Source organism: Mahella australiensis 50-1 BON (genome assembly GCF_000213255.1).
GTDB classification, from domain to species: Bacteria; Bacillota; Clostridia; order Mahellales; family Mahellaceae; genus Mahella; species Mahella australiensis.
Window position 1 is genome coordinate 2,304,461 of record NC_015520.1, and the last position, 230,686, is coordinate 2,535,146.

The following is a 230,686-nucleotide window of genomic DNA, read 5'->3' on the forward strand; positions in this document are numbered from 1 at the left end:
TTCTCGGTCTCGTATTCCACGTGCGCCGTGTTTATTGTGATGCCCCTGGCTTTTTCTTCGGGCGCTTTGTCTATCTCATCGTATTTGGTAGCCTGCGCCCGGCCAAAATGTGCCAGCGTCATCGTTATAGCTGCTGTCAACGTCGTCTTGCCGTGATCGACGTGCCCTATTGTACCTATATTTATATGCGGCTTGCTTCTCTCAAATCTTTGCTTTGCCATCTCTTGTTTCCTCCTCTATGTATTTTGTTTTATGAAAACTCAACCTGGCGTATCTTTAAAAATTAAACAAAAATGGAGCCCATGACCGGGATTGAACCGGTGACCTCCGCCTTACCAAGGCGACGCTCTGCCGACTGAGCTACATGGGCATATCCTGTGGAGCGGGAAACGGGAATCGAACCCGCGACACCCAGCTTGGGAAGCTAGTGCTCTACCCCTGAGCTACTCCCGCTCGATAATCGCACATCGCTATTTATTATACCACATATGTATATAAATGCAATACCAACCGCCGATAATTTTTTCAATGCACCCTAGTGATATCAGTATCCACACACTTTTCTAATTTTTTCTTTATCCTTTGCATAGCATTATCGACTGATTTTACGCCCTTATCCAAATAAACAGCAATCTCCTCATATGTTCTACCCTGGAGATATGAGCGAAACACATTTAGCTCCAATGAGCTCAGTGTCTGCTCTATTTTAGAACGCAAACGCATCGCACTTTCTTCGCTTATAACCATTTCTTCCGGATCGCCCTGCGGCTCTAACGCAATGACATCCATAAGCTGTCTTTCGGCCTCATCTTCATATATAGTTTTATTCAACGATACGTATGAGTTCAACGGTATGTGTTTCTGCCTAGTAGCCGCCTTGACAGCCGTTATTATTTGCCTGGTTATGCACATATCTGCAAATGACCTAAATGATACGGCCTTATCTTCTCTATAATTTTTTATAGCTTTGTACAAGCCTATAAGCCCTTCTTGTATTATATCCTCCCTATCTGAACCCTTTAAAAAATAAGTCTTTGCTCTGTTGTGAATAATGCTTTTATACCGCTCTATCAGACATTCTAAAGCCACGTCATCCCCTTTTTTGGCTCTGGACACCAACTCCCGCTCCAACACTTCTTCATCCTGCATATGCATATCGATGGCCTCAGAATCCATTTCCTTTCCTCCCGATATAGCTATTATAACAAACTATACGTTAATTATAGACAAGCTATTTTCATATGTCAAGCCTTTGCATGCTTATCTCGTACATAAGCATGCCGGCGGCTACTGAGGCATTGAGCGACGCGATATGCCCGCTCATCGGTATGCTGAGCAATACATCGCACTTCTCTTTTACCAATCGCCTAATGCCGCTACCCTCGCCGCCAATAATCAAACCTATAGGGCCTTTTAAATCCATGGAGCGGCACGGCCGGCCTCGCATGTCAGCACCCATTATCCACAGTCCGTCTTTTTTAAGCCTCTCTACAGTCTGGGCCATATTGGTTACGGCAGCTATATGAATATATTCCACTGCTCCTGCCGATGCTTTGACCACAGCGGCAGTTATGCCTATTGAGCGATCCTTCGGTATTATTATTCCGTGAGCACCCATACATTCGGCAGTGCGTATTATAGCCCCCATATTGTGCGGATCAGTTATGCCGTCCAGCAAGAGCACAAAGGGGTCCTGATGCTTTTGTGCAGCCGCTTCCAATATATCCTCTATCTGAGCATAAGTATATGGCGCCACATAAGCTACTACGCCCTGATGAGCACCTGTAGCCGAACGCTTGTCCAATTGAACCCTTTCAATTTCTTGAACAGATATACCCCGGCTTTGGGCCAGGGACTTTATACAGTCCACCGTTTTGCCTCGGCTACCGGCTGCTATATATATGATTTTTATCAAACGGCCCGATTTTAAGGCCTCTATAACCGGATTGCGGCCTTCTATTATATCGCTGTCTTTCAGATCGTTCATCTAAGTATCTCCATTCTCATGCATGCATTTCCCTATAGCGGGCGCGCACTTCCTTGCTCTTACCGCAATTCATCTTGCCTTCGGAACATGGTCCGTACACGCAGGCAGGCCCGGCTTTTTCAAATAGCAGCGGCGCTACCTTTTTTACTTCGCGTAGCATGGATTCGGCCACTGTGCGTATCTCCCACTGCGCGCGCAGGCAACATCTCAGCCTGAAAAAATGCCATAATTCACGCGCATTCATTGTAACCATTAATTGCGTTTGGCATGCATTAGGTAAGTTATAGCGCGCGTCTTCTTTGGGGATGCCTGCTTCTATATCCTCATTATACCACTGTTGTATAATCTTCATGCGCTCTTCGAATCTATCTTCAATGCCTTTATCTATATAGCTCGGCGGGATAACGTATTGAAATTGGTCTTCTTTTACATAGCGTTGGCTTTTTTGTGAATATGAGGCCAAGCGATGCCTCACCAACTGATGGCTGCACGCCCTGCTTATGCCTTCTATGGCAAATGTAAAGCTGGCATGTTCTATAGGAGATTCATGACCGAGATCGACCAGTTTCTGAAGAAAGCTCCTTACTTTTTCATCGCTCATATTTTCCGACAATTCATCTATATCGGCATCGGAATAACACATTCTAGCCGCAACAGCCACGGTCCTTTCGGGTTGCGGCGTATAGTTTATCAATTCTACTTTCATGATTTTTCTCCTTTTATAATACCACTCTCGGTAATCACCATGTCGACAGGTATATCGAATGGCTGAACAGGCACTTCTCCTACAATCTGTATATCAAAGGCTATGCCTATGGTAACAATATCTTTATCCAGCGATGACAGAAATCTGTCATAATAGCCGCCGCCATAGCCTATTCTGTAACCGCGCCTATCATATGCCACCGCCGGCACGATTATGATGTCCAATTGTTCAGGGGATGCCGGCCGCATATATTCCTCCATCGGTTCTTTTATACCATAGAAACCATCGCGCAATTCCTCAAAAGATGTAAGTTCCGATACGAGCAGCGTATGAGTTTGAGGTATACATACCGGAACGGCTAGGCGCTTGCCTTCAGCCCATGCTTGTCTTATTATGCACTCTGTCTGCACCTCATTGCGTGCGTCGATATATGCCATGATAAACCGCGCCGATACAAAGGTACGCGTAGCCACAACGGCGCGGCATATAGCTTCGCTTTTTTGTGCCGCTTCAAGCGGTGTAAGACGGCTCCTTTTTTCCAACACGGCCTGCCGTATGAGTTTTTTCTCTTTTGACATAAAATCTACTATACCTCCCTAATTCAAAACACGGCTAGGCTTAGTAACTGATTAGCCTCGATTATGCAAACAGCACTGAATAATCACGCTATACATATATACGCGGGACGCGCGGACCTATGGATGTAAGTATCTCATACGATATGGTATCACATAACTCGGCTAATTCGTCGGCTGTAATAGTTTCATTCCCTTGTCTGCCTATCAGCACAACTTCATCTCCTGTAACCACACCCGGTATATCGGTGACATCAACCATAAATTGGTCCATGCATACCCTGCCTATCACCGGCGCGCGGTTGCCGCGTATCAATACACATCCCTTGTTGCTCAATTGCCGCCTGTATCCGTCAGCATAACCGGCCGATATAGTGGCTATCTTAGAAGACCTTTGCGTCGTAAATGTACGTCCATAACTTATAGGCGTACCCGCCGGCACATCTTTCACATACACCACCCTGGCCTTCCAACTCAAAGCCGGTTTAAGGTCTATCTTCTGTGGATTATTTATTTCATTGGACGGATAGTAACCATAAATGGATATACCGCCTCTCACCATATTAAAGTGAGCATCCGTGTAATCTATAACGGCAGCACTGTTGGCCGCATGTAGTATAAGCGGCCCCACGTTCATAGCTTTAGCTTGGTTTATAGCTTGAACGAATAACGACATCTGGTATTTTGTAAATGATTTATCGCAGGCATCAGATTCGGCAAAATGTGTAAACATACCGGTTATGTTTATTCCTGGCAGTCCCACTAGCCCTTCTATAAGCTGCTCCAATTCAAGGCCGGGCCTTACCCCCACGCGGCCCATGCCCGTATCCACTTTTATATGCACATCTGCACTTTTCCCCTGCTTTACAGATGCGTCAGATAAAGCCTTGGCTACGTCAAGACTAAACACCGTCTGGCATAAGCCGGACGCCACCACTTCTTCTGCCTCATATGGCATTATGCCCCCCAATACAAGTATAGGGGCATCTATCCCTTTATCCCGCAACTCCGCGCCCTCTTCAGCAATAGCAACGCCCAGCCATCGGGCACCGGCATCGATGGCAGTTTGAGCCACGCGATATGCGCCATGCCCGTATCCGTCGGCTTTTACTACTGCCATAAATAAAGTATCGTCACCTATGCACCGGCGCAATTGAGCTATATTATATGCGATATCGGTTAATCTGATCTCTGCCCAGCTATGCGCCTTGGCATTCGGCATTATAATGCATACACCTCTTTTTCATCCAATACTCTGACGCCGGTGTTTTTTAACAGTTCTACTGCTCTGTCTGGATTTTCCACGCGGAATAATATAAACGCCTTGTCCCCGGCACGCTTTATAAACGAATACGCATATTCTATGCTGATACCGTTGTCCTGCAGCACTTCTAGAACAGCAGCCAGTCCACCGGGACGATCATCTACCTCCACGGCCAGTACATCAGTAGTGCTGACAGTAAATCCAGCTTCTTTAAGCACCGATACTGCCTTGTCAGGGTCATTTACTATCATGCGCAGGATACCGAAATTAGTGGTATCAGCCAATGCCATGGCGCTTATGTCTATGCCGTTATCGCCTAATATCTTGGTTACTGTAGCCAACCTGCCGAGTTTATTTTCCAGGAATACCGATACTTGCTTGACAAACATAATAAAAGCTCCTTTCAGCCAATTATATATTCCTCTTGTCTATAACCCGTTTGGCTTTGCCGTCCCCACGGGCTATAGTTTTTGGTTCCACCAGCTTTACGGTAACATTTATACCTAGTGTATTCTGGATCTCGCGCGTTATACGATTCTCCAAATCCTCCAGCCTGCGCACCTCATCTGAGAACAGTTTATCATCTATCTCTACCCAGACCTCTAATTCATCTAGATTGTTTACGCGATCCACAACCAATTGATATTGAGGCTGGGTACCACCTATATTCATAAGCACATGTTCTATCTGCGACGGGAACACATTAACACCCCTTATTATGAGCATATCATCGGTACGGCCTAAGACTTTGCTCATGCGCACATGGGTTCTGCCACAAGCACATGGCTCGAAATTAAGCGATGTTATATCCCTCGTACGGTAACGCACTACTGGCAGTCCCTCTTTGGTTATAGTGGTTATAACCAATTCTCCGATGCTGCCTGGCGGTAGAACCTCGCCGGTATCTGGGTCTATGACCTCGGGTATGAAATGGTCCTCGAATACATGCAGACCATCTTGTTCAAGGCATTCACATGCTACGCCCGGCCCCATTACCTCACTCAAACCGTATATATCTATGGCCTTTATACCCAAGCGCTGCTCCAGCTCTTTGCGCATATTGTCGCTCCACGGTTCGGCACCGAAGATACCAGCCTGCAGCTTGAGATCTTCTTGCCTTATGCCGAGCTCTTCCATTGTTTCGGCTATATATAATGCATATGATGGCGTGCACGCCAATACTGTGGTGCCCAGATCCTGCATAAACATAACCTGGCGGCGGGTATTACCACCGGATATCGGTATAACGGTGGCGCCCATACGCTCAGTACCGTAATGTAGACCAAGCCCGCCTGTGAAAAGCCCATATCCGTAAGCCACCTGAACTATAGAATTGCGGCCTGCTCCCACACCGGTTAACACCCTGGCTACTAGTTCAGCCCATGTATCTATGTCCCTGCGCGTGTACCCCACCACAGTCGGCTTGCCTGTCGTACCCGATGAGGCGTGTATGCGTATTACCTCGCTCAGCGGCACTGCGAACATGCCATAAGGGTATGTGTCGCGCAGATCCTGCTTAATTGTAAAAGGAAGTTTAGTTATATCCTCGACGCCTTTTATATCCCCGGGCTCCAGGCCTACAGATTGCATTTTATCCCTGTAGTAAGGCACGTTAAAATATACACGCTTTACGGTGTCCACCAAACGCTGCGATTGGAGCTCGTGCAAATGCTCCCTGTCCATACATTCAAACGTTTTATTCCAATACATAATCAAATCCTTCCTTATGTCACATCTTCAAATAATACTACGCCCGATACAGGCTTGACATATATGCCTCGCTACGGCTGTGAAGCTGGGCCACTACGCAATCATAGATTGCTGTGGTCCTGCGCTTCAAAAGCCCGCTCAACATATATGTCAAGCCCTTTGCTATGCTATGATGCATATTACAGAATCGAATATGCTGTTTCGTAGCCTTTTAAAAAGGCCTTTTGGTTAGTCTCAACCGTTTTAGGCGGCACTACCTGCGTTATTACGTCCAGCCACGACTGCTTATCGCTGTCCATCATCTTAGCCATAGCTCCTATCAACACTATATTGGCTGCTTTGGAATTGCCCGCCTGCATAGCTATGTCCAACGCATCTATAGCCAATACTTTTTTGCACATGGTGTTCAAGCGTTCCATTATATCGGACGGATATTGATCTGCGCCTATTATAACAGGCATAGGCATTATCTCCTGGGCATTGGCGATAACTATGCCGTCCTCATTCAGATAAGGCGCCCACCGTAAAGCCTCTAATTTTTCAAAGGCCAGCACTACATCGGCTTGACCTTTTTCTATAAGCGGCGAAAATACCCTGTGGCCAAATCGCACATACGTTACCACGCTGCCGCCACGCTGCGACATGCCGTGCACTTCGGATACCTTTACGTCATATCCGGCATTCATAGCCCACCGCCCTATGACCTTGCTGGCCAGCAATGTGCCCTGACCGCCTACGCCTACTATTAAGATATTGGTAACCTTATCCACGCTAAATATCCGCCTCCTTTATTGCATCGAAAATGCACAGATTACTGCATAGACCGCAACCGTTACATTGGGTAACATCTATAACAAAAGCTCCATCGTCGTTTTCCATGGCCGGGCAACCCAAATGCATACATATTTCGCATCCCATGCATTTATCCATATCTACAGTATAAGGGGTATAGGTGCGTTTCTTGTCCAGCAATATACATGGGCGTCGCGCTATGATGACTGACGGTTCATCTGTCGCCGTTTCTTCTTTTATGACAGCCTCCAAATGCTCCATGTCATAAGGGTCTATAACCGTTATGCGATTTACGCCAACGGCTTTGGCCAATGCTTCCAAACTGGCTTGATAGGTCGGTTCTTTGCGTATGGTCCAGCCTGTTGCCGGATGGTCCTGATGGCCGGTCATACCGGTAGTAGAATTATCCAATATTATGACCGTACCCGTTCCTTTATTATATACCATATCTATGAGTCCAGTTATGCCGGAATGTATAAAAGTCGAATCGCCTATCACCGCTACGGTTTTATGCGCCCAATCCTTCCCTCTGGCTTTTTCCATACCGAGGGCGCTGCCTATGCTGGCGCCCATGCATACACATAGGTCCATGGCCGAAAGCGGCGCCGTAGCTCCTAAAGTATAGCACCCTATATCGCCTGTAACAGTCAATTTAAGTTTGTCCAATACATAGAATACCCCTCTATGCGGGCATCCTGGGCACATGACGGGCGGTCTTACCGGCACGTGTTGCTCGGCCAGTTTCTCGCGCTCAGACGTTGCAAAGCCACGTCCCAATAACGCTTTGGCTATTATCTCGGCACTCAATTCGTCTACAGCAGGAAAAATCTCCTTACCTATAGCATGTATGCCCAGAGCCTTCACATGCGTTTCTATAAACGGCTCCAACTCTTCTATAACATACAGTTTATCCACTCCTGCCGCAAATTCCTTTATTAATTCCACAGGCAGAGGATAGACCATGCCCAGCTTAAGATACGAGGCGTCGGGCATAGCCTCTTTGGCATACTGATATGCTATACCATCGGTTATTATGCCTATACGCCTGTCACCCCACTCTATGCGGTTGACAGGGCATTCATTTGCATATGCTTCCACACGGCTCATGCGCTCGACCAACGAATAATGACGGCGCTTGGCCATGGCCGGCATCATAACGTATTTATTTATATCCCTTTTATACTCTTTAAGCGGCATATTTTTGCGTTCGCCTATCTCCACCAGCCCGCGCGCATGTGATACACGCGTGGTCATGCGCAACAGGATAGGCAGGTCAAATCTCTCGCTCAACTCAAAAGCCATCATGGCAAAATCCTTCGCCTCTTGGCTGTCCGATGGCTCTAGCATGGGTATATGAGCGGCCTGCGCGTATAAGCGGTTGTCCTGCTCGTTTTGCGAGCTGAACAGCCCCGGATCATCTGCAGTTATTATAACTAGGCCGCCGTTTACACCGGTATAAGCCGCCGTGAACAGCGGATCGGCCGCCACATTTAGGCCGACATGCTTCATCGATGCCATGGCCCTGGCACCTGCTACTGAGGCTCCTGTGGCTACCTCCAACGCTACTTTCTCATTGGGCGACCACTCCACATATACTTCTTCCGCAGGATATAAAGCCATGGCCTCGGTTATCTCGGTACTCGGCGTACCAGGATAAGCTGTGGCCACCCTGACGCCTGCTTCATAAGCACCCCGCGCCAATGCCTCGTTGCCTAATAAAAGATCCTTCAACTTTGTCCTCCCCTCAAATCTATAACCCTCCTGGCCTTACCTTCAAAACGTTTGAGCGTCTGAGGTTCTACCAGATTAACCTTTGCATCTATCAATAGATTCGACTTCAAATGGTGTCTTATCTTGCGTTCCAACGCTTCCAATTCGCTGAAATGTTCCAGCAATTTGGCGTCTACTACCTCTATATTTATCTCCAGCTCATCCATAAACCCTTTTTTACGTACTATTATCTCATAGTGCGGACCTACTTCCTCTATATTCATTAAAACAGTTTCTATCTGTGACGGAAATACGTTTACACCCTTTATTATGAGCATGTCGTCGGTACGCCCTTTTATCTTGGCTATACGATAAAGCGCGCGTCCGCACGCACATTTATCGGCTATAATGCTGGTTATGTCATGAGTGCGATACCTGATAAGCGGCACCCCTTCTTTTGTCAATGTGGTTATTACAAGCTCTCCTGCATTGCCGTAGTCTACCGGTTGCTCGGTAACTGGGTCTATAATCTCCACAAGAAAATGGTCCTCAGCTATGTGCATGCCTTCCCTGTATTCGCATTCCCCAGCTACACCCGGCCCCATTATCTCGCTCAAACCATAATTTTCAGTAGCCACTATATGCCAACGCTTCTGCAGTTCCTCGCGCATAGCCTCGGTGGAACCTTCGGCGCCGAATAAGCCTAACCTTAACGGTAATTTTTCGGTATCCACGCCCATATTTCGAGCCACTTCAGCCATATACAACGCATATGAAGGCGTACCGACCAGCACCGTGGTGCTGAAATCCTGCATAAGGGCTATCTGCCGTTCTGTATTGCCGCTAGACATGGGTATCACGGCAGCACCCAAGCGCTCCAAACCATAATGCAACCCAAAAGCCCCGGTAAACAATCCATAGCCGAACGCTATCTGGGCCACATCATCGTCAGTAGCACCGGCTTCAGCGGCCACGCGCGCTACCAATTCGGCCCACGTATCTATATCATTGCGCGTGTAACCAACGACTGTAGGCTTGCCGGTGGTACCGGACGAGCCATGTAACCTTACTATCTGTTTCATGGGCACTGCGAACATTCCGTAAGGATAATTATCGCGCAAATCATCTTTCGTAGTAAAAGGCAGCTTGGACACATCTTTAAGCGTACGTATATCGGAAGGCTTTAAACCTATATCATCAAAAGCCTTTTTGTAAAACGACACCCTGTCGTAAGCATATTGAACAATCCTCTTAAGCCTATCCAATTGCAGCGCTTCCATGCTGCTCCTGGGCATACATTCCTCTTTAGGCGACCATATCATTTACCATTCCCCTTTCACGCGATTTCTTCGGCTGTATTATACACCATATCGATATGTTGTTGCGGTAACGCAGCGCTTATAGCGCTGACGGCAGGCACGATCGCGATAGGAATCACTATGGCCGCGGCACTGAATACGGTTATAAGCGGGCTGGATAATCCTGCATATAACGCTCCCCCTATGGATATACCCAAAGATGTTATGATGCCAGCCCACACGCCAGCCCTTGTAGTACCCCTCCAATACAAGCCGTATAAATACGGTGCCAGAAGTGAACCGGCTACAGCCCCCCACGATAGGCTCATAAGCGATATGATAGGATTAGGCACCAAGGCCAGCAGCAGCGAAAGCCCTACGAATACCACGCAAAGCACGCGCATTATGAGCATGATATGCTTCGGATTCATCTTTTTCGGCGCCAATGTATCCTGTATTAAATCCACCGCTATAGCCGACGCCGACGCCATCACTATCGAGGCCAGCGTCGACATAGATGCTGCCAGCACCAGCACCATTATTACGGACAGCACTATCTCTGGCAGAGTAGGTGATATTATTTGCGGTATTATAAGATCCGGGTTGGGAACACCATTGAGCATTGGCATACTATCAGGGAAAAATATCCTGCTCGTAGACCCTACAAAATATACGCCCCCGCTTATAAGCAACGCAAACAGCGTCGATACAACTGTAGCTGCTTTCATGGGCGGCCCATCCTTGACGGTATAAAACTTATGGATCATCTGAGGTAAACCCCACGTACCCAAGCTGGTCAATACAACCAGTGACAGAAGCGGCACGAAACCGCCGGGACCAACCGGCGCGATCAATTTAGGGTCAATGGCTTTCAGCGATGTTATCATAGAGGATAAGCCTCCTACTTCGTTGCTGTTTATCACAAAGAACACCATAAGCACGGTACCTATTATCATTACTATGCCTTGTATGAAATCCATAATGGTTTCGGCCAAGAAACCGCCTATAAATAGATAAAGCGCGGTAAATAAGGCCATAATTATCATTATAACAGTATATGGTATATGGAATATCTGCTCAAACAAGTAACTAAGCCCCATATATACCGACGCCGAATAAGGGACCAAAAATACAAATATTATAAGCGCCGATACTATCTTCAAAGCCTTGCTGTTATACCTTATACCTATAAAACCCGGCATTGTAGAAACACCGAGGCGTTGCGTCATTTCCCTCGTGCGCTTGCCCAGCACCAACCATGCCAATAAGCTGCCAACCACGGTGTTACCTATAGCTACCCATAGCCCCGACAGGCCGAAAGACCAGCCTGTTTTGCCGGCATATCCAATAAATAAAACGGCTGAGAAATACGCAGTGCCATATGAGAATGCCGACATCCATGGATTTATGGAACGACTTCCCAATAGGTACTCGTCCATGCCCTTAATCCTGCGCATGCTGAAAAATGATACCAGCAACACTATGGCAATATAAACCGTAAGAAATAAACCTTCTACCATGCTACCATCCTCCAAAATACATTTATAACCGCCGTTTACGCGTATGCTCCAATTATAACAGAGATGTGGATAATGTTCAACACTTGAAATATGCAAAAAACTCCGGCAGCAACGGATTTAGTAACTGTTCAGATATCTCACAGGCGACAGTAACTGATTAGCCTCTGGCTCATGTTGTTGCCGGAGTTTTATTTATTTCATCTTTTTATATAAGCCCTTTGGATTGGAGGAACTCTTTAGCCACCTTCGCGGCATCCTTTCCTTCGCCATCGACCTGATAATTGAGCTGCTGCATATCCTCGTCGGTTATAGCATTAGCCAGCTTATTGAGGGCATCAGCTATTTCAGGACGTTTATCTAACAAATCCCCTCTAACTAATGGTGCCGCATAATATGGTGGGAAAAACTGCTTATCATCTTCTAGTATTTTCAGATTATGCGATACCAGCAGGCCATCAGTAGCAAAAGCATCTATGACCTGAACCTCGTCGTTATCTATAGCGGGATACCTTATGCCGGTATCCATAGATTTCACATTCTTGAATTGAAAACCATATTTATCTACCAATCCAGGCAAGCCATCCGGCCTCTCCACAAACTCCATGGAGCAGCCGAGCACTATCTGATCGGCTATTTTACCTAAATCCGAAAATGTGTTAATATTATGTTCAGCGGCAAATTCCTCTTTTACCGCCAAAGTATAGGTGTTATTGAAACCCCATGGTTCCAGCCACACGAGATTCCATTTTTCTTTATATTCCTTTTTTACCGTATTGTAAGCCTCATCCGGATCGGTCGTAGGTTCCATCTGTAATATGTCAACCAATCCGGTACCGGTATAGTCCATGTAAACATCTATACCATTATTGCTGCCGCCTTTTTTGATAGCTTCAAAACACACATTAGTACCACCGAGATTGAGCTTTCTCTCAACATTAAGATCTGTATGTGCTTCTATCAAGTCTGCCATCATATTACCTACTATTATCTGTTCAGTAAAGTTTTTTGAACCGATAACCACAGTATCGCCGCCTCCGCTGGAGGCTCCACCTCCACCCTTGCATCCTGTTATTATAGTCAATATTAAAAGCATAAAACTTAATATAATCGTCAAATTTCTCTTATTCATCAACTCATCCTTTCATTTTCTAAATTAATCCCTGCTCTTGCAAAAATTCCTTAGCCACATCATGAGGGTCCATGCCATCAATATCCACTTTACCATTTAACTCGGCCATTTTAGCATCATTAAGCGTACCGCCAAGCTTATTTATCAACTCCTCCAGGCCGGGAATCTCTTCAAGAGTATCGGTCCTGACCATTGGAACGGCATAGTATGGCGGGAAAAACTTCTTGTCGTCCTCAAGCAATACAAGATCAAACTCGGGTATACGCGCATCGGTTGAAAATGCAGATATTACATCTACCTCATTGTTCTTTATAGAACTGTACATCAAACCCGAATCCATCGGTACAACATCCTTAAACTCTATGCCGTACGCTTCTTTCCAGCCCGGATATCCGTCGGGCCTTTCACTGAACTGCATAGAACAACCCAGTACGGCGTTCTCAGCAACTTTGGCCAAATCCGAAGATTTGCTCAAACCATTGGCTTCGGCATAGTCCTTCCTTACCGCCATAGCATAGGTATTGTTAAATCCCAGCGGTTCCAGCCATTTTATACTCCATCTGTCAAGGTAACTTTCCTTAACTACTTTATATGCCTCGTCCGGGTCGGTGATAAGGTCCATCTGTAGCATTTGCATCAAGGCTGAACCGGTATATTCGACTGCGGCATCCACCTCGCCGCTTGTTATAGCATTATGCAGCACCATAACGCCGTTTAATCCGAGCTTTCTCTCAACCTTGACATCAGGCATATTTCCCTCGACAAGAATAGCCAACATTTCACCGACGATAAACTGCTCGGTATAGTTATCGGAGCCCACAACAAAGGTTTTGCTAACCGTACTCGAGCCGCAGCCGAGCACAGCACCTGATATCACAGCCAACAACAATATACAACTTATAAGCTTTATATTTCTCATGCCTCAACCTCCTTTCCATTGGCTTGTTTAAGCCCTTTGGGCGTGACTGCCCTCTCCACCAATCCTAAAGCAAAATCGACCAGCAACGCCAATACCATAGCCGGTATAGCACCGGCCATTATCATCTGATTATTAACCATCGATATACCTCTATATACAAACTGCCCCAATCCTCCGGCCCCTATCAATGCTGCCAGAGTAGTGAGCCCTACGCCAGTAACAGCCGATATTCTTACACCTGCCATTATTACAGGTAATGCCAGTGGTAGTTGAACCATTCTCATAAGCTGGCCGTCGGTCATACCCATGCCTCGCCCGGCTTCTATCATTGCGCTATCAACATTACTAAGCCCAGTATACGTATTTTTTATAATCGGCAGCAGCGAATATAAAAATACCATAACGATAGACGGCACGGTACCTATCCCCAAAAAAGGAATAAGAAAGCCCAACAATGCAAGACTAGGCACCGCCTGAATAGCGTTGGCTATACCGATAACTATAGATGACAATTTGTTCACCCTCGTTATCAAAATGCCGGCAGGCACGCCTATTGCTATAGCTATGGCTACTGCCAAAGCCGTAAGGTATATGTGCTGCCATGTAAGCATAAATATCTGATCGCTGCGATCGATCATAAACATTATATATTCTATTATTGTATCCATGCATTCACTCCTCCCCTACGTATTTATCGCCGAGCACATTTACCAAACTACTCCTGGTTATCAGGCCTCTTAACCTGCCTTGCTCATCAGTAACAGGTACATACCCTATATCGTTTTGTGCCATCAGCTTCAATATATCAGCCATCGAATCATCCAATTTAACGCTCAGTATATCACGCTCATATATTTCTTCCAACCGCCTGGCTTTATTTGCATTGTTTCGCACCTGTTTGGCGGTTACTATACCCAAAAGCTTGTTTTTATCGTCTACTATGATAAGGCTATCGACGCTGCTGCTCGACATTATCTCCAACGCTTGAGTAAGCGTTCTGTTTGGCGTAGCCTTGACAGGATTTGTTATCATTATATCCTCGGCCTTTATATACTCAGGCTGCTGCCACATGCGCTTTTTGCCTATGAATTCTTCGACAAAACCGTGAGCCGGATGCCTTAACAGATTTTCCGGTGTATCGAATTGAAGAATTTCACCATCCCTCATGATACATATCCTATCCCCGAGCTTTAGCGCCTCATCCATATCGTGTGTGACAAAAACTATCGTCTTATGCAATTCCTGTTGCAAATTGAACAATTCATCCTGCAATTGAGCCCGCGTCAAGGGATCCAAAGCGCTGAAGGGTTCATCCATAAGTATGATATCAGGATCGGCCGCCAGCGCTCTGGCAACGCCTATCCTCTGTTGCTGTCCTCCCGAAAGTTCATTCGGATATCTGTTCATATATTCTTCCGGCGGCATGCCTACCAGCTCCATCAATTCTCTAACTCGCGCTGCTTTCTTATCCTCCGGCCAATTCTTTAACGTTGGTATTAATCCAATATTCTGCTCGACAGTCATATGCGGGAAAAGCCCTATCTGCTGTATGACATATCCGATATTCCTTCTTAATTCTATCGGGTCAGCCTTTAGTATATTCTGATCATTGATATATATAGCTCCAGATGATGGCTCTATCAATCTGTTGATCATTTTGAGCGTTGTAGTTTTACCACAACCGCTTGGGCCTATAAGCACTGCTATTTCAGCATCATTAATCTCCATATTCAGATCTTTTATAACGGTCGTATCACCATAACGCTTTGCTACATTTTCAAATTTGATCATGCGTTTTATACATCTCCTTCCAACAAACTTTATTATATACATTAAGTTGTTACATGTCAAATAAAAGGTAAAATATGGTTACTAATCGCGTCGCTCATATCTTGCAGCAATGAAACCGCTCTTCTTAAACAAGCTCTTCCACGTTCCATGCATTTATGTTAATATATTAAAAACGGTACGAAAGAGGATGGGATTTAAATATGCATTTAAATTGGAATGCCATGCGCGATGAAGTAAATGATTTATTGGATACCAAGGGTTTTAAGGAAAGCCTGAATAATAAATGGCAACTGGCCGCTCTCTTACATACAGAAGTGGTAGAATTGCAGCTTGCCGATAATACTGATGAAGAAGAGCTGGAATTAGCCGACCTGTTTATACGCGCTTTAAATCTGGTTATAGCCAATGACATGGATTTAAGTCAGTGTGATTTCTCAGATACATCATGGATGACCCTTCTAAAACAAAACAGGGATTTTCGCGCGGTAGACTGCCTTAATTACGCCATAGTCCAATATACTGAGGCCATAAAAAAACATAAGGGTTTAACCGAGGAAAATCATTCTATAATTATGATACTTCAGGCTTTAATTCAATATGCCGATATACTCGGACTGGATATAAATCATATCTTCAGGAGAAAAATGGATATAAATTGGGGGCGCCCTTATCGTTATGGTACCGGCATGGAAGAACCTGCTTATTCTTAAAAACACTATTGACTTCTTAAGAAGTCGATAGTATACTAATAGTTATCTTATTAATTATTAGTTAGTTAAGCAGTATGCTTGCTGAAAGGAGATTTTGTCAGTTGTTTAACGGAGAATCAGACGATATACCATTTTTAAAATTGGAAGGGGTAGATCCTATTTCTCTTAAAGTATTTCAGTCTTTTTTTAGAACAGCGCGCTTTCACAGCCAGCTTGTATTTAAGATGACCTCCGAGAATGGCATATATCCCGGACAGGCGATGTGCCTGTGGTTTATCAGCCAAGAACCTGGTATAAGCCAGCGCAATCTGGCTGAAAAATTACATGTAGCACCGCCCACTGTCACTCATATGCTCCAAAAGCTAGAAAAGGCAGGCTTTATAGTGCGCAGGGATGACGAGCACGATCAACGTTTGAGCCGCATATATTTAACAGATACCGGTATTACCATGTTAAATACACTGAAAAGTACATTCGCTGAGATCATACACATAAGCCTAAAAGGCTTAAGCAGCGAACAGCAGGAAGAACTCGTGCATATGTTCGATACCATGAGCTCAAATATACTGCGTGAACTATAAAATAGAAAGGACAGGTATTTGCATGAAAGATTTATTAGTTAAATTCTTGAAACCATACTGGAAACAGATAACATTGGCTATAATATTGCTGGTAGTACAGGCCATATCAAACCTATATTTGCCCAATTTAAACGCCGACATCATAAATAACGGCGTGGCCAAAGGCGACATAGATTATATAATAAATACAGGCGGGTTTATGCTGGCCGTTACACTACTGCTGGCTATCTGTGCCGTGGCTTCAGCATATCTCGGCTCTAAAACAGCCATGGCCTTTGGGCGCGATGTCAGAAGGGCTATATTTTACAAGGTGGAGAGCTTCTCACAAGCGGAGGTAGATAAATTCGGCACCCCATCGCTGATCACGCGAAATACCAATGATGTGCAACAGGTGCAGATGTTGGTCCTGCTTGGATTAAACCTCATGGTCATGGCCCCTATCATGGCCATAGGCGGTATTATAATGGCCCTTCGACAAGATGTGGTACTATCGTACTCCATTATCATAATAGTTCCTATTATGGCAGCTATAGTAGGATTGATGCTATGGAAGGCCACGCCGCTGTTTCGCTCCATACAGGTCAAGATAGACCGCGTAAACCAGGTCATGCGCGAAAAACTAATGGGGGTAAGGGTCATAAGAGCATTCGTAAAAAATGAGCATGAGGCTAAGCGCTTCGATGAGGCTAATCGCGATCTTACAGCTACTACATTAAAAGTGAATAGAATAATGGCATTCGCTATGCCATCGCTTATGGCTGTCATGAATTTGGCTACTGTTGCCATAGTATGGTTCGGTGCAGGGCGAATAGATAGCGGCGCCATGCCCATAGGTAACCTTACTGCCTTTTTGACATACATCATGCAAATAATGATATCGGTCATGATGGCCATGGGCATGTTCATAATGGTACCGAGGGCCGAAGCCTCTGCCGAACGCTTATCGGAGGTGCTCGATACCGAACCTTCCATAAAGGATACACCGACCCCGGCCGCACCAAGCGATATAAAAGGATACCTCGAATTTCGCAATGTGGAATTCAGCTACCCGGGTGCCGAAGAACCGGTGTTAAAGGGCATATCCTTTGAAGCAAGGCCGGGCCAAACTACCGCTATCATAGGCAGCACAGGCTGCGGCAAAACCACGCTGGTAAACCTTATCCCGCGCTTCTATGACGTGACCGGCGGCAGTATATTGATAGACGGCACAGATATACGTGATATGACTCAACAAAATTTAAGGGATAAAATAGGACTAGTACCACAAAAGGCCTTTCTTTTCAGTGGAACGGTGGCCGATAATCTGCGTTACGGCAATGAAAACGCTACCGATGACGAGCTCTGGCATGCGCTGGAAGTAGCGCAAGCCAAAGATTTTGTGATGGAAATGCCTGGTCAATTAGATGCACCCATTGAGCAAGGCGGCACCAATGTATCTGGCGGTCAGCGCCAGAGATTGGCTATCGCAAGAGCTCTGGTAAAAAAGCCTGAGATATATGTATTTGATGATAGTTTCTCCGCGTTGGATTTTAAGACCGACGCTAAGCTGCGATTGGCACTCAAAGGAGAGACATCCGGCTCAACTGTAGTAATCGTCGCACAGCGCGTGAGCACCATCATGGATGCCGACCGCATCATCGCCTTGAACGATAACGGCATCATAGCCGGCATAGGTACACATGCACAGCTCATGGAAACATGCGATGTATATCGAGAAATAGTATATTCTCAGCTTTCAAAGGAGGAGATAGCATGAGCCAAGACAACAAGCCCAAAACACGCCCAAGAAGGCAGCGCGGCGGTTTCGGCGGCGGACGTGCAGCTATGATGCCGGCTGAAAAAGCCAAGGATTTCAAAGGCACTCTCAAGCGCCTTATAAACTACCTTAAACCGCAAGCTTTTAAGATATTGCTGGTTATCATTTTCACTATAGTAAGTGTGGCTTTTACCATCTCCGCCCCAAAGATACTAGGCCAGGCTACGAACGAGCTGTTCGGCGGTGTAATAAGCAAACAGTTACCAGCCGGTATGACAAAGGACCAGGTTATTGCCGGACTAAAAGCCCGGGGGCAGGACCAAATGGCAGAGATGATATCGGGTATGGAGCTAACGCCGGGGAAAGGTGTGGATTTCGACGCTATATTGCATATACTTATTATCCTCGCCGGCGTATACCTTCTGGCCTCGGTTTTCCAATGGCTGCAGCAATATATAATGGCCAGCGTGGCCCAAGGTACGGTATATAGGCTGCGGCGCGACGTGGATAAAAAGTTGGCCAAACTGCCACTTAAATACTATGATGATCACCCTCACGGCGATATTTTAAGCCGTGTAACCAACGACGTGGATAATATAGCGCATACGCTCCAACAAAGCCTTACGCAGCTGGTGCACGCGACGGTTACAGTTATAGGCGTGTTGATCATGATGTTCTCCATAAGCTCGCTGCTGGCATGGATCTCGCTGATAGTCATACCGCTGTCATTGATAGTAACCATGCTCATAGCCAAGCAATCTCAGAAACAATTCATAGCTCAATGGGATAGCACCGGCAACCTGAACGGCCATATAGAGGAGATGTTTACAGGCCATAATATAGTCAAGGCGTTCAATCGTCAGGATGAAGCCATCGAGCGCTTCGATGAGGAGAATGAAAGGCTCTATAAAGCCAGTTTTAAAGCCCAATTTATATCCGGTATAATACACCCTGCCATAAACTTCCTTAATAATCTTAATTATGTGGCGGTATGCGTTATAGGCGGTATACGCGTGGCCAACGGTATCATCACGTTAGGTGATGTGCAGGCTTTTATACAATACTCCAGGCAATTTACACAACCTATAGTACAAACGGCCAGCATAATGAATATACTGCAGTCTACCGTAGCCTCCGCTGAGCGCGTGTTCGAGCTGCTGGACGAACAAGAAGAAATACCTGACACCGACAATCCGGTGGTATTGGACGATATTAAGGGCCATGTAAAGTTTGAACACGTGTACTTCCGTTACAAGCCGGACGTACCTCTAATCGAAGACATGAACCTTGATGCACAGCCTGGGCACACTATAGCCATAGTAGGGCCCACTGGAGCAGGTAAAACAACGCTGGTCAATCTGCTTATGCGTTTCTATGAGATAGACAGTGGGCGTATCACAGTAGACGGCGTGGATATACGCGACATGAGGCGCGATGACTTGCGCAAAAATTTTGGCATGGTGTTGCAGGACACATGGCTGTTCAACGGCACCATAAAGGAAAATATAGCCTACGGTAAGGAAAACGCCACCGATGACGAGATAATAGCTGCAGCGCGAGCAGCATATGTCGATCATTTTGTACGGACGTTGCCCGACGGATATAACACCGTATTAAACGACGATGCCTCTAATATATCGCAAGGGCAAAAGCAGCTTCTGACCATAGCGCGCGCGTTTTTAGCCGACCCACGGATATTGATACTGGATGAGGCGACCAGTTCAGTTGATACGCGCACCGAGATGCTTATACAAAAAGCCATGGCTAAACTGATGAAAGACCGCACCAGCTTCGTCATAGCGCACAGGCTATCCACTATACGCGACGCCGATAACATACTGGTCATGAATAATGGCCGTATCATAGAGCAGGGCAATCATCAGGAGCTGATGGCTGCGCGCGGTTTCTACTACGATTTATATAATAGCCAATTCCTCGGCGCATACGCCGATGTCGATGCTGTATAAGAAAAAGGCGTGACTATAGTCACGCCTTTTTCTCTTAATTATTTATATATGGGAAGCTCTACGTTGCCTCTTAAAAAGAGCGGTATAACGTGCAGTGGCGCATCACATTCTATACACTGGCCTCCTTCGTAAACAGTACCCGTAGCAGCATCCCGCCAATCAGCTCCTTCAGGCAAATAAACCTTCCTGCTGCGTTGCCCCTCGTACAATATTGGGGATACCAATATATCCGGGCCAAACATATACTGGTCATCGACATCCCAGCAAGCACTGTCATCAGGGAAATCATAGAAAAGTGGCCTTATAACCGGCGTACCTTTCTCATGGGCTGCTCTCATCTGTTCTTTTATATATGGACGCAAGCGTTCGCGTACAAACATATATTTCCTGAAGATTTCATATGCCTCTTGGCCATAACTCCATACCTCGTTGGCTGCGCCGCTGGGCAACGCACCTCCTCCGGCCGGCCCTATCGGCTGACCGTGCGGTTCACGATCGCCATGTAGGCGAAACACGGGACAGAAGGCTCCAAACTGAAACCATCGAATAATGCATTCTCTGAAAGCGGGATCATCGGGATTACCTCCATGAAATCCTCCTATATCGGTTGTCCACCATGGTATACCAGCTAACCCCATATTTAGGCCTGCACGCAATTGATCCCTCAGTGCCCTAAAGCTGGAGTGTATATCCCCCGACCAGACAAGGGCGCCATAGCGCTGACTGCCAGCCCATGCACATCTCAAAAGGTTAACTACATTTTGCTGACCCGCCGCCATCATTCCATCAAAGAACGTCTTAGCATACATGACCGGATATATGTTGCCAACCTGCATCACCGGACCCATGTAATAGCGATAATTGTCATAGTCATATACCGAGTATTCGGGTTCGGCTTCATCCAGCCAAAATATTTTTATACCTTTATCATAATAATTTCTTTTAGCCACATTCCATACAAAATCACGCGCTCCTGGATTGGTAGGATCAAAGAATACAGTATTAAACATAAACTCCATAGTTGTCCGGATGCCTCTATCCGTTCTGACCAGATAACCTTTATTCAGCATTTCCTCATAGTTTTCACTTCGTTTATCCACAGTAGGCCATATGGATACCATCAGTTCTATGCCCATATCCTTCAGCTCTTTTACCATAGCATCGGGATCCGGCCAATATTCAGGATCGAATTTCCAGTCACCTTGTAGCGGCCAGTGAAAGAAGTCTATCACTATAACATCGATAGGTAGTCCTCTGCGCTTATATTCGCGGGCAATATTCAACAGCTCATCTTGTGTCTGGTAACGCAGCTTACATTGCCAAAACCCCATGCCGTAATCAGGCATCATAGGCACAGTGCCGGTTACTTTGGCATATGCTTCTTCTATTTCGGCCGGCGTATCACCTGCGGTTATCCAATAGTCCATCTGCTTAGTAGATTCAGCCACCCATTCGGTCAGATTTTTGCCAAACGATACCCTTCCTATAGCTGGATTATTCCACAAAAAACCATGTCCGAGAGAAGATATAGCAAACGGCACGCTAGCCTGTGAATTCCTGTGAGCCAATTCAAGTACACAGTTTTTGACGTTCAGATACGGTTGTTGATATTGGCCCATGCCGAATACCTTTTCTTCAGGATCAGATTCAAATCTTACAATAAGTTTGTAATCGTCACTTTTTATATTAGGTTTAAAATCACGCGCCTTTATATTAAGTGGACTGGAAAATTTGCTGATATCCATTCTGTTGCGGTTATATTCTTCCAGCAACAAACGCCCTTCCTGGTTATAAAACCTGATGCTGCCGTCAGCCATAATATCCGCACGAATCTTGCCATTTTTTATCGATGCCTTATCTCCGTCTGTGCATATATCAGCCATACTATTTTCAGCCGGCAGCAAGGCCCAGTTTTCATCCTCCATAGTTCTTCTGCATGTTGATCGAACACGAAGGCCATTTTCCCCCCACGCCTCAATCCAAAGTTGCTCGCTATCATAGTGATAAATCAAGCGATTTCCATCTTCTACAAAATTCCCTCTCATTTTTAACGTTCCTCCTGTTTTTATTGACGTTTATTGAACCGCAACCATAGTAAATATAATAAAAATCCCAATCCACCATAATTCTAATACTTTCTATTTTCTTTGTCCATAAATATTAATTGGCAATTATACTATGCTCTGGTATAATTATTATAGTTTCAATATAAGGAGATGATGATATTGGTAAAGCTGATTTCCCTCGGCAAACGCTTCAAGGAAGTGCAAGCAGTAGATGATCTATCATTTGAGGTCAAAGGCGGTGAAATATTCGGCCTTTTAGGTGAAAACGGCGCCGGCAAGACCACCACACTGCGTATGCTGGCCACCATGCTAAAGCCCACGTCGGGTACCGCTTCCATATGCGATCTCGATATAGTAAAACAGCCCTCGGAAGTGCGCAAACATATAGGCATATTATTCGGTGGCGAAGCTGGATTGTATGACAGACTGACAGCCCGCGAGAATATAGCCTATTTTGGCAAATTAAACGGCATGGACGATAATGCTCTTAAAAAGCGCATAGACGAATTATCGCAGACACTTGACATGGAAGAATTCATAGACCGGCGCGTAGGCAAATTCTCAAAGGGTATGAAGCAAAAGGTCACAATAGCAAGGGCCATAGTGCACGATCCGGAGGTAATGCTGCTGGATGAACCTACCGTAGGCCTGGATGTGACAGCCGCACGCACGTTGCAGGATTTTATAGCCCAATGCAGGGATCAAGGCAAGGCCGTCATATTCTCCAGCCATATAATGAGTGAAGTGGAAAGGCTTTGCGACCGCATAGGTATCATACATAAAGGCAGATTAGTAGATATAGGCACTATAGACGGTTTAAAACAGCAGTATAACAATAGTAACCTGGAAGAAGTGTTTATACAGCTCATAGGAGGTAAAAGCGCGTGAAAAGAACATGGATAGTATTTGCAAAGGAAATGAAGGATGCATTTCGCGACAGGCGTACGCTCATATTCAGTATTCTGCTGCCGGCCTTAATATTTCCCATACTCATGACCTTCATGAATAACACTATAAGCAATGTAACAGAAGAAGCTACCGAAAACATCACTATAGCCTACATAGGGGAGGATTCGCAGCTTAAAGCATATCTTGACAGTCTGCCAAACGTAACTATAATGGATTCGCAGGATCCTGAGGCCGACCTCGACGACAGCAAGGTATCGGTTATAGTTGAAGTAAAAGACGGCTTCGATGAAGCCATAGCATCCGGTGCCAAGGGCGATGTAACACTAAAATACGATGAGTCAAAGGCTAAGTCTTCCATGGCCGCCTCTGTCATAAGGGAATCGATAAACGCCTTCGGCACACAGCTAGCCCGTCAGCGTTTACAAGCTAAAGGCATAGACCCCGAATTCATAGAACCATTAAACATAGCATCGGTCAACGTGGCCAAGGCACAGGGTACAGGAGCTATTATAATGTCGTTCTTATTGCCCATGTTCCTGTTGTTGTACCCGGCCACCGGGGCTATGGCCACCGCTATCGATCAGGGAGCAGGCGAGAAGGAACGCGGCACATTGGAGCCGCTGCTGGCTACACAGGTCAGCCGTACAGCATTGGCCATGGGCAAATGGCTCTCGACGTCTGCGGCCTCGATAATAGGCACCATAGCTTTCATGGCTGGTTTTGTCGTGGCAGTGATATATAATCCTACGATGTTCGGCGAGGGCTTTACGGCTACACCATCAGCCGTGGTGGCAATAACGGTACTGGGCATAATGATGGCTTTTATCTACAGCGCCGCCATGCTGGCTATGAGCGTCTTCGCGCGCAACATAAAGGAAGCATCCACCTACCTGAGCCCATTTGTCATAGTAGCCATGATACCGGCCTATGCCACCATGTATACTGACATAAAGACTGTGCCGACGTGGCAGTACAACGTTCCACTGCTCAACGTAATACTCATCGTAAAGGAAGCTCTGCTTGACAGCATAAACTGGGGGCATTTTGCTATAACCATGTTGTGGCTAATAGCATTGACCGTCCTATTCCTCGCTATGGTGGTGCGTATGTTCAACAATGAATCAGTGGTATTCAGAAGCTAGGCATAATCTTCCTGAAACATAGTACGGGCGACAGGGAACGGTTCCAAGGCGCGCGGCAGTATACCGTTTACATAAGCTATCAATACGCCATAATTTACCATGGGCACGTCCTGTTGCCTTGCTTTCTCCATACGGTATAGCATCTCGCGCCGGTTGAGCATACATGCGCCACAGTGGACTATTAGCTTAAATCGGCTCAGATCCTCCGGCATGGTAAGCCCGCTGGACCACTGAAAATTCAAGTCCCCGCCTACCGTCTGCCTTAACCATCTTGGTATTTTCACTGTGCCTATATCATCGGACTGCCGGTGATGCGTGCAGCCTTCGGCTATAAGCACGCTGTCCCCCGGCCTCAGATCAGCCACGGCTTTGGCACCCTTGGCCAATTCTATAAGGTCGCCTTTATATCTCGCCATCAATATTGAAAATGAAGTGAGCGGTATATCTCTCGGCGTATCGGCAGCCACCTTTTGAAAGACCTGCGAATCGGTTACAACCAAACGCGGTTTTGAGCTAAGACCGGTCAGTGCATCCCTAAGCCTATCCTCTTTTACCACTACGGCCATACCATCATGATCCAGCACATCGCGTATAACCTGCTGCTGCGGTAATATAAGGCGCCCTTTTGGTGCCGCTTTATCAATAGGAACAACCATTACTACAAGATCGCCTGGGCTTATCAAGTCTCCTATCAATGTAAGTTTTTCATCGTCATAAGGCGCATGGCGCACTATGGCCATCTTTAGCTCGTCAATCCCCTGCCCGGTAGCCGCCGATACTTCCACAAGCTCGAGTTTGAGTTTTTTCTCCCACTCTTTTAGCTGTTCTTGAGTATAAACAGCTTTATCGGCTTTATTAACCGCCCCTACCACAGGTATATTTTTCTCACGTATACGCCTCAATATATTTTCCTCAAAGTCGGTTAGCCCAACCTCGCCGTCTATAACCAACACGGCGAGATCGGTACGGTTCAACACATCATATGTGCGCTGTATGCGCATCTCTCCCAACGGACCTATGTCATCCAATCCCGCCGTATCTATGATCACCACCGGTCCTATAGGTAAAAGCTCCATAGCCTTTGATACTGGATCAGTGGTAGTGCCGGCCACATCGGATACCAGTGCCGCTTTTTGATTGGTTATAGCATTTATAATACTGGATTTACCAGCATTACGCCTACCGAATATAGCTATATGCATACGCGACGATGTCGGCGTAGTATTCATATCATCCATTATCCCTGTTATTTCTCCCTTCACAGGCTACTCATTTAGGTAGCATAAAAAATCGGTATAACCTTCATCTATAATTAAATTATAGCACATGCAAAACATTAAGGTTATACCGAAAATATAATAAACATTATTCTACGTATATTTCAACCTTCTGACCGTCACCACTGTCTATATCTACTATTTTACCTTCACTACCATCTTCCAGGGCTTTTGCTATTTCTTCCAAATCGATGTCTTCAGGCATGGAATCCTTAGCAAATTTATTGCCCAGCTTAAGTGCTACTTTAAGCATGGATAAAGGTACATTCACATTGACCTTGGTATTTTCGCTTTGATCAAAAACCCTTACATGGAGCATCTTATTTTTTGCATTGGTTTTTTGGATGTGGTCGCTGTCATCCACAGCGCTGAGCAATTCGGCGCCTTGCTCAGCGGTTATTTTACCATCCTGAAGCATCTTAAGGATCATAAGTCTCTCATCACTATCCATAGAAACGCCCCCTCTTCACAGATTTTTTAATATATTTAACGCTGTTTCAGCGTCGATTTCACCGTCATCCAATTGCCTAAGTATCTCCATATGTTCGTCTTTATTCGGTCTTACGACTTTATCTTTATATCCCATAGCCTCCACTAGGTTCTCCAATCGGCTTTTAACAGTGGGGTATGATATTCCTAATTCTTTTTCTACCTCTCTTATATTGCCACGGCACTTTATAAACACCTCAGCAAAATACCTTTGTTCTTTGGTAAGATAGCAAAATTTACACAGATGGAAATGACCCTTCACCTCAGTATCACACTTCGGACAATGCAGCGCAGATACTTCCAATCGCTGTCCGCAGATAGGGCACACTCCTATTACAGTATTTTCCATGTAATTACCTCTTTCCCATCATATAGCACGTATAAGCACATGTGTCCGCCCACCCTCAGCATTTATATCCACGATATCCGTATGACCGCAACGGCTCAATTCACTTAAAAACGCATTTATATCCCTCGCGTTTACTCCATTAAGCCAATGTCCGGTCCCATCAGGCATAAAGAATTCCACTACATGATATATGCCAAACACCAAGTTTACCAATCCCTTAATAATAATTATAGGCAAAGGTGGTATATAGTTAATATGTACATCATCAGTATTTACGGCAATCTTTATAAAACAACTTTTCATGCGTCGCCGAGGATGTCTCCTTATAAGAGCTGCTCCCTTTTCAGGTGTTATCTCGCCGCGCTCTATACTCTCCAATATCTCAATAATATACATAAAACCGCCTCAACTAGCTTTATATCTCAAGTATAAAACTATATATTAAAAAAGTCAATATATAAATTAAAAATATTCATATATTGACTTAAAATAATAAATATATAAGCTTATCTGATATCAAGACTTTAAGCTGATCCGTATGCGATATTGCCTATATCCCTTTACTACTATATAATAGTGATAGACAATAAAAGCACAGAGGAGAAATATGCAATACGAACTGATAGTGGCCGACATGGACGGCACATTGCTCAACGATAAAAAAGAGATATCACCTAAAAACCGCGAATATATAGAAAAATACAGAAAAGCGGGAGGCTTATTTACCATAGCAACCGGCAGAGGAAGGCCAGCTGTCGAGGATATAGTAAAAGAAATAAACATAAATATACCGGTCATAGTATATAACGGCGCTCAATTATATGATTTTCGCAATAAAAAGGCCATATACGAGGCATTTCTGGATCAAAAAGCTTATACAATGGCTTTGGTACTGCTGCACAAACTGAATATCACCTTCCTGGCATATCAGGGACCGCATATGTGGGTGGAAAGGATATCACCTGTAATATTAAAACATCTGGCGAAAGAAAATATAAAAATAAACAATGTTACCGCGGCCTCTATAGATACCTTCCCGACTGAAGGCATAAACAAGATATTGACCATAACCGAGCAAAGCGATTTCGACGAATTCGCAATGCTATTCTCTCAAGCAGGCCTTACAGGCGTGCGCTTCGTGCAATCTGAGGTAAACTACTTCGAAATACTGCCCGAGGGCGTATCCAAAGGACATGCATTGGAAGAATTGGCCGCATATCTTGACATCCCTCTGTCACAGACAGCAGCTATAGGCGATCATATGAACGACATAGAGATGTTGCGCGCAGCCGGCCTTGGCGTTGCCATGGCCAACGCGCGCGACGAGGTTAAAAGATGTGCCCGCTTTATAACCAAATCTAACAACGATGACGGCGTAGCTTATTTTATAGAACTATTGCTCAAAGACCAAATTCCTAATTAAAAGCCTTGCTTGTTACAACAGTTGTGATTATAAAATATTTTCTTGGCCCCCTTTTTCGAGTCCCATTATCTCTCTATTCGAATATTTAGTGGAGCGAAATGTATAAAAGATCACCGAATCCTCATCTTTATTTATGATTTTGCTCAGTTCATATTTCAGCTTTTTATAGCCGGCTTCTGTAAGCTCACCCTCCAAAACCGAATTCTGCACCCAATAAAGATATCGTCGACATAGTTTCAACACCTTCGCAACACGGCTTTGGTTTACATCATAAACTAATATCACAAACATAATTCACCAACGTGATACAAACGGGCTATATTCTTTCTCGCCCATAAAATGCTTTTCCAATTTATATAATTCCATGCGTATAATACTCCTGTAAGATACCTGGCGATGCAAATCCCTGTGATTTATAGTAGTGGCAAAACGTTTATCCAGTTCGGTCACAAAAGCCTTCTGAGCTTTTTCCTTCAATACAATACCGTCTGCATAAGATTGAAAATCGTTGGCTGTAATCATGTTTTTACCAAGCAATGTAAATATAGCCCTGTCCACCAATATAGGCTTAAAAATTTCCGCTACATCCAGATTTAAGGTAAAACGTCGAAAGTTTGTGGTATGCAAATAGCCTATCCTCGGGTCCAGATGGGTTTTATATATCTCGCTTAGCACCAGTGTATATATGATAGAATTACCAAAACTTATGAGCGTATTCATTCTATTCTGAGGCGGTCTACGGGTACGCTGTTCGAAAGCAAATGCCGGCTTGTCAATTATAGTATCGAAGCCTTTATAATATTGGTCCCGTATATTGCCCTCTATAGCCATCAATTCTTCTACACCGGTACATTCATATGTGATAGCATAGAGTTTATCTATTTCATCCGATATCGCCTGCAGAGAATCCCTGCCCCTATTTATATAATACTTAAGAACATGCTGTATATTATCAGTGGCACCCTGCACAAAATGCCTGGCCAGGCATAGCCTTTTATCCACGTCCATATAGTACTCGGCCTGTTTTAAGATCATGTACCCCGAATTCAGGTGTTCTCTTGGATAAAAGCTGCCGGTATAATATCCATAGTGGTTGAAGAAATGTAAAAGTACCTCTTTTTGCGATAAGAATTCAATGAAGCGTTTATTGAAATTCACCTCTCCGAATATCATTATCTCGCTTATATCTTCTATGGGTATATACTTTGAACCGGCTTCTGATTTGAAATAAACGGTGTTGTCTTTGCGCTCGAATTCGCCACTTGAAAAGATGTAAAATGATTTTTTCATGCTATCCACTCTCCTTATGCCCAGCACATTTCAGCATATGCACAGCTAGTACACCAATGAACCCTGGCAGGTTGCGGTGGTAACTCGGCACTCACAATATCGGCAATTGCCGCACAAGCCCTATCCAACTCAACCTGCGCTTCTTGGTCTAGGCGTACATCTATGATTTCCCTTTCCTCAGGAAACATCAACTGGCCTTCTGCTTCGATGCCCAGTTTCTTAAGTTCAGATAAGTAAAACAAAAGCTGCATCCTAGCGCTTTGAAGATACTTTGAGCTCTTCTTTACCTCTCCTATTACAAGTCCACCATCATCTTTCTCCAAAAGATCTATCTTTATATTGCCCACCGCTATTTCCTTTTTATCGCGCTCATAGCTGTGCTCGTGCAAAAAGCGCCCCCACTCTATATTTTCATCGTGCTCATCAGGCGTGAGGTGTCGTGCCATAAGCCACGTTTCTCTCGGACATATATAATAATACCATATGAGCGTGCCGTTTATATCAACGTCTTCCATATGTTGTCACGTCCTTTGAATCATTGTTTCTTCTGCTTGTCCACTCTATCAAACTAGAGTTATTGTTCCTAACATTATATCTTTCGGCAATTTACCATATAACCTGAAGTTATCCTTTAAGTTATTAGCTGCGAGTTCTCGTAACCTCAGGCATGAGAAGAGCAACTATCCTTCTTTCTGAATACGAATAACCATATCAAATTCATTTAAGTTAACATCATTGCTCCCATACATCTCTTTTAGTTTAGCTTTAAATTCATTAAGTGTTTTGGTCGAAAGTAATATTATTTTATTTTCCTCGAGGACAATAATTTATACCATCTCCTCCTAGTACAATATAGTTGTAATCAATCAACAGTAAAAATACTGCTAAAGTTACCTCAGTTCACCAGTTAACGAAGCGTTAACTAGTACCCTAAATATCAAGCATGTCACCTTTATGTCTCTGCTATAAGAAGAGGCATCCAATGGATGTTTACACTTCAACCGGCTCCCTATCTTAGCCATTTTGCCAGCTTACTGCTGGCCTGAACCTTGTCAATCATATATAATATCTTCTGGACTTGGAGATTTGATGTAACTCCTCCTGGGACGGTTCTTTATGGAGCCGATTACTTGTAATTTAGTCTATCTATCCATTCCGGTAAGTTTATATGTTTTGACTGGTTGAGGCCAGCTCCTTGGCTGGTTCCTCGTGTCACATGCTAGGTTGCATACTTATCTGGAGATGGAATGGTTGCTCCTAAGCCCAAATATTTAATTTTATGGAGGTCCTTTTATGAATCAAGTACCTGTTGCTGGCATCGATGTCGGTAAGAGATTCTCGGAATTGGTAATCCTCTCGCCTTCTAATGATGTCTGTGCCCGTATCCGTATTAATCATGATTCTTATTCTAGTTTCGAAATGGCTCTCGAACTCCTTAGAAATGCGGAAAAGGAGTTCGCAGTAAAGCCTGTCATCGTTATGGAAGCTACTGGCCATTACCACAAAATCCTTTTCCAATCCTTAATTGATGTTGGATATCAGGTCTGTGTCGTTAACCCTATCCAAACTGATTCTATCAAAAATATTGGGATTAGAAAAGTAAAAAGTGATAAAGTGGATGCTCGTAAGATAGCTTTGTTATATCGTTTTGAACAGCTTAATTATTCTTGTATACCTAATGAGGATATTGACTGCCTGCGTAGCCTTTGCCGCCATTATTATAAGCTATCAGACCAGCTCACTGCTTATAGGAATAGACTTTTGGGTATTGTTGATCAGCTCTTTTTAAGTTTTACCGATGTCTTTGGTGATGTTATTTCTGTTACAGCGCTTGCTGTACTGGAGAAATACCCTACTGCTGACGATATCCTTAAAGCAGACTGCGCATAAAAGCCTCAAATGAGCAAACGATAAGTATGAACAGCTTTGTTCAAATGCCAGAGATTTTAAACCTTTGAGCATTAATTCTATTGCTAACATCGCTATGCTTAAGGCCAACATCGCTATGATAAAGACCTTAAAGCAGTCTATGGATGATGCTTTGAAGGCTATCTATGAGCTTTTGGAGCAAGATTCTAAGAGAGACATGCCTTTGCTATCTTTGAGTATTGATCTTCTTTGTTCTATCCCGGGGATCGGCCTATTGACTGCTGCTACTATTATATCTGAAATAGGAGATTTTTCTGCTTTTTCAAAGCCTGGCAAGCTGGCTGCATATTTTGGCATTAACCCATCTGTAAAACAGTCAGGTCAATTTAAAGGCACTCAAAATAAAATGTCCAAGCGCGGCTCTAAGCTCTTGAGGAGGGTCATCTTCACCACAGCGCTTGCTAATATTCGCAAAAATCGCAATGGCGAGAATATTAACCCTGTGCTTTATAAGTATTACCACGAAAAATGCAAGAGCAAGCCTAAAAAAGTAGCTCTTGGCGCCGTTATGCATAAACTTGTCAATATCATTTTTGCCGTTCTTAGGGATAGAAAGCCGTTTGGGTTAAGAAACCCGGAAGAACATGCAAAATTGCTTATAGCAAAGAAGCTGGCAGTTTAGTACAAACATGCTCGATATTTAGTTTTCAAAGAACAGCCGACCAGCCTGCTAATTTTTAGCTTTTTTGGTTGGTTTGTTTGTTATACCCTTTTTTAGAACCACCTTGCTAAAATTATTTTGCAAAATATCTTGACAACAATTAGCTGGTCTATAATAGTTTTGCAAGTATATAAAGGCTTATAATCCTTCAGCCTTAGCAATTGCTGGTCTTGCAAATATATCCTATATCAGTCCGCAAAATATTTGCCTAAGCACTCTACGTTAAATACGGTAGAGCTATTCTTGTCTATAAACAAACTGTTTTTATTGATATCTATTAGGTTTCAATTCCTCATAGGTAGGCTAAAAACTGTTATCCGTCATAGTACCTCCCTGTTTTTTTATATTGTTTCAATTCCTCATAGGTAGGCTAAAAACATAAACTTTTTGCGCCTTAAATTACCTTCCATAACTTGTTTCAATTCCTCATAGGTAGGCTAAAAACTGAATACTCCTGTGCCACTATCGCGCCCTTTCTCGACGTTTCAATTCCTCATAGGTAGGCTAAAAACAATGGTAATATTTTGGATATTTTATCACCTTTGCCGCGTTTCAATTCCTCATAGGTAGGCTAAAAACCTTTGCCTGCGCAACATCATCATGAAACGCTATTTGTTTCAATTCCTCATAGGTAGGCTAAAAACTGAATACTCCTGTGCCACTATCGCGCCCTTTCTCGACGTTTCAATTCCTCATAGGTAGGCTAAAAACAATGGTAATATTTTGGATATTTTATCACCTTTGCCGCGTTTCAATTCCTCATAGGTAGGCTAAAAACCATTAATAGCGTTATCTATAGAATTTTCTATATTATGTTTCAATTCCTCATAGGTAGGCTAAAAACTTGAATCTAGTTTCACGCAAGAAAGGAAACCACGCGTTTCAATTCCTCATAGGTAGGCTAAAAACTCATCATATGGCATTGAAAATGAAAATGTTTCAGCATCATTGTTTCAATTCCTCATAGGTAGGCTAAAAACAAAAATCCATCAAGAATGGGAGTTGGGTTTATCATTTGTTTCAATTCCTCATAGGTAGGCTAAAAACATTCTGCCCTGGTCATCCCTCACGCTGTCATCGGGAAGTTTCAATTCCTCATAGGTAGGCTAAAAACTGGATACATATCTTCATTTTCGGGTGAAGTAGCATCGTTTCAATTCCTCATAGGTAGGCTAAAAACTAGCTAACCATGCTGTTACGCTTTTGTCGTATTCCTGTTTCAATTCCTCATAGGTAGGCTAAAAACGTCACCTTGGAACTTTATTTTATTGTCTCCAATTACAGTTTCAATTCCTCATAGGTAGGCTAAAAACCCCAATTGTATATTTATATTATTTGGTATAGTCAAATGTTTCAATTCCTCATAGGTAGGCTAAAAACCAGTAACTGTTATTGGATTAGTTCCACCATTTTTTAGTTTCAATTCCTCATAGGTAGGCTAAAAACCTGGTGAATTTACAGACCCCACAAAGTTTATTGTGCGTTTCAATTCCTCATAGGTAGGCTAAAAACCAGATTTGTCTGTAAATGAATTACAATGGATACTCAGTTTCAATTCCTCATAGGTAGGCTAAAAACAAATTAGAGTTTACTAATACGTTAGTATTAGTATTCTGTTTCAATTTCCCAATTTCGTTTCAATTCCTCATAGGTAGGCTAAAAACTGAATGGCTGGAAGTATACTGCAAACCAAAATTAGCGCCGTTTCAATTCCTCATAGGTAGGCTAAAAACGGATATATGCAAGGAGAATAGAAAGAGAGGGCAATGAGTTTCAATTCCTCATAGGTAGGCTAAAAACCCATAGCTAATGTGCTACAAGAATGGCGCATGTGGAGGTTTCAATTCCTCATAGGTAGGCTAAAAACAAAATGGTATTCCGGCTATAAGAGCAGTAAAGACGCGGTTTCAATTCCTCATAGGTAGGCTAAAAACAGTATAATGGCGGCTTATCCCATATGGCACTTTCGATGTTTCAATTCCTCATAGGTAGGCTAAAAACCTTTGGTTTCCCAGCTCCAGTTGTAATGCTTATTTTGTTTCAATTCCTCATAGGTAGGCTAAAAACTTATCGCCTGCTCTAAATCTAATCGCAGAAAGCCTATGTTTCAATTCCTCATAGGTAGGCTAAAAACCGACGATTACGTATAACATAGATAATGCGAAGTCGAGTTTCAATTCCTCATAGGTAGGCTAAAAACTGAGGTATTGGAATGGAAGTATTAACATACGAATTATCGTTTCAATTCCTCATAGGTAGGCTAAAAACTAAAATCGCTGCTACTATCCAAGTGATTGGATTGGCGTTTCAATTCCTCATAGGTAGGCTAAAAACATTCAATAAGGTCAAGGATGCTATAATAGCACCATTGTTTCAATTCCTCATAGGTAGGCTAAAAACCCATGTAATATCTTGCGAAGTTAGTTTTGCGCTATTTGTTTCAATTCCTCATAGGTAGGCTAAAAACTTGAATATGTGAAACCAGTTCTAGAAGCCAAAGCCGCGTTTCAATTCCTCATAGGTAGGCTAAAAACTGAGAGCGGCAAACAGGCATATGAAGCGGTAAAAGCCGGTTTCAATTCCTCATAGGTAGGCTAAAAACTTTCGCCAACTTCTTTTATTTTGTTCCATGTATTGATGTTTCAATTCCTCATAGGTAGGCTAAAAACGCGGGCGTGTGTACTACAGGTGTGGCCGCGGAGAATAGTTTCAATTCCTCATAGGTAGGCTAAAAACTGGTATGACTACATATAGATTTCGTAATGATGGCTTGTTTCAATTCCTCATAGGTAGGCTAAAAACAATCCCATATATGGGTCATATATTCTTTGGCATCTCAAGTTTCAATTCCTCATAGGTAGGCTAAAAACTTGCATAGCAAAAGCCGAAGAAAGAGAGGCGTTATAGTTTCAATTCCTCATAGGTAGGCTAAAAACGCCCGTTAAAAGGTAATAACAAAGATGTGTATTGTGGTTTCAATTCCTCATAGGTAGGCTAAAAACCAAGCGCGCTTGGAAGTGTGCCTGCTATTCTTTATGGTTTCAATTCCTCATAGGTAGGCTAAAAACGTCAGCATCTGGATTGTCGTATCCGAAATTTGCCTTAGTTTCAATTCCTCATAGGTAGGCTAAAAACTTATGGCAAAGCACGGCTTATCTGTTATGCAAGAGCGTTTCAATTCCTCATAGGTAGGCTAAAAACTTATGGCAAAGCACGGCTTATCTGTTATGCAAGAGCGTTTCAATTCCTCATAGGTAGGCTAAAAACTTCTATCCGTAACGCTTAATTTTAACCATCGCTCGAAGTTTCAATTCCTCATAGGTAGGCTAAAAACAATTACTATGTTATGATTGCCACAATAAGGAGCACAAGTTTCAATTCCTCATAGGTAGGCTAAAAACAATAAGCCGAGAACTTAACAATCTAATCCAAACCTCGGTTTCAATTCCTCATAGGTAGGCTAAAAACAGAGCAGCCGAATCGATATTTACTAGACATCGGCGAGTTTCAATTCCTCATAGGTAGGCTAAAAACCAGTAGCAGCTATATTAGAAAACTCTACAGAACTCTGTTTCAATTCCTCATAGGTAGGCTAAAAACAAATTTACAGCAGAAAGATAATGAACGTATTGCCTCGGTTTCAATTCCTCATAGGTAGGCTAAAAACTGAGGAAATGGCTGATGTATTCATTCGGTCGGGCGATTGTTTCAATTCCTCATAGGTAGGCTAAAAACTCAATGTATTTTTTATTTCTCTTTCTATTATTATTAGTTTCAATTCCTCATAGGTAGGCTAAAAACGAGCAGATGTCAAAAAAGCAGATTTTGTAGTATTGCGGTTTCAATTCCTCATAGGTAGGCTAAAAACCCATAGGAGATGAGCATGGAAGGTTTGCTGTTAAAAGTTTCAATTCCTCATAGGTAGGCTAAAAACCCACTCTTTCATCACTAATCATTATGATTTGTAAATTGTTTCAATTCCTCATAGGTAGGCTAAAAACCAAATTGGCCAAACGAATGGGTTTAATGGTGGACTATGTTTCAATTCCTCATAGGTAGGCTAAAAACCATGGCCAGTGATACTTGTTCAGCTAAATGATACTCGTTTCAATTCCTCATAGGTAGGCTAAAAACATATTTGTTCCATCATAAGCTATTCCATACATATAATGTTTCAATTCCTCATAGGTAGGCTAAAAACGGGTATGCTGGGATTTCGGGAGCACTTGATTTTCGATGTTTCAATTCCTCATAGGTAGGCTAAAAACTTATCCAACATATTTTGCTGTTTGGTAAGTCTGTCTATGTTTCAATTCCTCATAGGTAGGCTAAAAACTAAAACATCCATTACTATTGAATCATGTATCTGTCCAAGTTTCAATTCCTCATAGGTAGGCTAAAAACGTGGACAAGGTTTCTTTGATACCATTCCAAGCATCTGGTTTCAATTCCTCATAGGTAGGCTAAAAACTCTTGGATTGGGAATATGTGTATCAATCCAATGAATTGTTTCAATTCCTCATAGGTAGGCTAAAAACTGGCTTTGTTGCGTATAGCACGCAGTGCTATGTCCATGTTTCAATTCCTCATAGGTAGGCTAAAAACTTATATCACCTCATTTCAAATAATTCAATATAGTAAAGTTTCAATTCCTCATAGGTAGGCTAAAAACGAACTTGGAACATTGAGTCATAATCTTAATGATGTATTGTTTCAATTCCTCATAGGTAGGCTAAAAACGGAAATGAAAAAGAAATAGGTCAACTTTTATTGGACATGTTTCAATTCCTCATAGGTAGGCTAAAAACCTCCAACTTGGCTGGATTCTTTTATACCCTTCACCAGGTTTCAATTCCTCATAGGTAGGCTAAAAACAAATCCATTCTGGTTTTGGGTTCTTCTTTGAACATTTGTTTCAATTCCTCATAGGTAGGCTAAAAACCCACTGATATTTCAGTATGAGATAAATTTTCATCCAAGTTTCAATTCCTCATAGGTAGGCTAAAAACGAACTACTTGGACTTGAACCACGCCATTCGCATCTGTGTTTCAATTCCTCATAGGTAGGCTAAAAACGGAATACTTTGTTTTAACTTATCATTCATCATAGCCATGTTTCAATTCCTCATAGGTAGGCTAAAAACCCCATATCGTAAAGCCAGCCCAAGCATTATTGTCGGTTTCAATTCCTCATAGGTAGGCTAAAAACTGCATAAGTCTTACCGCTGCCAGTCTGCCCAACAAGGTTTCAATTCCTCATAGGTAGGCTAAAAACTATTAACGGTACTGACGATGTTATACTCCAATTTGAGTTTCAATTCCTCATAGGTAGGCTAAAAACGCAATGGAGTAAAATAAAAATGAACAGTACAGGCGGTTTCAATTCCTCATAGGTAGGCTAAAAACCTAACTCCGTCGTATTCTGCTTTTTCTGTCTTTTTCTGTTTCAATTCCTCATAGGTAGGCTAAAAACCAGAGGCAGAACAAGTAGTTCAGTGGTTAAATGAAAAGTTTCAATTCCTCATAGGTAGGCTAAAAACTTTCCCCGCCGATGTGTCGCTATCATCAAAAGTAGCAGTTTCAATTCCTCATAGGTAGGCTAAAAACCCATCACATCTGTCAATATTGGCTTTATCTTGTTCAAGTTTCAATTCCTCATAGGTAGGCTAAAAACGAAATACTACTGATGCGGAAGCATCTGGAAATGGAACGTTTCAATTCCTCATAGGTAGGCTAAAAACATGCCTGCTTGTCTTTACCGAAGATGAATTTTATTGTTTCAATTCCTCATAGGTAGGCTAAAAACCCCAATTTTAGCAGCTTAAAATGGGCATTTACATCTTATTTACAGCATTACAAAATCGCTGCTCTAACTTACGTGGCCCATCACTGCGAATAGCTACATTAAGCCTTTTATAAGCCATAATAATGATGTCGTCGATCTCCAGCATTTTTTACGTTATTACCGATCGACGACATCATTATATCATAATTCGCCCTATGCTGCACAACTATTTTTCGGCATAAATTTATGCCATCCAAACCTCCATATCCAGTGAGCGTTTGAAACCTGTTTCAATATCATAGAATAGATCCAAGCCTTCTAACGGTAACCTCCAGAATGTCTTATCTTTGGATACTGCCATATTGGGCTGTAATCCCATAGCCAATTTATCAGGTACTGATATTATATAGGCATCCAGTTTGCCCTTGAATCTCAAACGCGCTTCTCTTCTTTTAGCCTCATCATTTTGCGCCAAAACATTTTCTGAGTAGGCCTCCCAAATGTCCCTGGCTTCATCGTCTATTTCAATGAACACATCGGCATAATTCGGCCTATTGTCTATAAGGGAAAATGAAGACACCGTCACTATGTCGCTTTCATCTTTAGAAAATCTTAAATGTTCAAATGCTTCCCATATATCATCAGATATCTGTTGGCTTTCAGAAAACGTCAATTCATTGAAATATTCATTGATCATATCATAAAATGCATGTTCAGATATGGTTCCTCTCTCCAGCATTTTTAAAGCTAGCATGCAATGGATAGAACCGTATATCCTTTTTGCCAACAACGTTTCTCCCTTGCCCTCATCTTTTTTATCTACCAGCTTATATACGTAAACCTTGCCATCGTCATCCATGCTACTGCGCTTGCACCGGCCGGCAACCTGAATTATGGAATCCACTGGACCTATGTCGCGCATTACTACATCCATGTCTATGTCCACACCGGCTTCTACCACTTGCGTAGATATCACTACGATCGGCTCATGTCTATCGGTATGCTCTTTTATTTCTTTGATGCGCTGGTTTCGATGCTTCGGTATTATATTCGTCGATAAATAAAGAATCGGAATATCTATTCTGTCTTTTATCAGATCATACAGTTGAATAGAGGACTTTATGGTATTCATAACTACCAAATAGGAATGCTCGCCATCATATATATCCATGAATTTATCGGCCATTTCATCTACTGTCATCGTGATAGGAATCGGTAAAAGTGATACGCGGTCCAATTTTTTGAAATATTGTTCTGGAGCCTTAACTAACTCCATGCTGCTGCCATCCTCGAATATCAGCGGTTTTGTGGCAGTCATGAGTATAATATAACAACCCATTTCGCTGGCCATTATATTCATGACTTTGTTGATAAGCGGCCAGTACTCCACGCCGACATTCTGGATTTCATCCAACACTATTATTGAACCGATTATATTATGATATTTCTTCAGAAATTTGTTCCTATACCCCACCAAAGTATAAAATAATTGTATAAAAGTAGTGACCACTATCTCAGCCTGCCAGCTTTCTATGAGCATAAGCGCTTTATCTAGAGGCTCTTCTTCTCCTTGCCGCGTATATGACAGTTCGCTCAAATGATGATGTTTTACAAGGTACAAGCCTTCGTTGCCATTGAAATCATCCATCTGACTTAGTATCTCTTTTATGACATCATAGTTTTGATCTATTATGCTAGTAAATGGCAATGAATAGATAATTCTCGGGCTATAGCCAAGCCTTTGCTCTATGCGCGCCCTCAATTTTAGAGCGGCAGACAGGCCGGTAAGCGTTTTTCCTGATCCAGTCGGTGCTGTTAACGTGAAAAGATGTTGCGATAGCGGTGCATTCTCAATACTTGACATCACAGATTGGTATATACTGTTGCGCATCTCATCTAGCGGTTTTGCCGGGTTCTTGAACTTTTTCATCCTATATGTGTCTATAATATCTGCAGGTAAGACTTTGCGCTGGGATATTTCCACCTGAGCAGCATCCATCTTATCGTTGTCTATGAGTTCGGAATACATCATAAGCCCCAGCATAAGCACCCTTATGCGCACATCGGAGCTTTCTTTATTCATCAGTTTATAGCGCTGCAAATCCAGTTTTCGAAGTATGTCCTCCCAGTTCGCTATAAACTCGTTAACGCTAATATCGACTCCCAAATCACGATAGCACTGCTCTATATCATGGACATGGAGCTTTATATCGTCCAGTTGAGTTTTGAATATATTGATTTTATCCGACCAACGTTTGTCGGTAGCGTACGCACCGCCTTTGAGCAGGCTTTTGGTCAGAACATCATCTTCAAGGCTCCCGAGATTGCCATGATGATGGAGTACGAAAAAATAAGATATGAGAGGCATGTATGTTTCATGAGGCTTGTCACTATGCCAGAATTTCTGCATTACATATCCCACAAATACCGCCGATATAAAGCCGTGGAAATGGAGTGAACCATCTTTCGAGCCATGCAATAGATATCTCTGGAAATACGTTGTGAATTTGCCAAAGTCATGGCTTATACCCATAAGATACGCAGCCTTTGCCACATCGGCGGCGCCATCTATGGGCATACCTACTATAGAGCGTTCCATTTGGGCCGCCACTTCTCGCAGATGATTTTCCAGCAGCTTTTTCCTCGTTATATTACCTTGCTCATCTTTGGTTATATGGGAATAAAACTCCATTGCCTCTCATACCTCTCTACTCACATAAATACTATGTTCTCAACATGTCCGTTATAATCGATACGATAACAAGGAACTTTTAATTTAGCCCGTATAACGCACCGATTTTTCTCAAACAGAAAAGAACCGAAGGATTTAAGCTGGCGGTTATCGCCGAAGCTTATAGGCATTCTTTCTTTTATGTATTGCATGGCTTGCCCATCAGGGCTCTCAAATGCCAATCCTCCATTGGCTATATTTTCAACATTGCACACTGTAGCCAAATCGATCATCTCGCCTGGTTCTATTTCTCTTATATCGCTGCCCGGTACATATGCCACCGGCTGTGAAAACGCTATAAATTCGCTTATACCCATATACAGCGGGTAATCGGTGCGCCCATCCCATATGAGCTCTTTCAGTTTGCTCATCACTGTCTGGTCATCATGCCAAAAATATATACGATACACAAGCATTGATTCATTTACAGCAGGCAGGATAATATCCAGCGGCACTTGCGTCGGCCCGAAACTCCCGTTTAATTCCCTTGGACCCTTTGTGCGCACATAGTTCACCGTCTGTGTCATATGCCTTATATTGGTCTTGACCGATATTCCTATGCCGCATCTTACCGTGTCGAACAGCTCATAATACGAATCGCGCTCATAGCCGAGTACCGCTGCTATCATACCCGCCGCTGCGGTACGTGGCGGAAAGGCATAGCTCAGCGATGATGAATTTGTATAATACTTCCTAAAATGAGCCATAAGACCTTTGACGTCAAATACCAATAAACCATTTTCCGTCACTGCGGCACCGCCTCCTTTCTAACATATTGCATACAGGCATAGTGCTACAGCTTTTCCAGCTTATCCTTGAGATCCTCTCCAAAAAGACCGCTTATTGTGCCATCAGAGCTATCCGATACTGTAAGCTCCTCATCCTGCCACCAGTATATCCGCGCGATGCGCGAGCTGTTTGCAGATAACTTATGGGCCAAAACAGATGCCTTGAGCCGGGCTTCAGTAGTATCCCTCAGGCCATCCAGTGTTTCCAGCGACACCATATCTCTGAAATCTCCCAAGAAAGTCTGACCATCGGTGTATTCCACCCTCAAGTACAGTCGCGGATATTGACCTATCTTGCTCCTGGTCGCCTGAAGCGGTATGGCTTTGAGCATAGCCTCGTCCAACAATGCTATATCATCGTCCTTAAGCTGAGTACGCGCTGCGCGCTTTGCACTTATAATCCCCTGAAAGGCCAATAACGAATAATATACGCGATAATCCTTGCCCATAGCACCCTGCTGATTTTCTGTCCTTGAACTAAAATGCGATGTTATACCGTTGGAATCGACAAGATTGACTTTGTTCAGAGAATATCCCCATGTAAATTGAACGGGTCCCGTCAATGTTATGGACGAGCCGCCTCTGGCCCCTTCTTCGGCTTTTATCGGCATAGTAGCGCCGAACATGCGAACGTCTATAAGCTTGTCCAAAATGGTGGGCAAGTCTTCTATAGTAACCTTGCTCTTGCCCACCACGTTTTTCAAGCGAGCATCAGCATCTACTACTTTATCATCCTGTTTGGATACGAATATACCATAGCCTCTGTCTTCCAAATAGTCCCTTATATAGCGTTTTAGCCTTACATCGCTTACAAGGTTGCGCTGGCGTTCATAATCCATGCGCGGGCGGTTTTCATCGTCAGGGTCACCATTCGGATTGCACATCTTGGCATCGTATATAAATAACAACTCACTATTATTCATTTATAACAACCTCCTCGTTATTGTTATTGCGTTCTTTCGCAGCTTTAATGGCTGCCAGCGTATTATATGCATAGCCTGAGAGTATATAAAACACATTTTCCTGATCCGTGAGCGGCCAGTCGGACATATATTTTTCCATGAGCATCCGGTGCTGAGCAAATATGCCTTCATTGTAGGCAAGCCTCTTATACTGCCGCAATTTCTCAAATATCTCATCGCTCAAGCGCCATACCCGTAGCTTGGTCATACCCTGATAATTCAATTTATCCAGCACCGGCTTGCTGTCCATACCGCTGCCGCGCTGCCCATCAGCCACCTGACCTATGAGATAGCCTAGAAGAAATAGCGCCGTCTTTGGTTCGTCATAACCCATTTCTTCTATATATCCCTTTATATCTTCCCTTAAAATCAATTTATCGCTATCCATCGAAACACCCCTTTCCAATAATTTTAGCTGCTTAAGATATTCCATAAATAGATTGGCCTGTGCCATAGCGTATACCATGGCCATGTCGGTATCATTGGGTATGCGAACGTTGACATTTACAAAGCTCTCGAGGCGGTATATGCGCGCCAATTCTACGAATGAATCGATCAAGAATTCATATGATACCGGCTTGCCGCTGAATATGTCATCATAAATATCCAGCAACTTCCTATATTCTATGGAATTCCTGCCAACGTTTATGGGTATAAGGTAATATATCTTGTTTAAGTCTATTTGCCACATCGGCGACGGTCCGAATATGGCATCGCCAAAATGCCCTGTCATTTCAGAAGCGAATCGAAGCTGTGTGAATCTCGACGGCGGCACATCTTTTATAAGCTTCAATACCTTTAATTCGGCCTGATTGCGTTGGTAAAACATAAGATTGAGTATATAATTGTTTTTGTCATCCTCATACTCCATATAGTCATCTTTAATGCGCTTCTCGAAGTCCTCTATGGACGAAGCAGTTTTTGCGCTATTGAAAGAATCGTTTATATATTTGGTCCATTCATCCAGTTGGTCGGCAGTAAAGGAGACATCGAATATAAAACTCGGTATCAGATAAAGGTTTAAGCCTCCCAATCTGGTATTGAAACGATTCTTTATATAGGCCTCCCCCTCCAGCAGTGCCATATAGCAATCCTTGCACAAGACAAAGCTTTTATCAAACCGCCCGCTTATATATGAAGAGAATCCTATTTTATCGGTATTATAATACTTAAATGTAAGCTTTGTAGTGTTGTCGGTCACTTTGTCGGCTTTGCCGCAGGCTGAGCATATGCCGTCTATAGCATCCTGATATATAACGTCTATTTTTTCCCTTTCCACGGCTTCACGGTAAGCCCTATCGTCTACTACCAGCTTGCCGTCTATCTGCAGCGTCCACAAAGCTATATCATCGCGTTTTATAGCACCTGCAGTTTTGTTTTTGATATAATCGAGCACAGCGCTGGCCAAACGATCAGGCATCTTTTTTATATCATCGCCCTTGTTGATAAGTTCTTTATATATATCCGCAGTAGTAACTCCAATGGCCTCTGCCATACCCATCTTGCCCAAATCCCACACATATCTGTACCGGCTTTTAGCACCGCTTTGGGGACCCAAATCATAATACATATTATCCAATACGTCTTGTAAAGCGACCTTCAGCGACGTATTGTCCGGTAACTTTTTTATAAGATTCGGTATAGCCTGCCCCACGATAAATCCCAGATTGTTGGTAGTGGCATACCACTGCGGACTGGCCGAGCCATCGGCATTGCCCACCCATATATAGCGCTGCGCGGTATAGTCGTCTATTTTGACCGGTTGAAAGTTAACCGAGGCATCTTGCGTATCTATTTTTATTATGACGAGATACTGATCTTTATCGCCTCTTTTGGCTCCCACTGGCAAAGCCAAGGCTTCCAAGAAATCCTGTCCACTGGACATGGCAACATCACCCAGCTTTTTTATAGCTTCAAGCATTCCTCTCACCCCCTTTCTCCGTTTGTATAATATCGAAACAGCCAAACCCCATGGAGGTTTTGCTGCCAATCCCGGAATCATATGCCACTTTGATGAGCTCGGGGCTTCCATCCAGCCAGTATATGCCCATCCAGCCCTTAATCACTGTGCCCTTATACTCGATCACCTTCATATATCTGTCGTCGATACGTCCTATCGGCCTCATGGTAAGTTTCGGTTCAGGCAGCCGTCTATTATATATGAGCTGATACTTTCTATGCAGGCCCTGCTCTATTATCCTGGAAAAATTATCTTCCATCGGCGAATAGTAGTATGTAATGGTCCTTTCCATATTTTTGGCTGTGCTATATGCCACCACCGGGGAAAGCATCTTTACTTTAACCCTTCCATCTATATGCGGCGGCGGTATAACCTTTATGCTGCTCAGCGACAAGGGCTGCCCGGCCAGATTCAAGCGATCACTTTTCATAAAAGCCTCGGACAGGTTTTCTATGAACACCTCCATAGCCGACGATAGCGTCAGCTTAAGCGGCGGTTTGAACTCTATGACGCCCTTGTCTCTGTTCATATTGAACGCCCCTTCCAGCCTTGAGAAGGTAAACATCTTATAGCGCCTATTGTTTATATCGAAACCCTCTTCATGCAAAAAGTGTTTCAGCGCTGCATCCGATATATGGTCGTATATCAATCCCTGCAAAATGTGGTTATACTGTATTGGCAATTTAACTGGTTTATCGCTCTCAAATTCATAGCATACGCGCATTTCACTCATCTCCCGTAATTTATGTTTTAATTATATCATGTAAGAATAATATAACGGTTGCGATTACCAAAAAAATTTTCGGCTGCCCGAGATAGTGTTTTATCCTAATATAACAACTGTCATCCGCAAATTTCTCACGAGCAGCCTGTTCAATATATCTAAAAACGCAATTTCATCCTCCGCTTTATTTTCCTTCTGGCTTATCGTATATATATCCTAACACACTGTTGCGGCCAATTATCCTGCCCTGTTGTACCAACCTGTCCAACAGATCTTTAAGCTGGTCTACGGTAAAAGTATAGGCACCGTTGCTGTCGCGTTCTATCTCGGCGGCCTTTTGCAGCATATCAGCGTCATATATGGGCAGCTTGTCCTCTATATAGCGCAGCAGCTCCTGTTCCTGCTTGTCGAAGATATCCTTCAGCTCATCGAACGGATTCTTATTATGTGGGCTGGCAGTTCTGGCCATACGTACGCGTATAGGTACCGTACGGCCGATGATGGCCGATGATACGAAAGCGTCGCCCGACGGCAGATACGGCAAGCGGCGGGCCTCTTCGAGTGTTATATCGGTTTCTTCTTTTATGGTCGCTATGTCTATGCTCCTTACAGTGCGGAATACCAGCTTGGTATTGAGCTGCGCCGTTATGTTTTCATCCAAGGATGTGGGGCGCTGGGTGGCCAATATGAGGAAAGTGCCGTATTTACGCCCCTCCTGCGCTATTTCTTTTAAGACGGTCTTGGCCGGTGTGTCATAACCTTTTGGAGCAAAGTTATGGGCTTCATCGGCCACTACTATAAAGGGCGGGAAATAGTCGGCACCCATTCCTCTGGCCTGAGCATCTTTATAATCTCGTCGCTTATGGTAAAGATTATTTAACAGATATGTACCGAAAACGTTTATCATCTGGCTGGAACCCTGTATTACCATGAGCTTGCCCTGTTTCAAGCCTTCCTCCACCGGCTGTATGTCATGACTGAACAGCCCGTCGTTAAACAGGCGGCGCAGGCGCCATGATATAGCGCGTACAGACGCTAGTGGCAGGTCCCTGTAAGTACGTCTCAATTCTATGCACTGTTCGTAACGTTGACGTTGATACTGGTTGTCTGCGCTTTCAAGCTTAGCCCGTAACCCCGCCTCAGTATCCTCCAACGCTTCATCTAGCATATCCAGCCTATCGCTGAATGTCTGGTAGCTGTCGCTGCGTTTGTGTAATGTTTCGACTGCATTAGCCATCGATTCGCTCAAGGGGCTGGACGCACCCAAAAGATTTTTCAAGTCGGCATTGGACAGCTTGTCAAAAGCTACGCCTATATCCTGGCCTATATTCAAGCGACGGAAGTTCGCGCTGTAATCGACCTCCCATCCATCGGGTAAACCGCTGGCACGCGTCGAAAAATCCATCTCCAGATGTGGATCTAGCACCAACACCGGTATGCGTAACTTCATCAATTCCTCCAGCATAACGCGCATACCGAAGGATTTACCCGAACCGGAGCCGCCAAATACGCCTATATGCGGATACTGTTGCATGGCTTTTATGTCGAATATAAACGGAACGCCGTTTTGGGGCCTGGCCTTACCGCCTTCATACAGGAGGGCTATATCCTTCAGCCCTGGCGGCATATCTTCAGCCACCTCGTCACTGCTCTTTATAACGCCCAATATCAGCCCTTCTTGAGGCGACACCGTTACCATGAGGTCGCTGACTTCATCGAATCTCGGCGTACGCGCTGCACATCCCGTTTGTATGGGATACTGAGCCTCAACTACAAGGCGTACTTTAGCCAGATGTATCGTATCCTGGCCTATATTGTATCCCAACTGCTTGAGCGATTCTAATATGGATGCATCCACCATACCTCCCCCGTTTATATTGAGCGGTATAAAGCGGTTATACGAATTGGTCTCCACCACCTCGCCGCGCTGCGGTCCCTGAAACTGATCTTCTATTATGAGCATCTGATTTATTCTGAATGGTTTGTCCTTAGATGCCACCCATACCTCCTGCTGGGTGGTAAGCCCTACTACCTGTATCATAAAATCCTCACCTCATATATCCCTGTTTTGTCGCTTAGCCACTAGTAAACGGTGGCGTAGATCGGCATCTATATATTCGTCTATCAACGCTTCCATCATCTGATTAGTTATGCGAACTTGATTATCCACCATATCCAACCATAATGGTATGCCTCGGCCGTCTTGCGGCGTCAGCGCATACACCAGTGCAGCCATATCCTCCATATGGTCAGATTGTTCGGCAGGCATATCCATGGCTATCGGATGTGGGTCCATAGACATGCGCATGAAGCAGGCTGCAAGGCCTAGTTTGCCTTGACCCAAACAGTCCTCATTTATAGCCAACATTTGACCCGGCGATAAGATACCGAACATCAACTCGCGGTCATACATATCCTTCATGTCATCGGGCAGATAGTCATTCAGCGCCTGTTTTATTATAGCGGTCTTTATCTCTTCCACCACCCCTATAAGCAGTACATCACGTTCCAACGCCAGGTTGTATAATTTCTCCCACGTATCGCGGCATTTTATCCTGAATTGTGCAAGCGAACCATCCATCATGAGCACTGACGGAGCCATGCATTCTATGGCCTCTATAGCTGCCTCTACTTCCAAGCATGCCATATGTGCCGACCGCCTATTCTCGTCTTGAACAGCCGCCGGTACGCCATCGACTTCGACGTTTATATCCACATTTTTATCCTCAAACAAAGGAGAGTATATCTCATATTTATATATGGGCTCATAGCAAGCAAACGTGCTCTGCGCCATGGAGCGCATGACAGCCACATAATGCGGATAGGATGAGCCGGCGGTATTTATAGAGCCATCCACAGCCACGATCCCTTTAGGCGCTATAGCGGCTACCTGTTGTGGTGCAATACTGGGCAGCTTTGTCAGCCGTCCTACATGCTGCTCGAGGAGATTGAGCAGGGTTATATTGAACCCGCTACCGTTTTTGTATCGTTTCTTCAACGTATCGTTGAACTTGAGTAATTTATCTTTTAATTCTTTTTCTATATCCAACATCTTCTAAACACCTCGGCTATATATTACCATTATATCATATCGCAGATATCATGGAGCAAAAATATATAGAATTTCAATGGTTAATAATGTTATGGTTTGAGAATCCTATAAAACCATATATTGATTTTATTAGCGTTATATGCTATACTTTAGTTATCATCTTTGGTACATACATCTAGCAGTTGAAAGATAAAGAAAAATTTATGGTTTTTTTCTACAAACATATTGACTTTTAATGCCACGTTTGGTAAGATAGAAACGTAAATTTTGTCGAAATATGTTGAAGGAGGAGATACTATGAAATCTACGGGAATCGTAAGGAAAGTCGATGAACTGGGCAGAGTAGTGATACCCATAGAGCTGAGGAGAACGCTCAACATATCCCAGAGGGATGCGCTGGAGATCTATGTGGATGGCGAGCACATCATACTTAAAAAATATGAACCCGCCTGCATATTCTGCGGCGATGCCGCCGACGTGCAACCTTACAAAGGCAAGAACATATGCAAAAACTGTTTAGCTGAGATAGCCGATGAATTCGGCGATAAAAAAGAAGCTGCCGACGAGAGCAAATAACAGTTTTTCACCCTGCTCCTAAAGGAGCAGGGCTTTTTTATATACTTCGTTTTTGGGTAGGCCAGTATCGGCAGCCACTTGTTTGATCGCGTCCTTCTTGCTCATACCACGCTGCATATAAGCTGATATGCGCTGCTCCACAGTCATGCCATCATCGGCATCTTGCACCTCAGCCCCTTCATAGCCTTTCAGCACCAACACGAATTCGCCCCGAGGCTGTATATCCTTGAAATGCATTATCATCTCACCTATCGTACCCCTGAGCACTTGTTCATGTATCTTGGTAATCTCCCTCACCACTGCCACGGGTCTGTCACCAAGCCAAACCGAAAGGTCATCCAGCGTCGTCAACAAGCGATGCGGTGCCTCATACAGCACCACTGTCCGGCGCTCGTACTTTAGCGCCTCTAAACGCGACCGCCGCTCTTTTTTATTCCGAGGCAAAAATCCCTCGAAAACATACCTGTCTCCGCTAAACCCCGATAAGGCCAGAGCAGCCGATACCGCCGTCGGCCCTGGTATGACGCTCACTGGCATACCTGCTCGGTGCACTGCTTCAACCACTACGCTGCCTGGATCCGATGTGACCGGCATACCGGCATCGGTAACCAGCGCGACGCTGAAACCTTCACTCATCAGATTCACTATCTCCTCCGCACGCTGTTTCTCATTATGCTCATGGCAGCTTATAAGCGTCTTATGAATATCATAATGATTTAGCAGCTTCAATGTCTGACGCGTGTCCTCAGCAGCTATATAATCAACATTTTGCAGCACCTTCAACGCTCTGAGCGTTATATCCTCAAGATTGCCTATAGGCGTACCACATATATATAAACATCCGGGCTTTGCACTTTTTTGCTCATCCACCACTGTCTGGCACCTCCATGCCATATATTCTATATATCTCTTCTGTATATATTCCCTTGGCATCGTATATGACCAAAGGAGGCATAATGTCCATGTGAGGCTGCGCACCTTTAATACTTTCTATTAAGAACATAGTAGGCTTTTTATCAGCAAAAGGCTGTACCATGCGCAGCCTTTTGGGTTCTATGCCAGCCTTGCGCATACCGCATATGGCATCGACCAAGCGAGCCGGGCGCTGTATCATATAAAACCGGCCTTTATTTTTCAAAAGAGTCGATGCAGCCTTTATAACATCATCTAACGTACATTCAAGCTCATAGGTAGCTATAGCCCTTGCATCCGATGGGCTTACATGACCGCTGCCAGCCTTGCGGTAAGGTGGATTGGATATTACAGCATCCACCAAGCTCATGCCTATTATGTCGCCGGCCTTCCTTATATCCCCTTCTATTATATCCACGCGACTTTCAAGATCATTCAGTCTGACGCTGCGCTGAGCCATATCGGCCATTTCATGCTGTATCTCCAAGCCGTATATCTTGCTTGCTGCTGTCTTACAAGATAAAAGCAGCGGTATAACACCGCTGCCCGTGCCAAGATCCGCGACTATATCGCCCGGTTTTATGCGAGCAAAATTCGCAAGCAACACCGCATCTATGCCAAAGCTAAAAAGCCGTGGATTTTGGATGATCTTAAGCCCGCCGCACTGAAGGTCATCCAACCTTTCTCCTTCTTTTAATTCAATATCCATGTCATCAATCAGTCTTAAGCCTACCCGCTACGAGATCCTCAAGGTCCTGCAGCATCTTGTCAACCTGCTGTTTAGACAATACGAATTCGGCCTTTCCGCTGCGAAATACGGCATAAAAGTCATTATTATACGGCACATAGTTAACGTGTACCTCACGCTTATTCCCTTTATTCAAGAAGAAGGTGGTCTTAACTTCCGGAATCTCTTCCAATTGCTTGTCATTCTCCGCATCCACCGTCATGCCTATAAGACTTTGATAATACTTCTTAAATGGATCTTCTTCGACAACCTTGCCATCCACTTTATAGGTGGTAACCACCTCATCCTCTTCGCCTTCCTTTTCCGCCTTTTTGGTCGTCCGGGTCAGCGTTATATCGTGTGTCTTACCTTTGCCTTCCACTATAATCCTGTCGACATCATCTATATTTACTATATATGCGAATTTTTCCATTATATCATAAGGCTTTGTATCCATAAATGCCAGTTTATCCTTGCTCATGACATACACTGATGGCGAATCGGCCGTTTTGAAATAAATCTGCGTATCATCCTTATTATCGCCAATAAGTATGTGAAGCGTATTTTGCTTATCCTTGACGATCAGCTCGCCTTTGGGCTTATCTAGGCCGTATTGTGCCAGATCCTTTGGATTATCCTCCACAAATCCGTCTATAGCGATATTGGGCAGAGCATCAAGCACCGGCTGGAAATTCTGCGTGTCCACACCGACGGGCTCGCTATAAGGTTGCGTCATTTGCCACAATCCCAGTCCGAATTGAGCTTGGTCCTCGGTCTGGCTTTCATTGGTCTTAATCTCTATGGTACGGCCGCTCTCTTTCCACATCTTCAGATACGTGAGTTCTTGTGTATTTATTTGAGGCAGCGTTTTATCCCGCACATCGTTTAAGGTATAGCTTAAATGCTCGCCGTGATTCATCCACACCTCATATACTTTCGGATCACCCTCAGCCATAAGATAATACGTACCGGTAGGCGTCTTATTGCCCAAATAAAGCGTCTTGGCTGTATTATCCTTGAGCGTAGCCGTTGCTGTCACCACAGGCTCTTTAAGGCCATACTGAGCCAGATCCTGAGGATCTTCTTCGACCACCTGCTCGGCATATAGACTAGCAAAGGTATAGGCTATGTCATCAACCATAGTTTGATTCAAACCTATAGATTCGTTGCCTTCAGTCACCCATTTGTCATCTTTTTTGATAAAGGTCAAGCTTCCGTCTTTGCTCTCAAGCGTCATTTTAACTATGTCGTCTTTATTGAGCTTGGAAATCTCTACGCTCTCAGTATCCTGTTCGGCTTGCTGGGGACGTTTTGTAAGATACACATATGTTCCGGCAAGCAATGCCAACACTACAACCAGTATAATGACATTGCGTGTTCTTCTCATAGGTGCCTCCTTACCAGCCATACCCTAAGGCCCATACCTAATATTATAAGCGGTATCACTATAACCACTATGGCTGCGAGTATAATTACCTGTAAAGATGTCATGTTGAGGTAATCCGGGGTCAGGCTCTTAGGAGCTATAGAGATGTTCTCGGTTTGATCCCTCAACCAATTTATGCTGTTCATCACCATATCTATGTTAGCCGGAAATTGTGTGGTAATCTGTGAATTCACTATGGCCGAAGAACCCATCAATATTATCTTGGTATCTTTTACATTAACATCAGAAGATTTATCGGTTATGGCAACAGCCACATTAAACGGTCCTTCCAAATCGCCGGCTTCTTTTTCCGACGACGTAAATTCCAGGTTAACCTTAGCCCATGAGTTGGAAGACGTTGTCAGAAGCGGCTGTATCTCTAGGGACCTCTTTTTTATGCTCACCTCTTTTATAGGCTGCGTTGCCGGCATAATAACCGTAAGTTTATTGGATTTAAGCGGGCTAACTATATCGTGAGCGCCAAAAGATGGTACCAACAGCACTGGATCGCCGGCGTTATGGCTGCGGTCGCCGTCCATCACCATCGCGCGCTCAAGTTCTACGCCATAACTATTGAATAAAGCTTGGAAATTCGGCAATTCATTGTTCAATAAATCCATCATAAATATCGCGCGACCACCTTTGGACAGATAGTCCCGCAGCTTTTTATCTTCCTCAGCGGATATATCCTTCTTGGGCGACAAGACCAATATCGCTTCGGCATCATCTGGCACTTTGTCCGATGTAACCAAATTCAGCTCCTTTAACTCAAAGTTTTGATTCCCAAGCTGCTTTGAAAGATCCGACGGAACAGCTTCCTCATTATGCCCCTGCAGGGCATACAGCACACTGCTCTTCTCCGACGTCACGTATATAAGAGCGCCTGTGACCTGCTGTTCCACGGCCAATGAGTCGGCTTGCATCTGTCCACTATACTGATTATAGCTTGTATTAACTAGAGCATACTGATCTATAACCTTATATTTATCTCCGGCGTCCACTATCAGTGAACCTTCACTCAAACTCGTGCCGTCTTGGCTGTACTTTTGCGCAAATGTCGGGTTCTTGACCGGATCGATGAATTTTATCTTTATTTTATCGGAGTAATTGGCGTATTGATTTAGTATTTCTTTTACGGTCAGATTCTCCTGGCCGGTCTTATATAGACCGTATATCGTCACATCTTTTTTTATGTTATCCATGGTCTTATAACTTTGTTCCGACAATGAGAAATACCTGTTCTTGGTCAAATCCACTTTCCACGGTATCTGATCCACGACAAGGTTTACTATTATCAATATAGCTATGACCACGACAGTGATTAAAGCAGAGTAGCCTCCGTATCTGAATTTTTTATTGCGGAAAGATGCTGCTATATTAAGCTTCATTATGATACTTTCCCCCTAACTCCATCTTTTCTTCTCTATGTTTCTTATAGCCAGAAACACGAATACCGCTGAAAACGTAATATAATATACAATAGGGCTCAGGCTTAAGATACCCAGGCTGAATTCATTATACCTGTTCAATACCGAAAACCAAGCTAATACCTTGCCTATGAAACCTGTATAAAGGTCCTTATTAACTATATAAACTCCGGCTATCGCTGCACCGCCGGCTATCGCCGTAACGAGGCTGACATATATATTCCGCGTCGCTGAATAAAGCCATATAGCAACCGCGGCTACCAAAGCCGATGCAAATACTACCCCAGATATTATATCTGTAGGCACTACGCTCTGCAACGCATCTATCACCCATAAAAGGAGCAGCACGCTGAACGTCACCACCGCCGCTATGACCTGATTATCCGTGAGCGATGATATGAATAGCCCAACCGCTATAAAAGTGGAACCTAATAGGAAAAACCCCACATATCCACCTATTATCTCCCACACCGCTATATCGCCGAAAAAGCTCATCATGAGCGGATAAAGGCATGTAATGAGCAGCGTTATGAGAAATACCGTTACAGCCGCAAAGTATTTTCCCAGCACCATCTCGTTAACACTCAAAGGCGACGTTAAAAGAAGAACATCGGTCTTTTGGCGCATCTCTTCAGCCATAAGCCTCATAGTCAATATAGGCACCACTATCAGGAATATAAATGTTAAATTGCTCAACATGCCATTGTAATTAGCTACCATAGGAAATAGATTGGATATGGCGAAGAAAAATCCGGCTATCAATAAGAAGAAACCCATGAAGACATAACCGGTAGGGGTTGAGAAATAGGCTTTTAATTCTTTTTTATACACACCTATCATCGTATATTATGAAACCTCGCTTTCCTGTGTCGTAACCTGCATAAAGATCTCCTCCAGGCTGAGATCCAAAGGCCGCATCATTAAAATAGGACAATCAGCATGGCTCAATGCATTGAAGACAGGACGGCGAATATCCACTTCTTCGTCCGGGTCTACCACAATATCTATAGTGCCAGGTTCAAAAGTACCCCTAGGCTCTACCCTGGCAATACCAGGCACCTGTTCCAGCGCTGCCATGACCTGCTTCTCCGGCGCTGCCACTCTGAGCGATAAACGCCCTCCACCTAAATGCTTGGATAAGTTAGCAGGTGTACCGGCTGCCACGATCTTACCTTTGTTTATGATAATTATACGATCGCATACAGCACTGACCTCAGGCAATATATGCGAGCTCAGTATAATGGTATGAGATTTGCCCAGCTTTTTTATAAGATCGCGCATCTCTATGATCTGCCTTGGATCCAAGCCGACCGTCGGCTCATCCAAGACAAGCACCTGCGGATTTCCTATCATGGCCTGTGCCACGCCGACACGCTGTTTATAGCCTTTTGAAAGGTTTTTTATCAAGCGGCCTTTCACATCATCTATCTTGACGGTATCCATTATCCTCTCCAGGCTTTGCTTGCGTTCGGCGCTTGGCACCTTTCTTATGTCGCATACAAAGTCAAGATATTCCGATACTGTCATATCCATATACAGCGGTGGAAATTCTGGCAGATAGCCTATCCTCTTTTTTGCCTCTTCCGGCTGGTCCAGAATATCTATACCGTCTATCTTGACCGTGCCTTCAGTGGCCGATATATAACCGGTTATGATATTCATAGTAGTAGACTTGCCAGCGCCGTTTGGACCAAGAAAGCCCAGGATCTCACCATCGTTGACTGTAAAGCTTACATTGTCCACAGCAACATGTTGACCATAGCGCTTGGTAACATTTTGGACTTCGATCAAGTAACACCCTCCTCAAAAACATATTTGCATGATAATAATATCAAAACATTTTAAACAAACGGTCAACAAATTATAAATTTACCATTCAGCCACCGTGCCGTCAACATTTCTCCATACGGGATTTTTCCATTCATAACCCTGGGCATCGGCTGCTATAACCCTCTCTTCATTTATCTCTATGCCTAGCCCCGGGGCTTTGGGCAAATCAACAAACCCATCTTTATATGCGAATACCGCAGGGTCTTTTAAGTAATCCAGCAAATCGCTGCCTTTATTATAATGTATACCTAGGCTCTGCTCCTGTATGAAAGCATTGGGCGTGCAGGCATCGAGCTGTATACATGCAGCCAGCGCTATGGGGCCGAGCGGACAGTGAGGTGCTACCACCACATCATAGGCCTCTGCCATAGCGGCTATTTTTTTACACTCGGATATACCTCCGGCATGGGATAGATCCGGCTGTATCACGTCGACGTAACCGCTGTGCAGTAACTCCTTGAAATCCCAACGCGAAAACATGCGCTCACCAGTGGCTATCGGTATATCTGCATGCATGGCTATATCCCTCAAGGCTTCGTTGTTTTGCGGCAATACCGGCTCTTCTATAAACATCGGATGATAAGGTTCCAGCGCCTTTGCCAGCACCTTGGCCATAGGCTTATGTACCCTACCGTGAAAATCTATCGCCACATCCATTTGGTAGCCCAGCGCATCGCGGATAGCCGCTATACGGTCTGCCACAGCCTGCACCTTGCTGAAGCTATCTATATAGTGCATCTCATCGGTTGCATTCATCTTGACGGCTGTGAATCCAAACTGCGCGCGCTGCTTGGCCTCTTCGGCTATATCGTGCGGGCGATCCCCGCCTATCCATGAATACACCCTTATTCTATCGTGGCACGCCCCTCCGAGCAGCTCATATACCGGCACACCGTAAAATTTACCTTTTATATCCCATAAAGCCTGATCGATGCCAGCTATAGCGCTCATGAGCACCGGGCCTCCGCGATAAAAGCCCCCGCGGTACATGACCTGCCAGTGGTCCTCTATCTTCAAAGGATCTCGGCCCACCAAATAACCCTTCAGTTCTTCTACAGCGGCTTTGACGGTATCAGCCCGGCCCTCCACCACAGGCTCTCCCCATCCGGTTATACCTTCATCGGTTTCTATCTTAAGAAAGAGCCATCTGGGCCTAACCTTATAAAGCTTAAGAGATGTTATTTTCATATCTGTTCTCCCACTTTCTCTATATTTAATATTTATACACTCTCGGCACCGTATCGTCAAGATATATGGGATCTATAGCCACTGACACCTCATCGCCCGGGTGAGCGTCAACGCCGCTTAAATCCACAACGGCCAACTGTAAACCTATCCTGCCGAGGATACGCAAAGGCCTGCCGTCTTTGAATACGATTGGCACCGGTCTAAGATAATCCATAATATCGTGATACAATATTCTTAATAAATCTAAAAAATGAAATGCATAGTTGCGACGCTGTACCTTCAGCCCCTCGAAATAGCCAAAGGGTATTACGCCTATGCGCATAGGCTTGGACGTACGATACGTACAGCCATAACCTATATATGCGCCTTTGGGCATATCCCTCACATCCATTAATATCGCTTTTAATAAAGCTGTTTTTTTAAGCTTAACCGATCTGTTTTTAAACATAGCAGTGCCAAAAAGCGCCCCTCCCACACGCACCATATCCAACCGTGCCTGCGGAAAATCCATGGCTGCCACCGAGTTGGCCGCATGGCGTATCTGCACTTTTATACCGCCCGTCTCCAGCTTGTCCATACATTTATTAAAACGCTCCAACTGCAACAGTGTATAATCTGGCTTTTTAGCAAATGCCGCCGCAAAATGGGTAAATGCCCCTTCGTACTCCAAATGTTCAAATGCCTTTAATCTATCAATAACTCCATCCAATTCATCGTATGTAAAACCGAAACGCCCCATACCCGTATCGAATTTCAAATGTACCTTAAACATAATATCCTCTTCCTCAGCTACGTCGTTGAGCATAGCCGCAGCATCGAGGTTATACATGGCCGGCGTTATGTCATACTCTATGAATGCCCGGCAATCATCTTTATCCACTGGGCCGGTAAAACACAATATCCTTCCTTCTATGCCACTTTCCCTAAGCCGCACACCCTCATCCAAAAATTCTACCCCAAACCACTCCACACCAGCATCGGCCAATGTTGCCGATACCTCTACGGCGCCATGCCCATAAGCATTGCCTTTTACTACTGCCATGACAGATACGCCTACCTCTTTTCGTACGGTTTCCAAATTATCAATAATAGCCCTCTTATCTACCTCCAAATACCTTGCAAGCACCTATTCCATTCCTCCTGCGGCATCATGTTCGTGCTTCTCTACATCCTCTTTTGAGCGCTTCAACATAAGCGTCACCTTGCGGCGTGCCTTCCGGAATGCAGGTACAGCCTTTTGCCATATAGAATACCACATAGGACTCAATACCATATCGAACTCTCCTATAAACTCAGTAAATTCTCCATTAAAGCCCTTCTTAAATCTATAAAGGCCATATAAAGGATTATCCGGATTTATATCGCCGGAAACGCCGCGAAAATCATACATTGTACAACCCCGCTCTTTGGCGCGTTTTATCATCTCCCATTGCAGAAGATAATTAGGCATAACATTCCTGTGCTCATTGCTGCTGGCCCCGTATAGATACCAGCATTTATCGCCACAAAAAAGGCAAATAATGCCCGAAACAATCTGCCCTTGATACTCTGCTAAAGCCAACTCTAGGTATCCTCTATCGTGCAGGCAGTCATACATTTTCTCGAAATATGAAAGCGGCCGGACCACAAAATTATCCCTTAAACCTGTAACCTCCATAATCTGATGAAATGCCGGTAAATCTTGGCGCGTGCCCATACGGACCGTTACGCCCTTTCTTTCGGCCAACCGTATATTATAGCGCGTCTTGCTATGAAAATTGGCCATAAGCTCATCTAAATCAGGCCTTATGTCAAGGCGAAATACAAAGCGTGGCTGTATACCCTCGAAATTTAAGGCTTCTTCATTTCTCATAAAGCCTAAATCCTTAAGGTTTTTGATAACCTCGCTATCATCGGCTTTTATATCCGGATCTATCTTGAGCATAATTGCGTTATACTGTTTGGCCAGCTTTTTTACCTCAGTAATAAGGAATGTCAACACCGTTTTGTCGTGCATATCGCATACAGGCCCCCTGGGCGAATATATCATATTTTTACCTATTATCGGCAGTTTTCTTATGAGCAGCAACATAGATGCTTTGATATCCCCTTGGTCTTCCACCATCACATATATATGTCCCCAATTATCGTCTTTAACCGCAGCCCATTCCAGCGTTTGAAGTATGTGCCCCTTAGGATGACTTTCCACAAACTTTGTGTATAAATTCTTATCGCCGTTTATTATTACTCTCATCGAAACACGTTTCTCCTTTTATTAGTGAACCATATATATTATCCCTCATAGTCGGTATATCGTCAATATATAAAAAATTAACATTAGCTTGATGCAAAGAGATGAAATATACGCTATAATATAATTAGATAAAATAATTTTCGTAAAGGGGTTTTACAGTGCAACATTGCGCAAGTATAGTAAAAAACATAGAGGCCATGACCTTCTATTTTATAAACCATAAACTAAAATGCCGGACGCTGGACGCAGCGATGCCGCGCATAACGCATATGGGAAATGCTTTTTTCACGATAGGACTAGCACTTTCTATAATATTTTTCGGGAAAAACGATGCTAAAGTCGCCGGCTGGCAATCTTTAGCAGCTTTAGTATCGAGTCATTGTCTGGTACAATTGCTTAAACTATTGCTGCGCAGGATGAGGCCCTTTGCTGCGCTTAAAGATGTAAACATACTGGGTAAACTACCAAAGGACCCCTCTTTTCCATCCGGTCATTCCACAGCGAGCTTTGCCCTGGCCACATCATTGACTTTATATTGGCCGGCCGTCGCTGCCATAAGTATGCCAACCGCAGTTTTGGTGGCCTTATCGCGCGTGTACCTCGGTTATCATTATCCATCCGATATAATAGCCGGCACGCTTCTCGGCATCATATCGGCACTAGGTATAGGCTGGATAATATAAAAAATTGGGTGAGCCCTTATTTTATCAAACGCATATACCTCTCAAGATTATTCCTGCCTACGCTTATACCCAGTATCGGATCCTCCATTCCCTCAAACTCTATAGATATTACGCCATCATAGCCATATGTCCTGAGCATTTTAAGGCACTGTATAACGGGCACATCGCCATGACCTATAATAGCCCCTCTAAGATAGTTGCCGGCACGCGATTTGAACCAACCATCGCCCGGATCAGGCAACATGCCGCTTTTCACATGAAAGTCCTTAACGTGTACATGAAACACATACGGCAGCAGTTTGCCCACTGCGATGGCCGGGTCCTCATCGGTGCAGAGAAAATTGCCTATATCCAGCAAAAGCCCAAAATTCGTGTTGTTTACGCCGTTTATAAGTTTCTCTACCCTGTCGCTGTCCTGGCAAAAGAATCCATGATTTTCCACCATGGTCTTTATGCCTATCCCCTCAGCATACTCGGTCACGGCTCGGTAACCCTTCACTAAAACCGGTAGCGCATCATTAAATCCTCTTGGCCCGTGATAATCCGGTGAAAAGCCATAAGTAGCATCGTGACGCATGAAGGAGGCCCCCAACTCAAAGGCTATCTTCACTTCTTGTTTCAGGCGTTCTATTTCGTTATCCAGACCATTGTTTATAAAATCGGCGCCTACAGCGTAATTTACCACTTCGATGCCAGCCTCGTCACATGCCTGTTTCACTTCCGCGGCATAAACCAATGGGTCCATGCTGTCGGGCATCAGCGGCAAACCGGAGAATTCGATGTGTTTAAAACCCATTTCGGCCGCTTTATGTACTATCTGTAAACCGTCCATTCGACATTTACTATAACTATATGAGCTAACGCCTATCTCCATAAATATAACCCCCTATTCATAATCTTTCTTTCATTATACATTTTAGACAATGCGTTTGCAAGCGTATTGACTTTGACTATTGCGGCGATATGTGCCATAGTAGAAGCAGTCACAACAATGATTTACGCAAGATTATATCTGTGCAACGCATATTGGATCTTCGTCATGTTTCGGTTTTTCTCTTATAAACACCTTGGCTGTAGAACAGGGGTCCATATCGACGGCAAAAAATGCGGTAGCGTCCTTCATCTTGCGCACATGCAGGAAATAAGACTTGATTTTATCGCTTTTTAGCAAATCTCTTAACAAGCACGCTTCTTTAGGCCAAGCGACATCGCGTTTAATGAATTCATATGGATAAAGGTCAAAGCTTACCTTAACTTTATCTGCATCGCATTGCAGGTCAACGCAGCATACCTTATACTCGTGCATTTCCCCTCTCTCCAGCCAAATTATCACTTCTTCCATTCTATGGGCAGGTCTTCGCTCATCTATGAAATCCCTATATTCCCAAATAGATGATGCCGACGGCAGCTCGTCCCCTCTCTCGTCATATAAGCCAAAACCCTCCCAATCGGGGTTAATCTTAATATCAGTTTTTATAAGCCCACGATACGGTTTATCATCCAAATTCGCTATTAAAACGTTTCTACCATCATCGCCGTATATTTTATGCAAAACGCCGTTCAATAATTCGCTGACATTCTGTTGAATCAAACGAAGGCGCCGTATATTCTCCGCTACGGCAATATCCAAGGCTTTATTGGTAAATTCATCATTGTTCAGATTTCGTATAAGAAAGGATTCGAACCACCCAACATATTTATCAATATATGGTTCAACTAATGCATTATCATCCTTAAGACGTTTAATCCATTCCAATTTTTTTGATATACTATAATCCAAAACATTTATAACATCATTTTTATATATTTGATCCTTTAGGTCAATTCTGGATGTTGTCGGAACAGCGCTGACCCATATGGGAGCCGACACCGCCCACTGTTCGTCTTGTTGTGCCAATATCCAATAAGGCCCGTTCAACGTCGGTGTATATCTACCGTGATCCCCATAATATATACCAATGCTTATATCCCCACAAAATAATGTAACCCTGTGCGCACCGGGGCATTCCCAATGAATATCATAATATCGTTCGCCCAGACCTATACAGTCACCCATAATAATATCATCCCCACAAGAAATATTAACCATGAGCTCCCCAATGCTGGCAAAAGTATGCCCACGCAGTAAAGCTTGCCTAACTGCTTGTTCGGTTAATTCATACTCTTCATTCAAAAATACACCTGTCCAAACCTTGCCAAAATGCACTGCTTGATGGCAGTCCGAATTGGCCATAGGCGATACGTGCTGCCGCATAAGAAGGTAATTTTTCCATGTCTTCAATCCATTGCAGTGGCTATTTTCGCCAACGGCGCACATCCCCTGACCTCCATTAGCAACCTCCACGCTGTTTATCTTATATACCATACCCATAAGCCACTTACAATTGTTATTGTCCGGATGAGCCACTATTCTTAAATCATTTTCTTTCAATATATTGTTTTTAGCATCTTTTATATATTCGGCATCAAACGTCCGTTTATCGGTTATAACCATATGCCCATCAATAAACGTTATCTCATAGCCCGGCAGTATAAGCGGCACGCCTTCATTGTTTTCCTTAATATCTTCTAATTCTGATCGCCACTTCTTCTGAGTGAGATTATGGTGATGGTCTGCCAACCCCAATATTTGTATATTATTTTTTTGGGATAGCTCAATATAGTCCTTAACCGTCATAGCATCTCTATTATCCGAGAATGCTGTATGAACGTGAAAATCCGCCTTGTAAACTCTATAATCCTTTATCAAGAAACAGTTCCTCCATTTATTCTTTTACAGCGCCAGCAGTTAGACCTGTTATAAAATATCTTTGTAAAAATACGTAAACTATAATAAGCGGGATAATAGTAATAACCACACCTGCCATTTGAGTATTTTTAGATATTGAATCAGTAGTGGATGTTATATCCGAAGAAATAATAAGATTTTTTAATGCTACTTGTAGAGTATATTTAGAAGGATTATTCAAAAATATAACCGATTCCATAAAATTGTTCCATTTGCTTACAAATTGAAACAACGTTACTGTTGCAATACCAGCTTTAGAAAGCGGTAAATATACGGTACGAAATATCGTAAATTCGGTGGCACCGTCTATTAGAGCAGCTTCCTCCAGTGAGCGCGGTATTTTAGCGAAAAAGCTTTGTAATATAAGCACCGTATATGCTGATACCATACCGGATACAACTATAGCCATCAAAGAATTTATAAGGCCTAAACCTTTATATACTATATAACTTGGTATCATGATACTTTGAAACGGGAATATCATTGTAAAAAGCATAAATAACACAAAAAATCTTTTACCCCAAAAATCCTTTCTATTTAACGCATATGCCGTCAATGCGCTTAACAGTACATGTAATAACGTTCCAATCACGCTTACGTAAATGGTATTTAAAACAGGTTGTAATATATTTATTCTTTCAAACAACACCTCATAACCGGAAGTACTAAACGGCGATGGAAATAGTTTAACGCCGGGTGCCATAGAAGCCCTATCGGTAGAAAATGAAATTGCCGCTACGTTTACAAGGGGTATGATCATCGTTATAATTAAGGCAAACATCAAAACATAATTAAATAAATTAAACAATTTTCTTTCCATTTTAATATTACATCTCCCTTGAAGACATAAAGTTTGAAGATCGTAAAAATCCTAAAGCTAGGACAAGCGTCATGATCAACACTATAAACGACACGGCTGCAGCATAGCCCATCTTAAACTGCTGTATTCCGGTTCTATAAGTATAAGTCATAATAACATCCGTCTTATTTATGATGGCCGGATTGGTCATTATATAGGATTGATCGAATATGTTTAATACACCCATCAAATTAAGTAGAAAAACAGTTTTTATGGTATCATATAGGCCAGGCAGGGTAATGTGTATTGTTTGAAGCCATCTTCCTGCACCATCTATATAAGCGGCTTCATATAGCTGAGGATCGATATTCGTTATAGCTGCAAGAAATATAATACAGCCATATCCAACCGTTTTCCATGTGTTGGTTAAAATGAATATAGGCCAGGCATATGATTCTTTGGTCATAAATGATATCGGTTGACCGCCAAATAGTTTTATGAGTTCATTTACCAAACCATTATCAGGTGCCAACAAGAAAATCCATATGCCGCCTACCACCACCCACGAAAATAAGTTAGGTATATAAACCACTGTCTGTACAAAACGCTTAAACCCTACTATGCTTATCTCGTTCAATAACAAGGCTAATACCAGTTGACTAAATAACCCTACTATAAGATTGCCACCCCCAATCACCAATGTATTCCTTAATACATTCCAAAATTCTCTGTCATGAAGTATTTTGCTATAATGTTCAAATCCGATAAATGGGCTATGGCCTATTAACTTAAAATCTTGTACACTCATAATAAACCCTCGCGCTATAGGATAATAAAGGAATATAACGAAATATAAAAATGCCGGTAGCAAAAATAAATATATTGTCCTATCTTTTCGAATTTTTCCAAGCATCTCTTGTCCCCCTAACAATTTAATATAATAAGGTACTTTAGCGGTTTTCACTAAAGTACCTTAGAAGTATGATAGCCTATTCGATATCAATATAGCCTTTCGACTTTAGCTCAGACCTCATCGCTTTTACCGCGTCTTGAGCAGATAATTCTCCCAAAACAGCCTTGATACCATATTTATCCACTATACTCATAGCATCGGCTGTATCTGCTCTAGCTGTTTGGGGCTTAGCATATTTTTTCACTATCTGATTTGCCCCTTCAAAATTAAGCGGAGTACCTATAGGATTAACCCACTTCAACGATTTCGGATAAGGCGCGCCATGATCCATGGCATGGCTTTTGCCCACTTCCGTAAGTACATATTTGCCGTTCTCCAGTTTATAATCATTGTCCAGTATGCCTAAAGTACCTAAAATATTACCCTCTTCGGTATGCCAAAACTCCAGGAACTTAAACGCCAGATCTTTATTGGTACTATTCTTCGGTATTACCCATAAGCCGTCCTCGCCAGCCATAAGCAACGCTTCCCCATTTGGTCCTTTTGGCGGCTCTATTCCTTTAGCTTCAAAAGTAGTATTTGGTTCCTCGCTTCTTACCTGGTCGTTAAACATACCAACCCACGCAGCCCAATATACCATCATACCAACTTTATCGTTCATAAATAATTCTCTTTCATTGGCGGTGGTATTGGTAGCAAAATTGGGGTCTAGAATACCTTCTTTGTATAATTTGGCCAACCATTCATATACTGGTATAGCCTGATCTGTTGCCCAAGGTATATACCATTGACCATTATCGTCTTGGGCATGCTTCCCTATCAACCCGTATACGCCCATAAAAGGTTGTATATCGTAAAGCTTTGATAGTGTCAATCCATAAGTATCCTTTTCGCCATTGCCATCAGGATCTTGTTCAGCAAAAGCCTTTAAAACTTCATAATATTCATCAAGCGTTTGCGGTGGTTCCAATTTTAGTTTTTGCATCCAATCCCATCTAACGATGGGCAAAGTACCGCCTTCATCTTTGTTAAACACAGCATAGATATTGCCATCTTCCCGAGTTATTCTATCCCATTCCTTAGGATCGATGATATTAGGGTCAGATAATACTTCAGAATTCTTTATCCTATCGGTCAAAGGTTCAAAAAAGCCCTGAGGAAATAATTTCTCAAACTGAGTAGCCCCTGTATAAATAAGATCGACTTTCTCTCCGCCTGCCAACGTAGTAGCCACTTTTTGATCATATTCTGTAGAAGGAGGCTTAATGATCTCTATCTGTATCCCTGTAAGCCTTTTAACCTCCTGCTCAAACAATTTGTTTTCATCAGGATCTTTTCCACCTACAACAGATGTTACAATCCTTACAGGTTCCTTTTGTTCGATTTGTTGAGCCTCTTGTCCAGCGTTTTCTTGCTGACCACCAGTAGATGTTTCTATATCCTTGGATTCAACAGAGCCACCCGACGATTGACAGCCTATTGCTAAACCTAAAAGCATAGCAACTAGCAAGCCCATTGCCAAAACACTGATTAACGTCCTCTTCATTGGAGTACCCCCTAACATAATATAATGATTTTAGTATATTTATTATACTAAGTATATTATAAACTGTTTTTGTTAATTTGTCATTAAGTTATAGTTAAGTTTGAGTAAAATTTTTATTTTCGTACAAAACTTATTTTGAGTATTATAAGCTAAGTTAGTATACTAACTTAGCTTATAATACTCATTCGCTGAGTTTGTTGCATGAATTGCCTTCTACGAAGCGGCATGGCAAAATTATGGATTGATTCACTATTTTAGGATCTCGTATATCATCGAGCAGCATGGCCGCAGCTTTACGACCCATTTCATAATAAGGCTGCTCTATACACGTAAGCCGCAGCTTGCTGCTTAATGGCAATTCTGGAGAACCATCGAAAGTTATCAGACTCATATCTTGTGGTACAGATAAACCGCGCTGATACAGCATGTACACAAGCTGCGCAGCTGTTGACTTATTGCCTGTAATAACGGCTGTAATATCCCCTTTCTCCGCTCTATTCATTATTTCGTTCAGAGAGCTTTCATCATTGTTAAATACCAAGCCTTCACAAGCCGTATCATTATTTTTTAGAGCATTTATATAGCCCTCAATACGTCTTTTTACAGTAGATACATCCAATTCCGAAGAAACAAAGGCTATATCTTTGTGTCCCAAATTTATCAAATATTCTGTTGCTCCATAAGCTCCGCTAAATCCATCTGACATTACATAATTAGTAGGATATCTTTCACAATACCTATCCAAAAGTACGAATGGAAATTTCCTAGTTTTCATTTCCTTAAAGAGCGCTATATTATGTTCTGGCATGTAAGAGTATAGTATTAATCCCTCTACTTCATTACCGGTAATAAGATCATGAATTTTTTGTCTTTCTTTATCCGGGTCACTTTCATAATAATACATCACCATGGAGTAATGGTTTTCTTCAAGATATGATTGAATACCCTTTATCATATCTATAAATATGTCGTTATAATATCTGATAAGCGAAAATATAACAGCTATCACATGCATACCTTTTTCCGGTATATCAGATTTTACCTCGCAAGCGAAACTCCCCTTGCCCTGAACCCTATATATATAGCCCTCGTTGCTTAGATCGGAAAGGGCTCTTCTTATAGTTATATTGCTTACATTAAACCTTTTGGCTAATTCATTCTCGCTCTCGATGCGCTCGCCTTTTTTTATTTCTCCTCGATCTATCTTTTCTTTTAAGTATTGTTTTACCATCATATACTTTGGCATCATAGTTATAACATTCCCCTTACATTGATAAAATCATTTTCAATAATTTTATCAGTCATGTACAAATAATGCAATGCGAATAAACAAAATCTAAGGAGCGCCTTTGGCACTCCTTATCGTGTTATCTTGCAAAAGCCAGTTCTCTGTCCACAGCTACGGGAGATTTCCTCTGTATAGAATCCAGTATAGCGAATATCGTTATAGCATCTCCGTACTCCATTTCCGGCGTTGTATACAGCGGCTCTTGCCCCATTACGGCGTTGTAGAAATTGGCCAGCTCGTTATAGTAGCCGCGGCCCGGCGTATATGGTATCTGTCGACTGGTACCGTCGTTATATGCAATGTTTATAGTGCCGCATGAACGCTCTTCTAAATACACTTCACCTTTTGTACCGAATATGCGCAGGCCTATAAGCGGCCGCTGCATCTCCATACCCTCACCAAAGAAGCTGAACTGGCCAAGCACGCCGCTCTTAAACTGCATGTTAGCCTGAATTACAGAATAAGGGGAGAATTCATCTTCCTCCATATCCCTTTGCTTACGACCGAAAGCATGCACGCTGTCTATGGCACCGAATATATGGCGTAAACCCGCTATATCATGGATGCAGTAATCCATGAATATGCCGCCGGGAAATTCCGGGTGCTGGCGCCATTCGCGTGCCGCAAAATCATCTTTGAGCATTTCATCCGGAAAATTCACGACGCGGTTTTCTATAAAATAATAAACCTCGCCTATATCCTGTGTACGGATGAGGTCCCTGATTATATTATTCTCTTCGTTATACCGGTAATTTTCGGCTATCATTATCGGTACATTATATCGCCTTGGCAGCTCCCTTGCAGCCTCGGCTTCCTGGCGTGTAGGCGCCAGCGGTTTTTCACATATTATAGGCTTGCCCGCCTTAGCAACATCTTCAGTAACCTGAAAGTTAAGCTCTATAGGCACCATTATATCGAAAACATCTATATCGGTGCGCTTTATAATATCCCTATGGTCATCATATATATCCTCCGGCTTGAGGCCCAACGTATTGCGCCAATTCTCAGCTTTTTGCCTGTCCTGATCACATAGCGCTACTATCTGATATTTATCTTGCAATTGCTGATATGCGGGATAATGGAGCTTTTCAAACGCCATACCCACACCTATAATTCCTACTCGCAGCTTTTTCATAATATTTCCTCCTGACATAATAATTTTGAATTATAAACACATAGTATTCTTTGTAGTATTCTCAATTATTATGCCGCTGCGTTATATTTTAATTTACATAAATCTCTCAAATTTTTCTTTTTTGGCTTTGCATATAGGGCACATCCCGGGCGGTTGTTGACGAGCGCACAGATATCCGCAAACCTTACATCGCCATACCGGCAACGAAAGTGAACTGCCAAAGGGAGAATCTACACCCTTGCGTCCTTCATTTCTTCCTCTTCTTTCCGGAATGGGCTGTATTTGCGCATCGCCGTTAGTAATCTCCTGCGATACATATAAGCCGCAATAGCAAGAGCCATACTGCGCCACATCGGCATCCCTGTAATCGCATGGGCATATGATATCCTGATCTTCTTCAATCCTGCCTGATGCCAATCTGCACGGGCAGGATTGATAGCCATACCGTTTCTCGTTTATAAGCAGGCCTTCCATCAAGCCAAGCGTAAAATCAACATCGGGATTCAACCTGTATCCTGAGCTTTCGGCTTCGACCTTTTTTTCTTCATATAGCCTTTCTATATCCTCTTTATTTATCCCCATATCCGAGCGCCTCCTTAAGCTCTTGCTCCCTGTAACCAATAATCACTTTGTCGTCGTCTATGATAATAGTAGGAAAGGAAAGCATAGGATTCCACCTGCCCATTTCGTTCCTCACCTTGTCAACATCATCTCCGGTGACCAGATCAACATCGATGTAATAATAATCCACACCCAATCTGTTCAAAAGCGCTTTGGTTTTTCTGCACCATATGCATGTGCTCAAAGCGAAGAAATTGACCTTGCCTCTGTTTTCTCCATCGACATGTTTCCACTCCATAAATATCGCCCTTTCTCCAGCAAATACTGTAAGAATCTTTCCGCTATTATTATACCACGCAAAAAGCTGTTATGATATACTCATAATATCCGATAATAAAATATATAGCGTTTATTATAGGAGGACTAGATGAAGCATCGTTTTATATGGCTTATAATAATACTATCGGTAACAGTCTCAGGCTGTGCTATGCTGTCGCCGGCACGCCCATCGCCCACGCCACCTGCATCGCAAATAAGCGACGCAGTGCAGCAACAGGAGCCAGCAGATGATACAAAGCTCGAACTAAATCGACCACGGTATGAGATGAGCCTGGTATTGGATACCGAAAAGAATACTATATCCGGCCAGGAAACTATATTTTTCAAAAATACAGGCGATGAGCCGCTCAATGATATATATTTACAGCTTTATCAAAATACCGATGAACGCCTTACCGAGATACAAAAAATCATGCTGGACGAGGCGGAGGTTAAGTTCGAATACTCCGCCAATACGGTGGTGATACAGCCTCCCAAACCAATATATCCATGGAAAAAGGTAAAGCTTGACATCTTCTTTACCAGCAATATACCGATCGTTACTGATAAACTCGGCGACTATGGCTATAAAAACGGCGTTTATGCATTGTCGCGCTTCTATCCATCTTTAGCCGCGCGCAGCGACAGTGGTTGGATAATCTCGCCATATTATTACAATGGCGATCCGTACATAAGCGACGCTGCCGATTACGATGTAAAGTTATCTATGCCGGCTAAGCAAAAAGCGGTATTCGGCGGCCATGTAGAATACGATACGGTAGAAGGCGATCGCCGCCTGGTTCATGTCACGGCATCCCCAGCCCGTACCTTTTGCTTCGCTGCATCGGCAAACTATAAAACGGTCAGCAAAAAGGTGGGAGGTATCACCGTCACTGCAGCATATGCCAATGGTTCTCCTGATGTGGCACGGTCTATGCTGGACTATGCCGAACACGCTTTATCGATCTTCCAACAGCGTTTCGGGACATATCCGTACGACTATATGGTGCTGGCAGAGGCCCCACTGCGCTCCGGCGGCATGGAATACTCAGGCATAGCATTATATGCACCGGCTGTATTTCGCGGCAGGGACGTTGAACGCGAGGTAGTACATGAGATAGCTCACCAATGGTGGTTCAATATGGTAGGCAATGATGAATTTCGCGAGCCATGGCTGGATGAAGGGCTAACGCGATACTCCGAGGTGATATACTATGAATCGCGCTATGGGACACAGCGTAAGCAACAGGCTCTCAATAAAATAAGCCAGCGCCTTAAAACGACCTCGGACGGCGTATTATACAGCCCTATATCAGGTTTTTCTAAATCACAGTATTATATAGTAGTATACGACAAAGGGGCACTGTTTCACGACGCCCTAAGGCAACAAATGGGCGATGACAGTTACTTTAAGCTGCTACAGGAATATCTGCGCCGATATAAGTGGAAGATAGCCACCACCCAAGATTTTCAGAAATTAGCAGCCGAGATATGTGGCGACGCCGATGCTATAGACAAATTGTTCGAGCAATGGATATATGAATGATTAAGCCATCTTTACCGTATCCTCGGTATTGAACTGCATAGAGCACAGATAACTGTAAAGGCCACCGCGTTTTATCAGCTCCTCATGCGTACCCTGCTCAACTATGCGGCCCTCGTCGAGCACGATGATATTGTCGGCTTTTTTTACAGTAGATAATCTATGGGCTATTATGAGTATGGTACGGCTATTGGCCAGATTATTTATAGCATTCTGTATCTGGCGTTCGGTCTCGGCATCCACAGATGAAGTGGCTTCATCCAGTATCAGTATAGGCGTATCGCGCAGCACAGCGCGGGCTATGGCTAGCCGCTGTTTTTGCCCGCCGGATAAATTTACGCCGCGTTCTCCTATATAGGTATCGTAGCCATCTGGAAAAGCCATTATAAAATCGTGAGCACATGCTATTTTAGCGGCATTTATTATATCGTCCATGGTTGCATCTTCAGTGCCATACGCTATATTTTCAGCTACAGTACCGTTAAAAAGAAATACATCCTGCAACACCATGCTTATATTATCCCTCAACGAGCGCAGCGTTACATCGCGTATATCGATGCCGTCTATCTTTATGCATCCGGACACGGGATCATAAAAGCGAGCCAATAGGCTCATTATGGTAGTTTTGCCCACGCCAGTAGGACCTACAAAGGCCACCATCTGCCCGGGTTTTATCTCAAAAGATATATCTTTCAAAACATACACATCTGGCCTGTAGTAGAAAGTTACATCTTCAAACGTTATCTCACCTTTTACATCCTTGAGCTCGATAGCATTTTCTTTCTCCTTAACATCTGGTTCTGTATCCAGTACCTCAAATACACGCTCGGCCCCGGCTAAAGCCTGCTGCAGGTTTTCCATTACCTGCCCCAGCGCTCCTATAGGCTGATAGAACATACCAAGGTACAGTACAAAGCCAACTATATCCTCCACGGGGAGATTGCCGGCCATAGCCATAAGGCCACCCATCGCCACCACGATAACAGTGCCCAGCGAACTGAAAAACTCCACTATAGGATGAAATATCCCGCTTAGTTTAAGCGCTCGTAATATCGCATCAGCATGAGCATAAGAACGCTGCCTGAGTTTTGTTGTTTCATATTCCTGCCTATTAAATATCTGTATCTCGCGTATGCCCGACAGATTATCCTGCAAATCGGCATTGAAATCGGCCAACGCCCTCTGAGCATATCTGAAATTGGGCTGTATCTTTTTGACGAATACAAAGCCGGCATAAGCCAAAAACGGTACGGGTATAAGCGTCAGTGCCGCCAAAGCGGCGTTTTTTGAAAATAGGACGATGGCTACGCCTATGAGTATAAGGACATTGGTAACCAGATCGGGCACAGCATGGGCTATCAGCATTTCGAAAGTGGCCGTATCGTTGGTTACCCTGGACATGAGCTGGCCTGTCTGCTTATCATGATAATATCTGAGCGATAGCTGCTGGAGCTTGTCGTATACTATAACGCGCATGTCTGCTACAAGGCGCCACGCCGCATAGTGCGCCAAGTAGCGGTATAAGAAGGCGAATAATGTCCTGCCAGCATAAGATATAAGAAGTATGAGCGCCAAATTCAATATAACTCTCCGAGCATCGGGGTATTGGTCGAGATTAGTCACTACTTCAACCAACCGGCTAATAAGATTAGGCCCTATGAGGTTTAACCCCGTCACTGCCAGCATGCTGAGAGCAGCAGCTATAAGGTACTTCCAATAAGGTCTGGCCTGCTTTACCAAACGCAACAAATACTGCATATGTACTCTCCTCGTCGATCACTTTTTAGCTAATTATATATCCTATATGGCGTATATGCAAATATCACAGAATACAATAATACAACAACATCATTTCCATCGGCATAATATATGCTCTGCCACATCTATAGCTGAAAAAACGGCAAACCCTATTATGCTGAGCATTACTATGCCCGAATACATTTCGAGGTAATTGACCCTCATCCATGCATCCATGATAAAATAGCCTATGCCGTATTCGGTGCCGAACGTTTCGGTAAAAAACAGCACCGAAATGGCCGTACCTAGACCGACGCGCATGGACGTCAGCACCTCAGGCAAACTGGCCGGGATAATGATATCGCTGAATATGTTGCCGCGCTTTGCACCCAGCGATATCAGAGAATAATACATCTCTTTCGGTATGCCCTTCACGGCATCCCGCACTGTGACTATTATTTGAAACACGATTATCAGCACTATCATGGCTATCTTCGATGCCTCGCCCAAACCCAGCAGCAGCATGACTACCGGCAGCAACGCTATCTTAGGTATAGGATATAAGAAGTATACGACCGGCGATGATATCCTGCCGAATTCAGAGAAATAGCCCATGCACAGCCCTATCGGTACCCCTATCACAAGCGACAGCGCTATACCGGCAGCTATGCGCCATAGGCTGTATAGCGCATGAACGCCCAATTTGGAAGGCAATATTTCGAAGAATTTATAAAACACCGCTATAGGTGACGGTATGATGGGCATACGCCATATCAGCGAGATCGCATACCACGCGGCAATCAGCACCGCCAGCGCCGCGATGAGGTCAATGCGTTTGCGCTTCATCTATGTTTTCCTCATCTTCCCTCAACATGCGGCGTATGCGCATGCTCATATGGTAAAAATCGTCCGACAGGCGCAAATCGTTCATTCCGAACAACGGATTTTCGATTTCGCCTTTGACCCTGCCCGGCGACGGCGTCAGCACGACTATCCTTCGGCCCACGTACACCGCTTCTTCGATGCTGTGAGTTACAAACAGCGTCGATACCCTATACTGCCTCCATATATCCAGGAAAAGGTCCTGCATGCTTTCCCTGGTTATTTCGTCCAAAGCAGAAAACGGCTCGTCCATCAGCAAAAGGTCGGGCTTTAGTATGAACGAGCGGGCTATGGCCACGCGCTGTCTTTGCCCGCCGCTCAGTTGATTCGGATACCTGTCCAGCATATCGACCAGACCCAATCGGTCTAAAATATATTTCATATATGTTTTGTCGGAAGCTTCCCCTTTTATCTTCAAGCCAAGCACGGCATTTTCATAAACCGTCTTCCACGGCAACAAGCCATAATCCTGAAGTATGAGTCCTATGCGCTGCTCTGTCGGGTTTACCGGCCGGCCGTTGATGAGCACAGCACCTTCGTATCCGCCTATAATGCCTGCCAGCACGTGCAGCAGCGTAGATTTGCCGCACCCTGACGGCCCTATCACAGCAATGATGTCGCCGTCGGCCACCTTTATGCTAAAATCAGATAAAGCCTCCACTATACCGTTACCGGTACCATATCTTACCGTCAGGCCTTCCACCGATATCATGGTTACTTCACAAAGCGCCTGTCTACCAGCTGCTCAAATCCATAGCTGTTCTTTATAAGCTTTTTATCAGTCAACCATTTTATCACATCGTCAAAATCCTTTTGGCTGGGCAGTGCAACCTGCGTGTACGCTGGAAGCGATATGCTATCCTCTATACCCTCTGGAAAACCCACGTCGTTTATGAGTACATCGGCGTAGCTGGACACAGGCTCTTTCTTCAGATATTCGACCGCTTTGTCATACGCCCTGTACATAGCCTTGATACTGGCCGATTTCTTATCTATGGCGTCCTGCGCAAAGAGCAGTACGCCCGGATTTATGCCCATCTTATCGGTGCTGTTTAGCAGCAGCGCCCCGTCTTTCACGGCCACACTGGCCAGAGGGTCCGGCAATGTTGCAGCGTCGACCTTGCCGTTTTGAAGCATTTCCAGGCGCGTCGGTATCTGCGGTATGGCCATTTTATGGATATCCTCGGGCTTTAAGCCGCCCTCCTCTAACATCTTATCGGTGGCATATTCGATGATTGTATTTGTAGAAATGGCTATACTCTTGCCCTTGAGCGACTGTATATCATTTATACCCTTGTCTTTATTGACCAGCAGCTTATACATGCCATTGGTCAAAGAGGTTATCTTCACGTTAAACCCGCCGTCATTGGCAAATGCCGCCGCCAATATATCCGATACCGCACCATCTATATTGCCGCTTTGCAAAGCGCTGTCCCTGTCCGGCGCACTTTTGAAGTGCTGTATATCGACTTTCACGCCTTCCTCTTTGAAATACCCGTTTTTATCGGCTATGATAAGCGGTATTGAGTCCACATCCGGCAACACTCCTATGCTTATAGGCTCCAAAGGCATGGCCGCATCGTTCCCATCTGAAGAACATGCTACAAACGACAATAGTATCGCCGATACCATAATCAACACAAAATACTTTCTCATAGTTTTATCTCTCCGTTCCAATGTTTATAAAGATCGTTATCTATGCCGAGAGCATCCAGCGTTTTGCCCACCACAAAGTTGACCGCGTCGTCCAATGACTGCGGCTTGTGGTAAAATGCCGGCATAGCAGGCAACACGATCGCTCCGGCTTGGCTTAGCGCCAGCATATTGCTCAAATGTATCGAGCTGAGCGGCGTTTCCCTCGGCACCAATATAAGCCGGCGCCGCTCTTTAATGCATACATCAGCCGCCCTTTCCAGCAAATTATCCGATATGCCGTTCGCTATATGAGCCAAGGTAGCCATGGAGCACGGCGCCACTATCATGGCATCGGCCTTGAAAGAACCGCTGGATATAGGCGCAAAGATGTCGCCTATCGAATAGCTCTCCAGCTTTCCATCGTATCCTTGCAAATCGTCCGTCAGCTCATCCGCCGTATAACCGGTCTCATACTCTACGACAGCGCGGCCGTTATCGGTCATCACGAGATGTATTTCATCGCCCCGCACCAAAAGCTGCTGCGCCAACCTTATACCATATATGCTGCCACTTGCGCCGGTTATACCGAGTATATATCTTCCCAAATTCATCACCTCGCTATGAACATGTCGGCTGCCGTAAATATGAACAGCACTACACTGACTATCTGATTTATGCTGTACGAGGCTATCTTAACGTCATCAAGATGATCGGGCGACACTATGCTATGCTCGACGTATATCAATGCCGCCGCTATAAGCCAGCCCACGATATAAAGCCAACCCAAATCCAGCAAAAAGAACAGGTAGAGCAACAGCAGCAAAGCCATAACATGAAAGGCGGTCGAAATGAGCAAAGCGTTTTTTATACCGAATTTCACCGGTATGGAAAAAATACCGAAACTCTTATCAAAATCCACATCCTGCGTGCCGTATATTATATCAAAGCCGGCTACCCATAGCATAACTGCCGCACCAAGTACCAGCGACGGCCAGCCTATGGTGCCCGTAACAGCCATCCATGCCCCTACCGGAGCGCCGCCGCAGGCTAGGCCGAGTACTATATGGCAGGCCCATGTGAAGCGCTTTGTATATGAATACACTATGAACAGCAGGATGGCCAAAGGCGACAGCATAAGACACAGAGGATTGAGCTCATACGCCGCCCATATCATAAGCGCAAAGCAAACCACTGCCACCGCGAGCACCTCGCTCGGTTTGAGTTGCCCTTTGGGCAAATGCCTGGACGCCGTCCTCGGGTTTGCTGCATCTATATCCTTATCTATAAGGCGGTTCAAGGCATTGGCCCCGTTTCTGGCACCAAACAACGCCACCAGTATCCAGAATACGACGCGAAAGGACGGCAGGCCATCGGCCGCCCAAAGCATGGCCATAAGGCCGAACGGCAATGAGAACAGCGTATGAGAGAACATCACCATCTCGGCGTATTTTTTCAATCTGTCAAATACCGTATTCATGCCACCTCTCATCCACCAATCTCTTGATATCATCATCCATGACTATATCATCCGGCCATGGGCGCATATGGCCTTCCTGCGGCCATTTCTTGGTAGCATCTATGCCCAGCTTATGGCCGTAGAATGGCATGGGCGACGCGTGGTCGAGCGCATCCAGCGGCCCTTCCACTATCTCGAGATCCCTTTTTGCATCTATATTGTTGAATACCTTCCACGCCACTGTCGAAAGGTCGTGAGGGTCTACGCCTTCATCAACCACCACGATCATCTTTGTATACATCATCTGCCCCATGCCCCACAATGCATGCATAACCTTCCTGGCCTGACCGGGATAGCGCTTTTTTATAGATACGATGGCGCAATTGTGAAATACGCCTTCGAGCGGGAAATTCATGTCGATGACCTCCGGGCATATCAACTTTATAAGCGGCAGAAATATCCTTTCGGTAGCCTTGCCTAGGTAACAGTCCTCCATAGGCGGCCTGCCCACGACCGTAGCAGGATATATCGGATTTTTCCTGCGCGTAATGCAGGTCAGATGAAATACCGGATAAAGGTCCTTGAGCGAATAATAACCGGTATGATCCCCGAAAGGTCCCTCTTCCCGTAATTCATCGGTATCCACATAGCCCTCCAGCACGAACTCGGCATTGGCCGGCACGTATATATCGTTGGTTCTGCTCTTTACCGTATCCACGGGCCCGCCTCTCAAAAAGCCCGCAAATAACATCTCATCTATCTCTTTGGGCAGCGGAGCGGTGGCCGCGTATATAACTGCCGGATCGCCTCCCAAAGCCACTGATACCGGCATCCTGCCGCCTATTTTTTTATACTTTTCGTAGATTTCCCGCCCGTCCTTGTGCAAATGCCAGTGCATCCCTGTGGTTTTTTCATCATAGACCTGCATCCTGTACATGCCGATATTCTGCTGGCCGGTTTCCGGATCCTTGGTTATAACCAGCGGCAGCGTGATAAAACGGCCGCCGTCCTCGGGCCAGCACCATAATATAGGTAACTTGGATAGATCAGGGTCCTCGACGATTTGCTGGCAATCGGCCTTGTCCACCTTTCTCGGAAAGACCCTGGCCAGCTTGGCCAACTTGGGAACCGATTTCAATTTGTTTACCAAGCCCATATAGTTTGACATATCCATGAGGTCATAAAGCTTATCGGCTATTTCATCCAGGCTGTCGACCTCAAGCGCCATATTCAAGCGCTCGTAGCTGCCGAAGGTATTTATAAGCACAGGATACGGCGAATCGTTCACCCTCTCGAACAACAAGGCTGGACCGCCGGATTTCACCACCCTGTCGGCTATTTCGGTTATCTCAAGGCGGCTGTCCACCTCTGTCGTTATGCGTTTGAGCAACCCATTTTGTTCCAATATATTTGCAAAATTCTGCAGATCTTTATACATATAAGGCCAACTTTCTCATTTACTTCCTAACAAATTATACATCGTTATATCATTAACATGCAATGCCCTCACATGTCATACGCTTCCAGAGCTTGTTCTGCAGCCCGTTCACCTATTTTTATGCAATCCTGTGCCTTATCGAATTGATTAGGCTTTATATCCGACACATCAGGGCGTATTATATAATCCGCATCTATTGCTTTATACTTATATAACTGCTTTTGCAGTGTATCTATAGAAAGCATGAGCAGTTCCGCGGCATTGGACGGATTAATCGAAGCCGATGAAAATCCTACATTTACAGCTATTATAATATCGGCTCCCATTTCCTTGACCAAATCCGCTGGAATAAGATCTACAAATCCTCCATCCACCAATATGCGGTCATCGAGGTAGACTGGCTCAAATACCGCTGGTATAGCTGTGCTGGCTCTCACCGCTGTAGCTATGCTGCCGCTTTTGAATATATAAGGTTCGCTAGCCATAACATCGGTGGCTACAGCCCAAAACGGTATAGCGAGGTCTTCCATTTTGCGGTTGCCCGTCAGCGTGGCGATAACCGATTCAAGTTTCTTACCCTGAAGTAACCCTGTACGCGATAATGACGGATCCAACCAATATTTCGGCGTAATAGTAATCGCCAACTCCTCCAACATATCTATAGATATGCCCGTACAATAGATGGCTCCTATAAGGGCCCCCATACTGCAGCCTGCTACATAATCAGGGCGTATACCGCGGTGTTCCAACGCCTTCAATACCCCTATATGCGCGTATCCTCTTGCCGCTCCTCCTCCCAATGCTACCCCTATCTTCATATCAATCCTCCAGTATAATAAAGCATGTTGATGCTTATATACAAGAACATAAAAAGTACCGCCATACTGGACGACTTCACAGCATTGCTGAAAAAGCGCATTGCGGCATATGCAATTAGAATGAATTTAGTTAAAATAATCCAACTGTCCATGTGCTACTCCTGATACATTACTTTATTGTATTATACACCAAAAATACAACCTTGTTAAACTTTACCCATCACCAGACGGACACATATCCTCAGGAGCTTGATAATTGAACATGAAGAAAATCCTTACAAAGGCCTAAATTATCTTGCCTTTTTGTCAAATTTTTTGAACTTTTTTGTATGTGTGTCAATAGCCAGTGAAAATAAACTTGCACTTTCCAGACAGTTGTACTAAAATTACATTATAATTGATGAGCACAATTTTGTGCACAATAAATCAATGAATAGAGGAGTTTGATATGGATTCAACAAAATACAGCTTAGCAGATTTTGCTTACATACCTGATCAGGATTTGATGCAGCGTGCTCATACCATAAGCGAATATTTAAGCGATGCTCGAGCAAAACACCATATGCAATACAGGCGCGTTTCGGCCAGTGGCTCAGGCCCTACTATGATGGTCATAGATCCTTATACCGGCGAGTTGCGCGAAATGATATACATGGCCTCAAATGATTATCTTAATCTTACCAGGCATCCGAGGACCATACAAGCCGGTATGGAGGCCTTACAAAAATACGGCACTGGGGCTGGTTCTGTCCCGTTGTTAGGAGGTACTTTGGACATACACGTGGCGTTAGAAAAAGAAATAGCTGCTTTTAAAGGATGCGAGGACGCTATACTTTACACCTCCGGCTTCGGCTCTAATGCCGGAACGCTTCTGGCCCTGCTGCAGAAAGACGATATAGCTATACTGGACCAATATGTGCATGCTAGTATCGTAGACGGTTGCAAGAACACCAATGTCCGTTATTTCCGCCACAACAATATGGAGCATCTTGAGAAGGTGCTGAGCACCGTCAAAGATAAATACCGCACCAAGCTGATAATAGTAGACGGTGTTTATTCCATGGACGGTGATATAGCTCCACTGCCTGCCATAGCAAGCCTGGCCAAGCAATACGGGGCGTATGTGATGATAGATGAGGCTCATGCTACTGGAGTAATAGGCGAAAACGGCCGTGGAACACCTGAACATTACCATATGGAGGGGCAGATAGACATAGTAGCCGGTACTTTCAGTAAAGCGCTTGGCTGCGTAGGTGGCTTCATAGCTTCCAATAGCGAATTGGTAGATATGCTGCATTTCTATTCAAGAGCCTACATGTTCTCTACGGCACCTACTCCGCAGGTTACCGGTTCGTTGCGCGAAGCCCTTAAAGTTATAGTAGACGAACCTCAGCTGCGTGAAAAGCTCTGGGATAATATAAGGTATTTCAGAAAGAACCTGCTGGATCTAGGCTTTAATATAGGCAATTCTCAAACCGCTATATTTCCTATCATAATAGGCGATGACCTTAAAGTAAGGGAGGTATGCAGACGTCTTCACGAATACGGTGTATATGTAAATCCGGTTGAATATCCCGCTGTATCGCGAAATCTTTCGCGCGTGCGCATAAGCCTGATGGCTACTCATACGAGGGAGCAGTTGGATACAGTATTGAATATATTGGAAAAATTGGGCCGCGAATACGATATAATGCCTTACAAGGGTGCCAAAGAATCAAAAACCGAGTCAGCGTCATAAAATGGAGGTAATATCTATGGACTTCTACGATGTAATAAATAATAGACGTGCCGTGAGGCGCTATAAGGAAGGCGTTATAGACGATGCGGTCTTAAAGCGCATTATGGAAGCCACTAGACGGGCCCCGTCATGGGCTAACCGCCAGTGCTGGCGCTTTATCCTTGTAAAGGATAGGGAAACCATGATGAAGCTTGGCCAAATGCGCAGTTATCGCCCGGATATAAGCTGCTATGAAAAAGCAGGGGCTATAGCAGTGGCATGCGCCGATCCATCGGCTTCAGGAGAAATGAACGGCAAGCAATATTATATGCTGGATACCGGCATAGCGATGGAGCACTTGATACTGGCAGCTACAGCCGAAGGATTGGGTACATGCTGGATAGGTGCCATAGATGAACAACCTATAAAGCAGCTCCTTCATATACCGGACCAATACCGCGTTATAGCATTCACTCCTATAGGCTATGCTGATGAGCAGCCGCCGTTACGCAACAGATTGCCGCTTGATGAAATATTCCATATAAACAGGTGGTAGCCAATTATGCAGAAAGCCTGTGATTAACATCACAGGCTTTCTGCATATCGTTTATTAATACATCATATCCGGGTTAGGGGCAGCGGGCACCGGAGGCTGTTTCTCCGGTATATCGGTTACCAGGCTCTCGGTGGTCAGTATCATAGCCGCTATACTAGCAGCATTCTGGAGGGCCGAGCGTGTAACCTTGGTAGGATCGACTATACCGGCCTTTATCATATCAACGTATTCTTCAGTCAATACGTTAAAGCCTATGCCAGCAGCGCTGTTTTTCACCTTTTCCACTATAACCGAGCCTTCCAGACCGGCATTAGTGGCTATCTGACGTACCGGCTCCTCTAGTGCTCTCTTTACTATAGTCACACCGGTTTTTTCATCGCCTGAGGTTTGATCTATAAGTTTATCCAATGCTGGCAATACGTTGATGAGGGCCACTCCACCGCCAGGAACGATGCCTTCTTCTACCGCTGCTCTGGTGGCAGACAATGCGTCTTCCATCCTCATCTTTTTCTCTTTCATCTCGACCTCGGTAGCGGCACCAACCTTTATTACAGCTACGCCACCGGCCAATTTTGCCAGTCTCTCCTGCAGCTTTTCTCTATCAAAGTCAGACGTAGTCTCCTCTATCTGGGCCTTTATAGAAGCTATGCGGGCCTTTATCTCAGACGGATGACCAGCGCCATCCACTATAGTGGTATTCTCTTTATCCACGCGCACTAAACGGGCTCTACCAAGCTGATTGAGTTTAACCTCTTTCAGATCAAATCCCAATTCATCAGATATGACCTCGCCACCGGTTAAAATGGCTATATCGCGCAGCATTTCTTTTCTTCTGTCACCGAAGCCAGGGGCTTTTACAGCCACACAGGTAAACGTACCTCTTAATTTATTGACTACCAAAGTAGCTAAAGCTTCGCCTTCGACGTCATCTGCTATTATCAACAGTCTTCTGCCCTGCTGCACTACCTGCTCTAATAATGGCAACAGATCCTGAACATTGCTCAGTTTCTTATCCGTAATAAGTATATATGGATCTTCCAATACAGCCTCCATTTTTTCTGTATCGGTCACCATATAGGGCGATATGTAGCCCCTATCGAACTGCATGCCTTCTACCACTTCTAACTCAGTGAGCATGGACTTGGATTCTTCGACTGTTATAACGCCGTCTCTGCCCACCTTATCCATAGCCTCGGCTACCATCTCGCCTATTGTCGTATCATTAGCTGATATCGACGCCACCTGGGCTATGGCTTCTTTGCTCTCTACAGGCTTGCTTATTTTTTTGAGTTCTTCTACAGCTACGTCTACAGCCTTTTCTATGCCGCGTTTCACCAACATCGGATTTGCGCCAGCCGCAACATTGCGCAGACCCTCTCTTACTATGGCTTGCGCTAACAAAGTAGCGGTGGTAGTACCGTCGCCGGCCACATCATTGGTCTTGGTAGCTACTTCCTTAACCAGTTGAGCGCCCATGTTCTCAAAGGGGTCTTCTAATTCTATCTCTTTAGCTATGGTCACGCCATCGTTGGTTACCGTAGGTGCACCGAATTTCTTATCCAATACAACATTACGTCCCTTGGGACCTAATGTGATCTTAACCGTATCAGCCAGCGCATTGACGCCTCTTTCTAACGCCTTGCGGGCCTCTTCATCATATATAATTTGCTTTGCCATTATGCTATACCTCCTCTGCTTCTATTATTATTCTATTACCGCTAATACATCGCTTTGTTTGATTATGATATATTCCTCGCCATCGTACTTCACTTCGGTACCGGCATACTTGGAGTATATAACCCTATCGCCAGGTTTTACCTCCATTTTAACCTCTTTGCCGTCGACTATTCCTCCGGGGCCGACCGCTATTACCTCAGCTATCTGAGGCTTCTCCTGTGCCGTACCGGGCAACACGATGCCACTCTTCGTGGTTTCTTCTTTTTCTACCTGTTTGATAACTATCCTATCACCCAATGGTTTTAAAGCCATTTTAAGTACCTCCTCTATCTAAATTTATTATGTAATACTCTTGTTAGCACTCATTAGTGTCGAGTGCTAATTACATTTAATATATTATAAAATGCTCCACTAATAATCAAATGCCTTATACGGCTATTTTTTGCCGTATAAGGCTAAAAACGCAATATAGCTCATGATATCTCTTTATATCTCGAATTATCTACTATTTTCTCTTATATAATAAAAAAGGTACTGCTGAGCTATACCGGCTAATCGGCCAAAACGCTGATATGCCCACTTTTTTATATCCTTAAGCGAGGCGTTAGGCAAATAAAGTTGCTCCACAACGCGTTTTATCCATACGTCTACAGGGAAAGCCTCTCCTTTGCCCATACCGAAGAGCAAAACGCAATCGGCCACTTTCGGTCCTACGCCTGGCAATTTCATGAGAGCGCGGTGCGCCTCATGGTATTCCATGCTTTCAATAGCCTTGAGATCAATTTCACCGCCGGCTATGATCCTTGCGGTTTCTACTATATATGGAGCCCTATAGCCGCAACGGCACTCGCATATCTCATCCGGCGTATGCCTTGCAAGTTCATTTGGAGATGGAAAATCATAATAAATGCGCCCTTTATATTCCAGCTGATTGCCATACCTCATCGATAGCTCTTCTATTATACCTTTTATGCGCGGAATGCGGTTATTAGCCGATATAATAAAGGATATGAGACATTCCCAAGGATCCTGGTGCAACAGCCTCATACCATAACCGAATTCCATGGCTTTGTCCAGAGTAGGATCACCGGCTAAGCTGTGCTTTATAGCCCCATAGTCGGCATCCAGATCAAAATATCGGCGCCACACCCGTTCAAATTCTTCCATTGTACATGGATGAAGTACCACATTTGGCCCCTGCTGGCGTATTTCTAACACATGCCCCATGGCTACGCCTATATAACTCCCCTCGCTGGAGGCATTCCAGCGAAAGCACTGACCGGATTCAAATATATGTTCAAGATAAAAGTGCTGGACATTGTCCAGCACTATAGTATCATCATCAGCTTGGATTACGGTCACTTCTTGCCCTCCAGATATTCATGTATGGCCGCCGCGGCCTTTTTACCAGCTCCCATGGCCAATATAACTGTGGCAGCACCGGTTACGGCATCGCCGCCGGCATATACCCCTGGGCGGCTTGTAGCGCCTGTTGCCTCGTCGGCTATTATGCCTCCCCAAGGCTGTATCTCCAGCCCATGTGTCGTAGCCGCTATCAAAGGATTGGGTGTTGTGCCAAGAGCCATTATAACAGCATCCACTTCCATTATGAATTCCGATCCTTTTACTGGTACCGGGCGTCGGCGGCCAGATGCATCAGGTTCGCCCAATTCCATCTTTATGCATTCCATACCCGTAACCCTGCCGTTTTCGCCTATAATACGGATAGGATTAGTCAAAAGATCGAATATAATACCTTCCTCTTTTGCATGATGAACCTCTTCCGCACGGGCAGGCATCTCAGCCTCGGAACGCCTGTACACTATATGGACCTCATCGGCGTCCAAACGCAGCGCGCAACGCGCCGCATCCATAGCCACATTGCCACCGCCTACCACTGCTACCTTGTGCGCCTTTTTTATAGGGGTATCGGCTTTAGGAAAGAGATATGCTTTCATCAAGTTTACGCGCGTAAGGTATTCATTAGCAGAATATACGCCGTTTAAGCTCTCTCCGGGTATGTCCATAAATTTGGGCAATCCCGCTCCTGTACCTATAAATACCGCCTGGTAGCCGTCGTCGAACAGATCATCTATAGTAAGTGTATTGCCTACTATGACATTGGTCACAAACTTCACTCCTAAGCGCTTAAGGAATTCTATCTCTTGCTTGACCAGCGCTTTGGGCAAACGAAATTCCGGTATGCCATAGACCAATACGCCACCGAGTTCATGGAAACTTTCAAATACCGTCACGTCATAACCCAGTTTAGCCAAATCGGCTGCTGCTGTGAGTCCAGCCGGACCGCTGCCTATAACAGCCACTTTTTTGCCTATTTTGATCGGTCGCTCAGGATCCGGTATGCCTTTCTTCATCTGGTAGTCAGCCGCAAACCTTTCCAATCGACCTATAGCCACGCTTTGACCTTTGCGATTCAAGACACATCGAGCCTCGCATTGTTCCTCCTGTGGACATACCCTGCCGCATACGGCCGGAAGATTGTTGGTCTCCTTTATCTTTTGAGCAGCATCTTCAAAACGTCCCTCAGTGATCAATTTTATAAATTGAGGTATCTGAACATGAACCGGACAGCCCTCGACGCAAAATGGGTGCTTGCATTGTATGCATCGCTGCGCTTCTCTAATGGCCTCATCGGGCGAATAGCCCAGTGCCACCTCATCAAAATTGCGGCGCCTCTGTACCGGGTCTTGCTCACGCATAGGCGTGCGTTCCAATTTTAATGGCATTGGCATTGCCCTCCTTCTTCCAGCGTATGCAGCGCCAATCCCTCTTCATCCCTATAAAAAGCCTGCCGTCTCATAGCCTCATCGAAATCCACAAGATGGCCATCGAAATCCGGTCCATCGACACAGGCGTGTTTTACTTCATCGCCCACTTTGACGCGGCAAGCCCCGCACATCCCGGTACCATCCATCATAATGGGATTCATACTGACTATGGTGGGTATATTATACTGTTTAGTCATCCCAGAAACCACCTTCATCATTATAAGCGGCCCTATAGCTATAACCCTGTCATAGGTTTGCCCGTCCTCTTCCACAAGCTTTTTTAATACATCGCTGACAAAGCCATGGTATCCGACCGAACCATCATCGGTAGCTATATACATATTGCGGCAAAATGGCTTTATTTCTTCGGTCAGTATAAGATAATCCTTGCTCTTGGCTCCAAGAATGACATCCACATCTATTCCCATTTCATGCATCCTGCGCACCTGGGGATACAAAGGAGCAGCCCCCACTCCCCCGCCTATAGCCAGCACGGTTTTTAAACCGTCGAATTCGGAAGGTTTCCCAAGAGGTCCTGCAAAATCCTGTATATACTGTCCTTCCTCCAAAGCAGCCAGCAATTTTGTGGTCTTGCCCACCTCCTGAAATACTATAGTAATGGTACCCTTATCCCTGTCATAATCTGCTATAGTTAGCGGTATACGTTCGCCCATATCGTATACGCGCAGTATTATGAATTGGCCAGGCTGCGCTTTCCGTGCTACCAGTGGAGCCTCCACCTTCATAATGTACACCGACGGTGCGAGTTTTTCCTTCTGGAGTATTTTGTACACTGCGATCTCCTCTCTAATATTCTATATAGCTACACTGCGGGCTGAAATATTGACCTGCAGCACATTCAAACCAGTAAGATATTCCACATCTTTATTTATGCGGCTTTGAGCCTCCTTTAATACCGAGCGCATATTGAAACCATATTCCATAATCACCTCGACATTGATGATTACGCCTTCACCGTTTATCTCTACAGCAGCATTGAGTACACTCTTTATACCCGGTACATTTATACAATTATATATAGCTATATCGGCTACGGCTTTATCCGATATAGTATATCGTCCTCTATAGCTATATGTTGGCCTAACGATGGTTTTTTCGGTTATATGCGGCCGTCTGCCTCTGAATATAAGGCTCTTGACACTATCGATAAAATAACCCGAAAAGTCCTTTTTTACCTCAAAAGTCGGAACCGGTATAACATGTTTTCCTTCTTCTGAGCGTATCCTTCTTGCCGTATATATCTCCATAGGCGATGATATATCGCTTATATATATCATTTCCTGTATAGGTGGCAATTCAAGGTTCTGCGCTATTCGGTTTACCATTTCTTCGGATGTACCCAGTATCAGGACACCATTAGGCTTATATGCGTCTATAGCAGCCTTAACCTCGGCCGCATGCTTAGGATCCATAAATACCGCTCGCCTTATAGCAGCTATCTTAGTAGGCTCCTTTTTGGCTGACGAGCCTGCTATAATTTTATTGCTCTGTATGAGCAAACCATCGTCTATAATGTAATCGACATTTTTCTCTACTGCCACACCGACTGCTTTATAGCTCTTTCCTGTGCCACTGGGACCTATCAACGCATATACCTTCATTAGCTAAGCCTCCATTTTATTTTAACATCAACATGCATGCCATTACAATAGTGCCTGACAAATCCATAAAATTAACGGTCAGCACTTCTATCCTTCCCCACATTAGCCATGGTCTCAGCGTAATATTTCAGTTTATTATAGACCATGGCATTTATAGTACCATCAGGATACCTGCCATCCGCTTGCTTTTGGCCGGCTGGTATACCAGTGAGCAATTCTATGCCCTCGTCTATGCTATTTATAGCATATATGTGAAACAAGCCGTTTTTTACCGCTTCTATAACATCATCTTTGAGCGTAAGATTTTTGATGTTCTGCACAGGTATAATAACGCCTTGGTGCCCTGTCAGTCCTTTTTTACGGCAAATATCAAAGAAACCTTCTATCTTCATCGAGATGCCGCCTACCGGCTGTATCTCGCCTTTTTGATTTACAGAGCCGGTAACCGCCAATCCCTGATATATAGGCACTCCGGCCAAACTTGATAATATGGCATATAACTCGGTGCTGGAGGCGCTGTCGCCGTCAATGCCGCTATACAGCTGCTCGAAACATAGGTTAGCCGTAAGCGCCAGTGGTATATCCTGAGCATATTTTTCACCTATATAACCGCTTAATATGAGCACACCCTTGCTATGTGACGTACCGCTCATCTCAATCTCGCGTTCTATATTTACTATACCGCTTTCTCCCATATACGTGGTAGCCGTTATACGCGACGGTTTGCCGAATTCATAATCGCTTACATTCAATATAGACAAGCCGTTTATCTGCCCTATCCTCCAACCATCCACATCGATCATTATGGTACCGTCTACCATCGCCTCGTCGATCCGTTCGTCATACCGGTTGGACCTGTATTCTTTTTGTTCTATGGCCTTATCCACATACCGTGCATCCACTATATTGCTACCATCTATTTCTGCCCAGGTGCCGGCCTCTGCTAATATTTCCACGATGTCGTTGAATCGCGTGGATAACTTGGTCTGATCCTCCACTAAACGCGAGGTATATTCTACTACTTTGGCCACACCGCTTCGGTCAAACGGCTTTATTTTTTCCCGGCGGCAAAAAGAACTGATGAATTGTGCCAGCTTATACTCGTTCTCAGGAGTACGGTCCATCTCGTCATCGAAATCAGCCCTTATTTTAAACAGTTTAGCAAAATCCTCGTCGAAATCATAAAGCGTTTCATATATATAATTGCTGCCTATCAAAACAACTTTTACGTCTATCGGTATAGGCTGCGGCTTTATAGAAACAGCCGGTGAAAGCGAACCCCTGTCATTACTCTCTATGGTCAGCGTTCGCATTTTAAGCACGCGTTTAAGTGCCTCCCATGCATCCCAATTAGCGAGCAAATCTTTGGCCTGCAGTATTATATAACCTCCATTGGCTTTAAGCAGTGATCCAGCCTTTATCATGGAGAAATCGGTGCTAAATGAACCGAATTCATTCTCATACTCTATTTGACCTATAAGGTTGCCATAAGTAGGATTAAATTCCACTAAAACAGGAGCTCCTTCGGTATCGGTATTATCGACCAGCACATTCACCTTATATTTATCCGTGTCTAGGTCGCTGCGTCTATTATATAAAAATCCCAGCGGCAAAGCTTCATCATCGCCGTCATCTTGCTCCTTAAAGTCATCTATATTGAGCAATATATCATTCTTCACAGCCTCGAGATAGCTTACAACCTTTGGATAATCCGCATATTTTTGCTTAAACCCATCTATGTGCGTCCCCACCGCCAACAAAGCTATGCGGTTGTCCAATTCGCTCGTTTTGGCTCTAGCTTCCTTTTCCAGGTTTCTTACCTTGCGCATTATCTCCATGGCCTTTACCTGTATTTGGCTGGATTTTTCATTGAGTCGGCGTTTTGTCTCCTCGTCCAGTTTATTATAATCATTCTCTTCTACGACATTGCCATCTATTATAGGTGCAAAATATATGCTTGAACCGGAAGTTTTAACCTGAAAATCCTGCTCGGCGGCTTGCTGATCGAGTTGCATGAGCAACTCATTTTTTTGGTCCTGAAGCTGCTTAAATATGGAATTGCTCTCTTTTTCGTATTCATCACCAGAGAATATCTTGGGGATCTCCTTTTCCAATATATCGACCAATTCTTCCATATCGTCGCGAAACATCCTGCCCATACCGGCTGGAAGATTCAATGCCAGCGGACGCTCGGGGTCATCGAAATTATATACATAGCACCAATCATCCGGTACATCTTGCTGGCGTGCTATTTTCTCAGCGTACCATTGTGCGTAACTCGTTTTTCCCGTTCCGCCGAGGCCGCTCATATATATATTATAGCCGCGGATTTTTATTTTAAGGCCGAATTCCATGGCTTTAACAGCCCTATCCTGCCCTATTATACCATCCAGCGGTTCTATTTCTTCAGTAGTATCAAAGTTAAAGGAACTTGGATCGCATTCCTTTTTTAGCTGCCCGTACGTCAATTCTTCCATCGGTCCATCCCTCCTTCAAAAAAGTTATATGTTAGAATTATACCACAACTTATAACAGCGGTGCATATCGATCGTTATTTTTTTTATACTTATCGTTCAAGTAAGCCGTAATAGCTCGGCTAAGCCTTTTTATGCCGATATCTATTTGTTCCTCGTCCGTCGATGCAAAGCTTATCTTCAAACACCTCGACTTATCGGTACGGGGATAAAACGCCGCACCCGGCGCAAATATAACGCCGGCATTTACGGCATATCCGTATAACTCGCGATCGCAACAACCTTCCGGCAATAAAAGCCATATATGCAGGCCACCAGCCGGCACATGATACTTTATTTGCTTAGGCATATATCGATCAAGGGCTTGCAGCATGTGCTCATAACGCCTTTTGTATTCGCCGTATATAATATTCATATGCTCATACCATAAGCCGCGGCTCAGATAAAGCTCCAATACGCGTTGCATAAGGCCTGACGTGGATATATCCGATGCATGCTTCGCATCCAATACCCTATGATAAATATCATCGCGGCGGGGCAGTATCATAAAACCAAGGCGTAGCCCAGGCATAAGAATTTTGGAAAAGCTTTTTATATATATGACGCGTTGATCATCATCCATCGACTTTAGCAGTGGCTGCTTATTTTCGGAAAAGTTAAGCTCGCTTAAGTAATCATCCTCTATTATAAGGATATCATAGCGCCGCGCTATATTCAGGAGCTGTTTCCGTTTATGCAGAGAATACGATACACCTGTAGGATTGTGAAAATCAGTCATCACATATATAAGGTGCGGGTTATCCTCTCTGATACGTTTTTCCAATACCTTGATATCCAGTCCGTCCTCATTCATAGGTACTTCAGCTATACGCACGTTGCGCGAACGAAATGCAGCTATGGCACCTGTATAACTCGGGCTTTCCATGACGATAGTATCGCCAAAGTCCAGCAATGCTTTTGACAATATATCTATACCCTGTTGCGCGCCTGAAATGACCTGTATATCATCCTGATGCGCTTCTATATCTACGGCAGCAGCGTATTCAGCCAAAGCAGCGCGCAACGGTTGATATCCGCGGCCATCCTGATACTCGAATGCCATGCCCCCATCGCGGTCCAGCACCTCATTTATCAGCGCCTTGAAATGTTCCACAGGAAACAATTGGGGTGACGGTGTAAAGCTGGCAAAGTCGATTACATCAGCGCTCGGCACTGTATATTCGTGCATAGATGTTATCGCGATATCGCACGATACATAGGTCCCGCTGCCGGTTTTTGAAAAAATCATGCCGTCGGCTTCAAGCCTTTTATATGCTTTTACTACGGTAACTGAATTTACACCGAGCATGCCCGCCAATTCCCGTATAGGCGGCAATTTATGCCCCGGCTGAAGCTTACCGTCCTTTATCATATATTTTAACTGCTCGTATAATTGCATGTACAAAGGCTTGCCACATGACCGTTCAATCTCCATATCTCCTATAAAATCCGGCATATCACCTCACCCTTTCCTATAAAACATGTTAAAATCCAATATTGACACATGCATGACTTTGTGTCATAATAACACTAAAAATCATACATAATGCGATACAATTGTATCGATACATTATACTGCATTATTATAATTTTGTAAAGTCAAAGAAAGGATGAAATCAAATTATGGATAAAGAACGATATGAATTAAACAAAAACCTCGCCCAAATGCTAAAAGGCGGCGTAATAATGGATGTCACCAACGCCGAGCAGGCACAAATAGCCGAGAAAGCGGGTGCGGTAGCCGTCATGGCTTTGGAGCGTGTACCGGCCGATATACGCAAACAGGGTGGTGTAGCGCGCATGTCCGACCCCAAGATAATAAAAGAGATAAAGAGCGCGGTGAGCATTCCTGTGATGGCTAAGGCTAGAATAGGCCATTTCGTGGAAGCCCAGATACTGGAGGCGCTGGGTATCGATTATATCGACGAAAGCGAGGTGCTGACTCCCGCCGATGAGATGTATCATATAAACAAATGGGATTTCAAGATACCTTTCGTATGCGGCGCGCGTAATCTTGGCGAAGCCTTGAGGCGTATTGGCGAAGGGGCCTCCATGATAAGGACCAAGGGCGAAGCCGGTACAGGCAATGTGGTAGAAGCCGTACGCCATATGCGCACGGTCATGGACGAGATAAGAAAACTCCAAGGCATGCCCAAAGAAGAGTTGATGTCGGCCGCCAAAGAGATGCAGGCCCCATATGATCTGGTAGTATATGTAGCTGAGCATGGCAGATTGCCGGTGGTCAATTTCGCAGCCGGAGGCGTGGCCACACCCGCTGATGCGGCACTTATGATGCAGCTCGGAGCCGATGGCGTATTCGTGGGATCCGGTATCTTCAAATCGGCTAATCCAGCTAAACGTGCCGAGGCCATTGTCAAAGCGGTAACCTATTATAATGATCCGAAGGTTCTTGCCGAGGTTTCAGAGGATCTGGGCGAGGCTATGCCCGGCTTAGAGATAAGCCAGATAGAGGCTGCACAGCGCATGGCCGAAAGAGGCTGGTAGCCGCATGCTGCGCATAGGTATACTGGGCCTGCAGGGTTCGGTCATAGAACATACTATAATGCTCGAACGTCTCGAAGATGTAGAACCGGTACAGGTTAAAACACGAGACGACTTGGACGTTATAGACGGCTTAATTCTGCCGGGTGGCGAAAGTACGACCATAGGGCGGCTTATAACCGATTATAACCTCAAAGATAAAATCATAGAGAGGGCTCGTACCGGCATGCCTATATGGGGCACATGTGCCGGTATGATCCTCCTGGCCAAACATATAATCAATGATGACAAGGTCCATCTGGGCCTCATGGATATATACGTAAGGCGCAATGCTTACGGCAGTCAACTGGACAGCTTCAAAACTACCCTGCTTATTCCCGTAGTAGCCGAATATCCCATACCGTTGGTATTTATAAGAGCCCCTTATGTTGAGAAAGCTGATGGCGACGCCGAGATATTAGCCGAGCTAGACGACAAGATCATAGCTGTACGGCAAAGCAATCTCTTAGCTACGTCGTTTCATCCTGAATTGACCGACGATCTCAGCTTTCACCGGTATTTTGCCAACATGGTGGCAAAATCTACAATATAGATAAATAAAAAATCTTGGATTCCTTTCGCCATCTGACAGAGAGGAGAGGTTTTGATGACAAGAAAAGAGCGCGTTATAGCGGCTATAAACCATCAAAAGACTGACATTGTACCATATTATATAGGTCTGACACAGCAGGCTTATGAAAAAACCGCCCGATATCTAAATGATCCCGATTTCGTAAATAAAATAGGCAATCATATCGACATGGTCGATTATGCGGGCTGGCCCACAGAAACAAAGCCCGGCAGCGGGTATTTCAAAGACGATTTCGGCGTGGTATGGAACAGGAACGTGGCCGACAAAGACATAGGTGTGGTAGAGCATTTTGTATTGCCAGAACCGACCTTGGACGGCTATACCCTTCCAACTATAGATGAGGCGCGTTTGCGAAAAATGTGTGATGACCTGGTAAATAATGGCCAAGATACATTCAAGGTAGCCGGCATAGGCTTCTCCATGTTCGAGCGCGCATGGACCATGCGTGGTATGGAGAATCTTCTGACCGATATGCTGCTCAATCCCGACTTTGTGGATAAGCTGTTGGATACCATAGCCGATTTCAACATGCATTTGATGGATATCATACTTGACTATGATATAGATTGCTTTTATTTCGGTGATGATTGGGGACAGCAGCACGGGCTCATCATGGGACCGAGATTATGGAAACGCTTTATCAAGCCACGCATGGCGCGCATGTTTAAAAAAGCCCACGATGCCGGCAAGTATGTGGCCCTTCATTCTTGCGGTGACATACATGAACTTTTTCCCGATCTCATAGAAATAGGGCTGGATATATACAATACATTCCAGCCAGAAATATACGATGTAAACGAGATAAAGAGATTATACGGCGATAGATTGACGTTTTGGGGCGGAATAAGCACACAACAGGTTTTGCCATTCGTTTCTCCAGACGAGATTAAACGCGTAGCTCGGTACATGATGGAGACCATGTCATACAACGGCGGTTATATAGCAGCCCCAACCCACGCCATACCCAGCGATGTACCGGCCGAAAACATAGTGGCTCTCATAGAGGCCTTTCAAAATCAATAGAGCAAATCGCGATTCGTTGCATATACGGGCATGGCATCGCCTATTAACGGTTTGCAATATTCGATGAAGGCCGGCGTCACGTCATGCCCTGAAGGATCTATAAACTCATCCGGCACATGTCGTTCGGTCATGCTCATGAGATCTATAGATACCAATTCGGTGGTACAGCTATACGGCTCTGTCGATAGGCGTTTGAGCGCCACCATATAACCGGATAAGCCTTCCACAACCGCTTTAACGGCTGCAGCTCCTACCATTTCAGCCTCTTGTCGGTCTACCGCTGACTGATGTGCTATGGAAGCACGCCCCAAAAGGCCCGGTTTTTCGCTACGGGCTCTTATATGCAGTTTATCCGATATAAGGCGCGCAAGATATACGCTGACATCATTGGAAAACGCATCGCGTCTGGACATATTATTGGGCCGCACCAATGGATTTCCGTCGGGCCCAACTAAGCCTTCGGATACGGCCACTACAGCCCCTCCTATTTCTTTATGGAGCCGTTCTATCTCATGTAAAAACTCTTCTTCTACAAATGGTCTCTCGGGCAGATATATGAGGTGAGGCGCATCGCCTTGCTTACATCTGGCCAGCGCGGACGCCGCCGTTATCCACCCCGCATTGCGTCCCATAAATTCGATAACCGATATATGCACAGGCAGCGAGGCCACATCGATACCCAGCTCGCATGCGGATACGGCTGCATAACGAGCGGCACTGCCATATCCAGGCGCATGATCAGTATTAGCCAGATCGTTATCTACAGTCTTGGGTATACCTATAACGTTGATACCACCGGCTTGAGCCGCCACATGATGTATTTTATTGCATGTATCCATAGACCCGTTTCCGCCTGTGAACAATAAATATTTTATGTTATTGCGGCGCAGTATGGCCACGATGGTCTCATAGTCCTCCGGCTCAAGATGCCTACGCGATGACCCTATAAACGAACCCGGCGTATAAGAAAGTCTAGATAACGCTTGTCCGGAAATAGCGCGCAGGTCGGTAAATCTTTCAGCGAATATACCGTCTACCCCACCGACAGATCCATATATACCATCTATCTCATTATATTTTTTTGCTTCATCTATAACGCCTCTCAGCGAAGCGTTTATAACAGCTGTAGGTCCACCACCGTGAACCACTATAAGATTAGCTGACATATTTATCACTCCTTTTTCTCTCATGCTTTGCCTGCGCTGCCTATCAAGCGCATTTTCTCTTTAGCCAGTTGCCTTACAGCATTCATGCCGCTACTTAAATACACGAGCGGAAAATCCTCATCCGGATTTCCATCCATGATTTGCTTAATGCCGGTTGAGAAGGTCCTATTAAATTCAGTAGCAATGTTGATCTTGGTTATGCCGGCCTTTATGGCGCTTACCAGGTCCTCATCTTTTATCCCGGTAGAACCATGCATCACAAGCGGTACAGAAACGCGCTTGCGTATCTCCTCTATAAGCGGTATATCTATATTCGCCTCTTTAACAGGCATTTTATGCATATTGCCTACTGCAACGGCCACCGAATCCACGCCGGAACCGGCTACATAATAAACTACTTCCTCTGGATCAGATAACCCCGTTTGCCTATAACCGGCTTCCGAATCATAGATCTTTACGGCACCGATCTCTCCTTCGACCATTATCCCGCAAGCATGCGCTGCTTTGACAACCTCCGCTGACAATTTTATATTCTCATCTATTGGTAAGGATGAACCATCGAACATGAGCGATGTGAATCCCGCCCTCAAGCAACGTATGTTTTGTTCCCAATCGTGGCTATGATCCAAATGAATAGCAATGGGCACCGAAGCTTCTCTAGCCAGAGCCGTTATATACGGCATAAAGCCCTAGGGTTGCATGAGGTCGAACACACGCTGGCCAAACTGCAGTATAAGAGGAGATCTCTCTTCTTCGGCAGCTTGTATATAAGGCGCGGCCATTTCCAAGCAATTGACGTTAAATGCCCATATCCCTCTCTCATAGCTTTTTGCAGCATATCTTTTGTTGTTACCAATGGCATAGCTTAATGCCTCAATCTCTCTTTTTATTTATATTATAGCATATCTTTGCGACTCCTCCCATACAGGATCTTCATGTTCTATACTAATGGTACATTTGAATTATACAATAACGCTCATATATACGATGATTTTGAGCGTTTTCAGAAAGCCTATCTGCGTATGAATAAGGCCAACCGTGCCAGTGCCTACAAAGCATGTAGTATATGTTGTAAGGGCCATATACCCTCGGGGTATAGAAAAACCGATAGAATGGCTGAAATAAAAGAATATTTGTCAATAGTCAGCGAAAATGTCATAGTAAATGGCTGATATTTATTCAACGAAAATTTCATAGCGATGTATGGATTTACTATAATTGGAACATTAAATATAGATTATATTACAGTAAGCTGGTTATATAACTTTAGCAACTTACATTAATATGATATGAGAACATATATTACCACCAAATGAGCAAAAAGATAATACTATCTTAAGGCTTACTGCTTTGCTAAATTCTAGCTGCTCCATTCCCGTGCGTAAAGGGTAAAATAAACAAGCTCCGCTTGCCCTTGACGCACGTTCATTTCGCAGCTATTATATAATTAGGCTGTAAGCCTTAATACTGGCTAGTGCCAGGCGCGTGAGGAATTATACAGAGCCTCTAAAATCTCTCTGTCTGATTCCTCATACCAATATGATGGCGCCTTCTGCCAACCTTGTTTCCAAGGATGAGTGGGAGAAGGCTTATAAGGCTTAGCTGTGCTCGATGAACTTGCCTTATTAGCTTTCTGAGCTTTCTTAGGCGGTTCATCGAGCTTTTTCACAGCATATATATTATTGCCATACTGCACCCGTATACCTATCCTAGGGCTGGTAAGAACCGTTATCTTAGCTCTAGGAACGATAGGTGCAACGGTTTTGCCATCATCACATACAACTTGATAATATTGGCTGTGTAGAGAAAATACGCCGCCATTATCAACTTTTCTAGATAACTTAACACAAAGTATATTATCTAAGTCGATATCCGGCGGTAATTCTCTAAAAGCAGGCTCGGGATCTTGAGGCTCTATGGCGAACCTTTTATTATATCTCTCCAGGAACTTAGGCAAAAACTCATTGGCCTTTTCCATAGAATCAATGCCATAAATCCTCAATTCTGCCCTGAGCCTATCCTGCAAAGTATTCCATAGCCTCTCTACGCGGCCCTTAGCCTGAGGGGACCTGGCATTAATGATAGATATACCCAATGTACTCATAGCCATTTGGAACTGGGTTTCATTTACCACTTTACCCTCAAGCTGCTCCTCGATAGAGATTTTACCCTTATTAGGAGAAGCAAATATAGTATGCTTATCGGCATATAGAGATATAGGGATACCATATTGGCCAATGATGGTACGCATGAGCTCAAAATAGCCATTCATACACTCGTTTTCAGTAAAATAGAGCGCGAGGACCTGACCGGTGGCATCGTCTATGGCACCGTGGAGAGCCATATTACCTACAGAAGGAATCCATTCAAAAGAGGTGCAATCGATTTGCACCAACATGCCAGCCTGAGGCATACGTTCCCTTCTAGCATGAATCTTACGAGGGCGTCTATGCTTTCTAGGGCTTTGAATACCGGCATTATCAAGGATTCTATAAACCGAGGAATTACTAAGAATAATACCCTTATCATCCTCAAGCAAATCTCTAAAATGAGAGAAATTCGTATCAAAATACTTTTCCTTCCTCAAAGTGAGGATATGGTTTACTAGCTCATCACTTAAAGCATTAGCAGGTTTACGGCCTCTGTTCTTATGAATAACGAAAGACGCACCTTGTTCTTTAACCCCCTTCTTAAGTCTAAATATTTGACGAACACTTAGGTCTAAAACCTGCGCAGCTTCACTTGCGGTTAACGTACCATCGATGACTTTATTAATAACAACAAGTTTTTGCATTTCGCTCTCTGTCATACAATACTGTTCCTCTCTCCTCATAATGACATTATCGCAGAATAATTTTACTATGACAATATCATAGAATAATAACAGAAATAAAAGAATATTTTGAAAGATAAAACCTTCTGTGTTATAATTTATATAGCTTATGATACGAAGATGGGACGGCTTTTACAAGCCACAATAATCGTATCGGCTGACAAAATATATGCCAAGACGATTATGCCGCAGATATAGGTTTGGCATTGGTTTATTCGGTATTCTGGACAAGCACATAATAACCAACGCCATAGTCATGGGTTATCGCGCGGAACAATCGGTATTGAAATGAAATATAGGTAATAGCAAAATCATATTTCACCCGTGCAAAGGTGAAATATGATTTTAACCATTGTAAGGGTGAAACCTGAAAGGACGGCATTATGGCTCTATATACTGTTATAACAGCAGATATCATTGGTTCACGAAAATATAAGGATAAACAAGCATTACAAAGCAATATTGAAGATGCCCTAAATGTATTAAATACAGAACACGAAGGCATTATACTGTCCCGATTTTCCATGTTGCGCGGAGATGAAATTCAGGGGCTCATCGATTCGCCAGTCTACATTGCTCCTCTTATTAGGCATATGCGGTTTTATACAAGGCCGGTCATTATAAGAGTAGGAATAGGCATAGGCAACATAGCTACGCCTATAGAGCAGAATAACCCGTGGCATATGGATGGCGATGCATTTCATAAAGCACGGGAAGCAGTGGATAGTATAAAACATATAAAACGGCAAGCCACTGTTTTGATATCAGGGGAAAAAAATACGGATGATAATGTCAATATTATATTTGCGCTTATGGATGCCATAAACAGTCGGTGGACAGATGCTCAATGGGAAGCCGTACATGCATACGAAAAAACAAAGACATACAGCAATGCTGCCGCCGTTCTCGGCATAACAATGCAAAACGTGGCCAAACGCTGCTGGGCCGCGCACTGGGATGCTTTTAATAAAGCCGAAATACATATATCCCATTTGTTGAGCTAGGAGGCGAAAATATAGCAATGATATCGCAAACGTCCCGTCTAGTATTGGCATTATTGCTTTTGTCTCACGGATTCGCCGATTTTGTCGCGCAAACCGATAAGATGGTTACAGACAAAACCTATGGATATCGGGCAGCTTACGTAAAGCATTTTTTCGCCAACTTCATAACATCTTTTGTACTGATGCTTCCGTTTATGTCGCTGTATGTATTAACCATTCTATTGTTATTGTCACTCATGCACATATTTATAGACTTTATGGGCTATCGCCGGCAACATGCAATAAATAATGTGCCGGGCTTTTTTATAGATCAGGCATGCCACATATTCCTCATAATTATCGCATGGCTGGTGATGCGTTATTCGGTAGCTATGCCATTCAGCAATGCTTATATAAATACCGATATTTTATCCCGTTATGGTGATATAGCATGTATAGCAGTTGTATACCTGTACGTTATATTCGGCGGCGCCGTATTTATGAAAAAGATAATGCGACATCCGCTTATCAAGATAAGCCAGCAAGAGGTTGCAGGGGTCGGCCGGTATATAGGTATGCTGGAGAGAGCTATAATAATGACGCTGGTGCTTTTTGATGCCATGACAGCCATGGCTTTCGTATTGACCGCCAAATCGTTAGCCCGATACAAGGAATTGGATGACAAAGCTTTTGCCGAATACTATCTTATGGGCACTTTGGCCAGCACTCTTATTGCATTAGCAGGTGGGCTTTTAGCCCGTTTATGGCTATAATTATCATTCCTTATTTAGCCAATTGCGATGTCTGGAATTATAGATAAATAGGCAGTATAGCAACTTAACCTACTATACTGCTTTTGGAATTGTGTTTTCACCTTATTCAGCTTGCCAGGCAATTTGAAGTCAATTTATTATGCTGTCTAAAAAGGCTTTTGCCTTTTGATAGTTATATTTGTCCAGCAGCATTAAGAGCTTTTGTTTTTCATCCGTCCCGAAAAATCTTGACCCAATTTCAGAACCCTCAAAACCCGTTTCCGATAATCCTTTGGTAATGTTCTCGGTTTCGCTTTTTATCCTGTCTCTAAATAATACAGCATGGCACCCTAAATGCATTTTTTATATCCCCTTTCGTTTCCATCAATCGATGAATTGCTCAATATGCTTCTTAGCTTTTAAAATTCCTTTTTTGACTTTATCAAAACTACCTTCCCACACGGGATCTTCATGTTCTATACTGATGGTACCGTCATATCCTATCTCATCCAAGTTGGCTATGATCCTACCCCATTGAATATCCCCCAGCCCCGGCAGCCCATATCTCCACCACTGTTGATTGCTCAAAATTTCTGCTCTATTCAGGCTATTATACATTATCTCGGTATCCTTCCCATGAACATGGAAGACCTTATGCCCGAACTCTTTTATAGGTTCATAAGGATTCATCATTTGCCAAACCATGTGCGACGGATCATATGCCAATCCTACTTTGTCCGAATCCAATTTATCGAACAATGCTTTCCATATATCTGGAGATAACGCTATATTACCCATCATAGGACAGTTTTCGATACATAGTCTCACATTGTTCTTTTCAGCCAGTTCAATAAAGGTTTTAAGCAATTCAACTACGGCTTCAACGCTCTTTTCAGGCTCATATCTGATACCTTGAAACGCCTCCTTGGTTACACCGGTAGAACAAATTACTTTTTGAATACCCAAACGCCCGGCAAATTCTATCCTCTTTTTTAAATTCATCTGATGCTCCTGGGCTACCCGTTCATCTTCATCGAGGAAATTCCTGCAATAAATCAATGCCGATATATTTATCTTTCGAGCTTCCTTTATTCTGCTGAAAACCTCTTCTTCCAATGAAATAGAAGGGCCGATTTCCAAATCGGCAAATCCATTTTCTATGCCCCAATCCGCGATCTCATCCAAATTCTTTAACCCTTGTCCACTTAAACTATTAGTAATAAAACCTATCTTCATGGTATCATCTCCTTCTATAATTTAATTGTTATTCCCTCTTCTGCTGATCTCTCCAGGGCATCCAATATCCTTTCAATATAAAGCCCTCTCTTAAAATCGCGTTCAGAATGCCTACCACTCAATATATTGCCGATAAATTCATCGATTTCCTCATTAAATCTATTTGCTACTCTAAACTCTTCTGGCACCTCAACTTCTTCAAACTTCGGCCCGAAGGAGGCTTTCTTGTCTTTTAAATTTATTCGAACTTTATTATCATTCCCATCATATATGAGCATCCCGCCTTCTCCGATGATCTCCCACCTATAGTTCGAGATTCCCAATCGGTTTGAAAAAAACGTGGATACGGCTCCATTTTCCATCTTCACTGAAAAAGCAGCGGTATCATCGTTAGTAACCGGCCCTTTGCCTTCAGCACCGATCAAGTTCCTCTCTTTAATAGAAGTCGTAAGCAGAGAAGTCACTTCCCTAATCTCTCCTTCTGTCCCCCTCAACAGATAATCCGTTAAATCCAGCATATGGGAACCAAAGTCAGCCAGTGCACCTGGACCGGATAAATCTTTCTGCATTCTCCATTCCAGCAAAACATCCTCCGGATTTGCTATGCGACCCCCGCCCAACTGGTGAGTACAACCGAATATCTTGCCGATCTTACCTTCATCGATAATATGCTTCATATATGCGATAGCCGGAATTCCTCTATAGCAAAAACCAGTCATATTTACCAATTCAGGATGCTTTTCGGCACATGCCACCATTCTTTCCGCACCTTCCACAGTATTGCTGATGGGCTTTTCGCACAAGACATGTTTACCGGCTTCCAATGCTTTAATAGATAGGTCCGCATGTGCATTATTGGGCGTACATATGCTTACCGCATCCACTGAGTCCAGCAATTCTTCATAAGAACCGCATATAGCGACTCCCTTTAAGCCTCTTCTCTCAGCCCACTCTTGGGCTCTACCCGGCACTATATCATAGAGGGCTAACAACCCTACATTCGGATTTGCTAAATATGTATTTACATGCGCGCCCGCAATTCCAATTGTATAACCTGTACCCGCTATACCTACTCTTATCTTCTTCATCATCGTTTCTGCTCCTTAATTGGTTTATATTTGTTTGCCAAGGGCTTTAAACATATTGTTCTTATACGCCTCAACCCCTGGCTGATCAAATGGATTAACGCCTAATATATAAAAGCTATAATAAAAGTGAGCCAAAAATGGGTTAAACGCTAACGAATTTTTGATCCACTAAAGACTAAAAATCCTGTATTATAGACATGAAAAACTTATGATACAGGAGGCTAAGGAGTGTGACAATTGAAGTGGATCTATATCAAGAAATTCGTCGGCTTTATGCTGTAGAGCATTGCTCGCAAAGAGAGATTGCCAGACGTTTAGGCATCTCACGTAATACCGTCAAAAAGTATTGCCAAGGTGCCTGTATACCTGGGCAACGCAAATCTTACCAAGGAAGGATTGCTCCGGTACTAACCACTGAAGTAATCGAGTTTATCCATTCCTGTTTAGAACAGGATAAACAAGAGAACGTCAAAAAGCAGCAGCATACGGCAAAAAGGATTTATGACCGTTTGGTAGAGGAAAAAGGGTTTACGGGCGGGGAGTCTACTGTAAGGCGGTATGTCCAGCAACTGCGGCAAAACGCCAATAACGCCTATATTCCTTTATCCTTTGAACCCGGTGAAGCGGTCCAAGTGGATTGGGGAGCGGCTAAGGTATATATAAAAGGCATAAAACAAACCGCACATTTGTTCTGTATGCGCTTGTGCTTTAGCTGTGATATCTTTGTCATGGCTTTTGCCAGGGAGAATGAAGAATCTTTCTTGGAAGGCCATAGAGCCGGCTTTGAATACTTCGGCGGCGTAGCAAGAAAGGAGATCTTCGATAATTCTCGGCTTGCTGTGAAAGAAGGTTGGGGTACCCATGTAGCTAAAGAGCAGCAACGTTTTATGGCGTTGAAGGCCCATTATGCCTTTGCAGCCGAGTACTGCAACCTGGCAGAAGGTCATGAAAAAGGACTTGTAGAAGGCTTGGTAGGATATATCCGCCGCAATGTACTGGTGCCTCTTCCACATGTGGACAGCATAGAAGCGCTAAATCAGACAATACTGGATAGATGCATAAAGTACCGCTCGCATACCATAAGGGGTCGTTCTCAAACGGTGGGTGAAGACTATGAGATCGAACGAGCCAGCTTGATACCGTTGCCTTTATACCCCTTTGATACGGCCATTCAGGTTACTGCCAGTGTAAATGAATTTGGCATAGTACGCTTTGACGGCAGCCAGTATTCAGTCCCTCTTCACCTGGTGGGCAAGAACGTCACCGTCAAAGGATACGGCACAACGGTCAGGATATATTATCATAATGAGCAGGTGGCTGCCTATCCCAGGAGTTATACAGCAAACACTGTTCAGTATCGGTTGAGCCATTACATTGACCTTTTGGAGAAGCGTCCCAGAGCGGTGTTGAATGCTAAACCAGTTAAGCAAGCCAATATACCTCAGGAAATACTCCAATGGGGTCAAAGATTGCCATCAGGTAACCGCGATATGGTGAAACTGCTCAGGCTGGTGGTAGACTATGGCATAGAACGCATACTAAAAGAGATCAAAGCATTGGATATATCATCGCCCACCATTGAACTTTTAAGGAGCAGATTAACCGATAATGAGGATAATGTTGCCGTGGATAATGTTATACCCTTCCCAACCGATGTATCGGTTAAAGAGGTATCGTTGAGCGCTTATGACGTGCTCTTGGCAGGAGGTGATAAGAACCATGAATGAGATAAATTCAAAAAAGGAGCTTATACGCCTATATGCCAAGCAGCTTCGCCTGCCTACCATAGCCAAATACGAGCCGATTATGCGTCGCGCCACAGAGGATGGCATGGGCTATGAAGATTTCTTATGCGAGTTATTGGCCAACGAGGCGGCTACACGCCAGAAAAACCAGCTAAAGCGCAGAATTAAAGCAGCAGGCTTTCCACTCGCTAAATCGCTGGATGAGTTTGACTTCAAAGCGCTGGAGCATGTCGAAGAAGCACTAGTCTGGCAGCTGGCCATCGATGATTTTGTAGCAAATCAGGAAAATGTCATTATGATAGGCAATCCAGGTACTGGCAAATCGCATTTGGCCATTGGTTTAGGCATGAGAATATGCAAAGCTGGATACAAAGTTAAATTTTATACAGCGGCTCAATTAGCCAATGAGCTGGCCGAAGCTCAGGAGTACCATCGCTTAAGCAAGATAGATAAGCAACTGGCAATAATTGATCTTCTCATACTTGACGAGCTTTCTTACCTGAGCTTCAATAAGCATCATTCGGAGCTTTTATTTCAGGTTTTATCCGAACGGTCAGAGAGAGCCAGCGTAATGATAACCACTAATCTGGAGTTTTCCCGCTGGGTAGAATTCTTTCAAGATACCATGCTGACGGCAGCACTAGTAGACCGCTTAACCTTTAGGGCTCATATACTCAACATGAACGGTATATCATACCGATTCAAGCAGCAAAGAGCAGCCAAGCAAGGATAGAGTCAATGTCCGATGCTCAGGAGTCACCAGTCCTCTTGACAAGACTACCCAAAGGGATATCCCAAAAGTACCGAAGGCGACGGAAGGGAAGCAAAAATCCAAATAGCCTAGCCCTCGTTTAAAATATTATATCCTTTTGGGACCTGGCCTTGTCAAGAGCCGGTAAAAAGCGTGAGCATAAAGGCTTAACGGGTCAGTCTTTGGGGAATTTATCCCTCCCGCTTTTTACCCGACTGGCTCCCCCGATGAAATCGTGGTTCTCGATTGCTTAGACTGCCCCAGGCTCAAGAAGAGAAATAAAATGAGCTATTTTGCAAGATTTGCTTTTAAAGCCTGCAAATGTGGCTCAAAATTTCGCTAGCGCGTGGCTCAAAATTTCGTTGACGATTGCATGTGTGTGAAAATTGATGCGAGATTAAAAATTTATACTGTTTATAGTGTGTTTTTGTGATATAATTATTAATATATTTGTGGGAGGTGCAAAAATGGCAATACATTATAACAAGCTATGGAAGCTGCTAATTGATAAGAATATGAAAAAGAAAGATTTGCAACGCCTTTCCAGTGTTAGCTCGGCAACTATCACAAAGCTTGGAAGAAACGAAAATGTAAATACAGAAATACTTCAAAAAATATGCACAGCTTTAGAATGTGACATTTGTGATATTTTAGAGTTTGTACCTGATAAAATTGAGAAAGGCAAGGTGAATGATAACAATGATTAAGGATATTATGAATGCCAATGATAGTGCAGCACCGAACAGTCGAGAAATGGCTGTGCTAAAAGAAAATTTTCCTTCATGCTTTAGGGCAGATGGGTCCTTTGATATTGAACGGTTTAAAGAATTTTTAAGTGATAAGATTGCTGTAACAGGAGAGGGTTATGAACTCAAGTTTTTGGGTAAAAATTATGCTCGATTGCTGGCTTCAATCGATACTACAACAGTTGTCGTACCAGACGAGGAACATAACTCAAAACCAGAAAATATGAACAGTGAAAATATCTACATAAGCGGAGATAACCTTGATGGATTAAAGCATCTCTTGAAGTCCTATTCACGTCAAGTTAAATGTATTTATATTGATCCTCCTTATAACACTGGAACAGATGGATTTGTGTATAATGATCAGTTCAATTTTACTGTGGAAGAGCTTTCGGAAAAACTAAGTATTAGCGAAGAACAGGCACAACGCATTTTAGACTTAACAAAACGTGGTTCGGCTTCTCATTCTGCGTGGTTAATGTTTATGTACCCACGTCTTTTACTGGCTAGGGATTTGCTTAAGGATGACGGTGTGGTTTTTATCTCAATAGATGATAATGAACAAGCAAATCTAAGGCTTATTTGTGATGACGTGTTTGGGGAAGAGAATTTTGAAGGCCACATTCATTGGAGAAGACGACATAATCAACCGAATGATAAAACTAAATTAATAGGAATTGTTGCTGAACACATTCTTGTATACTCTAGAAATTGTCAATACCTTAAAGATGTAGGCGTTGGTAAAGTCGCACTTACAGGAGAATTTTCAAATCCTGATAATGACCCACGTGGTGATTGGGCTTCAAAACCTTGGAAAGCAGGTTCTGATCAATCTGGCACTAGATACACTATTATTACTCCAACTGGGATTGAACTTAATGAAGAATGGATGGGAGACTTTGATACATATACATCTCTTTTAAACGACAATAGAATATATTTTCCACGTGGTGGCGATGGAATGCCTCGAAAGAAATATTTCAAAACTGAAAGGCAGGCAGAGGGGCAATGTGCTACTAATTGGTGGATTCATGAAAATTATGGGAGCAATCAAAAAGCTAGCGATGAATTAACCGAGCTATTTGGATTTAAAAATGCTTTTAGTAATCCCAAACCAACACAATTAATTGATGCAATAATAAGTTTAGCTAATGTTAAAGACGGTGATATTATTTTGGATTTCTTTAGCGGTTCTGCAACTACGGCACATTCTGCACTCCAATTTTCATTAGGATATAAGTGTAAATTTATAATGATACAATTGCCTGAAAACCTTGATTATCTTTTTGCAAATGCTTCTAGTAGTGAAAAGGAAAAGTGGAAAAATGTTATAAAGATGTTAGATGAAAATGGGCGTCCTCATACACTTGATCAGATTGGTTTGGAACGCATTATTAGGGCAGCAAAAGCTATAAAGGAAAAATATCCAGACACAACAGCAGACCTTGGCTTTAAGCACTTTACACTTGTAGAGCCAGCTGACGATACTCTAGACAAACTTGAAAAGTTTGACCCTAACGAGAATAAATTATTTGCTGACAAAAACCTTCTTAGTGAATTTGGAAAACCTACCGTCCTTGCCACATGGTTCGTTAGAGATGGATATGGACTTACAGCAGATGCTGAGGAGTTAAACTTTGCGGGATACAATGGATACTATATAGGAAAACATCTTTATCTAATTGAGCCGGAATTGTCTAATAAGGCGATTGAAGCCATTGTTGTAAAATATGAAACTGACGGTAGCTTTAATCCAGAGAATGTAGTGTTATTCGGTTATAGTTTTACATGGACGGAAATTGAAGCTTTGAAAATTAATCTGAAACGGTTGAAGGATACAGAGAAAAACTTGCGTATCAACTTCGATATCCGTTATTGATTGGAGGGTATGTTATGGAACTTATCCTACAACGAGGATTACCACACCAGGAAAAAGCTGTAGATGCAATAAGTGCTGCTTTGAATGGGGTACAGATAACTTCTCCTGTACAATTTTATGAAAATCCAAGTATTTCTCTTTCTGATCCTAAACTAGCTGCAAACATTAGAGAAATTCAAAAAAATATACCTGCAGAATATCGAAGCAGTATGCCTATTGGTGACTGCTTGAATATTGATATTAAAATGGAAACTGGTACAGGAAAGACTTACGTTTATACACATACTATATATGAGCTTCATAAACGTTACGGACTTAATAAGTTTATTATCGCTGTACCTTCACTTGCGATTAAAGCGGGAACAGCACAGTTTTTGCGTGATGAATATGTAAAGCGACATTTTTCCGATGTTTGTGGCTATGGTACAGAAATTGAGGTTGGAGTACTAGAAGCGCCAAAAAACAAGAAAAAAGGGCGCTCCTATTTCCCGAGTGTTGTGAGCGACTTTGTAAAAGGTTCTTGCCAGAACACGAAGAAGATTTATGTATTATTAGTTAATATGCAACTACTTGTTGTCCGATCAAATGGTATGCTTAGCCGTGACGATTATGATTATGGAGTAGAAGGTTTTTATAGACCACTTGATGCTATTCGTGCAACAAACCCTGTTGTTATTATTGATGAGCCACACAGATTTTCTCGTGACCAGAAGGCATTTAAGGTTATCGTTGATGAAATAAAACCACAGTGTATTATACGCTTTGGTGCTACCTTCCCTGAAACTACAAGTGGACGTGGAAAAAACAAAATAACCGTAAAAGACTACCAAAACCTACTCTATGATTTGAATGCCTGTGAGTCTTTTAATCAAAATTTGATAAAGGGAGTAACAAAGGAGCATTTTGAACCAGTATCTAAGCGTGAAGAAAAGGTGAAAATCACTTCCATCACAAGCAAGGATTCTATTACCTTTCAGTATAAAAAGCGTGATGAATCGACTAGAACATTTACTCTTAAAATTGGAGATTCACTATCTATCATTAATGAAGCTTTTGAGGGAATTGCGGTTCATGCTATTGGCAAATCAACAGTTGAGTTTTCTAATGGTATTCAAAAGTCAACTGGTGAGGAATTGAATGTGGATATCTATATGACTTCTTATCAAGAGCAGATGATGCGTCTTGCCCTTGAGCGCCATTTTGAAACAGAAAAAACAAACTTTTGCGGTCGCAATTTCAAGATCAAGACATTGGCATTATTCTTTATCGATGATATATCATCATACCGACCAAACGAGGAAGGTAAAACCCCTTATCTATTACAAGCTTTTGAGAGATTGCTTAAGGAACGGATAGAATCGGTTCTATCTACCCTCGGTGAGCATGATACAGAATATCGGGCATATCTGGAAGCAAGTCTTGCAGATATTTCTGCTTGCCATGCAGGCTATTTTTCACAAGACAATAGCGATTCGGATGAAGATATAGCAAAAGAAGTAGAAACCATCCTTCATGGGAAAAAGCAGCTTCTCTCTTTTAAGAATAAAGACGGTAGCTATAACACTTTACGTTTTCTATTTTCAAAATGGACACTTAAAGAGGGCTGGGATAATCCTAATGTATTTACGATAGCTAAACTGCGTTCTAGTGGAAGTGAAAACAGTAAACTGCAAGAGGTTGGGCGAGGTTTACGACTACCTGTAGATGAGAATGGTAATCGAATCTCCAATGAAGAATTCCAGCTTAATTATATTGTCGACTTCACAGAGGCAGACTTTGCTAAACGATTAATAGACCAAATAAACGGAGAAATTTCACAAGCTTCTTCTATTAGCGAAGAAAGATTGGAACAAGTGGCTAAGAAACTCGGCATGACTTCAGATGAGCTTTTTGATGCGCTATATGATAAACATTACATAGACAGGCGATTAAATATAAAACCCGATACAAAGGACGCCTTCTTTGCAGAATATCCGGACTTTGCTACAGGATTGTCTTCAGGTAAGGTAAAAGACCGAAATGTAGCAAAAACAAAACCTGTAAAAATTCGTAAAGCTGTTTACAGTGAAATACGCGAATTATGGGAAGCAATCAATCAACGATACCTACTTTTCTATGATGATGATTTGGATGCTGATATGGCTAAGGTTGTTTTATCATTACTGGAAAAACCAGGTGTTTTTACAGACGTTGTCATGACTAGTTCCAGAGACATCGTTAAGAGCGATGGCTCACAGATGACGATTGTTTCAGATACAGGTGCTCAATATATAGTATCCAAACCTATTCCCTACAATGAATTTCTTAAGAGGATTACAAAAGCTACAAACATTCCAATTAAAGTATTGCATGAGGCATTGTGTGAGTATGTAAAGAGGAATGGAACTATTAATCCAGAACATATTAATGAAAATTCTGTCAGCATGTTTATCCAACAGTTTCATGACTGGAGAAGCAATAATTTGCAAGGTCGATTCCATTATGCAAAAAGTAATACGCCTGTTGGTGCAACAGCACTCACCTATTCAGACGGTTCTCCACGTGAAGATATTGCACAGGGACGTATTGGTACAAAGATAGCTCCGGGAACTCCAAGTGAGAAGTATTTATATGATGCTTTCGCTTATGATTCACCGTTGGAACAAAAGAATATTATGTCGGACATCGAAGAAGTCATTGTATATGGAAAAATTCCACGTAGCAGCATTGCCATACCGACTATTACCGGTGGAATGTACAGTCCAGACTTCATGTATGTTGTAAGAAGGACTTCTGGTGAGAAAGAGCTTAACATTGTAGTCGAAACAAAAGACGTTGAAAATAAATCCGACTTACGCGGTACAGAAAAAGTAAAAATTGATTGTGCTCGTATATTCTTTGATATGCTCTCGAAAGATGGATACACTATTTATTTCCGTGATCAGTTAAACAACAAACAGATGGCTCAGATTATTAAAGAAGTTTTGACAGAGTGATTTGCTTTAGGGGGTGAAGCGTTGAGGTTAGAAGCAATTTTAATTAAACATTATCGGTCGATAGAAAGAGTGGCTCTTAAACTTCCTCAAAATAAGCCACTTGTCCTATTCGGACCGAATAACGCAGGAAAATCTAATATATTATCAGCTATAAATAGATTACTTGGTGAAAGATATCCAACTTATATTGAGATGTTGGAAAGTGATTACTTTAAACGTAATCAAAGTGAATATCCTACCGCACATATTACTGCTAAATTTACTGAGCCTTTATTTTATGATAATAGAGGAAATGGACATGACATTATAGCTGTAAGTTATGGTTATAATGGACAGGCTAATAATAATCTTTTGCACGATGGCAGTGGAAATAAAATATATCCCACAAACGAACAGCGTTCCGCTTGTCAATCTTACTTGATTGATGCTGAAAGAAATATCCAGAGTGCTTTTAATTATAGTAGTAGCTACTCTTTGTTAAGCAAGTTTTCAAAGAAAATACATGAAGCCTTAAGTACAGAACACAAGGATGAATTATCACAAGCCTTTAATCAAATTACAGCATCCTTTGAACAGACTGATGAATTCTCTGGTTTTTTTAATCGATTTTCTGAGGCACTAAAGGGGGCAGTAAAAGGTTTTGTTCATTCATTGGCTGTGGATTTTTCAGCCTATGATCCAAACAATTATGCAAAGTCACTTCGGATCTATGCAAAAGAGGGAGATAATATTCGTGGATTTGAAGAATTCGGCACTGGTGAACAACAAGTCTTATTAATGGCTTTTGTTAAAGCATATATGGAAGTATTCACTGGTGAAAATTTTGTGTTGATTATTGAAGAACCAGAAGCTCATCTCCATCCCTTAGCTCAAAGATGGTTAAAAGAATATGTTGTCGATATGTGTTCCAGTGGTATTCAAGTAATCATTTCAACGCACTCATCAGAATTCATTGATGCGGAATATTTGGACGGACTTGTGCGAGTACATAAAGAGGGTGGGGTTACTAAAGCAATACAACTATCTGCTCAACAACTTTGCGATTTTTGTATAGGGTCAGGTGTTCCAGAGAATTGTGTGTCACCAGAAAACATAGTTGATTTTTACTCAACAAAACTATTTTCAGACCAGTTAAAAGGAATGTTTGCAGAAACAATCATTTTAGTTGAGGGAGCTACTGAATATTTTGCTCTGCCAGTGTATTTAAAACGTAGTGGGTATTCTTTAGCTGAACATGGAACTGAAATTGTTAATTGTCGCGGTAAGGACGCAATCCCCTTGTACTGGAGGTTATTTAAAGCATACGGTTACAATTGTTATGCCATATTTGATTGTGACAAGAATGCATCAAAGACTAGGGATGTGTTTAATGGCATCTTTTGCGAAGAAGAATGGGATACAGAAACTGAAAATTGTATCGTTCGAGCCGATTATGCATACTTCGGTAAAGACTTTGAATCCTATTTGCGTACAGCAATAGATGATTATACTTCAATGGAACAAAATATTTCTGAAAAATATCATATTTCTTCAAAGCCAGGAAAAGCTAAAGCTATTGCACAACATATAGAGGAAATTCCTCATTTTATTAAGGATATTGCAGATAAACTATTGATTATAGAATTATTGGGACAAAATTAGCTGAGTATTAAAAAGACCACACAGGAGTATATAAACTCTTATGTGGTCTTTTTTGCCCCGCTTGAAGCTGTTCATTTAAGTTTTTCTTCAATCCCTATGTGAACGCTTCTTTTGTACATTTTTTATTTTATACGATAGTCTCCCGTACAAATATACAGGATTTTCATTTTCTACCATGCGCAAGGCGCAATAACAGGCCGGCGGTGAAATAAATAACCGCCAGCCTAAAACATGAGATAAACTACTTAATCCATTTTTTCGACTCTTATAGTAGCATCTTTTGGCAATGCCAGTCCTGCGGCTACTTCAATAGCTTTTAAAATACCTGTGTAAACCGGACAACTGGGATGCGGCACATATTTGGATAAAACCTGATATGTCGTCGATTGATCCGGTTTTACGAATATCTCTTTGTAAGCATCCACTTCCGTGAGCTCTTTCGCAGCCTGCTGTATGCTTGAGCAACCTGTTGAGATGTGCAGTTTAACGTGCTGCATATCATCCGATTCAGCCTTAACTATAATCGGAAAGCTGCAAATACCCGGGTCTATTGTGATCTTATACATATTTCTCTTCTCCTTCAAATTTAATATAATAACGCTTGTGCGCAAGCGTATATAAACTTACGCCATAAAAACCATATAAAGCGGTATAGCTATCATGCTGATTATGGTAGTCAACGTAACAACAGCAGCGGCATATTGATAATCAGCATCATATGATTTGCATAGTATAGGCGTCTGCCCCATAGCCGGCATGGCCGCCATTATAACAAATACCTTTCTCATCAAATCCGGCATAGGCAGAAAATACGACAACAAAAGCGTGATAATAGGTGTAATAATAAATCTCCCTGCCATAAGCATTATGATATCCGCATCTATCTTTACGCCCTTTATGCCCGTAGTAGCTATAACGATGCCTATAAAAAGCATGGCCATAGGCGTTGTAAGATTGCCTATATATCTGCAAGTATCCATAATGAAGGGTGGTAATTGCACGTCCAACAAAACCAAAATCACCGCCAGAATAAAGGCGATCAGCGGCGGAGAGAATATGCGTTTTATAGTATTTATATTGAAAATGGACGTCTTAGTTTGTTGCCCATCACAGCTAATCCCATATACGCCTATGGTCCAAAATATAGTCGTATTGGCTATATAATATAGCAGCACATACGGTGTGCTTTGTTCTCCAAAAAGCGCTAAACATATAGGCAAGCCGACAAAAATCGTATTTGATAAGGCAAACATGGACTGAAATGCCCCCCGCCTCTGTTCCTTTATCTTGAAAACGACAGAAATCCCCATGCTTAGCAGATATGCAGCAGCTATAGAAGCAAAAGGCACTATCAGCCCCGGTCCTGCCTCTATAAGCTTATCCTTTGTATAAGTGCTCATGATATTGTAGATCATATAAGGCGGTAAAGCCACCGAGGTAACCAGCTTAGAGAATAGATTCGAAGTATCTGTATTAAACCAGCCTTTGCGCGTTAGCACATAACCGACAGCTATCATTATAATTATAGGTAGTATGCTTTGTATAGAATCTAGTATTAACAAGTCGACATCCTCTTCTATTGTTTATCAATATCGAATATAACGCTATCCTCGGTTATCTCAGTCTTAGTTCCCATATCCTGTGATAATTCAGCAATCTTATTCAATATCTCATCCTTTTTTGAGCCGGAGGCTATAACAGGATGACCTTTCTCTTGCATATAGATAGGATATGCCTTAGCTGCTGTCCATTTATCATTGGTAAAGTCCATCTCCAGTATCATGGATTGTTTATTATTCTCCTTCAATTGATCGAATATGAAATTGCCCAAACTATAAACTATAGGCTTGCCGTTATATATTTCCACCCCCTGCAGTACATGCGGATGGTGCCCCAATATAGCATCTGCCCCGGCATCTATAATGCTGTGGGCCATTTCCTTTTGTTGAGATGTAGTGTCATTGCTGTCCTCTACACCCCAATGCAAAGATACGATTACTATGTCAACCTGTGGTCTTACCGCTCTTACATCCTCCAGTATCATATCAATGTCAGTAGGCGCAACTCCGGGCTTATCATCGGCAGCGGCAAATACCTTTTTATATGCATTGCTGAAGTATATATCGGCCATGTCGCTATAAGCTAAAAATGCCACTCTTAAGCCGTTCTTTTCTATAACGGCAGGACTTCTGGCTTCTCCTATATTTTTGCCGGCCCCTACCCTGTATATATCCGCTTCATCCAACAAGCGCAATGTATCCAGCAATGCCGGATCATCGTAATCCAATATATGGTTATTCGCCAGCGACACTATATCTATGCCGGCATATTTTAAGCCATCCAGCACAATTGGATCGGTGCGAAATGTTATGCCTTTTCCAGGTAGTTTTTTGCCCGTCGTAGATATGGGGCTTTCCATATTGGCAAATGCTATATCGCCGGCTGTGAATTTATCCTTCACATCTTCAAACGGGTATTTATAGCCATGCTCTGCCATCCGTATACCGGCGGCCCTGTTGGCTGACAGCATTATATCCCCTGCCGCAACAAGTTTCAGGTCCTTATCCGGAGGAGGAGGCGGCAAAGGTTCTGGCTTAGGTTGAACGGGCTGCTGTTCAGGTTGCGGCTGCGGTTCGGATTGAGCTTCGGGTTGCCGTGGCGTCGGAGACAGCCACGAACAGCCGGCTGTTATTATAATCATGCTGACGGTCAATACTATACAAAGTATATATTTAAGCGGCATATTATTCTCCTTGCAATCGTTCTGCTATTATTATACCGCATAATTACACTAAGTCCAACAGCTTGTCCATATTTTCGGCTTGTTTATACTCCGTCCAGTGTATGCCATAGGCTCTGTATGACCAAGCATACAGAGCCTGTAATCTAAACTGCTATATTATTATATATGATGAGCTTGCTGCCTGCAGTCACATCGGTTTCATCATCCAATTCATTAAGCGCCCTCAGTCTCTCAATAGTGGTGCTGTAGCGTTTGGCTACAGACCACAGCGTATCGCCTGGTTGTGCGAAGTAAATTATTATTCCGGTAGGCTTCTCCGGCGGTTCCTCCGAAACCTGTGCATCCACTATAACCCTTACCGGCGTTGAGCCCCATATAGCTGCGTCCAGAACAATCTGGCCATTTATCTCCACCGAATCGGCAGATATAAGGCTGTAAGTCATGTTTTTCACCAATGTATCTAGTTTTATAACGCTGTCAGATTTTATGCCGTCCATACTCATAGACGCCTTAAACGGTATCTCCTGAGTAAAACTATGCACAAGTTGTTGGGAATAAGCCGCAGAATACAGGCCTTCAACTTTAACGAATCCTTCTAAATTTATATTGCCGTCCTCTACGCTGCATTCAGATATCAATGCATCGCCTTTGACGGCATAAAGCTTATCTACCTCGGGACCCGCTGATATGGCCGCAATTCCCTTAAATGAGACTTCAGATCGTCCAGAGCCCAGATATTCCATCGGCTTTATCTCTTTCGTCTCAGTCTTGAGAGCCGCGGTTACAGCATACATGTCACTTATAAATTCCATCTCGTCTTTTTCAAAGAGCGATACTTTTAAGTCCAACATGGTTTCCAGATTTATAATGCGCATTTCCCCCAGCGGATTCTCTTTTATATCCACCGATATATCGCTTACTTCCGCTTTGGGCAGACAGTCTAGACCTACATATGCTCCAGGCACATCTATTGTATGCTCGAATTCAATGTCATCCTCTATATTTTCTATCAGATCATCCTGTTCTTCTGTAACATACAGAGCGAATATATGCAAAATGCCATTAATGTTTACCCTGTTATCCAGCACAGTAAAGTCACTTATCAAGGGCTTTATATTATAATATATCAGTTCCTTTATAGAAGGCTTATCATCCGGAAGCTCCACGCCCTGGCGAAGCAAAACCTGCGACGAACCGCTGCCTACCACTTTTGTCAAGGATATACCCTGCCTTTGGACTTCTATATCGCTAAGGCCACTTACATCCGAAGCAATATCCAATTGGATTTCGTCTATAATATTGGCGTCAATGGCCACTATGGCTTTCACATCCAATTTACGGCCATTTAGCAAAGTATAATCGATATACTGAAGCCTAACGTTCAAATCACAGCTTGCCTTTGGCTTAGCGCCGAGTACATCCATATATTGGTTGAACGATATGCTCCCCTCCATATTTTGCGGTAATCCGTCTTCTCCCTCGGGCACATATATTATATCGAAATCTATAGCCCCTTCGATCATCACCTTATCCTGGATAACTTCGCTGCTGCTTATGTTTACCGTTCCGTCTATCCATAGCACCCTCGCTATGTCCGGTCTCATATCGGATACTATTATATCCCCTTCTACCACCGATTCGGTCGATGCTGTAGCTATTAACTGACCTGTTTTTATAGTACTGCGCAAAAATTCCAGCGGCATATTATTTCTCCTCCAATCCACATTTTCCTATTAATATAGATATAACATCCTGTCCTAGAATATGTTAGATTGGAGAAATTTTTTTATTCATCTATTATTTCGTCTATACCTGCGCCCGGTGCCACCATAGGATATGCCTTTTCATCGTTGTCTATATCGCATTCTATAAGCGTGGGCCGGTCGGTGATAGACAAAGCATGCCTCAACGCATCCTCCACTTCTTCATTCCTGGTTATTCTTAAAGCCTCCGCTCCATGCGCCTGCGCCAATTTAACGAAGTCGGTATCAACGCCCAGTGTCGTATGCGAGAAACGGCCTTGATAGAATAGGCGTTGCCATTGCCTTACCATACCCAAAGCATGGTTATTTAAAATCACTTCTACAATGGGTAACTTATACTTAACAGCCGTCGCTAATTCATTCGAATTCATCTTAAAACTTCCATCGCCAGCCACGTTTATAACGCGTCTATCGGGTCTGGCAAGCTGCGCTCCTATAGCAGCGGGCAAGCCGTACCCCATTGTACCCAAGCCGCCTGATGAGATAAAGCTTCGAGGCTCTGCATAATTGAAATACTGAGCGGCCCATATCTGATTTTGGCCCACCTCAGTGGTCACTATGCCAAAACCTTGCGTCAATTCATATATCTTCTGAACGATATATTGAGGTTTTACCCGTCCCGGGCCAAAATCTGTTTTCAGCCTATACTGCTCTCTCCATTGCTGCACCTGTTTATTCCACCCGTTGAAAGCTTTTTCGGGCACCATATCCAATAATTCCTTCAATATTGTCTTGACATCGCCGTTTATCGGCACATCCACTCTTATATTTTTGCCAATCTCAGCCGGATCTATATCTATATGGATTATCTTAGCATTTGGTGCAAAACGCTGCACATTGCTTATAACCCTATCGCTGAATCTCGCCCCTATAGCTATCAGCACATCACTGTTGGATACTGTATAATTTGCATAACGGCTGCCATGCATGCCAACAAGGCCCAGGAAAAGCGGATGGTTGGCAGGAAATCCTCCAAGACCCATAAGGGAAGAAACCACCGGAATCTTCAATTTCTCAGCAAACGCCTTTAGTTCTTCATAAGCGCGCGATATTATAACGCCACCGCCAGCATATATAACTGGGCTGTTGGCCTCTGACAGGAGACGTGCAGCCTGGTTTATGTTTGCTTTTAACTCATCTTCATCCATACATGTCTTGCTGTATATATTACAACTTTCGTATCCTGTAGCTACCGACACGGGTTCATAATCCAGTAGGGTAGTCTGTATATCTTTAGGCACATCTATAAGCACCGGACCGGGTCGTCCAGAACGGGCTATATTAAAAGCCTCCCTTATTATGTTTGGCAAACGCTGTGCATCTTTCACTATATAATTATGTTTCGTAATCGGCATGGTAATGCCTGTTATATCCACCTCTTGGAAAGAATCCTTGCCCAGTAGCGATAATGCCACTTGACCTGTAAAGACTACCATCGGCACTGAATCCATATATGCATTGGCAATACCAGTAACGGTATTGGTAGCGCCTGGCCCGGAGGTAGCAAATACCACCCCTACCTTGCCGCTGGCTCTGGCGTAGCCGTCGGCCGCATGCGTAGCCGCCTGTTCATGGCATGGCAATATATGCGTTATATTGGAACCGTAAAGCGCATCATACAACGGCAAAACAGCACCACCCGGGTAGCCAAATATCAGATCGACTCCCTGCTCCTCCAAACACTTTATGATAGCTTCTGCTCCGGTTATTTTCATTAAAGCCGGTCATTCTATTTCGAATGACCTTCCTCCTTTCCTAAATTTTAATATAAATAAAACCCTCCGTCCTTATAGGGACGAAAGGTTATATTTCGTGTTACCACCCAATTTCATTGTTGCCTCGCGGCAACAACCTCCACAGGTACATATAAATATACCCTGCGCTTATAACGGGCGCTTCCGTCTGAACCTACTCTATATTTATATTTCAGTTCAGCAACTCCAGGGCTACTTTCGCTATCACCGCGCTGCCGGTTCTCAGCTTCGGCCCGGCTCTCTGTAAGCTCTCATATGACAGCTACTCTCCCCTTCATAGTCTTTAACGAATTATGTATACAATTTTCATGATACAACTATACCACAACTTCATGGTTATGGCAAGAAAAATTTTCTACCACACTGTGTAACCACCGTCGATAACCACAGTATGGCCTGTCATAAAGCTGGAAGCATCCGAAGCCAAATATACTACAGCACCACCTAATTCTTCAGGAAGGCCCGCCCTTTGCATAGGCGTTAATCCCAGCCAGTACTGTTTTGCCATATCTGTTTTTAGATTTTCTTCGGTCATGGACGTCTTCATATAACCTGGCGCTATAGCATTGACACGTATATTATACTTGGCCCATTCCGCCGCCAATGATTTAGTCAACATAATTACTCCGGCCTTGGATACGTTATACGAGATTTGCGGCTGCGGATTGTTTACTATAATGCCCGACATGGAAGCTATATTTATTATATTTCCGCCATTTTGACGTATCATCATGCGCCCGGCTATTTGTGAACACGTAAATACCGCATTAAGGTTCAAGTTTATAACATCGTGCCAGTCTTCTTCGCTCATCTCTTCCGCTGGTACATTTCGGACAATACCGGCATTGTTAACAAGTATATCCAGTCTACCCCAACGTTTGCCTACGTTATCGATCATCTGTTGTACCTGTGCTCGATCGGTCACATCGACTTTCATAGGCACAATATCGGTACCAAATCGCTGCAGCTCCTGAGCTGCAGAATCAGCATTTTCCATATTTATATCGGCTATCACCACATCAGCGCCGGCTTGAGCCAATGCTTCTGCCATAGCTTTACCCAAGCCTTGGGCAGCGCCGGTAACTATAGCCACCCGGCCGTTGAGTTTGAAGGAAGTTAGTACGTCCATCTTTTCCTCCTTATCTTTCATCGCTGTACGATTTCTTTATGGCCTTCAAGCGCTTCATCACGTCATTGGCTCCTCTGCCAAAGTAATCGTGCAGCGTTTTGTATTCTTGATATAGCCTTTCGTATATCGCCGCGTTGGCGGCTATCGGCTTGTATTCTTCGTCTTTTAGTTTCGGTATCTTGCGCGCTGCTTCGAATATGCTCTCGAAACCCCCTTGTTCTTTGCCTGCTGCTACTGCTCCAAACATTGCCGCCCCTAAGGCTGGTGTCTGGCTGGATTTAGCTACTTTTATAGGTAGTCCGCTTACGTCGGAGTATATTTGCATGAGCATTTTGTTCTTTTCGGGTAGGCCTCCGCATGCGTATAGTTCTTCTACTGATACGCCGTGTTCGTTGAAGTCGTCTATTATGGTCCTGGTTCCGTATGCCGTGGCTTCTATCAGCGCTCTGTATATTTCTTCGGGCTTGGTCAGCAGTGTCATGCCCAGTATCACTCCGCTAAGATCGGCATCTACTAGTATGCTCCTGTTGCCGTTCCACCAGTCGATGGCTAATAAGCCGCTTTGTCCAGGTTTGAGTTTCGATGCTTTTTCGGTAAGCAGCGTGTGTATGTTTATATTTCTGGTTTTTGCTTCTTCTTGATAGTCTGCCGGCACGCAGTTCTCGACAAACCATGCGAATATGTCTCCTACGGCTGATTGGCCTGCTTCGTATCCGAATAGTCCGGGTATTATCCCGTCTTCTACTACTCCGCATATGCCGGGTACGTGTATTTCTTGTTCTGATAATACCATGTGGCATATGGATGTGCCCATTATCATGACCATCTTGCCTGGTGATGTGACGCCCATCGCCGGTACTGATACGTGAGCGTCTACGTTGCCTACTGCGACTGCTATGCCGGGTTTTAGCCCGGTCATCTGTGCCATCGCTTGTGTCAGGCCTCCTGCTTTTGTGCCTACAGGGTAGAGCTCGCGGCTTAGTTTTTCGTCTACAATGTGTTCTAGTCTGGGATCAAGGGCTGCGAAGAATTCGTTCGACGGGTATCCTTCTTTTTTGCTCCATATGGCTTTGTATCCGGCTGTGCAACTGTTCCGTTTTTCGTTACCGGTCAGCATCATGATGACCCAGTCGGTGGCTTCCATGATCCTGTCGGCAGCCTCGTATATCTCGGGTGCTTCGTTCAGTATCTGCCACACTTTGGGTATCACCCATTCGCTGGATATCTTGCCGCCGTAACGTTCAAGAAAGCTTTCGCCCCGTTGTCTGGCTATCTCGTTCAAGCGGTTGGCTTCGTCTTGTGCGGCATGATGTTTCCATAGTTTCACGTATGCATGCGGGTTATTTTTGTATGCATCTATGTCGCAAAGCGGTGTACCGTTTTTTTTGGTGGGTAATATCGTGCATGAAGTGAAGTCTATGCCTATGCCTATCACTTCTTCTTTGTCGATACCTTTTATGACTTCGGGTATTATATGTTTTAGGACTTCTATGTAATCGTCGGGATGCTGCAGCGCCCAATCCGGTGGAATGGCCATGCCGTTGGGCAGCCTTTCGTCCATGACGCCGTGCGGATAGTTCATGGCTGCGGTCGCCACTTCTTCTGCTGTATCGAGGTTTAATAGCAGTGCTCTCGCCGATTCGGTACCGTAATCGATACCTATAGTGTATTTTGCCACATCGTTTCCCCCTTATGTCTTAATTTTCTTATAAATATGTGCTCAATTAAGCTCCAATTCTACCACGGTATCTATTTCATCCGGCAGTGATGCCCCTGCAAAGTCTATAAAGGCATCATCCGGATATTCAGTAGCATTCCATGGCTTATGTACCTTGATTTCCGACCTGTCTGACAATAGGCGGGCCTTCTTTATCTTACCGCCTAAGCCTCGCAGATTTATAGGGCCTACTGTTTTATCATATATATGTGCATAAACGAGTTTACCCTTTTGTGTATAACGCCCCCATTCCGGCTTAGGCAGCGCAGCTGCACCGCACCCATAAATGCTGTCGCTGTTTTTATCCATCCATTTGCCGACTTGCTCCAATATATAAATAGATTCTTCTGGTATCTCGCCCTTGGCATTCGGTCCTACGTTGAGTAGAAGATTGCCGTTTTTGCTTACGCATTCCACAAGCGCCCTTATAATCTGCTTGGGCGATTTATAATTTTTATCGGCAGAACAATAACCCCAGTGATCATTTAGAGTTATACATGCCTCCCATGGTATTGGTTTACCGTCTTCGTCGGTAATGCCCTCAGGCGGTATAATCTGCTCAGGCGAGGCAAAGTCACCGGCATATATCTCAGGATTTCTAGCCTTTATATTCCCACCTAACCGGTTATCTATGATGATGCGTGGTTGCAACTGGCGCACCATATTTACCAACTCCGTAGCTTTCCATGTTTCGCCTTTCATATCATCATACGAAAAATCAAACCATATAACGTCTATTTCGCCGTAGTTGGTGAGCAGCTCCTTTACTTGGTTATGCATATAGTCTATATATTTTGACAGATCGCGTTGTTGCCCCTTGTATGCTTCATTGTCCCTCATGGGGTGGTGTGCATCGCCATAGGCAGGATAATCGGGGTGATGCCAATCCAGCAACGAATAATAAAATCCTACTTTCAGCCCCTCATTGCGAAATGCATCTACATATTCTTTTACAAGGTCCTTTTTGGCAGGCGTGTTTGTAGCCTTATAATCAGTAAACTTGCTGTCAAAAAGGCAGAAACCGTCATGATGCTTGCTTGTCATAACCACATATCTTTGCCCTGCCGCTTTGGCTATCCGAGCCCATCTCACAGGATCGTAATTTACAGGATTGAATTCTTCAAAGTATTGCTGATAATCCTCATCGCTGATTCTCTCTTGGCTCTTTATCCATTCACCTCTGGCTGGTATCGCATATATACCCCAGTGTATAAACATGCCGAACCGTGCCTCGGTAAACCATTTCATGCGCTCTTCATTGTTCAATGCCATAATAAAAACCTCCTCATAAATTACTGCTAAACCATCTGTAAGGCCACCATCTGATGCCCGTTTATCTCAGGCACAGTAAACTCAACCCTGCCATCTTTCACTTCGAAAGCCATGCTTTGTCCCTGCGGCACACAAGTAACGACTTTCACATCACCGTTTACCTTTACCGACACCTTTACATTATATAGTGGTATAACATCTTCAATTATATCTATGTCACTGCTCCGCCGCTCGGGTATATAATGCAAAAGATGCAATACCAGCCTGTTATGCTCGGCTTGCTCGTTCAATGCAACTATCATGGTGCTTGGACCGCTGTGGCGCACAGCCGGTTCGGGCAGTAGTATGTCCAATGCGTTCAAGAAAAGTTGTTTGCACCAACGCGGGGCATTTTGTTCATATTGCGCGAAGATCGGATGCATGAAGTATATGGCACGCCCGTTTTTCAAAATGCCAGGGTAACCTATCGACCCTGATGACGGCGTATGCCTATGCGAACAAAAATGCTGCCATGTACGGTTGAAATAAGGTATGGCCGTCTCGGCCAATACTTCAGTGCCTTCTGTCGCTTCCACTTCCAATCCTCTCATATACATGACATGTTCGGTTTGCGGCAATCCTTTGCCTATATCGCCTCGCAGGATTATAAAATCAGGGCTGTAAGGGGCTTGGCCTTTCAGTTTGACACCCAAAGGCCTCAGGTTAAACGCATCTTTATTCTCATTGAGACCTGATTCAAATGATGCTATGATAGCACCACCGTTTGCTATGTATTTCTCCAATTTAGACGCAAATTCATCGGATACGGGTATGATATCAGGCAACACCAACACCTTGTATTTTGATAATTCCGCCTGTGAATCGATTATATCGAATTGGTGCCCGGCTTCCTGGAGCATGCGCGTCACCCCCATAATAGATGGCGTGAGCCGTATATCATTTGCCCCTTCGAATTCTTCGGGAGTAAATACACCTATATCGGTTACGGCCTTGGCTCCGACGCACCATGGTTCCTTGGCTTCTACCTGCGAATATACCGAGCCTATCAGGTCATAAACGGGTTGTGATAATCTACCGTTCGGTTCCAGCTGATCGCCTATGCTGCATTTGGCATTTAAGGCCAACATATGAAAGCATTCGAATTCCAATGCCGCTTTATTCTTAAATGAATGAAAATCGCCCCATGAGGTATGAAATTTACCGGTCATGCCCATGCAATCCAGCCCCAGATTTCTGGCATACCGTACCGCAATGGGAAAATGAAGATAGCCCCAGCCACCGCTAGGCAGACTCTCCAGTTCAAAATGCGTATATGCATCTGTCACCGGGCGATGCGCCGGCCCTACATGGCCTTTGTTGTAGAATATGGTGCATTTTTTGTTAAACTGCCTTATAAAGGCTGTCATATCGCGCTTGAATTCATTTATCATCATTTGGCCATATTTCTGCCTGTCTTCTAAGCTAGATGGATCCAGATTAAGCGCCTCCATCTCAGCGCGGCAGTATTTGCAGACACATGGGGTCGGCTGCACTATATCGAAAAATAAGCCGTCTACCGGAAATGTTTCCAATATTTCCTGAGTAAATGCTTTCAGAAAATCCCTGTAGGGCGAATTGACGCACAATTTCCTGTAAAAGCCAGGCTCAAACAATGCGTTGCCGAAAGGTTTACCTTCGCCGTCTACAGCTAACCATTCGGGATGCTCTTCAGAAGTATACTGATCCCATTGTACTGTTATGTATATAGGTACGCGTATGTTATGGCGATGACAAGCTTCTATCTGTTGTTTGAGAAGATTTTTATTGGCCAAGTGGGGATGCACCCTCTCCGGGAATGCTTTGGAATCATAATAAAGCATTCCATGATGGCATCTGGCAAAGCATGTTATCGAATCCACATGGGCTTTTTCCAGTGTAGATGCGAATTCTTCAGCATCGAATTCATCGCCTATACCCTCTATATCCGGGCTTGTATGAAAATCCAGGTGAATCTGCCTAAAACGCAGATCAACATTGCTCACAAAACATCCTCTCCTTTACGTTTATTATACTCCTTTATAGTTATCTGTTCCAGTGGCTTTGCAAATATTCTAGATATCTATCCATCATTTCATCCGGTATGTTAGCCAGCAAAGATCAGACTTAAGTTCTCGCTATCATCAACATCATTTAAGCTATTTGCTATAAACACCGTTGTCTATATTTTTCCTTAGCCGCATTAATGCTTTTATATAACGTTCAGGCATCAATCCATGCTTATTGGGACCTACGTCGAGTAAAAGATTTACTCCTCTTACTCTGCATATCAGGTATATTCCCAAGAGTTCTTCATCATAAAACCACTCGCGCCCGATAGGATCACAAACCGTACTTTATTTTTAAAACATATTTGAGAAGTCATAGCCGCCATGAAGCTGCGGATACATACTGCAACGCACAAACTTCGGATTTTCTTCAAACTCCAACTCCAATACTGCTATACCAAGTATTTTATCTGGAGATCGATCAGATAGGCCGCGCAAAATGATGCGTTGTCCACATTGTTCAAATTCAACCGGTAAGCCGGTATTAAGTATGCGAACCGATTTTAAGGTGTCATAAACCCACCCAAAGCCATCTCTCCTTGCATAGGCCATATCCAATTCCAATAGTAAACCTTATTCCCTTTTACGGAAATAGATCCTACTCCGCTGGGATTACTTCTATCAAGCTTATCAAGCTTACCATATGCAGCTTCTCCATTTTGACCCAACCATTTTCCGACAGATGTCAACGGTTCTACTGCTTCTTGAGGCACTGAGCCATCAGGAGCCGGACCAATATTCAACAACAAATTCCCCCCATCATGACTAACCTGCGCCAACATCTTAACAATTTGCTGAGGGGTATAGCTGTAAGGCTTAGCTTGGTTCGAATCTACGTAACCCCAACTAATGTCATTAAATGTCATACAAGCCTCCCAGTCACGATCCATAGCAGTAATATGCCCTTCCGGCGTACCAAAATCTTCATCAAGTCTGCTCCTGTTGTTTATTATTATATCAGGCTGAAGCTCGCGAACCATTAAATTCATTTTAAGCGAATCCCAGCCCTCCCAATGCTCCATCGGAGCGGGAACATCATACCACAAGATATCTATTTTGCCGTACTGTGTCATTAATTCTCTAAGCATGCCCTGTATATAATCTAAAAATCGTTTTCGTGCATCAGGATCAAAGGCACAGCGCCATGAGTCGGTATGATGCCAATCCATTAATGAAAAATAAAAACCTATTCTCAGCCCAAATTCTCGGCAAGCATCCACATATTCTTTTACGATATCCCTTTTGGGTCCCATCTGTACCGCATTATAAGGATTTACTTTAGAATCCCACAATGAAAACCCTTCATGATGGCGGGTTGTGAGCACCATATACTTCATCCCGGCTTCCTTAGCTAAGCGTGCCCATTCTCGCGGCGCACCGGGTTTCGGATTAAATTCCCTGGCAAGTTTCTCATATTCCTCTATAGGGTAGTTTTCCAAAGACATGGCCCATTCATTACGCCCTATCAGTGCATACAAGCCATAATGAATAAACATACCAAATCTAGCCTCGCGCCACCAAGCCATTCGTTTGTCCCGAGTTAATGCCGTTCTTTCCTCATATTCCTTTTTGCTCATTAATTTCGCCATTTTAACTCCTCCATACATGTTATAATTTTATAATCCGAGCACTTTCGGAAACCAGTCTCGTTCACAAAGTCATTCTGTAAACCCTAGGCATAAACCTCTATTACCTCAGAAGCCATTTCGGCCCATTCCCATAAACGCTGCGGCTGATAGCGCACAGTGCTTATATCCTTCATTATAACCTCCACCGCACAGCCCTTTGTCTTCTCCATAGCATCGATTAAACTTTTACGAGCAGCCTCCAAATTCCATTGATCAACGGCAAAAATAGCAGGACTGGGCTTATAGGAGAATACGAAATCCCTTCCTATGTTTGCTGCTCCTTCTTTCACATCTGCCCATGGGCTCATGGATATCTTTCTCAAATCAGGAATCTTCCTAAGCATATTGATCTTTTTATGCAAGGGTTCACAGCAGCCGTAATAATTCAATCCGAAGCGTTTCATCCAGCGTATCTCATACTGCAGAGCAAATTCTTCGTGCATTTGCGGTGAAACATCCGAAAATACCTGGGCTGTACTGCATCCCCACAGGTCCAAAGGACTTATATGAGATGAATCATAATCGGCTTGAGGCAATTCATCGGTATATCCCAATCCCCCGGATCCTATTCGCGTATTGTTATTATTCAATGCCAGCAGATTCATGGCCTCATATTGGTCAAGCCGGCATAAATAGGCCTGCACAAGGCGATCTATGGCTTTATGAACCAATTCGGGACGCAATATCATATCCATCATGGCCTCCTGTATACCCCACCAACGGATCAACTCATCCCACGGTGCAAACCAGAAACCTGGCGCACCGCGCTTTTCTACCTTAAGTATACCATCGAAAATGTCCTTCGTTCGCTGGTAGCTGTCCTCGGTAGTCTGAGCATCGTACGTAATCTCAGGCATCCTTATTTTTTCTATGTCATCTTCATTTTGAATTTGTGGATGAAAGTGCCTTGATATAATCGGGTTGCCTGCATCGGTCCTAATCACATCCACATCTTCGTCGATGCCAAACCCGGTGTCATGTATAACCAAAGGGCAATATATAACGGGCTCAACCACCATATCCCCTCGCATGTGCTTCCATTGATAGATAATTTGACGAAGCTGTACTTCATAAGATCGACAAAATGGATCAACGGTCTGAAGCTTTAACTCATCGTCCACATCCATCTCATGCCATGGTATCTCATTTATCCATAGCATAGGCTTTACTCTTTCCAGACCGTTAAGGCGCTTCCACATAGCTATTTTATCCTTATGAACGGGCAACGATGCTATTTCGGCCACTTCTTCGGCTAACCGCCGCAAAATCTCTTTGTCCTCTTTTGGTACTTCCATAACCACAACACCCCCAATAATAATTTATCGGTACCAATGCCCTTGCAAATATTCTAGATACCTATCCATCATTTCATCCGGTACGTTAGCCGGCAGATGATTGCCCACGGCAAAGATTACACCCCTACACCTCTTAGCTGCCTCAAAGGTACGGTCCATATCCGCTTTCACCTTATCCCATTTGCCGAAAGTCATATCGCGGCAATCTACATAGCTGCCAACTAATGCTGTAGTCTGCCCAAATCGTTCGGCCATATATCCGAAATCATTGCACGGTTCGAATATAAGGCCATCTGCTCCAGCTTCTACTATATCTTCGGCAAATTCCGTAAAGTTACCATCGGAACAGAACAGCACTTTTTTACCTGCATCATGCAGCGGCTTCCACAACTCGGCATAGCGTGGTATTATAACCCGTCTGTAGTATTCAGGGTGCATAAATGCACCGCTGGTCCATACAAAATCGTCATGCTGTATTATTACTTCGACGCTGGTCTTGGCCCACGCTTTCATATGAAACAGCGTAAACCTAAAGAAACTATCCAACACTTTCTCCATCTTATCCGGATTAGAAGCCCCTATAAGAAGCATTTCCCATCCAAATGCTTGTATGGCCCCTGAAACGATGGTCTTATAATACCCTCCTGTAGACAACTGATCGGGATATGCAGCTCTGGCTTCTTGTACAATGCGTTCATACGCTTCTACCTGCTGGTCGAAATCAGGTAGCCCATATTCGGCCACAGCATCGAATGCCCATACCTCTTCTTCCGTCTTGAATGGGCATGTTACCGAAGCATGCATATCGCTGCCATCGGACGCGTATTCGGCATGACCCATATCAGTAGAGCGGCCAAACCGACTCCAATCAGCATGCAATCCGTCATCAGTGCGCCAAAGAAAGTCAATGCCATAATAATCGTAAAAGTTCCTCAAGGCATCCACGCTTGACGGCTCAGAACCGATCTTTTGCCGTATATAATCTTTGTGATATTCCAGGCTGTATTCGGTATGTGCCAAGCGAGATGTTGCCCTCAAATTAATATTGTCCAACGCTATTTGCCTGCTCATAGATCGTCCTCCCAAACTATATTAAGTAAACAATTTCATATATAAACCATTTTTAAATGGCATCGTTTAATTTAATTTTATCATTATGCGACCACTAGTAAATAGGAAAATCTTGCTCATTTCTTAATAGCAAAGTATAGTGTCCAAAAAATGCATTTACCGTATAATTATGTATTCCACCGTTGAATGTAAATCTATCTTATCTAGCATATAATCAGGTAATTCGTCTACCGTAAAACAAACCTCTTTCTGTCCTTGATATTGCCTGTTCACCTCATCTAATATATCCATGCCTATCTTATTGGCACAAAAAGTGCGGTGGATTATGCACGGATCACTATCTCTAAATAGTTTTATACTTTCCTCTATTATGCATTCTTCTTTAAAATCCAGTTCTATAATAGAGCGTTCATCGATTTTAATTCGATCTTTATCTAAAAATGTTACTATCCCTTTCATATCATACCCCATAATTCTGCAAACATCACTATAGCCACAGCAATGAAAAATAAGCCGGTCACCAACTTGATAAGATGCATCTTAGATACAAAAACTCGCGATAGATTCATCACCTTTTTGCCCATATACACGGCAATAACCACCGCTATCAGTGGTATTACGAAAGCCAGGTTATATATGGCCAGATAGGATAATGCCTTGGCTACCGCAATCCTTTGACTCAGTATATATACTATTGTGGGTAAATAGACCTGCCCAGTACAGAAGAACTCCAGTCCTGAAACTACTATACCAGTTAAAAAAACTGATATATACAGAAAATGCGTCAGCGTATTCTCCCTTATATAGCGCTGTATAACATGCCTTATCTTTTGTGGAAGCTGTAGGCTTATTCGCGCATAATTTCCTTTTTTAATACTGATGTAGTCTCGAAAGCTAAAGAATGCCAGTATTATACTCATGGCAATAGTCAGACCATATATGGCCAGCATAACAGCTTTAGCATCTTTGAATATATCGCCTACCTTAACTAATCCTATCCCTATAGTAAAGTATGCTATGAAAGTACCTATGATGTAACTCATACCAACCAGAAAAAGCTCTTTATTTTGGCGACCGCTCATTACCAATATCGACAGAAAGAACAGTAGCATCGAAACAGCACAAGGATTGAATCCATCCAGCAATCCAGCCAATGCTACTCCTACTGGCGTAAAGGTCTCAAATCTTTCTTTTTCGTTATCTATAACCTTGTCTTGGCCAAGCATATCTACTTTAATCTCTTTATACTCTTTGGTGCCATTGATATATGATTCTATAAGCGGCAACAGCTTTTGCTTGATTTCACTATCACCACTAAGATAAGTATCTCCGACAAATACTGCCGGTAATATAATATTTTCAGCGCTGTAAGCTTGGATATAACTTTTATATACATAAAGGCTTTGCTCATAAAATATATTATATCTATGAATCACTACGTTTACTTGAGGGTACAGCGAATGTAGATCGCTTTCAAACGCGTCTATAAATTGCCGATTTGATTGACACGATGAACATGCCTCTATATAGAAATAAGCAACCTCAATATTAGGACCCTTTTCAGCAGCCGCATGAGTTGGAAGGATCGCAACTATCAATAAAAGCAAAAGTATAAACGGCCCCATCTTTCTCACGTCAATCAGCATTTCTTTTCTCCCATCTCCCTTTCATATTTTCATTTACACGCAGAAGTTACGCAAAACGATATAAATGCCTTAAATCTAACATTTAAGAAGGTGAGTTATGTGCAAAGGTTGTTCTATAGCGGTTTTACAGGTATTACCGGCTATATGTTAACCGCAATTATGCCAAACTATCTATATATAATTCAAGAGTGGAGATAGTTTAGATGCATAAACAACATATGCCGTTTTTTAATAAATGCGTCTTCAGTAAGAAGCTCTTTGGTTTATTGAATAACAGCAATTATCTAAGCCGTTTTAAGGAAGGTGCCGCATTAGCTATCATTACTTACTGTATAGACCTCATAGTTGTGGATATACCTAATGCTCGCTGTGTAACCGCTACTTTGGGAATAGTATCTCATGATGCGATAAATAGGCATTATCGGCCGAATCCGCAAACCCTATGCTCTATACCGCAAAAAATCGGAAGTTAAAGCTTACCAACAGCAACTCCCGAAAGGGTATTTCACCCTGGTGTTTGTCTATATATGTTTATCGAGTACACGAGGATATCTCACGGTTTCGATACTATAGGAGACACTGTAAATTACCTCAAATCAGCTTCTGAGATAGAAGTCGGAGATAAGGTATTTACAGTATATACTTCGTTCAGTAAAGGTGAATTTATACAGAAAGTTATAGGGAAGATCGCATTAAAACAATCATCTTCGAAAACTTTGCTGCTTAAAATGTTAGATTTTCAAGGTTCCATGAACTTTTGCGTAAGTCCTAATTATATTCACATTATAACATCTCAACCGTTAGAATTAATTTCCGATTCACGGGCAATTCCAACAAACGATACTGTGCTCCATATGGGGAATCTAAAATTTTACAAGCGTCAGAATGGATTTCATTATTCTTTAATGTTTCGATATCTTCACATACCTTAATATACATAGGTACCTTTGGGAATTTTACTGTAATTTCTTGCATTTTCTTGGATAAAAAGCTTGCCTTTAATTCATTTTTATCCATATCCCACTCTACGCTAACTTCGATGCAGCCACGACAGGTTATGCCTTCAGCCTTCCCTTTTATCCATTTGGAAGGTAGGGCAGGTAAAAGTTTGATAATTCCTGGAGATGAAAAGACTAACATCTCAAATATCGCCGCTGTTAAACCAAAATTGGCATCAATCTGAAAAGGAGGCTGGCTGCCGTGTCCCCAAAACATGGTAAGTCCTTGGCTTCGCCAATCGTTGTGATAGGTAAACAAATTCGTTCCAACGCATGAACGGCACATAGTCTCAAGACATTGAATCGCCCCGTCCCCATCTCCTAATCTTGCATAGATATTTGCCATATGTGCAAGAGACCAACCGGTTTGCGAGGTAAGCCCGACAACAAGCCTCTTCTCTACTGCAACCTTCATGGCATGAAAAAGCGACGGGTTAGTTTCCTCTGTCACCTCAAAGCCGGGAAACAAAGGATATATATGCGATTGGTGACGATGATGATAATTATCTGGCAAATCAGAGTGAATCCATTCTTTAATGGCACCATCTTCATTTACTTGATACTCCGGCAACTTGCTAAGCATATGCTTCCATATCTTTACGTTTTCCTTTTCAATACCTAAATACTTACATGCGGCGCATAGATTTGCAAGTACTTCCCGCGCAATTGCTATATCCATCGTGGCATTTATGGTAACTAGTGATGCATTGGGTATTGGAGGTGTATTCTCAGGTGACAGGGAAGGAATGAACATGAACTTTCCATCCTCTCCCTCGACAAGGAAATCCTCGTAGAACAAAGCAATTTCCTTCATGAATGGAATTGCCTTATTTTTTAAAAAATCCATATCCCCAGTAAACAACCAGTAGTCGTAAAATAATTGCGATAACCAACCTGCACCAGCAGTCCACGTAGCCCATATCGGGTCTGTATAGACAAGACCATGTGTAGTCTGAGCTATAGGTGCCAAAATACCTCGGCAACCATAAATAACCTTTGCATTTGTGCGAAAATCTTCCAGCATAGACATATAATAATCGAAATAGGGCAACGTCGTTTCAGGCAAATTTCCTGGTAATGCAGCCCAATAATTCATTTCTATATTCTCATCATTATGGTAATCCGATGCCCATGCAGGCACATAATCTCCATTCCATATCCCTTGCAAATTGGCAGGCAATCCTCCCGGCCTAGAACTTGATATGAGCAAGTAACGTCCAAAATAAAACATCCTTTGGATTAACGCAGTGGGAATCTGTCCATTATAGCTTTCCAGCAGTAGTTCTTCATTAAATTTTTGCTTTGCAAGTTTATCTTCGCGTTGCTCGTGAAATTCAATATTCACCCTTTTATATAATTCCCGGTGTTGGTAGACATGCTTTGACAACAATGCTTCATAGCAGACATCCATCTTTTCTAATTGAGATTTTGTATTTTCAATCGTAGTTTTACTTTTTTCATTTACAAACACTTTCACCATCATTAGGACTTCTGTTGCATCCTTTATGTATATGCAATTATTTTGTGCTTCAATACCTTCCATACATCCACCATTTACAATTAATCGAGCTACTCCACCGAATTCATTTCCGTCCGGATATTGAGCTTCAAACGAAATCCAGTTCTCTTCAGATGACGCTTGCCACTCAAACGGGAGCTTGTCGCCTTTTACATCTTTGCCAGAACCCATACCTGTAGCACCTTCCACTCGGCAAGGTACTAATGAAATAACACAATTCACCTTTTCTGAGCCCACAGCATTAATCCTAAGTATTACCGCATCATCCACTCTTGATACAAACAAATCACGATGATAGTTTGTGTTGCCTTCGCTCCACCTTACAACAGCCTCACCTGTTTCAAAGTCAAGATAGCGACAATATCCAGTAAATGCCTCATGCGTTTCTGAATCAATCTTAATATCAAACGCAGGCTGATAAGGATCTGTGCGAGCAATGCCTATATAATTCTCTTTAAGTTTTCTCTCAAAAAACTGTGCGCCTTCATTGTATTTCCCTTCCATAAGCATCTTTCGAAGTTGGCTTAAATATTCGTATATAGAATTGATCTGTGGTTTTTGACTCTTTAGAAACAATGCTTCATGATTTAAAGTTATTATCTCGTTTTTTATATGGCCATAGACCAAAGCCCCAATGCTTCCATTACCACAAGGAATAGCGTCTTGCCACCTTATAGCAGGATAACACATCATCATACCTTCTTTTATGTCTTGCATTTTTCACTTCAACCTCGACTCTTTTACCGATGAGCTAACTCGGCTGAAATATCCAGATAGTATTTTACAGCTTTTGGTGGTATATTCCAAGGAATATGGTTGCCTATGCACATCATGTAACCTCCGGTTATACGAGACGTTTCCACCATAGACTCTACCATCGCTCTGATTTCATCAGGATTACTCCGATATAAAATACGGTTATCTCCCTCTCCTGCCAAAAAGCAATCTTTATATCTTCTAGCAATCTTCTTGTAATCGGTATATGGTTCACTGATAATTCCTCGCGCACCACAGGCCATAATATCATTTACATAAGCATCCATATTACCGTCTGACATAAAAATGACCTCTTTCCCAGCAGCCTTAACAATGCTCCAAAACTCTTCGTAGCATGGGAAAATGTATTTATGCATCCATTTAGGGGAACATGTTGGTCCACGGCTAGTTACAATATCATCGTGACATATAACAAAATTAACAGGTAACCTAGAAAAGACTCGAAAAACTCGTCGATTAATTTCGGCAAATTCGGTCATAATTCGCTCAAATCTTGGATCAAGGCAAGTTTCTAAAAATAATTCCCATCCAAATGTTAATAACGGCCACATAAACATGGTATTATAAAAACTTACCGATGCAGTGGAACCTTTAGGAGCTTTATCCCCCCATTCCTTGGGATACATCTTGCGATATTCTTGATAAAGCTTTTCTTCATCGGAATAGTCACGTGATTCTACTACAGGAATATCAGTAAAATCACCTTGTGCAAGTGGAGAAAAAGCAAATACATCTTCAGCATCCTTAAAATGTTTTCCCCAGTCCCACTGCGTGGTTTCGGTGTCGCCCCAGCGCACATGATGCCCGCCGTGTTCATCAACATTAGATGACTGTCCCTTTAAATCAAGCTTAGGTCGAGGTTTAGGATCATCTTTTTCTGGAATGGGCAATTCCAATTGTGGATAAAGCTGTGATAGCTTCAACCGACACAATCTTGGATGCTCATAATAATCGATACCAGTTAAGTAAGTTTCCGCATCAGGATTGGACCAATGCTCCCAGTGCGGTATTTTCTTTGGTGCTCTCCCCATAAACGCCAGATATTTATCGCTATATTGCATGTAAAACCAACTCCTTATCTTTGTGTTTATATCTTTTCAACCTATCTATTTACATCCCATAGTACGGCTTATAACCGCAAACAAAGAACTCAGAAGTAAAGGAATCAGAATAAAAATCCACTCTACCAAACTCTACATTGTGAATTCCTCTCAAAAAAGTCTGCCTCATGCACTCATGTTCTCCTCCAGCATAGCTACGGCATGGCTGTAAGGAATATCATCCAATAATCCTTGAGATCCACTGAGTATATAGCCCCCTTCTTTGTCAAAATATCCCACTGTCTTGCGTGCTTCCTCCCTTATTCTTTCTTCCGGTCCCTCTGGTAATAGGTGCTGAGTGTCGATTCCGCCATAAAAGGTTATTTTCCCTTTATATTCTTTAGCAAGTCTCTCAATATCCATACCATCTGCCATCACTTGAATAGGATTTAATATATCAGCTCCCATTTCTATAAAATCAGGTATAATAGGTGCTATTGCTCCGCAAGAATGTTGCATATACATTACCCCGTATTCTTTTGCTGTATCATATAATCGTTTTAGCTGAGGCTTGAAAAACTCCCTGAAATCATCAGGACTGATAAACATACTGCGCTGAGTACCAAAGTCATTGCAATTTTCTATTATATCTATTTTTCCACGTCCTGCCTCCAAAACCTTTTTAAGATATTCAACGAAAAAATCCGTAATGCGCCTTATAATAGCCTTTGCCACGTCAGGTTGTGATTTCAGATAACACAAAGCATTTTCTTGACCACACATCCATAAATAATGATGGAATATGGCAGAATTTATACCACCACACACAGCAAATTGTTGATGTTCTTCGATTTCTTTGGCTAGTTCTGCAGCGTCAAATTTACTGATATCAGGAAATTCATAGGCTTCAACCTCATCTACTGTATAAACATATTCAAAAGGCAACTTTGTGATCCCGGCATAGTTCTGAGGCGGATTCGGAGTATCATCCACATATTTTAATCCAAATTTGCAATGCCATATATCCACACCTAGCGCACAATACATTTCTTCAATACTGCCAGTACCAATATATTTGGCAAGTCCCTCTTCATAGTATGTAGGCGTACCAAAAAGGCCGGCAGGCACCCTGTCCACTTCTTTAAAAGCAACAGCCCTTCTTACGCGTTCTTTCGAATTCATGTACATTACTCTCTTCCTTGATATATCTTGATATATGATAATATCTTAAATGTATAATCATTAATAGCGCCACATAAATTGCATAAAGTTTTTCTACAACACTTTACGACCTTACGGTCACAGTTTAGTAAAACTGTAGGTTGTTTCCTATAATTATTGGGAGAGCAACGCGGCTTTTGAGTATCAGAAGTCAAAATTGGATATGGAACAGATAAAATCTCTAAAGGACTTTTACCGAACCCTAAAGTCTAATATCCATCTCACCGCGTTGCCTCGCTCCCAACAATGGCACTATTAAGATTATATTATCAACACTTTTAACTTATGGTCATCACCATGAAAATGTTTAAACTATCTTCGTAATGCTATACTATTTTAGAAGATACAAAATCCTATCACTTCATTTTAGATTGATAATCAGCATATGCCTTGGAATAGATCTCAACATAGCGATCAACACCAAATCTTTTGAGTTCATTTACATAATCATCCCATTCACCTAAAGGACGAGCACCTGTTATAAACATACTAGTATTCTTTATCACATGATTAGTAATATTAGTTTTAAGTTCGGAAAACTCTTCAGCCGTTTGTTTATCCATAAATAACATACGAGGTAAACATACATCAGGCCAATACTTTTTTGTCTTTAGAGTTTCATATTCTAAGTATGTTTCATAGTTATTTCTTAAAGCTTCAGGTGTTGCTTCTGGAGCCCACATTGCGCGACGTTCATAAAGATCACCAAGCAATGGTATCCAAAAAGTGTTGACGGTCTGCTTATCTTTTTCTTCCTGAGGCGCATCCTGTGGCAATGTTATCGGTACCCATTTAAGTGGACCGCCTAAGACATTCTTGGCATTGGGATCTTTAGGCCTTTCCCAATTTATACCTTCAATTCCATAATGCCCTATAGGCAAAAATTCTTCGCTTAAGAAGTAATCTGCCAGTCGGAAAGCCGCCTCTTTATTTTTGCATGTATCAAATATGGCAAAGTGAAAACCATTGAATTGTGCTATAGCATCTTGATAAGACTGATATCTTACACCATTTGGCCCTGCTACAGGAGGCAAAGCATGATACTGCATAGCTAAATCCTTATTTCCATTATAGTCAACACCCATTGTCATATGGTCACAAGTATATGCCCCAACAGTAGCTATATCCCCGCCTTTTCTACATTGCTGCATTAATCCTTCAGAATTTTGCGTAAAATTAGCAGGGTCGATTAGTTTCTCATCATACAATTTCTTAATGAATTCCAATCCTTGTTTATATTCAGGTCTATTAGCTATAAAAGTGACTTTACCATCAATCCAAGCAAGGAAGGGCCGTGGATTAGATGCATTGCTCGCAGCAGGACAATCAATAAAGGAATTCATAAGCCAGTATTCAGCAGCACAAGAATAGTCAATACATCCTGTCAAAGCAACCTCATCCGCTTCTCCATTACCATTAGGATCTTGCGTTCGAAAAGCTTTCAGTACATTATAAAGTTCTTCGGTCGTCTGAGGCTCATTTAGCCCCAATTTGTCTAACCAAGCATAATTCATCCACAGTTTCGGATAAGACATACAGTGACCACATTCGGTAAAACGCGGTATGCCATAAATTTCTCCATCCGGTGCCGTAATATATGCACGATAATTGGGGCGTAAAGCAAATATTTTTTTGATTTCTGCACCATATGTGTCGATCAAGTCATTCAAAGGAGTTAATATTTTTTCTTGCATACCGTATTGCATAATATCAGCCTGTGTTAGCAGGGTACTCCAATCCAATAAAGCTCCGTCAGGATAATCTCCACTTGCAAAAGAGAGTATCATCTTTTGCTTACCTTCCTGTGGATTCAAAAAGATAAACTTTAACTTTATATTAGTTTTATCAGCAATATATTTCAAAACACCATTTTGATCCAATTTCGATATATCGCTCTCAGATAATGCACCTTCTTTATAAAATGTAAGCTCTATGGGTTCTTTGACAATTGGAAATTGCCCCGCAGGTGCTACTTGACCTTCAGCAGTCGTCTTTTCCACATCAGTTGAACTTTTATCTCCACTATCTCCGCCCGTATCACAACCAACTAAGAACACTGAAATGGCAAGAACAAAAACCAATGTTACTATAAACAAACGTTTCATAAAAATCTACCCCCGTTTTAATTATTAACATGAATTACGCAATTTAAGATAAATACCTTAAATCTAATATTTAAGCATGATGAGTTACGACTAAAGATGGTTCTATAGCATTTTTCGCAAACACTTCCATCCATATGTTAACTGCAATTACGTCAGACTACCTCTATACAGTTTAAGAATGGAGATAACCCACATGTATAAAATAGGTATTTGGCCATATGGGATGACTTAGCAAAAGTTGTCATATTCACTATACAATTCATTAAATCATAGGCGGCTGTCATCGGGTTTAATCATTGATGCCATCATAACACGCAAACCCTATAATCATAATTTATCTTATATTGGAAATACATATGTTCATACTATAGGTATTCATGTTAAATGACACCAATCCATATAAAGCCAAAATACGATTGGTCGAGTAGACGGAGCAGCGCTGTTACGCCGCCCGCCCCTCGCAGAACCGTATGTGCGGTTTTCCCGCATACGGCTCTTCTACCCCTCTGCTTCGCAATGTTAGGATTGCGCTTGCTTCTGCATCGTGTCGTTTCCGCAGCTTATATGCCTCTTGCGCATCAGTTGTGTTCCCCTTTGCAGCGATGTGGCGAAAGCTGACCACTTCGCTCCGCACACTTTCATGTGTTTCATCACTACTATGAGTCAGTCCGACTTCTCATGTGTCATTTGTTTGGCTCCGCTTCTTTCGAAGCTCTTACCTCCCATACCCTTTCAGGAACTCATGAGACCTCTCGGGTACGCTGTGAATCTACCTTACAAGCTCGCCACGCTCTACGACCCCGGTTGAACCTCCGCATCCTCACCATTAACGTTTGCGGATTGCTGCCTGCTGTACATAGCACGACATCAGCTTCAACATAAACATCTAACGAGGCTGAATCTCTTCACGCTTTCGCATTGCGGCTCGCTTGCTCTCCATCTTCACGCTTAAGCCTCGCCTCGCGGCTTTGGCTCCAGAAGTGAGTACCGGCTGTTGGCCAGACTTTACCGGGCCCAGTATTCCACCGGACTATATACTCAGCGCCGAACCAGCGCACGCTAAGGATTTACAGTATATATTTCCATCAGCAGAGACGAATTTATACATAAAGTTATAGGTAAAGATAGCATCAGAACAACCATCTTTGAAAACTTTGCTGCTTAAAATATTAGATTTTCAAGGTACAGAGGACTTTTGCGTAAATCCTGTTATCAATATTTATACACAACGCCAATGCGTTAGTGGCTGAATTAAATACGCTACTGCAAATTCAACCTCATCCTTTTAATGCACCAATCATAATACCTTTAATAAAATATTTTTGCACAAAGGGATAGGCCAACATTACCGGTACACTAGCAACAACAATCGTGGAATATCTAAGAAGATAGCTAAAATACAATAATTCCTGCTGCCTTTTAACATCACTAGGTGAACCCAATCCCATATTAAGCACAAGTATGTCTCTAAGAACTAATTGTAAAGGAAATAAACTTTGAGACTTAAGATACAGTAAAGCATCGAAATAACTATTCCAATGACCTATACCATATAAGAGGGCCATAACAGCTATAATTGGTTTCGCCAATGGTATAACGATCTTAAACAAGTAGTAAAAATCTCCGCAACCTTCCAGAGAAGCACACTCATAGAGTTCCATAGGAATATTTGATTGAATATAAGTACGAGTAATAATCACATTCCAAACTCCCATAGCATTCGGGATAACCATAGCCCACATAGTATCCAGCATATTTAAACTCTTTATTAATAAATATGTTGGGATCATTCCACCGCTAAAAAACATTGTGATAGAAAACAATACAGTAACGAAAGAACGTGCTTGAAAATCTTTACGAGATAATGGATAAGCAGCTAAAAGTGTCATGATTATATTTATTACTGTGCCTAACACCGTATAAATTATAGAATTACGGTATCCTATCATAATGGCCGATGTCCTAAAGATCATCTTATAACCCTCAACATTAAACCCAACTGGCCATAGAAATACGCGCCCAGCAGCTATAGCTTCAGCAGAACTAAAAGAAGAAGCTAGAACAAAAATGAGAGGAATAGCTACAACAATTAATGCTATCCATAATATTGTACAAACCAACATCATATATATTTTATCACTAAAACTCTTATAATAATAAACTTTATTAGGTCTTTTGCTCAAGTCTTCGTTTACAACCGCATTATCATACATCCAATAACACCTCTCTAACCTACCATAAACTCGTCTCGCCTATATGGCGTGCCATGGTATTAGCACCTAGTATTAATATAAAATTAACTACCGAATTAAATAAGCCTACCGCTGTTGCATAGGAGTATTGGTAATTTATTAAACCTTTCTTATAAACAAATGTCGATATGACTTCCGAAACATCTAGATTAAGAGGATTTTGCATTAGATAAACTTTTTCAAAGCCAACATTCATGATGCCGCCAATTCCCAGAATCAACATAATGGTCGCTGTTGGTGCTATTGCTGGCAAATCTATATACCATACACGTTGAATACGTGATACTCCATCTATTACTGCTGCTTCTATCTGCTCAGAATCAACCCCCGATAGTGCTGCAATATAAATTATTGCACTATAACCGGTATTTTGCCAAACACCAGACCATACATAAATATGCCGCCATAGTTTAGGTTCACCCATGAAATTTACTCGCTCTCCCCCTAACAATTCAATTACATTATTCACAAGTCCTCCCTGAGGACTCAATATTTGTAATACTATACCAACCATTACAACGGTAGAAATAAAATATGGAAAATATGTCACCATCTGTACGGTTTTCTTGAAGAACACATTTTGGACCTCATTCAATGCCAAAGCTAATATAATAGGCATAAAAAATCCTGCAACTAAACTATATAAACTTAATAGAATTGTATTGCTCAACAATTGAGAAAAAAGCGGTGTAGCTAAAAACTGGTGGAAATACTTTAGTCCTACCCACTCGCTTCCCCATATACCTCTTCGCATAGAGAAGTCTTTAAAAGCAATTATTATACCACCCATAGGGACATAACAAAATATTAAAATGTACACTATGGGTAATGAAACCATCAAATAAAGTTGCCACTGCTTTGATAATGTAACGAAAGACATCCTTTTCCCCTTTTTCCGAATAACATTCACATTCTTCGATTCAGCTAGATCTCCTTGAGAATAGCTCATGACCTTTTGTCGAGTAGGCAGCCTCGACCCTCCTTTCAAAATATTCTAATATCGCAAAGGATTGCCTAATGCCCCTCACGAAACTGTACGTACGGTTCCCCGCATACCTCTCCCGGCACACATGCATTATTGTTATACTTTTGCTCATCATACCCATCGTATCTTAACTTCAACCTTTATGGGCTTAATAGAAGATTCCGCGGACTTTGGCGTAAATCCTGTAATGTTAAATTTTCAAGGTCCACAGATTTTGGCATAAGTCCTATTATCAACCCAATTCAATAGCAAGGCAATTGACATATTCCGTGGGCTTATTATCCGGTAAGTTTACCACCAGTGTACCAAAGGGCTGTTCAAAAGAAACCTCACCTACACCCAAAAGCCTTACGGATTTTACTTTCTCATTTGGCATAAGTGACTTGATAACCGCTCTGTTATTTTCAGGCCAACGCATTTGAAACGCATATAGTATATTGCCTTTTTGAGTGAAACGGAAATCCGAACTTGTCCATGAAACTTCATCCTCTTTGAATCCACTTATGGCTACCTTTGAATAACCTTCACCTGAAACTCGGAAGGGATGTGTACCATATATACCTTCAGCGCATACTTTATTCCATTTAGCCAATTCTTTGAGTATGTACACACATTCATCATCTAATGTACCATCTGGTCTCTGCGGGATATTCAACAATAAATTCCCATTCTTTGAAACGATATCTACGAGCATTTCTATAATATGGCCAGGTTTTTTGTATATTGCACGTACATCGTAAAACCAATTGCCCACACATGTATCCGTCTGCCATGGCTCGGGCTTTATATCCGGCTCCTGGCTCCGCTCGATATCCAATATGCCGACAGTATAGATTTCTTTACGCCTATCTTTCTGATTATATACAGCCTGATTTATACCATTATGGTTAGCTGCACTGGTATTATACAAATGAGCTACCGCATTAAGACCAGCTTCATATGCATTATCACCAAAAGGCAGCGGGCCATCTGAATATAACAAATCAGGTTGATATAAATCGATTACTTCTTTGATAACGTTAAACCATCTTTGATGCCACCAAGGATTCTGAGTATACCAAGGGTCAACTTTGTTAAGTTTATTAGGATCATAATGTTCATGATTGGGGAGGTATAAATCCTCATACGTAGGATCACTACCATCATAAGCTACACCAGCATAAGGTCCTTCTTTATCACAACCCTTATTGACACTATACCAACTGAATGTAGCCCCAAGATGTTCAGTGATGCCAAACGGCAAATGTCGCTTTACGGCAGCCTTTTCCCACATTCCTACAATGTCCTTATGAGGCCCCATGTTTACCGAGTTCCAGCGATGGATTTTAGAAGCATAATTGAAGAAATGATCATGATGCATAGCTTGAGCAACAAAATACTTTGCACCAGCATCCACATAAAGATCCATCAAGCTTTCTGGGTCGAAGTTTTCAGCTTTCCATAATTGTACCAGATCTTTATAGCCAAATTTAGATGGATGACCATAGTGACGTAGATGGTAGCGATATTGGTCTGAGCCTTCGCAGTAGATATGTCGAGCATACCAATCGCCGTACATCGGAACCGATTGTGCTCCCCAATGAGACCAAATTCCCAATTTGGCATTTTTGAACCATTCCGGGCATTCGAATTGCCGTAGAGACTCCAGCGTTGGTTCAAAAGGTCCTTCTTTTATTTGATAATCCATTATCATTTTACCCCCTATGAAAGTCCATATTTAAGTTTACTAACAACATTTATTTGCCTGACAATGTATCGTTGACACAATAACGCCTTAATATGCGATGAAACGTTTTAATATGAGATAATTATAATTTCTTGGCATAATATAATCAAGTGCTGAAATTCCGTTATTTTAAGCATTACAGCTTACTATGCTAGTTTAAGTCGCTTTAGCTACTTGTAACTACTTTTTTCGCTTATTTTTATGCTTATCTACTAATTAACAATATCTTTCGGGCTGTCAGTATACGTTTATTATACAAATTGAACTGCATCGTTTACATTGTTTTACAATATTTTGAATTTAGCGTTCACCGTATAACTACGTATTCCACCGTTGAAGATAAATTTATCTTATCGACTATATAATCAGGCAATTCCTCTACTGTAAAACAAACCTCTTTCTGCCCTTTATATTGCCTGTTCACCTCATCTAATATATCCATGCCTATCTTATTGGCACAAAAAGTGCGGTGGATTATGCACGGATCATTATCTCTAAATAGTTTTATACTTTCCTCTATTATGCATTCTTCTTTAAAATCCAGTTCTATAATAGAGCGTTCATCGATTTTAATTCGATCTTTATCTAAAAAGGTTACTATCCCTTTCATATCATACTCCATAATTCTGCAAACATCACTATAGCCACAGCTTTGATACTGATGTAGTCTCGAAAGCTAAAGAACGCCAGTATTATACTCATGGCAATAGTCAGACCGTATATGGCTAGCATAACAGCTTTAGCATCTTTGAATATATCGCCTACCTTAAATAATCCTATCCCTATAGTAAAGTATGCTATGAAAGTACCTATGATGTAACTCATACCAACCAGAAAAAGCTCTTTATTTTGGCGGCCGCTCATTACCAATATTGACAGAAAGAACAGTAGCATCGAAACAGCGCACAGATTGAATCCATCCAGCAATCCAGCCAATGCTATTCCTACTGGCGTAAAGGCCTCAAATCTTTCTTTTTCGTTATCTATAACCTTGTCTTGGCCAAGTATACCTACTTTAATCTCTTTATACGCTCTAGTACCGTTAACATATGACTCTATAAGCGGCAACAGCTTTTGCTTGATTTCGCTATCACCGCTAAGATAAGTATCTCCCACAAATACTGCTGGTAATATAATATTTTCAGCGCTGTAAACTTGGATATAACTTTTATATACATAAAGGCTTTGCTCATAAAATACATTATATCTACGGACCAGCACATCTGCCCGGGGATATAATGAACGCAAATGACTCTCAAAGTCATCTATAAATTGCCGATTTGATTGGCACGATGAGCAAGCCTCTATATAGAAATAGGCAATCTCAATTTGCGGTTTATCTCCAGCTACAACGGGGTTGGCTGAAGTAGAAATACAAATATAAATAGAACAACTCGTACTGAAATCCTTATTTTATCACTGAGCCTACAGCCATTTACCAAAGAGCACATAGGTTCCTCCTTTTGTATCAGCTCTATGAGAGGTTAGCATTATTCTTTAATTGCATCAAATATCGCTTCTATATTTGCTGGATCAACATCAGGTAATATTGCTTCATGACTAGGCGAGATGATTAATCCCGTTGGAAAAATCTCTTTTAATTCCAAAACCTTAGCCTTAGCCTTAATTTGCTGCGGCGTGCCACTGATCAAAAGCCTTTGCGCATCTGCTCCGCCACAAAATGCCACTTTATCTCCAAATGCTTCTTTTAGTCTACGAGGCTCCATGTTTTTGGTCAAGGCCTGGATAGGATGTATCACATCTACGCCTAAAGCAATTAAATCCGGTATAATATCGAATATAGAACCACATGAGTGATGAATTAAACTTTAGCGTTAAAGTTGGCTGTATATGTCTTTTTCATGCTTCCATTTTATCATAAATTCGACCTTTTAATTGTCTTAATTTATGGATTCATTGTAGGGTTTATAACATCCCAAAGGTCTCTCCAATCATTCGCACCTTCCCATAAAAATACCTGACCTTTAATAAGACGGCAATTTTTATCGACCGTTGCTAGTTCTTCCATCTCTTCTTCAGTAAGTGGATCCTCTATTGTACACCGTAAATTGCTTACATATTTGTCTCGATGAATTGAGAACGGGATCGGAATTTGCCCACGCTGAACTGCCCATTTGATACAAATTATTGCCGGATGAACGCCATGTGCTTTCGCTATTCTAACTACAACCGGGTCTTCTATATCCACTACATCATCCGGTGTTCTGTCGCGATCAGGACGAGAAGGTGACCCTATCGGACAAAAGCCTATAGGTTGTATACCGTGATCAAGACAAAATTGAAACAACTCAGGTTGTTGGAAACAAGGGTGTAATTCCATTTCATTGGCAGCAGGCATGATGGTACAATCCCGTAAAAGCAGTTTCAATTTGGATACAGTCATATTGGAGGTACCGATATGTCTCACATAACCCGCCTTTACTAACCTTTCCATCTGATACCATGTCTCCATATACTCTTCATGAATATATGGCCTGGCACTAGGATCGCGATAATCCGGTGGCGCTCCTTTGGGATGAAAGTTCGGAAACGGCCAATGAATGAAATAAAGATCAATATAATCCAGTTTCAGATCTTTAAGGGACTTAGCGCATGAAAGCAGCACATCTCCTCTGCCATGCATATCGTTCCATACTTTTGATGTTATAAAAAGTTCTTCTCTCTTAACGCCTGATCTCATAATTTCCTGAAAGGCATCGCCTATAAGGCTCTCGTTTCCATATACCGATGCGCAATCGAAAAGTCTGAAACCCACCTCAGCGGCGCCTTTTACAGCAGCAGCAACCTGCTCTGCCGTATAACGATCCGAGCCAAATGTTCCCATACCTATCGCTGGTATCTTGTCGCCGCCACGCAATATTCTATACGGTACCAATTGGGGATCAATAATATCATTTGCTCCATTTATCATATAACTCTTCTCCTCCAGTCTCAATATTCTATAAGCATTGGCAATTATTCATTAACTAATAATACCTTTCCACTCATCGGTATACGTTTCCTATACAAATCAAATGCATCGTTTACATCGCTCAACGCAAACTTCTTATGTATCATAGTTTCGCACTTTAGAACCCTTCGCATCAATGCATCGGCTGTGAGCATCCACTCTTTACCTGGAAATGGTGCTGAATAGGACATCCACGAGCCTGTAAGTTTTAATTCTTTGCGCAGTATTTTCTCAAAAATCGGCGGTGAAAGGATAAGATCTGCCGTAGGTGTGCCTATAAAGCACACTGTACCTTTACTGGCCACTATATCAAGGCTTAGCTTTTGGGTAAACATAACTCCAGCCGTTTCAAAAACATAATCTATACCCCTATCCTCCACTATCTTGCTTATTTCATCCTTAAAACCCTCTTCAGATGTATTTATACATACATCTGCCCCCATATCCTTAGACTTGGCCAATTTAGCCTCATCTACATCAAAGGCTGTGATGTGTGCCGCTCCCAATATTCTCAACCACTGCACCGCAAGTTGACCTATTGTACCGATACCTAACACGGCTGCATCAAACCCTGGGCGAAAATCAGCGTTGAAGATGCCGTGTAACGCTACCGTGGAAGGTTCAAAGAACGCCCCTTCTTCAAAGCTTACATTATCCGGAAGCTTAATAATATTTCGAGCCGGTACTTTTACATACTGTGCCCAGCTTCCGAACACACTGGAACCTATAAATTTATAATGCTTGCATTGCGAAAAATGACCAAGCTGGCAATCTATGCATTCGTGGCACGGCAAAAGCGGTGCTGCCGTTACCCTATCGCCTTTTTTAACATCACTTACCTGCTCACCCACATCCGCTATTATCCCTGAGAACTCATGCCCAAGCACAATAGGGTAATAGTGAGCTGCATCGCCCAGCACCCTAGGTATGTCAGAACCGCATATACCAGTGGCTCTCACTTCAATGAGAACCTCATTTGGCAATATAATGGGCGTATCTATGTTTTCATATCTTATATCATTTTTGGCATGCAAAACAGCTGCTTTCATAATATTCCCTCCTGTTGAACCTCATAAAGCCTATCATAGGTTTGTTCTAGGTTATCGTATATTTCTCTGTATACAGCATAAAGCTTATCATATATATAAAAATTATCAACGTTTGGCTCATATGACTTTCTTATTCTCACCGCCTTGGATACGGCTTCATGGAAATCCTTATATGCGCCTATTCCAACACCGGCCAATATAGCGGCACCTAACGCTGTAGCGTCGTCAGCATAAGGAACCTGTATCCTTTTTTGGGTTACATCGGCTTTTATCTGGGTCCACAAGGAGCTTTTAGCCGCTCCGCCTACGCTTATCAATTCATCGACATGTGCTCCCGCTTGCTGGGCAACTTCTATATTATGGCGCAGTGAGTAAGCGCACCCTTCCATCACGGCCCGTGCCGCATGCGCTCTGGTCTTATCATACGAGAGGCCGAAAAATACACCCCTGGCCTTTGGATTCCATATCGGGGAGCGCTCACCAGACATATATGGCAGAAATATCAAGCCGTCGCTGCCTGGTTTTATAGAGGACGCTTCCCTATCCACGATGCCGTAAACGCTAACGCCTTCTTTATTGGCTTTGCAGACCTCGGCATAACCGAATTGATCTACAAACCATCTGAGAGCACCTCCGCCACCTACCGTACCGCCCTGTAGCAGCCATGCATCAGGTACGACGTGATAGCCGAGTATAAGGCGGGGCTCTATAACAGGTTTATCCACATATATACTCATTCCGCCGGCTTGACCGCCTTGTTCTTGTGTTTGACCGACCGATATGACACCGGCCCCCAGCGTTGATGCGGCAGCATCCAACCCTCCAGCCACCACAGGTGTACCAACTAAAAGGCCGGTGCTTCTGGCAGCCTCATCGGTTATGCTTCCAACCACATCACAGCATTCCAATATGTCAGCTACTTTGTCTATATCCAGACCCATTTGCCGGCATAGCTCCTTATCATAAACGCCATCTGCTATATTAAAAAAATGGAATCCATAACCCTGCGATTTATCTTGTGTAAAGCGACCGGTTAACTTATATACTATAAAACCATTGCTCTGCAAAAATTTATAAGTCCCATTATAGATGTCCGGTTCATTTTCTTTTAGCCATAACATCTTAGGCGTTATATATGCAGGATCAGGCGGATTGCCGCTCACTTCAATAAGCCTTTGTATGCCAATGGCTTGGACCATACGTTCAGCTTGTTGCTGGGCCCTGCGGTCAAACCATATTATAACCGGCCTCAACGCTTTGCCGTCACATGAAACAGGCAGAGCGGACCAGCTCTGTCCGTCTACACCTACACCGACCACATCCGCCGGATGCACCTTCCCCTGTTCCCATATGCATTGCAACGCATGGCATACTGCTTGCCACCAATCATCCGCATATTGTTCGGCCCAACCTGACCGCGGATAATGTACATCATATGGGCACAATGCAGACGCCACTACGTCACCGTTTATATCAAATACCACAACTTTGCAGGCCGATGTACCTATATCTATGCCCAGAATATATGACCTCATATAAGCTCCCCTACATTACAAAATAGTTATCATAGCCTCTTTATCGACTGCCCCTCAATGAAATGGGCTTTAAGGCGTATCACCTGTGGAAAATTGTCGCAGTTTCCTCTCATACGCTGATAAAGCATCTCTGCCGCTTTCTGACCTATTTCAGCCATAGGCTGCACAACCACTGACAGCGAGGGCTTTATAAGTTTAGAAAGCTCCAGTTGATCAAATCCTATGAGGGAAAGTTGATCAGGTATTTGTATGCCGAACTCATTTACGGCCATTATAGCTCCTATAGTCATCTCATAATTGGCTACAAAAACTGCGGTAGGCGGGCAATCCAACCGCATAAACTCACTCATAAGCTTATAGCCCGTATCCTCAGTATAATCGCCGTATCGTATCAGGTTCTCATCTATAGGTAAATTATAATCAACAAACACGCGTCTATAACCTTCCTGGCGTTCTTTGGCGGTATATATATCTTTTGGACCGGTTATCATGCCTATACGCCTGTGGCCTAGCGTTATCAGGCGCTCCACCGCTTGATAAACGGCATTCACATTATCCACAAGTACAGCATCCAATTTAACGTCCTCTACCAAACGATCCATCAATACAGCCGGTAGCTCATCGCCCAATACCTCGGTTATATGAGTACCGTCGCTGCCGGTTGGCATTATCACCACGCCATCCACATATTTGTCCTTCACGAATTGGAGTTTAGATTTTTCTTTTTGTACATCGCTTTGGCTATCGCACACTATAACGCTATAACCATATTGATCCAAATGGCGTTCTATACCTTCTATAATACTCATGCTGAATATATTAGCCAACGCAGGCACCACCACCGCCACCGTCATGGATTTACTGGTCTTAAGGCTCCGAGCCACAGGATTGAGCTTAAAATCCAGACGCCTTATGGCCTCGTCTATCTTACGTTTATTTGTCTCACTGACTTCATAACCATTTAAGTACCTTGAAACGGTACCTACTGATACCTGCGCTAATGCTGCCACATCTTTTATAGTCGCTGCCATTGCATCCCTCCTAGATGAAACGATTCAATCTATATCATTATTATACTAGATCTTTTCTTATATTGTCAAATACTATTTCTTCTCCTTTATGGATTGCCATCCTTCACGGGCCATGGATATCAACAGAGGATTGTTCTCCCTGTCTTTATGATTTACAACGCGGCTAAACCATTGCACCGCTTGCGCAGCATTGCCCAAACGTCGGTATAATTCACCTATAATATAGAGTAAATTCATCTCATTTACGTTATTATCGATCTGACGCTCATAAGCAGCGATATATTCATCCAGTGCTGCCTGCAAAAAGCGCCTTTCTCCTTGTTCATCCTGGCCGAAGCGATACAGCCAGGCTATCCGCAGGCATAAGGCCGCTAATTCCGATGGTTTATCGTGCTTCAATTGAGCGCATAAAAGCGCCAATTTATAGCACTCCAACGCCTGCTCCAATGTACGCTCGCCACCGTAATCGCGCGATGTCCAGCTTGGGGCCGTATGCTGAAGCACAGCCTTTTTTCCCTCAACATCTATTTTGTCGAAGCGGTCGACTGAAGCTGCATATCCGCAGTGCGGGCACACATAAATGTCATAAAACATCGGATTGACACCTTTATAATGCACGCAAAAATCGCTATCTCTCGTTTCCACTTTTATCGCCGACGTTCTGACACGTGTGGAAGTAAAATTTTTGCCGCACACAGGGCATTTTATTTCCTTTGTATATAAAGCCTCTCTATTCATTCAATCCCTCCCAATTGCTAATTATACACCTTATGAATCAGCGCGGCAAATTCACTTAATGGCACATTGCAGCCACAATGCAACTATGATAAAATAATCATAGAATACGGAAGGAGCGAATCAGATTGACCGTTCTCGAAACCAAGGGCATAAGCAAAGCCTTCGGTTCAAAAGATATATTAAAAGATATAAGCTTTCGCGTAGAACAAGGCGATAAAATAGGCATAGTAGGCCCCAACGGTGCCGGTAAAACTACGCTTATGAAAATAATAACAGGTATAGAGCACGCCGATGCCGGCGAGATATACATGCCTGGCCAATGTTCGATAGGCTATTTATCGCAAGATGCCGGCCTGGATGTAAAAAATACTGTTTGGGACGAAATGCTCTCAGCTTTCAACGAGGTAATAGCCATAGAGACGCGCATGCACGAATTAGAACGGCTTATGGCGGATGGTCAGACGGATAAAGGCACGATGTCCGAATACGCTCGCCTGTCCGACCAATTCACTCATTTGGACGGTTACAGCTATGAAAGCTATACAAGGGGCGTACTTATTGGCTTGGGGTTCTCTCCGAACGAATTCGAGCAAGCCGTAACCACTTTGAGCGGTGGTCAGAAGACACGCGTAGCACTCGGTAAATTGCTGCTGCAAAAACCGCAGCTATTATTGCTCGACGAACCGACTAATCATTTGGATATTGAAGCCACTCAGTGGTTGGAGAGCTTCTTGCAAAACTATGCGGGCGCTGTAATGGTTATATCGCACGATCGCTATTTCATGGACGCCGTATGTAATAAAATATTCGATATAGAAAATACTATGATGACAGTCTATGATGGCAACTATTCGCGATATGCAGCTTTAAAGCGCGAATTCATAGTACAGCGAGCTAAAGACTATGACCTCCAACAGAAAGAAATAAAACGTCAGCAGGAGATTATAGACAGATTCCGCTCATATAACCGGGAAAAAAGTATACGCGCCGCCCAAAGCCGTCAAAAAGCGCTGGACCGTATTGAACGCATAGATAAGCCCGTCGAACAGCAGAGCATAAGCTTTGCTTTCAAAGCGCGCCAGCGCGGCGCCAATGATGCATTAAAAGTGGAATCGCTGAGTAAATCATTTGAAAATAAATGCGTGCTAAACGATGTAACCTTCGAATTAAAACGCGGCCAGAGGGCTGCCGTTATAGGCTCCAATGGCATAGGTAAATCCACTCTGCTCAAAATCATAGCAGACCAATTGGAGCCTTCATCCGGCAGGATTCGTATAGGACAGAATACGTTTTTAGGATATTATGATCAGGAGCATGCTGGCCTTAATCCTGACAAAACCGTTCTCGAAGAGCTCTGGGACGCTTACCCACTTCTCAGCCAGACCGATGTGCGAAAGATATTGGCTGTATTTCTTTTTAAGGGCGACGACGTACTTAAGAGAATAAACGATTTGAGCGGTGGTGAACGCGCCCGCCTAGCGTTGGCCAAATTAATGCCGGCAGGATATAATATGCTGCTGCTGGACGAACCGACTAATCATCTTGACATATCAGCGCGTGAAGCGCTGGAGGACGCTTTAAAAGATTATGATGGTACATTGCTGGCGGTATCCCATGACAGGTATTTTATAAACAAGATAGCCGATATAATACTCGAACTTACACCTGATGGGATAACCGTATATGAAGGGAATTATGACGATTACTGGCAGCAAAAACATCTACAGGATGGATCGCTTCAAATTTCGGTTACATCGGCCAAAAGGAGGGCTAAACCCAAAACCGAAAATACATCGCAGGCCGCGGCATCTCAAGATATAGAAGCCGAAATAGTAACTATAGAAGACCGTATAGCAGAGTTGGAGGCGGCCATGTGCGATCCAGATGTATATACCGACGGTCAAAAAATGCGTCAATTAACGGATGAACATGCCAAGCTCAAAACTGAATTGGAAGAGTTATATGAAAAATGGGCATAGGCTCAAACCTATGCCCTGCTGTATAACATATTAAATCTGTCCGCATGTTTTTGCTCATCAGTCACAATTATATACATCCAATTCTTCATATACCAGAACGGAGCCTCTATCAGTATGATCCTATATTCTTCTACGGCGTTTGTTTCCCCCATTATGGCGCTGGCCAAGCCATCCTTGTAGCTTTTAGGCGGCGATATCTCAGGCTCAGGCACACTTATGGAAGAACCTGTGAGATAGGTATACATATCGCTGAACATCCTGTAATGTTTAAGTTCATCCTCGCGTATACCTTTTATAATATCCTTGTCCTCAGGCGGTGCCATTTCGATGAGTACAGCATAAAAAGCCGCATCATGCCGCTCACCTTCCATAGCTTCCCTTATGCGCCTGACCAGATCGGACTTATCGGCATACATAGTATCATCTCCATATATAGATTCTTATATATACTATGCAGCACAATCCGCATCGGTGTCGCCTTATATCGCGTTAGAGCGCAATCGTTCTATCATGCTCCTCACCTGCGGTATTAGGGATATTACAAAACAAATGGCCGTATCCGTACCTATAACCATACCATTAACCACCATAGAATACCATATGGGATTCATGCCCTCCGGCGCATAACTTGCAAAGAATATTACGCCGGACAGAAAGCTGGCCATAAATCTACCAAAACCACCGAGCAATACCCCTAGGCTTATATTATTTCGGCAGTAGCCGGCCAGGCCCAATGCTCCAAAAGCTATTATATAATCTAGCAATACCTGTACAGGATGTAGTATAAAAGGATCCTGTATCAGTTGCAAAAGGCCGTAAGCAACGCCTGCCGCAATACCGGCTGCCGGGCCAAAGATATAGGCATATACGAACATTGGCAGCATACTGGCCAATGTTATCGAGCCCCCCTGCGGCCAATGATAAAAACGTATATAGGACAATATAAAGGCTACGGCTATGCATAAGCCTCCGTACACGACAGATTTGGTATTAAAGCGGGCTTTGGGGCCTATTACAGCTAAAAAACCGACTACTGCCAATACCGCTATCACCACTGCTATAGTGGTGGGCGTAATCTCGGTCAAGTCCTCAAATACACTTATGATGTAATCCATACGCTCACCTCCTCTCCCTTTGTAGTATTTGCCTGACTATGCCCGGAAAGGAGGTCAAAAAAGACCACATGCTAGGCATGCGGTCTTAAGCTCTTAACAAACCGCTTCCCTACGCTAGTATTATCTAGACAGGTTCCAAGGGTTAAGCGAGAGACACTCGCTTTCTCAGCTATTCAGCTCCCCTAGCGGACACAGATCAAACATATTTAATTTTACACTTGCTATTATAGCACTATCATGGCTTGTATTACAAGCCTGATAATAAAATTTTCCTGCGATTAGTAATATAACAAATTCAACGCATGCAATGATATAAATCCTACGCCCGCTCATGAAATATTGCTGGCGTACTTACAATTCGCTTCGCTTGAGCAAGCTAACGCCGGCAATTCGCGTCCATGCTCAGTGCCGGCTGGTCGGGCGTCCATGCCCGACCTACGCTTGCTCTGCGCTGCACTCATTGAGTACGCCTACACAATATTTCAAGGCGTTCTCAGGCTTTATATCATTTGCATCGCTTTATGTCGCCCGTTTCAGTCATATATTACGAATTCCAGATAAAATTTTCATATCTCGGCTATAAGTTCTATCTCTACCGGTACGCCGGCCGGCAACTCTGATACGCCTATGGCCGCGCGCGCATGACGGCCGGCTTCTTCAAATATATCGACTATCAGCTCGGAGGCACCATTGACTATTTTAGGCTGTTGCTCAAAACCCGGCGCTGATCTGACATAACCTGTTATCTTTACAATACGTTTTACTTTATCGAGGTCGCCAACGGCACTTTTTAATACAGCTAAAGCATTTAACGCAGCCAGCCGCGCCGCTTGATAGCCTTCATCCACCGATATGCCATCGCCTACGCTGCCTTTGTATTGTGCTATGCTGTTTACTGTGGGCAATTGTCCCGATACAAAGACCATATTGCCGCATATAATCGCCGGTATGTACGCCCCCACAGGTGCAGTCGTCTGCGGTAGTTCTAATCCCAATGCCTTTATTCTTTCTTCTATAATAGACAATAGCATCACCCGTATATGTAAAAATAATGGCGGCAAGAGCTGCCGCCTAACGAGATAAAAGTCAATTAAGATGTTCTTATAAGATAGAAAGGCGAAATGTTACAGTACAAAAATGTTACAGAACATGAGCCTTATCCAGCTCCATCACATTTATCCGGGCGTTTCCCCAGCCGCTGGCGGGTCGAGGCAGAAGAACGCCCGGCAAATGATTGACATAAGTTATTATAGCACATGCTTCATAATATATCAACATGAATTTTTTGTGCAATATGTATAATTTTCACCCGATTTCTTACCTAAAAATCCATGATTTCTTTATATCGACAGCTTTATAAGGACATAGCTCCTGACAGCAAAAGCATCTTATGCATATATTTAAATCGACACGAGGGCGCTTATCCACCATCTTTATAGCCCTAGGCGGGCAATTATCGGCGCAATCGCCGCACCCTTTACACGCGTCATGATCAAATACCGGCCTGGCCATAGTCACGTTGCGCAAAAAACCGACCATAAACCGCGGTACCTTGCCGTCCAGAAAGCTTACGCCGCGGCGCGGCGGCATCTCGAAATCTTTCACTTTTACATCGTTTACAGGTATGCCTAAAACTTTTATATCATCAAGAGTTGCCGGTAAACCACGTTTTTTAGCTTGCCGCACAGTAGGTATTACATCCAGCGGTATGCCGGCTATGGAAGCCGCCGCCACATCGGCGGCAAATGTGCTGGCACTGGCCACTATGACGCCTATATTGCGTGGCCTGCCCGCCGACGGACCATTACCGTCCATACCCACTATACCGTCTATTATAGCTAATGCCGGTTTTACAGCCATGTTTATATCTATGAGCATATCGGCAAAATCATTGAGATCGGGCATTTTCAGATGATATTCAGCCTTCCTCATGCCTGGTACCACACCGAACATATTTTTTACGGCACCTGTGAACACTGCCATGCCGTGCGTCTTGAGCTTACCTATGTCGATTATCGCGTCGGCGTCGGCTATAGCTCTGACTATGGACAAACGTTTTAATATTTTGCCGTCGGAACTTGGTATCTCTGTTTCGGACACATCGTAGTTGAGCTCGGCACCTGTATTTTTAGCTGCTTGTTCTATACCGCAGGTGCGATATATACTCCTAAGCGTTCGCTCATTGAACATACCGCCCGGACTGTCGCCTATCACAGGTATACCACCTGCCCTTTGGACCGCTCCGACCACCGCCTCTACAACGGCCGGGTGAGTGGTAACCGCCTCTTCAGGCCGTTTTCTCATCAAAAGGTTTATCTTTATGAAAACCCTCTGACCGGGTCTTACATATTCTCCTATACCGCCTAAAGCGTTCAAACATTCGTTCAACGCTTCCTCTACCTTATTTTTATCATAGTCGCTGCATTTTTCTATGGCTACCGGTACTGGCATGTTTTATCCTCCATTTATGAATACATTTTGGCTACGACATATTCTATAAGCCTGTCTGGCACCAGACGCTTCAAAAATGCGATGAGCTTATAATCCGCACCCACTACCGTCCTTATAGGCGGGTTTTTGCTCGCGATTATTTTAGCCACAGCTTTAACAACTATCTCCGGCCCTGGCCCGCTCATCTCTGAATGTTCCATGGCTTCCACAGCTTTTTGGCATCGTTCCTTATAGGGCGTAGCTCCTTTAGACACTTCCGTCCACACCCTACCGGATGTAAAGCCTGTTCTCACGTCGCCCGGCTCTATGAGCACAACCTTTATCCCAAACGGTTTAACCTCTATGCGCATAGCCTGGGATAAGGCTTCCAGAGCGTATTTGCTGGCACTATACATGGATTGATATGGTATGGCTATAAAGCCGGCCACCGATCCTATATTGATTATAAGGCCGTTGCCTTTTGCTCTCATACATGGCAGTACCGCTCTGCATACGCGCAATACGCCGAAGAAATTGGTATCGAATTCATCTGTCGCCTCTTGCGGCGTTGTATCTTCGACAGCTCCGGCTAGAGCATACCCCGCACAATTTATGACTATATCGATGCCGCCTTCTTCCTGTGCCATAGAATCTACAACCGATTTTACCGTCTCGTCATCGCGCACGTCCATACGCACCATTTTTATAAAGCCGCCGCTTTTATCGTCGGCCTCAATGCTGCCGTCGCTATGACGTGAAGCGCCGTATACATGATAACCCTTATTCCTTAGATATTCCGCGCATGCCTTGCCCATGCCCGATGAAGCGCCTGTTACAAGCACCGATTTACCGTACAATATATGAGCCTCCTCACCCACTTAATTATTGAAAATGTTCTACCGATTTCTATACCCGACAGTTCTATCGGGCTATTAGCATTATAACCCCCAGCGCGGCGAACACGCCCCCCACGACCTTGCTTAAAACTTTCTCGTTAACTTTGTTAGCAAACCTCGCAGCGAAACGCCCCCCGATTAATGTTCCTATTGCTCCATATATCGCAGCTTTTAATGGAAGATTGGAAGAAATGGCGTGGCCTATAGCTCCCGACGCTGCGGTAAATGCCATTATGAGCGTAGAAGTACCTATGCCTTCATGCATGCTATACTGCATGACGAATACTAATATAAGCAATATCATAACCCCGCCGCCCGCTCCGAGCAACCCGCTTATTATACCTACCAGAATTCCGAGCAGCAAACCGGAAATTATAACATTGGATCTTAAAAGTTTTAATATGCTCGACTGTTGCGTGGCAACATTATTATTCAAATCCGGCGCCCCGCCTTTAGCCCCTCTGAACCAAAATATCACCGCCGTAATCACCAAAAATATGCTGAAAGCGCTGTTCAAACCTACATCGGGGATTAAAGGCGATATCAAGCTGCCTATCTGAGCGCCACCTACAGAACCTATAGCTATCCAAATACCCTGTTTAAGATTGAGATTTTTATTTTGGTAATATGTCCATGCCACTACCAATGATGCTATAGTATCTATAAATAGACTCGCTCCTATAGCATCCGAAGTAGCGTAACCAAGTATAACAAGAGCTGGGACTACAACCATAACGCCGCTGGCGCCTATCAGACCAGTTACAACACCAGCTACGCATCCTATGAACAAAATAAGTACATATTCCATCATGCAAAATCCTCCGTCAGTATACATCGCAAGTCATAATATCTTTTATTAAGAATTATAGCATTCTACACATATCATTACAACATTGCGCCAAGTTATTTTCCTATATTGCAGGCAGCAATACAGCATGGTAAAATATGATATAATAAAATATTTTTGGAGGTATCATATGATAATTACAACGACACCAAGCATTGAGGGTAGAAAAATAAAAGAGTATAAAGGTATTGTCAGCGGCGAAACCATCCTCGGCGCCAATGTATTCCGCGATTTCATGGCAGGGCTCAGCGACTTTTTCGGCGGACGATCCGCAGCTTATGAAGATGAACTTATAAAAGCACGCAATATAGCGCTCGGTGAAATGCAGCGCCAGGCTGAAGCTTACGGAGCCAATGCAATAGTAGGTATTGATCTGGATTATGAAGTGGTGGGTCAGGGCGGTTCCATGCTCATGGTGACGGCCAGCGGCACGGCCGTATATGTAGAATAAGCCGTGCACCCAGCTTCGACTCATGCCTCCGAGCGGTATCTGCATAGTTAGCTCCCATCAGGTTGCCCCGCGGCACACGAAAGGGCTCACTTACCGTTGCTTCCTTCCGGACCTGGCGGGGTTTATGAGGTTCCGTTGCGCAGGACCCAATGATCTACACCACTTGTGCAGGCCAGTCCTCACAGGCATAAAGCCTAAGCATGGGAATTCAATCCTGCTAGAGCGGATTGCAGGTTACAGGGCACCGCTACCTCCCCATCTAGCACGGCCATGGCGGAGAGAGTGAGATTCGAACTCACGGAGCGGTAACCCGCTCACTCGCTTTCGAGGCGAGCGCCATCGTCCACTCGGCCATCTCTCCATAAATATGCGCGGGACCAGTAATTGTTTGATCCCGCATTTATGGCGGAGAGAGAGGGATTCGAACCCTCGGTGCAGGTTTTAGCCCACACACTCGATTTCCAGTCGAGCGCCTTCGTCCACTCAGCCATCTCTCCATTTTAGGACTACTTGATAATTATCAGATTATTCAGTTGTCGTTGCGCCGGTTTTCAAAGAACTTCTTCAGCATCTCTTCACAACGCTGTTCTCCAATGCCGGCTATGATCTCTATATTACGGTCGAAGCGCCTATCACGCGGCAGGTTGTATAACGTGCCGGCGCAGCCCCATTTCAAATCAGGCGCACCGTATATAAGCTGCTCTATACGACACAGCATCATGGCACCGGTGCACATGGCACACGGCTCAAGCGTAGTATAAAGCTCACAACCGTCGAGACGCCAATCATTTATAGCAGCCATAGCTTGGCGGATAGCCAGCATCTCGGCATGGGCCGTAGCATCATGCAACCCTTCAACTTGGTTGTGACCTCTCCCTATAATCTCATCGCCTTTAGCCACTACGGCACCTATTGGCACTTCGCCTTCGGCCGCGGCAAGTTCAGCCTCTTTTATGGCCTCAGACATAAATTTATAAAGCCTATCGATTTTATCTGACATTCGCTTCAACTCACAAAGGATATTGTAACATGTATTACGCACTTTGACAAGAGGGGAAAAACAAACAAATCGTCAATCTCCCGCAGCATAGTTCATGCAGGAGATTGACGGCGGGCAAGAACGCTTACCCTTCTTTCAGACCAGTAAACGTTATACCTTCTATAAAGTAACGCTGGGCCATGAAAAACAACACAACGGTAGGCAATGCTATAATAACCGATATAGCCATGAGATAGTTCCACTTAGGCGCTTCATTCACACCGCCCATAAAGAAATACATTCCCAAAGTCATAGTGTATTTATTCATGTCTGTCAAATATATCAGCGGCCCAAGGAAGTCGTTCCAATAGCCCTTGAAGGCAAAAACCCCGACCGCCAGCAGAGCCGGCTTTATCTGAGGAAGCATGATCCTATAAAACGTATCCATAGGAGAAGCTCCGTCTATTTCAGCAGCATCGTCGAGCTCAATAGGAATACTCATAAAAAACTGCCGCAGTAGAAAGATATAAAACGGCCCCCATGCCGTCCATGCTCTCAGTATAAGTGGATCAAACTCGCCTACAAGCCCCAGTTTGTTCCATATTATATATGTCGGGATAAGCGTAACATGAAAGGGCAGCATCATAGTGCTTAGCAATACGAAAAATATAATGTCCCTGCCCGGAAAATCAAATCTGGCAAAACCGTATGCTACAAGCGTTTCGCTGGCTAATTCAGCTATCATGCCTAAAACTACTATAAAAATCGTGTTGACCAAATACTTATCAAAAGGCATGGCATTCCAAGCTTTAGAAAAATTCTCCCAGTGAGCCGGCTTGGGTATAATCTCGGGTGGCCAAGCAAATATATCGGCATCGGCTTTTAGAGCCGTCGATATAGTCCATAAAAAAGGTATAAGCACTATTATGGCTACAACCGTAATAAGGATATATATAAAAATATTGGCTAAACTCTTATGCAATCGCATATAATACCCTCCTATCTTTTAACTTCGCCTTCGTAGTATACCCATGCAGGCGTCGATCTGAAAATCAAAAGTGTCAATACGAATATTATGGCAAACAATATCCATGCAATAGCCGAGGCTTCCCCCATATGAAGCTGAGTGAACCCTCTCTCGTAGACAAGCTGATTCATGAACTTACCCGCTGCAGATGTCGGTCTGACAAACATAGCAACCGTAAATATCTGCAAAGCTCCGATCATGCCCATTATAACCTGTAATAAGATTATGGGCGATATCTGAGGAACCGTTATATGCCAGAATTTAGCCCATGCCTTAGCACCGTCTATCTCGGCCACCTCATACAAGCTTCTGGGTACTCCCTGAAGTCCGGCAAGAAACACAACGGTATTTGTACCGAATATACCCCACACGCTCATTATTACGAAGGCCGGCAACACGAACCGCGGATCACCGAACCAATCAGGTCTACCCAGCCCCAGAACATTAAAAAGCGGGGCAACGATGTAATTTAAAAGACCTGACTCGCTGTTAAACAACCATCTCCATAATAATGCTACTGCTGCATCAGGAATAACCGCAGGCATGTAATATATAGTTCTATAGATGCCTATACCCTTTATCTGCCTGTTAAGCAGCATGGCTACCAGCAATGAACCTATAACCCCTATAGGTACGCTTAAAGCCGCATATAGTAAAGTTAATCTAATGGAAGGCCAGAATTCGATATCCTGTGTAAACAACCATATGTAGTTGCCCAATCCCTTCCATTGAGGGGTACCGAAAAGACTATAATCGGTAAAGCTTAGATAGAAAGAATATATCAAAGGAAACGCAGTAAATATGATAAATCCGATAAGCCACGGCGATATCAATGCGAAGCCGGTAGCCTGTCGCTGGCGCCATCCTATTCTCCTCATCAATCGGTATATAATCAACGCCATAGCTATAAGTACTATCGGGGCCATTAACCATCGCTCAAACGGACCTATAAAGCGTTCCATCAAAAACACCTCCTTGGGGAAATTTAAATAAGGAGGCGCTTTGTGCGCCCCCTTATTAATCTTATTCAGCCGATTTTTTTAATACAGCATCGAGCTGTGGCTTAACTTTGGGTATAAGCTCTTCCGGATCAGCGTGATTATTCACTATAGGGTCCATAAGCTGAGTCCAAAAGATATTGTCCCAATCAGGATAATTACCAAAATAACGGTAAGTCCTGGCATATTCCATCGAGTTTATTATGGCTTGCATAGCGTCTTCCCTATCAGGATGAAGCTTCTTCATGGTATCCATATTGGCCATGGACTTACGAGGAGGCATAACCTTCCATTGATGTATGGCATCCGTCAAATCCAAAAACGCTTCAAATGCCACATCCCGGTTTTTGGTCTTCGCATTTATGCCCATGCCAAGTACATCGCCTAGCGTAGCTTTTGTGCCGGCAGGACCCGCAGGCAGCTCATACACGCCGCACTTGAAATCCACTTTGGTATCGAGGCTGTCTGCCGCGCCTCCCATAAACATAGCCACCTGTTGATTTTTAAACATCGTATCAAAACCGCGATCCTTTATCAACTGCTGCGACGGTACCATAGGGCTGTTAACCAGATCGGCATAGAACTTAAAAGCCGCTTTGGCTTCAGGAGTATCTATAGGTGAATTGCTAAAGTCCTCCGATATTACCTCGCCGCCATTTTGCCATATGAATACCTGAACCGGCGGCCAGCCGTTCAAAGTAAAACCCCATTGTTTCACATTTCCTTTATCAAAACCTGCTTCATCCGGATGTTTACCGTTCTGATCCACGGTTAACTTCTTAGCCGCATCTAAAAATTTATCCCAATTCCAGGAGTCATCCGGATAAGCGACTCCCGCTTTATCGAAAAGATCCTTATTGATATATAACACTACTGGCTGCTCAATCCATGGTAAACCGAATACAGAGTCTTTATACTTAAATGGTCCTAATGATGCTTCATAATAATCAGACAGCTCTGCCACTGGTTTATCGGACTTGGGTAGACGCTGCGTTATATCGAGCATGACGCCTCTGGCAGCAAATTGGGCTGCTCTCTGGGCGCTGATCCAGAATATATCAGGTCCGCTGCTGCCCGAAAGCTGCGTTGTAAGTCGCGTATCATAATCCGCGGGATTCGAATCCTGTACGATTTCATATTTATCAGATGCAGAATTCAGTTTATCCAATATAGCCTGTAGCTCCTTAGCCTCGTCGGCACCTGCCCATGTAGACAATCTTATAGTAACCTTCTGAGCCGGTTGGTTGACTTGTCCATTTTCCTGCGATGGCGGCCTTTTGGTCGTACATGCTGTTACTATTATAGAAAACAATAAAACTATCGATAATATAAGGCTTAATTTCTTAACCATGATTTATCCCTCCATTTTGTATAATACAATCCTATTGTCTATATTATACAAAATCTTATGCATATCGTCAACTTATTGCATAAACGCCAAAATACAGTAATAACTACCGCACAGAGATATTGAAATCGCGCAATATCTTTCTGGCAGCTTCGGCCTGCTCATCGGTGGGAACGGGCACGTCTTTCAACGGATAGTCCACACAAAGCTGTTCCCACTTATATACGCCCATAGTATGATACGGCAATATTTCCACCAATTCCACATTGGAAAGCCTAGATATAAATCGGCCTAGCGAGCGTATATCATCCGGATCATCGGTATAACCGGGTACCAGCACGTAACGTATCCATGTCGGTATATGCAGCTCGCTCAGATGTTGCGCAAACGCCAGAGTCTTATCGTTGGACACTCCGGTTAGCTCAGTGTGTCTTACAGGATCAATCTCCTTTATATCCAGTAACACCAGATCGGTATACGGTAAAAATGTATCGGCTCTCTCTATATCTACAAATCCAGACGTATCCAAAGCCGTATGAATGCCCTCGGTCTTGCACCTGCGAAATAGCTCGGCCACAAATCGCCATTGCAGCGTAGGCTCGCCGCCCGTTAAAGTGACGCCTCCGCCAGAATACTTCATAAAATTCTTGTATTTTTTTATATCCTGCATCAATTCATCTACGCTCATAATGCGACCGTGGGACATATCCCACGTATCGCGATTATGGCAGTATTTGCAGCGCAGCGGACAGCCCTGCATGAAAACCACATAGCGTATGCCGGGGCCGTCCACCGTCCCCATGGTCTCTATAGAGTGGATCCTTCCCTTTACGTCCACTTATTTTACCTCATGGAATGTACGGTTTATAACGTCGAGCTGCTGCTCACGCGTCAACTTGATGAAATTCACTGCGTAACCGGACACCCTTATAGTAAGCTGCGGATATTTCTCAGGATGATCCATGGCATCTAAAAGGGTTTCTCGGTCAAAGACATTGACGTTTATATGATGACCGTTTTGCGCAAAGTACGCCGAAAGCAGCGCCACGAGATTGCTCACGCGCTCTTCCTCATCCTTGCCCAGCGCTTTGGGCACTATGGAGAATGTATAGGATATACCGTCCTGGGCATATTCATACGGCAACTTGGCGACGGAGCTCATCGAGGCTACCGCGCCTTTTTTATCACGGCCATGCATCGGGTTGGCTCCCGGAGCAAAAGGCTCTCCTTTTTTACGGCCATCAGGCGTATTACCGGTCTTTTTGCCGTATACCACGTTGGATGTAATGGTCAGTATAGACTGAGTATGCATAGCATGGCGATATGTGGTTTGCTTGCGCAGTTTGCCCATAAACCGTTGCACTATATCCACAGCTATATCGTCCACGCGATCGTCATTATTGCCGAACGTCGGAAATTCACCGTTTATCTCGAAATCCACCGCTATGCCGTCGTCGCTGCGTATAGGCTTTACTTTGGCATATTTTATAGCCGATAACGAATCGGCCACAACCGAAAGGCCGGCTATGCCAAATGCCATAGTCCGCAGTATATCCTTATCGTGCAGAGCCATCTCTATGGCTTCATAGCTGTATTTATCGTGCATATAATGTATAACGTTCAAGGCGCCGACATATACCCTGGCCAGCCAATCCAGCATGGTGTCGAAACGCTCCATCACCTCATCGTAATCGAGATACTCGGATGTTATAGGTGCAAAGCGCGGCGCTACCTGCTGTCCGGACAGTTCGTCGCGCCCACCGTTTATAGCGTACAGCAACGCTTTGGCCAAATTAACCCTGGCACCGAAGAACTGCATCTGTTTACCCACACGCATAGCCGATACACAGCACGCTATAGCATAATCGTCTCCCCAGTACTGGCGCATGAGATCATCGTTCTCATATTGTATAGCGCTTGTGTGTATGGATAATCCTGCGCAATAGCGCTTAAAAGGCTCGGGCAGACGGTTAGACCACAGCACGGTAAGGTTGGGCTCGGGCGCCGGCCCCAGATTTTCTAACGTATGCAGCATGCGGAAAGACGTCTTTGTAACCAGCGTGCGGCCATCCAAACCCATGCCGCCTATAGACTCGGTCACCCATACCGGATCGCCGCTGAAGAGCTCGTTATAGCTAGGAGTGCGCAAAAACCTCACTATACGCAGTTTCATCACAAAGTGATCTATTAATTCCTGCGCCTCGCGTTCAGTTAAAATACCAGCTTTTACATCATGGTCGATATATATATCCAAAAAAGTCGATACGCGGCCAAGGCTCATAGCGGCACCGTTTTGTTCCTTTATGGCGGCGAGGTACCCGAAATACAGCCACTGCACGGCCTGGCGCGCATCCTGAGCCGGAGCAGATATGTCAAACCCATACGATGCAGCCATCTCCTTCAGCTCATTCAACGCCCGGATTTGATCGTTTATTTCCTCCCGGGCGCGTATGACCTCCTGGTTTATATCGTTTACTTCAAGTTGTATAAGCTGTTGTTTCTTGTCTTCTATGAGCCTGTCCACACCATAGAGCGCTATGCGCCTGTAGTCGCCTATAATGCGACCGCGGCCGTAAGCATCGGGTAAACCGGTTATGATGCCGGCATGACGCGCCTTTCTCATCTCTGTGGTATAGGCGTCATACACACCTTGATTATGAGTCTTTCTATATTGAGTGAATATCCTTTCCACCTCGGGGTCCAATTCGTAACCGTAGGCCTCGCATGCCTGTTTTACCATGCGTATGCCACCGAACGGCATTATGGCCCGTTTAAGCGGCTGGTCGGTCTGAAGCCCCACTATTTTCTCCAAATCCTTATCTATATAACCGGGCTTATGCGATGTGATGGTCGATACTGTCTTAGTATCTATGTCCAACACTCCGCCCTTCTCAGTTTCTTTTTTTAACAGCTCACTTATCTTATCCCAGAGCTTTTGCGTAGCGGCCGTAGGATCGGCCAGAAATGATTCATCGCCTTCATATGGCGTATAATTCAATTGTATAAAATCCCTTACATCTATATCGCGGCACCATTTGCCTTCTATAAAATCCATCGAACATCAACCTTTCTTAATAAATACAAGTGGTTTACTTGTATTTATTATACCACCGAATTGACGTATAATCCAGTTTTCAGCCAAAGTCTTAAAGTTGATTAAATTCGTACAATTTATACAATTCTTTATACATCATAAACCGAATATCGAGCTTCAAGGCGTCTGAAAGCCACCACCACCGATGTCATCTATAATAAAAGCCGTTATGTTGAAATCCCTCGTAAAGCGTCTAACATCTCTTCCTCTGCACCTTATAGTTATTATATCCGCCCGACAGGTTGTATACCTCTTTAAAACCCATCTGCAGCAATAGATTTTGCGCAGCATTGCCCGTCACGCCCCTGTTGCAGTAGGTCACAACAGGTATATTCTTGTCGAGTTTACCGGCCTCACTGCGAAGGTCCTCCAGCGGTATATTTACAGCGCCTTCGATATGCCCTTTCTCATACATTTCGGGCTCTCTTGTATCTATGATCGTTACAGGCTCCCCGGCCATCTGGCGCTGTATCAGCTGGTCGGGCGTCATAAGAGGGCGCTGACGCTTTAATATACCCTCCAGTATCATACCGGTATACATAACCGGATCCTTTGCAGTGGAAAATGGCGGCGCATATGCCAGATCAAGATGGAATAAATCCTCAGCCTTTGCTCCAAACGTTATGGCCGTCACAAAAACGTCTATGCGCTTGTCCACACCGCGAGGCCCCACTATCTGAGCGCCCAGGATTTTATGCGTCGTTTTATCGGCCACCGCCTTTATAACCATTTCCGCACTGTCTGGGTAATAATCGGCATGATCGTATTTTATATTATGGCACACTACCACGTCGTATCCCTGAGCTTTGGCTTCTTTTTCGGATAAGCCCGTTTGCGCCACAGCCATATCAAATGTCTTGAATATGCCAGTACCCAATATACCTCGAAATTCGAGATCACCGCCGGTCATCTGATCGCCAGCTATGCGCCCCATCTTATTGGCCGTCGAACCAAGCGGACGATACAGAGGTTTGCCGTTTATCACCGAAAATGCCTCGGCGCAATCTCCGGCAGCATATATATCCGGTACATTAGTTTGCATGCGCGTATCGACCGCTATAGCACCGGTAGGACCGAGGGCTATACCGGCTCTTTTAGCCAACTCAACCTCAGGCCTTATGCCTATGGCCATGATGACCATATCGGTTTCAATCTCAATGCCACCGGCAAGGCGCACCGTATCGACCTCCTCATCACCGAGCAGTTCCTCTACCGCATGGCCGAGATACAGCTTCACGCCGTTTCGTTCAAGGTACTGCTGCACATATATGGCCATATCAGGGTCTAGCGGCGTCATCACCTGCGGCGCCATATCGGCCAAATCCACCGCTATGCCTCGGTGAACAAGATTTTCGGCCATCTCCAGCCCGATAAAACCGCCGCCTATTATAACGGCATGCCTCGGCTGTTTTTGTTGAATAAATTCATTTATGGCATCGGCATGAGCCACGTTTCTCAAAGGAAATACGTTGGGCTTGTCTATGCCGGGTATGGGCGGCATGATAGGATGTGCACCGGTGGCTATGAGCAGCTTATCATATCTATCCTCGAATTGTTCTCCTGTGGCCATATTCACTATGCTCAGGGTTTTAGATGCCGTATCTATATCGGCTACCGAATGCCCGGTAAATACGTCGATATTATACCGTTGTTTGAAGAAAGCCTCATCGCGTGGCGTAAGTTTAGCGCGTTCTTTGACGACCCCACCTATGTAATAGGGCAGCCCGCACCCGGAATACGATATATCTCTATCCTTCTCATATATGACTATCTCAGCGCTTTCATCATTGCGCCTCGCTTTAGCTGCAGCCGACGTGCCGGCTGCCACAGAACCTATAACTACTATCCTCATGATTTTTCTCCTCCGTATCTACTTTTTCTTTCCTTCGAAAAACGACAGTATTAACGAGAGCATCGACAGAACTATGGCGGCATATAGCCAGCCGCGATTATTATCCACCGGGCAAACGCCGGCCGGTAGATTTCGATATGCAATATATACCGAAAACAACGCATATACCGCAACCGCCATAGCCAGTATAAAGAATATATTGCTTATAACTCGGACTATATTATGCTTTATCGAGCATCACCCTCTGCTATGCGTAATTATATCACTACGGCGATAATAATTATCAGATACTATTTATTATACAACAATTATGGCCGGGCTACAAGCATCATAAAAAATAATGAATTAAGAAAACCAATCCGATGACATTGAAACATTGGATTTTCGGCGAAATTCACTCGGTGAAAGGCCTGTATATTTTTTAAATAAATAAGAGAAATATTGCCGGCTGTTTATACCCACCATAAGGCATAAATCGGTCAAAGGAATGTCGGTTTTTCGCAGCAATAGCTTTGCCTTATCTATGCGCAATTTGTTGAGATGATCCATAGGAGTATGGCCGATGGTCTGCTTAAATATTTTTTGAAAATATCTCGTGCTTATACTCAAAGCCACGGCTATGTCATCTACCGAAATATCTTCCGAATAATGCCTGCGCATATAATCCAAACTTTTATTAACATATACATTAGCAGGGCTATGATCAGCCGTTTGCCCTGCACAATATATCCGCGATATTTTGAGCATGAGTTCCAATACCATAAGGGCTAAAAGAAGGTTTTTACTTGCATCATCGGACTCCAATTCCCGAATGATATCCCGAACAGTCGCATAAAGTGTCTCGGAATCGCTTAAATGGAAAAATTCATTATCGCTGTTCAAGAGCCCTCTTATCTCCATGGATAACGCCCATAGATCGCTTATAGAGCACGGTACATCATTGCTTGGACAAAATATAAATTCCATATTGGCCACACGGCAGTTTCTACCCCTCTCCACGTACAGACGATGAGGTATGCCACCGTTTATCAGCACGAATTCTCCCGCCGATAATGTCATGCTATGTTCCATTATAGAGACCGTGCATTTGCCTTTGCTAACATACATGAGTTCTATACTTTTATGTTGATGCATTGGCATATCAAAGCCCTGCACAAATTCTACATCATAATAATTTTCAAAATTAGGTGCAACCTTTATATTATGCAATAATTCGCTATATAGATCATGGATGTATGCTGCCATAATCAATCACCTCAGACTTACTGTTGATATTATATCACATGACGCAATTTATTTCTTTTGATTTATCCAAAAGGACGCTATATCTTAAATCCATCGATAGCGCTTTTGATATAATGAAACAAAGATAAATTATTGGATGGAGAAATTTTTTATGGCTTTTAAGGCAGCTTTTATCGGTGCCGGCAGCATCGGCTTTACGCGCGGACTGCTGCGCGATCTCTTATCGGTACCGGAGTTCAACGATGCACAAATCGCTTTTACTGACATAAACCAGCGCAATCTCGATATGGTAACGCAGTTATGCCAGCGGGATATAACTGAGAACGGATGCAAGGCTACACTTACAGCCACGCTGGATCGCCGCGAGGCGTTAAAAGATGCCAAATATGTGTTCAACGTGGTGCGTATAGGTGGATTGGAAGCCTTTCAGATGGACATAGACATACCGCTTAAATACGGTATAGACCAGTGCGTAGGCGATACCCTGTGCGCCGGCGGCATCATGTACGGGCAGCGCGGCATACCGGCCGTATTGGATTTTTGCAAGGACATACGAGAGGTCAGCGCACCGGATTGCTTATTGCTCAATTACGCCAATCCAAATGCCATGATAACATGGGCTTGCAACAAATATGGCGGTGTAAAAACCATCGGTTTGTGTCACGGTGTCCAAGGCGGACATCAACAGATAGCTGAGGTACTAGGCCTGAAACCCGAAGAGGTGGACATCATATGCGCCGGCATAAACCACATGACCTGGTACATACAGGTCAAACATAAAGGGGAAGATATGACAGGCAAGCTACTGGAAGCGTTCGAAAAACATCCCGTCTATAGCAAGACCGAAAAGGTCCGCATCGATATATTGCGCAGATTTGGATATTACAGCACTGAATCCAACGGCCATTTAAGCGAGTATGTACCATGGTATCGCAAGAGACCGGACGAGATAAAAGATTGGATCGACTTAAGCAGTTGGATCAACGGCGAAACTGGCGGATATCTACGCGTATGCACAGAAGGTCGCAACTGGTTTGAAACCGATTTCCCCAATTGGCTAAAAGAGCCTCCGCTCGTATACGATCAATCTCACCGCAGCAAAGAACACGGCTCTTATATAATAGAAGGCCTGGAAACCGGGCGCACCTATCGCGGCCATTTTAATGTGGTAAACCAGCATACCATCACCAATCTGCCCCCTGATGCAATAGTGGAGGTACCGGGCTACGTAGATTACAATGGCATAAATATACCGCGTATAGGCGATTTGCCGCTCGGATGTGCGGCCATGTGCAACTCCAATATATCAGTGCAGCGCATGGCTGTAGAAGCAGCAGTGCACGGCGACGACATGCTATTGCGCCAGGCTATGCTGATGGACCCTTTGGTAGGCGCTGTATGCAATCCACCCGAGGTATGGCAACTGGTAGATGAAATGCTGGTGGCAGAGGCACAATGGTTGCCACAATACAAAGAAGCTATAGATAAGGCCAAGCAAAGGCTCTCATCTGGCAATTTGATAAAAACGAAGGATTACCGCGGCGCAGCCAGGCTAAAAGTAAAAACAGTAGAGGAAATGGCCCAGGATCGTAAAGCGGCTACCAAAAATGCGGCAGCTGCCGATAAGGCCGCTAAAGAATAGCATCTGCAACTATATAGAGCCTGCGTCTGCTTATGGCCTGAAATATATGCTTCGCTACGGCTGCGAAGTAGACCATTACGCAATGAAAGATTGCTGCGGTCCTACTCTTCAAAAGTCCGCCTAGCATATATTTCGGGCTTTTTACAACACAATGATGCGGTGGCATACTTTATGATTATCTTTTTGCCTAGGAGATGTAAGATTTACGTTTGAATACACGCAATGATGCCGCCCAACACGCAGCGTAAATCAATGGGCCTACCAGTAAAAAGGCAAATGGCGTATATGGCTGGTCTAGAAGTTTTATAGCATCTTTTATATACTCCGCTGCCGCAGTACCTTGAATAAGAGAAGGTCCGAGTGAGATCGCAAGTATTAGAATAATCACAATAAAAGACATATACTGCCTCGATTTTGCAGGTCCAACACAGAAAAAAAGCAACAGCAATATACCACAATATGCTAAGTTGACGCTAACCAATATCAGTATATTCATTATAATATCCATAAGGGATATGTTCTGAGGTGTAACTATACCTATTACACCCAACAATATAAATGAAACAACAAAAGACAACACATCCAATACTATGACTGTAACAAATTTATTGTCTACAATCATAGATTCTTTGAGAGGTAATGTCTTCATAAAATATATACCCTTGTATTTATCTTCATTATATAAAATCTGTTGTACGATAGCGTAAACAGCCATCAAACCATAAAGATATACAAGAACGTTTGTTATATAATTGCTTTTCCCATGTAAATTGCTCAAGATGGCTATCAACGCGAAGAAACCCCATATAGCTAAAACCTGCATTATCGATTTGCGGACCTGATATAAGTCCTTATATACCAGTGCCAACATTAATATATCTCTCCTTTCACATAAGCCAGCATTATATCGCTGAGGTCCATTCCATAGGCCTCAGGATCCTTAGCGGCGATATTCTTATACATCCTCCTGAATGCCGGAAAATCGGCTGTAACCGCCATACATTCGTCGCCTACACTTTTATGGGCAATAAATAGATTCGCAGATAGCTTATTAAACTCAGCGGTTCTAATGTGAACCTTTTTAATTTTGGCTATAATGTCATCCTTTTCTGCGGATACCAGTATCCGTCCATCATTTATCAACACTATATAATCTGCTACTTTATCCAGGTCTTCAGTTATGTGCGTGGAAAATAATATCGAACGCTTTCCATCCTCTATGAACTTGGCTAAAAGCTTAAGTATATCGCGACGTATCACGGGATCCAGACCCGATGTAGGTTCATCCAATATGAGCAGGTCAGGTTTATGCGCCATAGCCAGCGCTAAAGCAAATTTAACACGGTTCCCTTTGGATAGATCACCTACTTTTTTATTTTCATCTATATCAAATTGTTTTATAAGATCAATATAGGTTTTATTATCCCAGCTCGGATAAAATTTGCTCACAAGATCAGCGGTCCATTTCACGCTCATCTCGTCGTAAAACGGCTGCTCCTCGCCCACATATCCTATACGTTGTTTTATCAGCACCTCATTTTCTTCATTCCAGCGCATGCCGAATAGCTTTATATCACCCTTATCTGGAGCTACGATATTCATCAGCAGTTTTATAGTAGTAGTCTTACCCGCTCCATTGGGACCTATAAGCCCCATTATGTAGCCTTCTGGCAATACAATGTCGACATCTTTTAACTCAAACTTCTGATATTTCTTGCATAATCCTTTAGCTTCTACTATCATCCCTTATCCTCCTTGAATAACTCCTTTATCAGTCCTAATATTTCTTCACCTTTAAGGCCGAGCGCTCGGCATTTTTCCACGGCTTCGGACAATATCTCCTCGGCCTGCTTATGCCGCATATCGTCTAATTGTGGTGCCGATATGCGAGCGGCAAATGTCCCCAAACCCTGCCGGGTATAGATATAACCCTCACGCTCCAGATCATCGTATGCGCGCTTAACCGTTATAACGCTAGTCAAAAGCTGCTGTGCGAGCTGGCGTATGGAGGGAAGTTCTTGCCCCGGCGCTATGGTACCATCCATTATCTGCACTTTTATCTGATCTGCGATCTGCTGATACAACGGCCTTATATCTTCCTGCGATAGATGGATATACATATACCACCTCACTCATGTTATACTGTTTATATTCAATATATACAGTATAACACTAAAATATACATTCGTCAACTACTTGTTTTTAAATATCTTCAATTCGTAATATGTCAAATTCAGTGCATACAAGGAAAACAAATTGTCTCTTGACATAGAGCATACTCCAAGTTGTACGCTATGAATAGCGCCAATAATAAGGAGGGTTTAACATGTCAACGGTTTATATGACGAAAGATATTAGTTCTGAAGGCCTGATTAGGGTTTATAAGGTTTTAGGCCGCAAGGCGTCAGGCAAAGTCGCAGTAAAGATTTCTAGCGGAGAGCCGGGCGGTCATACATTGGAGTATGCTGAAACTTTGGGCCTAGGCAAAAGAAAATATGAGCTGATCTCTGCCCAGATCGCTCTGTTGACATTTGCAATTTTGCTGAGATAAGGCCTGCTGTTAATAATGTGTTTGTTTCAGCAGCTTTCATTGCTAAAACGAATAAATCCCACAGCTCGTCCATTCCCGTAAAGAATGACCTCCTGTTATCAAGCACAGGAATCCTGCAAACTGCGTAGGCGCAAGCAGTTTTAATTCAAACGCGTCAGCGAGAATTTTAGCCAGCACAGTGCGATTTGCATCTGTTATCCCGCGATTCATTACTCCAATCACAGAAAACGGATCTATTTGATGCCGAAGTGGTCCCCCCCAGTCTTCGCGCTCAAAGTGGAGGTATTTCATCAGTGGCTGCTCCGATGCCACTTTCTTCATTAAGTCAAATAATTCGTTCCGTTTATTGTTGTATACGATCAGTTTATCAGCAAGTGCCTCGTAAAACGGCACCCATTGGTATGTGTTATCCATGATCTATAATCCTCCATAATAATTATTCGTCTTTAGCGGACGCCTATCGGGTCAACGCCGAATCGCTTTAGGACATCCTTTTTCTCAAAGAGGGGCAGCCCTTGAAATTTGTAAGGATAAATTCATGGGCAAGACACTCTTGGCCATTGTTCAGCGTCAGCCTCGCCAACTCCAATAACCGATTTGCCCTCATTATATCCAAGTCAAGGCTGAAGCACACTGCAATTCCAACACGCATGATCACTGTAGTCTGCTTTAGCCGTAATCGACTTATGGTGGCGTCATTAAAACCTGAGTGTTCCTAAATTTATTCTTACTTACAGGAGTTATGCAAAAAGTTATAGGCTAAGATAGCATTAGAACAACCACCTTTGACAACTTTGCAGCTTAAAATATTAGATTGTCAATATTCAGCGGACTTTTGCGTAAGTCCTGTTAATCTAATACTTTCAATCAGGACTTTTCCACCCTCGACATCAATACCACCGTCTCAACATGCGCCGAGCCAATCAGATTGATGTTGTGTCTGTGTTTGGCGTTTTTCCCGTGCAAGGGAATAGGTCAAGGGTGGTTTTGGAGCATTCTCCGTGCGTGGGAATATGTCCACGGCAATTCATCGTTTAGTCTGTTATCGGAAACAAGTGAATATTCGATATGTTAAAGTCTTGCTGTTCGAAGTTTCTTGTTACCTCTCCGCTGGGGACAATAGCGCGTGGCTTTGTCTGCAAATTTACGGTTTCATTTTGGGAATCGATTGCAGCGCATACCTTATATAAATTCAATTTTTACTCAAATGTCGTTTTCATCCCTTTACATGTCCTGAACATAGTAGACATTGGTCGCCTTACAGCCGGAGCCAATTTCTCTGATATGCTTCAGTGTTTCAGAATTACGGTCAAGAGTAAGCTGCTCGTTATAATCCCATGTGACATACTCCCACGTTGCAGCCTCTGGAATTACACTGGGCTTGATTTCTGGAGTACAGTCTGTCTCCGTCACAGCGTTGCGTCCTCGCACATCAACTATAACACTCAATCAATAAAAAAACATAGCCTCTCATACTCCTTCCGATGGCAGCATTTTTATATATGAAAACAAATGCTCTAATATTGGGCAGAGCAAAAACTTTAACCAATTGTTTTCACAAGCTCGGTAAGGTGAGACCAATAATTATTTATATTTACGAACGTATCTTCTGAACGCTTTAAAACATAGTCTTTTAAGTCAGTATTATCAATTTTGTTTGTTGCGAACATTAAAAAGCGTTCTTTAACGCTATTTAATATATCATCCAGATTATTTTCCTGATTTATCATTGCAAACAAACCAGAAATATCAATGATATAGTTATTTATTTCTTCTTCATTGTGCGTAATTGAGCCAATAATATCTCTGATCTTCAAATCCTGTGCTGCCTGTTCATCTCTCATGTCCTCTGGGTGTTTAAGTCTTTCAGTTTCTAACCGTTCCTTTATGGCATCAGATAATCTGCTGCGTCCTAAATTAAATTTTTCTTCAATTGAAGCATACCCGCTATTGAGCATCTCAGAATTATGTTTATAATATTTATCTATCAATTCGTTAAAACCTTCCTTGTTTGCCTTGTCTAATAGATTCTCAGAAAAGTACCTGAGAGCCGCAATAGAACTTTCCAATTCTACTCGAGCCTCATTTGAATCTAACTGTTCGCCATGCAATTGATCATACAAATCAATCCCTATATCATGTCCCCAGCTAAATACATCGTCCATCCCATCTGTAATTTCCATCAATACCTGTTCAGTATTTTTCACGGCTTCATCTGACATATTGTCATAGAACCCTTTATTATATAGAAACTCGCTAAATATAAGCCACTGATCATTTCCTTTTAGGGCAAACTCATTAGACTCTCCAAACTCTTGAATGCGTGACGCTCTGTGCTTCTGATATAGTTCTTCAATATCATGCTCCATTTTATCTGTGCCATTTTGAGCAAATAAACTTTTTGCCTCATCAGATAATGAAACCAGTACTGCGGGACGTTCTTGCAATCCAATGCTCTCTAATTTTTTAGCTATCTTTTCTATGCTATTTGCATCATTTAACGGAGTACTGTTTCGATTAAATATTCTTTGATTATATGCTCCCGTGAAGAATGGATTTACTTTTATGTCCATAATATAATCCTCCAAACCACCAATCTTGCAGCATTACTGCAAGATTGGTGACAATCATCTTTTTCTTTAATCAGTTCAACTGCGTTATCGTGGGCAATGCCTCCGCGCCTGCACCATAATAAAAATTCAAGACGCTATAAAAATCAATGGGAGCCCCCGCATAATCTTTCCTCCCTTTAGATTTATTATAAGTTGTTCATATTGTTAATAAATCCCTTGCACCGAGGTGCTGACTATTTCCGTCACACCATTCCTGGTCACATCCGCTCTAAATCCCTTATCAACTCCTGATATATTATATATCAAGAACATTTATTACGCAATTGTATACAGCATTTATCTGCGATTCGTGATTTATAATAAGCTGCATCATTTATGCTATACTTTAGCAAGAATCGGATCTAGGTACTGCTTCACTTCTATGCCACATGATGCATATAATTGAATAAATTCTAAAAAGCCAAATATGCCAAAGTACTGGCCGCTGTATATGATAACGAATTTTGGTCCCTCTTTTGTATATTTCTTCATCGCTACTGGCAGTGATTTGCCCGCATATTTGTACCCTTCTTCTGCCTCTTTGTAAAGTTGAAAGTACAAATATCCTATTAGCAGCATTACTATGTGAAACGCTATAAAGTTGTATTTTGTGCTCTTAAAATCCTCTAGCCGCCAGTAATCCTTAATCTGGCGATAATCTTCTTCTATCTCCGGCCTTAGTTCATATGTCATTATTATTTGCTTGGCCGTCTTTTCGGTATCCTGTTATAAGCCATGAATTTTAGCAATAAACGTGGTATGTTTAGCCAATCTCACTGTCAGAAGCAATCCCGTCCATATTACATTATTTGGTAGACAAAGTGGCCTGTCTATACAAATTTTTTAGACAGACCACTTTCATTATGTTAGTATGAATCGTATAATACATATACCATGTTAGTATGGTTCGACATTAAATGCAAGCAATATTTTGGGGAAATATATAATCCCTTTGAGAATTTGAATATAGAACAGGCAAAAGAGCTCATAGGTGGTATAGCCGATACTGATAAGCTATGGTTCTACGGTTATCGCAAGAAAGCCGTTATATATACCATAGATAATATCTTGTATAAGACCGTATTCATGATAAGATGATTGGCGACGCGGGTAGAGAATGCAGGTTTTTTAGCTCTCAACATTTCTGCCATCCAGGCCAGGCTTATCACTCCTTATCGTACTGCCTGTTTATCACGTCTTCGAATTCTGCATATTCTGATGCAATCTGAAACCTTATATCGTTATCATCTTTGAACGGGTGCCTATGATCCGCATATTTCCAGAATATCTCTTCAGGTATCCCATCCGGAAATGCATCGCATTTCTGATCACCCTTATAATGCGTACATGATATACACATCGATGACATTATGGTTGTCATAGCCCTAGCTCCTTGTCGAATAGGTAGTCTCGACTCTCCTTCTATATAGATTTTGATACCAAGCCGCTAACTAAAGCATATATTGTTTTAGCAATTTGAAGTGCATGTTCAGCATCGGTTCCAGAAACATTAACAGGTATTCCGATCGGATAGCGCGCTTCTATATAGAACACACCTACAAAGCTGCAATCATCATTATAGTTCCCAAAAACCGGATTGCTCTGACTGCATAACTGACATAAATACTGAATATCATGAGTTTTTGGAAACCGTCGGCCTGTATATGCGAGATATGCCTTGAATGCTTTCTCTATTGCTTGCTGGCAATGAAAAGCTATGATTTCAGGGAATCCTTCGTTTGCTATGAGCAATTCCGCGGTAGCAAGATCTTTTCTGGCAAATTCCAACCATTCTTTAGATTGACCAACATTATTGCTCATAAACCACAATCCCTTCTTTTAATATATCGTTTATAAACCATTCATCTTTTAGCTTATCAATCTCATCATTTGTATAAACCAGTATGTCGAGCGGTAACGGACATAATAGACTTTTTCGGATGTTTCTTATTCTTACTATAAAATCTTCCTGTGTATCTTTAATAACCAACAAATCAATATCACTATCCTGGTTTTGAGTGCCACGAGCATATGAACCAAACAATATAATCTTTTGAGGTTGATACGCCTTCGCTATTTGTTCAACTATATTACTAACAATTGTTAGTCGATCCGTTTCTTGTAGCATATCTTACATCCGCTCCTTTCTTTTCTTCTTAATTATACCATTTCCAAAACTGAAATACAAAAAACAGTATAGCGAATTAAGCGACTATATTGCCTTTAGAATAGTAAATTCACTTATTCGGTCTGCCTGGCAAAATGAATCGAATATCCACATCAACCTGCGGTTGCCTCCATACCCTATCTGCCGTAATAAGCTGGTTGATATCAGAATAATAGCTGCACGGGCAAGCGTGCAGCTATTACAAAAATGAAAGGGGTGTTGATCACATGCTCTCTTTCTGAGTGGCCTCTATCATTTGGGATATATAGTCTTCCAGCATCTTCGGCAGCCCCAATATCTTGACATCCATAAAGCCGCGGGTTATCAGCGATACGGCTTCATCCTTGGTAAGGCCGCGCGACATGAGGTATTGCACCTCTTCCTCCGCTATCGGGCCTATAGCCGCTTCATGCGACAGGTAACTGCCCGGGGCCTCGGATAAAAGTTCGGGTACTGCGTACATCATACCATGCGGCGACATCAATATGCCGCGGCAATCCAAATGAGCACGGCTGTCATCCTGTTTGGATTCCAATGCGCCGCGCGCGTATATCTTGGAGCTATCATTGACGATGGCCCTGGATATGGCCTGTCCCGACGAACCTTCGCCCTCCAGTATTATGCGCGAGCCGACATCTATGTTTGAATCCTCCAGGCCATATAGTAGGGAATTAAAGGCCGCCACAGAGTTTTTGCCCACCAGCCTGGCCGATGGGAAGGATTGTATCGAACGCACGGGTTTTAGCAAAACATAGTTGTTTATAAAGACGCCGTTGTCGTCTACCACAGCAGCCGAGCGTGGGCGTACGTGAAACTCTGGAGCCCAGTTGTGTATCATTGTAAATGTCAATTTGGCATTCTTTTCCACAAAAAATTCCGATATACCGAGGTGCAGCCCATTTTCTACTTTAGGCGCCAGAGAGCACCCTGTAATAACCTGCGCATCGGCTCCCTCTTCCACTACGATGACATTGTGCACATTCTGTACTCTGGCATTTTCTTGAAGCATAAGGCATGATTGTATAGGTTTGTCGACTTTTTGTCCGGCAAAAACGCGTATAAAATAACCGTGTACGTCGTGCAGTTCGGAAAAAGCCGTATATTTGTCCTGATCCACTTTTGCGGCACGCCACCAATATTTTTCGCGAATCTCGGGGTATTTTGCCATGGCATCGTTTATGTCCATTATCTCCAACTTATCGCCATAGGCTTTTTGTATATTCCTGTATATGACCGTATGATCCAGTTGCATAAAACTGCCCGAACGATTAGCCTCTGTGGGATCTATGCCCGATGCTATGGCAGCCTCTTGGATCTCGCGTGGGAGCTTGGATAGCTCGTCCACCGCCTCACTCTCATCAGGCTCTTCAAAAACCGAAAGGTCTATATCTTCCCCATAAGTCGCCTTCTTATCCAGCGCCTTTATAGCCCTTTCTTTCAATTCGTCTTCGTATTTCAGCTCTATTGACATTGCTCACACCTCCCAAAGCCATGCAGGCGGACCTCATCGAATATATCCCTGGCACCTCCGCTGCACACTATTCTGCCATCCATAAGTATATGGCCCTTATCGGCGTTCACATACTCGAGTATATAACCCGTATGCGTCACTATAATGCCAGATACCTTGCGGCCTTTTATTTTATCCTTATGCAACAGTTCATTTATCATATTGCCTATAAGCGATATATTATCCATATCCACGCCCGACTCGGGCTCGTCCAGCAACACAAGTTCCGGATTCTGACATATAAGCTGTAACAGTTCGGAGCGTTTCAACTCGCCTCCTGAAAAGCCGTAGTTTAAATCGCGGTCCATATGCTCTTCAAGGTTCAATCTCTCCGCCACAGCAGCAACGGCTACATTATTGCCCCTCGCATGCGCTGCTATATCAGCGATTTGAGCCAGCTTCACGCCACGCACAGCCGGAGGCTTTTGAAACATCATGCCTATGCCGAGTCTGGCTCTCTCGTCGAGAGTCATATGCGTTATGTCGCGATCATTAAAAATTATCCGACCTTGGGTCACTTCATATCTCGGCATGCCCAGTATACTCATTAAAAGGGTGGTTTTCCCACCGCCGTTGGGACCGAGCAATATATGCGTCTCGCCCTCATCGACTTGAAGATCTATGCCTTTTAATATAGGTTTCCCATCTACCGATACATGTAAATTCTCTATTTTTAACATTTTTATCATCCTTTATAAAGATACGAATATCTTAAAAGGCATCTATCGTAAAAATAATCCGATAAGATGCCTTTATCGACTCATTTTATCCGTTAAACTTCTGGGAAGAAGAAAGCGTTCATATCAGACCAATTTCTTCTCATCATCTGCTGATAACGATCATGGAAGAACTGCTTGTGGCCCTCTTCCCATTGCTTCAGCGTATTGAGAAGCTTTTTGGCCCCTTCATCGTCTACCTCTTTCTCTGCTGCTGCGTAAAATTCCACAAAGTCGCTCTCTATCGAATACGCCATACGTATTACGGCAAGATCGGACATATCGTCATCACCCTCCACCTCGGGCAACTGCTGAGCCTGATTGCCGAATATCGACGGATGCTTTATATATTTGCTGGTATCAACCACCCATGATATAACTTTGAGTTCGGAAGAACCATATATCTCATCGTATTTATCCTGAAGCATTTGATGGTGGCCGTCCTCCATCTCCGCCAATTGTTCGAATATTTTTTTGGTACTCGGATTGGCCACTTGATCTTTATAATATGAATAAAAATTTTGGCCTTGTTTTTCCAAACGTATAGCAAAGCTCAATATCCTTTGCATCTTATCCATTTGTAATCATCTCCTTAAAGTTTTACTTGAAAGGGTTCTCATCCTCATATAGTACAGTGGATGGTTGATTTAACCCTATATCATCGACGCCCAGCATCTTCATAGCCGCAAACAATACTTTGCCCGCATGTTTAAAGGCTATACCGGCATGATGCGGATAGCGCTTGGTTATCAATACATGCCTGTAAAAGCGCCCCATTTCCCTCACAGCAAATACACCTATGCCGCCAAATGATTTGGGATCCACATCTATAACCTCTCCTTGGGCGATATAACTCCTAAGCTGGCAATCGGCCGTGCCTTGCAGCCTGAACAGCGTGATTTCTCCAGGCCTTATTGTACCCTCCAATGTACCGCGCGTGATATCTGGCTCCTTATCCGGCTCCAGCGTTCGGTGCATTATAAGCTGATACCTCATCGATGCGTTTACCATACACCCTTTGTTGGTATTGCCGCAATGGAAGCCCATGAACAAATCCGTGGGTTTATAGCCCTCGAACTTACTCTTATTATGCTCATACATGTCTTTGGGCACGGTATTATTTATATCCAGCAGCGTTGGCGGCATCTGCGTGGCACAGGTTATAACATACTCGCTCAAAGCACCATATATATCGGTCTCGCATGCTACGGGTATGCCCTGACCTGTAAGTCTGGAATTTACATAACACGGCACAAAACCGAACTGCGTCTGGAAAGCCGGCCAGCACTTATTGGCAAATGCAGCATATTTCGACGCTCCCATATGGTTATCCATCCAATCCTTCAGCGTCAGCTCATATTGTGCTAGTTTTGGCAAAATACCGGGATAATTATTGCCGCTACCAAGCTCTTGCTGCATATCCTTTACTACATCAGGTATCCTGGGATCATCGGCATGTTTATTAAATGATTCAAAAAGATCGAGCTCAGAATTCTCCATCACTTCCACGCCCAGGTCATAAAGCGGCTTTATAGGCGCATTGCATGCTAGAAAGTCATAAGGCCTTGGACCAAAACCGAATATTTTAAGATTTGATACCCCTATCACGACCCGCGCTATATCCACAAAATCAGCCATCATGTCGGCCACTTCACCGGCTGTACCGACCGGATACTCCGGTATGTAAGGATTAAGGTTGCGCAGACCTATGCTATAAGACGCGTTGAGCATGCCACAATAAGCATCTCCTCTGCCGCCTATCAGATCATTTTCGGTTTCTTCGGCAGCAGCCGCAAACATAACAGGTCCGTTGAATTTTTGTGCCAGCATGGTTTCAGGGCCTTCCGGGCCGAAATTACCAAGATATACTACCAACGCATTTACGTTGGCCGCTTTTATCTCATCCAGCGCTTTAAGCACATCAGTCTCATTCTCTACAGTAGCATTTATCTCCACTACATCTATGCCTTTGGCAGTACATGACTGTACCACAGCACTCCTTCTCCTTTGACTGAGTTCTATAGGGAAGCAATCTCTGCTTACAGCTACGATACCCAGTTTTACATCAGGTACATTATTCATCTCAATGTATACCCCCTCAAAGCATTTTTACATTTTATATTATATCACATATATATTACATAGTACATAGATAGTTTTCCTTATCTATATAATAAATCCGCATCTATATAATAAATCCGCGGCTTGTGGAAGAAAAAATCAAGCAAATTTCATGCCAAATATATTGACAAGATGGAACGCCAGATGTATAATATAATTGTTAAATAAATAACAAAGTTGTGGGCCGAACAAGCATAATACCGGGATTTTCGTTCGAAAAATCGGCTTATTGGACTATATATGTGTTAATTTATTAACGATTAGGAGGTAAAATTATGAAACCAGAAGAAAGAAATCATGCTGCTCAGCCGGTTAGTATAGACGCTATGATAAATAAATTGGTAAACCGAGCGTCTACTGCAGCAGAAGCTTATATGCAAATGGATCAGGAACAAATAGACACTATAGTGAAAGCCATGGCCGTAGCAGCTATGGATAATCATATGGCGCTGGCCAAAGCCGCTGTGGAAGAAACCAAGCGTGGCGTATATGAAGATAAGATAACTAAAAATATGTTTGCTGCGGAATACATTTATCATGATATAAAGTATCAAAAAACGGTGGGGGTTATAAATGAAAATAAGTTGGAGGGCTATATAGAGATAGCCGAGCCAGTGGGTATAATAGCTGGTATCACACCGGTGACCAATCCAACTTCTACGACCATATTCAAATCGCTCATAGCGGTAAAAACACGTAATCCCATAATATTCGCTTTTCATCCATCTGCTCAAAAATCCAGCAGTATGGCAGCCCAGGTACTGTTAAAAGCCGCTATAGAAGCAGGGGCACCGAAATACTGCATACAATGGATAGAGGAGCCATCTTTAGAAGCCACTGCCGCACTAATAAATCATCCCGGCATATCGCTTATACTGGCCACCGGCGGCAGTAATATGGTTAAAGCCGCATACAGCGCGGGCAAACCGGCTTTAGGCGTCGGACCAGGTAACGTACCGTGCTATATAGATCAGAGCGCTGAACTTGAAACAGCGCTGACCGACCTCATGCTGTCCAAAACATTCGATAATGGCATGATATGCGCTTCAGAGCAATCGGTCATATTTCATAAAGCCATTGCTGATAAAGCCATAGAATTTTTGAAATCCCACAATTGCTATGTATTGAATAAAAACGAGGTAGAGCTATTGACTGCCGTCGCTATGAATAAAGAAAAAGGCGGTGTAAATCCAGCGATAGTAGGACAGTCCGCTGTAACAATAGCTAAGATGGCCGGCCTTAAAGTACCAGAAAGTACAAGAATATTAATAGCGCCACTAGACGGCATTGGTAGTCAATACCCGTTATCAGGGGAAAAACTCAGCCCTATATTAGCTTTATATATAGCAAAAGATTATAAAGAAGCTATAGAAATGGCAAAACAGTTGATTTCGTATGGCGGTATAGGGCATTCGGCTGCCATACATTCGAAAGATAAAGAAGTCATAAAAGAGTTCTCAAAGGCTTTGAAAGTCAGTCGCATAGTAGTAAACGCCCCTTCCAGCCATGGTGCCATAGGTGATATATATAATAGCCTGGTTCCGTCATTAACCCTTGGCTGTGGCACTTATGGAGGCAATTCGACCAGCGATAATGTATCTTCGGTAAACCTTATAAATGTAAAGCGCGTGGCTGCACGCCGGTACAATATGCAATGGTTTAAAGTGCCGGAAAAAATATACTTCGAACCGGGAGCCATAGGCTATCTAGAGAAAATGCCCGACATATCCAGGGCGTTCATCGTAACCGATGCTGCAATGGTAAAGCTTGGCTATACAGACCGCATATTGTATTACCTCAGGAAGCATTCTCCATATGTGCACAGCGAGATATTCGCTGATGTGGAACCAGACCCGTCAGTAGATACCATAATGCGCGGCGTAGAACTAATGAATAGCTTCCAGCCTGACGTCATCATAGCCCTAGGCGGAGGATCAGCTATAGATGCCGCAAAGGGCATGTGGCTGTACTATGAGCATCCAGAAGTAGATTTCGCCAACCTCAAATTGAAGTTTATGGACATAAGAAAGCGCGTATACAAGTTCCCACGACTAGGTAATAAAGCAAAGTTAGTCGCCATACCGACCACATCGGGCACCGGCTCTGAAGTAACCTCTTTTGCCGTTATAACCGATAAAGAGAAAGGCGTGAAGTATCCTCTGGCAGATTATGAATTAACGCCGGATGTAGCTATAATAGATCCGGACCTAGTAATGACAGTACCGCCTACTATTACTGCAGATACCGGTATGGACGTATTAACCCACGCTATAGAAGCATATGTATCGGTAATGGCATCAGATTATACAGATGCCCTTGCAATAAAGGCTATACAACTGGTTTTTGAATACCTGCCGCGGGCATATAAAAACGGTAATGACAGCGAAGCAAGAGAGAAAATGCATAATGCTTCTTGCATGGCAGGCATGGCTTTCACCAACGCATTTCTCGGCATAAACCACAGCCTTGCCCACAAGCTGGGCGGCGAGTTTCATATACCCCACGGTCGTGCTAATGCCGTGTTGCTGCCATATGTAATAGAATACAATGCCAAAGAGCCCGAAAAGCTAGCATCTTTCCCCAAATACGGCAAGTTCGTGGCCGATAAAAGATATGCCGAAATATCCAGGATGCTTGGACTGCCTGCTTCCACTGTACAAGAAGGCGTAAATAGCCTCATAAAAGCTATACGCGATTTGATGACGGCTCTAAATATGCCGCATACCATAGCGCAATGCGGGGTCAGCCGCGAAGAGTTCGAAGCCAAAGTCAATGAATTGGCTGAAAAAGCCTTTGAAGATCAGTGCACGACAGCCAATCCGAAGCTTCCCCTTATAAGAGACCTCGTAGATATATATATGAAAGCATACAATGGCTAACAAAAAGCCGGGGATTAATCCCCGGCTTTTTGTTAGCCTCTAGCAACTTAACGCCGTCGCCTTTCCTTTAACAATAGCATCTATTTCTTCTTCACCAAGCGTTTCCTTCTGCAAAAGCGCATGAGCAAGATGATCCAAAGTAAATCTATGCTCCCCAAGCAAGTTGCATACATCTTTATAGAAGCCATCCATAAGCCTCTTGCATTCGTCCACCAGCTCAGCGCCTATACTTTGCAGCGAATTGTTATATAACACATCATAATTCAACAGGCCGCCTTTGGCGCTCATACCAAAGCGTTTAACCAGTGCCAACACTATATTTGTAGCTTGTTCTATATCGTTGCTGGCACCTGTGGTTATGTTATCTTCTCCGAATACCAGCTCTTCTGCCGCCCTTCCAGCCATTGCTATGCGTATCTGATTCTCCATATCCGCTTTGCGCTGATACATCCTGTCGGGCGGTATATTCATACTGAAGCCGCCTGCCCCTCTAGTGCTCGGTATTATGGTTACCTTCGATACACGGTTCTCCGGCGCTATAAGTTTGGTTACAAGCGCATGGCCGGCCTCATGATAAGCGGTGATTTTCCTATCGATCTCCGATATAGCGCTGCGATCAGTTTTTTCAGCACCTGCTATGACGGTATAAAAGGCCTTGTCTATATCGGACATTTCTATACTTTCCGCGTCGCGCTTGGCTGCTATAATAGCTGCTTCATTGAGCATGCTCTCAAGCTGCGCCCCACTGAAGTACACCGTTTGCTGCGCCACTTTCCATAAATCTACTTCTGGAGCTATAGGCTTATTGCCGCTATGAAGTTTCAATATTTTATGCCTGCCATTTACATCCGGTAACCCTACCTCTATTTGCCTGTCAAAACGGCCAGGCCGCAAAAGTGCTTCGTCCAATACATCCAAACGATTGGTAGCAGCCATAATCACTATGCCTTGATTTTCGTTAAAGCCGGACATCTCGGCCAGCAGCGCATTCAATGTCTGATCCCTTTCGTCGCTGCCGCCGTCCATCCTACCACCATTGCGCTTCTTACCCAGAGCATCTATCTCGTCGATGAATATAACGCATTTACCCTGTTCACGTGCTTTTTTAAACAGACTGCGTATGCGTGCGGCACCCACGCCTACGTACATCTGCACAAAATCCGAACCTGATACGGCGTAAAACGGCACTCCGGCTTCACCTGCCAGCGCCCTGGCCAACAATGTTTTGCCGGTACCCGGCGGCCCATACAGTATAACACCGCGCGGTATTCTGGCACCGTATTTAGCATATTTCTCCGGCTCTTTTATAAAATCAACCAGCTCAGCCAGGCTTTCTTTTGCTTCTTGATTGCCGGCCACGCTATCGAACTTTACGACACTAATATCCTCATCTTTAGGTTTTACCGGAGATACCGTATTTAAACCGTTCTGCGCTTGAGCCTGCGGCCCTCTTATAGCAAAAAAAGCAGCTATCAGCAGGCCTCCCAGCATACCAAACATTATAATATTTCCCCATGCTGTAGCCTGTTTCTCTTCTACTTTTACATTATAGAGCAGCATCTGCTCTTTAAAGCCCTCTGTTCTAGGATTATCGGTAATAAACGGCGTACCATCCTTTAGGTTCCCCGATATCCTAGCATCGTTAGACAAGTATATCTTATCGACTTTACCCGCTTTAGCGCTGTCAAGAAATTGGCCATATGTCATCTCGCGCGGTTGCGGTCTGCTATTGTAGTTATAAAACAACGCAATAGCCGCTGCCGCTATAACTATCACCAATAATATAGCCAGCACCCTTTTGTTCTTTATATACCTCACTCGTTTCACCCCTTTAACTCCAAAGCGCATCTATCTGTTTACATAAACGTCATAATGCTATTATAACACGAGAATACGTTTGGTTCAATGTATGGAAAAATATTCAATCGGTGATGCACTTCTTTAGAAAATCCAATATATCTTTGGCCTTGGGAGGGCATCCTTTGACCCACTGGCCGCATCCGCGAGCGCATGTACCTACGCCTATGCCATCCACGCTTTGGCCCTTAAAACCCTGCCCTATGCAAACCTTTTGATCCAAGCGTTTTAAAAGCCCTTGCTCATCCAAACGAGCCAATGCATGTATCAAACTACCGTAACAAGCCGAGCAGGCATCTTTTTCTTCAACCCATTTAGCCAGATAACGCGCTTTATTGCCCGCATCGGTAAAACGCCGCACCCCGGCTGTATTAGAATTAAGTTCTGCTATATTGGCTTTAGAAAGATCAGCGTTTCCCACGCCTATGCTTTCAGCTATTTTAATATAACCAATATCATGAGGGTCATATCCCATAAGCTCAGCCGCATACGCATCTACGAGCACAGGGTCCTTACCAGCTATTATTCTGTTCATTTCTACAGGATTTCCACCCTCTTCAAAATCAAGATCACCTATGAGCCCGTCGACTATGGTTATCGACGGCCTTATGATTTTATTCAAATATGCTATCGGCTTATGCAACCCCATCGTATGAAATCTTCTTTTTTCTTTATCGGGTATACAGCCTTTCATATTCTTCAAAGCACATGTTATGCTGGTTTGACAATGCCCTTTCAATACCGGCAGATTTATCAGATAGTCTACCTCCATCGCTTTATCACATACATTTATTGACATACCATCAGCGTCATAAGGCCGGTAATGATCCCTTTTTGTATCAAAGAGCGGCACATTATATTTTTGAGATATTTTATCATAGCCGCACACCTTAAAAGCCTCTTGCGTGCTATCGCCTACCCATGAACCTTCCAGTATTATGAGCTTATTATATCCACGTTCTTTGAGGTATTCTATTATACCTATTATCATATCGGTAGACGTGGTAGCACCCGATTCTGGCTTTTTGGCCACTACCAGATTGGGCTTCAAACCTATGAGATCGGTTTTATCTATTTCTTCCTCTATTTTTATAGCGCTTAGAAGCTGTTTTACCATTTCCTTGCCTTTATCGCCATATATAACATATATGTCGTTATTGTTCAATATACTCACCATCCTCATATCTATATTAGCACATACCTATTGATTATCCAAGTATGTCCGAGCATACCTCTTGAAAGATCGCTTTGCCAAAAAAACTTTGCCGTAATATAATCTATATGACATATTACTCGCAGCTTATAAAGGGGGAAATGTTTAATGGAACAATATATAATCGCATTGGATGAAGGGACTACAAGTTGCCGGGCTGTGGCTTTCAATCGTGAGGGTTGCACTGTAGCCATGCGCAGCCGTCAGTTCAGGCAAATCTATCCTCAATCGGGATGGGTGGAACACGATGCTATGGAAATATGGAACGCTCAACTGAATGCGCTAAAGGAGTTGATACGCGATCTGGACCTTTCACCGGCACAGATAGCAGCCATAGGTATAGCCGATCAACGTGAAACGGTAGTATTATGGGATAAGCATACAGGAAAACCTGTATATAACGCCATAGTATGGCAATGCAGGCGTACAGCGCCTTTATGCGATGATCTGAAACAAAGCGGCATAACTGAAGTCGTACATAAAAAGACCGGTTTGGTTATCGATGCGTATTTCTCCGCCACTAAAATAAGATGGATAATGGATAACATACCTGGCGTAAAAGAAGCGGCAGCAAATGGGAATATACTAGCCGGCACTATAGATACATGGCTTTTATGGAATCTGACTGGCGGTAAAGCGCATGCCACCGATTATTCGAATGCCAGTCGTACCATGCTGTATAATATAAACGAGTTATGTTGGGACGAAGATATATTGAATATGCTGGACATACCACAAGCCATATTGCCCGAGGTCAAGCCTTCGTCGTGCACATTTGGCTACACGGATCCTTCGATCCTGGGTGCTTCTATACCCATAGCCGGCATAGCCGGCGATCAGCAGGCCGCCTTATTCGGGCAGTTATGCCTGCAACCTGGTATGATAAAGAATACATACGGTACCGGTTGCTTTATACTGATGAATACAGGCGATAAACCTATTTATTCGTCTAACAATCTGTTAACCACAATAGCATGGGGGATAGACGGCAAAGTGGAGTATGCGCTGGAGGGCAGCGTATTCTCGGCCGGGGCGTCTGTTCAGTGGTTGCGCGACGGCCTAAAGATAATAGATAATGCCGCTCAGAGCCAGCAATATGCCGAGGCTGTAGCTGACAACGGCGGGGTATACGTAGTGCCGGCTTTTACCGGCTTAGGCGCACCTTACTGGGATATGTATGCTCGAGGTTTAATAATAGGCATCAGCCGCGGCACACAGCGCCAACATATCGTGCGGGCCACCCTGGAAAGCATAGCCTATCAGACCATGGATATATTGGATACCATGCAGCGCGATGCCACGCTGCCATTTAAAAACCTGCGCGTCGATGGCGGTGCTTGCGCAAATGATTTTCTTATGCAATTTCAAGCCGATATACTCGGCATAGAAGTAGAAAGACCGCCTATTGTGGAAACCACCGCGCTGGGAGCGGCATATTTAGCTGGCTTAGAAGTGGGGTACTGGAACAAAGACGCGCTAAATGCGGTATGGATACCCAGCAAAGTATTTAAACCGCAAATGAGCGATGAGCAACGCTTTCAATTAAGCCAACGCTGGCATGAAGCGGTAAAAAGGGCATTATCGTGGGCTAGGTAACATAAATCCTCCATACTCATGCTTTATCTCGCATAATATGGAGGATTTAATCGTATCATAGATAATCGGTCAATTGTCTTTCGCGTATTTCCTGAAGGAGTTTCTTTATATCCTGCGCTCTGTCTTTTGGACATATGAGTGTAACATCGTCTGTATCTACCACTATGAGGTCCTCCAAACCCAAAAGCGCCAGCAGCTTATTGTTGCCACCCTGTATAATGCACTTTTTCGTATCCACGCTGAGTATATTGCCTTTGATGATGTTGCCATTTTCATCGGGCTCTTCAATGCGTTCCAAAGCCGTCCAACTGCCGACATCGTCCCACCCGAAGTCTGCCGGTATAACATATACTGAATCGGCTTTTTCCATTATACCATAGTCTATAGATATACTGTCTAACTTTTCATATTCCTTATACAATATACTCTCTGCATCATCGGAATCTATAGCCTGACGTATAACGCTCAAGGCTTTGTATAACTTAGGCATATGGATCTTTATATTTTTCATGATGGTAGATACCTTCCAAAGAAACATACCGCTGTTCCACAGGTATTGACCTGTTTCAAGATACTTCTCAGCGGTTTCTTTATCCGGTTTTTCTACAAATGCTTCTACCTCATGTACCGGTTCCATACCGCGGGCTGTAATCCTCTGGCCCATTTTTATATAGCCATAACCAGTTTCAGGATGATCCGGCTTTATACCTATAGTAACTATATTGGTATTGTGCTGAGCCACTTGTGCAGCTTTCTCCAATACCCTTATATATTCGTCTTCGTCCCTTATCATATGATCCGACGGAAGGACCATCATAACAGCATCTTCCCCGCAGCGTTTTTCTATATGTAACGCTGCCAAGCCTATACATGCCGCAGTATTTCTAGACATAGGTTCTACTAGTATGTTGCCGGTCGGTACTTCAGGCAGCTGATTACTTATTATGGAGGCATAATCCGGGTTGGTAACTATATATATGTTATCATAATCCACTATACGGCTTATGCGCTTTACAGTGGACTGTATCATGGTATCCTCGCCGGTGAGCTTCAATAGCTGCTTGGGTAGCTTAATCCTGCTTTTGGGCCAAAACCTTTCGCCTTTACCTCCAGCCATTATAACAGCAGTAAGCATCACATATACACCTCCAATTCTTTATTATTTATTATATCTTTATCTACCTTATTATATATCCATTAGAAATAGTAACTTTTGGCAATTGCTCTAATTCTAGATGCATCGCTCCCACGTAAGATAAAAGGAACGATATGAGCGATTCCGCGCCTTGATTTTTATTTATGCCCAAGCGCATAAGCCCATCATAGCATCCACCGGTTTCGGGATCATATAAAGTCATACCAGAGCGATTATGCCCCCAAAACCAATCCCAGCATAGCTTTGCAGTATCACGGAACAGTTCTTGATCTGTGGTATCATAGGCCTCTACACATGCCCAAAGCATGGATACTGCATCTACGCATTGCTGATCGTATAAAGCCCTTTGACCGCCTTTAAGCCACCAACCGTTATTTCCTACTATATCAAGATAGCCTTCAGAAGTAAGGCTGTCTATCAAAAACATCAAGCTGTCAATGCCAACCCTTAGGATCTCTTTATCATTCAATGCATCGCCTACCGCTATCAGGGCATGAGGCAATATGCCGTTACAGTATGTTATATAGTCCTCAAACCAATGCCACCCACCGCGATCGTGTACATTATATAAACGGCACAAAGCGCGGGCTAATCGTAAAGCATGGGCTTTTAGATGCTCATCCCAGCCGGAATAATGTGCATATCTCACTATCGCCAATGCTGTATAAGCCATGGCTCTAGGCGACTTTACATCATCTATACGCTCTAAACCTTTCTGAAACATATCAAACGCAATATCGCTTATGCCGAATATAGACCGGCCTGTAGCATAGCTGCAAGCCAACATGCATCGCCCGTAACAATCCTGAGATACATTGTCGTCTATGAAGCGGCGCGAATAATCCATAAAATTGCGCCACCAGCCGTCAGCACGCTGAGCATGCTGCATAAATCCAAGATAAGTCTCGGCCAATGCCATTTGAGAATGCGATATTATAGGATCGCTCAGTGCGGTAATGTCCGCCAATGCCAGCGCCATGATAAGCGCACGGCTGTTATCATCGGTAGAGTAACCATGGTTTCTGTCCGGTATAGAATAACGGCTATGCTGCAACATACCCGTATCATCGGTCATGCGGTAAACGTGATCCAATTTAATAGTATCCACCATAAGCTAGGCCTCCTTATCTAATATATTTATATTATCGAAAGATGCTATATAAGACATTAACTCGCTATAGTTTCTCCCCACAGTTGGCCACTGCATATGCTCTCCATATATCATTGCTCTGCGCTCCAGCCTATGGCGCAATGCGTCATCGGCCAAAAGTTTACATATAGCATTGGCCATGGCTCGAACATCGTTAAATGGCACCAATATCCCTCTGTTATCAGCCAAAAGGTCGACGGCGTAGGCATACGGCGTTGAAACAATAGCCTTGCCTGCCCCAAGAGCATAGGATAACGTACCGCTGACCGCCTGCTCTTTGCCGGGATACGGCGTAATATATACATCTGTAGCGGCAAGATAATCGCTCAATTCACGCAAACTCAAAAAATGGTTTACAAAACGCACATGTTTATTCAAGCTTAGATTTTGAACCAACTCTATAAGGCTCTCCCTATAGGTCTCCCCTGATTTTCTCTTAAGCACGGGATGGGTCTGGCCCATTACAAGATAAACAGCGTCCGGGAACCTGTTAGCCACTATATGCATGGCCCGTATGGCATATTCCAAACCTTTGCCAGGTCCCACCAGGCCGAACGTAGATACAACCCTTCTGCCGCCTACCTTATATTTTTTCTTTATATCTTCAGCCATAACGGTTCTAAAAACCGGTATACCGTGGGGTATAACCTTTATTTTTTCACTATCCACATCATAAACGCTGCTCAAAATATTGCCGGCTCGTTCGGTCATAACAACGACTGCTGCTGCCTGACGGCACAAATGTTTTAATATACTGCGTTGAGATGTAGTAGGGCTGCTCAACACAGTATGGCACGTTAACGCAAAGGGCTTATTCAGCAATCTTGTAAGTTCCAGTATATATTGCCCATCGCTACCACCGAATATACCATATTCATGTTCTATCATAACGGCATCTATGCTGCTGTTGTTTATGTGCCGTGCAGCTTTTATATAATCCCTTTTATTAAACTGATTTATGCGAAACCATACCTGATCGCCATAGGCATAATGCTCTATGCCATCATCTATAGCGACCACCCGGCATTTCCATTGACCAGCCTTTTCTATGTATTTTACCACATCTGCTGTGAACGTTGCTATGCCACATTTGCGCGGCGGAAAAGTACTTATAAAAGCCAATTCGTGCATAACAAACACCACCCCTTCTGTAGTTTTATATTTTATCGGTTAGCAAACGGTATGATAAAATAATGAGCAATTCATGTTTACATAAGTAATTATATACTATATAATTACTTATGTCAATAATTATGCATATAATTTACATAATTTTAACAAAATATCGTATTTACTTTTAGGAGGTTTAGGATATGGACGTTTTCTATAGTACTATAACTGACCCGATAGAGAAGCTTAAAGCCAAAGAGCCTATCGATCTCATAATTGGCATCCCATTTTATAACGAACGCGACCTCATCATACCCATCATAGATAATGTAATAAAAGGTATCAAATCATTTCCTCGTAACATAAAGGCAGCCATAATATGCGCCGGTGATCCGGCCGGCCAATGCGTTATAGATGCAATAAACGGCATGGACAGCAACAATATCCCTATAACAGCGTTCCTTATGCCAAATGGCGCCAACGGCAAAGGCTGGAGCATAAGAGCTATACTTGAAATAGCACGAAATCTCCACTCCGACGTATTGATGCTAGAAGCTGATATAATATGTATCGACCAACATCAACCATACGGCATGGACCAACAATGGATACATAAAATGCTGGAACCTATATATAATGGGCCGTACAGCGTATCGCTGGCTATGTTTGAAAATCATTTTCTGGAAAACCCGATAGCTCACTGCATAGTAAGCCCATTATTAGCCTCTATTTATGGGTATAGGTTGGACGACCCGATCAGCGGTATATGGGCTATTACATCTGACGTAGTCGAAGAGGCTGCGGAACAAATGAACCGCCATTGGGAAGCCAGCGTGGGCGGTTATGGTATAGATGTATTTATGGCATGCCTGGAAATAAGCATGCAACAAAATATATGCCGCATAATATTGGGGCCCAAGCCTCATCAACATTCAACCAGCAAAAGCGATATAGTATTTCACGATATAGTGAAGTCCCTTTTCGAGCGCATAAAACAGGATGAACCTTTTTGGAGCAAGCGCCAACCCTTCTTAAAATGGCCTGATACATACGGTACGTATAGAGGTGAAATCCAAAGCAATATCCAGTCAAAGCCAACAGACATGATGTCAGCATTTAAATCGGATTTTCAACAGTTTTACAATCTTTTATCCGATATACTGCCGGAAAAAGTACTCGATCAGCTGGAGCGCTTTTCCCAACCAGAGCAAGATGCCGACTTTGAATGGGATGAAGAATTGTGGACTCGCTTAACCTATCACATGCTGATATCGTATTGTTATCCGGGAGATATATCGACGGATGATATAATCTCGGCATTTTTGGCTCTTTACAAAGGATATATATCGGTTTTAACCTATCATTTGACACCTGCCACCCAGGGAACAACAGATGGAATCATGCAACAACATATCGATTCTTTCATAGTATATAGAGAAGACTTTCTAAGAGGGTGGGAGGATATGCAGAGCCGCGCTTTGCCACTGCTGCCAAAGATAGGTTACATGGAATTCATACCACATGTGCCTATACTACTCCCTCACGAGGTAAGCGATCGACCAGGCCATAGCGTCAATACAATAAGCATATACAACGATTTGCTCCAATGCTATGTAGATGAATTCAACAAATGGGTATACGACGGCCTGGGCGTATCGCAGCAGGCCAATTCCGAACAAGTAGGCCAAGCTATATCCCAATTTATGGATTCTGTCGAGGCGCTGCTTTCGGATCTACTGCCAGGCGCATTGGATGATATATCGGGAATGCAACAGTATCTCAACGGCATATCTTCCATTTGCCCACACGGTAAAGTCCTTGCATTAAAGCCCGAGGTAGCGCAAATGATACTGGAAACCTTTCCACCAGCGAACCTCATGTTGTTAAATGGCTGTTCCAGCCTATCCGAGCTATTAGATATGATGGACATCGATGATGCTCTGGCTCTAGCCCTATTGACCGAAGATGACTTGCAGGCTCAATTGATAAGCTGGTTTAAGCAAAACGGTCATCCCGAATATATGCAATGGAGCGATTTAAGGCTTATAGCTGTAAGAGCAGAGGATTTTGCCTCTTTGAAATATACCGCTTTGGACAAACTGACCGGACGGATCATGGTGCATCCTTTGCCCAAGGGTATAGGCGGCCGTTTGCCCCGCCTCAGGTATTTTACACGCATATCCAAGCATATAACCGAAGCCGAACATTTATCTGTTATATGGTCTGAGTTCTTGGCTCAACGCCATGGCTTTGGAATTAAAGTGGTAAATTCCATAAGCGGCCATTGGGGCAAGGAAATGTTCTCTGCCTACAATATAATGGAGGACTGGCATCAGGAAGCTGTAGCCGATGCCATAAGCTCCATAGCCGGCAATATGGCCGACACAACACAAGCCGGGATATTAAGGCACATGGCCGCCGGCTATCGGCTAGGCATTACTATGCCTGACGGTATATTTATGCCGTGCTCGGCATGGAGCTGGGCCAGCTATAGTTTTAAGGGTGGGAAAGGCATTCCATCGCCTATGTCCATTCATGTCGAGAGAAACGCTTTCGCGCGCAAGTTGCTTGAAAGGATATGTTTAGCCCTCGGTATGGATACATCGATCATACTGCAAGAGGCCATAGATCTGATGCAGCAAGGTAAGGCTTATGATGATTTAGCCCAGCAATTGTTCTATATGGACAATATAGAAGATGGTATTGTATCCCCTACTATAAGAGCGTCATCGGCGGCCAAACCACTGCGCCGATACGAAGGCAATCCCATAATAGCTCCGATAGCCGAGAGCTGGTGGGAATCCCGTTATACGCTAAATGCTGCCGCATTGCGTATGGATAATCGCGTCTATATTTTATACCGCGCCGTGGGTAAAGATGGCATATCGCGGCTAGGTCTGGCTGTAACGGACGGCTTTAATGTGATAGAGAGGTTAGCTGAACCTGTATTCACGCCGATGCTGGCAGAGGAACACCGCGGGTGCGAGGACCCGCGCCTCGTTATAGTGGGCGAGCGCATATATATGACCTATACAGCGTTTGACGGTATTATAGCGCAGATAGCAGTAGCCTCTATAAGCATCGACGACTTCATAGGAAGACATTTCGATAAATGGCAGCGCCATGGCATGGCTTTTCCCTCTTTCCCGGACAAAGACGCCGTAATAGTGCCAGAAAAAATAAATGGCCGATATCCTATATATCACCGAACCGAGCCGAGTATATGGATATCATATACGCCATCGCTTGAATGCCCGTGGCCGCGCGAGGATCATCGCATAATAATGGGGCCCCGCTCGGGTCTTATGTGGGATGCACGTAAAGTAGGCGCTGGCAGCCAGCCTATAAAAACAAAATATGGGTGGCTGATGATATACCACGGCATCGACAGCCATCTGGTTTATCGGTTGGGAACAATGTTGGTGGATCTCGACGACCCTGGCCGAATATTGTATCGCTCCCCTAATCCCGTATTGTCACCCGAAACCGAATATGAGGTGGGCGAAAAAGGTAAAAGCTGGGTACCCAATGTGGTATTCACTTGCGGTGCGGTACCAATGGCACAAAAAGATGTGCTAGACGAAAATGATGAAATAATCGTATATTATGGGGCCGCTGATACTGTATTATGCGCCGCTACCGGGCGCGTAGGCGATCTGATAGGGCAGGCTTGACCTGCCCTAAACGCCGATTTCTATTATGTCGTCCCTATGTCCGAGCCGGCGCCTCCACGCTTTATGCGTTGCTTTATCATATTCCATCCCATCCTCAGTTCTTCAACCTTAAGCAAAACAGCCATAATAGCATATATCAATGCACCGCTTATTATATCTGTACCAATGCGCATTGCCTGCGCAGTAAAGCTGCTCCCCGTTATTATGCCGGCCAGCATATTATCTATATAATAAACAGACAATCCCATGACAGCCGATGCCATGCCCAGCTTCACAAAGCTTACGGCTATACTCCTACCGTCCACCCCTCCGATTTTTTTCCTCATCTGCATTATAAGGCGTACTGATGTTACGATAGCAGCTATGGATGTGGCCAGCGCAAGGCCTCCCAACCCCATAAAACGCACCAATATAAGGTTTAAGCCTACATTTATAGCCACCGATATCATTCCGTTTATAGTAGGCGTGCGCGTATCCTGCATAGCATAGAAAGCCCGACTGGTAAGATCCCTTATGCTCAGAGCAACGAGACCTATGGAATAAAAGAGCAACGCCGTCGCCGTCATATTAGTAGCTTTAGCATCGAAAGCACCGCGTTCAAACAACATCTGTATGATGGGGTAGCGCAATATTATCAGACCAGTCATCATGGGCAACGTTAGCATTATTATAACGCGTATGCCTATATTGAGCGTTCTCTTGAAACGTTCGACATTGCGACGTGCCGACAGGCTAGATAGCGTCGGATACAATACAGTCGTTATAGCCGATACAAATATGCCTAACACAATGCCGTTGACGCGATTGCCGAAATCAAGAGCCGATACGCTGCCTTCAGCCAGACCAGATGCCAGCATGCGATCCACTAACGTATTTATCTGACCTGCCATAGTACCCAGTAATACAGGTAGGACTAAAGCCAATACCTTCTGCAAGCCCGGATCCTTGAAGTCCAATACCAAGCTATATTTATAACCTGATTTAAACACCGTAGGCCACTGGATAAACAACTGCGCCACTACTGCAAGCACGGTGGCTACTGCCAATCCGTATATGCCCCAGCCGCTGAAAAACATGAGTTGTCCTATTATGACGATATTGAAAGGTATACCTACCATAGCAGGCACAGCAAACTGCTGATGCGCCTGCAAATAACCGGTAGCAAGCGCCGCAAGGGCGTTGAATATAACCAGAGGAAACATTATGCGGCTGAGCGTTACCGTAAGGTCAAACACCTCGCCGCTAAAGCCGGGGGCCACTATCCTTACCAATGTCGGTGCAAATACGATACCTACTCCTGTCAAAGCCAAGCATATCAGTATAACCACATTGAATATGTTGCTCACATAGCGATTGGTTTCCTGTGGACTTTTTTTATGTATATATTCGGTAAGCACTGGTATAAAGGTAGTGCCAAGAGCAGCTGCCACGCTGGACAACAGCACCATCGGTATGGTCTGCCCCATCTTATATGCATCGGTTTGCATGGTAGCGCCAAAGCGCGCCGCTATGGCCATCTCCCTGCCGAATCCGAGCAATTTGCTTATAAGCGTGAAGATCATTATCATAGCGGCGGCTCTAGCAGCCCTACCGGCGGAACTCATATTTTTATCAGTCATCTATTCTCTCTATTATACAGGGCAAGTAAAGGCCGATGCATAAGCCTTGCCGAATTCGACGGCATCGCTTATTTCCTGGTCGGATGGCACTAACCTCGCTTTAAACGACGGCTCCACAATAGAAAATCCCAAGCCTTTAAGCCTGTCCTCTATAAGGCCGGGAGCTTCTCCGCTCCAGCCGTACGAACCGAAAGCTGCTGCCGGTTTATTGCGGTTGGTTATTGCAGATACACGGCCTAATACTTCCCAAACATATTCCACGCTATCGCGGTTTATGGTGGGTGAACCTATCAATACACCATCAGCCTCTTCTATAGCTCTTGCCACATCGGCTACATTATCCTCTTTTATTTCCTCCAGCCTAACATCAAACCCTGGACTTTCATTTATGCCTTTGGCTATAGCCTGAGCCAAAGCAGCAGTATTCCCATAAGCCGATACATATGCTATGAGTATGCGCTTGTCATTGTTTGGGCGTTGGGCAGGTTGGCTCCAGCGGCGGTACATATCCACATAGCTCCACGGATCCTTCCTCAATACCGGCCCATGGCTGGGGCATATAATATCTATTTTCAAATCCTTTATCTTATCCACAGCTTCCAGCACATATTTTTTAAATGGGCTCATTATAACATTATAGTAATATTCAAACGCCGGCAGGAAATCATCCTTTATCTCATCGTTGAATATAGCATCGCTGCAGTAATGGAAACCGAAAACATCGCCGGAGAATAATACGCTTTCCTCGGGCACATATGTGAATATGGAATCAGGCCAATGCAGATTTGGCACCGATATAAACCTTAGCGTATGATGGCCTAGATTTATCTCGTCACCTGTACTCACGATCATATGAGGAAAATCGTGATTAACTATCTCTTTTAAGAATTGGTATGCCGCTCTCGAACATACCACAATGGCATTTTGGGCCTTTTCCAATAAATCGCCCAGTGCTCCGGAATGATCGGGTTCAGTATGATCCAACACTATATAATCCAGCTTAGACAAATCTATTCTTTGCTCCAGTAACTCAATATATGCCTGTTCAAAGCGATATTTCACCGTTTCTATAAGAGCGGTCTTATCATCCTCTATTATATAAGAATTATATGTGGTACCCCATCGGGTCTTCATAACGATATCGAATATTCTCAAATCCGGGTCTTTAACGCCTGCCCAGTAAATAGAATCTTTTACTTTAATTATGTCCATGAATATACATCTCCTTTTGTAAAATAATTTAAGCTATCATTATTATACAGTATAACTAGAAAAAATTCTATTTAAATATCAACCATTTGCATAATGCTGCGCATGGTTTCCCCTACGCTGTCGTGTATAACAATATTGGCCTTAAAATCATAAGATGTGGACGTTTTATTTATAAGCACCAATTTATCGCCCGAATAATAATCTATCAATCCTGCTGCAGGATATACCACAAGGCTGGTGCCCATCACCAACATCACATCCGCCTCGGATATATATCTCACAGCTTCCGCCAATGTATTCGAATCCAGCGGCTCCTCATACAATACTACATCAGGTTTAACTATGCCGCCGCATTTATCGCACAACGGTACTCCAGGCATATTGAGCACATAATCCAAATCGAAAAACTTGCCACAGTTCATGCAGTGATTGCTGTGAATGGTTCCATGCAGCTCCAGCACAATCCTAGAACCAGCCTTTTGATGGAGGCCGTCTATATTCTGTGTTATAACGGCTTTCAATTTACCGAGTTGCTCCAATCTAGCCAGCGCTTTGTGACAGTCATTAGGCTGAGCTTCTTTATAGACCATCTGATTTTTATAAAAGTCAAAGAAAATATCTGGATGTTCCATAAAAAAGCTCCGGCTGATTATGGTTTCAGGCGGATAATCGTACTTTCGGCTATTATATAAACCATTAGGCGAACGAAAATCGGGTATATTGCTTTCGGTCGATACTCCCGCCCCTGTAAATGCAACGATATTATTAGATGTTTTTATTATTGCTGCTAATTGCTGTAATTTATCCAACATTATCACCTCACAACACCTATTATACTACCAATAGTTTGCAAAGCAAGTATGATTGTGATAGAAATGCGATTCATAATAAAGGAACGGGGTCGTTCCCAATATTATGGCAACAACCCCGTTCCCCATATGTTTTTCTCTGGCCAAGTTATACTTAATTATGTTTCGTTTCCAACCACGTTTTCAGCTTTTGCGGGTCGCTCTTTGCCGCTTGTATATTGGCCTCCTGTATCTGCAAATATATCTCCTTGCGGTATATAGGCATGCTTTTGGGCGCAATGATACCGATACTCACCTTATCTTCATCTATACCCAATACGGTTATCTCTATATCGTCGCCTATTTTTATGGATTGTTCTACCTTTCGCGTTAATACCAGCATTTATAATTTAAGCGCCTTTCTTTTATCTGAAAAAACGTTATACCTTATATCATAGTCGCTATTATCCATAACAACCTGCATGCCTTTTTTCTCGCGCACATTTATGATTACCGGGGCTTTCATATTAGCCGTCATCTCAGCGATGTCCTCCGGTACCACCACTATAGCATAATATATAACATCAGCCGGGCTTTCTATGCCCAATCGCTCAACAATGTCATCGTCTATTTCCACCGTATAATCGGGCATAATGGCCTCGGGATTGATCATCGCAAACGCCAGATCCGGTTGATCCACGGATTGCAGCCAACAAAACGGGCTATCAGGCTGTCCATCGTAGAGCAGCACAAACTTTCGGGCCTGTTCAAAACCGGGCAATCCTTCCTCAAATATTATAATGCCGCTTTCTTCTACCTCTATATCACCGAAATGCTTAGTATTTAATACCATAGATGTACTTCCTCATCTCAAAAAGTCCGCCAATGACGGCTGTATAATGCGCGAGGCCGACAACAGCGATGCTTCGTAGACAGATCGCGCTTCGCTGATCTTTATGGATACAGATGCTATATCAACATCCTCTACATTAGCTAAGAGCTGATTGAACGTTATATCATCATCGGCCAAACGGTTCTTTACTAGCTCAGCCCTATTAGCTCTAGCTCCAACCGCAGCCCTTTGCTCCAGAACATTATCAAGCTTCTTTTCCAGTTCGCCTAACTGCGCCGAGAGGTTGACAGAATCATCTCCTTCAAGGCCCTGTTGCACAGTGTTAAGCAAATTGTATATACCGGTTATATCCACATCGTTTCCTGTTATATTTACCTTTATGTTATTAGCAGGCCCAATACCGTATTCTATCGCTCCGTCGTTGCCACTATACGTACCGTCGCTCGCGAACGGCTCCGCAGTGGTCTTGGTACCGGCAAATATATACCTGTCGGCATATTTATTATTACCCACCTGCAAAACGTGCTGTTTGAGTTGCTCAAGCTCTTGAGCTACCTTTTGCCTGTCCTCATCGGCCAGCGTTCCATTGGCCCCCTGTACCGTAATCTCTCTTGCCCTCTGCAAGACGCTGTTCAATTCGGCCAGCGATGATTCGGTCATATCCAGCCACGATATAACATCGTCCACATTTTTGGCATACTGATGATTGCGCGCAAGATCGGTACGCGCTCGCAGGCTGCGCGAGGCCCCTACCGGATCATCTGATGGCACGCGTATTTTGCGTCCGGTAGCCAATTGACTCTGGTATTTGTCCAGCCTGTTCAAATTGGCGCTCATATCCCTCAGCATGTTACTTATCATCATAGAATTGGTTATGCGCATGTCACCATCCTCCTTACCTTCCTACTATCCCAACACGGTTCACCAGTACATCCAGCATCTCGTCCATGGCGGTTATAACCCGCGCCGCCGCGTTATACGATTGCTGGAACTTGACCATATTCATCAACTCTTCATCCAGCAAAACACCAGATATGGACTGGCGCTTGCCCTCTATCTGACCGATAAGCGCCTGCTCGTTATCCACCATGCGTATGGCCTGCTGGCTATCCACACCTAGCGTCGAGATAAGCGAATTTATATAATCCTCAAACGAACCACTTTGTCCCGTAAAGGCAATGGCTTTATCCCTTATCTGCAAAAGTGCGAGAGCATTGCCATTATTGCCAGGTTCACCGCTTGTTGCTGACGCAGCTATATTATTGAGGTCGTCTATATCCGATGAAACTTTCATATCCTTGGCCGTCCATCCAGCGGCATCGGCCGGTTCAAAAAACAGTTTGTCAGTAGCGTCGTTTAACCCATATCCTGCTTTATGCTGTTCGTTAAATTCTGTAACAAAGGCTTTAGCCCATTCATTCCACTTGGCCATGTAGTATGGCACGCCAACAGTTTCGTTTTGGTCACCTACCGCCGCCGGGCCTATACCATCGCGTATGTCTATATAGCCCCTAAGCTGTCCTCCGGTTATATCAGCGGTTATATCCGCTCCATCCCACATGATCTTAAGCAGCCCGTCTACATCGGCCTCGTTCAGCTTTTCGCCCACAGCGCGCGGCTCTATCTCCAACTCATGCATATCAAAATGATTTACCAGTTCCTTATCCCCCATTTTAACACTAAAATGGCCGTCTATGTCCTCATTTACTGTTATATCTATCATCTTGGACAACTCATCCACCAGGAGATTGCGTCTATCACGCAAATCATTGGCCTTGGTACCACCCAGTTCATATTTGAATATCTGTTCATTTAAGTCTCTTATCTGCTCTATATGGGAGTTTATATCCTGCACGGTAATGGCCACGCCTTGATCAGCCTGACTTTGCAAACCCTCCAATTGATTATATACATGCCGTATGGTATCGGCCAGCGTTATACCGCGCTCGCGCACCAGCGCCCTCACGCTCATGCTTTCGGGATTTTTACTCAGTTCCTCCAAACTGCTGAAGAACTGTTCGACGACAGTGGTTATGCCGGTTTCGGAAGGTTCATTGAATATACCTTCCAAATGCTGAAGCATATCCCTACGCACCTCCCATTGACCCAAAAGCTGGCTCTCACTTCTGAACTGTGCATCTAGATAGCCGTCTCGCAATTGCCTTATCTCTTGTATATCAGCACCCCCGCCTACCTGCCATCGGCCGTATATATAGCCCATGCCCAAAGTGCTCGGCGGCACTATGGCCTCGGATATAACCTGCTGGCGTGTATAGCCCGGCGTGCCGGCATTAGCTATGTTATGGGCGGTCACATTGAGCGCCTGCTGTTGTAAATTTATAGCGCTTTTGCCTATCTGCAAACCATAAAATGTAGATGACATATACTCTACCTCACACCTTCTGATCCAGCATAGCCGGATTTATTTGCACCTTATGCGTTTTGCCCCCGGCATCATAATTGATTTCCTCGGCAGCATCCAGCAACAAGCCTAACGTGTAATCTATAAAATCTATGGAATTCTTTATAAGCTGGCTGTTCATCTCATTGAGATCTTTAAATTCGACCAATACGGCGCTCAAATGCTTCTCTATCAACTTAAGCGCCGAGGCCTCATGTTCATCCAATTTTTCCGTCAAAGTCGAAACAGTTATTTTATCGGCCTCCAAATGCAATTCGTCGGCTATGCGGCTCACGCATTCAACGCGCTGCATCTCGTAAATGCCCACCTGTTTTATCAGGTTGGTTTGTGTTTTCACTATCTCGTCCAAGCGCGCCACATTCCCCGCTACAAGCACCTTGGTTTCTTCGCGGCATAACTCGAGCATTTGATCATAGACCTCAGTCTCACCTTGCAGTATAGATATCAGCTGCTTTATATCCATTTTTATACCATCCTATCTACGCTTTTTGGTCAAAACCGATCTCGCTTATTATGCCTTCGGCTATCTTACCTGCATCGATATTATATAAACCGCTGTTTATAGCGTTTTTTATGCTTTCCACTTTATCCTGGCGTATATCCGGCGCTGCTTTAGCAGCAATTGCAATATCTTTAAACAGGCGCGCCTCATCGGATAGCGTCATACCGTCCTTAGCTGTATCGGGAACACCTTTCCCCTTAGCAAGCAACATTTTCTGATTTTTATATACCTGCCATATGCGCTGAGCGTTATTGCCAGGTTCTATACGCATGTTAAACACCTCTTTGTACGATTATCTTTACTATTTATATCGGCATAAGATAATTTTTTATTTACTCTTTGCGTTTATTTATCCTATCTGCTATAAACAGTTTGTCCTCGGACTTGGTCTTTTTTGCAACAACTTTGGGCGTCAGGCCATCAGTTAAGCCTCGTTCTAACTCTCTTAAGCAACTGGCACAGAATCTGCCCGTGGTTATCGGTTTGCCACATCGCTCGCATTCCAAACCCAGTCCCGGCTCCTTAAGCTCTAATCGGCCTTCTCTTAAAAATTCAAATATAATTTTTTCCTCCACTCCTGTAGCATCGGAAACCTCTGGTATAGTAGCCTTAGGGTGCGTATACACGTATTCTCTTACAACCTTATACTGTTCGTCCAGTTCTTCCAAACAAGCAGGACAAAGCTCTCCGCCGTTGGATGCAAATAGTCTGCCGCATCGGCTGCAATTGCGCAGTTCCATAAACTCTTTCCCTCCTATTTTAAAACGCCTGTGGCTAGTGTAAAAACATAAACAGCATTTGCTCCGCCGACTAATAGCGCTTGTGCACAGGCATCAGCGGTAGCCCCTGTCGTCAATATGTCGTCTATAAGCATAATCGTCTTGCCTTTTATATCTTTCGCATCTTTTACGTCAAAGGCCCCAGCTATATTGGCACGGCGTTCAGCTCTACCCAGTGTAGCCTGAGCCTTGGTATCCCGGCAACGGTACAATGCTTTGTCCAATACAGGGAGATTGAGCTCATAGCCCATGTACCGCGCCAGCAATGCTGACTGATTATATCCGCGCTGCCTAAGCCTCTCGTAATAGAGCGGCACCGGAACCAATACATCCATATCCGGCCAGGCTACCCGGCTCACGACATGGGCCATAAGCAAGCCTAACGGTTTAGCCAATTCACTATGACCTTTGTATTTATATCGGTATATTGTTTCATGAACTGAAGGCATATACTCCAAAACTGCACCGGCTTTTACAAACGATCGGCTGTATTCGGCGCAATCGTGGCATATACGCAGCTTATCGCTATCTATCGGTTTGCCACAGATATCGCATAGCGGTGGCTTTGTAAAGGGCAGCGTGTCCCAACAATGCTCACACATGCTGTACGGCACTATCAGCTCGCCCTGTTGATTGCAAAATATACACGTATTAGCTGGAGGATATATTATATCACATACATCTTCTATCAGCGTCCGCCAGTTCATAATCGCTCCGCCGCTGCCACAGCTGCTTTCACAGCGCACAATCTCTCTTTAAGACCTGAATAGCGCTGTACTACAAAATCGTTATTTATCATGCTCCGCAAATGCTCTGACCTACCTACTAAAACCACCAGCTCTTTAGCCCTGGTCACCGCGGTGTAAAGGAGATTTCTAGCCATAAGCATAGGGGGTCCGCTGACTATGGGCATCACCACCACCGGAAATTCACTACCCTGGCTTTTGTGCACCGATATGGCATAGGCCAATTGCAGCTCGTCCAATTGACCGAAATCATAAACAACCTCTTTATCATCGTCGAACAACACCGTAAGGCATTGTTCCTCATCGTTTATATGAGCTATGTAGCCGACATCGCCGTTGAATACTCCCTGGCCTTCTTCTCCTCCTTCGCGTTTCTGCCAAAGAACATTATAATCGTTCTTTATCTGCATCACTCTATCGCCTAACCGAAATATTATTTCGCCAACCGATCTCTCAGGTTTATGAGGTGCTGGTGGATTAAGTCGCTGCTGAAGTTGAGCGTTTAGATTCCATACGCCTGCTACTCCCTTTTTCATCGGCGATAGTACCTGTATATCTTTTAATGGATCATAACCATAATAAGATGGCAACCGCTGCGTGCATAACTGAATGACAGTTTGCATTATCTGATTCTGCCCTTCTTTAACCTCCATGAAAAAATCACCATCTTTAACATTTATATACGGCATCTGACCATGATTGATCCTATGTGCATTGGTCACTATCATGCTGTGGCTGGCCTGCCTAAAGACCTGTTCCAATTTGACAACTGGTATTATATCGCTTCCTATAATATCTCTGAGCACATTGCCCGGCCCCACCGAAGGCAGTTGATCGGCATCCCCAACCAGCACCAGGCGCATCCCGGATCGCATAGCCTTGAGAAGATTATGCATAAGTATTATATCTACCATAGATACCTCATCGACTATGACAGCATCGCATTCCAATGGCTTTTTTTCGTTCCGTTGAAAGCTGTCACCCTCGTCTTCGGAAAATGTATATTCCAATAACCTGTGAATGGTCATGGCATCGTAACCGGTAGCCTGAGTCATACGTTTAGCTGCTCTGCCAGTAGGAGCGGTAAGCACGACTTTTAACCCCTGTTCCATCATAAGGCGTATGATACAGTTTATAGCCGTGGTCTTGCCTGTGCCTGGTCCGCCTGTTATCACCACTATACCTTCGGTCAGTGCTGTGATAACGGCTTTGCGCTGCTGCTCAGCCAATATTATACCCTGTTCCTTTTGTATGGCTTTTAGGCGTTCTTCCAGACCGGCCGCATCACATACATCTACCCCGCTAGCCAAGCTGTAGAGCTTGGCCGCCACACCGGTCTCGGCATAATAAAATGGTGCAAGGTATACCCTAGTATCTTCTTGATCAGGCTCGAAAAATATGTCACGGCTTATAGCCAAAGCCGTCAATGCCGATGATACCATATCATTATCCACTTCCAGCAGAGCAACAGCTTTCTCTATAAGCAGCGAACGCGGTAAAAAGGTATGCCCCTCGTTGGATGCCTGAGACAGAACGTATTTCGTGCCGCACGCTACCCTGTATGGCGACATGCGGTCTATGCCGAGGCTTTGCGCCATGCGATCGGCTGTCTTAAATCCTATACCGTATATATCCTCGGCCATCCTATATGGATTTTCGGACAGAACGCGCTGCGTCTCCGTACCGTATTGATTATAGATCTTTACCGCATACGAAGGTGTTATGCCATGTGATTGTAAGAATACCATAACCTGCCTTAATTCGGCCTGCTTGGCAAAAGATGCCGCTATCTTCTCAGCCTTGCTTTTGCCTATCCCTTCTATTTCGGTTAAACGATCGGGATCGCACTGCATTACATCCAACGTTTTTTCGCCGAAATGCTGTACCAGCTTTTTAGCGGTAGAAGGCCCTATCCCTGCTATCATACCCGATGCCAAATAACGTTCTATACCTTTCAAATCGGTAGGCTTATAGGATTCGTACGATTCCACCTTAAACTGCTGTCCATAATCCGGATGCAGCACCCACTGTCCACGTAATAGAAGTTGTTCTCCCACAGCCACATACGGCATATAGCCCACCGCTGTCATTATCTTTTTACCCCAGCGGGCTTCCAATACCGTAAAACCATTGGCTTCATTGGTATATACTATATTTTCCGCGCGGCATTCTATCTCCTGCATATCGCACTCACCTCATTGGCCCAATCGGTTCATAAGCGTCATAAGTCTGTCCGCTATAACGGCTATATCGCCCTTTGTAGCCGGCATATTATATTGTTCCTCCATCTCATGAAATATTGACGATTTTTCCCGCCGTTCTATATAGCAACGCAAAAAATCCTGACGCACCACTGTAGCATCCCTGAGATGGTTGCGCACCGTATTCACCGATTGCAACACTCGGAGCCGTTGACCCGAACGAAACTTTATATATACGCCCTCATCATCCTGGCATATATCATTTATCTGAAGTATATTGACGAAACCTGAGGCAGTGTCACCATCTACAACAGGCTTGCGCACTTTGACCGGCATAAATATAGCATCTACAGCCAACGGTACGGGCAGATTATGCTTAATATTGAGCATTTTTGCATAATGGGCCTTTATAGACTCAAGGTCTATGCCATAATATTGTGCTATATGCCTTAACGCCCACTGTACTGTATGCGGATATGATGCTGCCAAGCCATCGGATGTTATAATTTCCACCACATTGCCGCTGCCCTGCTGGTATTTCGGAACTACAGCCGCTATACCTCTGTCCAATAACGTTTCCATGTCTATCATAATAAGCTCGGCACCCCTTCCGGTATTTTTTCCATCAACCTGAGACAATTATAATGCAAACACACGTTCGTGTCAACAGTAGTTTTCCATATCTTTGTGTTTATTATATCATACATCAATCTTATGTTGCTATTTATTCGCCAAATAGCCCTAAGCGAAACTGTGTAATTCAAATGTTGCATATTTATACACATCGATATTAGTTTTACGGATAAAATCGGCATTGTCTAATTTTTAACATATGCTGTATGCATAATTTTAAAAAAGTACTTTCAATTACAAGACTTTTTTGATATAATTAGATTTGTAGGATTATAATAATAAAAGCATATATGTTCTTTAAGGAAGGAGAAAAGCATGTATAACAACAAAGCTGTAGCACAATGGGTAGATGAGATGGCCAAATTAACCAAGCCGGATAATATAGTATGGGTAGATGGCTCGGAAGAAGAAAAAGAGCGTCTGACTGAACAGGCTTTGGCAACAGGAGAATTGATTGAATTAAATCAGGAGAAATTGCCGGGCTGTTACCTACATAGAACCGATGTAAGCGACGTGGCTCGTGTAGAGGATCGCACGTTCATATGCACCAGGAATAAAGACGACGCAGGCCCCACCAATAATTGGATGGACCCAGCAGCCACTTATGAGAAATTAAGCAAACTATTCGATGGTTCCATGAAAGGCCGTACCATGTACGTCATACCTTACATCATGGGTCCCGTCGGCTCACCTTTCAGCAAGGTCGGCGTAGAGTTAACCGATAGTATATACGTGGTATTAAATATGCGTATAATGACGCGCATGGGCAAGGTAGCCATGGATCAATTGGGTGATTCATCTGAATTCGTAAAGGGTTTACATTCTAAAGGTACGCTGGATCCGAATGAAAGATATATCTGCCATTTTCCCGAGGATAATACAATATGGAGCATTAACTCTGGTTACGGCGGCAATGTGCTTCTAAGCAAAAAATGCTTTGCACTGAGGATAGCCAGCTTCATGGGCCGCCAACAGGGTTGGATGGCCGAGCACATGATGATAGTAGGTATAGAGGATCCGGAAGGCCATGTCGATTATATAGCCGGCGCATTTCCCAGCGCCTGCGGCAAAACCAATCTGGCCATGCTGGTACCGCCCGAAGTATTTAAGAAAAAAGGCTATAAAGTATGGACGGTGGGCGACGATATAGCGTGGCTCCGCGTAGGCCCCGACGGCAGGCTATGGGCTGTCAATCCCGAAGCCGGTTTCTTCGGCGTAGCCCCCGGTACCAATTATAAGAGCAATCCCAACGCCATGGAAACCGTAAAGAAGAATACCATATTCACCAATGTCGTGCTCACGCCTGAAGGCACCGTATGGTGGGAAGGTATGGGCGAACCGCCAAAGAGCGGCATAGATTGGAAAGGTAATCCGTGGACACCGGAAAGTGGCGAGAAGGGCGCTCATCCGAATTCTCGTTTCACCGCACCAGCCAGCCAGTGCCCGTCGATATCGCCTGAGTGGGAGAATCCCCAAGGCGTGCCACTGACGGCCATAATATTCGGTGGACGTCGTGCCAGGGTAGCGCCGCTGGTATATCAATCGTTTGACTGGAATCACGGCGTATATGTCGGAGCTACTATGGCTTCCGAGACCACAGCAGCCGCCATAGGGCAAGTAGGCGTCGTGCGCCGCGACCCAATGGCCATGCTCCCGTTCTGCGGTTACAATATGGCCGATTATTTCGCCTATTGGCTGGAGATGGGGAAACGCATACCCAATCCACCTAAGATATTCAACGTCAACTGGTTCAGGACCGATAGCGAAGGCAATTTCATATGGCCCGGATTCGGCGAGAATCTGAGAGCATTGCTATGGATAATAGACCGTTGCAAAGGCCAAGGTAAAGCCATTGAAACACCTATAGGCTATGTACCTGAAGAAGGCGCAATAGATTTAGAAGGCCTGGATATCTCACAGGATGTTATGAAGGAACTGCTCAATATAGATAAAGACGTATGGGCCGATGAGGTCAATAGCCAAAGCGAGTTCCTGGAGAAATTCGGCGACAGGCTGCCTCAAGAAATACGCAGACAAAATGAAGCTTTGAAAAAGCGTTTCGGTTTTTGATAAAATAAAGCCCGGCAATGCCGGGCTTTATTTTATGCCTTCTGCGCGGTAAACACCAGCTTATTATCCTCATCTAGATCTACTAATATCTTATCGCCGTCTTTAAAATCGCCTTTTAATATCATATTGGAAATTTCATTCTCAAGCTGCCTGCGTATAAACCGTCTGAGCGGGCGAGCACCAAATTGTGGATCATAACCTTCCTGGGCGATATAATCTTTGGCTTTATCGGTCACCTCAAGCTCCATGCCCTGACCCCGCAATTGTTGACGTACCTTTTCTAACATCAAGTCCACAATGGCTCTCATATGTTCTTTTTCCAAGCCATGGAATATTATAATTTCGTCTATCCTGTTGAGGAATTCTGGCCGGAAATTCCTTTGGAGCTCTTCATGTATGAGTTTCTCCAATTCTTCCTTGCCATATCCGGCCTGGAAGTATCTTGCTCCTATATTAGAAGTCATTATTATAACGGTATTCTTGAAGTCGACGGTTTTACCGTGGCTGTCTGTCAAACGCCCATCATCCAGTATCTGAAGCAATATATTGAATACGTCGGGATGAGCCTTTTCTATTTCGTCGAACAAGACAACCGAGTACGGTTTGCGCCTTACCGCCTCGGTCAATTGGCCGCCTTCTTCATGACCCACATATCCGGGCGGAGCCCCTATTAAGCGCGACACCGTATGCTTTTCCATATATTCCGACATATCTATGCGTATCATGGCATCTTCGTCGCCAAACAGGAATTCCGCCAGCGCCCTGGCCAGCTCGGTTTTTCCTACCCCTGTAGGGCCAAGGAATATAAACGAGCCTATGGGCCTGTTTGGATCCTTCAAACCTGTCCGCGCACGCCTTACTGCCTCCGAAACCGCTTTCACTGCCTCATCCTGGCCAACGACGCGTTTATGCAGCTCACCTTCCATGCGCAACAGTTTTTGCGCTTCTTCCTCCACAAGCTGATTGGCCGGTATGCCGGTCCAAGCAGCCACTATAGCCGCCACATCATCTGCGGTGACCGTCGGTGTATGATTCTCATCTTTTTTAGAATGCCTCTGCTTTTGCGCCTCCTCAAACTTGCGCTTCAAGTCTTCTTCCTGCTGCCTATACTGGGCCGCCTTCTCATACTCCTCGTTTTTTACCGCAGCTTCTTTTAGCTTGCGCACGCGCTCCAATTCAATCTCCAGCGTCTTAGTGCTGTCGGATTCAGAAAGAGAGTCCACATGTACCGCTGACGCTGCCTCATCCAGCAAATCAATGGCTTTATCCGGCAGATACCTGTCGGTGATGTAGCGATGCGACAGCGTGGCCGCTGCAACTAGGGCATCGTCGGATATCGTCACCCTGTGATGGGCTTCGTATTTATCTTTTAAGCCTCGAAGTATCTCTATGGTTTGCTCCACTGTGGGCTCACCTATCAACACCGGCTGGAAACGCCTCTCCAAAGCCGCATCCTTTTCTATATATTTGCGGTATTCTTCCACTGTGGTGGCGCCTATGCAGTGGAGCTCTCCCCTGGCTAAAGCCGGTTTCAGCATATTGGCGGCATCCATGGCGCCTTCAGCCGCGCCGGCACCCAATATCGTATGCAATTCATCTATAAACAATATGACTTCATCGCTGGCTTGCTTTATCTCATCCATAACCTTCTTTAGCCTTTCCTCAAATTCGCCGCGATACTTTGTACCAGCTATCATACCGCCTAAGTCCAGGGCGATCACGCGTTTATTAATGAGATTTTCCGGTACATCGCCCATAACTATGCGCTGGGCAAGCCCTTCTACTATTGCCGTTTTACCTACGCCAGGGTCGCCTATCAATACGGGATTGTTTTTAGTCCTTCTGCACAATATGCGTATAACGCGCTTTATCTCATCCTCGCGCCCTATGACGGGGTCCAGCTTGCCCTCCTGTGCTTCCTGGGTGAGATCACGTCCAAATTCGAGCAAAGTAGGATATTTGTTGTTTTTAACGCTCTTTGAGGAAGGTTTGCTCCCTCCTATCTTCTGCATAAGGCTCTCGACCGTGACATTGTGATCCCTGAGCAGCCTGGCGCCTAAACCTTCTCCTTCTCTTATTATGCCAAGCAGTAAATGCACCGGTTCGACCAATTCATCGCCCATCTCACGCGCTGCCCGCAAAGCCTCCTCCAGAGCCATCTTAGCATGGGGCGTCATCTCTATATTTTTGCCGGCATCTTTAGACCCTTTGCCGGCCAAACGCTCTATCTCGTTTCTAACGGTATTTTTATCAAGATCGACGAATTCGTCTATACCGGCATCGGGCGATAACAACGCCAGCAACAAATGTTCTGTACCCAAGTAATTATGCCCAAGCTGCCTGGCCTCTTCATAAGCCTGTTGCAGCACAGCCGTAGCATCTTCTGTAAAAGAAAGCAGCGGATCCTTGTCTTGATAGAACGTAAAACTCGGAAGAAAATCCCTTATCCAATCCAGGTCACTCCGCCAGCCAAAAGACGGTTTGTTTATAGAAGTCCTCGATGCGCACTGCTCGCAAATGTGTATGGATTCGCTGACTCCGTTTACTATACGCGTTCTATGGATTGTCGCAGGCCTCTCATGGCATATCTCGCATAACATATAGCACACCTCCTATTTATTAATCGAGCTCTGGAGTATTTCCAGAGCTCATGATTGTATACTATTTATTCTCGCCTTTATCTATTTTAAGCTTTATAGATTTGCGCTTAGAACCTTCGGCCTTAGGTATAGTGATCTCGAGCACGCCGTTGTTAAACTTAGCTTGAGCTTTATCAGGTACTATATCGACGTTCATAGGGATAGTACGGCTAAAAGCACCGCTACGGCGTTCATGTACTATATAGCCCTTGCCTTCGTCCTTGGTCTCTTCCTCATATTTACCGCTTATTGTAACGTCATTATCCGTTACTTCTATATCGATGTCCTTTTCATTTATCCCCGGAACATCGGCCTTAATAAGTACGTCGTTATCGCGTTCCAGGACATCCACGCGAATATCGCCGAATACATCGGCTTCGCTGCTATACGGTATAAGGTCTCCAACACCACCCAAAAGATCGTTGAAAATCCTATCCATATTGCGCCTTAAAGCATTTATTTGTCTATCCATCTCATAGAATGGATCACGTCTTATTATATTTGCCATAATACCAACCTCCTTTTCATTTTTATTATATTATTTTTTGTTAGCACTCTCAACCAGTGAGTGCTAACTACAGTTATAATAATACTCAAATATTATTGTATTGCAACATCGATTATAGCTAATTACAAAGGGAAATAAAGCATATAAAGCGATTAGCTTAAATTATATTTATATATCTAATTTTTTCACATCTTTTCTCAATAAATCGCTTTTATTCAGTAACCGTTGAGGTGCTTTACTGAGCCCTTGGGATATCTGAATAGACACTTTATTCATAAAAATAAGGTGGGATATATGTCACTTAATCATATATCCCACCTTATTATTCTTATAGCGGCTCAAAATCGGATTTAGCGGCACCACATTCAGGACATGTCCATGTTTCGGGCAGGTCTTCGAACGACGTACCCGGCGCAAAACCGCGCTCAGGATCTCCCTCAGCCGGATCATAGATATGGCCGCATATAGTACAAACCCATTTCTGCATGTATGTACACCCCCTTTAACTCTATTCTTTTATTTTAACACATGGTCTTTGTTTTTCCAAGTACAGCAATAAAGACGACGGATACCGATTATATTCAACCGGTATCCGTCGTCTTTATTGCTGTATTTGATTTTGCATGTTGCGGAATTTTTGCTGAGCAGCGGATATATCCTGTTGATTGGCTTGCTTTACCGGATACCAACCCTTGCGATTCATCACATTCCATATCATGGCTTGATTCTGCAATTCATCGTTGAGTATGCTCTTCAAATCGTTGCGCAAATCCTCAGAGGCCGCCTCGGTACAAGCGATATTGTAATTGCTGGTTGCGGTTTTCTGAGATGTCAAACAATCATCGGCTATAATCCTATCGTCGAAACCCATCTGATTCTGTGGCATTGTTGCATTCCTCCTTTATTGTAAATGTCTCATTAAAGTAGCATAATGGTTTTGATGTTTCTGTGCTATCTGCTGTAATACCGACTTTAATTCCGGATCGGTACATTGGTTAGCATAATTTTTAAATTTGGTCACCAGCAGCGCCTCGCCGTTTAATTGATCTTCCAACTGCATCAGCTCTTTAGATGTTAAATTGGGCATATTTATAACCTCCTTTTCGATTATATAATCGGTGTGTTACCAAAATGTATTATGCATCGATATGGAAGGGATTATTACAGGATATTTTTGGATTGCAATCCTATATGCATCCTGGCTCGGCAGCTCTTTGCTCAACATGGTACCCATTTCAATGTTAAACAGGACATAGGTTTAGCTAATAAGGATGATGTAGCTAAGGAATATCTATCGCTTAAGCAGATTATAGAAGGCTTTAACAGGGCTTTTAAAGGCGTTTATAGGAGCAAAAACGGTTTTAATGCATTTGAGCAGGCAAATGAGTTTATGACCTTTTTATCAGCTATCGTCCAAGGTACTTTGTGGAATTAGCTAGGCTTCACAAAATTCAGCATTGAGCCTAAATTTCAATATGAAACAACAAAAAAGCCGCCTCGATAAGCAACTGGATTTTCCCCTTGAAATGCAAAAATCCAGTAAACACTGGATTTTTCGGTTCATCAACATTGCATCAAAGTTGACGTTTGTTTTTGGCGGAGAAGGAGGGATTCGAACCCTCGCGCCAGTTTCCCGACCTACGCCCTTAGCAGGGGCGCCCCTTCGACCAAACTTGGGTACTTCTCCATGATTCGATATGGCGGAGAGAGAGGGATTCGAACCCCCGGTACCTTTCGGTATCACTGGTTTTCAAGACCAGCTCCATAAACCACTCGGACATCTCTCCACCGCATTCCCAATTGTCTACTGCTTTATCAGTATAGCAAACATGCCGGCATTAGTCAATACCAATTTTCTTTTACAAAACTCGCCTTTTTATTCAGCTAATTCCAAAATTACATTCTCTTCACGGTTCTTGGTGCCCCATTTCTTCATAGCCACTTTCTCTAGATTCCCATACTGTAAACCGCTTTGCTCATATAGTCTCTTATGAAGTTGTCGCGGTTGACAACTATTGATGCCAGCTTATAGGTTTCGTCTTTTATCCTGTACGTCCTTTATAGCATACAACCTTGCCTGCTCTTTGCTATACCACCGGTTGGCACTTTTCAGGCGTCCGTTGTCAATTAAAAGCACTTTGCCTGCTGTACTTATCTCGGCAGCCAGGTTGTTCACGCCCAGATAAAATCATATTTGAGCATTAATTTCTAGGCGTAGCCAGAAATCTCTCCACTTCCATAGCGCTCGGCAAAGCGCTTTGAGCACCCATACGCGTGATAGCTATAGCCGCTACTGCACTAGCGTAATCCGCCGCGCGGTCTATGTCCATTCCACGCGTCAACGCATAGCACAGCCCGCCTGTAAAGGCGCTTCCTGCTCCTGTTGGATCTACGACTTTGACATTGTAAGCCGGCCTACGTTTTACAGTACCCTTATAATTATACATAACACCTTTATCCCCAAGCGTAATAAAGACATTTTTTACGCCTTGATCCAGAAACATGGCTATCATCTTTTCGCAATCGGCATCTTCTTTCACTTCCATACCCAGCAGCTCCTGAGCTTCGAATTTATTGAGCACTAATACATCGATACTGCCGTATAGCTCATCGTCCAGAGGCACCGCTGGCGAGGGATTAAGCACTACCATCGTATCTGACCTGCGGGCTATGCTGGCTGCCCATATCACAGTATCGATAGGTATTTCGAGCTGCATAAGCAATATAGTGGCCCGTTCTATCAAACCTTCACAATGCCTCATACGTTCTATAGTGCACTGGCTGTTGGCCCCTTGGTACGATATTATCGTATTCTGACCTCTAAACACGTTTATAAATGCCAAACCGGTGTCGATATTGTCCAAAGTCAGTATATCGCTTGTCCTGACATTGTTTTTGGCCAGATTGGCTACAAGCTGTTCGCCGTAGGAATCACGGCCTACACACCCTGCGAAAGCAACATTTCCTCCTAAGCGTGCTATAGCTACAGCCTGGTTATTGCCTTTGCCTCCCGGAGATTTGTAAAAAGCCCTGCTTTTTAACGTTTCTCCTGGATATGGGCGCCTATCGGTCTCCACCGTCAAATCCATATCGAGGCTACCTAATACCAAAATATCTATATCCTTATACATAGTTTCCCTCCTCATCTTTCTATAAAGCCCTTTTTTATTATATCATATCTACGTTTAAAGGCAATTGCGAATTAAGAAGTGACAATAACTATGCGTTTTTTGCAATAAAATATGTTATAATAAAAGTAATGCGCACAAAATGATTACTGGTAAGGAGTAAAATATATGCAAAATTATACCGAGAACGAAGCGCGGATTTATGCGCGCACATTGTCTTTGATACTGGCCAAAGCTGTAGCCGATATCATGCCCGGATGCAGGCTTGTAGTTGAGCATTCGTTGGGCAACGGTCAGTATTGCGAAATACACGGCGTAAAGCACATAAGTCCAAGCGAGATAGCGCAGCTTAAAAAGCACATGACAGAGCTTGTAGAAGCAAATCAGCCTATAATACAAGAGATAATCCCCCGTCAACAGGCTATAGCGCTTTTTGAGAATATAGGCAAGCAGGAAACCGCTCATATATTGCGTTACCGACAGGTTGATAAGGTAAGCGTATATCATCTGGGTAATCTTATAGATTATTTCTACGAACCGCTTTTTACTTCCACAGGTCAGGCAAATGTATTCGATCTCTTACCATATCCTCCTGGGCTCATACTACTGTACCCCAAAGCCGGGCAGCCAGATAAACTTCCGGAATTTACAGATTTGCCAAAGCTCGCGGCAATATTCAAGGAAGCCGAGGAATGGGCCCGGATATTGGGTATAGGCTATGTTTCGTCGTTAAACGATGTTATAGACAAAGGCGATACATCTGAGCTCATACTGATTTCCGAAGCGCTGCATGAAAAACGCACAGTCGACATAGCTGACGTCATATCGAAAAACAAGACGCAGATACGGTTGATATCCATCGCAGGCCCATCATCGTCCGGTAAGACGTCATTCGCCAGCCGCCTTTATATACAACTGCGCGTAAATGGTATAAAACCATTGCGCATATCGCTGGACAATTACTTTCTACCGCGTGAGTTTACCCCTGTGGACGAAAACGGACAGCCAGACCTCGAATCCTTAGAGGCCCTGGACCTAGGACTGTTTAACGACCAGTTAAAAGCCCTTATAGAAGAAGATGAGGTAAGCCTGCCGGTATTTAACTTTAAGACGGGGCTGCGCCAATATATGCCGCCCATAAGGTTGGAACCGGACCAGCCCATAATCATAGAAGGTATCCACGGTCTGAACGAGCGGCTCACGCAAGCTATTCACAAAGACAGAAAATTCAAGATATATATAAGCGCTTTGACACAGCTCAACATAGACGAACATAATCGTGTGCCTACCACCTATGCGCGGTTGCTCAGGCGTATGATAAGGGATCATCAATTCCGGGGAGCGGACGCCTCCCGTACGCTTCAAATATGGCCGTCGGTACGAGCCGGCGAAGAAAGGAATATCTTCCCCTATCAGGAAGAGGCCGATGTCATGTTTAACTCATCCCTCGCATACGAGATACCGTTACTCAAGCGATACGTCGAACCTCTTCTAAAAGAAATAGGTACGGATGACCCGCAGTATTCAAGAGCCGTCCAGTTGCTGGATTTGCTGTCGCATTTTATACCCGTGCCTGCCGATAAAGAAGTTAATATACCGCCCAATTCGCTTATAAGGGAATTCACCGGACATAGTTGCTTTTTCGGAAAAAATTAAACTTAAGGCGGCCTCTAAGGCCGCCTTAAGTTTAATTAGAACCATAAACCTGCTCTTTGGTAAACCATCCGCTCTCTATCAATTCTTTGTCTATGTTGTCCTTCGTTATAGTAACAGGTGTCAATAACACCGAAGGTACATCTATTTTACCATTATTAACCTTACTATTTACATCGGTTAATTCACTGACTTCTTTCCCTTGAGCCATTTGCACAGCTAGCTCCGCAGCTTTCTCAGCTTCTTTTCTTGCATCCTTAAACACCGTCATCGACTGTGTGCCTTCTATTATTCTCTTTACAGCAGCTAAATCAGCGTCCTGCCCTGTTACCGGTACTTTACCTGCTAATCCTTGCGCTGCGAGAGCCTGTATTATGCCACCGGCGGTACCATCATTAGGAGCTAACACCGCGTCAACTTTATTGTTATTGGCCGTAAGTGCATTTTCCATTAATTTCATAGCTTGATCAGGTTTCCAGCCTTCTATAGCCTGATCATATGCTATCTTTATATCACCTTTATCGGCCAGAGGCTGTATATACTTCATAGCACCGGCTTTGAAATATTTGGCATTGTTATCAGTAGGCGAACCAGAAAATATATAATATACGCCCTTCGGCACTAAGTCAGTTAAGAATTTACCTTGCAGCTCGCCAACTTTTTCATTGTCAAATGATATATAAAGATCTACATCTGTGTTCATTATCATTCTATCATAGGATATGACCTTCACCCCAGCTTTATGGGCATCTTCCACAAGTGCTGCAGCCGAATCGGCATTCTGGGGAATTATTACTAAAAGGTCTAGATCTTGACTCAGAAGGTTTTCCACTTGATTGTTTTGAAGATTTTCATCACCATTGGCCGATTGTATCAATATCTCCGCTCCAAGCGATTCAGCTTTTTTCTTGAAAGCATCTCTATCCCTCTGCCATCTTTCTTCCTGTAAAGTAGCCAACGAAAGACCTATCCTTACTTTTTGGGAACTATTACTGCTATTATCACTATCATCATTTGTGCTTGTATTATTTGACGAAGATGCAGGCTGATTTGAACCATTACACCCTGCCATAACCCCTACAAGCAATACAAGCACTGCCACTAATGCCAATACTCTTTTAAAATTACGCATAAAACAATCCTCCCTTTTTAATACCATTTCTTATTTCTATAAAATCGACTCACGCTCGAAACGCCAAATAATATTCCCATAGCTACAAAAGCTGTCAATAACTTTGTCTTTAGCTTATTCACGAGCACTCTCCTCATAATAAATATATAAAAAGCAAGGCTGCGCCTGTGTTGAGTTAGTAAATGATATACCTTATAACAGGCGCAGCAAACGGAAGGGCTTATTATAAGGTACGTTTCTTGGTGGAAACATCCATCCATACGGCCAGTACGAGTACCAGACCTTTTACGATGGTCAGTATAGAATAATCTATATTCATCAAGCTCATGCCATTATCTATAGACGCCATTACAAGGGCGCCTATTATGGCACCGGGTACCGTACCTACACCGCCCAGCGTACTGGTACCGCCTATTATAGCCGATGCTATGGCATCCATCTCAAATCCGGTACCGGCGCTCGTGGTAGCCGCATTTAACCTGGATGTCAGCACTATTCCTGCCAATGCCGAGAGAATACCCATGATGAGGAATATTGTCATGTTCGTCTTCTTTATATTGACGCCGCTGTAAGCCGCGGCTTCTCTATTACCTCCGATAGCATACACATATCTGCCAAAGGTGGTATTGTTGGCTATAAATGTCATTATAATGACCAAACCAAGCACTATCAAAACTGGTACAGGTATGCCTTCGTATGATATCATAATGCCCACAAACAGCGATATAAGGAGCAAAACACCTATAATCCTCATTATTTCTATATTCCAGCCCGACACATCTATACCGTACTTTATCTTGGCCTGACGGCTTCTCATCTCAAAAACAAGATATAGTATACCGCCTACTATGCCGAGTATTATGCTTATAGATGGCGATATATATCCTTGGCCTACAAGTTTAAAGCTGTCGCTCAAAGGTGAAATGGTTACACCCTTGGTAACCAGCAATATAGCTCCTCTAAAGACCAGCATGGAGCTCAGTGTAGTTATAAAAGCCGGTACGCCTTGATACGCTATCCAAAATCCTTGCCATAAACCTATTAAAAGACCAACGCCCAATGTCACTATTATAGTCGTGGGCGTACTCCATCCGTAATTGACTTGCATTATGGCTGCCAATGCCCCGGTAAAGCCGGCCACCGAACCAACAGACAAGTCTATATGGCCGGCCACCATAACCAGCACCATGCCAACTGCCAATATAGCCGTGATGGACATTTGCCTTATTAAGTTGGATAAATTTCGCGGTGTCAGAAAACCACCGCCGGTCAATGCGGTAAATATGATCCATATAGCTACCAATGCCAGGATCATCGTATACGACCTTACATCTATATTAATACGCTTTGATTTATCTGCCATTTATTATTTCCCTCCCGTTGCAGCTCGCATTATTATTTCTTGATCTGCTTCTTTATAATTAAACTCGCCAGTAAACTTGCCTTCATGCATCACCAGTATCCTGTCACTCATACCCAATATTTCAGGCAATTCGGATGAAATCATTACTATAGCGACGCCTTGATCAACAAGCTTATTCATAATGTTGTATATTTCATGTTTAGCGCCTACATCTATACCTCGCGTGGGTTCATCCAATATCAAGACCTTAGGCTGGGACATAAGCCACTTGGCTATTACTACCTTCTGCTGATTGCCTCCGCTTAAATTAGCTGCTTTCTGCGCTATAGACGGAGTTTTTATATTTAATTCTTTTACATACGAGTTTGCATATTTAATCTTCTTGTTATTGTCTATAATAGAAAAACGAGATATTTTGCCGTAATTCGGCAACGCTATGTTCTCGGCTATATCCATAAGCAGGACCAGTCCGTAGCGTTTCCTATCTTCCGAAAGGTAAGCTATGCCGTTGTTTATAGCATCTATAGGACTCTTTATATCTACTTTCTTCCCGTTTATATATACCTCGCCTTCTCTTCGGGCGTTGAAACCCCCAAATATACTGGAAACCAACTCAGTACGCCCTGCACCCATAAGGCCTGATAAACCTAGTATTTCTCCCCTTCTTATCTCAAAACTGACGTTGTCGATGAGCTTTTTATCGGGTATATCCGGGTCGTAAACTGTATAATTCCTTATCTCCATAACCACATCTTTAGCCGTGTGCTCCACACGCGGGAATTGCTCCGTAAGCTCGCGCCCGACCATAGCTGCTATTATCTTATCCTCTGTCATATCGGCCACGCAGTCAGTACATACGGTGGAACCGTCGCGAAGCACGGTAACGGTATCCGCCATGTGAAATATTTCGTCCAGCTTATGCGATATATATATACACGTAACTCCTCTTTGTTTTAAATCCAGAAGTATCTTAAAGAGCAATTCGGTTTCGGCTTCGGTAAGTGCCGATGTCGGTTCATCCAAGATCAATATCTTGGCATTCTTAGATAGTGCCTTAGCTATTTCCACCATCTGCTGCATGCCCACGCCCAGATTCATAACCTTGGTATGAGGATTTATATTTATGTGCAACTCTTTAAGAAGCTTTGCGGCATCGGCATATACCTTATTCCAGTCTATAACACCGTTTTTTATTGGTTCGTTGCCGAGGTATATGTTCTCGCCTACCGTCATATATTTTACCAGCGTAAGCTCCTGATATATTATGGCTATACCAGCATTTTCACTGTCTCTTGTATTATTGAACCTCTTTACTTCGCCGTCTATCACTATATCGCCTTCATAAGTCCCATACGGATAAACGCCGCTCAATATTTTCATAAGCGTTGATTTGCCGGCACCGTTTTCTCCACACAGCGCATGTATTTCCCCTTTTTTCACCTTAAAAGTGACATTGTTTAAAGCTCGGACGCCGGGAAAATCCTTTATTATATTTCTCATCTCTATTACATATTCATCGCTCATGCCGATCCCTCCCGTCTTCACAGTCAGAAGGAACAGCCTTATCGGCTGTCCCTTGTAAATAAATTTTTCATTTTACACTAATTAGAGCCATAAACCTGCTCTTTGGTAAACCATCCGCTCTCTATCAATTCTTTGTCCAAATTATCTTTCGTTATAACTACAGGCGTCAACAGCACCGATGGTACCTCTATCTTGCCATTGTCGGTTTTCCCATTTACATCGGCTAATTCACTGACTTCTTTGCCCTGTGCCATTTGCACGGCCAATTCAGCAGCTTTCTCAGCCTCGGCCCTCACATCTTTGAAGATGGTCATCGATTGTGTCCCTGCAACTATTCTTTTTATAGCTGCTAACTCGGCATCTTGCCCTGTCACCGGTACTTTGCCTGCTAATCCTTGCGCCGCGAGAGCCTGTATTATGCCACCGGCGGTACCGTCATTCGGGGCCAACACCGCATCAACTTCATTGTCGTTGGCTGTAAGCGCATTCTCCATCAGCTTCATAGCCTCCTCGGGCTGCCAATCCTTTATAGCCTGGTTATACGCTATCTTTATATCGCCTTTATCGGCCAGAGGTTGTATATACTTCATAGCTCCCTGTTTGAAAAGCGTCGCATTGTTATCGGTAGGGGCACCTGCAAATACATAATATATACCCTTTGGCACAAGATTGGTTAAGAACTCTCCCTGCAACTCACCAACTTTTTCATTATCGAATGATATATAAAGATCCACATCCGTGTTCTTTATCAACCTATCATAGGATATAACCTTCACACCGGCTTTATGCGCCTCGTCCACCAATGATGCGGCTGAGTCAGCATTTTGTGGATCCAATACCAGAACATCTATGCCTTGAGTAAGAAGATTTTCCACCTGATTGCTTTGAAGATTTTCATCGTTATTGGCAGCCTGTACCAATACCTCTGCCCCTAATAACTCTGCTTTTTGGGTAAATGCCTCTCGATCTCTCGGATATCTTTCCTCTCTAAGTGTTGGCAAAGAAAGCCCTATTTTAACTTTATCCGATTTGTTGTCATTTGACCCATTGCTAACATTGGTATTTGCATCGTTTGATGAAGACGCAGGCTGATTAGAAGCACACCCTGCCATTACTCCCACAAGCAGGATAAATACCGTCAGCAATGCCAATACTCTTTTAAAATTACGCATGAATGATCCTCCTATCAAAAATATTTTTACTATTTGAATTATAAAATATATTCCTTATAATGTCTCTGGAATAGTTTTATTTGTTTCTTAATTTATTTACTAAGATAGGAAGATCATCAGCAATATAGAAAATTTTTATTTTAAAAAAATACTATCTGCCATATATCTCATCATAGTTATGAAATCCGTCTTTTATAACGGTGTCATCGAGGTTATCTATATCGACAGCGATAGGCTTCAGCATATAACAAGGCACATCATATTTACCATCATAAATAGTACCTGGCACGCTTATACTTTCGCCCTTAGCCATCTTCACAGCCATATCAGACGCAGCTTCAGCAAGCCTATCAACAGGCTTATATACTGTCATAAATTGGGTTCCATCAACTATTCTTTGGCAGGCTGTTGCTTCAGCATCTTGTCCTGTCACTATGACATCGCCGCTGAGTTTATATTCAGACAACGCTCTTATAGCACCTGCAGCTAGCATATCATTAGCTGCCAGTATAGCATCTATCTTAGTTCCCTTTTTAAGCCATTTTTCCGTTGTATTAAAGGCATATTCAGACATCCAGTCCTCAGCCCATTCCTCAGCTATTATATTTATTTTCCCCGCTCTTACAAACGGCTCCAATACACCATCATAGCCCTTCTTTATTAAGCTAGAATTATTATCTGATATACCGCCGTTTATAATCAAATAATTGCCATATGGCACCTTGTCCACGAGCGCTTGCGCCATAAGCCTGCCTACTTCTTGGCTGTCGAAGGATATATATAGATCAACATTCGATTTCAATACTAACCGGTCATACGCTATAACCTTAACGCCTGCTTTTTTGGCTGCCTCCACCGCATCAGCCGATTTCACCCGGTTATTCGGCACTATTACCAGTACATCTATACCACGACTCAGCAAATAGCGTACCTGCTCCGCCTGGTCTTCATCGTTGTTGTTGGCATTTTGGACGATAACATCGGCCCCGAGAGCCTTTGCCCTCGCTACAAAGATATCCCTGTCGCGCAGCCATCTGTCTTCTTTTAAGGTACCCATAGAAAGCCCTATCTTTATGGCGTTATTATTTCCCTCAGGTTCTCTGCCCCTTGAGTCCGACAAGCTTTTAAGTTCTTTCGTATCTATAACAAGCAATATTATAAGCGCGATCAATATCGCCGACAGTATAGCCGTAATATAACGCCGGATTTTAACGTTCATATGCTTATACCTGCTCCCTTTCCAAAGAAGTCCTGTATTCCGAAGGGCTTTTACCGGTATATTTTTTGAATAATTTACTGAAATAATTAGGATCATTGTATCCCACGCTATAGCATACGTCCTTTATGCTTCTCGATGGATCTGCCAGCAATTCTTCGGCCTTTTGTATTCTCAAGCTGCCAAGATAATCTACAAAATTTCGGCCGGTTTGTTCCTTGAAAAATTTGCTGAAATAATGATAGCTCATATTCACTTCACGGGCCACATCGTCCATGGTTATATCCCTATTATAGTTGTGTGCTATGAAATCTTCAACGCGCCGTATGATTTCATTAAGCGCCGTATCCTTTCGGGTTTTTATGTTTTGTGAGGTTGTTTTTATCCATGCCAATATAGACGTTTTTATTTCCTGTATGTCTTCATTGACAGAAATACCATATGCACCATCGTCATATGGCATGTCAGCCTCCATATAATACGAAGCCGCCCTTTTCAGCACAATAAAAAGCTCTTTCAGCATAGCGGCTATCTTGCTTTCTTGCCCCCTGTAATTCAATGCCATCCAATCGAATATTTCATTAAACAAACGCGCGGCACCTGTGCCGTCACCCATAATAACCCTGTCTATCAATAATTTTTCCTTATTAAACGGGTAAATATCCCTTCTGGCGAAAACAATATCCTGATCATCAAAATGAGATATCTTTTCCTCATCGATTTTAAGCGCTCTATCCGCTTCATCATATGATATGGTAAAATTTTCTATGCCATAAGGTCTGCCTATACCTATTCTGTAATTCAAGTTTACCCTTTCATCCAACCGGGAACACAACCTTTCGGCTATCTCTATAGATTCGTTTTTTATTTCAAAGCCGTTTCTTTCACGTTCCACCGGCACATACGCGGCTATGCTGTTGAGCATGGGGGGACCTACAAGGCATGGCACTATCGATTTCAATTCAGTCGCGAAACAATCGTAAAATGCCTGTTTGCCAATGCTGTTAGCAACGTTGTCCACATAGTTTACGCTGCCTATCATAATATAGCCGTAACCTAGTCGCATACCGAAAATATTCTCGTAAAACTCTATATTATCGTCGTCAACCTTTCCGTAAAAATGCGAATATACGAACTCGCTCTCCAAATGCGGCAATATTCTATTTAATGCCTCTTTAAGCTCCAGCTCCTCCGCTATGGACTTGCGCTGTTTTGTTATGATTTCGGCCGCCTTATCTATCACCTCGATTATTTTGTTCTTGTTGAGCGGTTTAAGCAAATAATCATATACGCCGAGGGCTATGGCATCTTTAGCATAATCGAAGTATTCATATGCCGTTATTATAATGAATATTATGTCGCTATGCCTCTCCTTAATTTTTTTTATGGCTTCTATGCCGTTTATCCCAGGCATGCGTATGTCCATAAGCACTATATCCGGCCTTATTTCATTTATTTTTTCAACGGCTTCGCGCCCCGAACGCGCACTTCCTACCAATACAGCATTGGGTATGTTCTTTTCTATTATAAACTTTATAGAATCTATCACTATTTGCTCGTCATCAGCTACAAATATCTTTATCACAGCTTATCTCCTTTCGCAGGCAGCTTCAGGCTTACGGTAGTCCCTTTGCCCTCCTCGCTGCATATCTCTATAACATCGCGCACGTTCTCGATATCATAAAACAGCATAAGCCGCTTTATAACATTATGCAATCCTATACTCGAACTCTCACCGCTTTTATCCGGCGAAAGTATTTTGCTTACTGTATCCCTATCCATGCCCTTGCCGTTATCAGTTACCTTTACATAAATATAAGGTTTATAATACCTCGCTTCAATTTTTATAAATCCCTTACCTTCTATATCCTCTATACCGTGAACAAATGCGTTTTCCACCACGGGTTGTATTATGGTAACCGGTACTTTAAAATCTAATATATCTTCATCGGCATATATTTCAAAGTCCACCTTGTCGCCAAACCTTGTTTTAAGTATATACATATAGTCCCTGACATTATCGATCTCATCCTTCAAAGTAACAGGCTGATCCATTTGACGCAAGTTATAGCGGAACAACGATGCCACTTTTCCTATGAATTCGGATGATTTATCAGCGCCTTCCATCATAGCCAGCTGTGATGCCGCATTTAATGTATTGAACAGGAAATGAGGGTTTATCTGGGATTGAAGAGCCTTCAATTCCGCTTCTTTTAGCCGTGTTTTTAATTCAGCCTGTTCTTTTATTTCTTTTATATACTCTTTTATGCTGGCCAACATTCTGCCGAAAGCATCCGCAAGTACTTTTACTTCGTCGTTAGCCGTTATATCAATTAAGGGTTCTACATTGAAGTCGCCTTCGCTTACCCTTTCCGCGGAATGAGAAAGCTCTATCAGAGGCCCTGTTATTCTACCGGTCAGATACACAGCGAGAAACAGGCTCAATGCTATTGAACCCGATATCAGAAATATCTCCAAATAGCTTATATAAGATACATTTTTGGCTATGTTGCTGTACTGTGCGGCTCCCTTGTCCAGATTATTGTACAGCAGCTCATTTATATACGATTGGATATACCCGGCTATTTGGTTTGCTTCGGTAAAACTCTTTATATACTGGCTGCTGTTTCTGGCACGCTTTGCGTTAATCGCATCATCGGTCTTTATCAACAGGTTCTGAATCATATTGCCTATATCCTTCATCATCAGACTTTCGACATCATAACTGTAGTCTGCCGTCATCTCATGGGACTTGCTTTCAAGTTCATTGTATAAGGTATAATAGCTTAAAAGCGCATCGGACGAACGCGTGGAAAGGTATTTTTCCACCTCTGCCTCCAAAGAATTTATGCCGGAATAAAGGTCGTTTAATTCCATATAATCGGCAAATATACCGCTCATCCTATCAGTGGCGTTTCTCGCGTTATAATAAGACAAAACGCTGATGCCGCTCATTATAATTATCACGATCAGATAGTATAAAAAAATCTCTCTCCTTATACCGGTCATCCTAAATATACCTTTACCGCGCATATATTATATCATCCTTAGTTATTATCTTTAAATCGGTATCTATAAACGCAGAAACATTGTTTTCCTTTTTGATCTCTACAAGCGATTTTATGCTATTATAGCCCATTTTATAAGGGTCATTCATTACTACCCCGTATATGACGCCTTTATTTATATAATCCAGTATATCCTCACTGTCGCCATAGCCGACAATCTTAATCTCCCCTACCTTATTGTAGTCGACCACAGCCTGAGCCACTCCCAGCGTATCGCTGGCATCGGTAACATATATGGCGTCAACTTTAGGCTGGCTGCGTATAATACGTCCAACTATATCTTCCGCGCTCAATATGCCCATCTCGGATGTATAGATGTCAGCGATATTTATCCCGTTATAGTTTTTGGCTATAGCATTCTTAAATCCGCTTACAGTTATATTTTGGCTGGATATATCGCGCTGAGCGCTGTTTATTATAACAGCCACCCTGCCCTTTCCGCCCATAGTTTCATTGACAAGCTTTGCAGCTTCTTCTCCCAGCAAAAAGTTGCTCACGCCGACAAATGTCTTCCTCTTGCTGGCAGCCGCATCGTTTTCCATGGTAACAACTGGTATGCCATCATCGGCAGCAGCGTTTATTACATCGGTAAAATCCTCATTGTATGGTACATGAGTAACTATACCGTCCACTTCCGATGCTATCGCTATATTGAGGAACTTCTTTTCCTCTCCGGAGTCGTTAAAGCGCGGCGCTTTGAATTCATAGGCCACGCTGTAATGTTTGGCGGCATCGTCCGCGCCTTTCTTCACCTCCTGCCAAAAAGGATCGCTCAGATTGGGCGCAACCATATAAAAATGATATTTGGGCCGATCTTCAACAAAAGAGCCTATTTTTTTGTTAACGTTTGTTATCATCGCACCAGTTATCATTATAGCGATTATAAGTATAATATTTATGATATTGTTTTTAATATAGTTTACAAATCTCATACCCTTCATCCCAATATATATTATACTACTTTGCAAACAGCTTGACATTATCGCGTCCGTCGCCTTTCGCCATATACAAAGCACTATCGGCTTGAGCTATTATATCACGCTCAGCCTGGACGATATCTTTTATGTCATGAGGTTCGATACATGCCGCTCCTATGCTTATAGTCATACGTATCCTCTTGCCGCCATTGCTTATATCAAAATCATGCTCCCTAACGGCTTGTCTTATGCGTTCTCCAAGCATTATAGCTCCATTTCCATCGGTATTAGGGCATATAACAAGAAATTCTTCACCGCCGTATCGTATGACAACATCGCTCTTGCGAACATTCATGCTTATTATCTGCGCGAGCTGTTTCAGCACAAGATCGCCCGCCTGATGTCCATACATGTCATTAACTGCTTTAAAGAAATCCAAATCCATCATAAGGCACGACAACGGCTGTCCGTATCGCAGGGAATATGATAGATCCCCCGCCAAGCGATTGGTCATGTAACCGCGATTATATAATCCGGTCAGCGCGTCGGTTATCGAGAGACGCTCCAGCAAGGAATTTTTCTCAATAAGTTCGGCCTGCTGTGCTTCCAATTCCTCTTTATCAAGCTGCAATTCCTGATAAGAAGCCTGCAGATTATCGGCCATATAGTTGAACGCCTCAGCCACACGCCCTATTTCATTCCGGCTTCTATATTCCATGCGCTCATCCAGATGACCTTCGGCTAAACGCGAAGCCCTGTACGCCACCTCTTTTAATGGCGTTACAATTGTGCGCCGCATAAATATTGCAAATGGTATAAGCATGGCCGCCGAAACGATACCGATTAATCCAATTGCCGTAAAAGTCATAGAGATCACCCTGTCGTAAAAGTTTTGCACAGGTACCTCGGTAACAATGCCTATATTCCTTTGAGCAATCCATCTGTATGAACCAAGCACCGCCTTCCCATCAACACCGGCATATCTTTTTACACCTGTGCCTCCGGATAATACTGCCTTTATGCCATCGTCCCTCATATATTTCTCGCCTATGGTATCGAAAGCAGCAGTATTACTGATACCATCGGCCACAGCTATCATGTCATTGTACGAAAGTATATAAGTTATGCCATTAACGGCAGGATCTACAGCATTCAATCTGCTTGCCAAGCTATCCATAAATATCACGCCCACGACAACACCGGCAGGCGCATCGGCTTCATCTGATACTACAGGGGCGGCAAATACAAAAACGGGCCGGTTTGCGGTCCTGCTAACCATAGGCCCCACGATATAAGACTTTCCTCCTATAGCAGACTTAAAATAATTTCTGTCACCATAATATATTCCTGAATAATATCTCGTATTTACTATCGAATACCCTTCACGATTTATATATAGTAGCGAATCGAATATGATATTGTCGTCGTGCTGCCGACTTAAAAATGCCTCTATGCGTTGTTGGTCAAGAGAGCGTATCTCTTTATTCTGCACCATAGAGTTTACTTTTAATAGATATTGGTCAAACCATAGGTTTATATACTCCACCTGCCTTTGAGTAGTATTGTGTAAACTGGAAGATACGATATCAGATATAAAATGTCTGAAATAAATATTTAACACAACAGCAAAAATCACCATTGATACTAAAAGTATAGACACGAGAATAGTTGTTATAATTCTAGACACCGATGTTTCAGCGTACAATGATCCATGTTTTACCATTTAAAGCTTTCACCTTTCGTACATAATGCTCAATAAAACTATTGTAGCATCATATACGCGCTTATAGCAATACACACCCGAAATTTCAGCGCTAGTTTGCAGCATGTAATAGCAATGAATGCTATAACAGTAATTAATCGGAATAGAATTTCTCATATACCATCGAGGAAATATTTACTGGCTGCCCCCAAAGGTCTATCTACCCACTTACCGTTTGTGAAATCGATCTGATTTGACTTAAATACTCCATCATATTTGCATCTTCGTCACAATTGTATATATATCCAAGATGCTCAGCAACAATCAAAGCAGTCTTTCTGAACAAATCACAGGCCGTAAATACCGCTGTCCAAAGATGAGAATAATCGCCATCCGAATAAGTGCTTACATACATATTATATAAATCATCCGGCAAGTATTTTTTATAATATTTCCCTTTATATCCCACCGAAACCCTGAAATTGGTATTTATGCCTATATACCAGTCTATCATTTTATGGAGCATTTCCCGCACAGGGGAATTATACATCCACATGGCATAAGCCAGTTGATCCCTCTCTATTCCTTTAGCCACATTATTAAGGCACCACCAAAATTCATTGCAACAGCTCGAATATTCGGGCTCCGTGGGTTTGCGAATCCAATAATCAATATCCGACGGCTCTGGAATCGCAGGTAGAATATTATCTTTATCCAAAAGAGGAACAGTTAATCTATCCCCTGTATATTCTTCAAGCACAGTGTCTTTCGTTTGGATATGCAAGTCAATGCGGTTGCCATCCTTAAAAAGCATCAGCCAAGTATACGAATTATTAAAATCAACCTCTTTGCCTAAAACTGAATCTATTTTGTCGGGCTCCTGACAAATAGCCAGTTCTCCAAAGACTGAAATCCAGTCTTTATCTTCCAAAAATGATCTGGTCTCGGTTACCACATACACGATATCGTAATCCTGATATGCATCTTTCGTTATATTCGGATTGGCTCGTGAGCCATTCATATAAACAGCTCGAACGTGTTCATCGCTCTCAGCAACGCCCAGAATTAATTCCATCATTTCTTTTTCGCTTCTCATCCTTTAACACCTACTTTACGAGTTTATTGAAGTACCTTCCAAGCAAAGGCAGACCAGATAAAAACAGTGACCTACAGATAGATCCATTTTATAAGATTATAACATCATAGACGAAAAAGATAAATATTTCAAAATTAAGGCCACATAAAAATAAGCCCCGCAGAAATATGTTGCAGGGCTCATCCTTATGGTCTTGTCATAACCTCAACCTTTAAGCGAACCGATCATAATACCTTGAATAAAGTAACGTTGTAAAAACGGATATACAATAACTATTGGGATTATAGTAACAACCATCGTCGCCATGGTTATAGACCTGACATTCACCTGCGCTGTCCTGCCAACATTCCCTAAAGTTACGCCGGCTCCCGAAGCGCTTTGAGCAATAGATTCGGCAAATCTCGCCTCTGAAATTATGGAAAGCAATACGCTTTGCATTGGTTTTAATTCCTGTTTAGTAACATATATGAAAGCATCAAACCATGAATTCCACTGCCCTACAGCTATAAAAAGCGCTATTGTGGCTACGATTGGAGTCGATATGGGAAGTATTATTCTAAAAAATACTGTGAAGTAATTTGCCCCATCTATACGTGCCGATTCCTCTAAGGCCTCTGGAATGCCTTGAAAATACGTCCTCATCAACATCATATTCCATACGCTGATAAGAGCCGGTATAATATACACCCAGAAATTATTCATCAAGCCCAGAGATTTTATAAGGAAGTACGTTGGCATAAGGCCACCGTTAAAAAACATCGTGATAAGGCATAGTATAGTATAAAAATTTCTTCCCTTAAGGTTCCTATGTGCCAGCCCATACGCCAACATAGCGGTCAGCAA

At 43.5% G+C, this 230,686-nt stretch carries 198 protein-coding genes, 6 tRNA genes, 1 other RNA gene, 3 pseudogenes, 1 CRISPR repeat array, 1 riboswitch and 1 other annotated feature (2 of these 211 cut by a window edge); of the genes and pseudogenes, 38 read left to right on the forward strand and 170 right to left on the reverse strand.

Features of this window, described 5'->3' with window-relative positions:
• From tuf to MAHAU_RS10910, 18 genes are all read right to left on the reverse strand, one after another.
• Window positions 1-221: the 5' end (the start) of an elongation factor Tu gene (gene tuf / locus MAHAU_RS10825; RefSeq protein ID WP_013781758.1), read on the reverse strand. The gene continues 979 nt to the left of window position 1, outside the view; 221 of the gene's 1,200 nt are visible here — the first part of the coding sequence; the start codon lies at window positions 219-221; its stop codon lies beyond the left edge, outside the window.
• Window positions 222-294: 73 nt separating this feature from the next.
• Window positions 295-370: transfer RNA gene (locus MAHAU_RS10830), tRNA-Thr, on the reverse strand.
• A gap of 8 nt (window positions 371-378) precedes the next feature.
• Window positions 379-453 (reverse strand) — tRNA-Gly (locus MAHAU_RS10835).
• Window positions 454-525: 72 nt separating this feature from the next.
• Entirely contained in the window at window positions 526-1,176 is a 651-nt protein-coding gene (sigH, locus tag MAHAU_RS10840; RefSeq protein WP_013781772.1) for an RNA polymerase sporulation sigma factor SigH, read from the reverse strand.
• A gap of 61 nt (window positions 1,177-1,237) precedes the next feature.
• Window positions 1,238-1,987 (reverse strand): 23S rRNA (guanosine(2251)-2'-O)-methyltransferase RlmB, encoded by a 750-nt coding sequence (rlmB, locus tag MAHAU_RS10845; RefSeq protein WP_013781773.1) that lies wholly within the window; start codon window positions 1,985-1,987, stop codon window positions 1,238-1,240.
• Window positions 1,988-2,003: 16 nt separating this feature from the next.
• A complete protein-coding gene (thyX, locus tag MAHAU_RS10850) occupies window positions 2,004-2,696 on the reverse strand; it encodes an FAD-dependent thymidylate synthase (RefSeq protein ID WP_171805005.1) in 693 nt (230 codons plus the stop codon).
• Window positions 2,690-3,271 carry a 5-formyltetrahydrofolate cyclo-ligase gene (locus MAHAU_RS10855; protein WP_013781775.1) on the reverse strand — a complete coding sequence of 194 codons (582 nt, stop codon included), beginning with the start codon at window positions 3,269-3,271 and terminating at the stop codon, window positions 2,690-2,692. The genes thyX and MAHAU_RS10855 overlap by 7 nt, the downstream gene beginning before the upstream one ends.
• Window positions 3,272-3,359: 88 nt before the next feature.
• A complete protein-coding gene (gene alr / locus MAHAU_RS10860; protein ID WP_013781776.1) occupies window positions 3,360-4,490 on the reverse strand; it encodes an alanine racemase in 1,131 nt (376 codons plus the stop codon).
• Window positions 4,490-4,921 carry an ACT domain-containing protein gene (locus MAHAU_RS10865; protein ID WP_013781777.1) on the reverse strand — a complete coding sequence of 144 codons (432 nt, stop codon included), beginning with the start codon at window positions 4,919-4,921 and terminating at the stop codon, window positions 4,490-4,492. The genes alr (MAHAU_RS10860) and MAHAU_RS10865 overlap by 1 nt, the downstream gene beginning before the upstream one ends.
• A gap of 22 nt (window positions 4,922-4,943) precedes the next feature.
• Window positions 4,944-6,245: a phenylacetate--CoA ligase family protein gene (locus tag MAHAU_RS10870; RefSeq protein ID WP_041644595.1), complete on the reverse strand. Its 1,302-nt coding sequence runs from the start codon at window positions 6,243-6,245 to the stop codon at window positions 4,944-4,946.
• A 176-nt stretch (window positions 6,246-6,421) separates the two neighbouring features.
• Complete coding sequence (locus MAHAU_RS10875; RefSeq protein WP_013781779.1) at window positions 6,422-7,012, reverse strand: indolepyruvate oxidoreductase subunit beta; 591 nt, start codon at window positions 7,010-7,012, stop codon at window positions 6,422-6,424.
• Window position 7,013: 1 nt separating this feature from the next.
• Window positions 7,014-8,765, reverse strand: a complete 1,752-nt coding sequence (gene iorA / locus MAHAU_RS10880) for an indolepyruvate ferredoxin oxidoreductase subunit alpha (protein ID WP_013781780.1) — start codon at window positions 8,763-8,765, stop codon at window positions 7,014-7,016.
• Window positions 8,762-10,066, reverse strand: a complete 1,305-nt coding sequence (locus MAHAU_RS10885) for a phenylacetate--CoA ligase family protein (RefSeq protein ID WP_013781781.1) — start codon at window positions 10,064-10,066, stop codon at window positions 8,762-8,764. The genes iorA and MAHAU_RS10885 overlap by 4 nt, the downstream gene beginning before the upstream one ends.
• A gap of 14 nt (window positions 10,067-10,080) precedes the next feature.
• On the reverse strand, window positions 10,081-11,562 hold the full coding sequence (locus MAHAU_RS10890) for a sodium:solute symporter family transporter (RefSeq protein ID WP_013781782.1): 1,482 nt from the start codon (window positions 11,560-11,562) through the stop codon (window positions 10,081-10,083).
• Between the two features lie 205 nt (window positions 11,563-11,767).
• Window positions 11,768-12,691, reverse strand: coding sequence for a glycine betaine ABC transporter substrate-binding protein (locus MAHAU_RS10895; protein ID WP_013781783.1), 924 nt, complete (start codon window positions 12,689-12,691; stop codon window positions 11,768-11,770).
• A gap of 19 nt (window positions 12,692-12,710) precedes the next feature.
• The gene (locus MAHAU_RS10900; protein ID WP_013781784.1) at window positions 12,711-13,610 is read right to left on the reverse strand and encodes an ABC transporter substrate-binding protein; all 900 of its coding nucleotides are present in this window, start codon (window positions 13,608-13,610) and stop codon (window positions 12,711-12,713) included.
• Entirely contained in the window at window positions 13,607-14,278 is a 672-nt protein-coding gene (locus MAHAU_RS10905; protein ID WP_013781785.1) for an ABC transporter permease, read from the reverse strand. Before MAHAU_RS10905 ends, MAHAU_RS10900 begins: the two co-directional genes overlap by 4 nt.
• Before the next feature lie 4 nt (window positions 14,279-14,282).
• A complete protein-coding gene (locus MAHAU_RS10910) occupies window positions 14,283-15,401 on the reverse strand; it encodes a betaine/proline/choline family ABC transporter ATP-binding protein (RefSeq protein ID WP_013781786.1) in 1,119 nt (372 codons plus the stop codon).
• Between the two features lie 200 nt (window positions 15,402-15,601).
• Between MAHAU_RS10910 and MAHAU_RS10915 the strand changes: the two genes are divergently transcribed.
• From MAHAU_RS10915 to MAHAU_RS10930, 4 genes are all read left to right on the forward strand, one after another.
• Window positions 15,602-16,111 (forward strand): hypothetical protein, encoded by a 510-nt coding sequence (locus tag MAHAU_RS10915; RefSeq protein WP_013781787.1) that lies wholly within the window; start codon window positions 15,602-15,604, stop codon window positions 16,109-16,111.
• 101 nt (window positions 16,112-16,212) lie between these two features.
• Window positions 16,213-16,692, forward strand: coding sequence for a MarR family winged helix-turn-helix transcriptional regulator (locus MAHAU_RS10920; protein WP_013781788.1), 480 nt, complete (start codon window positions 16,213-16,215; stop codon window positions 16,690-16,692).
• 22 nt (window positions 16,693-16,714) lie between these two features.
• On the forward strand, window positions 16,715-18,448 hold the full coding sequence (locus MAHAU_RS10925) for an ABC transporter ATP-binding protein (RefSeq protein WP_013781789.1): 1,734 nt from the start codon (window positions 16,715-16,717) through the stop codon (window positions 18,446-18,448).
• Window positions 18,445-20,415, forward strand: a complete 1,971-nt coding sequence (locus MAHAU_RS10930) for an ABC transporter ATP-binding protein (protein WP_013781790.1) — start codon at window positions 18,445-18,447, stop codon at window positions 20,413-20,415. Before MAHAU_RS10925 ends, MAHAU_RS10930 begins: the two co-directional genes overlap by 4 nt.
• A 38-nt stretch (window positions 20,416-20,453) precedes the next feature.
• On the opposite strand, the gene MAHAU_RS10935 is transcribed toward MAHAU_RS10930, so the two are convergent.
• Window positions 20,454-22,460, reverse strand: coding sequence for a glycoside hydrolase family 31 protein (locus MAHAU_RS10935; RefSeq protein ID WP_013781791.1), 2,007 nt, complete (start codon window positions 22,458-22,460; stop codon window positions 20,454-20,456).
• Between the two features lie 180 nt (window positions 22,461-22,640).
• Here MAHAU_RS10935 and MAHAU_RS10940 point away from each other — a divergent pair, with 180 nt between their 5' ends.
• Together MAHAU_RS10940 and MAHAU_RS10945 are read left to right on the forward strand one after the other, a co-directional pair.
• On the forward strand, window positions 22,641-23,369 hold the full coding sequence (locus MAHAU_RS10940; protein WP_013781792.1) for an ABC transporter ATP-binding protein: 729 nt from the start codon (window positions 22,641-22,643) through the stop codon (window positions 23,367-23,369).
• On the forward strand, window positions 23,366-24,532 hold the full coding sequence (locus MAHAU_RS10945) for an ABC transporter permease (RefSeq protein ID WP_013781793.1): 1,167 nt from the start codon (window positions 23,366-23,368) through the stop codon (window positions 24,530-24,532). The genes MAHAU_RS10940 and MAHAU_RS10945 overlap by 4 nt, the downstream gene beginning before the upstream one ends.
• Here MAHAU_RS10945 and hydF read toward each other — a convergent pair.
• From hydF to MAHAU_RS10965, 4 genes are all read right to left on the reverse strand, one after another.
• On the reverse strand, window positions 24,529-25,761 hold the full coding sequence (gene hydF, locus MAHAU_RS10950; protein WP_041644599.1) for a [FeFe] hydrogenase H-cluster maturation GTPase HydF: 1,233 nt from the start codon (window positions 25,759-25,761) through the stop codon (window positions 24,529-24,531). The two genes, MAHAU_RS10945 and hydF, sit on opposite strands and share 4 nt — an antisense overlap.
• 136 nt (window positions 25,762-25,897) lie before the next feature.
• Window positions 25,898-26,260, reverse strand: coding sequence for an SHOCT-like domain-containing protein (locus tag MAHAU_RS10955; protein WP_013781795.1), 363 nt, complete (start codon window positions 26,258-26,260; stop codon window positions 25,898-25,900).
• A 15-nt stretch (window positions 26,261-26,275) separates the two neighbouring features.
• On the reverse strand, window positions 26,276-26,647 hold the full coding sequence (locus MAHAU_RS10960) for a DUF2089 domain-containing protein (RefSeq protein ID WP_013781796.1): 372 nt from the start codon (window positions 26,645-26,647) through the stop codon (window positions 26,276-26,278).
• A gap of 18 nt (window positions 26,648-26,665) precedes the next feature.
• A complete protein-coding gene (locus tag MAHAU_RS10965) occupies window positions 26,666-27,043 on the reverse strand; it encodes a hypothetical protein (RefSeq protein WP_013781797.1) in 378 nt (125 codons plus the stop codon).
• Between the two features lie 211 nt (window positions 27,044-27,254).
• Between MAHAU_RS10965 and MAHAU_RS10970 the strand changes: the two genes are divergently transcribed.
• On the forward strand, window positions 27,255-28,070 hold the full coding sequence (locus MAHAU_RS10970; RefSeq protein WP_013781798.1) for a Cof-type HAD-IIB family hydrolase: 816 nt from the start codon (window positions 27,255-27,257) through the stop codon (window positions 28,068-28,070).
• A 27-nt stretch (window positions 28,071-28,097) separates the two neighbouring features.
• Here the strand turns inward: MAHAU_RS10970 and cas2 are convergent, their stop codons facing one another.
• From cas2 to cas4, 3 genes are read right to left on the reverse strand one after another with little or no spacing between them, the layout of a single operon-like run.
• A complete protein-coding gene (gene cas2 / locus MAHAU_RS10975) occupies window positions 28,098-28,361 on the reverse strand; it encodes a CRISPR-associated endonuclease Cas2 (RefSeq protein ID WP_013781799.1) in 264 nt (87 codons plus the stop codon).
• A 3-nt stretch (window positions 28,362-28,364) separates the two neighbouring features.
• Complete coding sequence (gene cas1b, locus MAHAU_RS10980; RefSeq protein WP_013781800.1) at window positions 28,365-29,360, reverse strand: type I-B CRISPR-associated endonuclease Cas1b; 996 nt, start codon at window positions 29,358-29,360, stop codon at window positions 28,365-28,367.
• 14 nt (window positions 29,361-29,374) lie between these two features.
• Entirely contained in the window at window positions 29,375-29,875 is a 501-nt protein-coding gene (cas4, locus tag MAHAU_RS10985) for a CRISPR-associated protein Cas4 (RefSeq protein ID WP_013781801.1), read from the reverse strand.
• Window positions 29,876-30,653: 778 nt separating this feature from the next.
• Here cas4 and MAHAU_RS10990 point away from each other — a divergent pair.
• A pseudogene (locus tag MAHAU_RS10990) lies at window positions 30,654-31,911 on the forward strand (IS110 family RNA-guided transposase).
• A 320-nt stretch (window positions 31,912-32,231) separates the two neighbouring features.
• A CRISPR array of direct repeats spans window positions 32,232-37,756; the repeat unit is 30 nt; unit sequence GTTTCAATTCCTCATAGGTAGGCTAAAAAC.
• Between the two features lie 223 nt (window positions 37,757-37,979).
• Here MAHAU_RS10990 and MAHAU_RS10995 read toward each other — a convergent pair.
• From MAHAU_RS10995 to MAHAU_RS11025, 7 genes are all read right to left on the reverse strand, one after another.
• Window positions 37,980-40,427, reverse strand: a complete 2,448-nt coding sequence (locus MAHAU_RS10995; RefSeq protein ID WP_013781802.1) for a CRISPR-associated helicase/endonuclease Cas3 — start codon at window positions 40,425-40,427, stop codon at window positions 37,980-37,982.
• Window positions 40,428-40,447: 20 nt separating this feature from the next.
• Window positions 40,448-41,215: a CRISPR-associated protein Cas5 gene (gene cas5, locus MAHAU_RS11000; RefSeq protein ID WP_013781803.1), complete on the reverse strand. Its 768-nt coding sequence runs from the start codon at window positions 41,213-41,215 to the stop codon at window positions 40,448-40,450.
• A gap of 44 nt (window positions 41,216-41,259) precedes the next feature.
• A complete protein-coding gene (cas7b, locus tag MAHAU_RS11005) occupies window positions 41,260-42,177 on the reverse strand; it encodes a type I-B CRISPR-associated protein Cas7/Csh2 (protein WP_013781804.1) in 918 nt (305 codons plus the stop codon).
• Window positions 42,170-44,137, reverse strand: coding sequence for a TIGR02556 family CRISPR-associated protein (locus MAHAU_RS11010; protein WP_013781805.1), 1,968 nt, complete (start codon window positions 44,135-44,137; stop codon window positions 42,170-42,172). Before MAHAU_RS11010 ends, cas7b begins: the two co-directional genes overlap by 8 nt.
• The gene (cas6, locus tag MAHAU_RS11015) at window positions 44,130-44,900 is read right to left on the reverse strand and encodes a CRISPR-associated endoribonuclease Cas6 (RefSeq protein WP_013781806.1); all 771 of its coding nucleotides are present in this window, start codon (window positions 44,898-44,900) and stop codon (window positions 44,130-44,132) included. Before cas6 ends, MAHAU_RS11010 begins: the two co-directional genes overlap by 8 nt.
• 184 nt (window positions 44,901-45,084) lie before the next feature.
• Window positions 45,085-46,941, reverse strand: a complete 1,857-nt coding sequence (locus MAHAU_RS11020; RefSeq protein WP_013781807.1) for an ATP-binding protein — start codon at window positions 46,939-46,941, stop codon at window positions 45,085-45,087.
• Window positions 46,942-46,953: 12 nt separating this feature from the next.
• Window positions 46,954-47,952, reverse strand: coding sequence for a DNA double-strand break repair nuclease NurA (locus tag MAHAU_RS11025; RefSeq protein WP_013781808.1), 999 nt, complete (start codon window positions 47,950-47,952; stop codon window positions 46,954-46,956).
• Window positions 47,953-48,249: 297 nt separating this feature from the next.
• Between MAHAU_RS11025 and MAHAU_RS11030 the strand changes: the two genes are divergently transcribed.
• Entirely contained in the window at window positions 48,250-48,528 is a 279-nt protein-coding gene (locus tag MAHAU_RS11030) for an AbrB/MazE/SpoVT family DNA-binding domain-containing protein (RefSeq protein ID WP_013781809.1), read from the forward strand.
• Between the two features lie 18 nt (window positions 48,529-48,546).
• On the opposite strand, the gene rsmI is transcribed toward MAHAU_RS11030, so the two are convergent.
• The 9 genes from rsmI to MAHAU_RS11075 form a co-directional block, all read right to left on the reverse strand.
• Window positions 48,547-49,422 carry a 16S rRNA (cytidine(1402)-2'-O)-methyltransferase gene (rsmI, locus tag MAHAU_RS11035; RefSeq protein WP_049783359.1) on the reverse strand — a complete coding sequence of 292 codons (876 nt, stop codon included), beginning with the start codon at window positions 49,420-49,422 and terminating at the stop codon, window positions 48,547-48,549.
• The gene (locus MAHAU_RS11040) at window positions 49,391-50,149 is read right to left on the reverse strand and encodes a tRNA1(Val) (adenine(37)-N6)-methyltransferase (RefSeq protein WP_013781811.1); all 759 of its coding nucleotides are present in this window, start codon (window positions 50,147-50,149) and stop codon (window positions 49,391-49,393) included. The genes rsmI and MAHAU_RS11040 overlap by 32 nt, the downstream gene beginning before the upstream one ends.
• 4 nt (window positions 50,150-50,153) lie before the next feature.
• Window positions 50,154-51,554, reverse strand: a complete 1,401-nt coding sequence (locus tag MAHAU_RS11045; protein ID WP_013781812.1) for a DUF4340 domain-containing protein — start codon at window positions 51,552-51,554, stop codon at window positions 50,154-50,156.
• A complete protein-coding gene (locus MAHAU_RS11050) occupies window positions 51,551-52,981 on the reverse strand; it encodes a GldG family protein (protein WP_013781813.1) in 1,431 nt (476 codons plus the stop codon). The genes MAHAU_RS11045 and MAHAU_RS11050 overlap by 4 nt, the downstream gene beginning before the upstream one ends.
• 15 nt (window positions 52,982-52,996) lie before the next feature.
• Entirely contained in the window at window positions 52,997-53,860 is an 864-nt protein-coding gene (locus tag MAHAU_RS11055; RefSeq protein ID WP_013781814.1) for an ABC-2 transporter permease, read from the reverse strand.
• Window positions 53,861-53,866: 6 nt separating this feature from the next.
• Window positions 53,867-54,811, reverse strand: a complete 945-nt coding sequence (locus MAHAU_RS11060; protein ID WP_013781815.1) for an ABC transporter ATP-binding protein — start codon at window positions 54,809-54,811, stop codon at window positions 53,867-53,869.
• Window positions 54,812-54,889: 78 nt separating this feature from the next.
• Window positions 54,890-56,038 (reverse strand): galactonate dehydratase, encoded by a 1,149-nt coding sequence (gene dgoD, locus MAHAU_RS11065; protein ID WP_013781816.1) that lies wholly within the window; start codon window positions 56,036-56,038, stop codon window positions 54,890-54,892.
• A 25-nt stretch (window positions 56,039-56,063) separates the two neighbouring features.
• On the reverse strand, window positions 56,064-57,164 hold the full coding sequence (gene alr / locus MAHAU_RS11070; RefSeq protein ID WP_013781817.1) for an alanine racemase: 1,101 nt from the start codon (window positions 57,162-57,164) through the stop codon (window positions 56,064-56,066).
• Complete coding sequence (locus MAHAU_RS11075; RefSeq protein ID WP_013781818.1) at window positions 57,165-58,271, reverse strand: lipid II:glycine glycyltransferase FemX; 1,107 nt, start codon at window positions 58,269-58,271, stop codon at window positions 57,165-57,167.
• A 158-nt stretch (window positions 58,272-58,429) separates the two neighbouring features.
• On the opposite strand from MAHAU_RS11075, the gene MAHAU_RS11080 reads away from it, so the two are divergent.
• A complete protein-coding gene (locus MAHAU_RS11080) occupies window positions 58,430-58,954 on the forward strand; it encodes a phosphatase PAP2 family protein (RefSeq protein ID WP_013781819.1) in 525 nt (174 codons plus the stop codon).
• Between the two features lie 16 nt (window positions 58,955-58,970).
• Here MAHAU_RS11080 and MAHAU_RS11085 read toward each other — a convergent pair whose 3' ends face one another.
• The 9 genes from MAHAU_RS11085 to MAHAU_RS11125 all read right to left on the reverse strand — a co-directional run bounded on the left by MAHAU_RS11085 (window position 58,971) and on the right by MAHAU_RS11125 (window position 68,282).
• Complete coding sequence (locus tag MAHAU_RS11085) at window positions 58,971-59,828, reverse strand: sugar phosphate isomerase/epimerase family protein (RefSeq protein ID WP_013781820.1); 858 nt, start codon at window positions 59,826-59,828, stop codon at window positions 58,971-58,973.
• A gap of 132 nt (window positions 59,829-59,960) precedes the next feature.
• Window positions 59,961-61,703, reverse strand: coding sequence for a CehA/McbA family metallohydrolase domain-containing protein (locus MAHAU_RS11090; RefSeq protein ID WP_013781821.1), 1,743 nt, complete (start codon window positions 61,701-61,703; stop codon window positions 59,961-59,963).
• 16 nt (window positions 61,704-61,719) lie between these two features.
• Complete coding sequence (locus tag MAHAU_RS11095; RefSeq protein WP_013781822.1) at window positions 61,720-62,562, reverse strand: carbohydrate ABC transporter permease; 843 nt, start codon at window positions 62,560-62,562, stop codon at window positions 61,720-61,722.
• A gap of 7 nt (window positions 62,563-62,569) precedes the next feature.
• Complete coding sequence (locus tag MAHAU_RS11100; protein ID WP_216086238.1) at window positions 62,570-63,349, reverse strand: ABC transporter permease subunit; 780 nt, start codon at window positions 63,347-63,349, stop codon at window positions 62,570-62,572.
• Window positions 63,350-63,530: 181 nt separating this feature from the next.
• The gene (locus MAHAU_RS11105; protein ID WP_013781824.1) at window positions 63,531-65,000 is read right to left on the reverse strand and encodes an extracellular solute-binding protein; all 1,470 of its coding nucleotides are present in this window, start codon (window positions 64,998-65,000) and stop codon (window positions 63,531-63,533) included.
• A gap of 181 nt (window positions 65,001-65,181) precedes the next feature.
• Window positions 65,182-66,249: a GntR family transcriptional regulator gene (locus MAHAU_RS11110; RefSeq protein WP_013781825.1), complete on the reverse strand. Its 1,068-nt coding sequence runs from the start codon at window positions 66,247-66,249 to the stop codon at window positions 65,182-65,184.
• A 118-nt stretch (window positions 66,250-66,367) separates the two neighbouring features.
• Window positions 66,368-67,423 carry a Gfo/Idh/MocA family protein gene (locus MAHAU_RS11115; protein WP_013781826.1) on the reverse strand — a complete coding sequence of 352 codons (1,056 nt, stop codon included), beginning with the start codon at window positions 67,421-67,423 and terminating at the stop codon, window positions 66,368-66,370.
• A 93-nt stretch (window positions 67,424-67,516) separates the two neighbouring features.
• A complete protein-coding gene (locus MAHAU_RS11120) occupies window positions 67,517-68,005 on the reverse strand; it encodes a ferredoxin-thioredoxin reductase catalytic domain-containing protein (protein ID WP_013781827.1) in 489 nt (162 codons plus the stop codon).
• Window positions 67,992-68,282: a glutaredoxin family protein gene (locus MAHAU_RS11125; protein WP_013781828.1), complete on the reverse strand. Its 291-nt coding sequence runs from the start codon at window positions 68,280-68,282 to the stop codon at window positions 67,992-67,994. Before MAHAU_RS11125 ends, MAHAU_RS11120 begins: the two co-directional genes overlap by 14 nt.
• 129 nt (window positions 68,283-68,411) lie before the next feature.
• Between MAHAU_RS11125 and MAHAU_RS11130 the strand changes: the two genes are divergently transcribed.
• Window positions 68,412-69,848 (forward strand): M1 family metallopeptidase, encoded by a 1,437-nt coding sequence (locus MAHAU_RS11130; protein ID WP_013781829.1) that lies wholly within the window; start codon window positions 68,412-68,414, stop codon window positions 69,846-69,848.
• Here MAHAU_RS11130 and MAHAU_RS11135 read toward each other — a convergent pair whose 3' ends face one another.
• The 8 genes from MAHAU_RS11135 to MAHAU_RS11170 form a co-directional block, all read right to left on the reverse strand.
• Entirely contained in the window at window positions 69,849-71,603 is a 1,755-nt protein-coding gene (locus MAHAU_RS11135; protein ID WP_013781830.1) for an ABC transporter ATP-binding protein, read from the reverse strand.
• Window positions 71,604-71,693: 90 nt separating this feature from the next.
• Window positions 71,694-72,428: an ABC transporter permease gene (locus MAHAU_RS11140; protein WP_013781831.1), complete on the reverse strand. Its 735-nt coding sequence runs from the start codon at window positions 72,426-72,428 to the stop codon at window positions 71,694-71,696.
• Complete coding sequence (locus tag MAHAU_RS11145; protein WP_013781832.1) at window positions 72,409-73,176, reverse strand: ABC transporter ATP-binding protein; 768 nt, start codon at window positions 73,174-73,176, stop codon at window positions 72,409-72,411. The genes MAHAU_RS11140 and MAHAU_RS11145 overlap by 20 nt, the downstream gene beginning before the upstream one ends.
• Window positions 73,177-73,178: 2 nt before the next feature.
• The gene (locus MAHAU_RS11150; protein ID WP_013781833.1) at window positions 73,179-74,120 is read right to left on the reverse strand and encodes an ABC transporter substrate-binding protein; all 942 of its coding nucleotides are present in this window, start codon (window positions 74,118-74,120) and stop codon (window positions 73,179-73,181) included.
• The gene (locus tag MAHAU_RS11155; RefSeq protein WP_013781834.1) at window positions 74,117-74,710 is read right to left on the reverse strand and encodes a UbiX family flavin prenyltransferase; all 594 of its coding nucleotides are present in this window, start codon (window positions 74,708-74,710) and stop codon (window positions 74,117-74,119) included. Before MAHAU_RS11155 ends, MAHAU_RS11150 begins: the two co-directional genes overlap by 4 nt.
• On the reverse strand, window positions 74,710-75,612 hold the full coding sequence (locus MAHAU_RS11160; RefSeq protein WP_245543917.1) for a UbiA-like polyprenyltransferase: 903 nt from the start codon (window positions 75,610-75,612) through the stop codon (window positions 74,710-74,712). The genes MAHAU_RS11155 and MAHAU_RS11160 overlap by 1 nt, the downstream gene beginning before the upstream one ends.
• Window positions 75,560-76,993 (reverse strand): menaquinone biosynthesis decarboxylase, encoded by a 1,434-nt coding sequence (locus tag MAHAU_RS11165; RefSeq protein WP_013781836.1) that lies wholly within the window; start codon window positions 76,991-76,993, stop codon window positions 75,560-75,562. Before MAHAU_RS11165 ends, MAHAU_RS11160 begins: the two co-directional genes overlap by 53 nt.
• A 68-nt stretch (window positions 76,994-77,061) precedes the next feature.
• Window positions 77,062-77,811: a patatin-like phospholipase family protein gene (locus MAHAU_RS11170; RefSeq protein ID WP_013781837.1), complete on the reverse strand. Its 750-nt coding sequence runs from the start codon at window positions 77,809-77,811 to the stop codon at window positions 77,062-77,064.
• Window positions 77,812-78,259: 448 nt separating this feature from the next.
• Between MAHAU_RS11170 and MAHAU_RS11175 the strand changes: the two genes are divergently transcribed.
• Both MAHAU_RS11175 and MAHAU_RS11180 read left to right on the forward strand, forming a co-directional pair.
• Window positions 78,260-79,549 carry an aminotransferase class I/II-fold pyridoxal phosphate-dependent enzyme gene (locus MAHAU_RS11175; protein ID WP_013781839.1) on the forward strand — a complete coding sequence of 430 codons (1,290 nt, stop codon included), beginning with the start codon at window positions 78,260-78,262 and terminating at the stop codon, window positions 79,547-79,549.
• Between the two features lie 16 nt (window positions 79,550-79,565).
• On the forward strand, window positions 79,566-80,084 hold the full coding sequence (locus tag MAHAU_RS11180; RefSeq protein ID WP_013781840.1) for a nitroreductase family protein: 519 nt from the start codon (window positions 79,566-79,568) through the stop codon (window positions 80,082-80,084).
• A 54-nt stretch (window positions 80,085-80,138) separates the two neighbouring features.
• On the opposite strand, the gene groL is transcribed toward MAHAU_RS11180, so the two are convergent.
• From groL to pdxR, 8 genes are all read right to left on the reverse strand, one after another.
• Window positions 80,139-81,761 (reverse strand): chaperonin GroEL, encoded by a 1,623-nt coding sequence (gene groL / locus MAHAU_RS11185; protein WP_013781841.1) that lies wholly within the window; start codon window positions 81,759-81,761, stop codon window positions 80,139-80,141.
• A 27-nt stretch (window positions 81,762-81,788) separates the two neighbouring features.
• Window positions 81,789-82,073 carry a co-chaperone GroES gene (groES, locus tag MAHAU_RS11190; protein WP_013781842.1) on the reverse strand — a complete coding sequence of 95 codons (285 nt, stop codon included), beginning with the start codon at window positions 82,071-82,073 and terminating at the stop codon, window positions 81,789-81,791.
• A gap of 186 nt (window positions 82,074-82,259) precedes the next feature.
• The gene (locus MAHAU_RS11195; protein ID WP_013781843.1) at window positions 82,260-83,123 is read right to left on the reverse strand and encodes a DNA-3-methyladenine glycosylase family protein; all 864 of its coding nucleotides are present in this window, start codon (window positions 83,121-83,123) and stop codon (window positions 82,260-82,262) included.
• Window positions 83,120-84,514: an NADPH-dependent glutamate synthase gene (gene gltA / locus MAHAU_RS11200; protein WP_041644097.1), complete on the reverse strand. Its 1,395-nt coding sequence runs from the start codon at window positions 84,512-84,514 to the stop codon at window positions 83,120-83,122. Before gltA ends, MAHAU_RS11195 begins: the two co-directional genes overlap by 4 nt.
• Window positions 84,499-85,344 (reverse strand): sulfide/dihydroorotate dehydrogenase-like FAD/NAD-binding protein, encoded by an 846-nt coding sequence (locus tag MAHAU_RS11205; RefSeq protein WP_013781845.1) that lies wholly within the window; start codon window positions 85,342-85,344, stop codon window positions 84,499-84,501. Before MAHAU_RS11205 ends, gltA begins: the two co-directional genes overlap by 16 nt.
• A gap of 21 nt (window positions 85,345-85,365) precedes the next feature.
• The gene (locus MAHAU_RS11210; protein ID WP_013781846.1) at window positions 85,366-86,172 is read right to left on the reverse strand and encodes an Asp23/Gls24 family envelope stress response protein; all 807 of its coding nucleotides are present in this window, start codon (window positions 86,170-86,172) and stop codon (window positions 85,366-85,368) included.
• A gap of 71 nt (window positions 86,173-86,243) precedes the next feature.
• On the reverse strand, window positions 86,244-88,649 hold the full coding sequence (locus MAHAU_RS11215; protein ID WP_013781847.1) for a Lon protease family protein: 2,406 nt from the start codon (window positions 88,647-88,649) through the stop codon (window positions 86,244-86,246).
• A 49-nt stretch (window positions 88,650-88,698) separates the two neighbouring features.
• A complete protein-coding gene (pdxR, locus tag MAHAU_RS11220) occupies window positions 88,699-90,141 on the reverse strand; it encodes a MocR-like pyridoxine biosynthesis transcription factor PdxR (RefSeq protein WP_013781848.1) in 1,443 nt (480 codons plus the stop codon).
• Window positions 90,142-90,308: 167 nt separating this feature from the next.
• Here pdxR and pdxS point away from each other — a divergent pair, with 167 nt between their 5' ends.
• The 3 genes from pdxS to MAHAU_RS11235 are packed head-to-tail and all read left to right on the forward strand — an operon-like array spanning window position 90,309 to window position 92,841.
• Window positions 90,309-91,190 carry a pyridoxal 5'-phosphate synthase lyase subunit PdxS gene (gene pdxS / locus MAHAU_RS11225; protein ID WP_013781849.1) on the forward strand — a complete coding sequence of 294 codons (882 nt, stop codon included), beginning with the start codon at window positions 90,309-90,311 and terminating at the stop codon, window positions 91,188-91,190.
• Between the two features lie 4 nt (window positions 91,191-91,194).
• On the forward strand, window positions 91,195-91,779 hold the full coding sequence (gene pdxT, locus MAHAU_RS11230; RefSeq protein WP_013781850.1) for a pyridoxal 5'-phosphate synthase glutaminase subunit PdxT: 585 nt from the start codon (window positions 91,195-91,197) through the stop codon (window positions 91,777-91,779).
• 54 nt (window positions 91,780-91,833) lie between these two features.
• The gene (locus MAHAU_RS11235; RefSeq protein ID WP_013781851.1) at window positions 91,834-92,841 is read left to right on the forward strand and encodes a uroporphyrinogen decarboxylase family protein; all 1,008 of its coding nucleotides are present in this window, start codon (window positions 91,834-91,836) and stop codon (window positions 92,839-92,841) included.
• On the opposite strand, the gene MAHAU_RS11240 is transcribed toward MAHAU_RS11235, so the two are convergent.
• Together MAHAU_RS11240 and MAHAU_RS11245 are read right to left on the reverse strand one after the other, a co-directional pair.
• The gene (locus tag MAHAU_RS11240) at window positions 92,835-94,007 is read right to left on the reverse strand and encodes a diphosphate--fructose-6-phosphate 1-phosphotransferase (protein WP_013781852.1); all 1,173 of its coding nucleotides are present in this window, start codon (window positions 94,005-94,007) and stop codon (window positions 92,835-92,837) included. The two genes, MAHAU_RS11235 and MAHAU_RS11240, sit on opposite strands and share 7 nt — an antisense overlap.
• A 20-nt stretch (window positions 94,008-94,027) precedes the next feature.
• Window positions 94,028-94,897 (reverse strand): annotated as a pseudogene (locus MAHAU_RS11245) (class II fructose-bisphosphate aldolase).
• Between the two features lie 45 nt (window positions 94,898-94,942).
• Here MAHAU_RS11245 and MAHAU_RS11250 point away from each other — a divergent pair.
• Window positions 94,943-95,179: a hypothetical protein gene (locus MAHAU_RS11250; RefSeq protein ID WP_041644098.1), complete on the forward strand. Its 237-nt coding sequence runs from the start codon at window positions 94,943-94,945 to the stop codon at window positions 95,177-95,179.
• Between the two features lie 299 nt (window positions 95,180-95,478).
• Here MAHAU_RS11250 and MAHAU_RS11255 read toward each other — a convergent pair whose 3' ends face one another.
• Entirely contained in the window at window positions 95,479-96,816 is a 1,338-nt protein-coding gene (locus MAHAU_RS11255; RefSeq protein WP_013779793.1) for an ISNCY family transposase, read from the reverse strand.
• A gap of 193 nt (window positions 96,817-97,009) precedes the next feature.
• Between MAHAU_RS11255 and MAHAU_RS16045 the strand changes: the two genes are divergently transcribed.
• From MAHAU_RS16045 to MAHAU_RS11265, 3 genes are all read left to right on the forward strand, one after another.
• Window positions 97,010-97,132: a hypothetical protein gene (locus MAHAU_RS16045; protein WP_281004383.1), complete on the forward strand. Its 123-nt coding sequence runs from the start codon at window positions 97,010-97,012 to the stop codon at window positions 97,130-97,132.
• Between the two features lie 91 nt (window positions 97,133-97,223).
• Window positions 97,224-97,844, forward strand: a complete 621-nt coding sequence (locus MAHAU_RS11260) for a SatD family protein (protein WP_013781853.1) — start codon at window positions 97,224-97,226, stop codon at window positions 97,842-97,844.
• A 17-nt stretch (window positions 97,845-97,861) separates the two neighbouring features.
• Entirely contained in the window at window positions 97,862-98,596 is a 735-nt protein-coding gene (locus MAHAU_RS11265; RefSeq protein ID WP_013781854.1) for a DUF3307 domain-containing protein, read from the forward strand.
• A 129-nt stretch (window positions 98,597-98,725) separates the two neighbouring features.
• On the opposite strand, the gene MAHAU_RS11270 is transcribed toward MAHAU_RS11265, so the two are convergent.
• Genes MAHAU_RS11270 through MAHAU_RS11280 form a run of 3 tightly spaced genes read right to left on the reverse strand, consistent with a single transcriptional unit; the run spans window position 98,726 to window position 100,902 of the window.
• Window positions 98,726-98,935 (reverse strand): hypothetical protein, encoded by a 210-nt coding sequence (locus tag MAHAU_RS11270; protein ID WP_013781855.1) that lies wholly within the window; start codon window positions 98,933-98,935, stop codon window positions 98,726-98,728.
• Between the two features lie 24 nt (window positions 98,936-98,959).
• A complete protein-coding gene (locus MAHAU_RS11275) occupies window positions 98,960-99,811 on the reverse strand; it encodes a sugar phosphate isomerase/epimerase family protein (protein WP_013781856.1) in 852 nt (283 codons plus the stop codon).
• A 14-nt stretch (window positions 99,812-99,825) separates the two neighbouring features.
• The gene (locus tag MAHAU_RS11280) at window positions 99,826-100,902 is read right to left on the reverse strand and encodes a Gfo/Idh/MocA family protein (RefSeq protein WP_013781857.1); all 1,077 of its coding nucleotides are present in this window, start codon (window positions 100,900-100,902) and stop codon (window positions 99,826-99,828) included.
• A gap of 227 nt (window positions 100,903-101,129) precedes the next feature.
• On the opposite strand from MAHAU_RS11280, the gene istA reads away from it, so the two are divergent.
• The 6 genes from istA to MAHAU_RS11310 all read left to right on the forward strand — a co-directional run bounded on the left by istA (window position 101,130) and on the right by MAHAU_RS11310 (window position 110,636).
• A complete protein-coding gene (gene istA, locus MAHAU_RS11285) occupies window positions 101,130-102,626 on the forward strand; it encodes an IS21 family transposase (protein WP_013781858.1) in 1,497 nt (498 codons plus the stop codon).
• Window positions 102,619-103,377 (forward strand): IS21-like element helper ATPase IstB, encoded by a 759-nt coding sequence (gene istB / locus MAHAU_RS11290; protein ID WP_013781859.1) that lies wholly within the window; start codon window positions 102,619-102,621, stop codon window positions 103,375-103,377. Before istA ends, istB begins: the two co-directional genes overlap by 8 nt.
• A 485-nt stretch (window positions 103,378-103,862) precedes the next feature.
• Entirely contained in the window at window positions 103,863-104,102 is a 240-nt protein-coding gene (locus MAHAU_RS11295; protein WP_013781860.1) for a helix-turn-helix domain-containing protein, read from the forward strand.
• Window positions 104,095-106,020: a site-specific DNA-methyltransferase gene (locus MAHAU_RS11300; RefSeq protein ID WP_041644101.1), complete on the forward strand. Its 1,926-nt coding sequence runs from the start codon at window positions 104,095-104,097 to the stop codon at window positions 106,018-106,020. The genes MAHAU_RS11295 and MAHAU_RS11300 overlap by 8 nt, the downstream gene beginning before the upstream one ends.
• Before the next feature lie 14 nt (window positions 106,021-106,034).
• Window positions 106,035-108,995 carry a type III restriction-modification system endonuclease gene (locus MAHAU_RS11305; RefSeq protein ID WP_013781862.1) on the forward strand — a complete coding sequence of 987 codons (2,961 nt, stop codon included), beginning with the start codon at window positions 106,035-106,037 and terminating at the stop codon, window positions 108,993-108,995.
• 21 nt (window positions 108,996-109,016) lie between these two features.
• Window positions 109,017-110,636 (forward strand): ATP-dependent nuclease, encoded by a 1,620-nt coding sequence (locus MAHAU_RS11310; RefSeq protein ID WP_013781863.1) that lies wholly within the window; start codon window positions 109,017-109,019, stop codon window positions 110,634-110,636.
• A 245-nt stretch (window positions 110,637-110,881) separates the two neighbouring features.
• Here MAHAU_RS11310 and MAHAU_RS11315 read toward each other — a convergent pair whose 3' ends face one another.
• The 15 genes from MAHAU_RS11315 to MAHAU_RS11380 form a co-directional block, all read right to left on the reverse strand.
• A complete protein-coding gene (locus tag MAHAU_RS11315) occupies window positions 110,882-111,202 on the reverse strand; it encodes a DUF6951 family protein (protein WP_013781864.1) in 321 nt (106 codons plus the stop codon).
• A gap of 57 nt (window positions 111,203-111,259) precedes the next feature.
• Window positions 111,260-112,198 carry an AEC family transporter gene (locus MAHAU_RS11320; protein ID WP_013781865.1) on the reverse strand — a complete coding sequence of 313 codons (939 nt, stop codon included), beginning with the start codon at window positions 112,196-112,198 and terminating at the stop codon, window positions 111,260-111,262.
• 14 nt (window positions 112,199-112,212) lie between these two features.
• Window positions 112,213-113,379 (reverse strand): CapA family protein, encoded by a 1,167-nt coding sequence (locus MAHAU_RS11325; protein WP_013781866.1) that lies wholly within the window; start codon window positions 113,377-113,379, stop codon window positions 112,213-112,215.
• A 143-nt stretch (window positions 113,380-113,522) separates the two neighbouring features.
• The gene (locus MAHAU_RS11330; protein WP_013781867.1) at window positions 113,523-115,082 is read right to left on the reverse strand and encodes a DUF3794 and LysM peptidoglycan-binding domain-containing protein; all 1,560 of its coding nucleotides are present in this window, start codon (window positions 115,080-115,082) and stop codon (window positions 113,523-113,525) included.
• Window positions 115,083-115,165: 83 nt separating this feature from the next.
• Window positions 115,166-116,857 (reverse strand): biosynthetic-type acetolactate synthase large subunit, encoded by a 1,692-nt coding sequence (gene ilvB, locus MAHAU_RS11335; RefSeq protein ID WP_013781868.1) that lies wholly within the window; start codon window positions 116,855-116,857, stop codon window positions 115,166-115,168.
• Window positions 116,858-116,930: 73 nt separating this feature from the next.
• Window positions 116,931-117,183 (reverse strand) — a binding site (T-box leader).
• Between the two features lie 68 nt (window positions 117,184-117,251).
• Window positions 117,252-118,025: an SDR family NAD(P)-dependent oxidoreductase gene (locus MAHAU_RS11340; RefSeq protein WP_013781869.1), complete on the reverse strand. Its 774-nt coding sequence runs from the start codon at window positions 118,023-118,025 to the stop codon at window positions 117,252-117,254.
• A gap of 10 nt (window positions 118,026-118,035) precedes the next feature.
• A complete protein-coding gene (locus MAHAU_RS11345) occupies window positions 118,036-119,703 on the reverse strand; it encodes a ribulokinase (protein WP_013781870.1) in 1,668 nt (555 codons plus the stop codon).
• 42 nt (window positions 119,704-119,745) lie between these two features.
• A complete protein-coding gene (locus MAHAU_RS11350; RefSeq protein WP_013781871.1) occupies window positions 119,746-121,014 on the reverse strand; it encodes an alpha-L-fucosidase in 1,269 nt (422 codons plus the stop codon).
• Window positions 121,015-121,040: 26 nt separating this feature from the next.
• Window positions 121,041-123,035 carry a beta-galactosidase trimerization domain-containing protein gene (locus tag MAHAU_RS11355; RefSeq protein WP_013781872.1) on the reverse strand — a complete coding sequence of 665 codons (1,995 nt, stop codon included), beginning with the start codon at window positions 123,033-123,035 and terminating at the stop codon, window positions 121,041-121,043.
• Between the two features lie 357 nt (window positions 123,036-123,392).
• The gene (locus MAHAU_RS15600) at window positions 123,393-123,650 is read right to left on the reverse strand and encodes a hypothetical protein (protein ID WP_013781873.1); all 258 of its coding nucleotides are present in this window, start codon (window positions 123,648-123,650) and stop codon (window positions 123,393-123,395) included.
• Window positions 123,602-124,687 (reverse strand): alpha-L-fucosidase, encoded by a 1,086-nt coding sequence (locus MAHAU_RS11360; RefSeq protein ID WP_013781874.1) that lies wholly within the window; start codon window positions 124,685-124,687, stop codon window positions 123,602-123,604. Before MAHAU_RS11360 ends, MAHAU_RS15600 begins: the two co-directional genes overlap by 49 nt.
• 83 nt (window positions 124,688-124,770) lie before the next feature.
• Window positions 124,771-126,021, reverse strand: coding sequence for a hypothetical protein (locus MAHAU_RS11365; protein ID WP_013781875.1), 1,251 nt, complete (start codon window positions 126,019-126,021; stop codon window positions 124,771-124,773).
• Window positions 126,022-126,045: 24 nt separating this feature from the next.
• Window positions 126,046-127,092, reverse strand: coding sequence for a uroporphyrinogen decarboxylase family protein (locus MAHAU_RS11370; protein WP_013781876.1), 1,047 nt, complete (start codon window positions 127,090-127,092; stop codon window positions 126,046-126,048).
• Between the two features lie 156 nt (window positions 127,093-127,248).
• Entirely contained in the window at window positions 127,249-127,551 is a 303-nt protein-coding gene (locus MAHAU_RS11375) for a hypothetical protein (protein WP_013781877.1), read from the reverse strand.
• Entirely contained in the window at window positions 127,548-128,738 is a 1,191-nt protein-coding gene (locus tag MAHAU_RS11380) for a cytochrome c biogenesis CcdA family protein (protein WP_013781878.1), read from the reverse strand. Before MAHAU_RS11380 ends, MAHAU_RS11375 begins: the two co-directional genes overlap by 4 nt.
• A 203-nt stretch (window positions 128,739-128,941) precedes the next feature.
• Here MAHAU_RS11380 and MAHAU_RS11385 point away from each other — a divergent pair, with 203 nt between their 5' ends.
• The gene (locus tag MAHAU_RS11385; protein WP_013781879.1) at window positions 128,942-129,211 is read left to right on the forward strand and encodes a hypothetical protein; all 270 of its coding nucleotides are present in this window, start codon (window positions 128,942-128,944) and stop codon (window positions 129,209-129,211) included.
• Between the two features lie 310 nt (window positions 129,212-129,521).
• Here MAHAU_RS11385 and MAHAU_RS11390 read toward each other — a convergent pair whose 3' ends face one another.
• The 15 genes from MAHAU_RS11390 to MAHAU_RS11460 form a co-directional block, all read right to left on the reverse strand.
• Window positions 129,522-131,972: a glycosyl hydrolase family 95 catalytic domain-containing protein gene (locus MAHAU_RS11390; protein WP_013781881.1), complete on the reverse strand. Its 2,451-nt coding sequence runs from the start codon at window positions 131,970-131,972 to the stop codon at window positions 129,522-129,524.
• A 23-nt stretch (window positions 131,973-131,995) separates the two neighbouring features.
• Window positions 131,996-133,093 (reverse strand): uroporphyrinogen decarboxylase family protein, encoded by a 1,098-nt coding sequence (locus tag MAHAU_RS11395; protein WP_013781882.1) that lies wholly within the window; start codon window positions 133,091-133,093, stop codon window positions 131,996-131,998.
• 165 nt (window positions 133,094-133,258) lie between these two features.
• On the reverse strand, window positions 133,259-134,254 hold the full coding sequence (locus MAHAU_RS11400) for a uroporphyrinogen decarboxylase family protein (protein ID WP_049783361.1): 996 nt from the start codon (window positions 134,252-134,254) through the stop codon (window positions 133,259-133,261).
• 395 nt (window positions 134,255-134,649) lie between these two features.
• Window positions 134,650-136,398, reverse strand: coding sequence for an extracellular solute-binding protein (locus MAHAU_RS11405; RefSeq protein WP_013781885.1), 1,749 nt, complete (start codon window positions 136,396-136,398; stop codon window positions 134,650-134,652).
• Between the two features lie 1,277 nt (window positions 136,399-137,675).
• The gene (locus tag MAHAU_RS11410) at window positions 137,676-138,611 is read right to left on the reverse strand and encodes a carbohydrate ABC transporter permease (protein WP_013781886.1); all 936 of its coding nucleotides are present in this window, start codon (window positions 138,609-138,611) and stop codon (window positions 137,676-137,678) included.
• A gap of 19 nt (window positions 138,612-138,630) precedes the next feature.
• The gene (locus MAHAU_RS11415; RefSeq protein WP_216086239.1) at window positions 138,631-139,530 is read right to left on the reverse strand and encodes an ABC transporter permease; all 900 of its coding nucleotides are present in this window, start codon (window positions 139,528-139,530) and stop codon (window positions 138,631-138,633) included.
• A 337-nt stretch (window positions 139,531-139,867) separates the two neighbouring features.
• Window positions 139,868-141,322, reverse strand: coding sequence for an alpha-L-fucosidase (locus MAHAU_RS11420; RefSeq protein ID WP_013781888.1), 1,455 nt, complete (start codon window positions 141,320-141,322; stop codon window positions 139,868-139,870).
• 346 nt (window positions 141,323-141,668) lie between these two features.
• Window positions 141,669-141,971, reverse strand: coding sequence for a hypothetical protein (locus tag MAHAU_RS11425; protein WP_013781889.1), 303 nt, complete (start codon window positions 141,969-141,971; stop codon window positions 141,669-141,671).
• Window positions 141,968-142,477, reverse strand: a complete 510-nt coding sequence (locus MAHAU_RS11430; RefSeq protein WP_148258423.1) for a hypothetical protein — start codon at window positions 142,475-142,477, stop codon at window positions 141,968-141,970. Before MAHAU_RS11430 ends, MAHAU_RS11425 begins: the two co-directional genes overlap by 4 nt.
• Window positions 142,478-142,851: 374 nt before the next feature.
• On the reverse strand, window positions 142,852-143,184 hold the full coding sequence (locus MAHAU_RS11435; RefSeq protein WP_083809903.1) for a uroporphyrinogen decarboxylase family protein: 333 nt from the start codon (window positions 143,182-143,184) through the stop codon (window positions 142,852-142,854).
• An 83-nt stretch (window positions 143,185-143,267) separates the two neighbouring features.
• Window positions 143,268-144,293, reverse strand: coding sequence for an aldo/keto reductase (locus tag MAHAU_RS11440; RefSeq protein WP_013781891.1), 1,026 nt, complete (start codon window positions 144,291-144,293; stop codon window positions 143,268-143,270).
• Between the two features lie 44 nt (window positions 144,294-144,337).
• On the reverse strand, window positions 144,338-145,381 hold the full coding sequence (locus tag MAHAU_RS11445; protein WP_013781892.1) for a galactitol-1-phosphate 5-dehydrogenase: 1,044 nt from the start codon (window positions 145,379-145,381) through the stop codon (window positions 144,338-144,340).
• Complete coding sequence (locus tag MAHAU_RS11450) at window positions 145,378-146,916, reverse strand: xylulokinase (protein ID WP_013781893.1); 1,539 nt, start codon at window positions 146,914-146,916, stop codon at window positions 145,378-145,380. Before MAHAU_RS11450 ends, MAHAU_RS11445 begins: the two co-directional genes overlap by 4 nt.
• Window positions 146,917-146,945: 29 nt before the next feature.
• Entirely contained in the window at window positions 146,946-147,947 is a 1,002-nt protein-coding gene (locus tag MAHAU_RS11455) for a LacI family DNA-binding transcriptional regulator (protein WP_013781894.1), read from the reverse strand.
• A gap of 72 nt (window positions 147,948-148,019) precedes the next feature.
• Window positions 148,020-148,685, reverse strand: a complete 666-nt coding sequence (locus MAHAU_RS11460; protein WP_013781895.1) for a DUF2225 domain-containing protein — start codon at window positions 148,683-148,685, stop codon at window positions 148,020-148,022.
• Between the two features lie 125 nt (window positions 148,686-148,810).
• Here MAHAU_RS11460 and abc-f point away from each other — a divergent pair, with 125 nt between their 5' ends.
• Window positions 148,811-150,664: a ribosomal protection-like ABC-F family protein gene (gene abc-f, locus MAHAU_RS11465; RefSeq protein ID WP_013781896.1), complete on the forward strand. Its 1,854-nt coding sequence runs from the start codon at window positions 148,811-148,813 to the stop codon at window positions 150,662-150,664.
• 8 nt (window positions 150,665-150,672) lie between these two features.
• Here abc-f and MAHAU_RS11470 read toward each other — a convergent pair whose 3' ends face one another.
• The 6 genes from MAHAU_RS11470 to MAHAU_RS11495 form a co-directional block, all read right to left on the reverse strand.
• Window positions 150,673-151,080, reverse strand: a complete 408-nt coding sequence (locus MAHAU_RS11470) for a ferritin-like domain-containing protein (protein ID WP_013781897.1) — start codon at window positions 151,078-151,080, stop codon at window positions 150,673-150,675.
• 63 nt (window positions 151,081-151,143) lie between these two features.
• Entirely contained in the window at window positions 151,144-151,779 is a 636-nt protein-coding gene (thiT, locus tag MAHAU_RS11475) for an energy-coupled thiamine transporter ThiT (RefSeq protein ID WP_013781898.1), read from the reverse strand.
• Window positions 151,780-151,868: 89 nt separating this feature from the next.
• Window positions 151,869-151,973, reverse strand: a riboswitch (TPP riboswitch).
• Between the two features lie 372 nt (window positions 151,974-152,345).
• Window positions 152,346-152,840 carry a RidA family protein gene (locus tag MAHAU_RS11480; protein ID WP_013781899.1) on the reverse strand — a complete coding sequence of 165 codons (495 nt, stop codon included), beginning with the start codon at window positions 152,838-152,840 and terminating at the stop codon, window positions 152,346-152,348.
• 256 nt (window positions 152,841-153,096) lie between these two features.
• Window positions 153,097-154,230 carry a DUF362 domain-containing protein gene (locus MAHAU_RS11485; RefSeq protein ID WP_013781900.1) on the reverse strand — a complete coding sequence of 378 codons (1,134 nt, stop codon included), beginning with the start codon at window positions 154,228-154,230 and terminating at the stop codon, window positions 153,097-153,099.
• Between the two features lie 14 nt (window positions 154,231-154,244).
• Window positions 154,245-155,066 carry an SDR family oxidoreductase gene (locus MAHAU_RS11490; protein WP_013781901.1) on the reverse strand — a complete coding sequence of 274 codons (822 nt, stop codon included), beginning with the start codon at window positions 155,064-155,066 and terminating at the stop codon, window positions 154,245-154,247.
• 64 nt (window positions 155,067-155,130) lie between these two features.
• Window positions 155,131-155,916 (reverse strand): sulfite exporter TauE/SafE family protein, encoded by a 786-nt coding sequence (locus MAHAU_RS11495; protein ID WP_013781902.1) that lies wholly within the window; start codon window positions 155,914-155,916, stop codon window positions 155,131-155,133.
• A 166-nt stretch (window positions 155,917-156,082) separates the two neighbouring features.
• On the opposite strand from MAHAU_RS11495, the gene MAHAU_RS11500 reads away from it, so the two are divergent.
• Window positions 156,083-156,403 carry a heavy metal-binding domain-containing protein gene (locus MAHAU_RS11500; RefSeq protein WP_013781903.1) on the forward strand — a complete coding sequence of 107 codons (321 nt, stop codon included), beginning with the start codon at window positions 156,083-156,085 and terminating at the stop codon, window positions 156,401-156,403.
• A 1-nt stretch (window position 156,404) separates the two neighbouring features.
• Here MAHAU_RS11500 and ffs read toward each other — a convergent pair.
• From ffs to MAHAU_RS11555, 11 genes are all read right to left on the reverse strand, one after another.
• An RNA gene (gene ffs / locus MAHAU_RS15410) (signal recognition particle sRNA large type) lies at window positions 156,405-156,671 on the reverse strand.
• Between the two features lie 3 nt (window positions 156,672-156,674).
• Window positions 156,675-156,764 (reverse strand) — tRNA-Ser (locus MAHAU_RS11505).
• A gap of 42 nt (window positions 156,765-156,806) precedes the next feature.
• Window positions 156,807-156,900 (reverse strand) — tRNA-Ser (locus MAHAU_RS11510).
• Between the two features lie 32 nt (window positions 156,901-156,932).
• Window positions 156,933-157,403 carry a nucleoside deaminase gene (locus MAHAU_RS11515; RefSeq protein ID WP_013781904.1) on the reverse strand — a complete coding sequence of 157 codons (471 nt, stop codon included), beginning with the start codon at window positions 157,401-157,403 and terminating at the stop codon, window positions 156,933-156,935.
• A 124-nt stretch (window positions 157,404-157,527) separates the two neighbouring features.
• Window positions 157,528-158,370: a carbohydrate ABC transporter permease gene (locus MAHAU_RS11520; RefSeq protein ID WP_013781905.1), complete on the reverse strand. Its 843-nt coding sequence runs from the start codon at window positions 158,368-158,370 to the stop codon at window positions 157,528-157,530.
• A gap of 11 nt (window positions 158,371-158,381) precedes the next feature.
• Window positions 158,382-159,371, reverse strand: a complete 990-nt coding sequence (locus tag MAHAU_RS11525; protein ID WP_013781906.1) for a carbohydrate ABC transporter permease — start codon at window positions 159,369-159,371, stop codon at window positions 158,382-158,384.
• A gap of 61 nt (window positions 159,372-159,432) precedes the next feature.
• On the reverse strand, window positions 159,433-160,758 hold the full coding sequence (locus MAHAU_RS11530) for an ABC transporter substrate-binding protein (protein WP_013781907.1): 1,326 nt from the start codon (window positions 160,756-160,758) through the stop codon (window positions 159,433-159,435).
• A gap of 103 nt (window positions 160,759-160,861) precedes the next feature.
• Window positions 160,862-161,593: a pyruvate formate-lyase-activating protein gene (gene pflA / locus MAHAU_RS11535; RefSeq protein ID WP_013781908.1), complete on the reverse strand. Its 732-nt coding sequence runs from the start codon at window positions 161,591-161,593 to the stop codon at window positions 160,862-160,864.
• Window positions 161,594-163,810 (reverse strand): formate C-acetyltransferase, encoded by a 2,217-nt coding sequence (pflB, locus tag MAHAU_RS11540; RefSeq protein WP_013781909.1) that lies wholly within the window; start codon window positions 163,808-163,810, stop codon window positions 161,594-161,596. It lies immediately after the preceding gene.
• A gap of 232 nt (window positions 163,811-164,042) precedes the next feature.
• Entirely contained in the window at window positions 164,043-165,701 is a 1,659-nt protein-coding gene (locus MAHAU_RS11545) for an FAD-dependent oxidoreductase (protein ID WP_013781910.1), read from the reverse strand.
• A 345-nt stretch (window positions 165,702-166,046) separates the two neighbouring features.
• A complete protein-coding gene (locus MAHAU_RS11555; protein ID WP_013781911.1) occupies window positions 166,047-166,946 on the reverse strand; it encodes an AraC family transcriptional regulator in 900 nt (299 codons plus the stop codon).
• Window positions 166,947-167,097: 151 nt separating this feature from the next.
• Here MAHAU_RS11555 and melA point away from each other — a divergent pair, with 151 nt between their 5' ends.
• Window positions 167,098-168,588 (forward strand): alpha-glucosidase/alpha-galactosidase, encoded by a 1,491-nt coding sequence (melA, locus tag MAHAU_RS11560; RefSeq protein ID WP_013781912.1) that lies wholly within the window; start codon window positions 167,098-167,100, stop codon window positions 168,586-168,588.
• Between the two features lie 187 nt (window positions 168,589-168,775).
• Here melA and MAHAU_RS11565 read toward each other — a convergent pair whose 3' ends face one another.
• Genes MAHAU_RS11565 through MAHAU_RS11575 form a run of 3 tightly spaced genes read right to left on the reverse strand, consistent with a single transcriptional unit; the run spans window position 168,776 to window position 170,708 of the window.
• Window positions 168,776-169,459, reverse strand: coding sequence for an ABC-2 transporter permease (locus tag MAHAU_RS11565; RefSeq protein WP_013781913.1), 684 nt, complete (start codon window positions 169,457-169,459; stop codon window positions 168,776-168,778).
• The gene (locus tag MAHAU_RS11570) at window positions 169,459-170,331 is read right to left on the reverse strand and encodes an ABC transporter ATP-binding protein (protein ID WP_013781914.1); all 873 of its coding nucleotides are present in this window, start codon (window positions 170,329-170,331) and stop codon (window positions 169,459-169,461) included. Before MAHAU_RS11570 ends, MAHAU_RS11565 begins: the two co-directional genes overlap by 1 nt.
• On the reverse strand, window positions 170,328-170,708 hold the full coding sequence (locus MAHAU_RS11575) for a GntR family transcriptional regulator (protein ID WP_013781915.1): 381 nt from the start codon (window positions 170,706-170,708) through the stop codon (window positions 170,328-170,330). The genes MAHAU_RS11570 and MAHAU_RS11575 overlap by 4 nt, the downstream gene beginning before the upstream one ends.
• 206 nt (window positions 170,709-170,914) lie before the next feature.
• Here MAHAU_RS11575 and MAHAU_RS16235 point away from each other — a divergent pair.
• Window positions 170,915-171,040: pseudogene (locus MAHAU_RS16235) on the forward strand (DUF362 domain-containing protein); the annotation flags it as partial.
• 141 nt (window positions 171,041-171,181) lie between these two features.
• Here the strand turns inward: MAHAU_RS16235 and MAHAU_RS11585 are convergent.
• The 3 genes from MAHAU_RS11585 to MAHAU_RS11600 all read right to left on the reverse strand — a co-directional run bounded on the left by MAHAU_RS11585 (window position 171,182) and on the right by MAHAU_RS11600 (window position 174,444).
• Window positions 171,182-171,553: a hypothetical protein gene (locus tag MAHAU_RS11585; protein ID WP_013781916.1), complete on the reverse strand. Its 372-nt coding sequence runs from the start codon at window positions 171,551-171,553 to the stop codon at window positions 171,182-171,184.
• A gap of 1,127 nt (window positions 171,554-172,680) precedes the next feature.
• A complete protein-coding gene (locus MAHAU_RS11595; protein WP_013781917.1) occupies window positions 172,681-173,712 on the reverse strand; it encodes a hypothetical protein in 1,032 nt (343 codons plus the stop codon).
• A gap of 378 nt (window positions 173,713-174,090) precedes the next feature.
• On the reverse strand, window positions 174,091-174,444 hold the full coding sequence (locus tag MAHAU_RS11600) for a hypothetical protein (RefSeq protein ID WP_013781918.1): 354 nt from the start codon (window positions 174,442-174,444) through the stop codon (window positions 174,091-174,093).
• Between the two features lie 201 nt (window positions 174,445-174,645).
• On the opposite strand from MAHAU_RS11600, the gene MAHAU_RS11605 reads away from it, so the two are divergent.
• Window positions 174,646-174,849 (forward strand): hypothetical protein, encoded by a 204-nt coding sequence (locus MAHAU_RS11605; RefSeq protein ID WP_013781919.1) that lies wholly within the window; start codon window positions 174,646-174,648, stop codon window positions 174,847-174,849.
• 67 nt (window positions 174,850-174,916) lie between these two features.
• Here the strand turns inward: MAHAU_RS11605 and MAHAU_RS11610 are convergent, their stop codons facing one another.
• The 7 genes from MAHAU_RS11610 to MAHAU_RS11640 all read right to left on the reverse strand — a co-directional run bounded on the left by MAHAU_RS11610 (window position 174,917) and on the right by MAHAU_RS11640 (window position 180,226).
• Window positions 174,917-175,132, reverse strand: coding sequence for a hypothetical protein (locus tag MAHAU_RS11610; protein WP_013781920.1), 216 nt, complete (start codon window positions 175,130-175,132; stop codon window positions 174,917-174,919).
• Between the two features lie 41 nt (window positions 175,133-175,173).
• On the reverse strand, window positions 175,174-175,572 hold the full coding sequence (locus tag MAHAU_RS11615) for a HEPN domain-containing protein (protein ID WP_013781921.1): 399 nt from the start codon (window positions 175,570-175,572) through the stop codon (window positions 175,174-175,176).
• The gene (locus MAHAU_RS11620) at window positions 175,562-175,879 is read right to left on the reverse strand and encodes a nucleotidyltransferase domain-containing protein (protein WP_013781922.1); all 318 of its coding nucleotides are present in this window, start codon (window positions 175,877-175,879) and stop codon (window positions 175,562-175,564) included. The genes MAHAU_RS11615 and MAHAU_RS11620 overlap by 11 nt, the downstream gene beginning before the upstream one ends.
• A 262-nt stretch (window positions 175,880-176,141) precedes the next feature.
• Window positions 176,142-177,389 (reverse strand): SufB/SufD family protein, encoded by a 1,248-nt coding sequence (locus tag MAHAU_RS11625; protein WP_013781923.1) that lies wholly within the window; start codon window positions 177,387-177,389, stop codon window positions 176,142-176,144.
• Entirely contained in the window at window positions 177,380-178,108 is a 729-nt protein-coding gene (locus MAHAU_RS11630) for an ABC transporter ATP-binding protein (RefSeq protein WP_013781924.1), read from the reverse strand. The genes MAHAU_RS11625 and MAHAU_RS11630 overlap by 10 nt, the downstream gene beginning before the upstream one ends.
• A 92-nt stretch (window positions 178,109-178,200) precedes the next feature.
• Window positions 178,201-178,722 carry a ferritin-like domain-containing protein gene (locus MAHAU_RS11635; protein WP_013781925.1) on the reverse strand — a complete coding sequence of 174 codons (522 nt, stop codon included), beginning with the start codon at window positions 178,720-178,722 and terminating at the stop codon, window positions 178,201-178,203.
• A 22-nt stretch (window positions 178,723-178,744) separates the two neighbouring features.
• Window positions 178,745-180,226, reverse strand: coding sequence for an L-fucose/L-arabinose isomerase family protein (locus MAHAU_RS11640; protein ID WP_013781926.1), 1,482 nt, complete (start codon window positions 180,224-180,226; stop codon window positions 178,745-178,747).
• 314 nt (window positions 180,227-180,540) lie between these two features.
• Between MAHAU_RS11640 and adhE the strand changes: the two genes are divergently transcribed.
• A complete protein-coding gene (gene adhE, locus MAHAU_RS11645; protein WP_013781927.1) occupies window positions 180,541-183,144 on the forward strand; it encodes a bifunctional acetaldehyde-CoA/alcohol dehydrogenase in 2,604 nt (867 codons plus the stop codon).
• Between the two features lie 39 nt (window positions 183,145-183,183).
• Here the strand turns inward: adhE and ftsH are convergent, their stop codons facing one another.
• Window positions 183,184-184,971 carry an ATP-dependent zinc metalloprotease FtsH gene (ftsH, locus tag MAHAU_RS11650; RefSeq protein ID WP_013781928.1) on the reverse strand — a complete coding sequence of 596 codons (1,788 nt, stop codon included), beginning with the start codon at window positions 184,969-184,971 and terminating at the stop codon, window positions 183,184-183,186.
• A gap of 94 nt (window positions 184,972-185,065) precedes the next feature.
• Window positions 185,066-186,166 (reverse strand): DUF362 domain-containing protein, encoded by a 1,101-nt coding sequence (locus tag MAHAU_RS11655; protein WP_013781929.1) that lies wholly within the window; start codon window positions 186,164-186,166, stop codon window positions 185,066-185,068.
• A 156-nt stretch (window positions 186,167-186,322) separates the two neighbouring features.
• Between MAHAU_RS11655 and glpK the strand changes: the two genes are divergently transcribed.
• The gene (gene glpK, locus MAHAU_RS11660; RefSeq protein ID WP_013781930.1) at window positions 186,323-187,810 is read left to right on the forward strand and encodes a glycerol kinase GlpK; all 1,488 of its coding nucleotides are present in this window, start codon (window positions 186,323-186,325) and stop codon (window positions 187,808-187,810) included.
• 55 nt (window positions 187,811-187,865) lie between these two features.
• Here glpK and MAHAU_RS11665 read toward each other — a convergent pair whose 3' ends face one another.
• The 3 genes from MAHAU_RS11665 to MAHAU_RS11675 are packed head-to-tail and all read right to left on the reverse strand — an operon-like array spanning window position 187,866 to window position 191,247.
• A complete protein-coding gene (locus MAHAU_RS11665) occupies window positions 187,866-188,945 on the reverse strand; it encodes a mannose-1-phosphate guanylyltransferase (RefSeq protein WP_013781931.1) in 1,080 nt (359 codons plus the stop codon).
• A 43-nt stretch (window positions 188,946-188,988) separates the two neighbouring features.
• On the reverse strand, window positions 188,989-190,077 hold the full coding sequence (locus MAHAU_RS11670; RefSeq protein WP_013781932.1) for a hypothetical protein: 1,089 nt from the start codon (window positions 190,075-190,077) through the stop codon (window positions 188,989-188,991).
• A gap of 3 nt (window positions 190,078-190,080) precedes the next feature.
• Window positions 190,081-191,247 carry a glycosyltransferase family 4 protein gene (locus MAHAU_RS11675; protein ID WP_013781933.1) on the reverse strand — a complete coding sequence of 389 codons (1,167 nt, stop codon included), beginning with the start codon at window positions 191,245-191,247 and terminating at the stop codon, window positions 190,081-190,083.
• Window positions 191,248-191,429: 182 nt separating this feature from the next.
• Here MAHAU_RS11675 and MAHAU_RS11680 point away from each other — a divergent pair, with 182 nt between their 5' ends.
• Complete coding sequence (locus tag MAHAU_RS11680; RefSeq protein ID WP_013781934.1) at window positions 191,430-194,900, forward strand: glycoside hydrolase family 130 protein; 3,471 nt, start codon at window positions 191,430-191,432, stop codon at window positions 194,898-194,900.
• 23 nt (window positions 194,901-194,923) lie between these two features.
• Here MAHAU_RS11680 and murJ read toward each other — a convergent pair whose 3' ends face one another.
• From murJ to MAHAU_RS11745, 13 genes are all read right to left on the reverse strand, one after another.
• Complete coding sequence (gene murJ / locus MAHAU_RS11685; RefSeq protein ID WP_013781935.1) at window positions 194,924-196,519, reverse strand: murein biosynthesis integral membrane protein MurJ; 1,596 nt, start codon at window positions 196,517-196,519, stop codon at window positions 194,924-194,926.
• Window positions 196,520-196,531: 12 nt separating this feature from the next.
• Complete coding sequence (locus MAHAU_RS11690; protein ID WP_013781936.1) at window positions 196,532-197,731, reverse strand: FprA family A-type flavoprotein; 1,200 nt, start codon at window positions 197,729-197,731, stop codon at window positions 196,532-196,534.
• Window positions 197,732-197,802: 71 nt separating this feature from the next.
• A complete protein-coding gene (locus MAHAU_RS11695; protein WP_013781937.1) occupies window positions 197,803-198,543 on the reverse strand; it encodes an NAD-dependent protein deacylase in 741 nt (246 codons plus the stop codon).
• A gap of 151 nt (window positions 198,544-198,694) precedes the next feature.
• Window positions 198,695-198,922: a carbon storage regulator CsrA gene (gene csrA / locus MAHAU_RS11700; protein ID WP_013781938.1), complete on the reverse strand. Its 228-nt coding sequence runs from the start codon at window positions 198,920-198,922 to the stop codon at window positions 198,695-198,697.
• Complete coding sequence (gene fliW / locus MAHAU_RS11705; RefSeq protein ID WP_013781939.1) at window positions 198,923-199,372, reverse strand: flagellar assembly protein FliW; 450 nt, start codon at window positions 199,370-199,372, stop codon at window positions 198,923-198,925. It lies immediately after the preceding gene.
• A 12-nt stretch (window positions 199,373-199,384) separates the two neighbouring features.
• Entirely contained in the window at window positions 199,385-200,254 is an 870-nt protein-coding gene (gene flgL, locus MAHAU_RS11710) for a flagellar hook-associated protein FlgL (protein WP_013781940.1), read from the reverse strand.
• A gap of 13 nt (window positions 200,255-200,267) precedes the next feature.
• Complete coding sequence (gene flgK, locus MAHAU_RS11715) at window positions 200,268-201,755, reverse strand: flagellar hook-associated protein FlgK (protein ID WP_013781941.1); 1,488 nt, start codon at window positions 201,753-201,755, stop codon at window positions 200,268-200,270.
• Window positions 201,756-201,765: 10 nt separating this feature from the next.
• Window positions 201,766-202,257: a flagellar protein FlgN gene (locus tag MAHAU_RS11720; RefSeq protein ID WP_013781942.1), complete on the reverse strand. Its 492-nt coding sequence runs from the start codon at window positions 202,255-202,257 to the stop codon at window positions 201,766-201,768.
• A gap of 16 nt (window positions 202,258-202,273) precedes the next feature.
• On the reverse strand, window positions 202,274-202,567 hold the full coding sequence (gene flgM, locus MAHAU_RS11725) for a flagellar biosynthesis anti-sigma factor FlgM (protein ID WP_013781943.1): 294 nt from the start codon (window positions 202,565-202,567) through the stop codon (window positions 202,274-202,276).
• A 61-nt stretch (window positions 202,568-202,628) separates the two neighbouring features.
• Window positions 202,629-203,036, reverse strand: a complete 408-nt coding sequence (locus MAHAU_RS11730; protein ID WP_013781944.1) for a TIGR03826 family flagellar region protein — start codon at window positions 203,034-203,036, stop codon at window positions 202,629-202,631.
• A 14-nt stretch (window positions 203,037-203,050) separates the two neighbouring features.
• The gene (locus tag MAHAU_RS11735; RefSeq protein WP_148258424.1) at window positions 203,051-203,821 is read right to left on the reverse strand and encodes a ComFC family protein; all 771 of its coding nucleotides are present in this window, start codon (window positions 203,819-203,821) and stop codon (window positions 203,051-203,053) included.
• The gene (gene recD2, locus MAHAU_RS11740) at window positions 203,779-206,004 is read right to left on the reverse strand and encodes an SF1B family DNA helicase RecD2 (protein ID WP_013781946.1); all 2,226 of its coding nucleotides are present in this window, start codon (window positions 206,002-206,004) and stop codon (window positions 203,779-203,781) included. Before recD2 ends, MAHAU_RS11735 begins: the two co-directional genes overlap by 43 nt.
• 12 nt (window positions 206,005-206,016) lie before the next feature.
• Window positions 206,017-206,613 carry a hypothetical protein gene (locus MAHAU_RS11745; protein WP_013781947.1) on the reverse strand — a complete coding sequence of 199 codons (597 nt, stop codon included), beginning with the start codon at window positions 206,611-206,613 and terminating at the stop codon, window positions 206,017-206,019.
• Window positions 206,614-206,970: 357 nt separating this feature from the next.
• On the opposite strand from MAHAU_RS11745, the gene MAHAU_RS11750 reads away from it, so the two are divergent.
• Window positions 206,971-208,725, forward strand: coding sequence for a phosphoenolpyruvate carboxykinase (GTP) (locus MAHAU_RS11750; RefSeq protein ID WP_013781948.1), 1,755 nt, complete (start codon window positions 206,971-206,973; stop codon window positions 208,723-208,725).
• Between the two features lie 32 nt (window positions 208,726-208,757).
• Here MAHAU_RS11750 and MAHAU_RS11755 read toward each other — a convergent pair whose 3' ends face one another.
• The 5 genes from MAHAU_RS11755 to MAHAU_RS11775 all read right to left on the reverse strand — a co-directional run bounded on the left by MAHAU_RS11755 (window position 208,758) and on the right by MAHAU_RS11775 (window position 212,959).
• Entirely contained in the window at window positions 208,758-211,325 is a 2,568-nt protein-coding gene (locus MAHAU_RS11755) for an ATP-dependent Clp protease ATP-binding subunit (RefSeq protein WP_013781949.1), read from the reverse strand.
• Window positions 211,326-211,386: 61 nt separating this feature from the next.
• On the reverse strand, window positions 211,387-211,872 hold the full coding sequence (locus MAHAU_RS11760; RefSeq protein WP_013781950.1) for an Hsp20/alpha crystallin family protein: 486 nt from the start codon (window positions 211,870-211,872) through the stop codon (window positions 211,387-211,389).
• 328 nt (window positions 211,873-212,200) lie between these two features.
• Window positions 212,201-212,359 carry a rubredoxin gene (gene rd / locus MAHAU_RS11765; protein ID WP_013781951.1) on the reverse strand — a complete coding sequence of 53 codons (159 nt, stop codon included), beginning with the start codon at window positions 212,357-212,359 and terminating at the stop codon, window positions 212,201-212,203.
• Between the two features lie 114 nt (window positions 212,360-212,473).
• On the reverse strand, window positions 212,474-212,758 hold the full coding sequence (locus MAHAU_RS11770) for a spore coat protein (protein WP_013781952.1): 285 nt from the start codon (window positions 212,756-212,758) through the stop codon (window positions 212,474-212,476).
• 15 nt (window positions 212,759-212,773) lie between these two features.
• Window positions 212,774-212,959 carry a spore coat protein gene (locus MAHAU_RS11775; protein ID WP_013781953.1) on the reverse strand — a complete coding sequence of 62 codons (186 nt, stop codon included), beginning with the start codon at window positions 212,957-212,959 and terminating at the stop codon, window positions 212,774-212,776.
• Between the two features lie 87 nt (window positions 212,960-213,046).
• Here MAHAU_RS11775 and MAHAU_RS11780 point away from each other — a divergent pair, with 87 nt between their 5' ends.
• Window positions 213,047-213,307, forward strand: a complete 261-nt coding sequence (locus MAHAU_RS11780) for a hypothetical protein (protein ID WP_041644122.1) — start codon at window positions 213,047-213,049, stop codon at window positions 213,305-213,307.
• A gap of 159 nt (window positions 213,308-213,466) precedes the next feature.
• On the opposite strand, the gene MAHAU_RS11785 is transcribed toward MAHAU_RS11780, so the two are convergent.
• The 3 genes from MAHAU_RS11785 to rbsK all read right to left on the reverse strand — a co-directional run bounded on the left by MAHAU_RS11785 (window position 213,467) and on the right by rbsK (window position 215,003).
• Window positions 213,467-213,559 (reverse strand) — tRNA-Ser (locus MAHAU_RS11785).
• Window positions 213,560-213,570: 11 nt separating this feature from the next.
• Window positions 213,571-213,659 (reverse strand) — tRNA-Ser (locus MAHAU_RS11790).
• Window positions 213,660-214,073: 414 nt separating this feature from the next.
• Window positions 214,074-215,003 carry a ribokinase gene (gene rbsK, locus MAHAU_RS11795; protein WP_013781954.1) on the reverse strand — a complete coding sequence of 310 codons (930 nt, stop codon included), beginning with the start codon at window positions 215,001-215,003 and terminating at the stop codon, window positions 214,074-214,076.
• A gap of 165 nt (window positions 215,004-215,168) precedes the next feature.
• Here rbsK and MAHAU_RS11800 point away from each other — a divergent pair, with 165 nt between their 5' ends.
• Window positions 215,169-216,656: a uridine kinase family protein gene (locus MAHAU_RS11800; protein WP_013781955.1), complete on the forward strand. Its 1,488-nt coding sequence runs from the start codon at window positions 215,169-215,171 to the stop codon at window positions 216,654-216,656.
• Window positions 216,657-216,687: 31 nt separating this feature from the next.
• Here MAHAU_RS11800 and xylF read toward each other — a convergent pair whose 3' ends face one another.
• The 11 genes from xylF to MAHAU_RS11855 form a co-directional block, all read right to left on the reverse strand.
• Entirely contained in the window at window positions 216,688-217,785 is a 1,098-nt protein-coding gene (gene xylF, locus MAHAU_RS11805; protein WP_013781956.1) for a D-xylose ABC transporter substrate-binding protein, read from the reverse strand.
• 223 nt (window positions 217,786-218,008) lie between these two features.
• The gene (locus tag MAHAU_RS11810; RefSeq protein ID WP_013781957.1) at window positions 218,009-219,148 is read right to left on the reverse strand and encodes a sugar ABC transporter permease; all 1,140 of its coding nucleotides are present in this window, start codon (window positions 219,146-219,148) and stop codon (window positions 218,009-218,011) included.
• 3 nt (window positions 219,149-219,151) lie between these two features.
• A complete protein-coding gene (locus MAHAU_RS11815; RefSeq protein ID WP_013781958.1) occupies window positions 219,152-220,672 on the reverse strand; it encodes a xylose ABC transporter ATP-binding protein in 1,521 nt (506 codons plus the stop codon).
• 77 nt (window positions 220,673-220,749) lie between these two features.
• Window positions 220,750-221,844, reverse strand: coding sequence for a sugar ABC transporter substrate-binding protein (locus MAHAU_RS11820; RefSeq protein ID WP_013781959.1), 1,095 nt, complete (start codon window positions 221,842-221,844; stop codon window positions 220,750-220,752).
• A 151-nt stretch (window positions 221,845-221,995) separates the two neighbouring features.
• On the reverse strand, window positions 221,996-223,063 hold the full coding sequence (locus tag MAHAU_RS11825) for a sugar ABC transporter substrate-binding protein (protein ID WP_013781960.1): 1,068 nt from the start codon (window positions 223,061-223,063) through the stop codon (window positions 221,996-221,998).
• A 4-nt stretch (window positions 223,064-223,067) separates the two neighbouring features.
• Window positions 223,068-224,645: a response regulator gene (locus MAHAU_RS11830; RefSeq protein WP_013781961.1), complete on the reverse strand. Its 1,578-nt coding sequence runs from the start codon at window positions 224,643-224,645 to the stop codon at window positions 223,068-223,070.
• On the reverse strand, window positions 224,642-226,093 hold the full coding sequence (locus MAHAU_RS11835) for a sensor histidine kinase (protein WP_013781962.1): 1,452 nt from the start codon (window positions 226,091-226,093) through the stop codon (window positions 224,642-224,644). Before MAHAU_RS11835 ends, MAHAU_RS11830 begins: the two co-directional genes overlap by 4 nt.
• Window positions 226,083-227,060, reverse strand: a complete 978-nt coding sequence (locus MAHAU_RS11840) for a substrate-binding domain-containing protein (protein WP_013781963.1) — start codon at window positions 227,058-227,060, stop codon at window positions 226,083-226,085. Before MAHAU_RS11840 ends, MAHAU_RS11835 begins: the two co-directional genes overlap by 11 nt.
• 25 nt (window positions 227,061-227,085) lie before the next feature.
• Window positions 227,086-228,768, reverse strand: a complete 1,683-nt coding sequence (locus MAHAU_RS15120; RefSeq protein ID WP_013781964.1) for a sensor domain-containing diguanylate cyclase — start codon at window positions 228,766-228,768, stop codon at window positions 227,086-227,088.
• 199 nt (window positions 228,769-228,967) lie between these two features.
• Window positions 228,968-229,843: an aminoglycoside 6-adenylyltransferase gene (locus MAHAU_RS11850; RefSeq protein WP_013781965.1), complete on the reverse strand. Its 876-nt coding sequence runs from the start codon at window positions 229,841-229,843 to the stop codon at window positions 228,968-228,970.
• 204 nt (window positions 229,844-230,047) lie between these two features.
• On the reverse strand, window positions 230,048-230,686 hold the 3' portion of the coding sequence (locus MAHAU_RS11855) for a carbohydrate ABC transporter permease (RefSeq protein ID WP_013781966.1). The gene runs 267 nt beyond the window's last position; 639 of the gene's 906 nt are visible here — the last part of the coding sequence; the start codon falls outside the window, past its right edge; it ends in the stop codon at window positions 230,048-230,050.

Excerpts from the sequence above, each read along its gene's own strand:
- sigH (WP_013781772.1), bottom strand. The coding sequence starts at position 1,176 with ATGGATTCTGAGGCCATCGATATGCATATGCAGGATGAAGAAGTGTTG.
- rlmB (WP_013781773.1), bottom strand. The coding sequence starts at position 1,987 with ATGAACGATCTGAAAGACAGCGATATAATAGAAGGCCGCAATCCGGTT.
- MAHAU_RS10855 (WP_013781775.1), bottom strand. The coding sequence starts at position 3,271 with ATGTCAAAAGAGAAAAAACTCATACGGCAGGCCGTGTTGGAAAAAAGG.
- alr (WP_013781776.1), bottom strand. The coding sequence starts at position 4,490 with ATGCCGAATGCCAAGGCGCATAGCTGGGCAGAGATCAGATTAACCGAT.
- MAHAU_RS10865 (WP_013781777.1), bottom strand. The coding sequence starts at position 4,921 with ATGTTTGTCAAGCAAGTATCGGTATTCCTGGAAAATAAACTCGGCAGG.
- MAHAU_RS10885 (WP_013781781.1), bottom strand. The coding sequence starts at position 10,066 with ATGATATGGTCGCCTAAAGAGGAATGTATGCCCAGGAGCAGCATGGAA.
- MAHAU_RS10890 (WP_013781782.1), bottom strand. The coding sequence starts at position 11,562 with ATGGTAGAAGGTTTATTTCTTACGGTTTATATTGCCATAGTGTTGCTG.
- MAHAU_RS10895 (WP_013781783.1), bottom strand. The coding sequence starts at position 12,691 with ATGAATAAGAGAAATTTGACGATTATATTAAGTTTTATGCTTTTAATA.
- MAHAU_RS10900 (WP_013781784.1), bottom strand. The coding sequence starts at position 13,610 with ATGAGAAATATAAAGCTTATAAGTTGTATATTGTTGTTGGCTGTGATA.
- MAHAU_RS10905 (WP_013781785.1), bottom strand. The coding sequence starts at position 14,278 with ATGGATACAATAATAGAATATATAATGTTTATGATCGATCGCAGCGAT.
- MAHAU_RS10910 (WP_013781786.1), bottom strand. The coding sequence starts at position 15,401 with ATGATCAAATTTGAAAATGTAGCAAAGCGTTATGGTGATACGACCGTT.
- MAHAU_RS10915 (WP_013781787.1), top strand. The coding sequence starts at position 15,602 with ATGCATTTAAATTGGAATGCCATGCGCGATGAAGTAAATGATTTATTG.
- MAHAU_RS10925 (WP_013781789.1), top strand. The coding sequence starts at position 16,715 with ATGAAAGATTTATTAGTTAAATTCTTGAAACCATACTGGAAACAGATA.
- MAHAU_RS10930 (WP_013781790.1), top strand. The coding sequence starts at position 18,445 with ATGAGCCAAGACAACAAGCCCAAAACACGCCCAAGAAGGCAGCGCGGC.
- MAHAU_RS10935 (WP_013781791.1), bottom strand. The coding sequence starts at position 22,460 with ATGAGAGGGAATTTTGTAGAAGATGGAAATCGCTTGATTTATCACTAT.
- hydF (WP_041644599.1), bottom strand. The coding sequence starts at position 25,761 with ATGAATACTACGCCGACATCGTCGCGTATGCATATAGCTATATTCGGT.
- MAHAU_RS10955 (WP_013781795.1), bottom strand. The coding sequence starts at position 26,260 with ATGGATAGTGATGAGAGACTTATGATCCTTAAGATGCTTCAGGATGGT.
- MAHAU_RS10960 (WP_013781796.1), bottom strand. The coding sequence starts at position 26,647 with ATGGAAAATACTGTAATAGGAGTGTGCCCTATCTGCGGACAGCGATTG.
- MAHAU_RS10965 (WP_013781797.1), bottom strand. The coding sequence starts at position 27,043 with ATGTATATTATTGAGATATTGGAGAGTATAGAGCGCGGCGAGATAACA.
- MAHAU_RS10970 (WP_013781798.1), top strand. The coding sequence starts at position 27,255 with ATGCAATACGAACTGATAGTGGCCGACATGGACGGCACATTGCTCAAC.
- cas2 (WP_013781799.1), bottom strand. The coding sequence starts at position 28,361 with ATGTTTGTGATATTAGTTTATGATGTAAACCAAAGCCGTGTTGCGAAG.
- cas1b (WP_013781800.1), bottom strand. The coding sequence starts at position 29,360 with ATGAAAAAATCATTTTACATCTTTTCAAGTGGCGAATTCGAGCGCAAA.
- cas4 (WP_013781801.1), bottom strand. The coding sequence starts at position 29,875 with ATGGAAGACGTTGATATAAACGGCACGCTCATATGGTATTATTATATA.
- MAHAU_RS10995 (WP_013781802.1), bottom strand. The coding sequence starts at position 40,427 with ATGGAGTTTTATTCCCATATAACCAAAGATGAGCAAGGTAATATAACG.
- cas7b (WP_013781804.1), bottom strand. The coding sequence starts at position 42,177 with ATGAATAATAGTGAGTTGTTATTTATATACGATGCCAAGATGTGCAAT.
- MAHAU_RS11010 (WP_013781805.1), bottom strand. The coding sequence starts at position 44,137 with ATGCTTGAAGCTATAAAAAAGCTGGGTGATGTTGCCATGTCCAGTGGA.
- cas6 (WP_013781806.1), bottom strand. The coding sequence starts at position 44,900 with ATGCGCGTATGCTATGAATTTGAGAGCGATAAACCAGTTAAATTGCCA.
- MAHAU_RS11020 (WP_013781807.1), bottom strand. The coding sequence starts at position 46,941 with ATGATACAGGTAGTAGGGCTTACCACCCAGCAGGAGGTATGGGTGGCA.
- MAHAU_RS11025 (WP_013781808.1), bottom strand. The coding sequence starts at position 47,952 with ATGTTGGATATAGAAAAAGAATTAAAAGATAAATTACTCAAGTTCAAC.
- MAHAU_RS11030 (WP_013781809.1), top strand. The coding sequence starts at position 48,250 with ATGAAATCTACGGGAATCGTAAGGAAAGTCGATGAACTGGGCAGAGTA.
- rsmI (WP_049783359.1), bottom strand. The coding sequence starts at position 49,422 with ATGGCATGGAGGTGCCAGACAGTGGTGGATGAGCAAAAAAGTGCAAAG.
- MAHAU_RS11040 (WP_013781811.1), bottom strand. The coding sequence starts at position 50,149 with ATGGATATTGAATTAAAAGAAGGAGAAAGGTTGGATGACCTTCAGTGC.
- MAHAU_RS11045 (WP_013781812.1), bottom strand. The coding sequence starts at position 51,554 with ATGAGAAGAACACGCAATGTCATTATACTGGTTGTAGTGTTGGCATTG.
- MAHAU_RS11050 (WP_013781813.1), bottom strand. The coding sequence starts at position 52,981 with ATGAAGCTTAATATAGCAGCATCTTTCCGCAATAAAAAATTCAGATAC.
- MAHAU_RS11055 (WP_013781814.1), bottom strand. The coding sequence starts at position 53,860 with ATGATAGGTGTGTATAAAAAAGAATTAAAAGCCTATTTCTCAACCCCT.
- dgoD (WP_013781816.1), bottom strand. The coding sequence starts at position 56,038 with ATGAAAATAACATCTCTTAAGCTTTATAAGGTTAGGCCCAGATGGCTC.
- MAHAU_RS11075 (WP_013781818.1), bottom strand. The coding sequence starts at position 58,271 with ATGAGAGTAATAATAAACGGCGATAAGAATTTATACACAAAGTTTGTG.
- MAHAU_RS11085 (WP_013781820.1), bottom strand. The coding sequence starts at position 59,828 with ATGGAGATAGGCGTTAGCTCATATAGTTATAGTAAATGTCGAATGGAC.
- MAHAU_RS11095 (WP_013781822.1), bottom strand. The coding sequence starts at position 62,562 with ATGGAAAGAAAATTGTTTAATTTATTTAATTATGTTTTGATGTTTGCC.
- MAHAU_RS11100 (WP_216086238.1), bottom strand. The coding sequence starts at position 63,349 with ATGAGTGTACAAGATTTTAAGTTAATAGGCCATAGCCCATTTATCGGA.
- MAHAU_RS11105 (WP_013781824.1), bottom strand. The coding sequence starts at position 65,000 with ATGAAGAGGACGTTAATCAGTGTTTTGGCAATGGGCTTGCTAGTTGCT.
- MAHAU_RS11110 (WP_013781825.1), bottom strand. The coding sequence starts at position 66,249 with ATGATGCCAAAGTATATGATGGTAAAACAATACTTAAAAGAAAAGATA.
- MAHAU_RS11115 (WP_013781826.1), bottom strand. The coding sequence starts at position 67,423 with ATGAAAAAGCTGCGAGTAGGAATTATAGGTGTGGGTATGGCGTTTGAA.
- MAHAU_RS11120 (WP_013781827.1), bottom strand. The coding sequence starts at position 68,005 with ATGGGGATAAATAAAGAGGATATAGAAAGGCTATATGAAGAAAAAAAG.
- MAHAU_RS11125 (WP_013781828.1), bottom strand. The coding sequence starts at position 68,282 with ATGGAGTGGAAACATGTCGATGGAGAAAACAGAGGCAAGGTCAATTTC.
- MAHAU_RS11130 (WP_013781829.1), top strand. The coding sequence starts at position 68,412 with ATGAAGCATCGTTTTATATGGCTTATAATAATACTATCGGTAACAGTC.
- MAHAU_RS11135 (WP_013781830.1), bottom strand. The coding sequence starts at position 71,603 with ATGCAGTATTTGTTGCGTTTGGTAAAGCAGGCCAGACCTTATTGGAAG.
- MAHAU_RS11140 (WP_013781831.1), bottom strand. The coding sequence starts at position 72,428 with ATGAAGCGCAAACGCATTGACCTCATCGCGGCGCTGGCGGTGCTGATT.
- MAHAU_RS11145 (WP_013781832.1), bottom strand. The coding sequence starts at position 73,176 with ATGATATCGGTGGAAGGCCTGACGGTAAGATATGGTACCGGTAACGGT.
- MAHAU_RS11150 (WP_013781833.1), bottom strand. The coding sequence starts at position 74,120 with ATGAGAAAGTATTTTGTGTTGATTATGGTATCGGCGATACTATTGTCG.
- MAHAU_RS11155 (WP_013781834.1), bottom strand. The coding sequence starts at position 74,710 with ATGAATTTGGGAAGATATATACTCGGTATAACCGGCGCAAGTGGCAGC.
- MAHAU_RS11160 (WP_245543917.1), bottom strand. The coding sequence starts at position 75,612 with ATGATGATATCAAGAGATTGGTGGATGAGAGGTGGCATGAATACGGTA.
- MAHAU_RS11165 (WP_013781836.1), bottom strand. The coding sequence starts at position 76,993 with ATGTATAAAGATCTGCAGAATTTTGCAAATATATTGGAACAAAATGGG.
- MAHAU_RS11170 (WP_013781837.1), bottom strand. The coding sequence starts at position 77,811 with ATGAAGATAGGGGTAGCATTGGGAGGAGGAGCGGCAAGAGGATACGCG.
- MAHAU_RS11175 (WP_013781839.1), top strand. The coding sequence starts at position 78,260 with ATGGATTCAACAAAATACAGCTTAGCAGATTTTGCTTACATACCTGAT.
- MAHAU_RS11180 (WP_013781840.1), top strand. The coding sequence starts at position 79,566 with ATGGACTTCTACGATGTAATAAATAATAGACGTGCCGTGAGGCGCTAT.
- groL (WP_013781841.1), bottom strand. The coding sequence starts at position 81,761 with ATGGCAAAGCAAATTATATATGATGAAGAGGCCCGCAAGGCGTTAGAA.
- groES (WP_013781842.1), bottom strand. The coding sequence starts at position 82,073 with ATGGCTTTAAAACCATTGGGTGATAGGATAGTTATCAAACAGGTAGAA.
- gltA (WP_041644097.1), bottom strand. The coding sequence starts at position 84,514 with ATGCCAATGCCATTAAAATTGGAACGCACGCCTATGCGTGAGCAAGAC.
- MAHAU_RS11210 (WP_013781846.1), bottom strand. The coding sequence starts at position 86,172 with ATGAAGGTATATGCGTTGATAGGTCCCAGTGGCACAGGAAAGAGCTAT.
- MAHAU_RS11215 (WP_013781847.1), bottom strand. The coding sequence starts at position 88,649 with ATGGAAGAATTGACGTACGGGCAGCTAAAAAAGGAATGCGATCCAAGT.
- pdxR (WP_013781848.1), bottom strand. The coding sequence starts at position 90,141 with ATGCCGGATTTTATAGGAGATATGGAGATTGAACGGTCATGTGGCAAG.
- pdxS (WP_013781849.1), top strand. The coding sequence starts at position 90,309 with ATGGATAAAGAACGATATGAATTAAACAAAAACCTCGCCCAAATGCTA.
- pdxT (WP_013781850.1), top strand. The coding sequence starts at position 91,195 with ATGCTGCGCATAGGTATACTGGGCCTGCAGGGTTCGGTCATAGAACAT.
- MAHAU_RS11235 (WP_013781851.1), top strand. The coding sequence starts at position 91,834 with ATGACAAGAAAAGAGCGCGTTATAGCGGCTATAAACCATCAAAAGACT.
- MAHAU_RS11240 (WP_013781852.1), bottom strand. The coding sequence starts at position 94,007 with ATGTCAGCTAATCTTATAGTGGTTCACGGTGGTGGACCTACAGCTGTT.
- MAHAU_RS11250 (WP_041644098.1), top strand. The coding sequence starts at position 94,943 with ATGTTCTATACTAATGGTACATTTGAATTATACAATAACGCTCATATA.
- MAHAU_RS11255 (WP_013779793.1), bottom strand. The coding sequence starts at position 96,816 with ATGACAGAGAGCGAAATGCAAAAACTTGTTGTTATTAATAAAGTCATC.
- MAHAU_RS16045 (WP_281004383.1), top strand. The coding sequence starts at position 97,010 with ATGCCAAGACGATTATGCCGCAGATATAGGTTTGGCATTGGTTTATTC.
- MAHAU_RS11260 (WP_013781853.1), top strand. The coding sequence starts at position 97,224 with ATGGCTCTATATACTGTTATAACAGCAGATATCATTGGTTCACGAAAA.
- MAHAU_RS11265 (WP_013781854.1), top strand. The coding sequence starts at position 97,862 with ATGATATCGCAAACGTCCCGTCTAGTATTGGCATTATTGCTTTTGTCT.
- MAHAU_RS11270 (WP_013781855.1), bottom strand. The coding sequence starts at position 98,935 with ATGCATTTAGGGTGCCATGCTGTATTATTTAGAGACAGGATAAAAAGC.
- MAHAU_RS11275 (WP_013781856.1), bottom strand. The coding sequence starts at position 99,811 with ATGAAGATAGGTTTTATTACTAATAGTTTAAGTGGACAAGGGTTAAAG.
- MAHAU_RS11280 (WP_013781857.1), bottom strand. The coding sequence starts at position 100,902 with ATGATGAAGAAGATAAGAGTAGGTATAGCGGGTACAGGTTATACAATT.
- istB (WP_013781859.1), top strand. The coding sequence starts at position 102,619 with ATGAATGAGATAAATTCAAAAAAGGAGCTTATACGCCTATATGCCAAG.
- MAHAU_RS11295 (WP_013781860.1), top strand. The coding sequence starts at position 103,863 with ATGGCAATACATTATAACAAGCTATGGAAGCTGCTAATTGATAAGAAT.
- MAHAU_RS11300 (WP_041644101.1), top strand. The coding sequence starts at position 104,095 with ATGATTAAGGATATTATGAATGCCAATGATAGTGCAGCACCGAACAGT.
- MAHAU_RS11305 (WP_013781862.1), top strand. The coding sequence starts at position 106,035 with ATGGAACTTATCCTACAACGAGGATTACCACACCAGGAAAAAGCTGTA.
- MAHAU_RS11315 (WP_013781864.1), bottom strand. The coding sequence starts at position 111,202 with ATGTATAAGATCACAATAGACCCGGGTATTTGCAGCTTTCCGATTATA.
- MAHAU_RS11325 (WP_013781866.1), bottom strand. The coding sequence starts at position 113,379 with ATGCCGCTTAAATATATACTTTGTATAGTATTGACCGTCAGCATGATT.
- MAHAU_RS11330 (WP_013781867.1), bottom strand. The coding sequence starts at position 115,082 with ATGCCGCTGGAATTTTTGCGCAGTACTATAAAAACAGGTCAGTTAATA.
- ilvB (WP_013781868.1), bottom strand. The coding sequence starts at position 116,857 with ATGAAAATAACCGGAGCAGAAGCTATCATAAAGTGTTTGGAGGAGCAG.
- MAHAU_RS11340 (WP_013781869.1), bottom strand. The coding sequence starts at position 118,025 with ATGGACGTACTAACTTCCTTCAAACTCAACGGCCGGGTGGCTATAGTT.
- MAHAU_RS11350 (WP_013781871.1), bottom strand. The coding sequence starts at position 121,014 with ATGGCATTGAACAATGAAGAGCGCATGAAATGGTTTACCGAGGCACGG.
- MAHAU_RS15600 (WP_013781873.1), bottom strand. The coding sequence starts at position 123,650 with ATGGCCTATGCAAGGAGAGATGGCTTTGGGTGGGTTTATGACACCTTA.
- MAHAU_RS11360 (WP_013781874.1), bottom strand. The coding sequence starts at position 124,687 with ATGGCGAAATTAATGAGCAAAAAGGAATATGAGGAAAGAACGGCATTA.
- MAHAU_RS11365 (WP_013781875.1), bottom strand. The coding sequence starts at position 126,021 with ATGGAAGTACCAAAAGAGGACAAAGAGATTTTGCGGCGGTTAGCCGAA.
- MAHAU_RS11370 (WP_013781876.1), bottom strand. The coding sequence starts at position 127,092 with ATGAGCAGGCAAATAGCGTTGGACAATATTAATTTGAGGGCAACATCT.
- MAHAU_RS11375 (WP_013781877.1), bottom strand. The coding sequence starts at position 127,551 with ATGAAAGGGATAGTAACATTTTTAGATAAAGATCGAATTAAAATCGAT.
- MAHAU_RS11380 (WP_013781878.1), bottom strand. The coding sequence starts at position 128,738 with ATGCTGATTGACGTGAGAAAGATGGGGCCGTTTATACTTTTGCTTTTA.
- MAHAU_RS11385 (WP_013781879.1), top strand. The coding sequence starts at position 128,942 with ATGCATAAACAACATATGCCGTTTTTTAATAAATGCGTCTTCAGTAAG.
- MAHAU_RS11390 (WP_013781881.1), bottom strand. The coding sequence starts at position 131,972 with ATGCAAGACATAAAAGAAGGTATGATGATGTGTTATCCTGCTATAAGG.
- MAHAU_RS11395 (WP_013781882.1), bottom strand. The coding sequence starts at position 133,093 with ATGCAATATAGCGATAAATATCTGGCGTTTATGGGGAGAGCACCAAAG.
- MAHAU_RS11400 (WP_049783361.1), bottom strand. The coding sequence starts at position 134,254 with ATGAATTCGAAAGAACGCGTAAGAAGGGCTGTTGCTTTTAAAGAAGTG.
- MAHAU_RS11405 (WP_013781885.1), bottom strand. The coding sequence starts at position 136,398 with ATGAAACGTTTGTTTATAGTAACATTGGTTTTTGTTCTTGCCATTTCA.
- MAHAU_RS11410 (WP_013781886.1), bottom strand. The coding sequence starts at position 138,611 with ATGTATGATAATGCGGTTGTAAACGAAGACTTGAGCAAAAGACCTAAT.
- MAHAU_RS11415 (WP_216086239.1), bottom strand. The coding sequence starts at position 139,530 with ATGTCTTTCGTTACATTATCAAAGCAGTGGCAACTTTATTTGATGGTT.
- MAHAU_RS11420 (WP_013781888.1), bottom strand. The coding sequence starts at position 141,322 with ATGGATTATCAAATAAAAGAAGGACCTTTTGAACCAACGCTGGAGTCT.
- MAHAU_RS11425 (WP_013781889.1), bottom strand. The coding sequence starts at position 141,971 with ATGAAAGGGATAGTAACCTTTTTAGATAAAGATCGAATTAAAATCGAT.
- MAHAU_RS11440 (WP_013781891.1), bottom strand. The coding sequence starts at position 144,293 with ATGATAAATGGAGCAAATGATATTATTGATCCCCAATTGGTACCGTAT.
- MAHAU_RS11445 (WP_013781892.1), bottom strand. The coding sequence starts at position 145,381 with ATGAAAGCAGCTGTTTTGCATGCCAAAAATGATATAAGATATGAAAAC.
- MAHAU_RS11450 (WP_013781893.1), bottom strand. The coding sequence starts at position 146,916 with ATGAGGTCATATATTCTGGGCATAGATATAGGTACATCGGCCTGCAAA.
- MAHAU_RS11455 (WP_013781894.1), bottom strand. The coding sequence starts at position 147,947 with ATGGCAGCGACTATAAAAGATGTGGCAGCATTAGCGCAGGTATCAGTA.
- MAHAU_RS11460 (WP_013781895.1), bottom strand. The coding sequence starts at position 148,685 with ATGAATAGAGAGGCTTTATATACAAAGGAAATAAAATGCCCTGTGTGC.
- MAHAU_RS11470 (WP_013781897.1), bottom strand. The coding sequence starts at position 151,080 with ATGTATGCCGATAAGTCCGATCTGGTCAGGCGCATAAGGGAAGCTATG.
- thiT (WP_013781898.1), bottom strand. The coding sequence starts at position 151,779 with ATGGATTACATCATAAGTGTATTTGAGGACTTGACCGAGATTACGCCC.
- MAHAU_RS11485 (WP_013781900.1), bottom strand. The coding sequence starts at position 154,230 with ATGCCAGTACCGGTAGCCATAGAAAAATGCAGCGACTATGATAAAAAT.
- MAHAU_RS11495 (WP_013781902.1), bottom strand. The coding sequence starts at position 155,916 with ATGATGGAATATGTACTTATTTTGTTCATAGGATGCGTAGCTGGTGTT.
- MAHAU_RS11500 (WP_013781903.1), top strand. The coding sequence starts at position 156,083 with ATGATAATTACAACGACACCAAGCATTGAGGGTAGAAAAATAAAAGAG.
- MAHAU_RS11515 (WP_013781904.1), bottom strand. The coding sequence starts at position 157,403 with ATGTCAGATAAAATCGATAGGCTTTATAAATTTATGTCTGAGGCCATA.
- MAHAU_RS11520 (WP_013781905.1), bottom strand. The coding sequence starts at position 158,370 with ATGCGATTGCATAAGAGTTTAGCCAATATTTTTATATATATCCTTATT.
- MAHAU_RS11525 (WP_013781906.1), bottom strand. The coding sequence starts at position 159,371 with ATGGAACGCTTTATAGGTCCGTTTGAGCGATGGTTAATGGCCCCGATA.
- MAHAU_RS11530 (WP_013781907.1), bottom strand. The coding sequence starts at position 160,758 with ATGGTTAAGAAATTAAGCCTTATATTATCGATAGTTTTATTGTTTTCT.
- pflB (WP_013781909.1), bottom strand. The coding sequence starts at position 163,810 with ATGGATTTTATAGAAGGCAAATGGTGCCGCGATATAGATGTAAGGGAT.
- MAHAU_RS11545 (WP_013781910.1), bottom strand. The coding sequence starts at position 165,701 with ATGAGGATAGTAGTTATAGGTTCTGTGGCAGCCGGCACGTCGGCTGCA.
- MAHAU_RS11555 (WP_013781911.1), bottom strand. The coding sequence starts at position 166,946 with ATGGCAGCATACATCCATGATCTATATAGCGAATTATTGCATAATATA.
- melA (WP_013781912.1), top strand. The coding sequence starts at position 167,098 with ATGGCTTTTAAGGCAGCTTTTATCGGTGCCGGCAGCATCGGCTTTACG.
- MAHAU_RS11565 (WP_013781913.1), bottom strand. The coding sequence starts at position 169,459 with ATGTTGGCACTGGTATATAAGGACTTATATCAGGTCCGCAAATCGATA.
- MAHAU_RS11570 (WP_013781914.1), bottom strand. The coding sequence starts at position 170,331 with ATGATAGTAGAAGCTAAAGGATTATGCAAGAAATATCAGAAGTTTGAG.
- MAHAU_RS11575 (WP_013781915.1), bottom strand. The coding sequence starts at position 170,708 with ATGTATATCCATCTATCGCAGGAAGATATAAGGCCGTTGTATCAGCAG.
- MAHAU_RS11585 (WP_013781916.1), bottom strand. The coding sequence starts at position 171,553 with ATGGATAACACATACCAATGGGTGCCGTTTTACGAGGCACTTGCTGAT.
- MAHAU_RS11595 (WP_013781917.1), bottom strand. The coding sequence starts at position 173,712 with ATGGACATAAAAGTAAATCCATTCTTCACGGGAGCATATAATCAAAGA.
- MAHAU_RS11600 (WP_013781918.1), bottom strand. The coding sequence starts at position 174,444 with ATGACATATGAACTAAGGCCGGAGATAGAAGAAGATTATCGCCAGATT.
- MAHAU_RS11605 (WP_013781919.1), top strand. The coding sequence starts at position 174,646 with ATGTTAGTATGGTTCGACATTAAATGCAAGCAATATTTTGGGGAAATA.
- MAHAU_RS11610 (WP_013781920.1), bottom strand. The coding sequence starts at position 175,132 with ATGACAACCATAATGTCATCGATGTGTATATCATGTACGCATTATAAG.
- MAHAU_RS11615 (WP_013781921.1), bottom strand. The coding sequence starts at position 175,572 with ATGAGCAATAATGTTGGTCAATCTAAAGAATGGTTGGAATTTGCCAGA.
- MAHAU_RS11620 (WP_013781922.1), bottom strand. The coding sequence starts at position 175,879 with ATGCTACAAGAAACGGATCGACTAACAATTGTTAGTAATATAGTTGAA.
- MAHAU_RS11625 (WP_013781923.1), bottom strand. The coding sequence starts at position 177,389 with ATGTCAATAGAGCTGAAATACGAAGACGAATTGAAAGAAAGGGCTATA.
- MAHAU_RS11630 (WP_013781924.1), bottom strand. The coding sequence starts at position 178,108 with ATGTTAAAAATAGAGAATTTACATGTATCGGTAGATGGGAAACCTATA.
- MAHAU_RS11635 (WP_013781925.1), bottom strand. The coding sequence starts at position 178,722 with ATGGATAAGATGCAAAGGATATTGAGCTTTGCTATACGTTTGGAAAAA.
- MAHAU_RS11640 (WP_013781926.1), bottom strand. The coding sequence starts at position 180,226 with ATGAATAATGTACCTGATGTAAAACTGGGTATCGTAGCTGTAAGCAGA.
- adhE (WP_013781927.1), top strand. The coding sequence starts at position 180,541 with ATGAAACCAGAAGAAAGAAATCATGCTGCTCAGCCGGTTAGTATAGAC.
- glpK (WP_013781930.1), top strand. The coding sequence starts at position 186,323 with ATGGAACAATATATAATCGCATTGGATGAAGGGACTACAAGTTGCCGG.
- MAHAU_RS11665 (WP_013781931.1), bottom strand. The coding sequence starts at position 188,945 with ATGCTTACTGCTGTTATAATGGCTGGAGGTAAAGGCGAAAGGTTTTGG.
- MAHAU_RS11670 (WP_013781932.1), bottom strand. The coding sequence starts at position 190,077 with ATGGTGGATACTATTAAATTGGATCACGTTTACCGCATGACCGATGAT.
- MAHAU_RS11675 (WP_013781933.1), bottom strand. The coding sequence starts at position 191,247 with ATGCACGAATTGGCTTTTATAAGTACTTTTCCGCCGCGCAAATGTGGC.
- MAHAU_RS11680 (WP_013781934.1), top strand. The coding sequence starts at position 191,430 with ATGGACGTTTTCTATAGTACTATAACTGACCCGATAGAGAAGCTTAAA.
- murJ (WP_013781935.1), bottom strand. The coding sequence starts at position 196,519 with ATGACTGATAAAAATATGAGTTCCGCCGGTAGGGCTGCTAGAGCCGCC.
- MAHAU_RS11690 (WP_013781936.1), bottom strand. The coding sequence starts at position 197,731 with ATGGACATAATTAAAGTAAAAGATTCTATTTACTGGGCAGGCGTTAAA.
- MAHAU_RS11695 (WP_013781937.1), bottom strand. The coding sequence starts at position 198,543 with ATGTTGGATAAATTACAGCAATTAGCAGCAATAATAAAAACATCTAAT.
- csrA (WP_013781938.1), bottom strand. The coding sequence starts at position 198,922 with ATGCTGGTATTAACGCGAAAGGTAGAACAATCCATAAAAATAGGCGAC.
- fliW (WP_013781939.1), bottom strand. The coding sequence starts at position 199,372 with ATGGTATTAAATACTAAGCATTTCGGTGATATAGAGGTAGAAGAAAGC.
- flgL (WP_013781940.1), bottom strand. The coding sequence starts at position 200,254 with ATGCGCATAACCAATTCTATGATGATAAGTAACATGCTGAGGGATATG.
- flgK (WP_013781941.1), bottom strand. The coding sequence starts at position 201,755 with ATGTCATCTACATTTTATGGTTTGCAGATAGGCAAAAGCGCTATAAAT.
- MAHAU_RS11720 (WP_013781942.1), bottom strand. The coding sequence starts at position 202,257 with ATGGATATAAAGCAGCTGATATCTATACTGCAAGGTGAGACTGAGGTC.
- flgM (WP_013781943.1), bottom strand. The coding sequence starts at position 202,567 with ATGCGTATAGAACCTGGCAATAACGCTCAGCGCATATGGCAGGTATAT.
- MAHAU_RS11730 (WP_013781944.1), bottom strand. The coding sequence starts at position 203,036 with ATGGAACTGCGCAATTGCAGCCGATGCGGCAGACTATTTGCATCCAAC.
- recD2 (WP_013781946.1), bottom strand. The coding sequence starts at position 206,004 with ATGCAGGAGATAGAATGCCGCGCGGAAAATATAGTATATACCAATGAA.
- MAHAU_RS11745 (WP_013781947.1), bottom strand. The coding sequence starts at position 206,613 with ATGATAGACATGGAAACGTTATTGGACAGAGGTATAGCGGCTGTAGTT.
- MAHAU_RS11750 (WP_013781948.1), top strand. The coding sequence starts at position 206,971 with ATGTATAACAACAAAGCTGTAGCACAATGGGTAGATGAGATGGCCAAA.
- MAHAU_RS11755 (WP_013781949.1), bottom strand. The coding sequence starts at position 211,325 with ATGTTATGCGAGATATGCCATGAGAGGCCTGCGACAATCCATAGAACG.
- MAHAU_RS11760 (WP_013781950.1), bottom strand. The coding sequence starts at position 211,872 with ATGGCAAATATAATAAGACGTGATCCATTCTATGAGATGGATAGACAA.
- rd (WP_013781951.1), bottom strand. The coding sequence starts at position 212,359 with ATGCAGAAATGGGTTTGTACTATATGCGGCCATATCTATGATCCGGCT.
- MAHAU_RS11770 (WP_013781952.1), bottom strand. The coding sequence starts at position 212,758 with ATGCCACAGAATCAGATGGGTTTCGACGATAGGATTATAGCCGATGAT.
- MAHAU_RS11775 (WP_013781953.1), bottom strand. The coding sequence starts at position 212,959 with ATGCCCAATTTAACATCTAAAGAGCTGATGCAGTTGGAAGATCAATTA.
- rbsK (WP_013781954.1), bottom strand. The coding sequence starts at position 215,003 with ATGTATAAGGATATAGATATTTTGGTATTAGGTAGCCTCGATATGGAT.
- MAHAU_RS11800 (WP_013781955.1), top strand. The coding sequence starts at position 215,169 with ATGCAAAATTATACCGAGAACGAAGCGCGGATTTATGCGCGCACATTG.
- xylF (WP_013781956.1), bottom strand. The coding sequence starts at position 217,785 with ATGCGTAATTTTAAAAGAGTATTGGCATTAGTGGCAGTGCTTGTATTG.
- MAHAU_RS11810 (WP_013781957.1), bottom strand. The coding sequence starts at position 219,148 with ATGGCAGATAAATCAAAGCGTATTAATATAGATGTAAGGTCGTATACG.
- MAHAU_RS11815 (WP_013781958.1), bottom strand. The coding sequence starts at position 220,672 with ATGAGCGATGAATATGTAATAGAGATGAGAAATATAATAAAGGATTTT.
- MAHAU_RS11820 (WP_013781959.1), bottom strand. The coding sequence starts at position 221,844 with ATGCGTAATTTTAAAAGAGTATTGGCATTGCTGACGGTATTTATCCTG.
- MAHAU_RS11825 (WP_013781960.1), bottom strand. The coding sequence starts at position 223,063 with ATGAACGTTAAAATCCGGCGTTATATTACGGCTATACTGTCGGCGATA.
- MAHAU_RS11835 (WP_013781962.1), bottom strand. The coding sequence starts at position 226,093 with ATGCGCGGTAAAGGTATATTTAGGATGACCGGTATAAGGAGAGAGATT.
- MAHAU_RS11840 (WP_013781963.1), bottom strand. The coding sequence starts at position 227,060 with ATGAGATTTGTAAACTATATTAAAAACAATATCATAAATATTATACTT.
- MAHAU_RS15120 (WP_013781964.1), bottom strand. The coding sequence starts at position 228,768 with ATGGTAAAACATGGATCATTGTACGCTGAAACATCGGTGTCTAGAATT.
- MAHAU_RS11850 (WP_013781965.1), bottom strand. The coding sequence starts at position 229,843 with ATGAGAAGCGAAAAAGAAATGATGGAATTAATTCTGGGCGTTGCTGAG.